At 68.5% G+C, this 222,213-nt stretch carries 214 protein-coding genes, 1 tRNA gene and 1 riboswitch (1 of these 216 only partly in view); of the genes, 129 read left to right on the plus strand and 86 right to left on the minus strand.

Annotated elements, in window-relative coordinates; genetic code table 11:
• Positions 1–426 precede the first annotated feature (426 nt).
• Positions 427–969 carry a hypothetical protein gene (locus tag AC1RAD_RS28985; RefSeq protein ID WP_062470501.1) on the minus strand — a complete coding sequence of 181 codons (543 nt, stop codon included), beginning with the start codon at positions 967–969 and terminating at the stop codon, positions 427–429.
• 123 nt (positions 970–1,092) lie between these two features.
• Here AC1RAD_RS28985 and AC1RAD_RS28990 point away from each other — a divergent pair, with 123 nt between their 5' ends.
• A complete protein-coding gene (locus AC1RAD_RS28990) occupies positions 1,093–2,064 on the plus strand; it encodes a LysR family transcriptional regulator (RefSeq protein WP_062470498.1) in 972 nt (323 codons plus the stop codon).
• Between the two features lie 50 nt (positions 2,065–2,114).
• Here AC1RAD_RS28990 and AC1RAD_RS28995 read toward each other — a convergent pair whose 3' ends face one another.
• Positions 2,115–2,288 carry a hypothetical protein gene (locus tag AC1RAD_RS28995; protein WP_167394953.1) on the minus strand — a complete coding sequence of 58 codons (174 nt, stop codon included), beginning with the start codon at positions 2,286–2,288 and terminating at the stop codon, positions 2,115–2,117.
• Between the two features lie 129 nt (positions 2,289–2,417).
• Here AC1RAD_RS28995 and AC1RAD_RS29000 point away from each other — a divergent pair, with 129 nt between their 5' ends.
• Complete coding sequence (locus AC1RAD_RS29000; RefSeq protein ID WP_492738567.1) at positions 2,418–3,224, plus strand: metallophosphoesterase; 807 nt, start codon at positions 2,418–2,420, stop codon at positions 3,222–3,224.
• A 16-nt stretch (positions 3,225–3,240) separates the two neighbouring features.
• Here the strand turns inward: AC1RAD_RS29000 and AC1RAD_RS29005 are convergent, their stop codons facing one another.
• Positions 3,241–3,975, minus strand: a complete 735-nt coding sequence (locus AC1RAD_RS29005; protein ID WP_062470492.1) for a GntR family transcriptional regulator — start codon at positions 3,973–3,975, stop codon at positions 3,241–3,243.
• Positions 3,976–4,272: 297 nt separating this feature from the next.
• Here AC1RAD_RS29005 and AC1RAD_RS29010 point away from each other — a divergent pair, with 297 nt between their 5' ends.
• The 8 genes from AC1RAD_RS29010 to AC1RAD_RS29045 all read left to right on the plus strand — a co-directional run bounded on the left by AC1RAD_RS29010 (position 4,273) and on the right by AC1RAD_RS29045 (position 12,044).
• Positions 4,273–5,610 (plus strand): aromatic ring-hydroxylating dioxygenase subunit alpha, encoded by a 1,338-nt coding sequence (locus AC1RAD_RS29010; protein WP_159274332.1) that lies wholly within the window; start codon positions 4,273–4,275, stop codon positions 5,608–5,610.
• A gap of 9 nt (positions 5,611–5,619) precedes the next feature.
• Positions 5,620–7,065, plus strand: coding sequence for a glutamine synthetase family protein (locus tag AC1RAD_RS29015; RefSeq protein ID WP_492738569.1), 1,446 nt, complete (start codon positions 5,620–5,622; stop codon positions 7,063–7,065).
• 11 nt (positions 7,066–7,076) lie between these two features.
• Positions 7,077–7,400, plus strand: coding sequence for a 2Fe-2S iron-sulfur cluster-binding protein (locus tag AC1RAD_RS29020; protein ID WP_492738571.1), 324 nt, complete (start codon positions 7,077–7,079; stop codon positions 7,398–7,400).
• A gap of 97 nt (positions 7,401–7,497) precedes the next feature.
• Positions 7,498–8,700, plus strand: a complete 1,203-nt coding sequence (locus tag AC1RAD_RS29025) for an ABC transporter substrate-binding protein (protein ID WP_235944257.1) — start codon at positions 7,498–7,500, stop codon at positions 8,698–8,700.
• 36 nt (positions 8,701–8,736) lie between these two features.
• Complete coding sequence (locus tag AC1RAD_RS29030) at positions 8,737–9,597, plus strand: branched-chain amino acid ABC transporter permease (protein WP_062470478.1); 861 nt, start codon at positions 8,737–8,739, stop codon at positions 9,595–9,597.
• Complete coding sequence (locus tag AC1RAD_RS29035; RefSeq protein ID WP_492738573.1) at positions 9,594–10,556, plus strand: branched-chain amino acid ABC transporter permease; 963 nt, start codon at positions 9,594–9,596, stop codon at positions 10,554–10,556. The genes AC1RAD_RS29030 and AC1RAD_RS29035 overlap by 4 nt, the downstream gene beginning before the upstream one ends.
• Positions 10,553–11,323: an ABC transporter ATP-binding protein gene (locus tag AC1RAD_RS29040; RefSeq protein ID WP_492738575.1), complete on the plus strand. Its 771-nt coding sequence runs from the start codon at positions 10,553–10,555 to the stop codon at positions 11,321–11,323. The genes AC1RAD_RS29035 and AC1RAD_RS29040 overlap by 4 nt, the downstream gene beginning before the upstream one ends.
• A complete protein-coding gene (locus AC1RAD_RS29045; protein WP_369645825.1) occupies positions 11,316–12,044 on the plus strand; it encodes an ABC transporter ATP-binding protein in 729 nt (242 codons plus the stop codon). Before AC1RAD_RS29040 ends, AC1RAD_RS29045 begins: the two co-directional genes overlap by 8 nt.
• 4 nt (positions 12,045–12,048) lie before the next feature.
• Here AC1RAD_RS29045 and AC1RAD_RS29050 read toward each other — a convergent pair whose 3' ends face one another.
• The 3 genes from AC1RAD_RS29050 to AC1RAD_RS29060 all read right to left on the minus strand — a co-directional run bounded on the left by AC1RAD_RS29050 (position 12,049) and on the right by AC1RAD_RS29060 (position 15,348).
• On the minus strand, positions 12,049–12,399 hold the full coding sequence (locus tag AC1RAD_RS29050) for a hypothetical protein (protein WP_492738578.1): 351 nt from the start codon (positions 12,397–12,399) through the stop codon (positions 12,049–12,051).
• Between the two features lie 101 nt (positions 12,400–12,500).
• A complete protein-coding gene (locus AC1RAD_RS29055; RefSeq protein WP_139703547.1) occupies positions 12,501–13,670 on the minus strand; it encodes an ABC transporter substrate-binding protein in 1,170 nt (389 codons plus the stop codon).
• An 85-nt stretch (positions 13,671–13,755) separates the two neighbouring features.
• Complete coding sequence (locus AC1RAD_RS29060) at positions 13,756–15,348, minus strand: phospholipase D family protein (RefSeq protein WP_492738580.1); 1,593 nt, start codon at positions 15,346–15,348, stop codon at positions 13,756–13,758.
• 96 nt (positions 15,349–15,444) lie between these two features.
• On the opposite strand from AC1RAD_RS29060, the gene AC1RAD_RS29065 reads away from it, so the two are divergent.
• Positions 15,445–16,674, plus strand: a complete 1,230-nt coding sequence (locus AC1RAD_RS29065) for a nucleoside recognition domain-containing protein (protein WP_062470462.1) — start codon at positions 15,445–15,447, stop codon at positions 16,672–16,674.
• A 6-nt stretch (positions 16,675–16,680) separates the two neighbouring features.
• Here the strand turns inward: AC1RAD_RS29065 and AC1RAD_RS29070 are convergent, their stop codons facing one another.
• Positions 16,681–18,681, minus strand: a complete 2,001-nt coding sequence (locus tag AC1RAD_RS29070) for an alkyl/aryl-sulfatase (protein WP_492738581.1) — start codon at positions 18,679–18,681, stop codon at positions 16,681–16,683.
• 121 nt (positions 18,682–18,802) lie between these two features.
• On the opposite strand from AC1RAD_RS29070, the gene AC1RAD_RS29075 reads away from it, so the two are divergent.
• The 5 genes from AC1RAD_RS29075 to AC1RAD_RS29095 all read left to right on the plus strand — a co-directional run bounded on the left by AC1RAD_RS29075 (position 18,803) and on the right by AC1RAD_RS29095 (position 22,709).
• On the plus strand, positions 18,803–19,717 hold the full coding sequence (locus AC1RAD_RS29075; protein ID WP_139703541.1) for a LysR family transcriptional regulator: 915 nt from the start codon (positions 18,803–18,805) through the stop codon (positions 19,715–19,717).
• A 50-nt stretch (positions 19,718–19,767) separates the two neighbouring features.
• Entirely contained in the window at positions 19,768–20,277 is a 510-nt protein-coding gene (locus AC1RAD_RS29080; protein ID WP_095743117.1) for a flavin reductase family protein, read from the plus strand.
• On the plus strand, positions 20,274–20,777 hold the full coding sequence (locus AC1RAD_RS29085) for a BON domain-containing protein (protein WP_492738583.1): 504 nt from the start codon (positions 20,274–20,276) through the stop codon (positions 20,775–20,777). The genes AC1RAD_RS29080 and AC1RAD_RS29085 overlap by 4 nt, the downstream gene beginning before the upstream one ends.
• An 82-nt stretch (positions 20,778–20,859) precedes the next feature.
• Entirely contained in the window at positions 20,860–21,768 is a 909-nt protein-coding gene (locus AC1RAD_RS29090; protein ID WP_062470449.1) for a DMT family transporter, read from the plus strand.
• Entirely contained in the window at positions 21,765–22,709 is a 945-nt protein-coding gene (locus AC1RAD_RS29095) for a glutaminase (protein ID WP_492738584.1), read from the plus strand. The genes AC1RAD_RS29090 and AC1RAD_RS29095 overlap by 4 nt, the downstream gene beginning before the upstream one ends.
• 7 nt (positions 22,710–22,716) lie before the next feature.
• Here AC1RAD_RS29095 and AC1RAD_RS29100 read toward each other — a convergent pair whose 3' ends face one another.
• On the minus strand, positions 22,717–23,706 hold the full coding sequence (locus AC1RAD_RS29100; protein ID WP_492738586.1) for an NAD-dependent epimerase/dehydratase family protein: 990 nt from the start codon (positions 23,704–23,706) through the stop codon (positions 22,717–22,719).
• Positions 23,707–23,801: 95 nt separating this feature from the next.
• On the opposite strand from AC1RAD_RS29100, the gene AC1RAD_RS29105 reads away from it, so the two are divergent.
• The 13 genes from AC1RAD_RS29105 to AC1RAD_RS29165 all read left to right on the plus strand — a co-directional run bounded on the left by AC1RAD_RS29105 (position 23,802) and on the right by AC1RAD_RS29165 (position 36,927).
• Positions 23,802–24,758 carry a LysR family transcriptional regulator gene (locus tag AC1RAD_RS29105; protein ID WP_159278970.1) on the plus strand — a complete coding sequence of 319 codons (957 nt, stop codon included), beginning with the start codon at positions 23,802–23,804 and terminating at the stop codon, positions 24,756–24,758.
• On the plus strand, positions 24,759–25,253 hold the full coding sequence (locus AC1RAD_RS29110) for a hypothetical protein (protein WP_307696772.1): 495 nt from the start codon (positions 24,759–24,761) through the stop codon (positions 25,251–25,253). It abuts the gene before it with no gap.
• Between the two features lie 400 nt (positions 25,254–25,653).
• Positions 25,654–26,847 carry an urea ABC transporter substrate-binding protein gene (gene urtA / locus AC1RAD_RS29115; protein WP_492738589.1) on the plus strand — a complete coding sequence of 398 codons (1,194 nt, stop codon included), beginning with the start codon at positions 25,654–25,656 and terminating at the stop codon, positions 26,845–26,847.
• Positions 26,848–26,852: 5 nt separating this feature from the next.
• Positions 26,853–27,755, plus strand: coding sequence for an urea ABC transporter permease subunit UrtB (urtB, locus tag AC1RAD_RS29120; RefSeq protein WP_062470432.1), 903 nt, complete (start codon positions 26,853–26,855; stop codon positions 27,753–27,755).
• Positions 27,756–27,758: 3 nt separating this feature from the next.
• On the plus strand, positions 27,759–28,814 hold the full coding sequence (gene urtC, locus AC1RAD_RS29125; RefSeq protein ID WP_492738591.1) for an urea ABC transporter permease subunit UrtC: 1,056 nt from the start codon (positions 27,759–27,761) through the stop codon (positions 28,812–28,814).
• Between the two features lie 14 nt (positions 28,815–28,828).
• Positions 28,829–29,611 carry an urea ABC transporter ATP-binding protein UrtD gene (urtD, locus tag AC1RAD_RS29130; protein ID WP_447748559.1) on the plus strand — a complete coding sequence of 261 codons (783 nt, stop codon included), beginning with the start codon at positions 28,829–28,831 and terminating at the stop codon, positions 29,609–29,611.
• 18 nt (positions 29,612–29,629) lie between these two features.
• Entirely contained in the window at positions 29,630–30,319 is a 690-nt protein-coding gene (gene urtE / locus AC1RAD_RS29135; RefSeq protein ID WP_447739961.1) for an urea ABC transporter ATP-binding subunit UrtE, read from the plus strand.
• Between the two features lie 44 nt (positions 30,320–30,363).
• The gene (locus tag AC1RAD_RS29140; RefSeq protein ID WP_307582648.1) at positions 30,364–31,401 is read left to right on the plus strand and encodes an aliphatic amidase; all 1,038 of its coding nucleotides are present in this window, start codon (positions 30,364–30,366) and stop codon (positions 31,399–31,401) included.
• Between the two features lie 11 nt (positions 31,402–31,412).
• Entirely contained in the window at positions 31,413–32,423 is a 1,011-nt protein-coding gene (locus AC1RAD_RS29145; protein WP_492738593.1) for an alpha/beta fold hydrolase, read from the plus strand.
• Entirely contained in the window at positions 32,420–33,238 is an 819-nt protein-coding gene (locus AC1RAD_RS29150; protein ID WP_492738595.1) for a CbbQ/NirQ/NorQ/GpvN family protein, read from the plus strand. The genes AC1RAD_RS29145 and AC1RAD_RS29150 overlap by 4 nt, the downstream gene beginning before the upstream one ends.
• On the plus strand, positions 33,235–34,869 hold the full coding sequence (locus AC1RAD_RS29155; protein WP_492738597.1) for a nitric oxide reductase activation protein NorD: 1,635 nt from the start codon (positions 33,235–33,237) through the stop codon (positions 34,867–34,869). Before AC1RAD_RS29150 ends, AC1RAD_RS29155 begins: the two co-directional genes overlap by 4 nt.
• A 66-nt stretch (positions 34,870–34,935) precedes the next feature.
• On the plus strand, positions 34,936–36,090 hold the full coding sequence (locus AC1RAD_RS29160) for a transporter substrate-binding domain-containing protein (RefSeq protein ID WP_062470403.1): 1,155 nt from the start codon (positions 34,936–34,938) through the stop codon (positions 36,088–36,090).
• 183 nt (positions 36,091–36,273) lie between these two features.
• Positions 36,274–36,927, plus strand: a complete 654-nt coding sequence (locus AC1RAD_RS29165) for an ANTAR domain-containing response regulator (protein WP_095743105.1) — start codon at positions 36,274–36,276, stop codon at positions 36,925–36,927.
• 6 nt (positions 36,928–36,933) lie between these two features.
• Here AC1RAD_RS29165 and AC1RAD_RS29170 read toward each other — a convergent pair whose 3' ends face one another.
• A complete protein-coding gene (locus AC1RAD_RS29170; protein ID WP_070061367.1) occupies positions 36,934–37,824 on the minus strand; it encodes a LysR family transcriptional regulator in 891 nt (296 codons plus the stop codon).
• Positions 37,825–37,914: 90 nt separating this feature from the next.
• Between AC1RAD_RS29170 and AC1RAD_RS29175 the strand changes: the two genes are divergently transcribed.
• Both AC1RAD_RS29175 and AC1RAD_RS29180 read left to right on the plus strand, forming a co-directional pair.
• A complete protein-coding gene (locus AC1RAD_RS29175) occupies positions 37,915–38,109 on the plus strand; it encodes a YjiS-like domain-containing protein (protein WP_492699823.1) in 195 nt (64 codons plus the stop codon).
• Between the two features lie 64 nt (positions 38,110–38,173).
• Complete coding sequence (locus AC1RAD_RS29180) at positions 38,174–39,838, plus strand: hypothetical protein (protein ID WP_492738599.1); 1,665 nt, start codon at positions 38,174–38,176, stop codon at positions 39,836–39,838.
• On the opposite strand, the gene AC1RAD_RS29185 is transcribed toward AC1RAD_RS29180, so the two are convergent.
• From AC1RAD_RS29185 to AC1RAD_RS29210, 6 genes are all read right to left on the minus strand, one after another.
• Positions 39,819–40,403: a uracil-DNA glycosylase family protein gene (locus AC1RAD_RS29185; protein WP_492738601.1), complete on the minus strand. Its 585-nt coding sequence runs from the start codon at positions 40,401–40,403 to the stop codon at positions 39,819–39,821. The two genes, AC1RAD_RS29180 and AC1RAD_RS29185, sit on opposite strands and share 20 nt — an antisense overlap.
• A 10-nt stretch (positions 40,404–40,413) precedes the next feature.
• Positions 40,414–41,244: an isocitrate lyase/PEP mutase family protein gene (locus tag AC1RAD_RS29190; RefSeq protein ID WP_492738603.1), complete on the minus strand. Its 831-nt coding sequence runs from the start codon at positions 41,242–41,244 to the stop codon at positions 40,414–40,416.
• 25 nt (positions 41,245–41,269) lie between these two features.
• The gene (locus tag AC1RAD_RS29195; RefSeq protein WP_157754897.1) at positions 41,270–42,367 is read right to left on the minus strand and encodes a serine hydrolase domain-containing protein; all 1,098 of its coding nucleotides are present in this window, start codon (positions 42,365–42,367) and stop codon (positions 41,270–41,272) included.
• A gap of 115 nt (positions 42,368–42,482) precedes the next feature.
• Entirely contained in the window at positions 42,483–43,868 is a 1,386-nt protein-coding gene (locus tag AC1RAD_RS29200; protein ID WP_492738826.1) for an L-serine ammonia-lyase, read from the minus strand.
• Positions 43,869–43,872: 4 nt separating this feature from the next.
• The gene (locus AC1RAD_RS29205) at positions 43,873–45,042 is read right to left on the minus strand and encodes a M20 aminoacylase family protein (RefSeq protein ID WP_492738606.1); all 1,170 of its coding nucleotides are present in this window, start codon (positions 45,040–45,042) and stop codon (positions 43,873–43,875) included.
• 25 nt (positions 45,043–45,067) lie between these two features.
• Positions 45,068–46,417: a DUF3100 domain-containing protein gene (locus AC1RAD_RS29210; protein WP_492738608.1), complete on the minus strand. Its 1,350-nt coding sequence runs from the start codon at positions 46,415–46,417 to the stop codon at positions 45,068–45,070.
• A gap of 112 nt (positions 46,418–46,529) precedes the next feature.
• Between AC1RAD_RS29210 and AC1RAD_RS29215 the strand changes: the two genes are divergently transcribed.
• Positions 46,530–47,507 carry a LysR family transcriptional regulator gene (locus tag AC1RAD_RS29215; protein ID WP_492738610.1) on the plus strand — a complete coding sequence of 326 codons (978 nt, stop codon included), beginning with the start codon at positions 46,530–46,532 and terminating at the stop codon, positions 47,505–47,507.
• A gap of 56 nt (positions 47,508–47,563) precedes the next feature.
• Positions 47,564–48,022, plus strand: a complete 459-nt coding sequence (locus AC1RAD_RS29220) for a CopD family protein (RefSeq protein WP_492738612.1) — start codon at positions 47,564–47,566, stop codon at positions 48,020–48,022.
• On the opposite strand, the gene AC1RAD_RS29225 is transcribed toward AC1RAD_RS29220, so the two are convergent.
• Genes AC1RAD_RS29225 through AC1RAD_RS29235 form a run of 3 tightly spaced genes read right to left on the minus strand, consistent with a single transcriptional unit; the run spans position 48,019 to position 50,937 of the window.
• Entirely contained in the window at positions 48,019–48,477 is a 459-nt protein-coding gene (locus AC1RAD_RS29225; protein ID WP_492738613.1) for a VOC family protein, read from the minus strand. The two genes, AC1RAD_RS29220 and AC1RAD_RS29225, sit on opposite strands and share 4 nt — an antisense overlap.
• Before the next feature lie 13 nt (positions 48,478–48,490).
• Positions 48,491–49,729 (minus strand): CaiB/BaiF CoA transferase family protein, encoded by a 1,239-nt coding sequence (locus tag AC1RAD_RS29230; protein ID WP_492738615.1) that lies wholly within the window; start codon positions 49,727–49,729, stop codon positions 48,491–48,493.
• Positions 49,730–49,737: 8 nt separating this feature from the next.
• Positions 49,738–50,937, minus strand: a complete 1,200-nt coding sequence (locus AC1RAD_RS29235; RefSeq protein WP_062470370.1) for an acyl-CoA dehydrogenase — start codon at positions 50,935–50,937, stop codon at positions 49,738–49,740.
• 185 nt (positions 50,938–51,122) lie between these two features.
• On the opposite strand from AC1RAD_RS29235, the gene AC1RAD_RS29240 reads away from it, so the two are divergent.
• Complete coding sequence (locus AC1RAD_RS29240) at positions 51,123–52,025, plus strand: LysR substrate-binding domain-containing protein (protein ID WP_492738616.1); 903 nt, start codon at positions 51,123–51,125, stop codon at positions 52,023–52,025.
• A 34-nt stretch (positions 52,026–52,059) separates the two neighbouring features.
• Here AC1RAD_RS29240 and AC1RAD_RS29245 read toward each other — a convergent pair whose 3' ends face one another.
• Positions 52,060–53,838: an AAA family ATPase gene (locus AC1RAD_RS29245; protein ID WP_492738617.1), complete on the minus strand. Its 1,779-nt coding sequence runs from the start codon at positions 53,836–53,838 to the stop codon at positions 52,060–52,062.
• A gap of 293 nt (positions 53,839–54,131) precedes the next feature.
• Here AC1RAD_RS29245 and AC1RAD_RS29250 point away from each other — a divergent pair, with 293 nt between their 5' ends.
• Positions 54,132–54,626: a helix-turn-helix domain-containing protein gene (locus AC1RAD_RS29250; RefSeq protein ID WP_492738618.1), complete on the plus strand. Its 495-nt coding sequence runs from the start codon at positions 54,132–54,134 to the stop codon at positions 54,624–54,626.
• Positions 54,627–54,734: 108 nt separating this feature from the next.
• Positions 54,735–55,667, plus strand: a complete 933-nt coding sequence (locus AC1RAD_RS29255; protein WP_492738620.1) for an AraC family transcriptional regulator — start codon at positions 54,735–54,737, stop codon at positions 55,665–55,667.
• Between the two features lie 35 nt (positions 55,668–55,702).
• Here the strand turns inward: AC1RAD_RS29255 and AC1RAD_RS29260 are convergent, their stop codons facing one another.
• A complete protein-coding gene (locus tag AC1RAD_RS29260) occupies positions 55,703–56,209 on the minus strand; it encodes a GFA family protein (protein WP_492738621.1) in 507 nt (168 codons plus the stop codon).
• A 120-nt stretch (positions 56,210–56,329) separates the two neighbouring features.
• On the opposite strand from AC1RAD_RS29260, the gene AC1RAD_RS29265 reads away from it, so the two are divergent.
• Both AC1RAD_RS29265 and AC1RAD_RS29270 read left to right on the plus strand, forming a co-directional pair.
• Positions 56,330–57,043, plus strand: coding sequence for a 2OG-Fe(II) oxygenase (locus AC1RAD_RS29265; RefSeq protein ID WP_492738622.1), 714 nt, complete (start codon positions 56,330–56,332; stop codon positions 57,041–57,043).
• Between the two features lie 226 nt (positions 57,044–57,269).
• The gene (locus AC1RAD_RS29270) at positions 57,270–59,234 is read left to right on the plus strand and encodes an adenylate/guanylate cyclase domain-containing protein (protein ID WP_492738623.1); all 1,965 of its coding nucleotides are present in this window, start codon (positions 57,270–57,272) and stop codon (positions 59,232–59,234) included.
• A 36-nt stretch (positions 59,235–59,270) separates the two neighbouring features.
• Here AC1RAD_RS29270 and AC1RAD_RS29275 read toward each other — a convergent pair whose 3' ends face one another.
• Complete coding sequence (locus AC1RAD_RS29275) at positions 59,271–59,738, minus strand: YbaY family lipoprotein (RefSeq protein WP_070061382.1); 468 nt, start codon at positions 59,736–59,738, stop codon at positions 59,271–59,273.
• A gap of 7 nt (positions 59,739–59,745) precedes the next feature.
• Complete coding sequence (locus tag AC1RAD_RS29280) at positions 59,746–61,740, minus strand: acetoacetate--CoA ligase (RefSeq protein ID WP_492738624.1); 1,995 nt, start codon at positions 61,738–61,740, stop codon at positions 59,746–59,748.
• Between the two features lie 100 nt (positions 61,741–61,840).
• Between AC1RAD_RS29280 and AC1RAD_RS29285 the strand changes: the two genes are divergently transcribed.
• The 7 genes from AC1RAD_RS29285 to fahA are packed head-to-tail and all read left to right on the plus strand — an operon-like array spanning position 61,841 to position 68,072.
• The gene (locus AC1RAD_RS29285) at positions 61,841–62,611 is read left to right on the plus strand and encodes a TetR/AcrR family transcriptional regulator (protein ID WP_492738625.1); all 771 of its coding nucleotides are present in this window, start codon (positions 61,841–61,843) and stop codon (positions 62,609–62,611) included.
• Positions 62,608–63,555: an ABC transporter substrate-binding protein gene (locus AC1RAD_RS29290; RefSeq protein ID WP_492738627.1), complete on the plus strand. Its 948-nt coding sequence runs from the start codon at positions 62,608–62,610 to the stop codon at positions 63,553–63,555. The genes AC1RAD_RS29285 and AC1RAD_RS29290 overlap by 4 nt, the downstream gene beginning before the upstream one ends.
• Complete coding sequence (locus AC1RAD_RS29295) at positions 63,552–64,337, plus strand: ABC transporter ATP-binding protein (RefSeq protein WP_070061385.1); 786 nt, start codon at positions 63,552–63,554, stop codon at positions 64,335–64,337. Before AC1RAD_RS29290 ends, AC1RAD_RS29295 begins: the two co-directional genes overlap by 4 nt.
• Positions 64,330–65,100, plus strand: coding sequence for an ABC transporter permease (locus AC1RAD_RS29300; protein ID WP_492738628.1), 771 nt, complete (start codon positions 64,330–64,332; stop codon positions 65,098–65,100). The genes AC1RAD_RS29295 and AC1RAD_RS29300 overlap by 8 nt, the downstream gene beginning before the upstream one ends.
• Entirely contained in the window at positions 65,097–65,891 is a 795-nt protein-coding gene (locus tag AC1RAD_RS29305; RefSeq protein WP_492738630.1) for an ABC transporter permease, read from the plus strand. Before AC1RAD_RS29300 ends, AC1RAD_RS29305 begins: the two co-directional genes overlap by 4 nt.
• Before the next feature lie 49 nt (positions 65,892–65,940).
• A complete protein-coding gene (locus AC1RAD_RS29310; RefSeq protein ID WP_095743084.1) occupies positions 65,941–66,747 on the plus strand; it encodes a cyclase family protein in 807 nt (268 codons plus the stop codon).
• 2 nt (positions 66,748–66,749) lie between these two features.
• A complete protein-coding gene (gene fahA, locus AC1RAD_RS29315; RefSeq protein WP_492738631.1) occupies positions 66,750–68,072 on the plus strand; it encodes a fumarylacetoacetase in 1,323 nt (440 codons plus the stop codon).
• A gap of 54 nt (positions 68,073–68,126) precedes the next feature.
• Here fahA and AC1RAD_RS29320 read toward each other — a convergent pair.
• From AC1RAD_RS29320 to AC1RAD_RS29330, 3 genes are all read right to left on the minus strand, one after another.
• Positions 68,127–68,202 (minus strand) — tRNA-Gly (locus tag AC1RAD_RS29320).
• A 63-nt stretch (positions 68,203–68,265) separates the two neighbouring features.
• Positions 68,266–69,168: an NAD(P)/FAD-dependent oxidoreductase gene (locus tag AC1RAD_RS29325; RefSeq protein WP_492738633.1), complete on the minus strand. Its 903-nt coding sequence runs from the start codon at positions 69,166–69,168 to the stop codon at positions 68,266–68,268.
• Positions 69,158–69,619: an Rrf2 family transcriptional regulator gene (locus AC1RAD_RS29330; protein ID WP_492738635.1), complete on the minus strand. Its 462-nt coding sequence runs from the start codon at positions 69,617–69,619 to the stop codon at positions 69,158–69,160. Before AC1RAD_RS29330 ends, AC1RAD_RS29325 begins: the two co-directional genes overlap by 11 nt.
• A gap of 249 nt (positions 69,620–69,868) precedes the next feature.
• On the opposite strand from AC1RAD_RS29330, the gene AC1RAD_RS29335 reads away from it, so the two are divergent.
• Positions 69,869–70,333, plus strand: a complete 465-nt coding sequence (locus AC1RAD_RS29335) for an adhesin (RefSeq protein WP_492738637.1) — start codon at positions 69,869–69,871, stop codon at positions 70,331–70,333.
• A gap of 102 nt (positions 70,334–70,435) precedes the next feature.
• On the opposite strand, the gene AC1RAD_RS29340 is transcribed toward AC1RAD_RS29335, so the two are convergent.
• From AC1RAD_RS29340 to AC1RAD_RS29360, 5 genes are all read right to left on the minus strand, one after another.
• The gene (locus AC1RAD_RS29340) at positions 70,436–70,882 is read right to left on the minus strand and encodes a MaoC family dehydratase (RefSeq protein WP_062470325.1); all 447 of its coding nucleotides are present in this window, start codon (positions 70,880–70,882) and stop codon (positions 70,436–70,438) included.
• A 10-nt stretch (positions 70,883–70,892) separates the two neighbouring features.
• Positions 70,893–72,173 carry a benzoyl-CoA 2,3-epoxidase subunit BoxA gene (boxA, locus tag AC1RAD_RS29345; protein WP_062470507.1) on the minus strand — a complete coding sequence of 427 codons (1,281 nt, stop codon included), beginning with the start codon at positions 72,171–72,173 and terminating at the stop codon, positions 70,893–70,895.
• A gap of 50 nt (positions 72,174–72,223) precedes the next feature.
• Positions 72,224–73,651 carry a benzoyl-CoA 2,3-epoxidase subunit BoxB gene (gene boxB / locus AC1RAD_RS29350; RefSeq protein WP_062470322.1) on the minus strand — a complete coding sequence of 476 codons (1,428 nt, stop codon included), beginning with the start codon at positions 73,649–73,651 and terminating at the stop codon, positions 72,224–72,226.
• A gap of 34 nt (positions 73,652–73,685) precedes the next feature.
• Positions 73,686–75,359, minus strand: coding sequence for a 2,3-epoxybenzoyl-CoA dihydrolase (gene boxC / locus AC1RAD_RS29355; RefSeq protein ID WP_307696802.1), 1,674 nt, complete (start codon positions 75,357–75,359; stop codon positions 73,686–73,688).
• Between the two features lie 436 nt (positions 75,360–75,795).
• The gene (locus AC1RAD_RS29360) at positions 75,796–76,740 is read right to left on the minus strand and encodes a helix-turn-helix transcriptional regulator (RefSeq protein ID WP_492738639.1); all 945 of its coding nucleotides are present in this window, start codon (positions 76,738–76,740) and stop codon (positions 75,796–75,798) included.
• Between the two features lie 168 nt (positions 76,741–76,908).
• On the opposite strand from AC1RAD_RS29360, the gene AC1RAD_RS29365 reads away from it, so the two are divergent.
• The 9 genes from AC1RAD_RS29365 to AC1RAD_RS29405 all read left to right on the plus strand — a co-directional run bounded on the left by AC1RAD_RS29365 (position 76,909) and on the right by AC1RAD_RS29405 (position 85,932).
• Positions 76,909–77,403 carry a 4-hydroxylaminobenzoate lyase gene (locus AC1RAD_RS29365; protein WP_492738640.1) on the plus strand — a complete coding sequence of 165 codons (495 nt, stop codon included), beginning with the start codon at positions 76,909–76,911 and terminating at the stop codon, positions 77,401–77,403.
• A complete protein-coding gene (locus AC1RAD_RS29370; protein WP_492738642.1) occupies positions 77,400–78,950 on the plus strand; it encodes a 3,4-dehydroadipyl-CoA semialdehyde dehydrogenase in 1,551 nt (516 codons plus the stop codon). Before AC1RAD_RS29365 ends, AC1RAD_RS29370 begins: the two co-directional genes overlap by 4 nt.
• A gap of 30 nt (positions 78,951–78,980) precedes the next feature.
• Positions 78,981–80,534, plus strand: coding sequence for a benzoate-CoA ligase family protein (locus tag AC1RAD_RS29375; protein WP_492738644.1), 1,554 nt, complete (start codon positions 78,981–78,983; stop codon positions 80,532–80,534).
• Entirely contained in the window at positions 80,531–81,355 is an 825-nt protein-coding gene (locus AC1RAD_RS29380; protein WP_492738646.1) for an alpha/beta fold hydrolase, read from the plus strand. Before AC1RAD_RS29375 ends, AC1RAD_RS29380 begins: the two co-directional genes overlap by 4 nt.
• Complete coding sequence (locus tag AC1RAD_RS29385) at positions 81,352–82,527, plus strand: ABC transporter substrate-binding protein (RefSeq protein WP_062470303.1); 1,176 nt, start codon at positions 81,352–81,354, stop codon at positions 82,525–82,527. Before AC1RAD_RS29380 ends, AC1RAD_RS29385 begins: the two co-directional genes overlap by 4 nt.
• 102 nt (positions 82,528–82,629) lie before the next feature.
• A complete protein-coding gene (locus AC1RAD_RS29390) occupies positions 82,630–83,502 on the plus strand; it encodes a branched-chain amino acid ABC transporter permease (protein ID WP_062470301.1) in 873 nt (290 codons plus the stop codon).
• On the plus strand, positions 83,499–84,482 hold the full coding sequence (locus AC1RAD_RS29395; protein WP_307582574.1) for a branched-chain amino acid ABC transporter permease: 984 nt from the start codon (positions 83,499–83,501) through the stop codon (positions 84,480–84,482). The genes AC1RAD_RS29390 and AC1RAD_RS29395 overlap by 4 nt, the downstream gene beginning before the upstream one ends.
• The gene (locus AC1RAD_RS29400; protein WP_062470295.1) at positions 84,479–85,231 is read left to right on the plus strand and encodes an ABC transporter ATP-binding protein; all 753 of its coding nucleotides are present in this window, start codon (positions 84,479–84,481) and stop codon (positions 85,229–85,231) included. The genes AC1RAD_RS29395 and AC1RAD_RS29400 overlap by 4 nt, the downstream gene beginning before the upstream one ends.
• Positions 85,231–85,932, plus strand: a complete 702-nt coding sequence (locus tag AC1RAD_RS29405) for an ABC transporter ATP-binding protein (protein ID WP_492738648.1) — start codon at positions 85,231–85,233, stop codon at positions 85,930–85,932. The genes AC1RAD_RS29400 and AC1RAD_RS29405 overlap by 1 nt, the downstream gene beginning before the upstream one ends.
• Positions 85,933–85,948: 16 nt before the next feature.
• Here the strand turns inward: AC1RAD_RS29405 and AC1RAD_RS29410 are convergent, their stop codons facing one another.
• Positions 85,949–86,860, minus strand: a complete 912-nt coding sequence (locus AC1RAD_RS29410; protein WP_492738650.1) for a LysR family transcriptional regulator — start codon at positions 86,858–86,860, stop codon at positions 85,949–85,951.
• A gap of 107 nt (positions 86,861–86,967) precedes the next feature.
• Here AC1RAD_RS29410 and AC1RAD_RS29415 point away from each other — a divergent pair, with 107 nt between their 5' ends.
• The 3 genes from AC1RAD_RS29415 to AC1RAD_RS29425 all read left to right on the plus strand — a co-directional run bounded on the left by AC1RAD_RS29415 (position 86,968) and on the right by AC1RAD_RS29425 (position 90,079).
• Positions 86,968–87,708 (plus strand): SDR family NAD(P)-dependent oxidoreductase, encoded by a 741-nt coding sequence (locus AC1RAD_RS29415; protein ID WP_492738652.1) that lies wholly within the window; start codon positions 86,968–86,970, stop codon positions 87,706–87,708.
• A gap of 31 nt (positions 87,709–87,739) precedes the next feature.
• Complete coding sequence (locus tag AC1RAD_RS29420; RefSeq protein WP_139703453.1) at positions 87,740–87,964, plus strand: tautomerase family protein; 225 nt, start codon at positions 87,740–87,742, stop codon at positions 87,962–87,964.
• Between the two features lie 162 nt (positions 87,965–88,126).
• Positions 88,127–90,079, plus strand: a complete 1,953-nt coding sequence (locus AC1RAD_RS29425; RefSeq protein ID WP_492738654.1) for a sigma-54-dependent Fis family transcriptional regulator — start codon at positions 88,127–88,129, stop codon at positions 90,077–90,079.
• Here AC1RAD_RS29425 and AC1RAD_RS29430 read toward each other — a convergent pair.
• Both AC1RAD_RS29430 and AC1RAD_RS29435 read right to left on the minus strand, forming a co-directional pair.
• Positions 90,076–91,290 carry a glycosyltransferase gene (locus AC1RAD_RS29430; RefSeq protein ID WP_492738656.1) on the minus strand — a complete coding sequence of 405 codons (1,215 nt, stop codon included), beginning with the start codon at positions 91,288–91,290 and terminating at the stop codon, positions 90,076–90,078. The genes AC1RAD_RS29425 and AC1RAD_RS29430 overlap by 4 nt on opposite strands.
• Positions 91,287–91,934: a TetR/AcrR family transcriptional regulator gene (locus tag AC1RAD_RS29435; RefSeq protein ID WP_492738657.1), complete on the minus strand. Its 648-nt coding sequence runs from the start codon at positions 91,932–91,934 to the stop codon at positions 91,287–91,289. Before AC1RAD_RS29435 ends, AC1RAD_RS29430 begins: the two co-directional genes overlap by 4 nt.
• 226 nt (positions 91,935–92,160) lie before the next feature.
• Between AC1RAD_RS29435 and AC1RAD_RS29440 the strand changes: the two genes are divergently transcribed.
• Positions 92,161–93,963 carry an NAD(P)-binding domain-containing protein gene (locus AC1RAD_RS29440; protein WP_492738659.1) on the plus strand — a complete coding sequence of 601 codons (1,803 nt, stop codon included), beginning with the start codon at positions 92,161–92,163 and terminating at the stop codon, positions 93,961–93,963.
• 39 nt (positions 93,964–94,002) lie between these two features.
• On the opposite strand, the gene AC1RAD_RS29445 is transcribed toward AC1RAD_RS29440, so the two are convergent.
• Both AC1RAD_RS29445 and AC1RAD_RS29450 read right to left on the minus strand, forming a co-directional pair.
• Positions 94,003–94,713 (minus strand): Crp/Fnr family transcriptional regulator, encoded by a 711-nt coding sequence (locus AC1RAD_RS29445; RefSeq protein WP_070061409.1) that lies wholly within the window; start codon positions 94,711–94,713, stop codon positions 94,003–94,005.
• Between the two features lie 14 nt (positions 94,714–94,727).
• On the minus strand, positions 94,728–95,108 hold the full coding sequence (locus tag AC1RAD_RS29450; protein WP_492738660.1) for a DUF1090 domain-containing protein: 381 nt from the start codon (positions 95,106–95,108) through the stop codon (positions 94,728–94,730).
• Between the two features lie 154 nt (positions 95,109–95,262).
• On the opposite strand from AC1RAD_RS29450, the gene AC1RAD_RS29455 reads away from it, so the two are divergent.
• The 5 genes from AC1RAD_RS29455 (at position 95,263) to AC1RAD_RS29475 (ending at position 101,047) form a co-directional block, all read left to right on the plus strand.
• Positions 95,263–96,183 carry a beta-keto acid cleavage family enzyme gene (locus tag AC1RAD_RS29455; RefSeq protein ID WP_492738662.1) on the plus strand — a complete coding sequence of 307 codons (921 nt, stop codon included), beginning with the start codon at positions 95,263–95,265 and terminating at the stop codon, positions 96,181–96,183.
• Positions 96,184–96,216: 33 nt separating this feature from the next.
• Entirely contained in the window at positions 96,217–97,425 is a 1,209-nt protein-coding gene (locus tag AC1RAD_RS29460; RefSeq protein ID WP_492699749.1) for an ABC transporter substrate-binding protein, read from the plus strand.
• Entirely contained in the window at positions 97,422–98,369 is a 948-nt protein-coding gene (locus AC1RAD_RS29465; protein ID WP_492738664.1) for a 3-hydroxyacyl-CoA dehydrogenase NAD-binding domain-containing protein, read from the plus strand. The genes AC1RAD_RS29460 and AC1RAD_RS29465 overlap by 4 nt, the downstream gene beginning before the upstream one ends.
• A gap of 1 nt (position 98,370) precedes the next feature.
• Complete coding sequence (locus AC1RAD_RS29470) at positions 98,371–100,179, plus strand: feruloyl-CoA synthase (RefSeq protein WP_492738666.1); 1,809 nt, start codon at positions 98,371–98,373, stop codon at positions 100,177–100,179.
• Between the two features lie 82 nt (positions 100,180–100,261).
• Positions 100,262–101,047: a crotonase/enoyl-CoA hydratase family protein gene (locus AC1RAD_RS29475; RefSeq protein WP_492738668.1), complete on the plus strand. Its 786-nt coding sequence runs from the start codon at positions 100,262–100,264 to the stop codon at positions 101,045–101,047.
• 1 nt (position 101,048) lies between these two features.
• Here the strand turns inward: AC1RAD_RS29475 and AC1RAD_RS29480 are convergent, their stop codons facing one another.
• Entirely contained in the window at positions 101,049–102,437 is a 1,389-nt protein-coding gene (locus AC1RAD_RS29480) for an aminotransferase-like domain-containing protein (protein ID WP_492738670.1), read from the minus strand.
• Between the two features lie 143 nt (positions 102,438–102,580).
• Between AC1RAD_RS29480 and AC1RAD_RS29485 the strand changes: the two genes are divergently transcribed.
• From AC1RAD_RS29485 to AC1RAD_RS29495, 3 genes are all read left to right on the plus strand, one after another.
• A complete protein-coding gene (locus AC1RAD_RS29485) occupies positions 102,581–103,867 on the plus strand; it encodes a hydroxymethylglutaryl-CoA reductase, degradative (RefSeq protein ID WP_492738672.1) in 1,287 nt (428 codons plus the stop codon).
• A 93-nt stretch (positions 103,868–103,960) separates the two neighbouring features.
• Positions 103,961–104,416 (plus strand): hypothetical protein, encoded by a 456-nt coding sequence (locus AC1RAD_RS29490; protein WP_095743059.1) that lies wholly within the window; start codon positions 103,961–103,963, stop codon positions 104,414–104,416.
• Between the two features lie 41 nt (positions 104,417–104,457).
• A complete protein-coding gene (locus AC1RAD_RS29495; RefSeq protein ID WP_492738828.1) occupies positions 104,458–105,801 on the plus strand; it encodes a tripartite tricarboxylate transporter permease in 1,344 nt (447 codons plus the stop codon).
• 150 nt (positions 105,802–105,951) lie between these two features.
• Here AC1RAD_RS29495 and AC1RAD_RS29500 read toward each other — a convergent pair whose 3' ends face one another.
• A complete protein-coding gene (locus AC1RAD_RS29500) occupies positions 105,952–107,274 on the minus strand; it encodes an AsmA family protein (RefSeq protein WP_492738674.1) in 1,323 nt (440 codons plus the stop codon).
• An 87-nt stretch (positions 107,275–107,361) separates the two neighbouring features.
• Here AC1RAD_RS29500 and AC1RAD_RS29505 point away from each other — a divergent pair, with 87 nt between their 5' ends.
• From AC1RAD_RS29505 to minE, 5 genes are all read left to right on the plus strand, one after another.
• Complete coding sequence (locus tag AC1RAD_RS29505) at positions 107,362–107,784, plus strand: hotdog fold thioesterase (protein WP_095948453.1); 423 nt, start codon at positions 107,362–107,364, stop codon at positions 107,782–107,784.
• Positions 107,785–107,943: 159 nt separating this feature from the next.
• A complete protein-coding gene (locus AC1RAD_RS29510) occupies positions 107,944–109,230 on the plus strand; it encodes a solute carrier family 23 protein (protein WP_070061419.1) in 1,287 nt (428 codons plus the stop codon).
• A 131-nt stretch (positions 109,231–109,361) separates the two neighbouring features.
• Positions 109,362–110,138: a septum site-determining protein MinC gene (gene minC, locus AC1RAD_RS29515; protein ID WP_139704732.1), complete on the plus strand. Its 777-nt coding sequence runs from the start codon at positions 109,362–109,364 to the stop codon at positions 110,136–110,138.
• A gap of 68 nt (positions 110,139–110,206) precedes the next feature.
• Complete coding sequence (gene minD, locus AC1RAD_RS29520) at positions 110,207–111,022, plus strand: septum site-determining protein MinD (RefSeq protein WP_062481817.1); 816 nt, start codon at positions 110,207–110,209, stop codon at positions 111,020–111,022.
• A gap of 2 nt (positions 111,023–111,024) precedes the next feature.
• The gene (gene minE / locus AC1RAD_RS29525) at positions 111,025–111,297 is read left to right on the plus strand and encodes a cell division topological specificity factor MinE (RefSeq protein ID WP_056574726.1); all 273 of its coding nucleotides are present in this window, start codon (positions 111,025–111,027) and stop codon (positions 111,295–111,297) included.
• 24 nt (positions 111,298–111,321) lie between these two features.
• Here the strand turns inward: minE and AC1RAD_RS29530 are convergent, their stop codons facing one another.
• The 3 genes from AC1RAD_RS29530 to AC1RAD_RS29540 form a co-directional block, all read right to left on the minus strand.
• Entirely contained in the window at positions 111,322–114,234 is a 2,913-nt protein-coding gene (locus AC1RAD_RS29530; RefSeq protein ID WP_492738675.1) for an SEL1-like repeat protein, read from the minus strand.
• Between the two features lie 90 nt (positions 114,235–114,324).
• Positions 114,325–115,224 (minus strand): alpha/beta fold hydrolase, encoded by a 900-nt coding sequence (locus tag AC1RAD_RS29535; protein WP_095948451.1) that lies wholly within the window; start codon positions 115,222–115,224, stop codon positions 114,325–114,327.
• Positions 115,225–115,441: 217 nt separating this feature from the next.
• Positions 115,442–116,044: a TetR/AcrR family transcriptional regulator gene (locus tag AC1RAD_RS29540; RefSeq protein WP_062473724.1), complete on the minus strand. Its 603-nt coding sequence runs from the start codon at positions 116,042–116,044 to the stop codon at positions 115,442–115,444.
• Between the two features lie 178 nt (positions 116,045–116,222).
• Between AC1RAD_RS29540 and AC1RAD_RS29545 the strand changes: the two genes are divergently transcribed.
• Both AC1RAD_RS29545 and AC1RAD_RS29550 read left to right on the plus strand, forming a co-directional pair.
• Complete coding sequence (locus AC1RAD_RS29545) at positions 116,223–117,167, plus strand: CysB family HTH-type transcriptional regulator (protein ID WP_062473726.1); 945 nt, start codon at positions 116,223–116,225, stop codon at positions 117,165–117,167.
• Positions 117,168–117,280: 113 nt separating this feature from the next.
• Positions 117,281–117,550 carry a hypothetical protein gene (locus AC1RAD_RS29550; protein ID WP_070061423.1) on the plus strand — a complete coding sequence of 90 codons (270 nt, stop codon included), beginning with the start codon at positions 117,281–117,283 and terminating at the stop codon, positions 117,548–117,550.
• Between the two features lie 90 nt (positions 117,551–117,640).
• Here the strand turns inward: AC1RAD_RS29550 and AC1RAD_RS29555 are convergent, their stop codons facing one another.
• Together AC1RAD_RS29555 and AC1RAD_RS29560 are read right to left on the minus strand one after the other, a co-directional pair.
• On the minus strand, positions 117,641–118,102 hold the full coding sequence (locus AC1RAD_RS29555) for an RcnB family protein (protein ID WP_159279047.1): 462 nt from the start codon (positions 118,100–118,102) through the stop codon (positions 117,641–117,643).
• Between the two features lie 146 nt (positions 118,103–118,248).
• Positions 118,249–118,839: a dihydrofolate reductase family protein gene (locus AC1RAD_RS29560; RefSeq protein WP_492738677.1), complete on the minus strand. Its 591-nt coding sequence runs from the start codon at positions 118,837–118,839 to the stop codon at positions 118,249–118,251.
• A 110-nt stretch (positions 118,840–118,949) separates the two neighbouring features.
• On the opposite strand from AC1RAD_RS29560, the gene AC1RAD_RS29565 reads away from it, so the two are divergent.
• Positions 118,950–119,372, plus strand: a complete 423-nt coding sequence (locus AC1RAD_RS29565) for a winged helix-turn-helix transcriptional regulator (RefSeq protein ID WP_492738679.1) — start codon at positions 118,950–118,952, stop codon at positions 119,370–119,372.
• Positions 119,373–119,381: 9 nt separating this feature from the next.
• Here AC1RAD_RS29565 and AC1RAD_RS29570 read toward each other — a convergent pair whose 3' ends face one another.
• The 6 genes from AC1RAD_RS29570 to AC1RAD_RS29595 are packed head-to-tail and all read right to left on the minus strand — an operon-like array spanning position 119,382 to position 125,576.
• Positions 119,382–120,275 carry a VOC family protein gene (locus tag AC1RAD_RS29570; protein WP_070061427.1) on the minus strand — a complete coding sequence of 298 codons (894 nt, stop codon included), beginning with the start codon at positions 120,273–120,275 and terminating at the stop codon, positions 119,382–119,384.
• A 34-nt stretch (positions 120,276–120,309) separates the two neighbouring features.
• Positions 120,310–121,155: an ABC transporter ATP-binding protein gene (locus AC1RAD_RS29575; RefSeq protein WP_492738680.1), complete on the minus strand. Its 846-nt coding sequence runs from the start codon at positions 121,153–121,155 to the stop codon at positions 120,310–120,312.
• On the minus strand, positions 121,152–122,000 hold the full coding sequence (locus AC1RAD_RS29580) for an ABC transporter ATP-binding protein (RefSeq protein ID WP_492738682.1): 849 nt from the start codon (positions 121,998–122,000) through the stop codon (positions 121,152–121,154). The genes AC1RAD_RS29575 and AC1RAD_RS29580 overlap by 4 nt, the downstream gene beginning before the upstream one ends.
• On the minus strand, positions 121,984–122,541 hold the full coding sequence (locus AC1RAD_RS29585) for an OsmC family protein (protein ID WP_492738684.1): 558 nt from the start codon (positions 122,539–122,541) through the stop codon (positions 121,984–121,986). The genes AC1RAD_RS29580 and AC1RAD_RS29585 overlap by 17 nt, the downstream gene beginning before the upstream one ends.
• Before the next feature lie 14 nt (positions 122,542–122,555).
• A complete protein-coding gene (locus tag AC1RAD_RS29590; protein WP_492738685.1) occupies positions 122,556–124,385 on the minus strand; it encodes an ABC transporter permease in 1,830 nt (609 codons plus the stop codon).
• Positions 124,386–125,576, minus strand: a complete 1,191-nt coding sequence (locus AC1RAD_RS29595; RefSeq protein WP_492738686.1) for an ABC transporter substrate-binding protein — start codon at positions 125,574–125,576, stop codon at positions 124,386–124,388.
• 162 nt (positions 125,577–125,738) lie between these two features.
• On the opposite strand from AC1RAD_RS29595, the gene AC1RAD_RS29600 reads away from it, so the two are divergent.
• Complete coding sequence (locus tag AC1RAD_RS29600; RefSeq protein ID WP_492738688.1) at positions 125,739–126,380, plus strand: GDSL-type esterase/lipase family protein; 642 nt, start codon at positions 125,739–125,741, stop codon at positions 126,378–126,380.
• Here the strand turns inward: AC1RAD_RS29600 and AC1RAD_RS29605 are convergent.
• Positions 126,358–126,816: a hypothetical protein gene (locus AC1RAD_RS29605; RefSeq protein ID WP_492738690.1), complete on the minus strand. Its 459-nt coding sequence runs from the start codon at positions 126,814–126,816 to the stop codon at positions 126,358–126,360. The genes AC1RAD_RS29600 and AC1RAD_RS29605 overlap by 23 nt on opposite strands.
• A gap of 95 nt (positions 126,817–126,911) precedes the next feature.
• Here AC1RAD_RS29605 and AC1RAD_RS29610 point away from each other — a divergent pair, with 95 nt between their 5' ends.
• Entirely contained in the window at positions 126,912–127,289 is a 378-nt protein-coding gene (locus AC1RAD_RS29610) for a MerR family transcriptional regulator (protein ID WP_492738692.1), read from the plus strand.
• On the opposite strand, the gene AC1RAD_RS29615 is transcribed toward AC1RAD_RS29610, so the two are convergent.
• The 4 genes from AC1RAD_RS29615 to AC1RAD_RS29630 form a co-directional block, all read right to left on the minus strand.
• Positions 127,256–127,780: a class IV adenylate cyclase gene (locus AC1RAD_RS29615; protein WP_492738693.1), complete on the minus strand. Its 525-nt coding sequence runs from the start codon at positions 127,778–127,780 to the stop codon at positions 127,256–127,258. The two genes, AC1RAD_RS29610 and AC1RAD_RS29615, sit on opposite strands and share 34 nt — an antisense overlap.
• A 303-nt stretch (positions 127,781–128,083) precedes the next feature.
• Positions 128,084–128,440, minus strand: a complete 357-nt coding sequence (locus AC1RAD_RS29620; protein WP_307582518.1) for a hypothetical protein — start codon at positions 128,438–128,440, stop codon at positions 128,084–128,086.
• Entirely contained in the window at positions 128,437–129,036 is a 600-nt protein-coding gene (locus AC1RAD_RS29625) for a cob(I)yrinic acid a,c-diamide adenosyltransferase (protein WP_062473752.1), read from the minus strand. Before AC1RAD_RS29625 ends, AC1RAD_RS29620 begins: the two co-directional genes overlap by 4 nt.
• A gap of 14 nt (positions 129,037–129,050) precedes the next feature.
• Positions 129,051–129,551 carry a DinB family protein gene (locus tag AC1RAD_RS29630; protein WP_095948436.1) on the minus strand — a complete coding sequence of 167 codons (501 nt, stop codon included), beginning with the start codon at positions 129,549–129,551 and terminating at the stop codon, positions 129,051–129,053.
• Between the two features lie 76 nt (positions 129,552–129,627).
• Here AC1RAD_RS29630 and AC1RAD_RS29635 point away from each other — a divergent pair, with 76 nt between their 5' ends.
• Positions 129,628–131,052, plus strand: coding sequence for an FAD-binding oxidoreductase (locus tag AC1RAD_RS29635; protein WP_070061438.1), 1,425 nt, complete (start codon positions 129,628–129,630; stop codon positions 131,050–131,052).
• Positions 131,053–131,139: 87 nt separating this feature from the next.
• Here AC1RAD_RS29635 and AC1RAD_RS29640 read toward each other — a convergent pair whose 3' ends face one another.
• From AC1RAD_RS29640 to AC1RAD_RS29680, 9 genes are all read right to left on the minus strand, one after another.
• On the minus strand, positions 131,140–132,039 hold the full coding sequence (locus tag AC1RAD_RS29640) for a CsgG/HfaB family protein (RefSeq protein ID WP_070061439.1): 900 nt from the start codon (positions 132,037–132,039) through the stop codon (positions 131,140–131,142).
• Between the two features lie 131 nt (positions 132,040–132,170).
• Positions 132,171–133,124, minus strand: coding sequence for a ParB/RepB/Spo0J family partition protein (locus AC1RAD_RS29645; RefSeq protein ID WP_062473760.1), 954 nt, complete (start codon positions 133,122–133,124; stop codon positions 132,171–132,173).
• The gene (locus tag AC1RAD_RS29650; RefSeq protein WP_492738695.1) at positions 133,124–133,669 is read right to left on the minus strand and encodes an RBBP9/YdeN family alpha/beta hydrolase; all 546 of its coding nucleotides are present in this window, start codon (positions 133,667–133,669) and stop codon (positions 133,124–133,126) included. The genes AC1RAD_RS29645 and AC1RAD_RS29650 overlap by 1 nt, the downstream gene beginning before the upstream one ends.
• Positions 133,670–133,717: 48 nt before the next feature.
• Positions 133,718–134,638: a ParA family protein gene (locus AC1RAD_RS29655; protein ID WP_062473764.1), complete on the minus strand. Its 921-nt coding sequence runs from the start codon at positions 134,636–134,638 to the stop codon at positions 133,718–133,720.
• Positions 134,639–134,667: 29 nt separating this feature from the next.
• Positions 134,668–135,282: a LysE family transporter gene (locus AC1RAD_RS29660; protein WP_095743039.1), complete on the minus strand. Its 615-nt coding sequence runs from the start codon at positions 135,280–135,282 to the stop codon at positions 134,668–134,670.
• Between the two features lie 114 nt (positions 135,283–135,396).
• Positions 135,397–136,041 (minus strand): 16S rRNA (guanine(527)-N(7))-methyltransferase RsmG, encoded by a 645-nt coding sequence (gene rsmG / locus AC1RAD_RS29665; protein ID WP_369630772.1) that lies wholly within the window; start codon positions 136,039–136,041, stop codon positions 135,397–135,399.
• On the minus strand, positions 136,038–138,023 hold the full coding sequence (gene mnmG / locus AC1RAD_RS29670) for a tRNA uridine-5-carboxymethylaminomethyl(34) synthesis enzyme MnmG (RefSeq protein WP_492738698.1): 1,986 nt from the start codon (positions 138,021–138,023) through the stop codon (positions 136,038–136,040). The genes rsmG and mnmG overlap by 4 nt, the downstream gene beginning before the upstream one ends.
• A 197-nt stretch (positions 138,024–138,220) precedes the next feature.
• Positions 138,221–139,108 carry a transglutaminase-like domain-containing protein gene (locus tag AC1RAD_RS29675; RefSeq protein WP_373866847.1) on the minus strand — a complete coding sequence of 296 codons (888 nt, stop codon included), beginning with the start codon at positions 139,106–139,108 and terminating at the stop codon, positions 138,221–138,223.
• Positions 139,105–139,290 (minus strand): DUF1328 family protein, encoded by a 186-nt coding sequence (locus tag AC1RAD_RS29680; protein WP_013538518.1) that lies wholly within the window; start codon positions 139,288–139,290, stop codon positions 139,105–139,107. The genes AC1RAD_RS29675 and AC1RAD_RS29680 overlap by 4 nt, the downstream gene beginning before the upstream one ends.
• Positions 139,291–139,480: 190 nt before the next feature.
• On the opposite strand from AC1RAD_RS29680, the gene gstA reads away from it, so the two are divergent.
• The 10 genes from gstA (at position 139,481) to AC1RAD_RS29730 (ending at position 153,237) form a co-directional block, all read left to right on the plus strand.
• Complete coding sequence (gstA, locus tag AC1RAD_RS29685) at positions 139,481–140,089, plus strand: glutathione transferase GstA (RefSeq protein ID WP_369645751.1); 609 nt, start codon at positions 139,481–139,483, stop codon at positions 140,087–140,089.
• Positions 140,090–140,230: 141 nt separating this feature from the next.
• Positions 140,231–141,031, plus strand: a complete 801-nt coding sequence (locus AC1RAD_RS29690) for an enoyl-CoA hydratase/isomerase family protein (protein ID WP_492738700.1) — start codon at positions 140,231–140,233, stop codon at positions 141,029–141,031.
• A complete protein-coding gene (locus AC1RAD_RS29695) occupies positions 141,028–142,845 on the plus strand; it encodes an acyclic terpene utilization AtuA family protein (protein ID WP_492738702.1) in 1,818 nt (605 codons plus the stop codon). Before AC1RAD_RS29690 ends, AC1RAD_RS29695 begins: the two co-directional genes overlap by 4 nt.
• Positions 142,846–142,931: 86 nt before the next feature.
• A complete protein-coding gene (locus AC1RAD_RS29700; RefSeq protein WP_492738704.1) occupies positions 142,932–144,035 on the plus strand; it encodes an alkene reductase in 1,104 nt (367 codons plus the stop codon).
• A 143-nt stretch (positions 144,036–144,178) separates the two neighbouring features.
• On the plus strand, positions 144,179–146,683 hold the full coding sequence (locus tag AC1RAD_RS29705; RefSeq protein ID WP_492738705.1) for a type VI secretion system Vgr family protein: 2,505 nt from the start codon (positions 144,179–144,181) through the stop codon (positions 146,681–146,683).
• Position 146,684: 1 nt separating this feature from the next.
• Positions 146,685–147,764, plus strand: a complete 1,080-nt coding sequence (locus AC1RAD_RS29710; RefSeq protein WP_492738706.1) for a DUF4123 domain-containing protein — start codon at positions 146,685–146,687, stop codon at positions 147,762–147,764.
• A 3-nt stretch (positions 147,765–147,767) separates the two neighbouring features.
• Positions 147,768–150,923, plus strand: a complete 3,156-nt coding sequence (locus tag AC1RAD_RS29715) for a metallophosphoesterase (RefSeq protein ID WP_492738708.1) — start codon at positions 147,768–147,770, stop codon at positions 150,921–150,923.
• 10 nt (positions 150,924–150,933) lie between these two features.
• Positions 150,934–152,199 (plus strand): pentapeptide repeat-containing protein, encoded by a 1,266-nt coding sequence (locus AC1RAD_RS29720; RefSeq protein WP_492738709.1) that lies wholly within the window; start codon positions 150,934–150,936, stop codon positions 152,197–152,199.
• A 79-nt stretch (positions 152,200–152,278) separates the two neighbouring features.
• Positions 152,279–152,764 carry a RidA family protein gene (locus tag AC1RAD_RS29725; RefSeq protein ID WP_492738711.1) on the plus strand — a complete coding sequence of 162 codons (486 nt, stop codon included), beginning with the start codon at positions 152,279–152,281 and terminating at the stop codon, positions 152,762–152,764.
• Positions 152,761–153,237, plus strand: a complete 477-nt coding sequence (locus tag AC1RAD_RS29730; RefSeq protein ID WP_492738713.1) for a GNAT family N-acetyltransferase — start codon at positions 152,761–152,763, stop codon at positions 153,235–153,237. The genes AC1RAD_RS29725 and AC1RAD_RS29730 overlap by 4 nt, the downstream gene beginning before the upstream one ends.
• A 4-nt stretch (positions 153,238–153,241) precedes the next feature.
• Here AC1RAD_RS29730 and AC1RAD_RS29735 read toward each other — a convergent pair whose 3' ends face one another.
• Both AC1RAD_RS29735 and AC1RAD_RS29740 read right to left on the minus strand, forming a co-directional pair.
• On the minus strand, positions 153,242–154,627 hold the full coding sequence (locus AC1RAD_RS29735; RefSeq protein WP_492738715.1) for a sensor histidine kinase: 1,386 nt from the start codon (positions 154,625–154,627) through the stop codon (positions 153,242–153,244).
• Positions 154,628–154,635: 8 nt separating this feature from the next.
• Positions 154,636–155,325 carry a response regulator transcription factor gene (locus AC1RAD_RS29740; protein WP_056574813.1) on the minus strand — a complete coding sequence of 230 codons (690 nt, stop codon included), beginning with the start codon at positions 155,323–155,325 and terminating at the stop codon, positions 154,636–154,638.
• A gap of 114 nt (positions 155,326–155,439) precedes the next feature.
• Here AC1RAD_RS29740 and AC1RAD_RS29745 point away from each other — a divergent pair, with 114 nt between their 5' ends.
• From AC1RAD_RS29745 to AC1RAD_RS29760, 4 genes are all read left to right on the plus strand, one after another.
• A complete protein-coding gene (locus tag AC1RAD_RS29745; protein WP_492738717.1) occupies positions 155,440–156,321 on the plus strand; it encodes an alpha/beta hydrolase in 882 nt (293 codons plus the stop codon).
• A 17-nt stretch (positions 156,322–156,338) separates the two neighbouring features.
• Positions 156,339–156,626 carry a phosphopantetheine-binding protein gene (locus tag AC1RAD_RS29750; protein WP_307695346.1) on the plus strand — a complete coding sequence of 96 codons (288 nt, stop codon included), beginning with the start codon at positions 156,339–156,341 and terminating at the stop codon, positions 156,624–156,626.
• Positions 156,623–157,915 (plus strand): beta-ketoacyl-[acyl-carrier-protein] synthase family protein, encoded by a 1,293-nt coding sequence (locus tag AC1RAD_RS29755; protein WP_492738719.1) that lies wholly within the window; start codon positions 156,623–156,625, stop codon positions 157,913–157,915. The genes AC1RAD_RS29750 and AC1RAD_RS29755 overlap by 4 nt, the downstream gene beginning before the upstream one ends.
• Before the next feature lie 99 nt (positions 157,916–158,014).
• Positions 158,015–158,503, plus strand: a complete 489-nt coding sequence (locus tag AC1RAD_RS29760; RefSeq protein ID WP_492738721.1) for a GNAT family N-acetyltransferase — start codon at positions 158,015–158,017, stop codon at positions 158,501–158,503.
• Positions 158,504–158,515: 12 nt separating this feature from the next.
• Here the strand turns inward: AC1RAD_RS29760 and AC1RAD_RS29765 are convergent, their stop codons facing one another.
• Positions 158,516–160,777 carry a heavy metal translocating P-type ATPase gene (locus AC1RAD_RS29765; protein WP_492738723.1) on the minus strand — a complete coding sequence of 754 codons (2,262 nt, stop codon included), beginning with the start codon at positions 160,775–160,777 and terminating at the stop codon, positions 158,516–158,518.
• A 161-nt stretch (positions 160,778–160,938) separates the two neighbouring features.
• On the opposite strand from AC1RAD_RS29765, the gene AC1RAD_RS29770 reads away from it, so the two are divergent.
• Both AC1RAD_RS29770 and cueR read left to right on the plus strand, forming a co-directional pair.
• The gene (locus AC1RAD_RS29770; protein WP_062473802.1) at positions 160,939–161,133 is read left to right on the plus strand and encodes a heavy-metal-associated domain-containing protein; all 195 of its coding nucleotides are present in this window, start codon (positions 160,939–160,941) and stop codon (positions 161,131–161,133) included.
• On the plus strand, positions 161,133–161,552 hold the full coding sequence (gene cueR / locus AC1RAD_RS29775; protein WP_095948420.1) for a Cu(I)-responsive transcriptional regulator: 420 nt from the start codon (positions 161,133–161,135) through the stop codon (positions 161,550–161,552). The genes AC1RAD_RS29770 and cueR overlap by 1 nt, the downstream gene beginning before the upstream one ends.
• 105 nt (positions 161,553–161,657) lie before the next feature.
• Here the strand turns inward: cueR and AC1RAD_RS29780 are convergent, their stop codons facing one another.
• Complete coding sequence (locus tag AC1RAD_RS29780) at positions 161,658–162,605, minus strand: YcjF family protein (protein ID WP_492738725.1); 948 nt, start codon at positions 162,603–162,605, stop codon at positions 161,658–161,660.
• A 569-nt stretch (positions 162,606–163,174) separates the two neighbouring features.
• Between AC1RAD_RS29780 and creB the strand changes: the two genes are divergently transcribed.
• Both creB and creC read left to right on the plus strand, forming a co-directional pair.
• Complete coding sequence (gene creB, locus AC1RAD_RS29785) at positions 163,175–163,969, plus strand: two-component system response regulator CreB (RefSeq protein ID WP_062473807.1); 795 nt, start codon at positions 163,175–163,177, stop codon at positions 163,967–163,969.
• The gene (gene creC, locus AC1RAD_RS29790; RefSeq protein WP_492738726.1) at positions 163,966–165,408 is read left to right on the plus strand and encodes a two-component system sensor histidine kinase CreC; all 1,443 of its coding nucleotides are present in this window, start codon (positions 163,966–163,968) and stop codon (positions 165,406–165,408) included. Before creB ends, creC begins: the two co-directional genes overlap by 4 nt.
• Here creC and AC1RAD_RS29795 read toward each other — a convergent pair.
• The 4 genes from AC1RAD_RS29795 to creD form a co-directional block, all read right to left on the minus strand.
• Positions 165,402–166,007 (minus strand): hypothetical protein, encoded by a 606-nt coding sequence (locus tag AC1RAD_RS29795; protein ID WP_492738728.1) that lies wholly within the window; start codon positions 166,005–166,007, stop codon positions 165,402–165,404. The two genes, creC and AC1RAD_RS29795, sit on opposite strands and share 7 nt — an antisense overlap.
• A gap of 109 nt (positions 166,008–166,116) precedes the next feature.
• Positions 166,117–168,510 (minus strand): penicillin-binding protein 1A, encoded by a 2,394-nt coding sequence (locus AC1RAD_RS29800; protein WP_492738730.1) that lies wholly within the window; start codon positions 168,508–168,510, stop codon positions 166,117–166,119.
• A gap of 10 nt (positions 168,511–168,520) precedes the next feature.
• Positions 168,521–169,813: a glycoside hydrolase family 3 N-terminal domain-containing protein gene (locus AC1RAD_RS29805; protein ID WP_492738732.1), complete on the minus strand. Its 1,293-nt coding sequence runs from the start codon at positions 169,811–169,813 to the stop codon at positions 168,521–168,523.
• On the minus strand, positions 169,810–171,288 hold the full coding sequence (gene creD, locus AC1RAD_RS29810; RefSeq protein ID WP_492738734.1) for a cell envelope integrity protein CreD: 1,479 nt from the start codon (positions 171,286–171,288) through the stop codon (positions 169,810–169,812). Before creD ends, AC1RAD_RS29805 begins: the two co-directional genes overlap by 4 nt.
• 216 nt (positions 171,289–171,504) lie before the next feature.
• Here creD and AC1RAD_RS29815 point away from each other — a divergent pair, with 216 nt between their 5' ends.
• The 8 genes from AC1RAD_RS29815 to AC1RAD_RS29850 all read left to right on the plus strand — a co-directional run bounded on the left by AC1RAD_RS29815 (position 171,505) and on the right by AC1RAD_RS29850 (position 179,974).
• Entirely contained in the window at positions 171,505–173,577 is a 2,073-nt protein-coding gene (locus tag AC1RAD_RS29815; RefSeq protein WP_492738736.1) for a VIT and vWA domain-containing protein, read from the plus strand.
• A 17-nt stretch (positions 173,578–173,594) separates the two neighbouring features.
• The gene (gene xrtQ / locus AC1RAD_RS29820; protein WP_492738738.1) at positions 173,595–174,527 is read left to right on the plus strand and encodes an exosortase Q; all 933 of its coding nucleotides are present in this window, start codon (positions 173,595–173,597) and stop codon (positions 174,525–174,527) included.
• Positions 174,508–175,077 (plus strand): hypothetical protein, encoded by a 570-nt coding sequence (locus tag AC1RAD_RS29825; protein WP_492686779.1) that lies wholly within the window; start codon positions 174,508–174,510, stop codon positions 175,075–175,077. Before xrtQ ends, AC1RAD_RS29825 begins: the two co-directional genes overlap by 20 nt.
• Positions 175,078–175,111: 34 nt before the next feature.
• A complete protein-coding gene (locus AC1RAD_RS29830; protein ID WP_492738740.1) occupies positions 175,112–176,359 on the plus strand; it encodes a biosynthetic peptidoglycan transglycosylase in 1,248 nt (415 codons plus the stop codon).
• On the plus strand, positions 176,356–177,120 hold the full coding sequence (locus AC1RAD_RS29835) for a GNAT family N-acetyltransferase (RefSeq protein ID WP_492738742.1): 765 nt from the start codon (positions 176,356–176,358) through the stop codon (positions 177,118–177,120). The genes AC1RAD_RS29830 and AC1RAD_RS29835 overlap by 4 nt, the downstream gene beginning before the upstream one ends.
• A 72-nt stretch (positions 177,121–177,192) precedes the next feature.
• Positions 177,193–178,086, plus strand: a complete 894-nt coding sequence (locus tag AC1RAD_RS29840; protein ID WP_369630748.1) for a pirin family protein — start codon at positions 177,193–177,195, stop codon at positions 178,084–178,086.
• A gap of 86 nt (positions 178,087–178,172) precedes the next feature.
• Complete coding sequence (locus tag AC1RAD_RS29845; protein ID WP_095948407.1) at positions 178,173–179,246, plus strand: flavodoxin family protein; 1,074 nt, start codon at positions 178,173–178,175, stop codon at positions 179,244–179,246.
• A gap of 149 nt (positions 179,247–179,395) precedes the next feature.
• On the plus strand, positions 179,396–179,974 hold the full coding sequence (locus AC1RAD_RS29850) for a Spy/CpxP family protein refolding chaperone (protein WP_492738744.1): 579 nt from the start codon (positions 179,396–179,398) through the stop codon (positions 179,972–179,974).
• Positions 179,975–180,073: 99 nt separating this feature from the next.
• Here AC1RAD_RS29850 and AC1RAD_RS29855 read toward each other — a convergent pair whose 3' ends face one another.
• Complete coding sequence (locus AC1RAD_RS29855; protein ID WP_240531255.1) at positions 180,074–180,448, minus strand: serine/threonine protein kinase; 375 nt, start codon at positions 180,446–180,448, stop codon at positions 180,074–180,076.
• A 209-nt stretch (positions 180,449–180,657) separates the two neighbouring features.
• Here AC1RAD_RS29855 and AC1RAD_RS29860 point away from each other — a divergent pair, with 209 nt between their 5' ends.
• From AC1RAD_RS29860 to AC1RAD_RS29875, 4 genes are all read left to right on the plus strand, one after another.
• Positions 180,658–181,455 (plus strand): endonuclease/exonuclease/phosphatase family protein, encoded by a 798-nt coding sequence (locus tag AC1RAD_RS29860; protein ID WP_492738746.1) that lies wholly within the window; start codon positions 180,658–180,660, stop codon positions 181,453–181,455.
• 14 nt (positions 181,456–181,469) lie between these two features.
• Positions 181,470–182,747 carry a cardiolipin synthase ClsB gene (gene clsB, locus AC1RAD_RS29865; RefSeq protein WP_492738748.1) on the plus strand — a complete coding sequence of 426 codons (1,278 nt, stop codon included), beginning with the start codon at positions 181,470–181,472 and terminating at the stop codon, positions 182,745–182,747.
• The gene (locus tag AC1RAD_RS29870) at positions 182,744–183,721 is read left to right on the plus strand and encodes a lysylphosphatidylglycerol synthase domain-containing protein (protein WP_492738750.1); all 978 of its coding nucleotides are present in this window, start codon (positions 182,744–182,746) and stop codon (positions 183,719–183,721) included. The genes clsB and AC1RAD_RS29870 overlap by 4 nt, the downstream gene beginning before the upstream one ends.
• A gap of 117 nt (positions 183,722–183,838) precedes the next feature.
• Positions 183,839–184,339 (plus strand): polyhydroxyalkanoate granule-associated phasin, encoded by a 501-nt coding sequence (locus tag AC1RAD_RS29875; protein ID WP_492738751.1) that lies wholly within the window; start codon positions 183,839–183,841, stop codon positions 184,337–184,339.
• 12 nt (positions 184,340–184,351) lie between these two features.
• Here the strand turns inward: AC1RAD_RS29875 and AC1RAD_RS29880 are convergent, their stop codons facing one another.
• From AC1RAD_RS29880 to AC1RAD_RS29890, 3 genes are all read right to left on the minus strand, one after another.
• A complete protein-coding gene (locus tag AC1RAD_RS29880) occupies positions 184,352–185,548 on the minus strand; it encodes a metallophosphoesterase (RefSeq protein ID WP_492738752.1) in 1,197 nt (398 codons plus the stop codon).
• Positions 185,549–185,731: 183 nt separating this feature from the next.
• Positions 185,732–186,244, minus strand: coding sequence for a hypothetical protein (locus AC1RAD_RS29885; RefSeq protein ID WP_139702960.1), 513 nt, complete (start codon positions 186,242–186,244; stop codon positions 185,732–185,734).
• 112 nt (positions 186,245–186,356) lie between these two features.
• Positions 186,357–186,881, minus strand: a complete 525-nt coding sequence (locus tag AC1RAD_RS29890) for a hypothetical protein (protein ID WP_492738754.1) — start codon at positions 186,879–186,881, stop codon at positions 186,357–186,359.
• A 408-nt stretch (positions 186,882–187,289) separates the two neighbouring features.
• Between AC1RAD_RS29890 and AC1RAD_RS29895 the strand changes: the two genes are divergently transcribed.
• The gene (locus AC1RAD_RS29895; protein ID WP_492738755.1) at positions 187,290–188,453 is read left to right on the plus strand and encodes an ABC transporter substrate-binding protein; all 1,164 of its coding nucleotides are present in this window, start codon (positions 187,290–187,292) and stop codon (positions 188,451–188,453) included.
• An 83-nt stretch (positions 188,454–188,536) separates the two neighbouring features.
• Here the strand turns inward: AC1RAD_RS29895 and gyrB are convergent, their stop codons facing one another.
• From gyrB to dnaA, 3 genes are all read right to left on the minus strand, one after another.
• Positions 188,537–191,158, minus strand: a complete 2,622-nt coding sequence (gene gyrB, locus AC1RAD_RS29900; protein ID WP_062480420.1) for a DNA topoisomerase (ATP-hydrolyzing) subunit B — start codon at positions 191,156–191,158, stop codon at positions 188,537–188,539.
• Between the two features lie 134 nt (positions 191,159–191,292).
• A complete protein-coding gene (dnaN, locus tag AC1RAD_RS29905) occupies positions 191,293–192,399 on the minus strand; it encodes a DNA polymerase III subunit beta (protein ID WP_056574900.1) in 1,107 nt (368 codons plus the stop codon).
• 89 nt (positions 192,400–192,488) lie between these two features.
• Positions 192,489–193,868 carry a chromosomal replication initiator protein DnaA gene (gene dnaA, locus AC1RAD_RS29910; protein WP_062480418.1) on the minus strand — a complete coding sequence of 460 codons (1,380 nt, stop codon included), beginning with the start codon at positions 193,866–193,868 and terminating at the stop codon, positions 192,489–192,491.
• A 308-nt stretch (positions 193,869–194,176) separates the two neighbouring features.
• On the opposite strand from dnaA, the gene rpmH reads away from it, so the two are divergent.
• The 7 genes from rpmH (at position 194,177) to AC1RAD_RS29945 (ending at position 199,876) form a co-directional block, all read left to right on the plus strand.
• Positions 194,177–194,311, plus strand: coding sequence for a 50S ribosomal protein L34 (rpmH, locus tag AC1RAD_RS29915; protein WP_007834827.1), 135 nt, complete (start codon positions 194,177–194,179; stop codon positions 194,309–194,311).
• A gap of 101 nt (positions 194,312–194,412) precedes the next feature.
• Positions 194,413–194,835, plus strand: a complete 423-nt coding sequence (locus AC1RAD_RS29920; protein WP_062480416.1) for a ribonuclease P protein component — start codon at positions 194,413–194,415, stop codon at positions 194,833–194,835.
• Positions 194,832–195,119 carry a membrane protein insertion efficiency factor YidD gene (gene yidD, locus AC1RAD_RS29925; RefSeq protein ID WP_056574909.1) on the plus strand — a complete coding sequence of 96 codons (288 nt, stop codon included), beginning with the start codon at positions 194,832–194,834 and terminating at the stop codon, positions 195,117–195,119. The genes AC1RAD_RS29920 and yidD overlap by 4 nt, the downstream gene beginning before the upstream one ends.
• Positions 195,116–196,798 carry a membrane protein insertase YidC gene (gene yidC / locus AC1RAD_RS29930; RefSeq protein ID WP_492738757.1) on the plus strand — a complete coding sequence of 561 codons (1,683 nt, stop codon included), beginning with the start codon at positions 195,116–195,118 and terminating at the stop codon, positions 196,796–196,798. The genes yidD and yidC overlap by 4 nt, the downstream gene beginning before the upstream one ends.
• 74 nt (positions 196,799–196,872) lie before the next feature.
• Entirely contained in the window at positions 196,873–198,285 is a 1,413-nt protein-coding gene (mnmE, locus tag AC1RAD_RS29935) for a tRNA uridine-5-carboxymethylaminomethyl(34) synthesis GTPase MnmE (RefSeq protein ID WP_492738759.1), read from the plus strand.
• Between the two features lie 101 nt (positions 198,286–198,386).
• Positions 198,387–198,848, plus strand: coding sequence for a Crp/Fnr family transcriptional regulator (locus tag AC1RAD_RS29940; RefSeq protein ID WP_095747374.1), 462 nt, complete (start codon positions 198,387–198,389; stop codon positions 198,846–198,848).
• 86 nt (positions 198,849–198,934) lie between these two features.
• Entirely contained in the window at positions 198,935–199,876 is a 942-nt protein-coding gene (locus AC1RAD_RS29945) for a zinc ribbon domain-containing protein (protein ID WP_492738760.1), read from the plus strand.
• Between the two features lie 16 nt (positions 199,877–199,892).
• On the opposite strand, the gene AC1RAD_RS29950 is transcribed toward AC1RAD_RS29945, so the two are convergent.
• Positions 199,893–201,878: a monovalent cation:proton antiporter family protein gene (locus AC1RAD_RS29950; protein WP_492738762.1), complete on the minus strand. Its 1,986-nt coding sequence runs from the start codon at positions 201,876–201,878 to the stop codon at positions 199,893–199,895.
• 86 nt (positions 201,879–201,964) lie between these two features.
• On the opposite strand from AC1RAD_RS29950, the gene AC1RAD_RS29955 reads away from it, so the two are divergent.
• From AC1RAD_RS29955 to AC1RAD_RS29970, 4 genes are read left to right on the plus strand one after another with little or no spacing between them, the layout of a single operon-like run.
• Entirely contained in the window at positions 201,965–202,966 is a 1,002-nt protein-coding gene (locus AC1RAD_RS29955; protein ID WP_095948397.1) for a KpsF/GutQ family sugar-phosphate isomerase, read from the plus strand.
• A complete protein-coding gene (locus AC1RAD_RS29960) occupies positions 202,966–203,514 on the plus strand; it encodes a KdsC family phosphatase (protein ID WP_062473615.1) in 549 nt (182 codons plus the stop codon). The genes AC1RAD_RS29955 and AC1RAD_RS29960 overlap by 1 nt, the downstream gene beginning before the upstream one ends.
• The gene (gene lptC, locus AC1RAD_RS29965) at positions 203,511–204,161 is read left to right on the plus strand and encodes an LPS export ABC transporter periplasmic protein LptC (RefSeq protein WP_062473614.1); all 651 of its coding nucleotides are present in this window, start codon (positions 203,511–203,513) and stop codon (positions 204,159–204,161) included. Before AC1RAD_RS29960 ends, lptC begins: the two co-directional genes overlap by 4 nt.
• A 43-nt stretch (positions 204,162–204,204) precedes the next feature.
• Entirely contained in the window at positions 204,205–204,990 is a 786-nt protein-coding gene (locus AC1RAD_RS29970; protein ID WP_095948396.1) for an SDR family oxidoreductase, read from the plus strand.
• A 113-nt stretch (positions 204,991–205,103) separates the two neighbouring features.
• Here AC1RAD_RS29970 and rbp read toward each other — a convergent pair whose 3' ends face one another.
• Positions 205,104–205,637: an RNA-binding regulator gene (rbp, locus tag AC1RAD_RS29975; protein WP_492738763.1), complete on the minus strand. Its 534-nt coding sequence runs from the start codon at positions 205,635–205,637 to the stop codon at positions 205,104–205,106.
• A 259-nt stretch (positions 205,638–205,896) separates the two neighbouring features.
• A riboswitch (yybP-ykoY riboswitch) is annotated at positions 205,897–206,083 on the plus strand.
• Positions 206,084–206,092: 9 nt separating this feature from the next.
• Between rbp and AC1RAD_RS29980 the strand changes: the two genes are divergently transcribed.
• The 4 genes from AC1RAD_RS29980 to AC1RAD_RS29995 all read left to right on the plus strand — a co-directional run bounded on the left by AC1RAD_RS29980 (position 206,093) and on the right by AC1RAD_RS29995 (position 209,153).
• On the plus strand, positions 206,093–206,656 hold the full coding sequence (locus AC1RAD_RS29980; RefSeq protein ID WP_307638464.1) for a TMEM165/GDT1 family protein: 564 nt from the start codon (positions 206,093–206,095) through the stop codon (positions 206,654–206,656).
• Positions 206,657–206,783: 127 nt separating this feature from the next.
• Positions 206,784–207,944 carry a homoserine O-succinyltransferase MetX gene (gene metX / locus AC1RAD_RS29985; protein WP_062473608.1) on the plus strand — a complete coding sequence of 387 codons (1,161 nt, stop codon included), beginning with the start codon at positions 206,784–206,786 and terminating at the stop codon, positions 207,942–207,944.
• Complete coding sequence (metW, locus tag AC1RAD_RS29990) at positions 207,941–208,528, plus strand: methionine biosynthesis protein MetW (protein WP_062473606.1); 588 nt, start codon at positions 207,941–207,943, stop codon at positions 208,526–208,528. Before metX ends, metW begins: the two co-directional genes overlap by 4 nt.
• 37 nt (positions 208,529–208,565) lie before the next feature.
• Positions 208,566–209,153: an IMPACT family protein gene (locus AC1RAD_RS29995; protein WP_062473604.1), complete on the plus strand. Its 588-nt coding sequence runs from the start codon at positions 208,566–208,568 to the stop codon at positions 209,151–209,153.
• Here AC1RAD_RS29995 and AC1RAD_RS30000 read toward each other — a convergent pair.
• Positions 209,098–210,030, minus strand: coding sequence for an ion transporter (locus AC1RAD_RS30000; protein ID WP_062473602.1), 933 nt, complete (start codon positions 210,028–210,030; stop codon positions 209,098–209,100). The two genes, AC1RAD_RS29995 and AC1RAD_RS30000, sit on opposite strands and share 56 nt — an antisense overlap.
• Before the next feature lie 115 nt (positions 210,031–210,145).
• Between AC1RAD_RS30000 and AC1RAD_RS30005 the strand changes: the two genes are divergently transcribed.
• Positions 210,146–210,661, plus strand: a complete 516-nt coding sequence (locus AC1RAD_RS30005; RefSeq protein WP_062473600.1) for a bactofilin family protein — start codon at positions 210,146–210,148, stop codon at positions 210,659–210,661.
• A 33-nt stretch (positions 210,662–210,694) separates the two neighbouring features.
• Here AC1RAD_RS30005 and AC1RAD_RS30010 read toward each other — a convergent pair whose 3' ends face one another.
• Complete coding sequence (locus AC1RAD_RS30010; protein ID WP_083259364.1) at positions 210,695–211,549, minus strand: DUF72 domain-containing protein; 855 nt, start codon at positions 211,547–211,549, stop codon at positions 210,695–210,697.
• 92 nt (positions 211,550–211,641) lie between these two features.
• On the opposite strand from AC1RAD_RS30010, the gene AC1RAD_RS30015 reads away from it, so the two are divergent.
• Positions 211,642–213,153, plus strand: a complete 1,512-nt coding sequence (locus AC1RAD_RS30015; protein ID WP_062473598.1) for a M20 family metallopeptidase — start codon at positions 211,642–211,644, stop codon at positions 213,151–213,153.
• Between the two features lie 73 nt (positions 213,154–213,226).
• Positions 213,227–214,102, plus strand: coding sequence for an alpha/beta hydrolase (locus AC1RAD_RS30020; protein ID WP_492738764.1), 876 nt, complete (start codon positions 213,227–213,229; stop codon positions 214,100–214,102).
• A 3-nt stretch (positions 214,103–214,105) separates the two neighbouring features.
• Here the strand turns inward: AC1RAD_RS30020 and AC1RAD_RS30025 are convergent, their stop codons facing one another.
• The 5 genes from AC1RAD_RS30025 to AC1RAD_RS30045 all read right to left on the minus strand — a co-directional run bounded on the left by AC1RAD_RS30025 (position 214,106) and on the right by AC1RAD_RS30045 (position 219,325).
• On the minus strand, positions 214,106–215,284 hold the full coding sequence (locus AC1RAD_RS30025; protein ID WP_492738766.1) for an MFS transporter: 1,179 nt from the start codon (positions 215,282–215,284) through the stop codon (positions 214,106–214,108).
• Positions 215,285–215,389: 105 nt separating this feature from the next.
• Positions 215,390–215,854 carry a YidB family protein gene (locus AC1RAD_RS30030; RefSeq protein ID WP_095948391.1) on the minus strand — a complete coding sequence of 155 codons (465 nt, stop codon included), beginning with the start codon at positions 215,852–215,854 and terminating at the stop codon, positions 215,390–215,392.
• 100 nt (positions 215,855–215,954) lie between these two features.
• Positions 215,955–217,310 (minus strand): M20/M25/M40 family metallo-hydrolase, encoded by a 1,356-nt coding sequence (locus tag AC1RAD_RS30035; RefSeq protein ID WP_492738767.1) that lies wholly within the window; start codon positions 217,308–217,310, stop codon positions 215,955–215,957.
• A gap of 106 nt (positions 217,311–217,416) precedes the next feature.
• Positions 217,417–218,148: a 16S rRNA (uracil(1498)-N(3))-methyltransferase gene (locus tag AC1RAD_RS30040; RefSeq protein WP_492698544.1), complete on the minus strand. Its 732-nt coding sequence runs from the start codon at positions 218,146–218,148 to the stop codon at positions 217,417–217,419.
• Between the two features lie 79 nt (positions 218,149–218,227).
• A complete protein-coding gene (locus AC1RAD_RS30045; RefSeq protein WP_492738768.1) occupies positions 218,228–219,325 on the minus strand; it encodes an aminoglycoside phosphotransferase family protein in 1,098 nt (365 codons plus the stop codon).
• A gap of 132 nt (positions 219,326–219,457) precedes the next feature.
• Between AC1RAD_RS30045 and AC1RAD_RS30050 the strand changes: the two genes are divergently transcribed.
• Together AC1RAD_RS30050 and AC1RAD_RS30055 are read left to right on the plus strand one after the other, a co-directional pair.
• A complete protein-coding gene (locus tag AC1RAD_RS30050) occupies positions 219,458–222,049 on the plus strand; it encodes an LPS-assembly protein LptD (RefSeq protein WP_492730107.1) in 2,592 nt (863 codons plus the stop codon).
• Positions 222,050–222,068: 19 nt separating this feature from the next.
• On the plus strand, positions 222,069–222,213 hold the 5' portion of the coding sequence (locus AC1RAD_RS30055; RefSeq protein WP_159274210.1) for a peptidylprolyl isomerase. It continues 1,259 nt past the right edge of the window; 145 of the gene's 1,404 nt are visible here — the first part of the coding sequence; it begins with the start codon at positions 222,069–222,071; its stop codon lies beyond the right edge, outside the window.

Raw genomic sequence — 222,213 nt, forward strand, 5'->3', positions numbered from 1 at the left:
CGTCAACTTTCGAAGACTTTCTTCACCACCCACAACCAACGCTCCTGGGAGCACCGGCCGCTTCAAACACCAGAGGTGTTCAGCAGCGAAGCCTGCCAGTGTATGTCATTTTGGGCGCCGAAGCCAATACGAGATGAAAAGAATCTTGCAGTGAGACCGCTCCACAGCTTGCCGCGCCTTCAGGCACCGCTTGATCTCACGGCGCGCCCCAGGAGCGACTCCATCCGCCCCCTTATATATAGAGGCCTACGCCCCCCCAACCAGGGCGCCATCGAACAACTCCCGCAGCGCCTCCATGACAGCAGAGACATTCACCAACCTGCATCGGCTCAGCCCCCAATGAAAAAGGCCCGTCGGACATACGTCCGACGGGCCTTTGAACCAACTCAACTACAGCCGGCCGCTCAGCGCCCGGTTCAGCCTCGTTTAGTAATAGCGCGAGCTGTTCATGCGGCGCATCGCTTCGTACAGCGTGGGCATGCGCACTTCTTGCGAACGACGGTTCATGCGAGCCAGTGCGTCGACCTTGGCGACGGCTTCGACCGACACGACGTCGTCCGACTGCTGGCGCCACACCGCCGCTTGCAGCTCTTGCATGATGCGCGGATCGCTCTGGGCAGTCGCCAGGAAGCGGGCGTCTGCACGCGCTTGCGCACGGCGCTCTGCAGCTTCGCGCCACAGGGTGGCCAGGCTACTCTTGCGCACCGAGCCGACGAAGAGCGCGAACAAGGCGATGGCCGCGACGCAGAACACGGTCCATGCGGCGAGCAGCGCGCCTTCGTCCCAGTTGGAGACGATCTTGTCTGCGACCACGAGCACGGCAGCCGCGAGGGCCAGCACGAACAGTGCGATCAGCGGACGGGCGCCGTGGGCACCGGCACGGGCGGCCTGAATCTGGCCGAAGAGAATTTCGGCGCGACGGACGCCGGGATGTTCGGTGGGTTGGTCAACGTGGACAAAGCTGGTCATGATGCATCCCTCCTGGGGATAAGTGGTAATCAGTGGTGGCGAACAAGGCCGATGCCCCGATATTAGGGATTACCCCAGTGTTCCGCCACTTTATCTTTCTGATGTTTATCATTCATATCGCTGATGGACGTCAATTTCCGCACATTCGACCTCAACCTGCTGCGCGTCTTCGACGAGGTGATGGCAGAGCGCAACCTCACGCGCGCCGCCCGCAACCTCGCGATCACACAGCCGGCCGTGAGCAACTCGCTGCGCCGCCTGCGCGAATTGCTGGGCGACGAGCTGGTGCGGCGTTCCGGTGCGGGCGTGGAACCCACGCCGCGCGCGCAAGCCCTCTGGCCGACGGTGCGCGACGCCTTGCGCCAGCTGCAGCACACGCTGGCGCCCGGCGAGTTCGATGCCGGCACCGCCGACACGACCTTCCTGCTGGCCATGGCCGATGCCACGGCCGCCGAACTCATGCCGGGGCTGGTGAAGATTGCGGAAGAAGAAGCCCCGGCCATCTCGCTGCGCGTGTTGCCGCTGACCACGCGCGACCCGCGCCGCATGCTGGAGCACGAAGAAGTCGACATGGCGATCGGCTACTTTCCTGCCGTGATCGCGAGCCTGGCGGCGCGCGGGCAATCAGGGGTGGGGGTGCCGTTCGAGACCCAGCGGCTCTATCTGGGCCAGTATGTCTGCGTGATGCGACGCGGCCATCCGCTGGCCAGCGCACCGCTGACGCTCGACAGCTACTGCACGGCGCGGCACCTGCTGGTGAGTTTTTCGGGGCGGCCGTACGGCTTCATCGACCAGACGCTGGGCGCCATGGGGCGCGAGCGGCGGATCGCGGTGACGGTGAACCAGTTCTTCACCGCGGGGCGCGTGGTCGCGAATTCGGACCTGCTGGCGGTGTTGCCGCGTCACTTCGTGAGCGTGACGGGCATCGAGAATCAGCTGGTGGTGCGGGACCTGCCCTTCGACCAGCCGCCGGTGCACGTGGATGCCATCTGGCACCGGCGCGCCCAGCATGGGCATTCGCACGAGTGGCTGCGCACGGCGCTGTTGCGCTCGGCGGCCGCGGCGTTTGCGGGCTCGGTCCACGGGCAGGCGTGACCTGCCCTTGGATCCCGGGTGCGCCGCACGGGGCGGCGCGCGTCCGCGAATTACCTGACGACGCTGAGCCAGGCGGAAGCCGCCGCACGCAGCTCCTGCGCGTGGTGCGCACCGCGACCGGCACGGCTGTCGGCGCTTTCCATCAGCGCAGCGGCGTGGCTGGCGGGGGTCTGGCTCGGCGACGAACGGAAGAAACGGGCCACTTGGGCAAGAAGACTGAACATGACGGTGCGCGGCTTGTGGCTGCGACGGGGTTGATTAACGATGGATGTAGATTAAGGGTAATCCCTAGTAAAGCAAGCCCCAGGTTATGCATCTCACGCATAGTGCGATTCACCTAGACTGACCCGACGATGAAGCTGCAACTGCTCTCCGACCTCCACCTGGAATCCCACCCCAACTTTCATGCCGACCCCATCCCGGGCGCCGACTTGCTGGTGCTCGGGGGCGACATCGGCTCCTACCAGGAAGGCTCCCGACTGACGGACACCGATTTCGGGCTGGGCCGCTTCTCGCCGCGCAAGGGCTGGCCGACGCCGGTGGTCTACGTGCCGGGCAACCACGAGTACGACAACCTCGATTTCGACGCGACGCATGCGCGCCTGCGGTCGCTGTGCGACGAGCTGGGCATCCTCTGGCTGGAGCGCGAAACGCTGGTCATCGAAGGCATCCGCTTCATCGGCACCACGCTGTGGGCCGATTTCGACGCGCTGGTCGAGCCCCGCGACGACCTCGCCGAGGCGCTCAAGAAGCGCGGCAAGGCGATGCGTGCGGCCGACTTCTACCTCGAGAAAATGGCCGGCACACGCGACGGCAAGCCCTTCATGGCTGCCGAAATGAGAGAGCAAGCGCTCACCTGCCAGACCTGGTTGCGTGATGCGCTGGCCCAGCCTTACGACGGCACGACGGTGGCCATCACCCATTTCGCGCCCAGCTTGGCGAGCGCCGATCCCCGCTATGGGCTCACGCCCGGCACCGCGGGTTTCTGCAATTCGCTCGACGAGTTGCTGCCGCACGCGCAGCTGTGGCTGCACGGCCACCTGCATTGCCCGTTCGACTATGTGAAGGACGGCTGCCGCGTGGTCGCCAATCCGCTGGGCTACCGCAGCAACGGCGAGCAAGAGGGCTACCAGCCCCAGCTGCTGATCGAGATCCGCTGACCGGCCGTTTCGCCGCTCAGGCGGTGCGCCCCTTGGCCACGAGCCGGATGCCCGGCATGAGTTCAGCCGCGAGTTCGGGCCGCTCCAGCGCGTAGTCGAGGTTCATGCGCGCGATCTCGACGTGCTCCTCGCCAAGCGCCTGGGCGCGCGAGCCCTGGCCGCGCTCGATGGCCTGCACCATCGCGTGGTGCGTGCGGTGCGCCTGGCGCATCCACTGCTGGCCCTCCTCCATCGACGACTGCATGGGCAGCATCGCGCTGGGCGCGGCAAAGGGCTGGCCGCCGAGCATGTCCATCACGCGCTTGAGCGCGAGGTTGCCGCAGCCTTCGAGGATTAGCCGGTGGAAACGGTCGTTCATCTCGACGTACGCCGCGTAGTCGTCGATCTCCATGCTGGGCTTGTTGACGGCGCGGTCACCATCTTCCAGGCAGTCCTTCAGGTCGCGCAGCAGCTGGCGCGACACGCCGTCTTCCGCCAGCAGGCGGGCGGCAAAGCCTTCGATCACACCCCGCACGCGGATGGCGTCGGCCACTTCCTGCGAGGTGAAGCGGCGCATCTGGTAGCCGCCGCTGGGCGACTGCTCGATGAGGCCTTCGTGCTCGAGGCTGGCCAGCGCCAGGCGCACCGGCGTGCGCGAGGCCCCGAGCTTCTCGGCCAGCGGGATCTCGGCCAACCGCTCTCCGGGCACGAATTCGCCCTTGAGGATCAGGTCGCGCAGTTGCACGAGCACGCGGGATTGTTGAGAGTCCATCGGGAGGCGCCAGGGCAACAAGGAGAGGGATGAATGGGCGGATTCTAGGAGACCCGCCCGCCACTGCACGCAGCATAGCCAAACGGGCGCGGTTGTTGCATGCACTGCAAACAGAAGTGTGTCAAAAACACACAACCACCTCAGAGTTAACCCTATATATGGCCGCTTCAAGCCCCAAAACAGGGCGAATCAGCCGATGAAAGTTTGACCTTTGTCAAAAATCACCAAGACAATGCATACAACTGCATGCAATGCCTGCAGGCCTTCTGACAAAGACCTCTCGATGGAGCCCGCACGATGATCAGCGCCGAGCAAAACGATTTCATCACCCGCGTCGGACCCGGCGCACCCGCCGGCAAGCTGCTGCGCCGCTACTGGCAGCCGGTGGCCCTGGCCGACGAACTGGCGGGCCCGCGCCCGGTCAAGCCCGTGAAGCTCATGGGCCAGGACTTCGTGCTGTTCCGCGACGAGAGCGGCCAGCTCGGCATGCTCGACCGCGACTGCCCGCACCGCGGCGCCGATCTGGCCTTCGGCCGGCTGGAAAACGGCGGCATCCGCTGCGCCTTCCACGGCTGGCTGTTCGACGCCAAGGGCAACTGCCTGGAGACCCCGGCCGAGCCCGCCACCAGCAAGCTGTGCAGCCGCATCAAGCAGTCGGCCTACCCGGTGGTCGAGAAGGCCGGCATCGTCTTCGCGTACATCGGCGAGGGCGAGCCCCCGGCGTTCCCCGACTTCGACTGCTTCGTTGCGCCCGACAGCCATACCTTCGCGTTCAAGGGCCTCTTCGAATGCAACTGGCTGCAGGCGCTCGAAGTGGGCATCGACCCCGCGCACGCCTCGTACCTGCACCGCTTCTTCGAGGACGAAGACACCTCCGAGAGCTACGGCAAGCAGTTCCGCGGCGCTTCGGCCGACTCCGACATGCCCATCACCAAGGTGCTGCGCGAGTACGACCGCCCCGACATCAGCGTGGAGCCCACCGACTACGGCTTCCGCCTGAAGGCGCTGCGCAAGCTCTCCGAAGACACCACCCACGTGCGCGTGACCAACGTGGTGTTCCCGCAGGCCTTCGTGATCCCGATGAGCGCCGAGATGACCATCTCGCAGTGGCACGTGCCCGTGGACGACACGCACTGCTACTGGTATGCCGTGTTCACCAGCTTCACCGGCCCGGTCGACAAACAGCAGATGCGCGACCAGCGCCTGAAGCTGTACGAGCTGCCCGACTACACCTCGCGCAAGAACAAGCGCAACAACTACGGCTACAGCATCGAGGAACAGCTGACCGAGACCTACACCGGCATGGGCGACGACATCAACGTGCACGACCAGTGGGCGGTGGAGTCGCAGGGCGCCATCCAGGACCGCACGCGCGAGCACCTGGGCAGCACCGACAAGGGCATCATTGCCTACCGCCGCGTGCTGGTGAAGGCCATCGAGGCCACGCTCGCGGGCGAAACCGCGCCGATGCTCATCGACGCCGCACAGGCCAGCGCCATGACCGGCCCGCCGTCGATCGACGGCATCGGCAAGGTGGTCGATGAAGCCGCCACCGAGGCCTACTGGCAGGACGCCGACCGCGCGCGCCGCCTGAAGTCCGACTGGGCGTCCGCACGCCTGGCCGCCACGGCCTGAGCACGCGCCATGAACAGCCACACCTTCGTCGACCGCTTCGGTCTCTGGTCGGCCGACCAGCATGCGCAGGCGCGCGAACTCGTGCGCCGCATCGACAGCGGCGAGGTGGACACCGTCCGCTTCGCCTGGCCCGACCAGCATGGCCTGCTGCGCGGCAAGACCCTGGTCGCGGGCGAAGCGCGCTCGGCCCTGTGGGAGGGCGTGAACCTCACCTCCACGCTGCTGGCCAAGGACACCTCGCACAAGACCGTGTTCCCCGTGTTCACCCAAGGCGGCGGCTTCGCCATCGAGGGCCTGCAGGGCGGCGCCGACTTCACCATCGTGGCCGACCCCGCCACCTTCAAGGTGCTGCCCTGGGCGCCGCGCACCGGCTGGATCCTGTGCGACGCCTACATGGCCGACGGCCGGCCCTGCCCCTTCGCCACGCGGCAGATCCTGCAGCGCGCGGTGACGCAGCTCGACGAACTCGGGCTGGACTTCATCGCCGGCCTCGAGGTCGAGTTCCACGTCTTCAAACTCGAAGACGCGCGCATGGGCCTGCCCGACTCGGGCCAGCCCGGCGAGCCGCCGCGCGTGTCGCTGCTCTCGCACGGCCACCAGTACCTGACCGAGCTGCGCTACGACCGCGTCGACGGCCTCATGGAGCTGCTGCGCTCGCAGCTCGTGGCGCTCGGCCTGCCGCTGCGCTCGCTGGAGATCGAGTTCGGCCCGAGCCAGTTCGAGCTCACCTTCGGCCCCACGGCCGGCGTGACGCCCGCCGACACCATGGTGCTGCTGCGCAGCGCCATCAAGCAGATCTGCCAGCGCGCCGGCCTGCACGCCACCTTCATGTGCCGCCCGAAGATCCCGAACGTGATGTCCAGCGGCTGGCACCTGCACCAGTCGCTGCGCCGCAAGAGCGACGGCGTGAACGCCTTCATGCCCGAGCCCGGCGGACGCGACCTCAGCGAGATCGGCATGCACTACCTCGGCGGCCTGAAGGCGCACGCCTGCGGCGCGGCGGCACTGGCCAGCCCGACGATCAACGGCTACCGCCGCTACCGCCCCTTCTCGCTCGCGCCCGACCGCGCGATCTGGGCCCGCGACAACCGCGGCGCGATGCTTCGCGTGCTCGGCGGCCCGGGCCAGAACGCCTCGCGCATCGAGAACCGCGTGGGCGAGCCCACGGCCAACCCGTACCTGTACCTCGCGTCGCAGCTGTTCTCGGGACTGGACGGCATCCGCCACCAGACCGATCCCGGCCCCTCGGCCGATGCGCCCTACGAAACACCGGCCGAACAACTGCCGCGATCGCTCGGCGACGCCCTCGCCTGCCTGCGCAAAGACGAGATGCTCAACACGCAGATGGGCAAGACCTTCGTCGACTACCTCTGCCACATCAAGGAAGCGGAAATCGCCCGCTTCAACCTCGAAGTCTCGGAGTGGGAACACCGCGAGTACTTCGACATGTTCTGAACCCTTCTTTCATGCCCACGATCCACTACATCCTCAAGGACGGCAGCACGCGCGAGGTCGACGCCAAGGTCGGCGCCAGCGTGATGGAGACCGCCATCCGCGGCAACGTGCGCGGCATCGACGCCGAGTGCGGCGGCTGCTGCTCGTGCGCGACCTGCCACGTCTACGTCGACGACGCGTTCCTCGAACTGCTGCCGCCGCCCGACGACATGGAAAGCGCGCTGCTCGACGCCGTCGCGTCCGAGCGCCGGCCCGGTTCGCGCCTGAGTTGCCAGCTCAGCGTGAGCGCTGCCCTCGATGGCCTCACGGTGCGTGTGCCCGATACACAGGTCTGACCAACGCGTCGGGCATCATCGCCCGCTGCCAAACATCCGGTTACAAGCCAGCGGCGCCCGTGCGGCGCATTCCACTCCCACTGAAAGGCGTTTTTTCATGACGACGACGATGACCAAGCGAACCCTCCTCTCGACCCTGCTGCTCGCCGGCCTCGGCATGGCGGGTGCTGCTCAAGCCCAGACCACGGAGCCGCTGCGCATCGGCCTCATCGCGACCTACTCCGGCCCCTACGCCGACTACGGCCGCCAGTTCGATGCCGGCATCGCGCTGTACCTGAAGGAGCACGGCGGCAAGGTGGGCGGGCGCACCGTCGAGATCATCAAGAAGGACACCGCCGGCCCCGCGCCCGACGCCGCCAAGCGCATCGCGCAGGAGCTCATCGTGCGCGACAAGGTGAACGTGCTCACCGGCCTGGACTTCAGCCCCAACGCCTACGCCGTGGGCGCCATCGCCACGCAGGCCAAGATCCCCACGCTGGTGATGAACGCGGCATCCTCGGCCATCACCACCAGCTCGCCCTACGTGGCGCGCCTGTCGTTCACCGTGCAACAGGTCACCGACCCGATGGCGCGCTACATGCTCAAGCAGGGCGTGAAGGACGCCTACACCGTGGTCGCCGACTACGCCTCGGGCGTCGATGCCGAGACCGCGTTCAAGAAGGCCTTCACCGCCGGCGGCGGCAAGGTCTCGGGCGAGGTGCGCACACCGATGAACAACCCCGACTTCTCGGCCTACGTGCAGCGCATCAAGGACGCCAAGCCCCAGGCCGTGTTCTTCTTCTTCCCCTCGGGCGTGATGCCGCCGGCCTTCCTCAAGGTGTGGAAGGAGCGCGGCATGGAGCAGGCCGGCATCAAGCTCTTCGCCACCGGCGAAGCCACCGACGACAGCTACCTAGACGCCACCGGCGACGTGGCGCTGGGCCTGGTCACCAGCCACCACTACTCGTTCGCGCACAACTCGCCCAAGAACCAGAAGTTCGTGAAGGACTTCGCCGCCGACAACGGCGCCAAGCTGCGCCCCAGCTACTTCGCCGTGACCGCCTACGACACCATGGCCGCCATCGACCTGGCGCTGGCCAAGACCAAGGGCGACACCGCCGGCGACAAGTTCATGGACGCGCTCAAGGGCCTGAGCTTCGAGAGCCCGCGCGGCCCGATCGAGATCGACGCCGCCACGCGCGACATCGTGCAGACCGTCTACATCCGCAAGACCGAGCGCGCCAACGGCCAGCTGGTGAACGTGGAGTTCGACAAGTTCGAGCGCGTCAAGGACCCGGCCAAGGAAGCCGCTCCCAAGTAAGCCAACGCCAGCCAGCACGCAGCAAGCAGGAAATTCATGGGCATCGTGATCTTCGATGGAGTGGCCTACGGCATGCTCCTGTTTCTCATCGGCGTGGGCCTGTCCATCACGATGGGACTCATGAATTTCGTCAACCTCGCGCACGGCAGTTTCGCAATGGTGGGCGGCTACGCGGCCAGCGTGCTCATGAACCAGTGGGGCCTGGGCTTCGGGCTCTCGCTGGCGGCGGCCTTCGTGGCGGCGGCGGTGGTGGGCGCGGTGCTGGAGTTCGTGTTCTACCGGCGGCTGTACCGCGCGCACCCGCTGGACCAGGTGCTGCTGTCGATCGGCGTGGTGTTCGTCTCGATCGCCGCCTTCACCTACTTCTTCGGCCCGACGATGCAGCCCTTCACGCTGCCCAAGGCGCTCGAAGGCCAGGTGTCGCTGCTCGGCCTCGAAGTGGGCCGCTACCGCCTGTTCCTGATCGGCTGCGGCGTGGCCGTGCTGGTCGCACTGCTGCTGGGCCTGGGCAAGACGCGCTACGGCGCGATGGTGCGCGCCGCCGTCGACAACCAGCGCGTGGCGGGCGGCACGGGCATCCACGTGCAGCGCCTGTTCTTCCTGACCTTCTCGCTGGGCTGCGGCCTGGCGGGCCTGGGCGGCGCGCTGAGCCTGGGCATGCTGGGGCTGGAGCCGTCGTTCCCGCTCAAGTACCTCGTCTACTTTTTGATGGTGGTGTGCGTGGGCGGTGCGGGCACCGTCACCGGGCCCTTCATCGCGGCGCTGCTGGTCGGCATCGTCGACGTGGCGGGCAAGTACTACCTGCCTGAAACGGGCGCCTTTCTCATCTACGTGTTCATGATCGTCATGCTGCTGGTGCGCCCGAACGGCATCGTCGCCAAGAAGGGGCTCGCATGAAGCCGCTGAGCCTCTCCCCCACGCAGCTGCGCGTGGCCGAAATCGCCTTCTGGCTCGCGCTCGCCTCGAGCTTCTTCCTGTTGCCCGACAAGCTCACGCTGATGAGCCAGATCATGATCTTCGGGCTCTTCGCCGTGTCGCTGGACATGGCGCTGGGCTACGCGGGCATCCTCACCGTGGGCCACGCGGCCTTCTTCGGCGCGGGCGCCTACGCGGCCGGCCTGCTCGCCAAGTACGGCTGGAGCGAGCCCTTCACCGGCCTGGTGTTCGCGCTCGCCGTGTGCGGCCTGCTGGGCTACGTGCTGAGCTACCTCGTGGTGCGCGGCGCCGACCTCACGCGGCTGATGATCACCATCGGCGTGTGCGTGCTGCTGTTCGAGCTGGCCAACCGGCTCTCGGGCATCACGGGCGGCACCGACGGCCTGCAGGGCGTGGTGATCGCGCCGGTGCTGGGCCTGTTCGACTTCGACCTCTACGGCAAGACCGCGTTCGGCTACGCCTTCGGCGTGGTGCTCGCAATGTTCCTGCTGGTGCGGCTGGTGCTGCGCTCGCCCTTCGGCCTGGCGCTGCGCGGCATCCACGACAGCCGCAAGCGCATGACGGCCATCGGCTCGCCGGTGGAAGCGCGCCTGCGCATGGCCTATGCGATGTCGGCCGCGGTGGCCGGCGTGGCAGGCGCGCTGCTGGCGCAGACCACGCAGTTCGTGGGCATCGAGTCGATCAGCTTCAACCGCTCGGCCGAAGTGCTCATCATCCTCGTGCTAGGCGGCACCGGGCGGCTGTACGGCGGGCTCATCGGCGCCATCGTCTACATGCTGGTGCACGACTGGTTCGCCGACATGAACCCGCAGTACTGGATGTTCTGGCTCGGCATCTTCCTGATCGCGGCCGTCATGCTCGGGCGCGGCGGGATCATGGGCGCGCTGTCGCGCGTGGTGCGCACGGGGAAGGCGCGATGAGCACCTCCACCACCACGCACGCCCTGCGCACGCAGAACCTGGGCATCCGCTTCGGCGCCTTCCAGGCCGTGAGCGACGTCAACCTGTCGCTCGAGCCCGGTGCGCGGCAGGCGCTGATCGGCCCCAACGGTGCCGGCAAAACCACGCTCATCAACCTGCTCACGGGCGTGTTCAAGCCCACCAGCGGATCGATCCGACTGGGCGAGCGCGACATCACGCGCCTGCCCGGCGACAAGCGCGCCCGCATGGGGCTGGCGCGCACCTTCCAGATCAACACGCTGTTCCCCAGCCTCACGCCGCTCCTGTCGGTGGTGCTGGCCATCAGCGAGCGCGAAGGCCTGGGCGCCACCTGGTGGCGGCCGCTCAAGGGCTGCACCGCCGTGTTCGACGAAGCGCATGCGCTGCTGGCCACGCTGAAGCTCGACGCCCTGGCCGACATGCCCGTGGCCGAGCTGGCCTACGGCAAGCAGCGGCTGCTCGAGATCGCGCTGGCGCTCGCCGCCAAGCCCCGCATCCTGCTGCTCGACGAGCCCGCCGCCGGCGTGCCGGAAGACGAGAGCGGCGAACTCTTCGAAGCCATTGCGGCGCTGCCGGCCGACATCAGCGTGCTCTTCATCGAGCACGACATGAAGCTCGTGTTCCGCTTTGCGCGCCGCATCTCGGTGCTGGTGGGCGGACGCATCCTCACCGAAGGCACGCCCGCCGAGATCGGCGCCGACCCGCGCGTGCGCGAGGTCTACCTGGGAAGCTCGCACCACCATGGCTGAAACCGCCGCCCTCGCCTTCGACCGCGTCACCGCCGGCTACGGCAACGCCGTGGTCCTCGACCGCCTCGACTTCTCGCTGCGGCCCGGCGAAAGCCTGGCCATCCTCGGGCGCAACGGCGTGGGCAAGACCACGCTGCTCGAAACGCTGATGGGCAACACCCGCGTGATGCAGGGCGCGATCCGCTGGCAGGGCGCCGACATCACGCGCTGGCCCGCGCACCAGCGCGTGCGCGCGGGGCTGGGCTGGGTGCCGCAGGAGCGCGAGGTGTTCCCCTCGCTCACGGTGGAAGAAAACCTCACGGTGATCGCCCGCCCCGGCAGCTGGACCTTGCAGCGCGTCTACGAATTCTTTCCGCGCCTGCGCGAGCGGCGCGGCAACTACGGCAACCAGCTCTCGGGCGGCGAGCAGCAGATGCTGGCCATCGGCCGCGCGCTCATGACCAACCCGAAGCTGCTGCTGCTCGACGAGCCCATGGAAGGCCTCGCGCCGATCATCGTGGAAGAGCTGGCGGCGGCGATCCGGCGCCTGTGCGAATCCGAAGGCCTGGCCTCGATCGTGGTGGAGCAGCACCCGGTGCTGGCCCTGGACATGACGCACCAGGCGATCGTGCTGGAGCGCGGCACCGTCGTGCATGCCGGCCCGAGCGCGGCGCTGGCGGCCGACAAGGAGCTGCTCGAAGGTTTGCTGGGCGTCGGCATCGCCGAGGCGCCGGCCGGCTGAACCGTCAGGCCAGCAGGCCGATCCTCCGGGCCCGCACGAAGAAACGCCACGACGCCAGTCCGCCGGCGATGATGCTCACGCCCCACGACAGCCACACGCAGGTGTAGAGGATGAAGGCCAGGCCGACGTCCACCACGGGCGCCAGGAAAGTCGTGTCCTTGCCGAACAGCACGTGGGTGCCCAGGCCCCACCACACGAAGTACGGCAGCGCGGCCAGGCACAGGCCGTAGACGAGGCTGGCCACCAGCGGGCCGAGATGCTCGCGCAGCACGGCCCAGCGCACGAGGAAGAACAGGGCCAGGTCCAGCAGCACCAGGGCCAGCAGGCCGAGGCCCAGGATGAGTTCGAGGGTCATGGCCGCACTGTAAGCACGCCGACCCGCGACAGGGCCGCGCGTGCGCCGGCGTACCGGCAGGCGCTACCGTGCGCCGCAGCGCGCGGTACGCCTCGACCGCATCAGCTCAGCATCTGCCCGCGGCTGCCGATCACGGCCACGTCCACGAACTGGCCGCCTTCGCGGTTGGAGCGGCCGTAGTTGATCTTCACGCCGCCCAGGTCGAAGTTCTCGATGCTCGCCATGCCGCCGAGCACGGCGGCGCGCGTCGGCGAGGGGCCGGCGCGGCGCAGGCCCTCGGCCAGCACGGCGGCGTTCATGTAGCCCTCCAGGCTGGTGAGCGAGAAGTCCTTGGTGCCGTTGGCCACCATGTCGGCCTGGTAGCGGCGCACGATCTCGAACTTGGTCGAGTACGGCGACGGCACCACGATCACGAAGCCCAGGCCGCGTGCCAGGTCGCCCATGGCCGACAGCGCGCTGGCCGTGATCGACAGCCCGTAGGCCGAGCTGCTGTTGCCCGCGCCGCGCAGCGCCTTCAGGAACACCGGCGCCGTGCCCGCCAGGCCGACCACCACCACCTGCGGCTTGGCCTTGGCGATAGCCTCGGCGGCCGGGCCCACTTCCATGCTCGTGGTGTTGGGCGTGGTGGCGATCACCGCCGGCTCCAGCTTGGCCTTGGCCAGCGCGTTCTTGAACGCCGCCAGCACCGACTGGCCCAGCGGGTCGTTCGAATGCACGAGGCCGATGCGGGTCTGGCCCAGCACGGCGGCCGTGCTCACCAGCTTGTCGACCTCCTGGTCGTAGTTGGCGCGCACCCAGAAGGTGTTGGGCGAGGTCTTCTTGCGCAGCGCGATGGTGCCGGTGATCGGGCCGACCACGGCCATGCCGGGCACTGCGTCCATCACCTCGGCAGTCTGGCGCGTGCCCAGCGGGTGCACCAGCGCGAGCACCGAGCCGTCCTTTTCGAAGGCCAGCGCGTTGGCCTTGGCCACCTCGGGCTTGAAGGTGTCGTCGGCCATCACGAGCTCGACCTTGCTGCCATGGATGCCGCCGGCCTTGTTCAGCGCGTTGAAGAACGCGGTGGAGCCCTGGTACAGCCCCTGGCCGTTGGCCTTTTCGACGCTGCTGTTGTCGAAGGTCGTCCCGATGCGGATCGCACGGTTCTGCGCGAACGCCGGAAATCCCAGCCCGACGCCGGCCGCGGCGGCCGTCGTGGCGGCCAGCCCGGAAAGGGCGCGGCGGCGGCTGGTGGAAAGCGGCGCGGTCGACTCGCGCGGCACGGGGACGGTCATGATCAAAGCCTCCAATAGTCGGTGACAAAAGTTCACATTTCAAACAGAAATGTAACGCACCTCACTGGATCGGTCATGACAAACCCTAGAGCAGCTCCTCGCCCACGATGGGTAAAAGCAACCAGTTCTTGAAGCGCAGCCAGAGGAATTCGCCCGGTTCGTCCTCGTGCACGATGTCCCCGCCGGCGTCGTCGTATTCGAGCCACTGCACGCGCCGCCCGCCCGGTGCGAGCCGCAGCCGGTAGCCCAGGTTGACGCGCTCGCCGCTCATGAGCTTGTCGTAGTCCTGCACCAGCCGCGGGCTGTCGATCACCAGCCCCATCTCGGTGTTGACGGCGGCCGAGCGGTGGTCGAGGTTCATCGAGCCGACGAAGAAGCGCTCGTCGTCCACGATGGCCAGCTTGGCGTGCAGCCGGCTGATCGACTTGCCGAAGTCGCCGAAGCGCCCCGAACGCCCGGTGAGCGTGGGCGCAATCTCGTAGATGGTGACGCCGATCTTCAGCATGTCGGCGCGGTAGCGCTCGTAGCCCGCATAGGCCAGCGGTTCGTCGGTAGCGCCCAGCGAATTGGTGACCACCGTGATGCGCCCGCCGCGCTCGATGGTCGCCTTCATCATCGCCATGCCGCGCGCGCCCGGAATGAAGTACGGCGAGCCGATCTTCACCTCGTGCTTCGCCGCTTGGATCACGCCGAGCGCGCCCTCGGTCACGCTGCCGCCGTAGGCCGCCTCGGCCTTGCGCGTGATCTTGTCGGGGTCGTCCACGAACAGCGTGGCCGGGGCCCAGTAGCGGTCGATGCGGCCGGTGGTGAGCTGCTCGCCGAGCGGCGACTTGTTCAGGATGTCGCGCTGGCGCATGGGCACGTCGGGCACGGCCGCGCGCGCCAGGGTGTCGAAGCGCCGCTGGGCTTCTTCCACCGGCACGCGCCGCGGCGCGATGCGCTCGATGGGCCAGGCGTGTTCGCTGTTCCAGTAGCGGTCGAAGCCCTCGGACATTCGGCGCACGATCGGCCCGCTGGACAGCACGTCCATGTCGATGAAGTTCGCCGCCGTGCTGCGCATGAAGTACTCGTTGGCGATGTTGCGCCCGCCCGAGACCGCGAAGCTGTTGTCGGCCACCAGCAGCTTGTTGTGCATGCGGTGGTTGATGCGCCCGAAGTCGCCCAGCGAGAACAGCAGCCGCGCGGCCAGCGAGCCGGCGCGCGAAGGCAGCGGGTTGAACAGCCGCACCTCGATGTTCGGGAACGCCGAGAGGCTGCTGAACACCTCGTCCTCCCCCGCCGTGTACAGGTCGTCCACCAGCAGCCGCACGCGCACCCCGCGCGCGGCGGCCTCGCGCAGCTCCTTGAGGAACAGCAGGCCGACGTCGTCGTTGCTGATCAGGTAGTACTGCACGTCGAGCGACTTCTGCGCATGCCGCGCCAGCGAGATGCGCGCATCGAACGCAAACGCCGCCTCGGGCAGCAGCCGGAAGCCCGACAGCCCCGCCGCCCCGCCCTGCGGCGCGTCCTGGGCGGCCAGCCGGCCCAGGTCGGTGTCGGCCACGTCGGTGATCGCGTTCGTGAGCACCGGGTGCGGCTGCGGCGGCGGCAGGCTGGCGCAGCCCGCGAGCCAAGCGAGGGCCAGCCCGCTCGACACCAGGGCGACGAAGCGACGAAGGCGGAACAGGGCGGCGGCCATGAGTCGCACTGTAGCGCCGCAGAGCCCGGCCCGGGCGGCATGCCGCCCTATGATCAACGGCACACACGGCAGCCAACGAAAAGAAGGAAAAAACGCGTGCTCAATGGGTTGTGGCTGGGGTTCTTCGGGATGGCGGCGCTCGCAGCGCTGGGACGGTGGCTCGTCGGCGGCGACCCGACCGTGTTCGCGGCGCTGGTCGAAAGCCTGTTCGCGATGGCGCGGCTGGCCGTCGAGGTGATGGTGCTGCTGTTCGGCACGCTCACGCTGTGGCTTGGCTTCCTGCGCATCGCGGAAACCGCTGGCCTCGTCGGCTGGCTCGCGCGCCTGCTCGGGCCGCTGTTCCGGCGGCTGATGCCGGGCGTGCCGGCGGGGCACCCGGCGCTGGGGCTCATCACGATGAACTTCGCGGCCAACGCGCTGGGGCTGGACAACGCCGCCACGCCGATCGGCCTGAAGGCCATGCGCGAGCTGCAGCGCCTGAACCCCGACCCCGTGACGGCCACCAACGCGCAGATCCTGTTCCTGGTGCTCAACGCCTCGTCACTGACCTTGCTTCCCGTCACCATCTTCATGTACCGGGCGCAGCAGGGCGCCAGCGACCCGACGCTGGTGTTCCTGCCGATCCTGCTGGCCACGAGCGCGTCCACGCTGGTGGGCCTGCTGTCGGTGGCGGTGGTGCAGCGCCTGCGGCTGTGGGACCCGGTGGTGCTGGCCTACCTGGTGCCCGGCGCGCTGCTGCTGGGCGGCTTCATGGCACTGCTGGGCACGCTGTCGGCGGCGGCCATCGCCTCGCTGTCGTCGCTGCTGGGCAACCTCACGCTGTTCGGCGTGATCATCGTGTTCCTGGCGGCCGGCGCGATCCGGCGCGTCAAGGTCTACGAGGCTTTTGTCGAAGGCGCGAAGGAAGGCTTCGACATCGCGAAGCACCTGCTGCCCTACCTCGTCGCGATGCTGTGCGCGGTGGGCGTGCTGCGCGCCTCGGGCGCGCTCGATTTCGCGCTCGACGGCCTGCGCTGGCTGGTGCAGGCGGGCGGCTGGGACGCGCGCTTCGTCGACGCCATGCCGACAGCGCTCGTCAAGCCCTTCTCGGGCAGCGCCGCCCGCGCGATGCTCATCGAGACCATGAAGACCCAGGGCGTCGACAGCTTCCCCGCGCTGGTGGCCGCCACCATCCAGGGCAGCACCGAGACCACGTTCTACGTGCTGGCGGTGTACTTCGGCGCGGTGGGCATCCAGCGCGCGCGGCACACCGTGGCCTGTGCCTTGCTGGCGGAGCTGGCGGGGGTGGTGGCTGCGATCGCGGTCTGCTACTGGTTCTTCGGCTGAGCCCGCTTACTTGCGGGGCTCGACCACCGGGAACATCAGGTCGAAGTTGTCGAGCATCCCGAACAGCTCGCCCAGCTTCGCCCGGTTGCCGTCGATCTTCACGAGCCCCGACTGCACCGCTTCCGGAAAGGTCGTCTGCTTCAGCGTGATCGCATCGAGCGTCGCCCGGCTCAATGTGACGGTGGCGTCCGCGCCGGCCGCCTGCTGGTTCTTCACGTGCGTGAGCGCCGAGTTCTCCAGCGTCAGCACGAACTTCTGGTTCGAATCGGTGAAGTTCCAGTTGACCACCATCGTCTTGCCCTCGGCCTTGGCCGCGTCGAGCCGCACGCCGAGGAAGTCGAAGAAGAGCTCGTTGCTCACCGCCTTCAGCGTGTCGCCGTTCGCGCTGCTGCCGCCCGGGATCTTCGGCACGCCGTTGCGCAGTTCCATCGCGCCCACCAGGTAGGCGCTGCGCCAGGTGCCCGCCTCCGACTGGTAGCCCAGCTGCTCCAGCGCGTCGGCGCCGAGTTCGCGCGCCGCGCGGTTGGCCGGGTCGGCGTACACCACCTGGCTCATCGCGCTGGCCACCCAGCGGTACTCGCCCTTCTTGAAGTCTTCACGCGCGCGCGCCACCACCGCGTCGGCGCCGCCCATGTACTCGACCGTCTTCTTCGCCTGCGCCACCGGCGGCAGCGGGTTCAGGTTGGCCGGGTTCGCGTCGTACCAGCCCAGGTACTTCTGGTAGACCGCCTTCGCGTTGTGGCGCAGCGTGCCGTAGTAGCCGCGCGTGGACCACTCCTGCTCCAGGCTCGCGGGCATGCGCAGCGTCTCGGCGATCTCGGACGCCGTGTAGCCATGGTTCAGCAGGCGCAGCGACTGGTCGTTGATGAACTTGTACATGTCGCGCTGCTTCTTCAGCAGGTCGACGATGCGTTCGCGCCCCGTGGTGGGCCAGTGGTGCTGCGCGATGAGCACGTCGGTCTTGTCGCCGAAGGCCACGCGCGCCTCGTCGATGTACTTGGCCCACAGGTTGCCGTCGCGCACCTCGGCGCCGCGGATCGTGTAGAGGTTGTGCATGTTGTGCGTCACGTCCTCGGCCATGTTGAGCACGCGGAACTGCGGCAGGTACATGAGCATTTCGGACGGCGCCTCCGAGCCCGGCACCAGCTGGAACACGATCTGCACGCCGTCGATGGTGCGCTCCTCGGTGGTCTTCTCGATGGTCGAGGTGGGCGCGATCAGCGTCACGCTGCCGCGCGCCAGCGCCTTGCCCAGGCCTGTGTCGACCTGCCCGCGCGCGCCCGGCGGCAGCAGCGTGCCGAACTGGTACTGCGAGCGGCGGTTCATCGCGTTGCCCGCCAGGATGTTCTCGGCCACCGCCGACTCCATGAAGCCCGAGGGCGCGATCACCTGCACCTTGCCCGCGGCCACATCGGCCTCGCTGACCACGCCCTTCACGCCGCCGAAGTGGTCGGCATGGCCGTGTGTGTAGATCACCGTGCCGACCGGCTTCTTCGGGCGGTGCTGGTAGTACAGCTCGAGCGCGGCGCGCGCGGTCTCGGCGGCCAGCAGCGGGTCGATCACGATCAACGAGGTGTCGCCTTCGACGATGGTGACGTTCGCCAGGTCGAAGCCGCGCACCTGGTAGACGCGGTCGGTCACCTTGAACAGGCCGTGGATGGCATTGAGCTGCGCCTGCCGCCACAGGCTCGGGTTGACCGTGTCGGCCGCCTCGTTCGCCTTCAGGAAGTCGTAGGGCTTCATGTTCCAGACCGGGCGCGGGCCGCTGCCGCTCACCAGCGCGTCGGGCACGGTGCCGATGAAGCCGCGCATCGCGTCCTCGAAGTCCTGTTTGTTCGCAAAGGGCAGCGCCTTCGCCATGTCGGCGTTGGCCTTCAGCGTGACGGGCTCGGCCGCCTTGGGCGCGACCACCGGCTGTGCGGTGGCGGTGAAGGCACAGGCCCAGGCGACGAGGGCCAGGGAGAAGCGGGTAGGCGCGAAAGAAGCGGCAGTAGCAATGCGGGTCATCGATGTCTCGGGGTTGGGTCTGTCGGACGACGGAAGCACGGAAGGCAGCGGCCGATTTTCGGAAGCGCCCAACCCCTTGGCAAATGCAAAATGTGCGCTTGCTTTTGAATCAAAACGCAAAATGCAGCTGCGCCACCTCCAGCACCTGATCGCCCTCGCCGAGCAAGGCAGCTTCGGGCGTGCCGCGCAGGCCGTGCACCTGTCGCAGCCCGCGCTGTCGCGCAGCATCGACGCGCTGGAGCAGGCGCTGAAGGCGCGCCTGGTCGACCGCGCCTACGGCACCGTGCGCTTCACGCAGGCCGGCGAGCTGGTGCTGGCGCGGGCCCGCGAGCTGGTCGCCGACGCGCGGCAGATCCAGCGCGAGGTGCAGCAGCTCGAAGGCCTCACGCTCGGCAGCCTCAACGTCGGCCTGGGCCCGTTCGCGGCCGGGCTGCTGGGGCGCGCGGCGCTCTCGCTCATGACGCAGCGCCACCCGCAGCTGCTGATGCGCATGGAAGTGGCCGACACCCCCACCCTGAGCGAGCGCCTGCACCGGCGCCAGATCGACCTGTTCATCGCCGACACCCGCGACCTGAAGAAGCAGCCCGGCCTGAAGCTGGCGCGGCTGCCCAACGTGCCGGTGTCCTTCTTCGTGCGGCCCCGGCATCCGTTGCTCAGGCAGCCGGCGCCGGTCACGCTCGAGCAGCTCATGGACTACCCGGTGGCCGGCCCCAACCTGCCGGCCGAGGTGGCCGCGCATTTCGACCGGCAGATCCGCCGCACCGACCGCGGCGTGTTCAACGTGACCTGCGACGACGCCGACACGCTGCGGCACCTCGCGCTCACGGCCCACGCGGTGATCCTCGCGCCCCACGCGCCCGGCCTCGCGCCCGAGACCGCCGCGCTCGCGCCGCTGCCGGTGGCGGGCCTGTCGCGCATGCGCACCCACTACAGCCTGGTGACGCTGGCGGGCCGCACGCCCTCGGCGGCCGCCACGGTCTATACCCGGCTGGTGACCGAGTTGCTCGGGCCCGTTCAGCAGCCCGCCAGAGCCTGAGCCAAAATGGCCCCTTCTCCGCCGTTCACCGCCTTGCCGTCCGTTCTCCCGTGACCACCTCCCGCCGGGCCCAGCCCCCCACCTTCTCGCCCGGCGAATTCCGCAAGGCACTCGGCATGTTCGCCACCGGCGTGACCATCGTCACCGCACGCGCGGCCGACGGCAGCCTGGTCGGCCTCACGGCCAACTCGTTCAACTCGGTGTCGCTCGCGCCGCCGCTGGTGCTGTGGAGCCTGGCACGCGCGGCCGCGTCGATGTCGGCGCTGCGCGCCGGCTCGCACTACGCGGTCAACATCCTGGCCGCCAACCAGAAGACGCTGGCAGAGCGCTTCGCCACCAAGAACATCGACCGCTGGGCCGACGTGGCCTACACCGACGGCCTGGGCGGCGCGCCGGTGCTGCAGGGTGCGGCGGCGAGCTTCGAGTGCTTCAACCGCAGCCGCTACGACGAAGGCGACCACGTGATCTTCGTGGGCGAGGTGGAGCGCTGCACGCACGACCCCGACGCCTCGCCGCTGCTGTTCCACGGCGGGCGCTTCTACACCGAGCATCCCTTGTGAAGTACCCCGCGCTGCTGGCCGTCCTGCTGCTTTCCGCGCGGATCGCCACGGCGCAGGGCACCGCAGAGCCATCGCCGCTGCGGCAGAACTGGTTCGACGACCCCTTCTTCCAGGTCGCCGCGGGCCTGCCGGCCTGCCCCATGCCGCAGGGCCCCTACTACACCGCCGAGGAACGCCGTGCGCAGACCCACTCGCGGCTGGAGCGCGGCACCAGCTGCTGGCTCGCCGGCAAGTGCACCGACAGCAACGCCTACCGCTACGACAAGCCGCTCGCGCCGAAGGTGCGTGCCGCGCTGCGCGCGGTGCCGGGCGTGCGCCGCAGCAGCGTGTGGGTCACGGTGCAGCGCCGCTGGGTCTACCTGCAGGGCTGCGTGCCCGACGCGGCGCTGGTCCGCAGGCTCGAACGCGCGGCGCGCACCGTGGCCGACGTCGAGACCGTGGTGCCCGACCTGATGGTGGGCACGCGCGGCAAGCCGCCCTACCCGCTGGCCGGGCACTGAGCGGCGCCGCACGGGTTCTTCGCCGGCGCGATACGATCATCGGATGAATTCCGCGGCCCGTGCCGCCACCGATTGACCGCGAATGATCCAGCGCAAGACCCACCTCGACTCCTTGGCCATCGGCCTGCTCATCGTCTGCTGCGCGTTCTGGGGCCTGCAGCAGATCCTCATCAAGACCACCGTGACCGAGGTGCCGCCGCTGTGGCAGGCCACGGTGCGCATGGTCGGCGCGGTGGCGCTGCTGTGGCTGTGGTGCGCGGTGCGGCGCGTGCCGCTGTTCGAGCGCGACGGCACGCTGTGGCCCGGGCTGCTGGCCGGCCTGCTGTTCGCGGGCGAGTTCGCCGGCATCTACCTGGGCCTGCAGCACACCAGCGCCTCGCGGCTCACGGTGTTCCTCTACACGGCCCCGTTCTGGGTCTCGCTGCTGCTGCCGCGCTGGGTGCCGGCCGAGCGGCTGCGCGGCTTCCAGTGGCTGGGCCTGTTCATCGCCTTCGCGGGCGTGGTGCTGGCCTTCAGCGAGGGCTTCGGCCACATGAGCTCGTCGCAGCTCATCGGCGACGGCATGGCGCTGGCGGCCGGCATGCTCTGGGGCCTGACCACGCTCACGCTGCGCACCACGCGCCTGGCCACGGCCAGCGCCGAGAAAACGCTGTTCTACCAAGTCGCCGTGACGGCCGCCGTGTGCCCCCTGCTGTCGCTCGCGCTGGGCGAGACCTGGGGCTTCTCGTACTCCGCCTGGGCCTGGACCTCCATCGGCCTGCAGACGGTGGTCGGCGCCTTCGCCAGCTACCTCACCTGGATGTGGCTGCTGCGGCACTACCCGGCCACGCAGATGTCGTCCTTCACCTTTCTCACGCCGCTGTTCGCGCTGATCTTCGGCGTGGCGCTGCTGAAGGAGCCGCTCACGCTGCAGCTGGTGGTGGCGCTGATCGGCGTGGCGCTGGGCATCGTGCTGGTGAACCGGCGGCCTGCGGTACAACGCCCGGCATGAGCAAGACACTCCGCCGGTTCCAGCCCGTCCTCGACGAGATCGTCGCCACCCTGCGCCTGCAGCTCGGCCAGGGCGGCACCGTGGCCAGCTACATCCCGGCGCTGGCGCGCGTCGATGCGCGGCAGTTCGGCATCGCGCTGCGCACCTGCGACGGCGAGGAAGCCGGCGCGGGCGACTTCGAGACGCCCTTCTCCATTCAAAGCGTGTCCAAGCTCTTCACGCTCACGCTCGCCATGCAGCGCATGGGCGACGCGCTGTGGGAGCGCATCGGGCGCGAGCCCTCGGGCAACCCCTTCAACTCGCTGGTGCAGCTGGAGAACGAGCAGGGCAAGCCGCGCAACCCCTTCATCAATGCCGGCGCCATCGCGGTGGCCGACCGGCTCGTGAGCCAGGCCAAAGCCAAGGGCGGCAGCGCCAAGACCGACATCCTCGCGCTCATGACCAGCCTGTGCGGCGAGCGCATCGACTTCGACGGCGAGGTGGCGCAGTCGGAGTCCGACACGGGCTTTCGCAACGTCGCGCTGGCCAACTTCATGAAGAGCTTCGGCAAGATCGACAACGACGTGGCCGAAGTGCTCGACACCTACTTCCACCAGTGCGCGCTGCGCATGAGCTGCCGCCAGCTCGCGCGCGCCGCCGCCTTCCTGTGCCGCGACGGCGCGCACCCGATCGCCGGCGAGCCCGAGGTCACGGGCGAGCGGCAGACGCGCCGCATCAACTCGCTGATGCTCACCTGCGGCACCTACGACGCGGCCGGCGACGTGGCCTTTTCGATCGGCCTGCCCTGCAAGAGCGGCGTGGGCGGCGGCATCGTCGCGGTGGTGCCCGACCAGCTCACGCTGTGCGTATGGTCGCCGGCGCTCGATGCCACGGGCAATTCGCTGCTGGGCATGAAGGCGCTGGAGCTGTTCGTGGCGCGCACCGGGCTGTCGGTGTTCTGACCTGCGGTCAGGCCGGCACAGCCACCGGCGCCACGGGCAGGCAGCCCATGCCGTCGAGCGCCGCCTCCACGGCTTCCTCGAGCGGCGTGTGCGGCTCGCGGCCCAGGAAGGCCACCAGCTTCGCGTTGTCCATGCCCACGGGCGTGCGCCACAGGTAGCGCATCTCGCGCAGTTCGCGAAAGGTGACGACGAAGGGCGAAGCCAGCGCCAGCAGCCACCAGGGAAAGGCCGACACGCGCACCTGGGCGCCGGTGCGCCGGGCCACCACCTTGCGGATCGCGTCGCTCATGCGCGTGCCGTCGGCATCCCAGTGGCCGGCCATGTGAAAGCGCGCGAAGGGCGCGAGCCGGTCGCGCCGCGCCAGCAGCTCGACCATGGTGCGGGCCACGTCCGGCAGGTACGACCACTGGTGGCCCACACCGGGGTCGCCGGGGCAGCTGACGGCCCGGACGGGTTGGCCCGCCTTCACCAGCCCCTGCGAGAACCAGTTGTTGCCGGCCTTCGGGCCGAAGAAGTCGCCGGCGCGCACGATCAGCACGCGCGCGCCTTCGCGGCTGGCTTGTTCGAGGCGCCGTTCCATCTCGACGCGGATCGCGCCCTTGGCGGTGAGCGGGCGCTGCGGCGAGTCTTCGGCCAGCCGCGGGAAGGCATCGGGGCCGAAGTTGTAGACCGTGCCGGGCAGCACGACGGTCGCGCCCTCGGCCTTCGCGGCGGCGAGGGTGCTGTCGAGCATCGGCAGCACCAGCTCCGACCAGCCGCGGTAGCCCGGCGGGTTGACCGCATGCACGATGACCGCGCAGCCCTTCGCGGCCCGCCGCACGGCCTGCGCGTCCATCGCGTCGCCGGCCAGCCAGGTGATGCCCTCGCGCTTTCCTTCGACCGCGCCGCGCTTCAGGGCGCGCACCTCCCAGCCCGCATCGCACAGCTGGCGGGCCACCTCGCCGCCAATGCCGCCCGTGGCGCCGAGCACCAGAACCGTGTTGTCGTTGCGTGCCATGAAATGCTCCTGAACAGTGATCGATGGACGAATTCTGGGCAGGATGGGGTTCGAATGGAATTGCCGAACATGCACCATCGGCCATACATTTCCGTATGACCTGGAACATCAGCTGGGAGCTGTACCGCTCCTTCCTCGGCGTGCTGCGCGAGGGCTCGCTCTCAGGCGCGGCGCGCGCACTCGGCATCACGCAGCCCACCGTCGGTCGCCACGTGGCGGCGCTCGAAGAAGCGCTCGGCGTGGTGCTCTTCACCCGCTCGCAGGTGGGCCTGCTGCCCACCGAAGTGGCGCTCGCCCTGCGCACGCACGCCGAGGCCATGGAAAGCACCGCCGCCTCGCTGCAGCGCGCGGCCAGCAGCCAGGGCGACGGCGTGCGCGGCGTGGTGCGGGTGTCGGTCAGCGAGGTGGTCGCGGTGGAGGTGCTGCCGCCCGTCGTGGCGCGGCTGCGCGAGGCGCACCCGGCGCTGAAGGTCGAGCTGGTGTCGACCAACCGCGTGCAAGACCTGCTACGGCGCGAGGCCGACATCGCCGTGCGCATGGTGCGGCCCCGGCAGGCGCAGCTGGTGGCGCGCCGCATCGGGAACATCGAGCTGGGCTTCCATGCCCACACGAGCTACCTCGCGCGCCACGGCACGCCGCGCACGCCCGACGACCTGGCGGCGCACGCGCTCATCGGCTACGACCAACCCTCGGCCTTCGTGCGCGAGGCGATCAAGTCGTTCAAGTCGGTCACGGGTTTCACGCGCGATGCCTTTGCGCTGCGCACCGACAGCGACCTCGCGCAGCTGGCCCTCATCCGCGCGGGCGCGGGCATCGGCGTGTGCCAGGTGGGCCTGGCCAAGCGCGACGCCGCGCTGGTGCGCCTGCTGCCGCGCGCGCTCTCGCTGAAGCTCGACACCTGGGTCACGATGCATGAAGACCTGCGCCACAGCCCGCGCTGCCGCGTGGCCTTCGATGCGCTGGTCGAGGGCTTGCAACAGTACGTTGGCGCAGCTTCCACGCCCGCGCCCCGGGCGACAATGCCCCGCGCAAGACCCAAAGCTTCTCCCTGAATGACGACGACCGATTCCCCCGACCACCTCCCCCTGCAGGAACCCCGCCTCTGGCGCGACGACCTCTGGACCGCCCGCATCATCAAGAACGAGGAAGACGACGGCTGGGCCGTCGAGATGACCCGCCACGGCGACCCCGAGCCCGCGCTCGTCGGCCCCTGGACCATGGGCCGCGACAAGAAGAACCCCAAGCCGCTGGACACCCCCGCCTTCCACACGCTGGTGAAGACCGCCGCCGAGGTGATCCGCCGCCACGAGCAGCAACTGCACGCCACGCTCAACAAGAGCGTGACGGTGACCGCGCGCAACGAGCAGCGCATCCGCGTGGCGCTGTCGATCGTGCCCGACGAGGACAACCCCTCGGCCACGCTCACGGCCTACGACGATGCCGACGACTCGGAGCTGGCGAGCGTGAACGTGTCGCCCGCGTTCCGGCTCACGACCTCGAGCGCCACCGCGTGGATCGAGTCGGACTACGCACGCCCGCGCAGCTGATGTGTTCAGGCGCTGCGCGCGAATAGCACACGCGCCGCCCTTTCGCCAATTAGCGAAAAAGCGTATGTTCACGCCGGGGTGAGTTGAGAAGAATCCGCCCCAACGAGCAATCGTTCCCAGTCATACGACGCCCGCTGCCAGTGCTGCCAGCGAGGTGTCGGGCAATTAAGCCCGAATCGGTTTCACCACCGGTTCGGGCTTTTTTGTTTTTTCGGTCGCAACAACGCCTTTTTCAAACGGATGCGCGCCATCCGGTGGCGCAGCCTTGCCCGGAGAAAACGCACTGGCAGCACAGCGCTCGTTTGCAGGGGCCGCGCGGCGGGAGGAGACACCCCCAACGCGGTTTCGAAGGTCGGATGTTCCTGATGACTCGCACAAAACCAAAGCAAAGGAATTTGACATGACGAACGCTTTCAACCGCCGCCAGATCGTGAAGACGGGCGGCTCGATGATCGTGCTGGGCGCCGCCTCCGGCGTGGCCGGCCTGGCCCGCGCGCAGGACGGCGCCACCGTGAAGCTCGGCCTGCTGCACTCGCTCTCGGGCACCATCGCCATCGCCGAGGCCTCGCTGGTCGACGCCGAGAAGCTGGCCATCGAGGAGATCAACGCCGCTGGCGGCGTGATGGGCAAGAAGATCGAGGCCGTGGTCGAAGACGGCGCGAGCGAGAACTCGGTGTTCGCCGAGAAGGCGCGCAAGCTGCTGGAGCGCGACAAGGTGGCGGCCATCATCGGCTGCTACACCTCGGCCTCGCGCAAGGCGCTGCTGCCGGTGCTCAACCAGGCCAAGGGCCTGCTGTTCTACCCGACCTACTACGAAGGCCAGGAGCAGGACAAGCGCGTGTTCTACCCCTCGCAGGAAGCCACGCAGTCGGTGATCGCGGCGGTGGAATGGATGGCGCGCGAGAAGGGCAAGAACTTCTTCCTCGTCGGCTCCGACTACATCTACCCGCGCACCTGCAACAAGATCGCCAAGCCCGCCATCGCGAAGGCCGGCGGCAAGGTGCTCGGCGAGGAGTACGCGCCGCTGGGCCACACCGAGTTCTCGTCGATCATCAACAAGATCAAGGCGGCCAAGCCCGACTGCATCTACAGCACCGTGGTGGGCGGCTCCAACGTGGCCTTCTACAAGCAGCTGCGCGCGGCGGGCCTGGACGGCGCCAAGCAGGTGCTGCTCTCGACCGTGGTGTCCGAGAACGAGATCGACGGCATCGGCAAGGACAACGCTGCCGGCTACTACGCCTGCATGGGCTACTTCCAGAGCATCAAGTCGCCGGCCAACGAGAAGTTCGTGAAGGCCTTCAAGGCCAAGTACGGCCAGGACCGCGTGATCGGCGACCCGATGGAGGTGGCCTACAACAGCGTCTACCTGTGGAAGCTGGCGGTGGAAAAGGCCAAGTCCTTCGACGTGGACAAGGTCACGGCCGCCGCCGCGGGCGTGAAGATCGAGGCGCCCGAGGGCACGGTGCGCATCCACGCCACCAACCACCACGTGTGGAAGAAGGTGCGCGTGGGCCGCGCGCGGCCCGACGGGCAGTTCGACATCGTGTGGGAATCGCCGCAGCTGGTCGAGCCCAACCCCTTCCCGAAGGTCTGAACGCGATGAACTTCGACATCGCGGTGATGCAGGTGTTCAACGGCGTGAGCCTGTTCACCATCCTGCTGCTCATGGCCATCGGGCTGGCCATCGTGTTCGGCCTGATGGGCGTCATCAACATGGCGCACGGCGAGCTGATGGCGCTGGGCGCCTACATGACCTACCTGGCGGCGCGCTTCTTCGCGCACTACGCGCCGGGCTTCATGGACCTGTACCTGTTCGCCGCGATCCCGTTCGCGTTCGCCGTGACCTTCGCGTTCGGCTATGTGCTGGAGCGGGGCTTCATCCGCTTCTTCTACGACCGCCCGCTGGACACCCTGCTGGCCACCTGGGGCCTGAGCCTCATGCTGCAGCAGGCCTACCGCTCCATCTTCGGCGCGCAGGAAGTGAGCGTGCCGCTGGCCTCGTGGCTGGCGGGGGCGTGGGAGCCCACGGCGGGCATCCAGCTGCCGCTGAACCGCATCTTCATCGTCGGGCTCACGGCCCTGGTGGCGGTCGGCGTGTACCTGCTGCTGTACCGCACGCCGTGGGGGCTGAAGGTGCGCGCGGTGACGCAGAACCGCGCCATCGCCGGCGCGGTGGGCATCGACACGCACCGCGTCGATGCGATGACCTTCGCGCTGGGCTCGGGCCTGGCGGGCATCGCGGGCGCGGTGTTCACCATGATCGGCTCGACCAACCCCGGCACGGGGCAGCTGTACATCGTCGACTCGTTCATCGTGGTGGTGTTCGGCGGCGTGCAGAGCCTCATCGGCACCGCGCTCTCGGGCTTTGCCATCGCGCAGTCGCAGACCTGGCTCGAGTACCTCATGAGCGGCTCGATGGCCAAGGCCACGATCCTGCTGCTGGTGATCGCGGTGCTGTACTTCCGGCCGAACGGCCTGTTCGCCACGCGGTCGAGGAGCTGAGGCATGCACGGTCTTTCTCCTCAACGCAAGCGCGACCTCGGCGCCCTGCTCGCGGTGCTGGTGCTGCTGGCGGTGGTGCTGCCGCTCACGCTCGACCCGTTCCGCCTCAACCTCGTGAGCAAGTACCTGGCCTTCGCGTTCGTCGCGGTGGGCGTGGTGCTCACCTGGGGCTACGGCGGCGTGCTGAGCCTGGGCCAGGGCATGTTCTTCGGGCTGGGCGGCTACATGATGGCCATGTTCCTCAAGCTTGAGGCCTCCGCGCCCGAGCTGCCGGACTTCATGGTGTGGAGCAGCGTCGAGCAGCTGCCCGCGTGGTGGCAGCCCTTCCACTCGCTGGGCTGGACGGTGGCGGGCATCCTCGTGATTCCTGCCGTGCTGGCCTACGTGTTCTCGTACGCGATCTTCAAGCGGCGCGTGAGCGGCGTGTACTTCGCGATCGTCACGCTGTCGCTGGCGCTCACGCTCACGGTGGTGGTGGTCGGCCAGCAGGGCGACACCGGAGGTGCCAACGGCATCACCGATTTCCGCACGCTGCTGGGCTGGGACATCGCCACCGACGCGGCCAGGCGCACGATGTACTTCGTCGAGGTGGCGGCCATTGCGCTGGTGATGATGGTGTCGCTCGCCATCGTGCGCAGCCGCTTCGGCAAGCTGCTGATCGCCATCCGCGACAAGGAAGACCGCGTGCGCTTCAGCGGCTACAACACGGCGCACATGAAGGCCTTCGTGTTCGCGGTGGCCGCCGTCTTGTCGGCCATCGGCGGGGCGTTCTACAGCCTGCAGGTGGGGCTCATCGCGCCGGGCGTGATCGGCGTGGTCGCCTCGGTCGAGATGGTGATCTATGCGGCGGTCGGCGGGCGGCTGTCGATTCCGGGCGCGGTGATCGGCGCGCTGCTCATCGGCTTCCTCAAGTCGTACCTGTCGGAGACCTTCCCCGAAGGCTGGCTGTACGTGCTGGGCGCGGTGTTCATCCTCGTGGTGTGGGCGATGCCGAACGGGCTCGCGGGCCTGGGCGAGAAGCTCATGCGCCGACGCGCCGCCGCGGAGGTGGCGCCATGAACGCCGCGATGACGATGCCCAGCAGCGGGCTGCCGCAGGCCGCCTCGGCGGTGCCGCCATCGAGCGAGCAGATCCTGCGCATCGAAGACCTCACCGTGTCCTTCGACGGCTTCAAGGCCGTGGACGGGCTGAGCCTCTCGGTCGAGCGCAACGAGCTGCGCGTGATCATCGGCCCGAACGGCGCGGGCAAGACCACGCTGCTGGACATGGTGTGCGGCAAGACCAAGCCCAGCGCGGGCCGCGTGCTGTTCAACGGCCAGGACCTCGGTCGCCTGAACGAGTACGAGATCGTGCGCGCCGGCGTGGGCCGCAAGTTCCAGACGCCCTCGGTCTACGAAGACCTCACGGTGCTCGAAAACTTCGAGATCTCGCTGCCTCGCATGCACGGCCTGCTGCAGTCGCTGACCTTTCGCCGCACGCCCGCCGTGCGTGCGCGCATCGACGCGATGGCCGAGCAGGTCTTCCTGGCCGATCGGCTGGGCCACCGTGCCGGGCAGCTCAGCCACGGGCAGAAGCAGTGGCTCGAGATCGGCATGCTGCTGATGCAGGAGCCCGAACTGCTGCTGCTCGACGAGCCCGTGGCCGGCATGAGCCCGCGCGAGCGCGAGCAGACCGGCGACCTGCTGCGACGCATCTCGGCCGGCAAGTCGGTGGTCGTCATCGAGCACGACATGGACTTCGTCAAACGCATCGCGCACCGCGTCACGGTGCTGCACCAGGGCAAGTTGCTGAGCGAAGGCACGGCCGCCGAGGTGCAGGCCGACCCGCGCGTGATCGACGTGTACCTCGGCCACTGAGAAGAAGGAGAAATTCACATGCTCGAAGTCTCCGAACTCAACGTGGCGTATGGCGAGTCGCACGTCATCCGCGATGTGTCGCTGCGCGTCGCGCCCGACGAGGCGGTCGCCATCATGGGCCGCAACGGCATGGGCAAGACCACCTTGCTGAAGTCGCTCATCGGCCTCTTGCCCGCGCGCGGTGGTCACATCCGCCTGGGCGGCGCCGAGCTCACGACGCTGCCCAGCTACCAGCGCGTGGCGCAGGGCCTGGCCTTCGTGCCGCAGGGGCGCATGGTGTTTCCGTTCCTCACGGTGGAGCAGAACATCCTCGCCGGTGCCGCGAAGTCGGGTCATCGCACGGTGCCCGACTACCTCTACACCTTCTTCCCCGTGCTCAAGGACATGAAGCAGCGCAAGGCCGGCAACCTCTCGGGCGGCCAGCAGCAGATGCTGGCGATTGCGCGCGCGCTCATCTCGGAGCCGAAGGTGCTGATCCTCGACGAACCCACCGAGGGCATTCAGCCTTCGATCATCAAGGAGATCGCGCAGACGCTGAACGTGCTGCGCGCCGAGCGCGGCTTCGCCGTCGTGGTGTCGGAGCAGGTGCTGAGCTTCGCGCTCGACCTGGCCGACCGCTTTCTCGTCATCGACCGGGGCCGCATCGTGCACGACGAAGCGCGCGCCACGCTCGACCAGGACAAGGTCAGGTCCTTTCTGACCGTGTAAGCCCTTCCCTCTTTTTCTTCAACCACCCCTTCAGGAGCAGCGTCATGAGACATGGTGATATTTCGAGCAGCAACGATTGCGTCGGCGTCGCGGTCGTCAACTACAAGATGCCCCGCCTGCACACCAAGGCCGAGGTGCTGGACAACGCACGCAAGATCGGCGAGATGCTGGTCGGCATGAAGAAAGGCCTGCCGGGTATGGACCTGGTGATCTTTCCCGAGTACTCCACGCACGGGATCATGTACGACGCCAAGGAGATGTACGACACCGCCTCGGCCATCCCCGGCGAGGAGACCGCGATCTTCGCGGACGCGTGCCGCCGCGCCAACGTGTGGGGCGTGTTCTCGCTGACCGGCGAGCGCCACGAGGAGCACCCGAACAAGGCGCCCTACAACACGCTGATCCTCATGAACAACCAGGGCGAGATCGTCCAGAAGTACCGCAAGATCATGCCGTGGGTGCCCATCGAGGGCTGGTACCCGGGCGACTGCACCTACGTGAGCGAAGGCCCCAAGGGCATGAAGATGAGCCTGATCATTTGCGACGACGGCAACTACCCCGAGATCTGGCGCGACTGCGCGATGCGCGGGGCCGAGCTCATCATCCGCTGCCAGGGCTACATGTACCCGGCCAAGGAGCAGCAGATCATGGTCTCCAAGGCCATGGCCTTCATGAACAACACCTACGTGGCGGTGGCCAACGCGGCCGGCTTCGACGGCGTGTACTCGTACTTCGGCCACTCGGCGCTGATCGGCTTCGACGGCCGCACGCTCGGCGAATGCGGCGAGGAAGAGATGGGCATCAACTACGCCGAGCTGTCGATGGGCCTGATCCGCGACGCGCGCAAGAACGGCCAGTCGCAGAACCACCTGTTCAAGCTGGTGCACCGCGGCTACACCGGCACCATCAACTCGGGCGACGGCGACAAGGGCGTGGCGGCCTGCCCCTACAACTTCTACACGCAGTGGATCAACGACCCCGAGGGCACGCGCGAGCGCGTGGAGTCGTTCACGCGCAGCACGGTCGGCACGCCCGAGTGCCCGATCGAGGGCATTCCGAACGAACCGGCCAAGCACCGCTGAAGCGCCGCCCCATGGACCACGACATCTTCGACCTCGGCGATGTCGCGCTGCAGCGGGGGGCCACCCTGCGCGGCGCGAAGCTCGCCTACAAGACCTACGGCACGCTCAACGCACAGAAGAGCAACGCCATCGTCTACCCGACCTGGTACTCGGGCCAGCACACCGACAACGAATGGCTCATCGGCCCCGGCATGGCGCTGGACCCGGCGAAGTACTTCATCATCGTGCCCAACATGCTGGGCAACGGCCTCTCGTCCTCGCCGAGCAACACGCCCGAGCCGTACAACCTGGCGCGCTTTCCGGACGTCACGCTCTACGACAACGTGACGCTGCAGCACCGGCTGGTGACCGAGCAGTTCGGCATCGAACAGCTCGCGCTGGTGGTGGGATGGTCGATGGGCGCGCAGCAGACCAACCAGTGGGGGTGCCTCTACCCCGAGATGGTGAAGCGCATCGCGCCCTTCTGCGGCTCGGCGAAGACGGCACCGCACAACATCGTGTTCCTCGAAGGCGTGAAGGCCGCGCTCACGGCCGACGCGGCCTGGAACGGCGGCTGGTACACCACGCCGCCGACACGCGGGCTGCGCGCGGTGGGCCGCGTGTACGCGGGCTGGGGTCTGTCGCAGCCCTTCTACATGCAGCAGCTGTGGCGCGAGCTGGGCTTCAGCTCGCTCGAAGATTTCCTGGTCGGCTACTGGGAAGGCTTCTTCCTGAAGAAGGACGCCAACAACCTGCTCGCGATGCTGTGGTCGTGGCAGCACGGCGACATCAGCGACAACCCGGTGTTCAAGGGCGACTTCAAGAAGGCGCTGGGCGCCATCCGGGCGCGCGCGATCGTGATGCCGGCCGAGCGCGACCTGTACTTTCCCGTGGCCGACAACGAGTGGGAGGTGTCGCACATGCCGAATGCCGAGTGCCGCCCGATCCCCGGCGTGTGGGGCCACTTCGCGGGCGGCGGCAGCAGCCCGGTCGACACCCGCTTCATCGACAACGCCCTGCAGGAACTGCTCGCCACGCCATGAACGCTCCCGTGCACGATCCGCTCGCCGCCTACCGCATCGAGACCGAGCCCTTCTACCGGCCCGCCGGCCACGAGGTGGCGCTGTACCGGCACGCGTACCGCCACCGCATGCCGTTGATCCTGAAAGGCCCGACGGGCTGCGGCAAGACGCGCTTCGTGGAGCACATGGCGTGGTCGCTCGGGCGGCCGCTGGTCACGCTGGCCTGCAACGAGGACATGACGGCGTCGGACCTCGTGGGCCGCTACCTGCTCGATGCGAACGGCACGGCCTGGCACGACGGGCCGCTGACGCTCGCGGTGCGCCACGGCGGCATCTGCTACCTCGACGAGGTGGTGGAGGCGCGGCAGGACACCACCGTGGTGATCCACCCGCTGACCGACGCGCGCCGCATCCTGCCGCTGGACAAGAAGGGCGAGCTGGTGCACGCGCACCCCGACTTCCAGCTCGTGGTGTCGTACAACCCCGGCTACCAGAGCAGCGCCAAGGACATGAAACCCTCGACGCGCCAGCGCTTCGCGGCGCTGGAGTTCGACTACCCCGACGGCGCGCTCGAAGCGGAGATCGTCGCGCACGAGGCCGGTGTCGACCCCGGGCTCGCCGCGAAGCTGGTCGCCATTGCGCACTGCTCGCGCGAGCTCAAGCACCGCGGGCTCGACGAGGGCGTGTCGACGCGCATGCTGATCTACGCGGGCGTGCTGATCCGCGACGGCGTGTCGCCGCGCGACAGCTGCGACATGACGATGACGCGCGCCCTCACCGACGACCCCGACATGGCGAGCGCGCTGCAGGGCTTTGTCGAGGCGCAGTTCGGATGAACGACGGGCACGGCGCCCTCTCGCTGCTGGCGCGCGGGCTGGCCGGCGTCGATGTCGACGTGCAGCCGCTGGCCGGTGCGCGGGCGGTGCTCGTGGGTCGACGGCTGCTGCTGCCCGAGGGCGACGAGGCCTTGCACCAGCACCGCGCGATGGTGGCGCATGCGATCGCGCACCTGCGCCACTCGACGCCCGCGCGGCCGGCGCGCACGCTCAAGCCGATGGGCATCGCGGTGGTCTCGGCCCTTGAAGACGCGCGCGTCGAGCGGCTGCTGTGCCGCGACTTTCCCGGCCTGCACGGCTGGTTCGTCGCCGCGCTGCCGCCCGCGCCCGATCCGCTGGACCTGCGCTTTGCCGCGCTGGTCGCGCGCATGGACCGCGTGCTGCTGCTCGCCGAGGCGCCCGACGACAACCACTGGGTGAACAAGGCGCGCCGCCTGTTCGACGAGACGGTCGCCCGCGCGGGTCTGGAAGACTACGACGCCTTCCGCGCCGTCGCCTCGATCCTCGCCAACGACCTGGGCCAGATGCGCGTGCGCTTCGAGCCGCAGGACTACGCCGTGCCCGCGCCCTGGCGCGACGACAACAGCTACCTGTGGGATTTCGGCGAGGCCGAGACGCTGCCCGACGACGCCATCGCGTTGCAGCAGACGGGCGTGCGACCACCACCACCTTCCGATGGACCGCGCGAAGGCAACGAAGCGCCACCCGAAGGGATCGCCGACATGGAACTCGGCCGCTACACCTACCCCGAATGGGACCGCACGCAGGAGCGCCTGCGACCCGACTGGTGCACGGTGATCGAGAAGCTGCCCGCGTGGCAGGGCCTGGGCGCGGCGGGCACTTCAGGAGCGGCGGGCAGTGAGCGCATCGCGCCGCTCGCCCTGCCCCGCGCGCGCCACCTGGACCGCACGCACCGCCTGCGCCGCCAGTGGGAAGGCGACGACATCGACCTGAACGCGGCCATCGAGGTGCTGGTCGATCGCCGCCTGCGCCTGCGGCCCGATGCGCGGCTGTTCATGCGCCCCGGCAAGGGACCGCGCCCCTCGAGCGTGCTGGTGCTGCTCGACCTGTCGGAGTCGGCCAACGACCCGGGCCACGGCGATGGCGCCGTTTCGCTGCTCGACCTCGAGAAGCAGGCCGCGCTGCTGCTGGCCGCCTCGAACGCGCGCGGCATCGACCGGCTCGCCATCCACGGCTTCTCGTCGAACACGCGCGCCGAGGTGTACTACTACCGCCTGCTCGAGTTCGGCCAGCCGCTGGCTGCGCCCTCGCGCGCGATGCTCGGCGCGGTGCGCGGGCGCTACTCGACGCGCATGGGCGCCGCGCTGCGCCATGCGGCCTCGCACCTGCAGGCCGAGCCGGCCGGGCCGCGCGCGATCCTGCTGGTGACCGACGGCGCGCCCTCGGACATCGACGTGCACGACCCGAAGTACCTGATCGAAGACGCCCGCCAGGCCGTGGCCGAGGCGCGCGACGCTGGCGTGCGCAGCGCCTGCATCGCGGTGGACGGCGCGGCCGACGCGTACGTGCGGCGCATCTTCGGCTGGCGCAACTATTGCATCGCCGACGACGCGCGCAGCCTGCCCGCGCGGCTGGCCCGCATGAGCACGCGGCTGGCCGCCGCCCATTGACCGACGGAATGAAGAAAGCCAGGGAGGAGCACACAATGAGGGCCCACACATCCAGGAGACACCCCAGTGGCTGACAGGGACCCTCTTCGCGTCGGCATTCTGTATTCCGAGACCGGCGTCACCTCGACCATCGGCCTGTCGCAGCTGCAGGGCGCGCTGCTGGCCATCGAGGAGATCAACGCGGCCGGCGGCGTCGACGGCCGCGAGCTCGTTGCCGTGCGCTACGACCCGCAATCGAACCCCGTGCGCTACGCCCAGCTGGCCGAGCGGCTGATCGTGCAGGACCGCGTGAACGTGCTCTTCGGCTGCTACATGTCGAGCAGCCGCAAGGCGGTGATCCCGGTGATCGAGAAGTGGAACAAGCTGCTGTTCTACCCCACGCTGTACGAAGGCTTCGAGTACTCGGGCAACGTGATCTACACCGGCGCGGCGCCCAACCAGAACAGCGTGCAGCTGGCCGAGTTCATGACCACGAACTTCGGCGCGCGCGTGTACCTGATCGGCTCCGACTACATCTACCCCTACGAGTCGAACCGCATCATGGGCGAGCTGGTGATGCAGCGCCCCGGCAGCGAAAAGCTCGGCGAGCGCTACGTGGCGCTGGACGCCACCGAGAAGGACTACCGCGCGATCATGGACGACATCCGCGACAAGCGGCCCGACTTCATCTTCTCGACGGTGGTGGGCGATTCCACAGCCAGCCTCTACCGCGCGTACGCCGAGGCCGGCTTCGACCCGAAGACGATGCCCATCTCGAGCCTCACCACCTCGGAGGCCGAGATCTCGCAGATGGGCCCGGGCGTGGCCACGGGCCATTTCACGGCGGCGCCGTATTTCCAGTCGATCGACTCGCCCGCCAACCAGCGCTGCCTGGCGCGGCTGCGCGCGCGCTTCGGCGACGGCTGCGTGCCCAACCTGTGCTGGGAGGCCTCGTACTTCCAGATGCACATCTTCGCCAACGCCTTCCGGCAGGCGGGCACGGACGGCATCGCGGAGATCCTGCCGCACATCCTGGGCAGCGAGTTCGATGCGCCGCAGGGCCGCGTGAAGATCGACCCGACCAACCACCACACCTGCCTGTACCCGCGCATCGGCCGCGTCGACGCGCACGGGCAGTTCACCATCGTGCGCCAGGCGACGCGCCCGGTGTACCCGGACCCGTACCTCGTCACGCACTCGCTGGGCGACTGGACGGCGCGGCTCGATGCGCTGGAGCTCTAGGATGAACCCGCAGCGGTCGTTCATCGGCGAGCCCCGGCAGCGCGTCCCCGTGCGCAGGACACCAGGTGCTTCCCGCAGCGAAATCAAGGAGGAGCCGAAGGCGGGGGACATTCGCGGAGGGAAGTACCCGGTGGCCTGTGCACACGCCCCGGACAACAGCAGCCCCCAACGAAAGCGCTGACCGTGGACAGCACAGCCCCCAAGCGACACACCCTGCGGGTGACGCCACCGCAGCTCAAGGAGCTGCGGCTGCTGAAGATCGCGGTGATCCACCCCGACGACGCAGACGGCCGGCAGCTCACCCAGCAACTGCAGCGCATCGGCTGCCAGGTGCAGGCCTTCTGGCCGCCCGTGCAGCACCTGCCCGAGGGCATCGACGTGGCCTTCATGGCTGTGCAGCCCGACTTCATCAACCTGCGCTTCGAATGGACCCAGAGCGAGGACGCCCCCGCCGTCATCGCCGTCGTGACCTACGAGAACCCGACCATCGTCGAGGCCGTGCTCGAGATCCGCGCCAAGGCCGTGCTGCCGTCGCCGGTGCGCTCGTTCGGCCTGCTGTCGGCGCTGGTGGTCGCGCGCGAGGCCCACAAGGAAAGCCGCTCGCTCGCGCGGCGCCTGCGCAAGACCGAGGCCAAGCTGCTCGGCGTGCGCCAGCTGGCCGAGGCCAAGAGCATCCTCATGAAGACGCACGACGTGTCCGAAGGCCAGGCCCACGACCTGATCCGCGAACAGGCCATGAGCAAGCGCACCACCATGGAAGACATCGCCGCGGCCATCGTCAACGCCAACGAGATCCTCTCGCTGGGCACCCGCAGTAACAAGCCCGGGCCGGGCTGAACGCGCTCAGAGCTGGCGGAACGCCGTCAGCACCTTCAGCACGCTCTGCGTGGCGCCGTCGAGCGTGGCGTGCGGGCGGTGCGCGATGCCCAGGCGGCGCGTGAGCTTCGGCGTGACCGGCACGATCTGCATGCGCTCGTTGAGCGCCGCGTCGGTGGTCTGCTGCAGCGGCAGCAGCGCCGCGCCATAACCCGCCGCCACCAGGCTGCGGATCGCCGCGTCGTAGTTGAGCTCGATGCGCGCGCGCGGCGCAAAGCCGGCCGCGGCAAACCACTCCATCGACAGCCGGTACATGTGCGTGGTCGCGTCGTTGAAGATCAGCGGCTGCGTCGCCAGCCAGGCCGGCGTGGCGCGCTTGGGCGCCTTCCAGCGCGGCGGCACGAAGGCCATCATGGGCTGCGTGCGCCACGGCGTGACCACCAGCTCGCGCTGCAGCGGCTGCGGCATCGCCACCAGGCCGATGTCGAGCGTGCCCGCCGCCAGCCGCGCCATCGCCTCGGCCGAACCGAGGATGCTCACCTCGACGTCGATGCCCGCATGGCCCACGCCCAGCGCCTCGAGCACCTGCGGCAGCAGGTCGACCACCACGCCGGTGGAGGTGCCCAGCCGAACGCGGCCCGTGCGGCCCTCGGCCTGGCGCTTGACGGCCTCCACCGCCTCGTCGGTGTCGCGCAACAGCTTGCGCCCGCGCTCGACCAGCGCCGCGCCGGCCGCGGTGGGCGTGACGCGGCGGTTGCCGCGCACCACCAGCTGCGCGCCCAGGCGCGATTCGAGCTCGCTGATGTGCAGGCTCACGGTGGGCTGCGCCAGGTGCAGCGCCTGCGCCGCCGCCGAGAAGGTGCCCAGGTCGGCGATGGCGATGAGGGTTCGCAGTTGGTCGAGGTTGAGCTGTCGCATCAGGAATGCTGATTGAAGGTGTCAGAAATCTCAACTTCCACAATAGCACGCGCCGCCGGAAGATGAGCGCTCCCCTACCAGGAGCCCACCGTGACCGCGACGAAGCCACCGTCTTTTCATCAACGCCTGCTGCACGCCCTGCACGACTGGCGCCGCCGCGCCGTGACACGCCGCCGCGCCCGCGACGACGTGCTGCTGCTGGCCGGCATGAGCGACCACGACCTGCGCGACCTGGGCATCGGCCGCAGCGAAGTGCCCGAGCTGGTCGACCGCAACCGCTACTGAGCCGCCCGACCTCGCCTGCGGTTTCTTCAGGAAGCCGCGGGCAATTTGAGGTTCAATCCGGGGCGTGCCCTCCACCGCCTCCCCTGCCCTTCTTTCCATCGAACTCACCTCGCCGCAGTCCGTCGACGGACGGCGCGCAGCCTTCCAGTCGCTGTGGCTGCTGGTGCGCATGCAGCACGCCCATGCCCACGGCGGCGGCAGCGGTGTCGTGCGGCTGGCCGACCTGCGCGGCGAGGTGTCCGACGCCAGCACGCTGCGCATGGTCGTGAGCCGCGCGTTCCGCGACTTCAAGGCCTGGGGCCTGGAGGTCGGCTGGGGCGAAGACCTGCAGCGCGAGCCGCGCTTTCTCAACGCCGAGCGGCGCAGCCAGGGCCCGTTCTGGCTGCCGGCCGCGCAGGCCAAGCGCCTGCGCCTGCTCGTGGACAACCGCCCGGCCACCGCCGCCGAGGTGGCCTCGTTCCTCGGCCTGCGTTCGCGCAAGGCGCAGGCCGCCGGCGCGATCACGCCGCCCGACGCCGTGCACCTGCAGGACGCCGCCTTCTGGAAGCAGCTGGTCGCCTCGCAGCAGGCCGCGCGGCAGGGCCGGCTGATGTCGCCGGTGGCAGGCGGAACCGGCGGCAGCGCGCTCGAAGCCATCCGCCTGGCGGGCACGCTGGCCGCCAGCGACTTCCAGCGTGCGCTGGTCACGCTCAACGAGGCCATGCTGTGGCGCCGGCTCGGCGACAACGAACAGGCGCGCCGGCGGCTGCAGGCGCTCAAGAAACAGCGGCTCGCGCACCACGTGGCGGGCAACGACTACCTGGGCGCGATGGAGTGCATCGTCTCGGCCTGGTGCGCCTACACCGCGCGCGACCTGCCGCTGGCGCAGTCGCTGCTGGGCGGCATGGCGCAAGACCCGGCGCGCGCGCTGGTGCTGCGCCACCACCCCGACGTGCGCTTCGAGTGGTGCAACCTGTGGGCGCTGGCCTGCCGTTCGCGCGCCCTCGCGCTGGCCGCCGACGACCGCCCGGCCGCCGCGGCACTCGCCGAAGAGTCGCTGCAGCGCTTCGGCGAGGCGCTGGCCGCGGCCTTCGAGTCGCACTCCTTCGATGCCGCGCAGCACGTGGCGGCCAACATGGGCATGGCCGCATGGCTGTTCGACCGCGTGGGCCTGGGCGACCTGCCGGCGCTCGCGCACGACGGCCACCGGGCCGATACCACGCGCCGCGCGGTGCAGTGGATCGCCTTCAGCGAATGGCTGTGCGGCCACACCGACGGCCAGGGCCGCTCGGCATGGAACGCGATCTACCTGATGCGCATCGCGCGCGGCCACTGCCGGCCCGACGCGCAACCCACGCTCGCGCAGTTCCGCGCACAGAAGCCGCTCGACCCGGGTGCGGTGTCGAAGCTCGCGGGCCCGCTCGCCGACGCCTTCGACACCGCGAACTGGCCCGCACGCTGGGTCGACGTGGCGCAGGCGCGGCTGGCCGACCACCAGGCCGGGCGACGCCGCTACCCCGGACTGCAGCAGGGCAGCCTGCTGTTCGAGCACGCGTGGTACGCGGCGCATGCGGGCGACCTGAAGGCGGCCGAGCACTCGCTGGGCCTGTTGCGCGAAGTGCTGCCGCAGCTGGTGCCGAGCGACCGCGCCTACTTCACCGAGTCGTGGAACGATGCGCTGCCGGCCGAGCTGGTGCTCGAAGCCAAACCGCCAAGGAGGCCGTCGGCCCCTAGGAAGAAGGCGCGCTGAGCGCCTGCTGCACGCGCTCGCGCAGCACCGGCAACACGTCGCGCTCGAACCACGGGTGGTGCTGGAACCACGCGGTGTTGCGCGGCGACGGATGCGGCAGCGGGACGAAGCGCGGCGCGTAGTCGGCAAAGGCCTCGACGGTCTCCGTCACGCCGCCGCGCGCGGTCTTGCCGAGGAAGTGGCGCTGCGCGTACTGGCCGATGAGCAAGGTCAGCGCGATGTGCGGCATCTGCGCCAGCAGGCGGTCGTGCCACAGCGGCGCGCACTCCTTGCGCGGCGGCAGGTCACCGCTCTTGCCTCGGCCCGGGTAGCAGTAGCCCATGGGCGCGATCGCGATGCGCGCCGCGTCGTAAAACACGCCGCGGTCGATGTCGAGCCAGCGGCGCAGCTGGTCGCCGCTCTTGTCGTTCCACGGCACGCCGGTCTGGTGCACCGTGAGGCTGGGCGCCTGGCCGACGATCAGCAGCCGCGCGCTCGCACTGGCCTGCACGATCGGGCGCGGCCCGAGCGGCAGATGCGCCTCGCATGCACGGCAGGCGCGAATGTCGGCGAGCAGCGCATCCACGACGCTGGAGCTAGTCTGCGAACGGGCGGAAGAAGGCGTTCAGCTCGGTGCCCGGCGTGGCATCGGCAAAGCCGTCGAAGCGGCCCTGCTCGGCCAGCGTGCGCGCAGCGCGGATGAAGCCGCCCCAGGCCGCGCGCGCCATGCCGCCACCCACGCTCACGCGGCGCACACCGAGCGCGGCGATGTCCGCCATCGTGAGCTCGCTGGTCGCGCCGACCAGCAGGTTGACCGGCTTGGGCGCGACGGCGGCCACCACGGCCGCGATCTGCTCGCGCGTCTTGATGCCGGGCGCGTAGAGGCAGTCGGCGCCGGCCTCGGCGTACGCACGCAGGCGCGCGATGGCGTCGTCGAGGTCGGGGCGGTTGGCAAAGAAGTTCTCGGCGCGGCCCACGAGCAGCGTGTCGCCGCCCGCCGCGTCGATGGCCCGGCGCGCAGCGCGCAGGCGCTCGACCGCCACGCCGATGGGGAACAGCGGGTCGTCGGGGTTGCCCGTCGAATCCTCGATCGACAGGCCCGCCACGCCGGTCTCGACCGCGAGCCGCACGCTCTCGGCCACGCCCTGCGCGTCGGCGGCGAAGCCGTTCTCGAAGTCGGCGTTCACCGGCAGGTCGGTGGCGGCCACGAGTTCACGCAGGTGCGCGAGGATCTGGTCGCGCGACAGGGCGCCGTCGGCATGGCCCTGCGACCACGCGAAGCCCGAGCTGGTGGTGGCCAGCGCCTGGTAGCCCAGGCCTTCGAGGTAGCGCGCGCTGCCGGTGTCCCAGGGGTTGGGAATAACGAAGCAGCCTTGGGTGTGAAGCGCGCGAAAGTCTGCGCGCTTCTGCGCGATGGAGCGGGTCATGGGAGCCTCATCTTTCCTTCGGGGTTCAGGGAGGGGTTGCGGCCACCGGTGCGGCCGCGAGGATGTGTGCCGCGAGCACGGCGAACTGGTCGGTGCGGACCTCGCTGCGTTGGAACCAGCCCTTGCTGTTGTCGACACGGTGCACCACGACGAGGTCGCGCTTGCGATCGACCATCATGAACTGGCCGCCGGCACCCACGGCCAGAAGCAGCTGATTGGGCCCGCGCTGCCAGAACGGGAAGCCCTTGAGCGGCACCCACCACAGATAGCCATAGCCGCTCCAACCGGGTCCGACGGTCGTGTACGAGGTGGTGCTTTCGGTCACCCAGCCGGCCGGGACGATGCGCTTGTCGTGCCACATGCCGTCGCGCGCCATCAGCAGGCCGATGCGGGCCAGGTCGCGCGCCGACAGATGCATCACCTGGGCCGGGTGCTCGGAGCTGCGTTCGAGCCGGGACTCGGTGTCCTGCGGGTAGCGGAAATCCTGGAACTGCAGCGGTTCGGCCAGGTCGGTCTTCAGCGCCTCGAAGACGCTGCGTCCGGTGCGGCGTTCGAAGATGGTGCCCAGCACGTTGGCGTCCCAGTTGTTGTAGTACCAGAACTCGCCCGGCGCATGGCTGCCCCGGGCCGGTCGCTCGGCCTTGGCCTGGGCGGTCTCGTAGGCGGCCGGATGGTAGACACCCGAGCGCAGCTGCAGCAGCTGCCGCACGGTGGCCGTGCGTTCGGTGTCGCTGAGCCCGTCCTTGTCGCCGATGCCGAGCTGGCCCAGCGTCTGGTCCAGGTCGATCTCGCCGCGGCCGACGTGAATGCCGTAGAGCACGCTCTGCACGCTCTTGCGCACCGAGGCCAGGTTCATCGGCTTGTCGATGTCGCCGTAGGCATGCACGAGCACGCCCTTGTCGATCACGAGGTAGGCGTCGGACTTGATCGATGCGGCAAACGCATCGGCCACCTTGAGCTTCGCTTCGGACCAGTGGCTCGGTTCAGCCACGCTCGGGGTAGCCCACTGCGCGGCGGGGAACACGCCGGCCGCGGGCACGGCGTGCGCGGCGCACAACAGCAGCACGGCAGACAGCGCGGTGCGCAACACGCCGGGCAAGAAACTGCGCGGAAGACCGGCCATGGGCATCTCGACTCCTGAAAGTCGTGCGCCTTGGAAACGACGTGGGAACCTGGGGGCTGCGGGGCCCGGCGCGACGAGCTTCGCATTCTGACGCAGCGACGCCAGCCTTGCTGCCTCAGCACTCCACGACGTTCACCGCAAGCCCCCCCAGCGAGGTCTCCTTGTACGTGGACTTCATGTCCTCGCCGGTCTGCTTCATGGTGCGGATCACGGCGTCGAGCGAGACGTAGTGGCTGCCGTCGCCGCGCAGCGCCATGCGCGAGGCGTTGATGGCCTTCACGGCGCCCATCGCGTTGCGCTCCACGCAGGGAATCTGCACCATGCCGCCGACCGGGTCGCAGGTCAGGCCCAGGTTGTGCTCCATGCCGATCTCGGCCGCGTTCTCGACCTGCGCGGGCGTGGCGCCGAGCACGGCGGCGAGCGCGCCCGCCGCCATCGAGCAGGCCACGCCCACTTCGCCCTGGCAGCCGACCTCGGCGCCCGAGATGGAGGCGTTGGTCTTGTAGAGCATGCCGATGGCCGCGGCGGTGAGCAGGAAGTCGACGATGCCCTCGTCGCTGGCCTGCGGCACGAAGCGCTGGTAGTAGTGCATCACGGCGGGCACCACGCCGGCCGCGCCGTTGGTGGGCGCGGTGACGACACGGCCGCCGGCCGCGTTCTCCTCGTTCACCGCCATCGCGAAGGCGTTGACCCAGTCCATGGCCGCGAGCGGATCGGCGGCGCCGGCCTGCGCCAGCAGCTCGCGGTGCAGCTCGGGCGCGCGGCGGCGCATGCGCAGCGGGCCGGGCAGCGCCTGCGCGGCCAGCGGGTTGTCGATGCCGAAGCCGCGCTGCACGCACTGCTGCATCACGCCCCAGATGCGCAGCAGGCCCGCGCGCACCTCGGCCTCGGGCCGCCACACGCATTCGTTGCGCAGCACCAGCGTGGCCACGGAGATGCCGTGCGCGCGGCACTGCGCCATGAGCTCGTCGCCGGTCGTGAAGGGATGCGGCACGGCCTCTGCAGCGGCTGCCGTTTGCGCCACCGCTTGCCCGCCCTCGACGACGAAGCCGCCGCCGACCGAGAAGTAGGTGCCTTCGGCCAGCGTGCCGCCGTCGGCCGCGAAGGCCGTGAAGCGCATCGCGTTCGGGTGTTCGGGCAGCGACTCTTCGCCGCGAAAGGCGATGTCGCGCACGCGGTCGAAGGCAATGGGCGTGGTGCCCAGCAGCGCGAGCTGGCCGGTGCGGCGCAGCGCGTCGAGGCGCGGCTGCACGGTCTCGGGCTGCACGGTGTCGGGCGCGTCGCCGAAGAGCCCGAGGATCACGCCCTGGTCGGTCGCGTGGCCGTGGCCGGTGGCGCCGAGCGAGCCGAACAGGTCGACGTGCAGCCGCGCCGCCTGCGCGAGCAGGCCGCGCCGTTCGAGCGATTGCGCGAACAGCAGCGCGGCGCGCATCGGCCCGACGGTGTGCGAACTGGACGGCCCGATGCCGATCTTGAAGATGTCGAAGGCGGAGAGCATCAGCGCATCATGCGACCGGAAGCTGCTGTTTGACCAGCGCCACCCAGTAGGCCGCACCGAGCGGCAGGATGTTGTCGTTGAAGTCGTAGTACGGGTTGTGCACGTTCGGGTCGTTCGGGCCCTCGCCCGCGCCGATGCCGATGTAGGCGCCGGGGCGCTTTTGCAGCATGAAGGCGAAGTCTTCCGAGCCCATGGCGGGCGGGATGTCGGTGTGCACCTGCTCGAGGTCGACCAGGCTGGCCGCCGCCGCGATGGCTGCGTCGGTCTCAGCGGGCGTATTCACGACGCCGGGGTAGCCGCGGCGGTACTCCAGCGCCACCTTGGCGCCGTGCGTAGCGGCCACGCCGTCGCAGATCTGCTGCATCGCCGCCTGGGTCTTGTCCTGGATGGCGGCGTCGAGCGTGCGCACGGTGCCGCGCAGCACCACGGTTTCGGGAATGACGTTCCAGGTGTCGCCGCCGTGGATCTGCGTGACGCTGACCACGGCCGCGTCGGTGGCGCCGGTGCGGCGGCTCACGATGGTCTGCAGCGCGTTGATGAGCTGGGCCGAGATCACCACCGAGTCGATGCCGGTCTCGGGCATGGCGCCGTGAGCGCCCTTGCCGGTGATGACGATCTCGAAGGTGTCGAGAAAGGCCGTCATGGTGCCCTTGCGGATCGCGAAGCGCCCGCGCGGCAGGCTCGGGAAGTTGTGCATGCCGTAGACGGCGTCGGCCGGGAACTGCTCGAACAGGCCCTCTTCGACCATCACGCGGCCGCCGCCTTCGTTTTCCTCGGCGGGCTGGAACACGAAGTGCACCGTGCCTTTGAAGGGCTTGTGGCGCGACAGGTGCTCGGCCGCGCCCAGCAGCATGGCCGTGTGGCCGTCGTGGCCGCAGGCGTGCATCTTGCCGGCGCACTTCGAGGCGTGCGCCTGCGTGCCGAGCTCCTGCATGTTGAGCGCGTCGAGGTCGGCACGCAGCGCGATGCTGGGGCCCTCGCCGTTCTTCAGCGTGCCGACCACGCCGGTGCCGGCCAGGCCGCGGTGCACGGGCAGGCCCATGAGCATCAGCGCATTGGCCACCACGTTGGCGGTGCGGTGCTCTTCGAAGGCGGTCTCGGGGTTGGCGTGGATGTCGCGGCGCCAGCTGAGCATGCGGGCACGGGTGTCTTCGGCAATCTCGGGGTCGCGGTACATGGCGTGAATCTCTCGTGGGATGGAATCAGTGGAAGAACTCGGCGATGAAAGTCGCGCCGAGGAAGGTGCCGGCGGTGGCGGTGAGCGACACCACCACGATGCGCCAGCCGAGGCGGCGGAACACGGGCAGGTCCTTGGCGACCGAGAAGCCGGCCAGCGCCAGCACCGGCGTGGTGAAGGCCAGGAAGTTGAGCTTGGCGGTGATCGCGATCAGCGCGTCGGAGAAGGGGAACAGGCCCGGGATGCCGACCACGGTGGCCACCACCGAGAGCACCAGCACCATCGGCAGGCGCGGCACGACGCGCTTGATGGCTTCGACGGCGCCGGCAATCGCCACCACGGCGAGCACGCCTTCGAGCGACACCAGCACCGGCACCTTGTAGGTCACGGCATTGCCGATGAGCACGCCACCGCCCACCACCAGCCAGGCCAGCAGCGTGTCGCGCAGCGAGGTCGGCGCGGCGTGGGCCACGTCGGCGCTCGAGACGTTCGCGCCCGCGTCCACGGCGGCGCCTTGTTGTGCGCCATGCTTCGAGAAGCGGCCCAGCACCGGCTCCAGCTTGCCGTAGAGCCACGAGCACAGCGGCAGCGACAGGAACAGCGTGAAGTAGAAGCCGGCCACGGTGGTCAGCAGGTTCGACGCGGCGGCAATCGCCGTGAGCTGCGGCAGCATCTCGGGCGGGCTCTGCGCGGCGATGGCGCCCAGCGCCGCCGCCATCAGGCTGCCCGAGCCCACGCCGGCGCCCATGGCCAGCGAGCGCGGGTCGAAGATGTGCAGGCTGGCGATGAAGCCCGCCAGCACCGCAATGAAGAGCGCGCCCAGCACGGTGCCGGTGATGTACTCGGCCAGCACGCCGCGGCCTTCGGGCGAGGCCATGCCGTACTTCTCGCCGATGATCACGAGGTTGCCCTCGCGGCCCACCGAGAAGGTGGCGCCCACGGCCTCGCGCTTGATGCCCAGCAGCAGCGCCAGCGGCAGGCCCAGCGCCAGGGTGCCCAGCGCATGGCCGAACTCCTGGAACAGCAGCGCCCAGCCGGCCTGCTTCACCTGCGGCAGCGCGGCGCCGACCGTGAGGCCCAGCTTCACCACGAACAGCAGCAAGCCCGCGTTGAGCAGCCCGCCGGCCAGCGACTGCTGCGCCGTGGCCACGCGCACCACGCCCGGCACGCGCCGGTGCGCGATGCCCCAGGCGGCGGCCATGAGCAGCGCCCACAGCATCGGCAGCAGCACCACCTTGCCGGGGCCGACGCTGAACTGCGTCGGGCCGATGAGCTCGGCCACGGCCACGAGGACCAGGGTGACGACGAGGAGCTTGAATTTGCCGGCGGCGCTGGAAGGCGCTACGGCTGCAATCGTGGAGGCAGCGGAGGTCATGGGTGGGCGTTTTCGAGGGGTGCCGGCGAGTTTCGGGCTGCGAGCCTCTTGCATCAATGACCGCAAATAAGGATATTCGTTGCATTGAATGCAACACTCGGAGACGACTGCCATGGACGACAAGCTCGACACCCGCCGGGTGCGCTACTTCATGCAGGTGCTCGACAGCGGCTCGGTGCGCGGCGCGGCCGACGTGCTCGACATGGACCCGTCGGCCGTGAGCCGCGCCATCGGCATCCTGGAGACCGAGTGCGGCCTGCCGCTGCTGGAGCGCCACGGACGCGGCGTGGTGCCCACCGACGCGGGCCAGCTGCTGGCCGGCTACGTGCGCAGACAGCAGGGGCAGAAGCAGCACCTGCTGGCGCAGATGGACAGCATCCGCAAGATCGAGAGCGGCCACATCGACATCGTGGCCGGCGAAGGCTATGTCGACTGGCTCATGCGGCACAGCCTGCGCATCTTCATGGCCAGCCACCCGAAGATCACGGTGAACCTCGATGTGGCCAGCACCGACGAGATCGTGCGCCGCGTGATCGAGGAACGTGCCCACATCGGCATGCTGTTCCAGCCGCCGAAGGACGAGCGGCTCACCTCGCACCAGTCGCACGCGCAGCCGATCCAGGCCATGGTGCTGGCCTCGCACCCGCTCGCGCAGCTGGAGCGCCCGCTCAAGCTGGCCGACCTGCTGCCCTACCCCGGCGCCACGCTGCACCGCAATTTCGGCGTGCGCCAGCACATCGAGGCGGCCGAGATCAGCGAGGGCGTGCGACTGCCCGCGCTGCTGACCACCACCTCGTTCAGCGCGCTGGGCCACTTCGTGTCGGCCGGCCTGGGCTACACGCTGGGCACGCGCATCTCGCTCACGCCCAACGCCGACCACCCCTCGCTGGTCGAGCTGCCGATGAAGAACCCGCTGCTGTCGCAGGGGCGCTCGCACATCGTGTCGCGCCACGGCCGCCTGCTGCCGCCGGCCGCGGCGACGCTGCTGCGGCAGGTGGTGGCGGACATGAAGCGCTATGCCGATTCGATCGCGGGCACGGGCACCAGCAAGCCCCGCGCGAACACGCGCGGGCGCGGCGCGACAGGTTGAAGGCCATGGGGGCTTGCGTTGCGTGCGCGGCCGGTTCGGTGTTCTGATCGGAGCCCATGTCCTACCTCGCTCCCCTCTTCGTCCACCTGCTGTGCGCCGCCTTCTGGGTCGGCGGCATGGCCGTCATGCACTTCGCGGTGCGCCCTGCCGCCGTCGCCACGCTGGAGCCGCCGCTGCGCCTGCGCATGATGGCCGCGACGCTGCGGCGTTTCTTCATCGGGGTGGACGCGTCGGTCACGCTGCTGTTCGTGAGCGGCTTCGCGATGATCCTCGCGACCGGTGGCTTTCGCGCCGTGCACTGGCGCGTCGAGGCCATGATGGGCATCGCGCTCGTGATGGCAGCGATCTACGTCTACATCCGCGCTTCGGTGTTCCGCGCCTTGCGCCGCGCGGTGGACGACAACGCCTGGCCCGTGGCGGCCGCACGGCTGAACACTGTGCGCCAGCTGGTGACGCTGAACCTCGCGCTGGGCGTGGTGGTGTTCGGGGTGGCGGTGATCGGGCGCGGCGGCTAGGCCGCAGGGCCCTTCAATTCAACGCCGTTGCCGTCAGGATCTTCGATGTAGATCGAAGGGCCACTGCCCTCGGCCCCGAAGTTGTTCTGCACCTCGCCCTGCACCGGCACGCCGTGCCGCGCCATGCGCGCGCGGATCGCAGCCTCGTCGAAGGGCTCGATGCGCAGGCAGAGGTGATCGACGTTGCGCCCCTCGCGCCCGGCCAGCGCGCCGCCCTGGCGGCCCAGCTTGCCGTCGTGCGTGACGAGGTCGATGAGGCTGCTGCCGACGCGCAGGTGCACGAGGCCGAGGTCGTCGCGGCGCTTCTCGAGCGTGCAGCCGAGCACGTCGCAATAGAAGGCCATGGACCGCGCGGCGTCGCGCACGCGCAGCACGACGTGGTCGATGCGCAGCACTGCGAACGGGGCTGCGTCGGTGGCAGTGTCAGGAGACGACGAAGCAGGCGGGCGCGTCATGCCCGCCAGTGTGTCAGACCACCCCGGCCGCGCGCAATGCCTCGAAGCGCGAGGCGTCAACGCCCATCTCGGCCAGCACCTCTTGCGTGTGCTGCCCGAGCGCGGGCGGTGCGCGGCGCAGCACCGGCGGCGTGGCCGCGAGGCGCAACGGGCTCGCCACGCCGGTGATGCTGGCGATGCCGTCGCCCGCATCGCGCGGCAGCGTGACGGCCAGGCCGCGCGCCTGGACCTGCGCGTCGTCGAAGGCCTGCGCGATGTCGTTGATGGGGCCGCAGGGCACGGCCTTGTCTTCGAGCAGCGCGACCCAGTCGGCGGTGGTGCGGGTACGCGTGAGCTCTTCCATCATCGGGATCAGCACGCCACGGTGTTTCACGCGCAGCGTGTTGGTCGCAAAGCGTTCGTCGGCGGCCCACCCGGCGTGGCCGGCGGCTTCGCAGAAGCGCGCGAACTGGCCGTTGTTGCCGATCGCCAGCAGCATCGAACCATCTTGCGTCGGAAAGTCTTGATAAGGCGCGAGGCTCGGGTGCGTGTTGCCCTGGCGGCCCGGCGCCTTGCCGGTGTTGAGAAAAGCGCTCGCCTGGTTGGCGAGGATGGCCATGCCCACGTCGAGCAGCGCCATGTCGATGTGCTGGCCTTCGCCCGTGCGGTCGCGCACCTGCAGCGCCGCGAGGATGGCGGTGCTGGCGTACACGCCGGTGAAGAGGTCGGTGAGTGCCACGCCCACACGCAGCGGGCCACCGCCGGGTTCGCCGTCGGGGCGGCCGGTGATGCTCATCATGCCGGTCATGGCCTGGATCATCAGGTCGTAGCCGGCGCGCTCGGCGTACGGGCCGTCGTGGCCGAAGCCGGTCACGCTGCAGTAGATGAGGCGCGGGTTGGCCGCGCGCAGACTCTCCTGGTCGAGGCCGTACTGCTTGAGGCCGCCGGTCTTGAAGTTCTCGACCACGATGTCGGCCTGCGCCGCCATCTGCTGCAGCAGCGCCTGCCCCTCGGGCGTGGCCATGTCGATGGTGACCGAACGCTTGTTGCGGTTGCAGGACGTGAAGTAGCTGGCCTGGTCGGTGTCGTGGCCGTTCGCGTCCTTCACGAAGGGCGGGCCCCAGGTGCGCGTGTCGTCGCCGACGCCGGGGCGTTCGATCTTGACGACGTCGGCGCCCAGGTCCGCAAGGATCTGCGTGCACCACGGGCCCGCGAGCACGCGGGACAGATCGAGGACCTTGATGCCGTCGAGTGCTGCGGGCTTGGTGCTCATGCGTTCGTTCAGTTGGCGAAAGCTGCGATGCCGGTGATGGCGCGACCCAGGATCAGCGCGTGGATGTCGTGCGTGCCTTCGTAGGTGTTGACCACTTCCAGGTTCACCAGGTGGCGGGCCACGCCGAACTCGTCGCTGATGCCGTTGCCGCCCATCATGTCGCGCGCCATGCGGGCGATGTCCAGCGACTTGCCGCAGTTGTTGCGCTTCATGATCGAGGTGATCTCGACCGCGGCGATGCCTTCGTCCTTCATGCGGCCCAGGCGCAGGCTGCCTTGCAGGCCCAGCGTGATCTCGGTCTGCATGTCGGCCAGCTTCTTCTGGATGAGCTGGTTGGCGGCGAGCGGGCGGCCGAACTGCTTGCGGTCCAGCGTGTACTGGCGGGCGCGGTGCCAGCAGTCTTCGGCGGCACCGATGGCGCCCCACGAGATGCCGTAGCGGGCGCTGTTCAGGCAGGTGAACGGGCCCTTGAGGCCTTGCACTTCGGGGAAGGCGTTTTCTTCAGGGCAGAACACGCCGTCCATGACGATTTCGCCGGTGATGCTGGCGCGCAGGCCGACCTTGCCGTGGATGGCCGGGGCGGTCAGGCCCTTCATGCCCTTTTCGAGCACGAAGCCGCGGATCGGGCCGACCGTGCCGCTTTCGCTGACTTCCTTGGCCCACACGACGAACACGTCGGCGATGGGCGAGTTGCTGATCCACATCTTCGAGCCGCTGAGCGAGTAGCCGCCCGGCACCTTCTTGGCGCGCGTGGCCATGCTGCCGGGGTCGGAGCCGTGGTCGGGTTCGGTCAGGCCGAAGCAGCCGATCCATTCGCCGGTGGCGAGCTTGGGCAGGAACTTCTGCTTTTGTGCTTCGGTGCCGAATTCGAAGATCGGCACCATCACCAGCGAGCTTTGCACGCTGGCCATCGAGCGGTAGCCCGAATCGACGCGCTCGACTTCACGGGCGATCAGGCCGTAGGCCACGTAGTTCAGGCCGGGGCCGCCGTACTGCTCGGGGATCGTCGGGCCGAGCAGGCCGAGCGCGCCCATTTCGCGAAAGATCGCGGGGTCGGTTTCGCCGGTGCGAAAGCCTTCGATGACGCGGGGCGCCAGGCGCTCCTGGCAGTAGGCGTTGGCCGCGTCGCGGATCATGCGTTCTTCGTCGGTCAGCTGCTGGTCGAGAAGAAGGGGGTCGTCCCAGTGGAATTGCGCTTTGGCGGCCATGTGGATGTCTCCGGAAAAGGAAGAAGAAACAAAAGAAGGGGGAATGCGGTCGATCGTAGCCACGCAGGAGGCCCGGCGCAAACGATGAATCCTCACCCAGATATGCGTCCAACGCACATCTTGAGAGATACATCTTGTTGATTTACTGGTGAAACCAGGACGCCAGTCATACACTCTCGGCATACATGCGCCGCAAGATCCCGCCCCTGCAAACCCTCGTGTGCTTCGACGCCGCCGCGCGCCACGAGAGCTACACGCGCGCCGCGCAGGAACTGGCGCTCACGCAGAGCGCGGTGTCGCGCCAGGTCGGGGCGCTCGAGGCCTTCCTGGGCGTGGCGCTGTTTCGCCGCACACGGCACGGCGTGGCGCTCACGGCCAGCGGCGCCGCCTACGCGCGCCAGATCGCCCGCCGCCTGGAGGCCATGGAGCGCGACACGCTCGACGCCATGGCGCACCAGGGCGAAGGCGGGTCGCTGTCGCTGGCCGCGGTGCCCACCTTCGCCACGCGCTGGCTGGTGCCGCGCCTGCGCGGTTTTGCGGCGCTGCAGCCCGACGTGGTGGTGCACATCGAGACGCGCACCCGCCCCTTCCTCTTCGCCGACGCGGAATTCGACGCCGCGCTGTACGCCGGCACGCCCGCGCAGGTCGAGAACTGGGCCGGCACGCGCGCGCTGCTGCTCATGCATGAAGACGTGGTGCCCGTGTGCAGCCCTTCATTGCTGCCTCACGGCAAGGCCGTGTCGCCCGAAGCCATCGCACAGATGCCGCTGCTGCAGCAGAGCACCCGCCCTGACGGCTGGCGCCAGTGGTTCGACGCGCAGCAGGTCGACGCGCCCACCGCCCGCGGCGGCCCGCGCTACGAGCTGTTCTCGATCCTCGCCGCGGCGGCCTCGCACGGCCTGGGCGTGGCGCTGATGCCGACCATGCTGGTGGCCGACGAGCTGGCGCGCGGCGAGCTTGTGGTGGCCTGCCCGCGGGCGCTGTCGGCGGAGCGCAGCTATTACCTGGTGACGCCGGAGCGGGCGGATCAGCGGCCGTTGTTGAAGCTGTTCAGTGACTGGTTGCTCGCGCAGGCGCGCGAGAGCTGAAAGAGCGCTCTGAACGGATAGATCGTCGTGCTGTTCATTCGCGCGAGTTCCGAATCATCGTTACTACCTCTTCGACCCTCGTTCTAAGGTCAAGAACCGCTAGATTGGCTGGCTGTCTGCAAACCGCTCGAGCGACAGCCACTTTGTCCACTTCCTTAAGGGTGGTCCCGTCAGCCCTTACAAACGGCAGGACGTGCTCGTATTGGCCGCTGCGAAGTCGGCGTTGAAATCTTGATGGATACACCTCTCTCAGGGCTACCGTCATTTGTTCTTTTTCTATGTAGTTTTCAATTTCACGGCCATCAGTTACCCATCCAATACCACCGTGCTGCGCCAGTTCCGCGATTACTCGTTGCTTGGTGGAATTGATCGAGGCGCCGCTGCTCGCCCGATCACTATCGATGACCACACATAGATTTCGATTGAGCTGACGTACCTCGATGAGCGCCTCAACATCTTTATCCTCGTCAAGAGGATCGCTGCCATCAGTTGCAGTCAAATGACTTAGCAAGCGCCCTCCGTAGAACATCACAGAATAGTCAGTTCCTTCGCGCAGCGATTCATCGATCGCAGCGATCCAATGATTCAAGTAGATACGATCTGATGGCCCCTCCACCCAAATGATGGAATTGGTTTGCAAGATGTCTGAAGCTCGGTAACCGAGATCCCGGCAAGCTTGAAATCTCGCGGCGGATGTCAACGCAGGCACGATATTCGTGGTCGCTGCTTTGTTCGACACATGAAACACAGCCGCTTCGGTGGCGTCAATGATGCTCGCCGAATGCGTAGCAACGAAATATTGGTTAGATGTGTGATCCGCGAGGTATTGCATCAGACGCCGCTGAAGCAGCGGGTGCAAATGAATTTCCGGCTCTTCAATGCACACGATCTGCTGCTCGAGCAACGTACAAAACGCAGCCAACATGATGACCTCATGAATGCCCGTTCCCAACGAGTGAAGCGGCAGGACTTTGTCATCCATGTGAACCAGTATGTGTTGCCGGTCATAAGGGATTTCGATTCTGGCTGAAGGGTTGTCGGTCACCACTCTCACAAAGTCATTCACAGCCTCGAACTTTGCGATCTTCAAGCGCTCCGAATAGTCTGGATTTTGGTGCTTCGCTAGTTCTTCGATCAGGCCTTTTCCAGACCAGTCTGAAAACTCTTGGCCTCTCTCAGAAATCTGACGGATTGCAGGAATCAGGGCAATCGAGGGTAGAGAAACGTCAATCCCATTCAGCAGCCGTTCGACGGTTTGGCCGACCCAATAAGATGGCCCGCCTCCAGTATTTCCCGTCAATTTTTTCCACAATGCCTGGATACGACTCCCTTCAGCGTCCACCATCCTCTCTGCGGGTGGCCAGCGGTTTAGTGGGATTGGCGCTAGAAATTTTGTTCCATCTGATCTGCGCTGGAACCACAAAAAATCGCCATCTTGGATAAATTCAAATATCTGTTCAATGGCCTTCATATAGATGGCTTTTTGGTTTTGAGGGTCGCTTTCAAATAGTGGCGCAAAACCTTCAAGCACTCGTGATATTGGAACACCAATGCCCATCAATACAGCGCCATTAGTTTTCGTATTTTTATCCAACGCGCCTAACTCAACGGGTGTACCTCTCGAGCCTCTCGGTGGAGAGGCAACGTGCGAATCTAGGTGTTTGGCGATGAAATTCAATACTGTTGACTTGCCGGAGTTGTTGGGGCCTATAAAAAAATTAAACCGTTGAAAACTCCCAACGCGAACCACGTCGGAACCTATCCCTCGATAGTTTGCAAGTGCAACACCATGAAGAAAAACTGATCCTGGCATTTGCTCTCCTCCTCAAACAATATGAGTGGAGAAGATAACGCTTTGAGGAAGACCGAAGCCCCGTGCACGTATGCGAGACGCGCGGCGTGGACATGGCGCATGGCGAACTCGTGGCGGCGTGCCCTGATCTCCTCAAGCAAGTGCAACTAATCCCTAATAAAGCCTGAGTGCGCCGATGAGCTACTGAAGTTCTCCACCGGCTGATTGCTGGAGCAGGTGCGCGGAGGTTGAGGTTGCCGCAATGCACTTCATGCTAGACACTTTCTTGAATTTGCCTCATATGAGATACACATATGCCATCCACCGCACCTCCGACTCTCGAAGGAGCCAACCAACGCCTTGAAGCGTTCGGCCGGCACATCTATGCCCGGCGGAAGTCGCTCAGGATCAGCGCCACCACGGCCGCCGAGGCGGCAGGCATGTCGCGCATGACGCTGCACCGCATCGAACGCGGAGAGGCCTCCGTCACGATGGGGGCCTACATGAATGCGCTGGCGGCATTGGGTCTCGATGTCGAAGTGACGGCGCCGGTCGAAGGCGCCGCCAAGGAGATGGTGACGCCGGCGTCTTCGCGCACGCCGACGAAGACCGTCCGGGTGGGCGACTTCGCGCAGCTGCGTCGCCTGGCCTGGCAATTGCCAGCGGACGCAGAACTCACCCCCGAAGAGGCTTGGGGCACCTACGAGCGCAACTGGCGCCACGCCGATCCATCCGCGCTCGAGGACAACGAACGTCAGTTGCTGGCCGCATTGGCCCGCCTGCTGGGTCGAAAGCCTCTGGATGTTTGAACGCGCGCACCAGGACTACCCACCGGCGCGGGCAGACCAGCGGCCATTGCTTGAGTTCTTCAGCGACTGGTTGCTCGCGCAGGCCCGCCAAGGTTGAGAATGCGCGCCATGCCGCGCGACAGCCGCTCCGAGTACGAATGGCGCATGCACAAGGTGCTGACGCACATCGACGACCACCTGGACGAGGCGCTCGATCTCGCGGTGCTGGCCGACGTGGCGCATTTCTCGGCGTACCACTTCCATCGCCTCTTCGCAGCCTGGGCCGGCGAGACGCTGGGCGACTACATCCGGCGCCGCCGCGTGGAAGTGGGTGCGCTGCGGCTCGCGACACAGCCGCGCCTGTCGGTGCTCGAGGCAGCGGTGTCGGTGGGCTTCGGTTCGGGCGAGGCGTTCACCCGCGCGTTCCGCGCGCGTTTCGGCAGCGCGCCCAGCGCGTGGCGTGCATCGCACGACTGGGCGCTGCCCTGCGACGATCCCGCACGCAAGAGCAATCCTGATCAGATCGCCCTGCATGGCTTCGCGAAGAATGGATCTCCATCGCGCAACGCCGCGCATCATCAGGAGCCACCCGTGAATGTCCAGCTGATCACCCGCTCTCCCGTCACCATCGCCTACCTGCGCTACACCGGCCCGTTCGGCGCGCCGGTGGGCGCGTTCTGGGCCGAGAAGGCCGCGCCCTGGATCGGCGCGCACCACCTGTGGTCGCGTGCGCGCTACGGCATCAGCCACGACGACCCGAGCATCACCGCGCCCGAGCACTCGCGCTACGACGCCTGCGTGGAAGTGCCCGACGACTTCGTGCCCGATGGCGGCTTCCAGAAGACGGTGCTGCCGGGCGGACGCTATGCCGCGCTGCGGTTCCAGGGCCTGCCCGAGGAGATCAACGACGCATGGACGCGCCTCATGCGCGACTGGCTGCCCGCGAGCGGCTTCCAGTTCGACAGCCGGCCCGCGTTCGAGTACTACGCGCCCGACATGGCATTCGACGAGAAGACGAGCGCGTTCGAATGCGACATCTGCATTCCGATCGCGCCGCTCTGAAAAGCGCGGGACGGCAACTGGCCAGCGCGGCGTGATCAGCCCTTCGCAGGCCGGGCGCCTTCCCGCGCATAGGCTTCGATCATCGCCGGAAAGGCGTCCATCGCAGGCAAGGTGCCGAAGCTGTGCTTCGCGGGCGTCGTGGCCCACGGCAATTTCTCGTCGGTCCAGGTTTCCGCAAAGGGCGCGACCCATTCGTGCCGGTCGAGCATGGTGGCGCGCAGGTTGACGAAATAGTCCATGCCCTCGGTGCGCGTGAACATCCAGCTCATGCAGTGCGGGCAGAAGAAGTGGTGCGACTCGTCGCCGTGCAGGCCGCCGATGACGGGCTCGCCCGACACCACTTCGAAGCCCGGCGTGGGGATGGCCAACGACAGCGAGAACGCACTGGCGCTCATGCGCTGGCAGCCGGTGCAGTGGCAGGCCATGGCCAGCAGCGGCGGCGCGGTGATCCGCAGGCGCACCTGGCCGCAGCGGCAGCCGCCAGTCCAGGGGAGTTGCCAGTCGTTGGCGGTGTCTTGGGGGGTGTGGTTCTGGGTGCTCATTGAATGTGAATGCTTTCAGGCTGGGTCTTCGGGATGATCGCTCAAGCCGGGCCCTGCCCCACCGAAACCCGCGTCCGAAAACGGCGAGCCCGCATCCCGCCGCCGCGCGACACTGCCCGCATGAGTTCTTCCGTCGCCGCCCGCATCCACGCCCTCGACTGGCCCCGCATCGATGCCGACCTCGCCGCCCGCGGCTGCGCCGTCACCGGGGCGTTGTTCACGCCCGCGGAATGCGCCGCGCTCACGGCCATGTACGACGAAGGCTCGCGCTTTCGCAGCCGCGTGGTCATGCAGCGCCACGGCTTCGGCCAGGGCGAGTACCAGTACTTCGCGAACCCGCTGCCTTCCAAACTCGTGGCGTTTCGCAGCGCGCTGTACGAACGCCTCGCGCCGCTGGCCAATGCCTGGGCCGCGGCCATGGGCCAGCCGGCCGACTACCCGCCGGACCACGCGGCCTACCTCGCGCGTTGCCATGCGGCGGGCCAGTTGCGCCCCACCCCGCTGCTGCTGCGTTACGGCGAAGGCGACTACAACTGCCTGCACCAGGACCTGTACGGCGACCTGCAGTTTCCGCTGCAACTCACGGTGCTGCTGAGCCGGCCCGGCGAAGACTTCACGGGCGGCGAGTTCGTGCTGACCGAGCAGCGCCCGCGCATGCAGTCGCGCGCCGAGGTGGTGTCGCTCGCGCAAGGCGAGGCCGTGGTCTTCGCGGTGAACCAGCGGCCGGTGGCGGGCACGCGCGGCAGCTACCGCGTGACGATGCGCCACGGCGTGAGCCGCGTGCGCAGCGGACAGCGCCACACGCTGGGCCTGATCTTTCATGACGCGCGCTGAATAGAACGAACGTCCGTTCGCAATCAAGCCCTCGGGCGCAGCAACATCGCACCAAGCGTGCAAAGTTGCACACATGTACCAAATACAGGCGAAAATCCCGCGCGCATCCGGGGGATTGCCAGGATGGCCGGCGCACACGATCGGCCCCGCAACCCCCTCCGGACGCCGGACCACGACCTCGTGAGGAGGAGCCGGGGTCCGTTCCGAGTTGTCGTCAGGGAGCTGTATGTACAAGGAATCGTCCGGGCCTCCGGATGGGACGGGTCGCCCGTCTTTCGCGCACGTCACCACGCCGGTGCCACCATCCCCGTCCCCTTCCACCGCCGAGAGTCCCCCGCCCAGACGCCCGCGTCGCTTCCGGGTCGATGTCGGCTCCATCGTCAGTGCCGTGGCGCTCGCGCAGTCGCTGCTGCTGGTCACGCTGGGCTACTGGGGCTCGCAGCGGCTGGTGACGACGATCGGCACCTCGGCGCACAAGTCGAACCACGACCGCACTGAAGACAAGGTGCTGGCCTTCCTGGCCAAGGCCGAGTCGGCGGTCGGCGCGATCGGCAGCTCGCCCAGCCTCACGCCCGCGGGCGAGAACGTGGACCGCACGGCCGAGCTCCTGTGGACGCTGCTGCAGCAGTCGCCCGAACTCGACAGCGTCTACGTGGCGAACGTCGAGGGCAAGATGCTGATGGCGCTGCGCTACCCCGTGCCGGCGATCCGGCACATCGCGCGCGGCGACGGCTTCACCACCGAGACCTGGCAGTACAAGCTGCCGCTGGGCTCCGAGGCCGACGTGCAGCAGCGCTTTGCCACGCAGCGCGTGGAGGCCTACCGCAGCAACTACAACCCGACGCAGCGCAGCTGGTTCGTGCAGGCGCGCAAGACGCAGGGGCCGGTCTGGACCGTCCCCTATGTGTTCGCCGCCGCGCAGGAGCTGGGCGTGACCTACGCGCTGCCCAGCCAGCGCCGCCAGGCCGAGGGCAGCCCGCAGGCGATGGTGGTGGCGGGCGACGTGTCGCTGGGCCGGCTGTCGGAGTTCGTGCGCCTGTTCAGCCGCAACGGCAACGGCAACAGCGCGCTGCTGAGTGCCGACCACAAGGTGCTCGCGCGCAGCGACATGCCGGGCGTGCTGCACACGCTGGAAGCGCCCACGGGCGCGCTCGGCGCACTGAACGCACAGATGGTGGCCGACGGCATCGCCGGCAGCGGCAGCGACAAGGCCTTCGCTTTCAGCCACGAAGGCCGGCGCTACCTGGTGCAGGCCTCGCGCATTCCCGCCACCGGCTGGCAGCTGGTCAGCTGGGTGCCCGAAGACGTGCTGCTGGGTGGCCTGCGCCGCGCGGTGGCGTGGTCGCTGCTGCTGGCGCTGGTGTTCCTGGGGCTGGCGCTGTACATGTCGCTCAAGCTGTCGAAGCTGGTGACGGCACCGGTCGAGAACCTGTCGCGCATCGCGCACCGCATCGGCCGCCTCGAGCTCGACAACCTGCCGCGCGAGCCCAGCCGCGTGCTCGAGATCCAGCACCTGGACCAGGCGCTCGACGACTCGGCGCGCAGCCTCAAGGCCTTCAGCAAGTTCGTGCCGGTGGACGTGATCAACCAGCTGGTGGCACAGGGCCACGCGCTCGCACCCAACGGCTCGCCGCGCCAGGTGACGGTGATGTTCACCGATGTGGAAGGCTTCACGTCGATCTCCGAATCGATCGCGGCCGATGTGCTGGTGCGCCAGCTGACCGAGTACTTCAACCTCGCGGCCGCGGTGTTCGCGCGCCACGGCGGCGTGATCGACAAGTTCATCGGCGACGGCATCATGGTGCTGTGGGGCGCGCCGGCCGACCTGGAAGACGCCGAGTACAAGGCCTGCTGCGCCGCGCTCGAGCTGCACGTCGAGATGCACCAGCTCAACCGGCAGTGGGCCGAACAGGGCCTGCCCGAGTTCCGCACGCACATCGGCATTCACACGGGCGTGGTGGTGGCGGGGGTGCTGGGCTCGAACGACCGGCTGTCGTACACGGCGTTCGGCGACGTGGTGAACGTGGCCAGCCGCATCGAAGGCGCGAACCGCCAGCTGGGCACGCGCATGCTGATCTCGGAAGTCACCTACGCGGCCCTGAACGGCCGGCTGGCCACGCGGCGCATCGAAGAGCTGGTGGAGCTGCGCGGCCGGCAGACGCGCATGGTGCTCCACGAATTGCTGACCTGATCTGATCCGCGCGAGCCTGTCGCGCGGGTCGGTCGATCAGCGCGAGGGACGCGGCGGCGGCGGTGGCGTGGCCACGCGCACCAGCATCAGGTTGGCGGTGGTGCCGTTGCCCTGCGTGAGCACCGAATACTGCGTGTCGTTGATGAACAGCAGCTGCTCGCCGCGCGTGATGCGTGCCGCCACGGCGTAGCGCATGCGCGGGTCGATGCGCGCGGCATCGACGCTGAGCTCGAAGGCGAAGGGCGGCTGCTTGCCGTTGGCGGGAATGCGCTGCTCGGCGAGCACGACCGAGGGCGCGTCCATGCGCGACACGTCGAGCAGTTGCACGCGCACTTCGGCCGCGGGGTCGAGTGCGATGCGCTCGCGGTAGGCCACGGTGCCCGTCACCCGCAGCGGTGCGGCGGCGGGTTGGGCCGGCGTGCCCGGCGAGCCGCCCGCGCAGGCGCTCAGGACGGAGGCGCCGGCAACGGCGGAGAGCATGAGGAGGCTGGTGCGTCTTTTCATCGCCCCATTATGCGGAGGCCCGCTGCGCAGCGAAAGCCACATACCAGTCCAGGCTGCCGGGGTTTGCCATCGCCTCGCGGTTCACGACCTTCTCGATGGGCTGGCCCAGCAGCAACTTCTTGATCGGCAGCTCCTGCTTCTTGCCCGACAGCGTGCGCGGAATCTCGGCCACCTGGAAGATGTCGTTGGGCACGAAGCGCGGCGACAGCGAGGTCTTGATCGCGTTGTTGATGCGCGTGCGCATGGCCTCGTCGAGCGCCACGCCGGGGCGCAGCACCACGAACAGCGGCATGTAGCTGTCGCGGCCCAGGTATTCGAGGTCGACCACCATCGAGTCGAGCACCTCGGGCAGGCCTTCGACCGCGCTGTAGATTTCGCTCGTGCCCATGCGCAGGCCCTGGCGGTTGATGGTGGCGTCGCTGCGGCCGTAGATGATGCAGCCGCCGTCGCTGCCGACCTTGATCCAGTCGCCGTGGCGCCACACGCCAGGGTAGGTGTCGAAGTAGCTCGACACATAACGTGCGTTGCCTTCGTCGCCCCAGAAGTACAGCGGCATCGACGGAATGGGCTGCGTGCACACCAGCTCGCCGACCTCGCCGATGACCGGTTGGCCCTGCTCGTTCCAGGCCTCGACCGCATGGCCGAGTTCGCGGCACTGCATCTGGCCCGGCACTTCGGGCAGCTCGCGGTTGCCGCCGACGAAGGCGCCGCAGAAGTCGGTGCCGCCCGAGATGTTGCACCACCACACCGCCTTCGAGCCCGCGTCGAGGATCTGCTGCGAGCCCCAGCGCTGCACCTCGTCGGGCAGCGGCGAGCCGGTGCTGCCGAGGGCGCGCACGCGCGACAGGTCGCCGCAGTCTTTCGCGACGAGCCCCGCCTTCATGCAGTTGGTGAAGTAGGCCGCGCCCGCGCCGAAGAAGGTGACGCGGTGCTTCGCAACGAAGCGCCACAGCACGCCCCAGTCGGGCTTGTCCTTGCTGCCCGCCGGGTTGCCGTCGTAGATGCAGATGGTGGCGCCGAAGGCCAGGCCCGAGAGCTGCGAGTTCCACATCACCCAGCCCGTGGAGCTGTACCAGTGGTAGCGCTCGCCGAAGTTGTTGGCGCCGTAGCTCGCGCCCACGTCGTTGTGCAGGCCGCAGGCGTGCATGGTGAGCAGGATGCCGCCCTGCCCGTGCACGATGGGCTTGGGCAGGCCGGTGGTGCCGCTCGAATAGACGATCCAGATCGGGTGGTCGAAGGGCAGCCACTCGGGCTCGAAGGCTGCGACTTCGGCATCGTCGCGCGCGATGGCCTGCTGCCATTCGACGTCGTGCGCCACCGCGTTCGCAGCAAAGGGCGACTGCACGAGCAGCAGCTTCTGCACGCTCGGCAGCTGACCGCGCAGCTCCTGCAGCACGGTGCTGCGATCCAGCGGCTTGCCGCCGTAGTGCACGCCGTCGACCGCGATCAGCAGCGTGGGTTCGATCTGGCGGAAGCGGTCGGCAACGGCGGCCGTGCCCATGTCGGGCGCGCACACGCTCCACACCGCGCCGATGCTGGAGCACGCGAGAAACGCCACCATGGTCTCGGGCACGTTCGGCATGTAGGCGGCCACGCGGTCGCCGCGGCGCACGCCGAGCGACTTCAGCGTGAGCGCCACCGAGGCCACCTGCCGGCGCAGCTCGGGCCACGACAGCTCGCGCACCTCGCCGCGTTCGTTGTCGCTCACGATGGCGGGCAGGCCGGCCGCATGGGCCGCGTCGGCGTGGCGCAGCACCTCGCGCGTGTAGTTGACCTGCGCACCGGGAAACCAGCGCGCGCCGGGCATGCGCCGTTCGGCGAGCACCGCGGTGTGCGGCGTGGGCGAGCGCAGGCCGGCGTAGTCCCAGATGCTCTGCCAGAAGGCATCGAGGTCGGTGACGGACCAGCGCCACAGCGCGTCGTAGCTGTCGAAGGCCAGGCCGCGCGTGTCGCGCAGCCAGTTCTGATAAAGGCGGATCTGGGGGATGTTGGGAGCGGGCATGCCACGAGCGTAGCGCCGCGAACGGCCGTGCTCAATGAGGGTTGACCTCAGGGTTTGTACGTGTGTTCAACATTTTTGTACAGCCGTTCAATACGCCCCCATGAACGCTCGCACACCGCCGGCCCGAAAACGCAGCGCCTCGCCTGCATCACGCGCCTCGACCGTCGCGCCCGAGGCCGCGCGGCCCGACCGCCGCCAGGCGATCCTGCTGGCGGCCGAGAAGCTCTTTGCACAGCACGGCTACCACGCCGTGACGATCCGCCAGATCGCCGAAGAGGCCGGCGTGCCGCTCGCGCTGGTGGGCTACTACTTCGGCCCGAAGCACGAGCTGTTCCACGCGATCTTCGAACACTGGAGCCACAGCATCGAGGAGCGGCTCGCGCGCCTTGCGGCCGTGACCATCGACCCCGACGACGCGCGCACGCTGCCGCGCATCATCGAGGCCTTCACCGCGCCCGTGCTGGCGCTGCGCGCGAGCACCGAGGGCGAGTACTACGCACTGCTGGTGGCGCGCGAGCTGTACCACGCCACCGAGGAAGCCGACCGCGTGCTGCGCGGCTACTTCGATCCGCTGGCCGAGGCCTACATCGACGCGCTGCACGTGGCACTGCCGCACGCCACGCGCAGCCAGGTCGCATGGGGCTACCAGTTCGCGCTGGGCGCGCTGCTGCACCACCTGACCGACAGCCGCATCGAACGACTCTCGCGCGGCGAGAACACACGCGCCGACCCGGCCGTGGCGCCGATGCTCGTGAACTTCATCGCCGGCGGCCTGCGCGCCGCGCTGCCGAAGCCGAAGGCGGCGTCAAAGACCGTCGTCGCCAAGTCCTCACGCACGAAAAAGACCATCCCCAGGAGACCCCAGCCATGATGAAAAGACGCACCCTGCTGTCGGCGCTCGCGGCCGTATCGGCCACCGCCTCGTTGCCTTCGCGCGCCCAGCAGGCCCACCCGAAGATCGTGTTCGGCTACACGGCGGTGACCGACTTCGCCTCGGTCTTCGTGGCGGCCGAAGAGGGCTACTTCAAGAAGCGCAACCTCGACGTGGAGCTGAAGTTCATTCCGCTGAACTCCACCATCCCGGCCGCGCTGCAGTCCGATTCGCTGCAGATCGGCGGGCCCACGCCCTCGGTGTTCTTGCAGGCCGTGGACGGCGGGCTCGACCTGGTGCTGGTGGCCGGCGGCGGCCTCACCTCGAAGACGATCACGGGCTTCGGCCTCGTGGCACGCGCGGGCTCGGGCATCAAGAGCGCGCAGGACTGCGTGGGCAAGAAGATCGGCGTGCCGGGGCTCGGTGCCTTCCTGCACGTGACCTTCCGCGCGTGGCTGAAAGACAGCGGCGTCGACTACCGCAAGGTCAACTTCATCGAGGCCGCGTTCCCCCAGCATGCCGACCTGCTGCGCGGCGGCTCGGTCGACGCGGTGGTGTCGGCCGACCCGTTCATGAGCCGCATCACCGAGAGCGGCGCGGGCTACGTGGCCTCGTACTACTCGACCTTCCTGCCCGAGAACAACCAGACCATCGTGCACGCGGCCAAGCGCGAGTGGGTGGCGAAGAACCCCGCCACCGCGCGCGCCTTCCGCGAGGCGCTGGTCGAGGCCGGCGCCTTTATCCAGCAGCCGAAGAACGACGCGAAGGTGCGCACGGCCATCGGCAAGTACATCAAGCTGCCGCCCGAGGTGCTGGCCAAGGTGCAGGTCTCGCCGCCCGGCCCCGTGGTCACCGACAAGCAGCTGGGCTACTGGACCGGGCTCATGAAGGAGCAGGACATGCTCAAGACGAACATCGACGTTGCGAAGCTGATCGCCAAGTGAGCGCGGCCGCCGATTCCTTCCTGCGCTTCGACGGCGTCACCATCCGCCTCGGCGGGCGCGAGATCCTGTCGCCCACCTCGTTCGACGTGGCGCGCGGCGAGTTCGTGTGCATCGTCGGCCCGAGCGGCTGCGGCAAGACCACGCTGCTGCGCGCGGCCAGCGGCCTCGTCACGGCCAGCGCCGGCGAGGTGCGGCGCAAGGGCGTGCCGATGACGGCGCCCTCGCGCGAAGTGGCCTTCGTGTTCCAGGACTACGGCCGCGCGCTGCTGCCGTGGCGCACGGTCGAAGGCAACGTGAGCCTCGCGCTCGAAGCGGCCGGCGTGCCCGCGACCGAGCGCGCTCCGCGCATTGCCGACGTGCTCGGCAAGGTCGGGCTTGCGAAACACGCGCACAAGTTTCCGGTGCAGCTGTCGGGCGGCATGCAGCAGCGCGCGCAGATTGCCCGCTGCCTCGCGCAGAAGCCCGAGCTGATGATGATGGACGAGCCCTTCGGCGCGCTGGACGCACTCACGCGCCAGAGCCTGCAGGACGAGCTCGCGCGGCTGGTGCGCGACGACGGGCTCACGGTGCTGTTCGTCACGCACGACCTCGAAGAAGCCATCTACCTCGGCGACCGCGTGATCGCGCTGCAGGCCAACCCCGGGCCGGGGCGCCCGAGCCTCGCGCGGATGATCGACGTGAAGATCCCGCGCCCGCGCGACCAGCTGACGACCAAGGAGCATCCGGAGTACCTGCAGTTGCGGCGTGAGCTGTTCGCCTTCATCGAGCAGGGCCATGACTGAAGGCCGCCTCCTTCGCTGGCTGCGGCCGTGGGTGTTTCCCGCGCTGCTGGTCGGTGCCTTCGAGTGGTACGCGCGGCGCGCGGCGGCGCTGGGCAGCGATGCGCTCGCTCCGCCGAGCGCGGCGGCCAAGGCCTTCGTCGGCGCGGCAATGGACGGCTCGCTCTGGCAGGCCACGGGCTTCACGCTCGGCACGGCGGCGCTCGGCCTGCTGCTCGGTGCGGTGCTCGGCATTGCACTTGGCCTGGTGCTCGGGCTGTCGCGCCGCGCGGCGCAGCTGGGCGCCGTCTCCATCGAAGTGCTGCGCCCCGTGCCTTCCGTCGCGCTGATCCCGCTCGCGATGCTGGGCTTCGGTTTCGGCGTGCGCATGGAAGTGGCCATCGTCGCCTTCGCCACCTTCTGGCCGCTGCTGGTGCTGGTGCAGTCGGCGGTGCAGCAGATCGAGCCCCGGCTGCTCGAGGTGAGCCGCGTGCTCGGGCTGTCGGCGCGCGACCGTGCCTTCAAGATCGTGCTGCCGGCCATCGTGCCTCGCCTGTTCGTCGCGCTGCGCCTCGGTGTGGCGGTGGCGCTGGTGGTGGCCGTGACGGTCGAGATCGCCGCCAATCCGCACGGCATGGGCTACGCGATGATGATCGCGCAGCAGAGCTTCGACCCCGCGCTGATGCTCGCGTGGCTCGGCTGGATCGGCGTGGTGGGCTTCGCGGTCAACGCGGGCATGGTGCGCCTGCAGGCCCTCGTCGCGCGACGCATGGGGGTGCAGCCATGAACAACCACCGCAACGATCGGTTCGATCTGGGGTGGTTGGGCTCGGTGGGCGTGCTGCTCGCACTGGTCGCTCTGTGGTGGGTGGCGAGCAACGCGGGCTGGGTCAGCCGCGTGTTTTTGCCGACGCCGCAGGCCACCTTCGCGAGCCTGCTCGAAGGACTCAACCTCTCTTCGGGCAACGATGGCAACGGCGAACTGCTCGCCTTCACGCAAGCCACGGTGGGCCGCATGGTCGAAGGCTGGCTGCTGGCGTCGCTCTTCGGCGTGCTGCTGGGCGCGGCCATCGGCGTGTCGCCCTCCGTGCGTGCGTGGGTGCAGCCGACGCTGGAGTTCATCCGCCCGTTGCCTGCTTCGGCGCTGCTGCCGCTGGCCATTTCGATCTTCGGGCTGAACCCCGGCATGGTGCTGTTCGTGGTCGCCTTCGGCGCGATGTGGCCGGTGCTGCTGGCCACGGTGCACGGCTTCGCGGCCGTGGAGCCGCGCCTGTCGGAAGTGGCGCGCTGCCTGCAGATGTCGCGCACCGCGTACATCTGGAAGATGGGCCTGCCCAACGCCATGCCCGACATCCTGGCCGGCATGCGGCTGGCGCTGACCATCGCGCTGATCGTCGCGGTGGTGGGCGAAATGATCGCCTCGCAAAGCGGCCTGGGCCAGGCCATCCTGCTGGCGGCGCGCGCCTTCCGCGCCAGCGATCTGTTCGCCGGCATCGTGCTGCTCGGGCTCATCGGCTTCGTGAGCAACGCGCTGCTGGCCTTGGCCGAAAAGCGCCTGCTGCGCTGGCAGCAGCCCTGACCGATTCGATCGATTCCTTCAAAACCTACACCCCACAAGGAGCCTCGCCATGCCACGCAAGTTCGTCGACCTGTCGATCTTTCTCGAAAACGACGTGCTGTCCGATCCGCCGGCCTTCGCGCCGAAGATCCAGTACTTCACGCACGAGCACACCTTCGAGCAGATCGAGCCCTTCTTTCCCGGCCTGAAGAAAGAAGACCTGCCCGACGGCGAAGGCTGGGCGGTAGAGCTGGTGCAGCTGTCCACGCACAACGGCACGCACCTCGATGCGCCGTACCACTTCCACTCGACCATGGACAAGGCGCTGGGTGAGAAGAAGCCCGCCATCGCCATCCACGACGTGCCGCTCGAATGGTGCTTCCAGCCCGGCGTGAAGCTCGACTTTCGCCACTTCGCCGACGGCTACGTGGTCACGGCGGCCGACGTCGAAGCGGAGCTGAAGCGCATCAATCACACGCTGAGCCCGCTGGAGATCGTGGTGGTCAACACGCGCGCCGGCTCGCGCTACGGCAACCCCGACTATGTGTCGGCCGGCGCGGGCATGGGCTACGAAGCCACCATGTACCTGCTGGAGCGCGGCGTGCGCCTCACGGGCACCGACGCGTGGAGCTGGGACGCGCCCTTCGTGCACACCGCGAAGAAATACGGCGAGACGCACGACGCCTCGCTGATCTGGGAAGGCCACAAGGCCGGGCGCGACATCGGCTACTGCCACATCGAGAAGCTGCACAACCTCGAGGTGCTGCCGCCCACGGGCTTTTTCATCAGCTGCTTCCCGCACAAGATCCGCGGCGCGTCGGCGGGCTGGACGCGCGCGGTGGCGATCTTCGACGACGCGCTGATGGCGTCGGTGTGAACATGAACGGACTCAACCACACGCACGACGTTGGCGCCCGCAGCTGGGTCGCTTCGGCCAACGTCGCGGGCAGCGACTTTCCGATCCAGAACCTGCCGTACGCGATGTTCCGCCGCACCGGCAGCCCCGAGCCGTTTCGCGGCGGCGTGGCCATCGGCGACCAGGTGCTCGACCTCGCGGCGCTGGCCGCGGGCTCGCACGTCGACGGCCTGGCGCTCGATGCGGCGCGCGCCGCCGCCCTGCCCGCGCTGAACGATTTCTTCGCGCTCGGCCCGCCCGCCTGGCAGGCGCTGCGCCATGCGGTCTTCGCGCTGCTGCACAGCGATGCGCGGGCCGCGACCGCAGACGACCTGCGCGGCTGCCTCGTGCCGCAGGCCGAGGTCGAATACACCGTGCCCGCGCGCATCGGCGACTACACCGACTTCTACACCTCGATCGACCACGCGCTGAACATCAGCCGCCTGATGAACCCCGACGGCGACGTCACGCCCAACTTCCGCTGGGTGCCGACCGCGTACCACGGGCGCGTGTCCACCATCGGCGTGAGCGGCCAGCGCTTTCACCGGCCGATGGGCCAGGCCATGGCGCCCGGCGCGAAGGCGCCGACCTACCAGGCCTGCGCGCGGCTCGACTACGAGCTGGAGCTGGGCGTGTGGATCGGCCAGGGCAATGCGCAGGGCGAGGCGATTCCGCTCGCGCGCGCGGAAGACCACATCTTCGGTCTCTGCCTGCTCAACGACTGGTCGGCGCGCGACATCCAGTTCTGGGAGATGGCGCCGCTCGGGCCCTTCCTTGCGAAGAACTTCGCCACCACGATCTCGCCATGGATCGTGACGATGGAAGCGCTGGCGCCCTACCGTCAGGCGTGGACGCGGCCCGCGAACGAGCCGCAACCGCTGGCGTACCTGGAAGGCAGCGCGAACCGCGACGGCGGCGCACTCGACATCCGGCTCGAGGTGTGGCTCGAAAGCGAAAAGGCGCGCGAGCAGAAGACCGGGCCGTCGCGCCTGTCGGGCACGAGCTTCCGGCATCAGTACTGGAGCATTGCGCAGATGGTGGCGCACCACACGGTGGGCGGCTGCAGCCTGAACCCGGGCGACCTGTTCGGCAGCGGCACCATCTCGGGCCCTGGCGAGGGCGAGGCCGGCGCGATCATCGAGCTGACCCGCGCGGCGCAAACGCCGGTGACGCTCGCCAACGGCGAAACGCGCGGTTTCCTGGAAGACGGGGATGCGGTGCTGCTGCGCGGCTGGTGCGAGAAGCCCGGCCATGCGCGCATCGGTTTCGGCGAGAGCCGGGGGACCGTGCTGCCGGCGCGAGGTTGAAAGCGACGCGCCAATGAAAAAGGCCACCTGGTGAGGTGGCCTTTTCATGCGATTTGGAGCGGGAAAAGAGTCTCGAACTCTCGACCTCAACCTTGGCAAGGTTGCGCTCTACCAACTGAGCTATTCCCGCGTGAGCCTCAGATTATAGGGTGGTTTGAGGCGGTTTGCCATCTTCCCCCGAAAAAATTTGAAATCAGGCGCCGAACACCAGCGCGCGGTGCATCGACACCCCGGCGAACAGCCCGTCGGCCGAAGCCAGCGTGGCGTTGGAAAAAGCCATCGCCACATCGCCCGCCGCGTACACGCCGGGCACCGTGGTCGTCTTCATCGCGTCGACGCGCAGCACCGGGCCCGTGGGGCCGTCGTCGAACGCGCAGCCCAGCTGCTCGGCCAGCGGACTGGTCGGGCGCGTGTGCGGCGCTACGAACAGCGCCTCGATCGGCACGTGCCGGCCGTCGTCCAGGCACACGGCCGCGAGGTCCGTCCCCTGCCCTTCGAGGCCGGCGATGCGCCCGGGCTCCACGGTCACGCCGCGTGATTGCAGCCGGGCGCGTGCCTCGGCATCTGGCCCTTCCTCACCATTCAGGAAGAGCGTGGTCGGGCCCCACTCGGCGATCAGCAGCGCGTGGTCCGGCGGGTGCGCGCTGTGAAAGAGCACGCCCAGCGGGCGATCACCGAACTCGTAGCCATGGCAGTAAGGACAGTGCAGCACGCTCTTTCCCCAGCGCTCGCCGAGGCCCGCGATGTCCGGCAGGCCGTCCTGCACGCCGAAGGCCAGCAGCAGCTTGCGCGTCGACAACTGTTCCCCGCTGTTCAACGAGACCGTGAAGCCCTCCGCGCCATCGGCCGTCGCTGCAGTCGCCGTGCCTTCGACGAAGGTGACCGACGGATAGGCGAGCAGCTTGTCGCGCGCATCGGCAATCATCTGCAGCGGCGCCATGCCGTCCTGCCCGAAGAAGCCATGCGAGGCCGCGGCGAAGCGGTTGCGCGGCGCGCCCGCGTCGACCACGCAGACCTTCCTGCGTGCGCGCGCCAGTTGCATGGCGGCGGAGAGGCCGGCAAAGCTGCCGCCCACGATGAGTGCGTCATGGCGCATGTGCGATGTCCTTCGCGGTGAAGCCGCCGCCCGTCATGCGGCGATGAAAGTCCCTGGAGAGATCGGCCAGCGTGATCCCGTTGAGCCGCCGCAGCAGCAGCGCCGCGGCTTCCTGGCAGGCGCCGTCGAGCGCCGCGTTCACCGCCTGCTCGACGATGCAGCCCGGGCTCTCGGTGCGGTTGCCCATGGCCAGCAGCGCGGGCGCGCCGACGGCGTTGTGGATGTCGCCCAGCGTCACCGAACTCAACGAACACGACAGCACCCAGCCGCCGCCATGCCCCTTCGCCGAACTCACGAAGCCGGCCTGCCGCAGGCCCGCCATGAGCCGGCGCACGACCACGGGGTTGGTCTGCATCGCCGCGGCGAGCGCCTCGGAGGTGATGGGGGCGTCCAGCTCGGCCATGTGCAGCAGCACGTGGAGCACACCGGAAAGCTTGCCGTCTCGTTTCATGCAACATTATGAGTTGCATGTTTTCGATGACGTGGCGCATCGCGCCAAGAAACCCCGGATCGGGCGGGGATTTGCAAACGCCGCCCTAACGCACGAGCCCCCGATTCCGCCGACGGCCGATTCCCACAGCGTCGAGCGAACGCGCCGCACATGGCGACAACCTGCCGGCCCGTCATGGTTGCCCCCGAATCGATCGAACCCCGGTCGGTTCTGCAAACCGTGACTCAGCAACGAAAGGAACTGTCACTCATGACTACACATGCAACCAACCGCATCTTCATCGGCGCCATGCTGGCGGGCCTGCTGGCCCTCGGCGGGACGGCCCAGGCGCAAGGCGTCGGGGTCGGCGTGGGGGTCAACGCCGATGTGAAGGCCTCGGGCAGCACCGGCGCGACGCCACAAGGCGGCGCCGCAGGCGCACGCACGCAGACCGGTGCGTCGGCCGATGCCAACGCGGACACCTCCACCTCCGGCGCGACCGGCGGCGTGGGCAATGCCGTCGGTGGCGTGCTCGGCACGGCCACGGGTGCGGTCGGCGGTGCCACCGGCGCCGTGGGCGGCGCGACGCAAGCCGTCGGCGGTGTGACCAACACCGTGGGCAGCACCGTGAACAGCGCGACCGGTGCCGCTGGCGCCGTGAAACCGGCCACGGCCGGCGCCAAGGCGAGCGGCAAGGCGCAGGGCTCGGGCGCGGTCGACTTGCACAAGAAGTAAGTCGCACGCCGCATGGTTGCAGCGGCCGGACGCGGCTGTTGCAGCGCATCGCTCCGCAAGTAATCAAGCCCGCAGCGCTAAAGCGTTGCGGGCTTGTGTCGTTCAGAGGTCGGGGGCAGGCAGCTTGAAGAGGCTGGTGACTTCGGTGTCGAGCACCACCAGCGCACGCTGGTTGAACAACCGCCAGCGCCAGCGCAGGATGCCGAGCGTGGGGCGCTTTTCGGAGCGACGCACCTCGATCACGTCGGCCACGAGCCGCAGCGCATCGCCGGGTCGCACGGGGTTCGGCCAGCGCACGTGCTCGAGCCCGGGCGACGCGAACGATTCGGAACCGGCCAGCGCCGCCTCGACCACCAGCCGCATCGCGATCGAGCAGGTGTGCCAGCCGCTCGCGATGAGCCCGCCGAAGGGGCTGCCTGCCGCCGCCTCGGCGTCGGTGTGGAACCACTGCGGATCGTAGGCCCGCGCGAACTGCACGAGCTCGGCTTCGGTGAGCACATAAGGCCCGGCCTCGATGACCTGGCCTGCATGGAAGTCGGCGAACTGCATCCGCCGCAGCTTAGTACGTTTCGAGGTGCAGGCGGCCTTCGCGCTTGAGTTGCGCACCGACGGTGTCCCAGTCGAGCCCCGCTTCCTTCGCCACGTCACGCAGTGCGAGCACCACGCCCTCTTCCATGCTCTTGAGGCCGCACACGTAGAAGTGGCTGGCGCCGTCTTTCAGCAGCGCGGCCAGGTCGGCGGCGCGTTCGCGCATCAGGTCCTGCACGTAGCGCTTGGGTTGGCCCGGCGTGCGCGAGAACGCGAAGTTGATGTCGATGAAGTCTTTCGGCAGCGATTGCAGCGGGCCGAAGTACGGCAGCTCCTGCTGCGTGCGCGCGCCGAAGAACAGCATGAGCTTGCCGCCTTCGAACTTGCCGCTCTTGCGCAGGCGCCGGCGCCATTCGGTCATGGCGCGCATGGGCGCGCTGCCGGTGCCGGTGCAGATCATCACGATGTGCGACTTGGGGTGGTTCGGCATCAGGAACGATGCGCCGAAGGGCCCCACCACCTGCACCGTGTCGCCCACCTTGAGGTCGCACACGTAGTTGGAGCACACGCCGCGCACCGGATCGCCCTCGTGGTCCTCGGTGACGCGCTTCACGGTGAGCGAGACGTTGTTGTAGCCGGGCCGCTCGCCGTTGCGCGGGCTGGCCACCGAATACTGGCGCGCATGGTGGCGCTTGCCGATGGCATCGACGCCCGGGGGCACGATGCCGATCGACTGGCCCTCGAGCACGGGGAACGGCACCACGCCGAAGTCGAGCACGATGTGGTGGGTCTCGCTGTCGAAGCCGGCCTCGGTGCAGTTGAAGTTGCCCACCACGGTGGCGGTGGTCGGCGTCTTCGGCGGAAAGAGATTGGTGTAGGCGTGCGCGGCCGACCAGGGCGGCACGCTGGCGCCGTACTGCGCGGAATTGAAGGCGGGCTCGGTGCCCTGCACGGCGGCCTGGGCCTGCGTCTGGGCAGGCACTTCCGCGGCCTCGGCGGCAGCGCCGGACACGCCCGCCGCCTCGAGTTCTTCGGGCGAGAGCTCGGCGGGGAGCTCTTCCCACGTGAGCTGTTCTTCGATGGTGTACGCACGCACCAGCGGCATGGTGCGCCAGTTGTCGATCGAGCCCGTGGGGCACGGCGAGATGCAGGCCATGCAGCCATTGCAGACGTCCGCACGCACGACATAGTTGTTGTCGTCGTGCGTGATCGCGTTCACGGGGCAGGTCGCCTCGCAGGTGTTGCAGCGGATGCAGATCTCGGGGTCGATCAGGTGCTGCTTGATGACCCCGGCTTCAACGACCATGTCCATGTTGTTCTCCATGCCCTCGCCGTGGGGACGAGGGCTTCATATCCAGACGCTCAGCCGAAACGCACGTACTCGAAATCCACCGGCTGGCGATTGATGCCCATCACCGGCGGCGAGATCCAGCCTGCGAATTTGCCCGGCTCGATCACGCGGCCCATCAACGATGCCACGAAAGCGAAGTCTTCGGAACTCGGCAGCCATTCGTCGCGCTTGGCGGCCCATTCGATGTCGTTCACCACGCGGCCTTCGGGCGACATCTTGATGCCGGCGAGGGCGCCGATCTGGCGGTTGAAGGCCTTGTGCGGCACGACCAGGCGGGTGGGGATGCCGGCCTTCTCGAGCACCTTGTTCCAGCGGCCGACGCCGGCCACCGAGTCCTTGATGAAGTCATCGCGCAGCACTTCGTTCAGGGCGTTGAGCATCGGCACGTCCTTCTCGACGAGCTGGCCGTCCTTCACTTCGAGCACCTTGTAGGTCTGGCCCTTGAGCACGTGATCGTCGTCGCGCTTGCCTTCTTCGTAGCGGCCCTTCAGGCCCGAGCTGTAGAAGATGGCGGCGTTGCTCGACTGGTCGGCGCCGAACAGGTCGATGGTCACCGAGTAGTGGAAGTTCAGGTAGCGCTGGATGGTGCCCAGGTCGATGCAGCCTGCGGCGCGGATCTTCTGCGCGTCGTCGGTCTTGAGCTCGTTCATCACCTGCGCAGTGCGTGCGATGACGCGCGACACGCCGCTCTCGCCCACGAACATGTGGTGCGCCTCTTCGGTCAGCATGAACTTCGTGGTGCGCGCCAGCGGGTCGAACGCGCTTTCGGCCAGCGCGGCCAGCTGGAACTTGCCGTCGCGGTCGGTGAAGTAGGTGAACATGAAGAACGCGAGCCAGTCGGGCGTCTTCTCGTTGAAGGCGCCCAGGATGCGCGGGTTGTTGGCGTCGCCCGAGGTGCGCTGCAACAGCGCGTCGGCCTCTTCGCGGCCATCGCGGCCGAAGTGCTTCTGCAGCAGGTAGACCATGGCCCACAGGTGGCGGCCTTCTTCGACGTTGATCTGGAACAGGTTGCGCAGGTCGTACATCGACGGCGCCGTGAGGCCCAGGTGGCGCTGCTGCTCGACCGACGCGGGCTCGGTGTCGCCCTGCGTGACGATGATGCGGCGCAGGTTGGCGCGGTGTTCGCCGGGCACGTCCTGCCAGACCTTCTCGCCCTTGTGGTCGCCGAAGTGCACTTCGCGGTTGGCATCGCCCGGGTTCAGGAAGATGCCCCAGCGGTAGTCGCGCATCTTCACGTGGCCGAACTGCGCCCAGCCTTGCGGGTCGACGCTCACGGCGGTGCGCAGGTACACCTCGTGGTTGGTCGAGCCTTCGGGGCCCACGTCGTCCCACCAGTTGATGAAGTTGGGCTGCCAGCCTTCGAGCGCGCGCTGCAGCGTGCGGTCTTCGCCGAGGTTGACGTTGTTGGGGATCTTCTCGCTGTAGTTGATCGTGCTCATCGTTGTTCCTTGGGTTGTGCGGACTGCTCTGTGCTCAAACGCGGTTCAGGTCGAAGCCGGCTTTCTGGCCGGTGCCGTAGACCTTCAGCGCGCCCTTCTCGCCGACGGCGTTGGGGCGGTTGAAGATCCAGTTCTGCCAGGCCGTGAGGCGGCCGAAGATGCGGGTGGCCATGTTCTCCTTGCTGGCGAAGCGCAGGTTGGCTTCGAGGCCGGTGAGTGCGTCGGGCGACATGGCGGCGCGCTCTTCGATGGCGATGCGGATCTCGTCGTCCCAGTCGATGTCGTCGGGCGCGGCGGTGACGAGGCCGAGCTTCACGGCTTCGTCGGCGTCGAGCGCCTGGCCGGCGGCGGCGCGCGCGGCTTCGAGCGGTGCGGCCTCTTCATAGAAGCGGCGCTGCAGGCGGCTCTGGTCGTTCACCATCGGGAAGAAGCCGAAGTTGAATTCGTTGAGCGTGAGCTTCGGTGCGCGCGCGGCGTCGTCGGGCAGCGCGAGCATGTAGGTGCGGTCGGCCGCAAAGGCCAGCTCGGCCAGCGTGCCGGCGAAGCACGAGCCGGCCTCGACCAGCGCGAACAGGCTGCGCGACGACACATCGAGGCGCGCCAGCGTGCGGCGCAGGCCGCCGATGGTCTCGCGCACCAGCCAGTGGTCCTTGTTCGCGAACATCACGGCATCCGATGCGAGCACGGCGGCGGCGTCGCCTTCGGTCTTGAGCAGCCAGGTGCCGACGTCGAGTTCGTTGGTGCGCAGGTTGAGGATGGCGTCGTCGAGCTCGCGGCACACGGCCAGCGGCCACCAGGCGGCGCCCGCGGCTTCGATGGCGGCGATGTCGGCCGGCTGCGCGCCGGTGGGTGCCTTCACGGTGATCGTCGCGGTGCGCTTGCTGCGATCGATCTGCACGTTGACGTTGGCGTACGCGATGCCGTCGGCGCTGTCGGTGCGCTCGACGCGGGTCAGGGCCACGCCCTTGGCGCCAGCGGGGCGGTCGCTGCCGGCGGCGAGTTGCGTGGCGCGTTCCTGCACGGCGGCCGGGAACTGCGCGGGCTTGGCCACGGCATCGACCAGGCGCCAGTCGACCGCGCGCTGGCCGCGCACGCCTTCGACGCTGGTGCAGAAGATGTCGGCGAGGTCGTGGCGCACGTGGCGCTTGTCGGTCACGCGGGTCAGGCCGCCGGTGCCGGGCAGCACGCCGAGCAGGGGCACTTCGGGCAGCGAGACGGAAGAAGAGCGGTCGTCGACCAGCAGGATCTCGTCGCAGGCCAGTGCCAGTTCGTAGCCGCCGCCGGCGCAGGCACCGTTCACGGCCGCGAGGAACTTCAGGCCCGAGTGCTTGGAGGTGTCTTCCATGCCGTTGCGCGTCTCGTTGGTGAACTTGCAGAAGTTCACCTTCCAGGCGTGGCTGGAAACGCCCAGCATGAAGATGTTGGCGCCCGAACAGAAGATGCGGTCCTTGCCGCTGGTGACGATCACGCTGCGCACTTCGGGATGCTCGAAGCGGATGCGGTTGAGCGCGTCGTTCAGCTCGATGTCCACGCCCAGGTCGTAGCTGTTGAGCTTGAGCTTGTAGCCGGGGCGGATGCCGCCGTCTTCCGCGATGTCGAGCGTGAGGCGCGCAATGGCGCCGTCGAAGCTCAGCGACCAGTGGCGGTACTGGGCGGGTTCGATGCGGTAGTCGACGCGCTGGGGCGCCTGGAGCGTGGTGTCGGTCATGCGGAAGTCTCCTGTGGGGCTGTGTTCAGAAAACCGTGAACAGGAATAATAATGCACTTCCTTGTTCCGATGACATGCATCATGCTGCATGCAAACAGGCAAGTCAATGCCTGTTGTGCTTTTTTTCAGATTTCAGGCGGACAAGGGATCAGGGGGCGTGCGCAGGACACCGGGTACTTCCCTCCGCGAATGTCCCCCGGGCTTCGCCCTCCTCCTTAATTTCGCTGCGGGAAGCACCCAGTGCCCTGCGCACGGGGGCACGCGGTCGGTTCACGGCCGATCAACAACTGCTCTGAAACGCTCACGCCGATGGGGTGCCTTGCGCAGCGAAATCAAGGAGGAGGCCGCAGGCCGGGGGACATTCGCGGAGCAAGGTACCCCGTCGGCGGGAGCGTCGCCCTGAACAGCGAGCGCCCCAACGCCAACAGCAAGAAACTCAGCCCAGCCCCATCGACTGCCGGGCGACCGCGCGCAAGGCCTGGAAGCTCTGCGGCAAGGTCTTCCCACTGGTATCGACCGACAGATCAGCCTTCGAATAGAAAGCGGCGCGCCCGTTCAGGATGCGCCGCAGGTCTTCCATGGCCTCCTTGCTGGCCGCCATCGGGCGGGTGTCGCCCTGCGCGGCCACGCGGCCCATGTGCTCCTCGGGCGCGGCCTGCAGCCACACGGTGGTGCAGTGGGCCAGCAGCTCGTTGAAGGTGGCCGGGTCGGACACGATGCCGCCGGGCGTGGCAATGACCACCTCGCTGTAGATCTGCACCGCTTCTTCCAGCGCGCGGCGCTCGTAGCGGCGGTAGGCGTTGGTGCCGTACAGGTCGTGGATTTCGCGCACGCTGCAGCCCGCGAGCTTCTCGATCTCGCGGCTCAGTTCGATGAACGGAATTTCGAGGTCTTCGGCCAGCATCTGGCCCAGCGTCGACTTGCCCGCGCCGCGCAGCCCCACGAGCGCGATGCGCCGGTGCCGCGCCGGGTCGACCGAGGCCGTGCCCAGCATCTCGCCGAGCGCCACGCGCACGCGGCGCAGGTCGGCCTCGCTGCGGTGCTCCAGCAGTTCGCGGATCAGCAGCCACTCGGGCGAGCTGGTCGTCACGTCGCCCACCAGCTCGGCCAGCGAGCAGTGCAGCGCCCCGGCCACCTGCTGCAGCACCAGGATCGATGCGTTGCCGATGCCGTATTCCAGGTTCGCCAGGTGGCGCTCCGACACGTCGGCCGACAGGGCCACCGCCTTGCGCGTGAGGCCGCGCTGCGCGCGCAGGTTGCGCACGCGGTCGCCCAGTGCCACCAGCAATGGGTTCTTGGCCTCCCCGGCCACGGCGGCGCCGTGGTTGCCGGTGCCGCCCTCGGGCGCGGTGGCCAGCACCGCGTCTACATGCTCGTTCATGCCATTCCTCGTTCTTCGCCGGGATTGTGCGCGCTCAGGGTAAACACCATAGATGCACTATATTGCTTGACACCTGTTGTCTCGCTGCTTATTGTTCGATCACACGCAAGATACTGCACACGCAGACTTCCTGCAAGAAGTCGATAGTTCATCCGTTCGAGGCCCACGATGTCCGACACCCCCACGCCCGCCACCGGCAAGGCGGCATTTCACCAGCTGATCGCCGACCTGACCGCCGAGATCGCCGGCCAGCCGCTGGACGACACGCTCGACCAGTGGCTCAACGCCACCCACGGCGCCGGCAGCGCCCGTTTTGCGCAACTGCGCCAGGCCTGCATCGGCGGCGTCGCCGAAGGCTGGCTGTGCGATCGCGAAGGCGGCGGCATCAAGTACGGCCGGGTCTTCAAGGCCGAGGACGCGCTGCACCGCTTCTCGGTCGACGTGGTCGACATGCAGGACCTCGCCGGCCCGCACCACACGCATCCCAACGGCGAGATCGACCTGATCATGCCGCTGGACGACACCCCCGCCGCCACCTTCGACGGCCGGCCCGCGGGCTGGTGCGTCTACGGGCCCGGCACCGCACACCGCCCGACCGTGGCCCAGGGCCGCGCGCTCGTCCTCTACCTGCTGCCCGAGGGGCAGATCAAGTTCACTTCATGACCGACCTTCTCGCCAACCACGTCGCCGGCCGCTGGCAATGCGGCACGGGCGCCGGCACGCCCCTGTTCGACCCGGTGCTCGGCACCGAACTCGCGCGCGTCGACGCCACCGGCCTCGACCTGCCCGAGGCCTTTGCCTTTGCGCGCGAACAAGGCGGCCGCGCGCTGCGCGCCCTCACCTATCGCCAGCGCGCCGGCCTGCTCGCCGCCCTCGTGAAGGTGCTGCAGGCCAACCGCGACGCGTACTACGAGATCGCCACCGCGAACTGCGGCACGGTGAAGAACGACTCCGCCGTCGACATCGACGGCGCGATCTTCACGCTCGGCCAGTACGCGAAGTGGGGCGATGCGCTCGGCGACGTGCGCGCGCTGCGCGACGGCGATCCTGTGAAGCTCGGCAAGGAGCCCGTGTTCCAGTCGCAGCACCTGCAGGTGCCGACGCACGGCGTGGCGCTGTTCATCAACGCCTTCAACTTCCCGTCGTGGGGCCTGTGGGAAAAGGCCGCGCCCGCGCTGCTGTCGGGCGTGCCCGTGATCGTGAAGCCCGCCACGGCCACCGCCTGGCTCACGCAGCGCATGGTGAAAGACGTGGTCGATGCGGGCGTGCTGCCGGCCGGCGCGCTGTCGGTCATCTGCGGCAGCTCGGCCGGCCTGATGGACCAGCTCCAGCCCTTCGACGTGGTCTCGTTCACCGGCTCGGCCGAGACGGCCGCCATCATCCGTTCGCACCCGGCCGTGGCCGAGCGCTCGGTGCGCGTGAACATCGAGGCCGACAGCCTCAACAGCGCCCTGCTGCTGCCCGGCGCCGCGCCCGGCAGCGAGGCCTTCAACCTGCTCGTGCGCGAAGTGGTGCGCGAGATGACGGTCAAGTCGGGCCAGAAGTGCACCGCCATCCGCCGCATCCTCGTGCCGGCCGAGGTGTACGACGCCGCCGCCGAAGCCATCGGCGCGAAGCTCGCGGGCGTGACCGTCGGCAACCCGCGCAACGAGAGCGTGCGCATGGGCTCGCTCGTGAGCCGCGCGCAGCTGAACGCCGTGCGCGACGGCCTCGACGCGCTGGCCGCGCAGACCACCGTGCTGCACGACAGCAGTAACAAGCCCCTCATCGACGCCGACCCGGCCGTGGCCGCCTGCATCGGCCCCGTACTGCTGGGCGCGCGCGACGCCGATGCGGCGCAGCGCGTGCACGACGTGGAGGTGTTCGGCCCGGTCGCCACGCTGCTGCCCTACAACGACCTCGCGCACGGCATCGCGCTCGCGCACCGGGGCCAGGGCTCGCTCGTCACCTCGCTCTACGGCAGCGACGATGCCGCGCTGGCCCAGGCCGCGCTGTCGGTCGCACCGAGCCATGGCCGCGTGCACGTCATCACGCCCGAGGTCGCGCAAGCCCACACCGGCCACGGCAACGTGATGCCGATGTCGATGCACGGCGGCCCCGGCCGCGCGGGCGGCGGCGCCGAACTGGGCGGCCTGCGCGCGCTCGATTTCTATCACCGCAGGAGCGCGGTGCAGGCGAGCCCCGGCGTGCTCGCCGCGCTCGGCCTCTAGCGCCACGCACAGGCCCCAAGGAGACACACGATGAACAGCAGCCTGCCCGCACGATTCAACTTTGCCGAACACCTGTTCGCCCTCAACCGCGGCCGCGCCGCACGCACCGCCTACATCGACGACCGCGGCACGCTGGGCTACGGCCAGCTCGAAGACCGCGCGCGCCGCCTGGCCGCCGCGCTGAAGGCCGCGGGCATCCGCCGCGAAGAGCGCGTGTTGCTGCTCATGCTCGACGGCAACGACTGGCCCGTGAGCTTCCTGGGCTGCCTCTACGCGGGCATCGTGCCCGTGGCCGTGAACACGCTGCTCACGCCCGACGACTACGCTTACATGCTCGACCACAGCCGCGCGCAGGCGGTGCTGGTGTCGGGCGCGCTGCTGCCGACCTTGCAAGATGCGATGGCGCGCGGCGGCCATGAAGTGCAGACGCTGTTCGTGTCGCAACCGACGGGCCCGCTGCCCGAAGGCGCGCAGGCGTTCGAAGCCGCGCTCGCCGCCGTCGAGCCCCTGCCCGCACCGGCACCCACCGCGTCGGACGACCCGGGCTTCTGGCTCTATTCCTCTGGCTCCACCGGCAAGCCCAAGGGCACGGTGCACACGCACGCCAACCTGTGGTGGACCGCCGAGCTCTACGGCAAGCCGGTGCTCGGCCTCACCGAAGGCGACGTGTGCTTCTCGGCCGCCAAGATGTACTTCGCGTACGGCCTGGGCAATGCGCTGACCTTCCCGCTGTCGGTGGGTGCCACCGTCGTGCTGATGGCCGAGCGGCCCACGCCCGACGCCACCTTCCGTCGCTGGACCGAGCACAAGCCCACCGTGTTCTTCGGCGCGCCCACGGGCTTCGCCGGCATGCTCGCCTCGCCCAAGTTGCCCGCGCGCGAGGCCGTGGCGCTGCGCATGTGCTCGTCGGCCGGCGAGGCGCTGCCCGGCGAGATCGCACAGCGCTTCAAGACGCACTTCGGCTGCGAGATCATCGACGGCATCGGCTCGACCGAGATGCTGCACATCTTCATCTCCAATCGCCCCGGCGACGTGCGCTACGGCACCACGGGCAAGCCGGTGGACGGCTACGAGGTCGAGCTGCGCGGCGAAGACGGCCGCCCCGTGCCCGACGGCGAGGTGGGCGACCTCTACATCCGCGGCCCGAGCTCGGCGCTCATGTACTGGTGCAACCGCGAGAAGTCGCGCGACACCTTCCAGGGCGGCTGGACCAAGAGCGGCGACAAGTACACGCGCGACGCCGACGGCTACTTCACGTACGCCGGGCGCAGCGACGACATGCTCAAGGTCAGCGGCATCTACGTCTCGCCCTTCGAGGTCGAGGCCACGCTGATGCAGCACCCCGCCGTGCTCGAGGCCGCCGTCATCGGCAAGGACGACGCCGACGGGCTCACGAAGACCAAGGCCTTCGTCGTGCTGAAAGACGGCGCCGCCGCCACCGAGGACGAACTCAAGGCCTTCGTGAAGGAGCGCCTGGCGCCTTACAAGTACCCGCGCTTCCTGGAGTTCGTGAGCGAGCTGCCGAAGACGGCCACCGGCAAGATCCAGCGCTTCCGGCTGCGCGAACGCGAGAAGCAGGCATGAGCACGCCGACGGTCGCCACCGACTTCGCCACCATCGACTGGCGCGGGCGCACCGTGCGCATCGAGTGCCAATGGATCGCCCCCGAGCGCGGCGCCGACACCCCGCTCATCGTGTTCCTGCACGAGGGCCTGGGCTCCGTCGCGATGTGGAAGGACTTCCCCGCCCAGGTCTGCGAGGCCGCCGGCGCGCGCGGGCTCGTGTTCTCGCGCCCCGGCTACGGCCGCTCCACGCCGCGCGCCGAAGACGAGATCTGGGACGTCGACTTCATGCACCGCCAGGCGCACGAGGTGCTGCCCGCGCTGTTCGACGCGCTGAAGCTCGGCGATGAGAAGCCCTGGCTCTTCGGCCACAGCGACGGCGGCTCGATCTCGCTGCTGTACGCCTCGCGCTTCTCGGACAAGGTCGCGGGCCTCGTGGTGCTCGCGCCGCACATCTTCGTGGAAGACAAGACCGTCGCGAACATCGAGATTGCGCGCACCGCCTACCGCAGCACCGACCTGCCCGCCAAGCTCGGCCGCTACCACGACAGCGCCGACTCGGCCTTCTGGGGCTGGAACCGCATCTGGCTGCACCCGCCCTTTCGCGACTGGAACATCGAGGCCGAGCTGGCCACCATCCGCTGCCCCGTGCTCGCGGTGCAGGGCATCGACGACGCGTACGGCACGCTCGCGCAGATCCGCGACATCGCACCGCGCGTCGGTGGAGTTTGCGAGCTGCTCGAAATCCCTGAATGCGGGCATTCCCCGCATCGCGATCAGCCGGATCGTGTCATCGTCGCGACCGCTTCTTTCATCACCAACAACAGGAGACAGACACCATGACGAACCTTCGCACCGCGCGCCTGGCGCTCACGGCCATCGCCCTCGCCGCCCTGGCCTCCGCGGCCGGCGCACAGGGCACGGCAAAGCTCAAGGTCGGCCTCATGCTGCCCTACAGCGGTACCTACACCGCCCTGGGCGTGGCCATTGAAAACGGCTTCAAGCTCTACGTGGAACAGCAAGGCGGCAAGCTCGCCGGCCGCGAGATCGAATACTTCAAGGTCGACGACGAGTCCGACCCGGCCAAGGCCACCGACAACGTCAACAAGCTCATCAAGCGCGACAACGTCGACGTGATCGTGGGCACCGTGCACTCAGGCGTGGCCATGGCCATGGCCAAGGCCGCCAAGGAAAGCGGCACCGTGCTCATCGTGCCCAACGCCGGCGCCGACGCGGTGACGGGCCCCATGTGCGCGCCCAACATCTTCCGCAGCTCGTTCAGCAACTGGCAGCCGGCCTACGCCATGGGCGAGGTGGCGGCCAAGCAGCAGGGCAAGAAGAAGGTCATGACCATCACCTGGAAGTACGCGGCCGGCGAAGAGTCGGTCAACGGCTTCAAGGAAGGCTTCGAGAAGAACGGCGGCAAGGTCGACAAGCAGCTCACCCTGCCCTTCCCCAACGTGGAGTTCCAGGCCCTGCTGACCGAGATCGCGGCGGCCAAGCCCGATGCGGTGTACGCCTTCTTCGCGGGAGGCGGCGCGGTGAAGTTCGTCAAGGACTACCAGGCCGCCGGCCTGAACAAGACCATCCCGCTGTACGGCCCCGGCTTCCTGACCGACGGCACGCTCGACGCGCAGGGCGAATCGGCGCAAGGCATGCTCACCACGCTGCACTACGCCGACGGCCTGAACACCCCGCGCGACAACGCCTTCCGCGTGGCGTATGCCAAGTCGTTCAAGCTGCAGCCCGACGTGTACGCGGTGCAGGGCTACGACGCCGCGCAGATGCTGGGCGTGGGCCTGAATGCCACCAAGGGCGACATCTCGAAGAAGGCCGAGTTCACGGGCGCGATCGAGAAGGCGAAGATCGACAGCCCGCGCGGCACCTTCACGGTGAGCAAGTCGCACAACCCGGTGCAGGACATCTACCTGCGCAAAGTGGAAGGCAAAGAAAACAAGCTCGTCAGCACGGCCATCAAGGGCCTGTCCGATCCGGCACGCGGCTGCCGGATGTAAGCCAGGCCACGGCCTTCGGTTCTCTCTCGTTCCCTCGCGGCCCTGACCGGGTTCAGGGCCGCGAGCCGCCTTGCGGCAACCACACTCAACTGGGATCACACGGTGGATTTCGGAACCTTCTTGGTGCAGTGCCTGAACTCCGTTCAGTACGGCCTGCTGCTCTTTCTCGTGGCCTCGGGGCTGACGCTGATCTTCGGGATCATGGGCGTCATCAACCTCGCCCACGGGAGCTTCTACATGATCGGCGCCTACATGGCGTTCTCGCTGGCGCCGCTGTTCGGCGACCAGTTCCTGCTGATGCTGGTGGCCGGCGTGGTGCTGGCCGCGATCTTCGGCTATGTGCTGGAGTGGGCCTTCTTCAGCTACCTCTACCAGCGCGACCACCTGCAGCAGGTGCTCATGACCTACGGGCTCATCCTGGTGTTCGAGGAACTGCGCTCCATCTTCGTGGGCAACGACGTGCACGGCGTGAAGGTGCCCGCGTGGCTGGACGGCAGCTTCGCGCTGGGCAACGTCATGAGCTACCCGTGGTATCGCCTGTTCGCCTCGGCCGCGTGCATCGTGCTGGCCGTGGGCCTGTACTACGTGGTGAACCGCACGCGCCTGGGCATGATGATCCGCGCCGGCGCCAGCAACCGCGACATGGTGCGCGGCCTGGGCATCGACGTGAAGCGGCTGTACCGCATCGTGTTCGCGGCCGGCGTGGCGCTGGCGGCACTGGCCGGCATGATCGCCGCGCCGATGTCCTCGGTGTACCCGAACATGGGCGCCAGCGTGCTCATCATCTGCTTCGTGCTGGTGGTGATCGGCGGCATCGGCTCGATCACCGGGGCGCTCGTGGCCTCGCTGCTGGTGGGCTTCGTCGACACCTTCGGCAAGGTGTTCTTCGCCGACCTGGCGGGCATCGGCATCTACCTGCTGATGGCGATCGTGCTGATCTGGAAGCCCGAAGGCTTGATGGGGAGGCGGCCATGAGCCCGGTGGTTGCATCCGCACCTTCGTCGCCGCGGCGCGGTGCCTTCATCGTGCCCGTGCTGTGCGCCATCGCGCTCGCCGTGGCCGGCCCGCTGCTGGGCAACTACGCGTCGGACTTCATCGTCAAGGTGATGATCCTGTCGATCTTCGCGCTCAGCCTGGAGCTGCTGGTGGGCATGACCGGGCTCGTGAGCCTGGGCCATGCGGCCTTCTACGGCATCGGCGCGTACGTCACCGTGCTGGCCTCGGGCAACGAGGGCGGCAACTTCGCAGTGCTGCTGGTGCTGTCGATGGGCGCGGCGGCGCTGTATGCGCTGTTCGTGGGCGCACTGAGCCTGCGCACGCGCGGCGTGTACTTCATCATGGTCACGCTGGCCTTCGCGCAGATGGCGTTCTTCGTGTTCCACGACACCAAGGTCGGCGGCGGCAGCGACGGCATCTACCTGTACGTGCGCCCGGCCCTCGGCGCGCTCGACATGGAAAACCGCACGGTGCTGTTCTACGTGGTGCTGGCGGCGCTGGTGTTCACCTACGGCCTGCTGGCGCTCATCCGCCGCTCGCGCTTCGGCGCCGCGCTCGCGGGCATCCGCGTGAACGAGCAGCGCATGCGCGCGGCGGGCTTCGCGGTGTACGGCTACAAGCTCGCGGCCTTCGTGCTCGCGGGCGCGCTGGCCGGGCTCGCGGGCTTTCTGCTGGCCTCGCGCGACGGCGTGGTCAACCCCGAACTGATGGCCTGGCACAACTCGGGCGAGGTGCTGCTGATGGTGATCCTGGGCGGCCTCGGCCACCTGCGCGGCGCGGTGATCGGCGCCGTGGCCTTCACGCTGCTCAAGGAAATCTTCTCCACCCACGCCGTGATGGGCCCGCTGGCCGACCACTGGCAGCTCACGCTGGGCATTGCCATCATCGTGTTCGTGGCGCTGCTGCCCAAGGGCCTGATCGGCCTGGTGCAGCGCCTGTCGCCGAAGGGAGGCGCATGACCGCCGCACTGCTGTCCGTGGACAAGCTCACGCGCCGCTTCGGCGGCCTCACGGCCGTCAACGCCGTCACGCTCGACCTGCACATCGGCGAGGTGCATGCGGTGATCGGCACCAACGGCGCCGGCAAGTCGACGCTCATCAACATGCTCTCGGGCGAGATCGAAGCCTCCGAAGGCCGCATCGCACTCGACGGCGTGGACATCACCGCGCGCGCGCAGTCGCGCCGCGCCCGCGACGGCGTGGGCCGCAGCTACCAGCGCACCACCATCTTCCCGGAGTTCACGGTGCACGAGAACTGCCGCCTCGCCGCGCAGGCCGCCACGGCGAAGCCCTGGGCGATCTGGCAGTCGTCGCAGCGCTGCGCCACCAGCAACGCCTCGGCCGATGCGGCGCTGGAAGCCGCCGGCCTCACGGCCGAAGCCCGGCGCGTCGCCGGCACGCTGAGCCACGGCGCGCAACGCCAGCTCGAAGTGGCGATGTGCCTGGCCACCCACCCGCGCGTGCTGCTGCTGGACGAACCGCTCGCCGGCATGGGCGCGGAAGAGACCGACCGCATGCTCACGCTGCTCGCGCGGCTGAAAGCCACGCACGCCATCCTGCTGGTGGAGCACGACATGGACGCCGTGTTCCGCATCGCCGACCGCATCACGGTGATGGTGAACGGCACCGTCATCGCGACCGGCAACCCCCAAGAAATTCGCGAGAACCCCGAAGTGCGCACGGCGTACCTCGGCGAGGAGCAACACTGATGCTGATCGTTCGCGACCTCAACACCTACTACGGCAACAGCCACATCCTGCGCGGTGTGCATGCCGGCATTCCGGCGGCGACCTCCGTCGGCCTGCTCGGGCGCAACGGCATGGGCAAGACCACGCTGATCCGCACCATCATGGGCTACGTGCGGCCCGCGTCAGGCGAAGTGCAGGTCGACGGCCGCACGGTCACCGGCCTGCCGCCCGAGAAGATGGCACGCCTGGGCATCGGCTACGTGCCCGAGGGGCGCGGCATCTTTCCGAACCTGTCGGTGCGCGAGAACCTCGTGATGAGCGAACGCGCCGGCGTCGACGGCCAGCGCGCCTGGACCTTCGACCGCGTGATGGCCACCTTTCCGCGCCTGTCGGAACGGCTCACGCACGGCGGCCAGCAGCTGTCGGGCGGCGAGCAGCAGATGCTCTCCATCGGCCGCGCGCTCATGACCAACCCGCGCCTGCTGATCCTCGACGAAGCCACCGAAGGCCTCGCGCCGCTGATCGTGGCCGAGATCTGGCGCGTGATCAGCGAGATCCGCGCGACCGGCATCGCCACGCTGATCGTCGACCGCGACTACCGCAAGGTGCTCGCGCACACGGACCTGGCGGTGGTGATGGAGAAGGGGCAGATCGTGCGGCATGGAGCGTCGGCCGATCTGCTGGCGGAGCCGACGGTGCTGGAGGAACTGCTGGGCGTGTGAGCATGCGTGGCGGGCGTCACCCGGTCCGCTGCGCCATCAGGAAATCGATGAACACCCGCATGCGCAGCGGCACGTGGCGCCCGTCCGGGTACAGCAGCGTGTAGGGCCGCGAACGGCCCGCGAAGGGCTTCAGCACCTCGACGAGCGAGCCGTCCGCCAGTTCCTTCTCCACGACGAAGCGGTAGGTCTGGAACAACCCGGCGCTGCTTTTCGCGAGCGTGACGCCGCCAAGCACGTCGTCGGAACAGCTGTAGGCGCTGTCCGCGAAGACTTCGCGGTCCTTGCCGTTCTCCTTGAAGAGCCATGAGATGCGGCGGCCACTGCTGGGCAGCTCGAACTGGATGCACTCGTGCGCGGCGAGGTCGTCCAGCGTGCGCGGCGTGCCGGCCTTCCTCAGGTATTTGCGCGTGGCGACCACGACCAGGTCCGCATCCTCGAGGTGCCGCGCGATCAGCGTGGAGTCGGGCTGGGCCCGCACGCGCACGGCCATGTCGTAGCCCTCTTCCACGAAGTCGATGTTGCGGTTGCTCAGGTGCACGTGCAGCCGGATGTCGGGAAAGCGTTCGCGAAACGCCGGCAGCAAGGGCAGGATGCGGTGGTGGCCGTAGGTGGTCGGCACGCTGATGCGCAGCGTGCCCGAAGGCAGTGCCTGCTGGCCCATCACCTCGCGCTCGGCCTCGGCGAGCTGCGCCAGCGCCTGTCGGCACTGTGCAAAGTAGGAGCGGCCCGCGTCGGTGAGCCGCACGCTGCGCGTGGTGCGCACGAAAAGCCGCAATCCCAGCCGCTTCTCGAGCCGGGAGATCGATCGGCTCACGGCCGCGGGCGTCACGCCAGCGGCGAGTGCCGCCGAGGTGAAGCCGCCGCTCTCCGCAGCGAGGCAGAACAACTCGATGCTGCCCAGAAGGATGTCGCCGAACTGCCGCTGCATGGATTGATTACCTTGTGTATCAAGTGAAGTGCGAGTCTAGTGATTTATCTGTTTCTCTGTCATCAATACAGTTCTCCCCACGTCATCAACTTCCCTGGAGAACCGACATGCAGGACAACTCTTCCCCCACCGTGGTCATCACCGGCGCCTCGAGCGGCATCGGCCTGGGCCTTGCGCAGGCGTACCTCGCGCGCGGCTTCAACGTGGTCGCGAATGCGCGCACCGAAGAGCGGCTCGCAGCCGCCGCGAAGCAGCTCGGCAATCCGGCGCGTCTTCTCGGCGTCGCGGGCGACATCGGCCGCCGCGACACCGCGCAGCAGCTCGTCAACCGCGCCGTGGCGCGCTTCGGCCAGGTGGACGTGCTCATCAACAACGCGGGCATCTTCAACGCGAAGCCTTTCGTCGACTACACCGAAGACGAACTCGACCAGCTGGTCGCCACGAACCTCAAGGGCTTCGTCTACGCCTCGCAGGCCGCGGCAAAGCACATGGTTGCGCGCCGCCAGGGACACATCGTCAACATCACGGCGAGCATCGCGCTGCAGCCGAACCAGCAGGTGCCGGCCGTGTTGCCGGTGCTGATCAAGGGCGGCATCAATGCCGCGACGCGCGCGCTGGCGCTCGAACTCGCACCGCACAACGTCAAGGTGAATGCGGTGGCACCCGGCATCGTGGACACGCCGCTGTACACGCCCGAGCAGCACGGCTTCCTCAACGGCCTGGCGCCCGCCGGCCGCATCGCGACCGTGCAGGAGATCGCCGATGCGGTGCTCTACCTCACGAGCGCCGATTTCACGACCGGCGTCGTGCTGCCCGTGGATGGCGGCATGAGCACCGGCAAGTGGTAATCACCTCAGTCATTCACCCAAGGAGCACACCATGCCTTTCATCAACCTGAAGATCACCCGCGACGGCGTCACGCGCGAACAGAAAACCCAGGTCATTGCCGAGTTCACGGAAACGCTCGAACGGGTGCTGAAGAAGCCGCCGGAATGGACGCACATCGTGATCGAGGAAATCGACACCGACGACTGGGGCTTCGCGGGCCTGACGACCACCGAGTACCGCAAGCGGCTGGCCGACCGTGCGAAGCCGCCGCAGTGAAGGAATGACGCCGGACCGGGCCGCATTGCCCTCGATGTGAGGGGGAGTAACACGTCCGTTCCACCGGGTTTCACCTCTGTCCTGCGACAGCGCGACAGCCGAATCATGTCCGACTGCGCAGCCCCTCCCCGTGCCGCGCCCACTCCACGCACGAGGCTGCGCATGACGTCCCTGCAATCGCGCCACATCGACAACGTCTATTCGATCGCCACCGGCACGGCGCTGCGGGCCGATCCGGCGGCGAGCCTGGTGCACAAGTCGTGGGCGCGCTGCGTGCGCGACCATGGGCTCGATCCGTCGCGACCGACGCCCGCGCGCATCCTGCCGGCGCAGGAGGTGCGCGTGCACCAGCAGCAGCTCGAGCACTTCCTGCGCGCCGCGCGCGCGGGCATGGAAGACATCTACCGCCGCGTGGCCGAGCTGGGCTACATGGTGCTGCTGACCGATGCCGAGGGCATCACGGTCGACTACATCGGCAACCCGGCCTGGGACGACCAGCTGCGCCGCGCCGGCCTGTACCTGGGCGCGGACTGGAACGAGGCGCACGCCGGCACCTGCGGCGTGGGCACCTGCCTCATCGAGCGCCAGCCGATGACCTGCCACCAGACCGAGCACTTCGACGCCACGCACATCGCGCTCACCTGCACGACCGCGCCGCTGTTCGACCACAGCGGCAAGCTCACGGCGATCCTCGACGTGTCGGCGCTGCGCTCGCCCGAGGCGCGCGAGAGCCAGCACCTGGTGGGGCACCTGGTGTCGATCTACGCGCGGATGATCGAGGATGCCGACTTCCTGCGGCACTTTCGCGGCCACTGGATCCTGCGGCTGGGCAGTGCCTTCGGGCTGGTCGACGTGGCGGGCGAAGTGATGCTGGCCTTCGACGACGGCGGCACGGTGGTGGGTGCCAACGGGGGCGCGCGCGAGGCCTTCCTGGGGCGCCAGCCACCGCTGCTGGGCGGCGCGGTGTCGGAGCTGCTGCACCTGCCGATGGACGCGATCTGGCGCCTGGGCAACGGCGGTGCGTCGGCCCTGCCCTTCGCGCACACGGTGCTGCTGCCCGGCGGCGGCGAGTACCACGCCTCGCTGATCGCACCGCGCCTGCGGCGCTCACCAGTCACGACGCCCGCATCACCGGCGCCCCAGCCTTCGGACCGCCTGCCGCCGCTCGAGCGCATCGCGGGCGACGACGACCCCGCCATGCAGCAACTGATCGCGCAGGCGCGCCGCCTGGTGGACCGCGGCATCCATGTGCTGGTCGAGGGCGAGACCGGCAGCGGCAAGGAGGTGCTGGCGCGCGCGCTGCATGGCGCGAGCCGGCGTGCGGCGCTGCCCTTCGTGGCGGTGAACTGCGCGGCCATTCCCGATTCGCTGATCGAGAGCGAGCTCTTCGGCTACACGCCCGGCAGCTTCACGGGTGGCCGCGCCAAGGGCATGAAGGGGCTGATCGCGCAGGCCGACCGCGGCACGCTCTTTCTCGACGAGATCGGCGACATGCCGATGGCGCTGCAGACGCGGCTGCTGCGCGTGCTGTCCGAAGGCGAGGTGCTGCCGCTGGGGGCCGAGTCGCCACAGCGCGTGGACCTTGCGGTGGTGGCGGCCACGCACCGCGACCTGTCGGCGCTGGTCGCGGCCGGGCGCTTTCGCGAGGACCTGTACTACCGCCTGTGCGGCGCGATGCTGAAGCTGCCGCCGCTGCGCGCACGGCGCGACCGGCGTTACCTGATCGAGGCGATGTTCCATGAAGAGGCGGCGGCGATGGGCTCGACCGCACGGCTGTCGGAGGCCGCGATGCTGCGGCTGATGGCGCATGACTGGCCGGGCAACCTTCGCGAATTGCGCAATGTGCTGCGGCTGGCGCTGGCGCTCTGCACGGGGGCCAGCATCACGCCCGAGGAGCTGCGCCTGGCGCCGCATCGGCCGTCGCTCGACCACCGCGACGCCATGCCTTCCACGGTCGACGATGACGACAGCGCCGCCGACGCCACGCGCCTGCTCGACGCATTGCAGCGCCACCGCTGGCATGTGGCGCGGGCCGCGCAGGCGCTCGGCATCAGCCGCGCCACCGCGTACCGGCACATGAAGCGCTTCGGCATCGTGGCGCCGCAGCGCGGCTAACGCCTCAGGATCTGCGCGATCGCGCGCACGGCCGTGCCCAGGCCGTCTTCCGCGCGCATGCGTTCGCCCAGCGCCCGGGCCCGCGCGCGCACCTGTGGGTCGTGTGCGAACACGATGCCACGCGCCAGGTCGTCGGCGCAGAACCGGGCACCCGCCACGGCGGGCGGTGCCACGCCCGCCAGCGCGAGGTGGTGCGCCCAGAACGCCTGGTCGCCCGCGAACGGCACGACCACCGAAGGCACGCCCGCGCGTGCGGCCGAGTGGCTTGTGCCTGAGCCGCCGTGGTGCACCACCAGCGCCATCTGCGGAAACAGCCAGTCGTGCGGGGTGTCGCCGATGGCGTGGAAGTTCGGCGGCAGCTGCTGCACATCGAGGCCGCTCCATCCGGGGTGCAGCACCGCGCGCCGGCCGGCCATGCCATCGACGAGGGCCGCGAGCAGCCGCGCCTTGTCGAAGCCCGTCATGCTGCCGAAGCCGATGTAGACGGGCGCCTCGCCGGCCGCGAGGAAGTCGTGCAGCGCCGCCGGCGGCTGCCAGTCGGGCACGGGTGCGAGCCACTGGCCGCACACGGCGGCGTTGGCGGGCCAGTCGGCGGGACGCGGCAGCAGGCTCGGCGAATAGCCGTAGAGCGCGGGGTGCGTGGTCCACAGGCGGCGGCGCGGCGGCAGGCCGCAGACCTCCGCGCGCGCGGCATTCACGGCCGGCCGGAAGGCGCGCCAGAGCAACCCGTTGACGAGGTGGTGGCTCGCGCGGTTCAAGAAGCGCGGCACGCGGGCGGGCGGCAGAAAGGGCGAAGCGAATGCGGCCGTCGGCGTGAGCGGGAACATGCCCGCGCCGATGGCCGGCACGCCCAGCGCCTCGGCCGCCGACAGGCCCACGAAGGCCGCGAGCCCCGCGCAGACGATGGCGTCGCAGCCCTGCGCGGTCTCGACGGTCTGGCGCAGCCAGGGCGTGGCGTTGGCATTGGCGATGTCCGCCAGCGCCTTCGCGGCGGCCGCCGGCTTGTCGCCCTGCGCGATGACGCCGCCGAGCGCCTGCCGGATGTTGCCGGCCAGCGCCTGCGAGCGCACGCCGAGCCGTTCGGCCGCGCCGAGCGTGGTCGCGTCCGCCAGCAGCACCGACGCATGGCCCGCGTCGTCCAGCGCACGGCACAGCGCGGCGAGCGGGCGCGCGTCGCCCTCGGTGCCGTAGGTGAGCACGGCGAGTTTCATGGGGCGCGCCTCCTTGCAGCAGGTGGCTTCGGGGCCGTGCGCGCGCCGCCGACGAAGAGCTCGACGACCACCGCGAACTCGTCGCGCAGCACGAGGCCGGGCAGCGTGAGCCAACGCATCAGCGCGCCGAAGTACAGGTGGTGCAGCAGGCTCGCGAGGTGCGCGGCCGAGACGTCGGTGCGCAGCGTGCCGGCCTGCTGGGCGGCGGCGATGAGCGCCTCGAACAGCCCCGACAGGTCGCGCGGCGTGCCGCGGTCGCCGCCGCCGAGTTCGCTTTCGATGTTGAGGAAACGAAAGCGGAAGTAGTCGAGCAGGTAGGCGCGGTAGCGCTCGGACCATTCGGCCGAGGCATCGAGCAGGCCGGTGAGCTGCGCCGTGAAGCCCGCCTTCGGGTCGATGGCCTCGTGCAGGCGCTGCGCATCGACCACGAGCTCGAGGTGCACCCAGTGCGCCAGGATCGCTTCCTTGGTCGGGAAGTGGTTGTAGAGCGTGCCCTTGGCCACGTCGGACTGCTGGGCGATCTGCTCCATGGTCGTCGCGTCGTAGCCCTGGGCTTCGAACAGGCGCATGGCGGTGGCGGCGACGTGGTCGAGCGTCTGGGTGCGGCGGCGCTCGCGGCGGCCTGGGGGGTCTGGTTCGGTCACGGTTTTGGGCCCTTGAATTTGAACGTCGTCCAATTTTATACGTCGTTCAAATTCTCATGCATCGTCTCAGTCTCGGTGAGACAGCGACAGGCGCCTGCGACAAAACCCCCGCCAACCCCTTGATTCTTCGTCGTGCCCCACGCGGCACGAAAGCTGCGCCACGCCCTTCGCGTGCGCCTTGCCGCGCCGCGATTCGATTCGTTCAACGACACAACGGAGACATGCAATGACAGACCCGACCACCGGCCCCACCCGGGCCGCCGCCCAATGGCTGGCCGACTTCGCCGCCGCGCTCGCGCGCGGCGACATCGATGCGGCCGTTTCGCTGTTCGAGGCCGACAGCTACTGGCGCGACCTTGTCGCCTTCACCTGGAACATCCGCACGCAGGAAGGCGCGGGCGCCATCCGCGCGATGCTGCAGGCGCGCCTGGCCGACACGCAGCCCACGGCCTTCGCGCTCGAAGGCGAGGCGACCGAGGCCGACGGCGTGGTCGATGCGTGGTTCGGCTTCGAGACGCGCGTGGCGCGCGGGCGCGGCCACGTGCGCTTGCGCAATGGCAAGGCCTGGACGCTGCTCACCACCATGACCGAGCTGAAGGGCTTCGAGGAAAAGACCGGCGACAACCGCATCAAGGGCGCGGAGCACGGCGTGCACAAGGGCCGCAAGAACTGGCTCGAGAAGCGCCGCGACGAAGAAGCCGCGCTGGGCTACACCGAGCAGCCCGAGGTGGTGATCATCGGCGGCGGCCAGGGCGGCATCGCGCTGGGGGCGCGGCTGCGGCGGCTGGGCGTGCCGACGATCATCGTGGAGCGCAACGCCAAGGCCGGCGACTCCTGGCGCAAGCGCTACAAGTCGCTGTGCCTGCACGACCCGGTCTGGTACGACCACCTGCCCTACATGCCCTTCCCCGACGACTGGCCGGTGTTCGCGCCCAAGGACAAGATCGGCGACTGGCTCGAGATGTACACGAAGATCATGGAGCTCAACTACTGGAGCTCCACCAACGCGACCAAGGCGCGCTTCGACGAGGCCACGCAGCGCTGGGAGGTGCAGGTGGAGCGCGAGGGCAAGCCCGTGACGCTGCGCCCGAAGCAGCTGGTGTTCGCGCTCGGCGTGTCGGGCTACCCGAACGTGCCGAAGGTGGCGGGCGCCGAGAACTTCCTGGGCGACCAGCACCACTCCAGCCAGCACCCCGGGCCCGAGGCCTACGCGGGCAAGAAGTGCGTGGTGCTGGGCTCGAACAACTCGGCGCACGACATCTGCGCGGCGCTGTGGGAGCACGGCGCCGACGTGACGATGGTCCAGCGCTCGTCCACCCACATCGCGCCCTCGCAGTCGCTCATGGAGCTGGCACTGGGCGGGCTGTATTCCGAGCAGGCGGTGAAGAGCGGCATCGACCACCACAAGGGCGACCTGATCTTCGCCTCGGTGCCCTACAAGATCATGCACACCTTCCACATCCCGGTGTACGAGGAGATGAAGAAGCGCGACGCCGACCTGTACGCGCGGCTGGAGAAGGCCGGCTTCCTGCTCGACTTCGGCGTGGACGGCTCGGGCCTGTTCATGAAGTACCTGCGGCGCGGCTCGGGCTACTACATCGACGTGGGCGCCTCGGAGCTGGTGGCCAACGGCAGCATCCACCTCAAGAGCGGCGTGAACATCGAGCGCGTGAACGCACGCTCGGTCACGCTCACCGACGGCACCGAGCTGCCGGCCGACCTGCTGGTGTATGCCACGGGCTACGGCTCGATGAACGGCTGGCTGGCCGACCTGATCTCGCCCGAGATCGCCGACAAGGTCGGCAAGTGCTGGGGCCTGGGCTCCGACACGCCGAAGGACCCGGGGCCGTGGGAAGGCGAGCTGCGCAACATGTGGAAGCCGACGCAGGTGCCCCAGCTGTGGTTCCACGGCGGCAACCTGCACCAGTCGCGCCACTACTCGCAGTTCCTGGCGCTGCAGCTGAAGGCGCGCATGGAAGGGATCGACACGCCGGTGTACGAACTGGCGGCGTCGCACCACAAGCGCTGAGCGGCCCGGTTTCCTCTCCCCTCGGGGAGAGGGAGTCATTCACTCCTGGATGAAGCGGCGCAAGCCTTCGAGGTCGGTCACGGTGATGCCGCCGTACTCGATGTGCAGGAACCCGGCCTCCTTCAGCCGGTTGAGCGCTGCGTTGCAGCGCTGGCGCGACACGCCAGACAGGTTGGCGATTTCTTCCTGCGAGGTCTGCAGGTGCGGCTCGCTGCCCGGGTGCAGCCAGGGGTGGAACAGGCCGGCCAGCGCGCGCGCCACCTGGCTGTCGGCGTCGAGCAGGCGGTGCGCCGCGTAGCTGCCCATGAACCAGTGCAGCCGCTCGTTGATCTGCTGCAGCAGGAAGTGATCGAAGCCGCGCTGCGTGCGGTGCAACCACTCGAAGGTCTCCAGCGGCAGCTGCGCCACGCGGCTGGGCCGCAGCGCGATGATGTCGGCCGAGCGCGGCACGGCGCGCAGCAGCGTGCCCTCGCCGAACCAGCTGCCCACCGACAGCCCGCCCAGCGTGACCGAGCGGCCGTCGCTGGAGGTGATCGACCACTTGAGCAGCCCTTCGAGCGTGCCGTACCAGTGCAGCGGCGTGTCGCCGCGCCGGCACAGCGCGGCGCCGGCGGCCACCTCGACCTCGCGCATCTCGTCGAGCACGCGCTCGCCCGCGCCCACGTCGAGCAGCGGGAACCAGGCCGAGCCCTGCAGCAGCTGCGGAATGGTCAGGGAGGCCGCGGGGATCGCCGGCTTGGTCGGGGGCATGCCGTCTTTTTTGTTTACTGCGCGCCCTTGAGCTGCTGCAGCTCGGCCTGCGCCTCGTGCAGCTTCTTCTCGCGGTCGGCGATCTTGCTGGCGCGCCCCTTCTCCTGGGCTGTGCGCAGGTCGCGCTCACGCTCGGCCACCTTGCGCTCCTGGGCGCGGATGCGCTTCTGGTGCTCGGCCGCCAGCTTGGCGTCGGTGCAATTGCGGTTCACTTCGGCCAGCGCCGTCTCGAGCCCGCGCACGCGCTGCTTCTGGCCCTTGGACTGGGCCATCTCGATGTCGCGGCCGATGGCTTCGCGCTTGGCGTCGCAGGTGGCGGGGCCGGCGGGTTGCGCGGCGGCGCCGAGGGCGGTGAACGCGGCCGCGGCGGCCAGCACGAGGGGCAGAAATTTCATGGAGAGGTTCCTTGTGTGCGCAACGGCGCAGGGGCGACTTTAGCGGCTGGCGCCGCGTAAACCCTGCCCCTGAATGTCGTCGCGATGACTGAGTACGAACGCATCACAAAAAATAATGGCGCGCCCCCATGAAAGACACCAGGAGTTCCCGAGCATGTCGAAGCGCAAAGTGATCGTGACCATCGCCCCCACCGGCGGCATGGCGCACAAGTCGCAGAACCCCCACCTCCCCACCCAGCCCGCCGAGATCGCCGCCGACGTGCTGCGCTGCTGGAACGCCGGCGCCAGCGTGGTGGCGATCCACGCACGCCGCCCCGACGACGGCGCCACCTGCAACGCCGAGGTGTACCGCGACATCAACAGCCGCATCCGTGCGCTCGGCAGCGACATCGTGCTGAACAACTCCACCGGCGGCGGCGTGCACGGCGACATGGTCAAGCCGCTGGCGACAGGCCGCTGGGAGATCGCGTGGGAAGAGCGCATCAAGGGCATGGACGCCGGCGCCGAGATGTGCACGCCGGACGCCACCACGCTCAACCTGAGCTTCGAGGGCAAGCAGATCCTGATGGACACGCCGATCACGCGCGGGCGCGAACTCGCCGCCGGCATGAAGGCACGCGGCATCAAGCCCGAGTGGGAGGTGTTCAGCCCCACGCACATCCTGCAGGACACGACCACCTTGATCGAGGAAGGCCATGACGACGAGCCCTATTTCATCAACCTGGTGATGAACGTGCACCGCAACTTCCAGAACGCGATGCCGTACTCGCCGCGCAACCTGCAGATGATGGTCGACACGCTGCCCAAGGGCGCCATCTTCGGCGTGAGCGGCATCGGCATGTCGCAGCTCGAAGCCAACGTGGCGGCGCTGCTGCTGGGCGGGCATGCGCGCGTGGGGCTGGAAGACAACCTCTACTTCCGCCACGGCGAGCTGGCCACCAACGTGCAGCTCACCGAGCGCATCGTGCGCGTGATCCGCGAGCTCGACATGGAAGTGGCCACGCCGGCCGAGGCGCGCCAGATCATGGGCCTGCCGCGCGTGGGCGGCCCGCGGCCCGAGTTCGCGCTGGACTGAAGACGCACGAGAACAACGAACGGAGACACGCACATGAACATTCCCCGCACCGCCCTGGCTCTCGCACTCGCCGCCGCATTCGCATCGGGCGCATCGGCCCAGGTGTCCGACGACACCATCCGCATCGGCTTCATCAGCGACATGTCAGGCCTGTACCGCGACTACGACGGCCCGGCCGGCGCCGAAGCCATCCGCATGGCCATCGCCGACATGGGCGGCGCCATCGATGGCAAGAAGATCGAGCTGGTCACGGCCGACCACCAGAACAAGCCCGACATCGCCGCCGCCAAGGCGCGCGAATGGTTCGACGTGAACAAGGTCGACATGCTGATCGGCGGCGTGAACTCGGGCGCGGCCATTGCCATGGCGGGCGTGGCGGCCGACAAGAAGAAGCCGTACTTCGTGGTGGGCTCGGGCGCGTCGAGCCTCACCAACGAGTACTGCTCGCCCTACACCGTGCACTACGCCTACGACACGGTGGCCATGGCGCGCGGCACCGCGAGCGCGGTGGTCAAGGCCGGCGGCAAGAGCTGGTACTTCGTGGCGGCCGACTACGCCTTCGGCGCCGCGCTGCAGAGCGACGCCACCAAGACCGTGCAGGCCAGCGGCGGCACGGTGGCGGGCTCGGTGAAGCACCCGCTGGGCGCGAGCGACTTCTCGTCGTTCATGCTGCAGGCGCAAAGCTCGAAGGCGCAGGTGCTGGCGCTCGCGAATGCGGGCGGCGACACGGTGAACGCCATCAAGTCGGCGGCGGAGTTCGGCATCAGCAAGAACATGAAACTCGCCGGCATGATCATCACCATCAACGACGTGCACGCGCTGGGCCTGAAGGCCTCGCAGGGCATGTACCTCACCGACAGCTGGTACTGGAACCAGAGCCCCGAGTCGCGCGCTTGGGCGCGGCGCTTCTTCGACAAGCACAAGCGCATGCCCTCCTCCTTCCATGCCGGCGACTACTCCGCCGCGCTGCAGTACCTGCAGGCCGTGAAGGCCGCGGGCAGCGACGACGCCGACAAGGTGATGGCGCAGCTGCGCAAGACGAAGTTCAACGACATGTTCGTCAAGGGCGGCTGGCTGCGCGACGACGGCCTCATGGTGCACGACATGCACCTCATGCAGGTGAAGGCGCCGGCCGAGTCGAAGGAGCCGTGGGACTATTACAAGGTGATCGAGAACATCCCCGGCGAAGCCGCGTGGACCACCAAGACGGAGAGCCGCTGCGCGCGGTGGAAATCGGCATGAACCTCACCACCGACGTGAAGCGCGTCGCCGTCGTCGGCACCGGCGTGATCGGCGCCAGCTGGGCCGCGCACTTCCTCGCGCACGGGCTCGACGTGAACGCGACCGACCCCTCGCCCGGCGCCGAAGACCGGCTGCGCGCCGCCGTGGCGCAGCACTGGCCGACGCTGGAACGCTTCGGCCTCGCCGAGGGCGCCTCGGTCGAACGCCTGCGCTTTCACGACAGCCTGGAAGACGCGGTGGCCGTGGCCGACTTCGTGCAGGAGAACGGCCCCGAGCGCATGGACTTCAAGATCGACCTGTTCCGCCGCATGGACGCCGCCGCGCCGCCGGAGACCATCCTCGCGTCGAGCTCGTCGGGCCTGGCGATCAGCGGCGTGCAGTCGGGCTGCGCGCACCCGCAGCGCGTGGTGCTGGGGCATCCGTTCAACCCGCCGCACCTGATTCCGCTGGTGGAAGTGATCGGCGGCGAGCAGACCTCGCCCGACACCATCGCCCGCACGATGGCCTTCTATGCCGCCATCGGCAAGCGGCCGATCCACGTGAAGCGAGAGGTGAAAGGCCACATCGCGAACCGGCTGCAGGCCGCGCTGTGGCGCGAGGCTTTTCACCTCGTCAACGAAGGCGTGGCGAGCGTGGCCGACATCGACACCGCCATCGCGCACGGCCCCGGCCTGCGCTGGGCCGTGATGGGGCCCTTCATGAACCTGCACCTCTCGGGCGGTGCGGGCGGCATCGAGCATCTGCTGGCGCACCTGGGCGGGCCCATCGAAGACTGGTGGAAGGACCTGGGCGCGCCCTCGATGACGGACGCGTTGAAGCAGCAAGTGGTGCAAGGCGTGGACGACGCCCTGGGTACGCGCCACACCGCCGACCTCGAAGCCGCGCGCGACACCCTGCTGTTGAACCTGATTCGCGCCAAGGCCGAGACGGGTACGCTGGATTGACATGACCGACTTCCTTCTCGACGACACCCTGGTCGCGCCGCCCCGCACGGTGCGCATCGACTTCGACGACGGCTCGTTCGTGCTGCGCTCGCCGACGGCGTTGCAGCCGTATGCGCGCTGCATCGGCGAATGGATCGAGCGCTGGGCGCGCGAGACGCCTGATGCGCTGGCGTTTGCCGAGCGCGATGAGACGGGCGAAGGCTGGCGCAGGCTCGACTACCGCGCGCTGCGCGCCGCCGTCGGTGCCGTGGCGCAGGGCCTGCTCGACCTGGACCTGCCCGCCGGCCGACCGGTCGTGATCCTCTCGGACAACGCCATCGACCACGCCGTGCTGATGCTCGCGACGATGCACATCGGCCGCACGGCGTGTTCGCTGTCGAGCGCCTACTCGCGCATGACCAAAGACCCGTCGCGGCTGCACGGCATGTTGAAAGCGCTGCAGCCCGGGCTGATCTACGCCTCCGACGCGAAGGTGTACGGCACATCGCTCGCAGGCAGCGGCACCGAGGCGGTCACGGTGTTCAGCCGCCACGCCGACACGCATCCGGGCGCGCTGGCTTTCGACCAACTGCTCGACGCGAAGGAAACGCCCGCCGTCATGCAGGCCTTCGCGGCCGTGGGCCCCGACACGCACGCCAAGTACCTGCTGACCTCCGGCTCCACCGGCCAGCCCAAGGTGGTGATCAACACGCACCGCATGCTGTGCGCCAACCAGCAGATGATGGCGCAGACCTGGCGCTTCCTTTCGCAGGAGAAGCCGGTGCTGGTCGACTGGCTGCCGTGGAGCCACACCTTCGGCGCGAACCACAACCTGCACATGGTGCTGTGCCACGGCGGCGCGCTCTACATCGACGAGGGCCGGCCCGCGCCGGGCCTGATCGAGAAGACGGTGCGCAACCTGCGCGAGGTGAAGCCCACGCTGCTGTTCAACGTGCCGCGCGGCTTCGACATGCTGCTGCCCTTTCTCGAGGCCGACGACACGCTCGCCGCCGAAGTGCTCTCGCGGCTGCGCCTGGCCTTCTACGCGGCGGCCGCGCTCGCGCCTTCGACCTGGCAGCGCCTCGAAGCCGTGGCGCGGCGCGTGCGGCCCGCGCGCCCGCTGTGGCTCACCACCTCGTGGGGCGCCACCGAGACCTCGCCCGCCATCACCTCGGCGCACTGGCAGCTCGACGGCGCCGGCTGCATCGGCGCGCCGCTGCCGGGGCTGGAGCTGAAGTTCGTGCCCAACGGCGAGAAGCTGGAGATGCGCGTCAAGGGCGTCTCGGTGTTCCCCGGCTACCGCGACGCGCCGCGCGAGACCGCCAGCGCCTTCGACGCCGAGGGCTACTACCGCATCGGCGACGCGGGCTTTCTTGCGAACCCCGGCAACCCCGCGCAGGGCGTGATCTTCAACGGCCGCGTGGCGGAAGACTTCAAGCTCTCGACCGGCACCTGGGTGTCGGTGGGCACGCTGCGCGTGAAGCTGGTGTCGCTGCTGGCGCCGCATGTGCAGGACATCGTGCTCACGGGCCACGACCGCGACGCGATCGGCATGCTGGTGTTCGCCAGCCCGCAAGGCGCCGCGCTCGCGCCCGGGGCGCTTGCCACGCGCATTGCCGAAGTGCTGCGCGCCCTGCGCGACGAAGGCGCGGGCTCGTCGCAGTGCCCGGCCTGTGCGCTGGTGCTGGCCGAACCGCCCAGCCTCGATGCGGGCGAGATCACCGACAAGGGCTACATCAACCAGCGCGCCGTGCTCACGCGGCGCGCGGCCGAGGTGGCGCGATTGCATGCGCTGGCGGAAGGCGATGCGGACGTGATCCGCGCCACCTGAACGCGGTGGGGTTGGAGAACCCGGGAATGTTTTCTACGATGGCCGGGCCACCCGCCATTTCAACTTCCCGGAGAAGCCACCCATGTCCACCCCACCCTGCGTGACCTTCGAAGCGGACGGCCCCGTCTGCACGCTCACGCTGAACCGTCCCGACAAACGCAACGCCGTGGACGGCGTGGTGGCCGCCGCGTTGCGCGCGGCCTTCGAACGCTTCGAGGCCGACGACGCCTTGCGCGTGGCCGTGCTGACGGGCGCCGGCGGCCACTTCTGCGCCGGTGCCGACCTGGGCGCCGTGGGCGATCCGGCGCGCCGCAACGAGCTCGACCCCGATGGCGGCGGCACCGGCCCGATGGGCCCGACGCGCATGGCACTGTCCAAGCCGCTGATCGCGGCAGTGAACGGCTACGCGGTGGCGGGCGGGCTCGAGCTGGCGCTGCTGGCCGACCTGCGCGTGGCCGACGACGACGCGGTGTTCGGCGTGTTCTGCCGCCGCTGGGGCGTGCCGCTGATCGACGGCGGCACCGTGCGGCTGCCACGCCTCGTGGGCATGGGGCGCGCGCTCGACCTGATCCTCACGGGCCGCCCCGTCGGCGCGGCCGAGGCGCTGGCGATGGGCCTGGTGAACCGCACCACGCCGCCGGGCGGTGCGCTCGCCGCCGCGCAGGAACTGGCGCGGCAGATCGCCGCCTTTCCGCAGCAATGCATGCTGGCCGACCGCCGCTCCGCCTTCGAACAGTGGGACCTGCCGCTGGCCGAGGCGCTGCGCCGCGAAGGCGCGCAGGGCGTGCCGATCGTCGCGGCCGAAGGCGAAGCCGGGGCCGCGCGCTTTGCCGGCGGCGCGGGCCGGCACGGCACCTTCACCGGCTGATTCAAGCGCGCCGCCGCAACGCGGTGCGCAGCGCCTTCGCAAAGCGCGGATCGGCCATGGCGCCGACGTTGAAGCGCGACCAGCGCGAGACCTGCGTCGAATCGACGCTGAAGATGCGCCCCGGCGCCATCACGATCTTGCGCGGCAGCAGTTCCTTCGCGAAGGCCAGCGAGTCGTCCACGCCGGGCAGCGCGGCCCAGATGTAGAGCGACTGCGGGCTGCGCGCGAAGACCTCGGCGTCCACGGCGTCGAACAGCTTCAGCGCGTCGCGCGTGGCCTCGCCCAGCCGCTGCTGCAGCCGCTTGAGGTGCCGCTGGTAGTGGCCCTCGCTCAGGATGACGTCGACCGTGCGCTCGCTGTACTCCGAGCTGCTCACGTGGATCAGCGCCTTCAGGTCGGCCAGGTCGCTCGCCAGGTCCGCCCCGCAGGCGATGAAGCCCACGCGCAGCGCGGCCGAGAACGACTTGGAAAAACTGCCGATGTAGATCGTGCGCTCCAACTGGTCGAGCGCCGAGAGGCGCGGCAGCGCCGTGGGCTTGAAGTCGGCCAGCGGATCGTTCTCGACGATCAGCAGGTCGTACTTCTGCGCCAGCTGCAGCACGCGAAAGGCCTTGGCCGGCGAGATGTCGGAGCCCGTGGGGTTGTGCGCGAGCGACTGCGTGAAGAACAGGCGCGGCCGTTCGGCGATGAGCAGCTGCTCCAGCACCTCGAGGTCGGGCCCGTCGGCCAGGCGCGGCACCGCCAGCATCTGCGCACCCGCGAGCTTGAGCTTGCCGAACAGCGGGTAGTAGCCCGGGTCGTCCACCAGCACCTTGCCGCCGGGCGGCACGAAATAACGGATGACGATGTCCATCGCCTCGTTGGCGCCGTGCGTGAGCACGATCTGCCGCGGCTCGGCGCCGATGCCGAAGTCCGCCAGCTTGCGCACGAGGTGGTCGCGCAATGGCGCGTAGCCGAAGCGGCTGCCATAGCGGAACAGCGCACCGAGCCCCGTGCGCACGACCTTCGGGTGGTACTTGTCCAGCCGCACGTCGGCCAGCCATTCGACGGGCGGAAAGCCGTCGCCCACGGCCACCGCATCGGGCTGGGTCTTGAGCTGCTCGCGCATGAGCCACACGATGTCCATCGCGCGGCCGAGGCTGCCCGCGTCGTCCTCGGCGGGCTTGGGCGTGGCCGCGGCCTGCGCGAGCACGTAGTAGCCCGAACCGCGCCGCGGCTCGACGAGGCCGCGCGACACCAGCAGCTCGAAGGCAGCCACCACGGTGTTCTTGGCGTAGCCGTGCAGCTGTGCGAGTTCGCGCAGCGAGGGCAGCTTGTCGCCGGCCTTGTAGGCGCCGCTCGCGATCTGGCGCGCGAGGGTGTCGGCGAGCGAATCGGCGATCGTGGTCATGGTCATGGGCTTGGACTGTGACACAGCGAGGCGTGGCGGCGCACCACTGTCCGCACTGTCCCGCCAAACTGTGCCTTCCGCGGGCGGTACAGCCGGCCTAAATTGCCTGCTCCCGAATTCACCTTCCGAAGAGACACGCACCGATGGCCGCCGATTCCCGCATTCCCAATTTCCGCGCACTCACGCCCGCCCAACGCCTGGCCCACATCGCACAGGCCGCCGCGCTCACCGACGACGAGGTGGCGCTGCTCGCGCAACCCGGCGCACTGGGCGTGGAGCGCGCCAACGGCATGGTCGAGAACGTGATCGGCACCTTCGAGCTGCCGCTGGGCGTGGCCGGCAACTTCACCGTGAACGGGCGCGACTACCTCGTGCCGATGGCGGTGGAAGAACCCTCGGTGGTCGCCGCCGCCTCGTTCATGGCCAAGCTGGCGCGCGAAGGCGGCGGCTTCGAGGCCTCGAGCACCGGCCCGCTGATGCGCGCGCAGGTGCAGGTGATCGGCATCACCGACCCGTACGGTGCGCGGCTGGCGCTGCTGCGTGCGCGCGACGAGATCCTGGCCGTGGCGAACAGCCGCGACAAGGTGCTGATCGGCCTGGGCGGCGGCTGCCGCGACATCGAGGTGCATGTGTTCGGCGACACGCCGCGCGGCGCGATGGTGGTGATGCACCTGATCGTCGACGTGCGCGACGCGATGGGCGCGAACACCGTCAACACGATGGCCGAGGCGGTGTCGCCGCTGGTCGAGAAGCTCACCGGCGGCACGGTGCGCCTGCGCATCCTGTCGAACCTGGCCGACCTGCGGCTGGCGCGTGCGCGCGTGCGGCTCGCACCGGCCGTTCTGGCCACGCGCGAGCGCAGCGGCGAAGAGGTGGTCGAGGGCGTGATCGATGCCTACACCTTCGCGGCCATCGACCCGTACCGCGCGGCGACGCACAACAAGGGGATCATGAACGGCATCGACCCGGTGATCGTCGCGACCGGCAACGACTGGCGCGCGGTGGAAGCCGGCGCGCATGCGTACGCCTGCCGCAGCGGGCGCTACACCTCGCTCACCACGTGGGAGAAGGACGCGGGCGGCGCGCTGGTCGGCACCATCGAGATGCCGATGCCGGTGGGCCTCGTGGGCGGCGCGACGAAGACGCACCCGCTCGCGCGGCTCGCATTGAAGATCCTCGATGTGAAGTCGGCGCAGGAGCTCGGCGAAGTCGCCGTGGCCGTCGGCCTCGCGCAGAACCTCGGCGCGTTGCGCGCGCTCGCCACCGAAGGCATCCAGCGCGGCCACATGGCACTGCACGCCCGCAACATCGCGCTCGTCGCGGGCGCCACCGGCGACGAGATCGACGCCATCGCCAGACAGATGGCGGCCGAGCACGACGTGCGCACCGACCGCGCCGTGGCGCTGCTCGACGCGCTGCGCAAGAAGTAAGCAACGCGGGAGCCTCCCGCACCACGGTCCGCGGCCGACACCGCGGCGGTCGCGCACGCGGCCGTCACACAACCACAGACGGAGACAACTCGAATGAACGCAGACAGTGCAACGCCCGCCCGCTGGCGGCTGGTGGAGATATGGGGCGACACGGCCGACCTGGGCCACCTCGCGTGGTCGATCGCGATCGGCGTCGCGGTGAGCCTCACGGGCTACCTCGTGGCGAGCCGCGTGCTCGCGAGCGTGGTGAGCACGCCCGAATTGGCGCGTGCCTACGCGATGCTCGCGGGCCTGGGCGGCTGCGTGGTCTCGGGCGTGATCTGCGCGAAGCTCTTCACGCCCAAGCGCGAAGTGGTCGAAGGCACCGCCGCCGATCCGCGCTGGCGCGAGGAGGTGCTGGCCGAGCTGGCCGCCGAGCACGGCGACCTGGGCTCGGTGGACGACCTGCCGCCGGTGGTGGTGCGCGAGATGAAGGAGCTCGAAATCTACGAGCTGTTCGCGTCGTACAAGCCCCAGGCCGCCAAGGCCGCCGAAGGAGCCGCCTCGTGATCGACGCCGCCCTGTTCAACCAGATCCTCGTCGCCACCGGCATGGGCCTCGTGGGCGCCATCGTGTTCGCGGCCATCGGCCTCGTCTCGGGCACCGACGAAACCACCACGCTCGCACCGCTCACCCTGCTGGTGGTGCTGCTGGGCGTGCCGCCCGAAGGCGTGTTCACCTTCTTCCTGGCGGCGGCCGTGGCCAAGCACATGACGCACGCGGTGCCCACCGCGCTGCTGGGCATTCCGGGCGACACCATGGCCACGCCGCTGCTGCAGGACGCCAACGTGTTGCGCAACCTGGGCGTGCCGCACATCGCGCTGCGCAAGATGGTGTCGGGCGCGATCATCGCGGCCTTCCTGGCGGTGCCGCTGGCCGTGCTGTTCGCGGTGCTGCTGGCGCCGTACGGCGCGGCCATCACCAAGGCGGCGCCGTGGATCTTCGTGGTGGCGGCCGTGGCCATTGCCTACTTCTCGAGCGGGCGCTGGGCCTCGGTGGCCACGCTGGTGCCCTTCGTGATGGTGATCGTGGCGCTGCAGGCGCTCACGGGCAAGTACGGCGTGAAGCTGAGCATCAGCTACTTCCTGGGCATCGCCATCGGGCCGCTGGTGGCCGACCTGTTCTCGGTGATCTCGCCGGCGGCGCGTGCGCGCATGAAGCGCGACAAGGTCCGCACCTTCTCGCTCGCGCCCGACGTGAAGGGCTGGTCGGGCTACTTCCCGAACCCGTTCAAGGTGCTCGACCGCAGCCAGGTGAAGTGGACCTTCGCGACCGCCGCGATCTCCAGCGCCACCTTCGTGTTCAGCCCGGTCGCGATGACGGTGGTGCTGGGCGAGCTGGTCGGCTCGCGCATCAAGCATGCGTACCACCGCCTCACGACCACGCTGGCCGCGCGCAACGGCGTGACCGAGGCCACGTACATCGCCGAGGCGCTGATCCCGCTGATCGCCATCGGCCTGCCGCTGAGCCCGGTGGCGGCCGGCCCCGCTGCGCCGCTGTTCAATGCGCCGCCGGTGTTCACCATCGATTCGGCCACGGGCCAGACGCACAACCTGCACAACCTGCTGAACCACTGGGAGTTCCTGGGCTACGGCATGCTGGCCGTGGTGCTCGCGGCGCTGGTGGCCTACCCCTTCACGATGAACTTCGCGCGCCGCGCGGCACTGTTCGTCTCGCGCAAGGTGAGCCACGAGGCGATCATCGCGACCTTCGTCGGCTTGATCGTGGTGATCAGCGTGTGGGAAGGCCAGCTGCTCGGCCTCCTGGTGATCCTGACGATGGGCCTGCTCGGCGGCCTGCTGTCGCGCGCCATCGGCTTCAACACGGGCGTGCAATTCATGGGCTACTACACGGCGGTGCTGACGGTGCCGGCAGTGATCAAGGCGTTCTCCTGATCGGTTGCACACCAGCAGCGCGTCCAAGTGCCCAGGACACTGGGTGCTTCCCGCAGCAAAATCAAGGAGGAGGGGCGAAGCCCCGGGGGACATTCGCGGAGGGAAGTACCCGGTGGCCTGGGCACACGCCCTGAACACGCCGGCAGCCAGTCAGCGCTTCGATGCAGGCTTCTTCTTCGCCGGCTCATCCCCACCAAACAGCTTCTCCACCTGCTGCCCCACACGCGCCCCGATCGCCGTGCCCACCCCCGGCAGCACCGCGCTGCCAACGGCCGCCCCCGCCAGCGCACCGCCGGTCATCGACACCTCGGGCTCGGCCACGCTGCCGCCGATCTTCAGCGGCACGCCGACCACGCCATCGACCAGGTCCACCGCCATCTCGCCCGACATCTGGCGGTTGAAGAGGCGCAGGTTGCCGCTCGCGGTGAGCACGCCCGAGCGCGCCTTGAGGTTCGTGTAGCGCATCACGATGCCGTCTTCGGTGCCCTGGGTGTCGAGCGTGCCGGTGAGCTCGTTCAGCGCCGTGGTGCCGCCGCGGCTGATGCCGGCGGTGGTCACGGCCTTGGCCAGGTCGAGCCGGGTCAGCGTGGCGGGCTGCACCGAGAAGGTGGTGCGCGTGTGCAGGCCGCGGATCAGCGCGCCCACCTCGCGGGCCTCGGCCACCAGCGAGGTGTGGCCCGAGACCTTGCCCGCCACCGCCGAGCGGCGCCCGAAGGCCTGCACCAGCGCCTCGATGTCGACCTGCCGCGGGTCGAGTTCGGCCGACACGCGCAAGCCCCGCCCTTCAGGCAGCACCTCGAGCCGCGATTCTCCGTTCCACGTGCCGCCCCCGGCGTCGATGCGGGTGCGCCAGCGGTCTTCCGTGCCCTCACGGTCCAGCCGCAGGCGCACGGGCGATGCCGCGCCGGCGCGCTCCAGACCCAGGTTGCGAGGGCGCCAGTTGTCGTCGAACGTCACCTCGCCGTCGTAGGCCAGCGCGATGTCGCGGCGGTCGATCCAGACCACGTCGCGCCAGCGCACGCGCTCCACCGGCACGGGCGCCAGGGTCCAGGGCGCGGGCAGCGGCACGATGCGCTCGCTTTCCTGCGGCTCGGGGCCTTTGTCCCGGAAGGCGCGCACCGAGGCGCGCGGCAGCACCAGGCTCTCGAGCGCGATCTCGTCGATGGCCACCTCGCGGCGCAGCAGCAGCGGCCACAGGTGGAGGCGCACGCTCACGCGGCGCAGGGTGATGGGCTGGGGCTGGTCGGTCGCCAGCTCGGACAGCGCCAGCACGGGCACCGGCCACAGCGACCAGTGGGCGCCGCCCACGGTCAGCTCGACGCCGTAGCGCTGCGAGAAGCCGGCGGCGATGCGGGCCGCCACCTCCTCGTCGTCGGGCAGGCGCGCGGCCACCACGAGCGCCAGCGCGCCGATGCCCAGCAGCAGCACCGCCACCGAGCCCAGGAGCCACCGCCGCACCGAAGGGAAGGTCATCGGGCCAAGGTAGCACGCAAAGGCGACTGCGGTTGTCAGCCGTCGTCGCTATAGTGCCCTCGCACCCCCTGTATCGGAGACCCCTGCATGCGTATCTGGAAGAAAGAGATCTCGGTCGAATCGCTGACCGCCAACCACGTGGGCACGGCCGTGGCCGCCCTGGGCATCGAATTCCTGGAGGTGGGCGACGACTTCATCCGCGCCCGCGTGCCGGTGGACGAGCGCACCCGCCAGCCCTACGGCATCCTGCACGGCGGCGTGTCGGTGGTGCTGGCCGAGACGCTGGGCTCCTGCGGCGCGCACTACTCGGCCCCCGAGGGCGACCGCGCCGTGGGCCTGGACATCAACGCCAACCACATCCGCTCGGCCACCAGCGGCTGGGTCATCGGCACGGCGCGGCCGGTGCACCGCGGGCGCACCACGCAGGTCTGGCAGATCGACCTGACCAACGAGGCGGGCGAGCTGACCTGCGTCTCGCGCATCACCATGGCGGTGCTGCAGCCGCGCTGAGCGCGGGCGCGCCCCCCGGGGCGCTTCTTCTTTTTTCTTCTCCCGCTGGTACGCCTCTTGCGGGTGGCACCCGTGTTCAGCAGGGGGTGGATCGACCACAATCTCGCCCCAGGGAGCGCGTCGACCCCCCACACACACCAACCGAGGAGAAGAAAACACATGTTCAACTGGACTGAAAAGCCGGTGTCCACACTGGCCAATGGCGCCGTCATCGCGCCCGACGAGCGGCTGCCCTGGCTGCAGACCGGCGCGATGGGCATCCAGCACGTGATCGCCATGTTCGGCGCCACGGTGCTGGCGCCGATCCTGATGGGCTTCAACCCCAACATCGCGATCCTGATGAGCGGCATCGGCACGCTCATCTTCTACCTCGTGACGGGCGGCAAGGTGCCCAGCTACCTGGGCTCGAGCTTCGCCTTCATCGGCGTGGTGATCGCGGCCAGCGGCTACGCCGGCAAGGGGGCCAACGCCAACATCGCGGTGGCGCTGGGCGGCATCGTGGCCTGCGGGGTGGTCTACATCCTGATCGGGGCCATCGTGCAGGCCGTGGGCACGGGCTGGATCGAGCGCTTCATGCCGCCCGTGGTCACGGGCGCGGTGGTGGCGGTGATCGGGCTGAACCTGGCGGGCATTCCCATCAAGAACATGGCCGCCAGCAACTTCGATTCGTGGATGCAGGCCGTGACCTTCCTGTGCGTGGGCCTGGTGGCGGTGTTCACGCGCGGCATGGTGCAGCGCCTGCTGATCCTCATCGGCCTGATCCTGGCCACGCTGGTGTACGCCGCGCTCACCAACGGCATGGGCCTGGGCAAGCCGGTCGACCTCAGCGGCATCGCCAACGCGGCCTGGTTCGGCCTGCCGACCTTCACGGCGCCGGTGTTCACGGCCAACGCGATGCTGCTGATTGCGCCCGTGGCGATCATCCTGGTGGCGGAAAACCTCGGCCACCTGAAGGCCGTGACGGCCATGACCGGGCGCAACCTCGACCCGTACATGGGCCGCGCCTTCATCGGCGACGGCATCGCCACGGTGGTGAGCGGTGCCGCCGGCGGCACGGGCGTGACCACCTACGCCGAGAACATCGGCGTGATGGCGGCCACGCGCATCTACTCGACGGCGGTGTTCGTGGTGGCGGCTTTCATTGCGCTCATCCTGGGCTTCAGCCCCAAGTTCGGCGCGCTGATCCAGGCCATTCCACTGCCGGTGATGGGCGGCGTGAGCATCGTGGTGTTCGGCCTGATCGCCATTGCCGGCGCCAAGATCTGGGTCGACAACAAGGTCGATTTCTCGCAGAACAAGAACCTGATCGTGGCCGCCATCACGCTGATCATCGGCACCGGCGACTTCACGCTGAAGTTCGGCGACTTCGCCCTCGGCGGCATCGGAACCGCCACTTTCGGCGCCATCATCCTCTACGCCCTGCTGGGCCGTTCGCGCAACGCCTGAGCGCAGACAAAGTGAAACCTCGTGCAATAACTGTTGTGCGGGGTCAGTGAACGCGGCGCCGGTCACCGGGCTTTGGCCGGCGCCCGTTAGACTCCAACGCTTTTCGCACCGACGTTCACACACGTTTTCCAATGGCCGATGTTTCCGCCGCTCGTACCAAGGCGGTTTTCGAATTCAAGAGCGCCACACTGCCGCTGATCGCAGTGATCCTCAAGACAGCCGACCTCGACGTGCTGGCCGAGGCGCTCGACGCCCAGTTGGCGGACTCGCCCGACTTCTTCGAGCAGGAGCCGGTGGTGATCGACCTCTCGCTGCTGCAGGAACAGGCGGCCGAGGGCGGCACCGACGCCCCCGAAATCGACTTTGCCGCCCTGCGCAGCCTGCTGGCGCGCCACCAGACCCAGCCGATCGCCGTGCGCGGCGGCAGCCCCGAGCAGCATGCCGCGGCACGTGAAGCCGGCCTGTCGGTGGCCGCCATGCCCGCGGCCCCCGCGCCCCGCCCGCCGGCCCCGCCCGCCGAGGCGCCCGCACCGTCGGAAGCCCCGCAGATCGTGCGCGAGCTGCCGGTGCCGGCCAACGGCACGCTGCTGATCGACAAGCCGCTGCGCTCGGGCCAGCAGATCTACGCGCGCGGCGGCGACGTGGTGGTGACGGCCATCGTGAGCTTCGGCGCCGAAGTCATCGCCGACGGCAACGTGCATGTGTACGCGCCGCTGCGCGGCAAGGCCATTGCCGGCGCGCGCGGGAACACCGAGGCGCGGATCTTCTCGACCTGCATGGAAGCGCAGCTGGTGGCCATTGCGGGCATCTACCGCACGAACGAAGTGCCGCTGCCCGAGCCCGTGCTGGGCAAGCCCGCCCAGGTGCGCCTGGACGGCAAAAAAATAGCGATCGACGCGATTCCCTGATGAAAAACCAGGAACGCGGCAGCGCTGAGCATCAATCGACAACTGAATCGAAACAAGAAGGAATGGCGATGGCCAAAATTGTGGTGGTGACCTCGGGCAAGGGCGGCGTCGGCAAGACGACCACGAGCGCCAGCTTCGCGTCGGGCCTTGCGCTCGCCGGCAAGAAGACGGCCGTGATCGACTTCGACGTGGGCCTGCGCAATCTCGACCTGATCATGGGCTGCGAACGCCGTGTGGTGTATGACCTCATCAACGTGATCCAGGGCGAGGCCAACCTGAGCCAGGCGCTCATCAAGGACAAGCAGTGCGACAACCTGTTCGTGCTGGCCGCCTCGCAGACGCGCGACAAGGAAGCCCTGTCGCAGGACGGCGTGGAGAAGGTGCTGACCGACCTGGCCGCCATGGACTTCGACTACATCGTCTGCGACTCCCCCGCGGGCATCGAGACCGGCGCCATGATGGCGATGCACTTCGCCGACGAGGCGCTGATCGTCACCAACCCCGAAGTCTCCTCGGTGCGCGACTCGGACCGCATCCTGGGCATGCTCAGCAGCAAGACCAAGCGCGCCAAGGACGGCGGCGAGCCGATCAAGGAGCACCTGCTGATCACCCGCTACAACCCGAACCGCGTGGCCGGCGGCCAGATGCTTTCGCTGGAAGACATCCAGGACATCCTGCGCATCAAGCTGATCGGCGTGATCCCCGAGTCGGAAAGCGTGCTGCACGCCTCCAACCAGGGCGTGCCCGCCATCCACGACAAGGACACCGACGTGGCCCAGGCGTACAGCGACGTGGTCGCGCGCTTCCTTGGCGAAGACAAGCCGATGCGCTTCGTCGAAGCCGAGAAGCCGGGCTTCTTCAAACGGATTTTCGGGAGCAAGTAGGCATGTCGTTTCTTTCGTTCCTGCTTGGTGAGAAGAAGAAGACTGCGAGCGTCGCCAAGGAGCGCCTGCAGATCATCCTCGCTCACGAGCGCTCCAGCCTCAGCGGCAAGAAGCGCCCCGATTACCTGCCCGAGCTCCAGCGCGAGCTGGTGGCGGTGATTTCCAAGTACGTGTCGATCAACGCCGACGACATCAAGGTGCACCTGGAAACCCAGGACAACCTCGAAGTGCTGGACATCAAGATCGAACTGCCCGATCCGGTTCCGGCGCGCTGAGCGCCAGAACCCCGATCAACCGGGTCACTCCGGTTGATCCGGGGCCGCAGCGGGCAGCACCTCCAGCCGCTGCGTCCACGCGCGGGCCTTGTCCTCGTCGAAGAGCGGACTTTCGCGGTCGCCGTAGAACTGCTCCGCCAAAGATTCCACGCAGGCGCGCTGGCTCTCCAGGTTCTCTTCGCAGTCATCGAGCGCGGCACCGGTGAGCAGCCAGCGCTCGGCGGCTGCCCCGTCTTCCGGCGCGCCCTGGCCCTGCATGCGCATCCAGCCCAGCTCGTAGCAGGCCCAGCCCTGCTGGCGCTGGGTGCCGTCTTCCGCCACCTTCTGCAGCGCGTAGAGGGCTTCGGCGTACAAGGCCTTCACTTCCGTTTCTCCCTGGCCCTGTTCGGCCAACGCCCCTGCGCGCAGGCACAGCGTGCGGCCGAGCTGCATCGTGGCGCTGACGTCGCCGGCTTCGTGGCCACGGCGGAAGTAGCCGATCGCGCGGGCCAGGTCGGGCTCTCCCGGTTCGCCGAGCTTGTACGCCAAGCCGAGGTTGTAGAGCGCCATCGTGTTGTTCTGCTCGGCGGCCCGTTCGTAGTGCCGCATGCCGCCTTCCAGGTCGCGCTCGCCCCCCTCGCCTTCCGTCAGCATGTAGCCGAGATGGGCGTGCGTGGCGGCGTCGTCCTCGCCGCCATGGGCGATGGCGTGCAGCAGCCACGCGCGCGCCAGGGCGGGTTCGGCGCCGAGGCCCGCCGTGTCCCAGCGCAGCATCTTCGAGAGCTCGCACATGGCCACGGGCAGGCCCTCGGGTGACGCCGTTGCAGGGGCATCGCCGGGCGCGCGCACGCCGGCGGCGTGCGCCATCCAGCGCAGGGCTTCGCGCGGGTCGGCCTCGATGCCCTCGCCGTCGCGCAGGTGGCAGGCCAGCTCGTAGGCGGCCCGCAGGTCGCCGGCGGCATGGCGCGCGGCCATGTGTTCGGTGTGCGCCTGCTCGCGGCCGTCGGCATGCAGCCAGACGTACAGGCCGGTGTCGTTGCGCGCGGCCTGCACCGGCTCGCCCGCGCTCCAGCGCTTGCACAGCTGCGAGCGGACCGCGACGGCCATCCAGCCGTCGGCGACCGACAAGGCGGCGGTGATCCACGGGTAGGCCTGCGGGTGCAGCACGGCGCCATCGGCGCGCAGCACGCCCACGGCGAGTTGCCCCTTCTCGACCTTCGCGGCGCGCGGCACCGGATCGGCGACCAGCCAACCGATGTCCTGCGTGCCCCAGGCCAGCGGCTGGATCGTGCGGTGCCGGCACGGCACCAGCTCGCGGCCGGCGGCCACGTCGTAGATGCCGCGCAGCCACGGCGCGTTCTTCGCCGCGCGCCCGCCCTTGGACGCCACGCGCACCAGGTCGCGCCGGACCATGGCGTGCGCGCGCTCCTCGCCGGTCAGCGGTTCCAGGGTTTCGAAGCGGCCGTAGTCGAAGGGCACGAGCACGCGGCCCTGCCCGTCGACGAGGCCGCACAGGCCATCGGCGCGTTCCACGGCGAAGCGCTTCGGCCGGGCCGGGGTGCCGCGCTCGTTCGACGGATCGGTGTCCTCGGTCGTCAGGATCTCGATGGGGTATTCCTCGAGCAGGTCGACCTGTTCGTAGACCGGCTCGATCATGACGCGGCCTTGCGCATCGAGCAGCCCGGCCTTGCCGTCGCGCTTGGCGTCGAAGCCCTCCCAGTCATGGCGCCACTGAAGGCTTTCGAAATCCGGCGGCACGGCCCATTCGCCGTCCGCGCGCACCAACCCCCAGCCGCCCTCGTCGCCGCGCGCCGGGGCGAGGCCGAAAGGCGTGAAGTCTTCGGCTTCTTCGAACCGGGGCGAAATCGTCCATTGGCCCTGCAGGTCGACATACCCGATGCGCTCGCCCACGCGGGCGCGCACCCGGCCTTCGACAAAGCTCCAGACCTCGTCGACCGAGGGCGCCAGCAGCCAGCTGCCGTCGGTGCGCAGCAGGCCGACGTGGTCGCCGACCAGGGCCGTCGCAACGTCGCCCTCGAAGGCCCAGACCTCGTCGAGCTGCGGCTCAAGCAGCACGCGCGGCGCCTCGGCGTCGGCGAGCAGCAGGCCGGAGCGCTCGCCTTGCGAGATCCAGAGCAGGCGCCGGTCGCTTCCGCCGGCGTAGCGGATGTCGTCCCACGCGGGCTCGACCACGGTGGTGCGCTGGCTGCGCCCGTCGTCGTCGTACACCACGCGCATCACGCCCCAGCGGCCGTCGACCTCGAAGCGCCAGAGGTCCTCGCCCAGGTGGTTGTCGTAGTCGGGGCGTTCGCCGTCGTCTTCGTCTTCTTCCGGCTCGAAGTCGGCAAAGCGCTCGTCGCGCGGCGCCTCGTAGCCGTCGAAGTACGGATGCGACAGGCTGCCGAAGCCGAACTCCCACGCCCAGGCCTCCCAGTCGGCGAAACGTTGGACGCCGAGCACCGCGTCCACGCCCGGGTGGTTGCCGCTGTCGATGCAGCGCTGCACCTCGGCCCACAGTTCATTGCACTCGCGGCGGTTGCGTTCGATGAAGCCTTCGCCGTCGGCATCGCCGCCCAGCCAGGACAGCTCGTCGAGGTTGGCGGAAAAACGCGGCGCGCTGCCCTCCGGCGTGTTGTCGATCAGTTCGGCCAGGTGCAGCGCCAGCGCCTCGAACTGCAGTGCGATCTGCGGCAGCGTGTGCAGCATCGGGTGCCGCGCGACAAAGGCGTGCAGCTGCCGGATGCGCGCGAGCGCTGCGTGCGCGTCGCTGACCAGATTGTCGGTGCCCGCATCTCCGAAGACGCGCTGGTGGTCGATGGCGTCGCCGGCCGCGCCATCGGCCAGCAGGAGCTGCCAGAGCACGGGGAAGTTGTTGTTGGCTTCGGCGATTTCGTCGGCCGATGCTTCTTCGGTGTCGGGAAGACTGTGTTCGAGATAGAGCCAGGAACGATTGCCCATGTGTGGTCGGTGCGTGTGTCGTCCATGGCGAAGGCCATGGGTGGCACCCAGTTTAGGGGCGCCGTTTCACGCGCACGTGACCACCGGCCGCTACGCCAGGAACTGCGTGACCTGCGCGAGCACGGCCTGCTCCTTGAGGATGCGGCGATGGCCCCAGCCCTGCGTGGGAAAGAGCCGCGCGCCGGCGATCGCGTCGCGAAAGGCCTCGGCGTCGGCGAAGCGGTTCACGCGGTCGTCGCGGTCATGCACGATCAGCGTCGGCTGCGCGATGCGCGGGCCCACGGCGGCGGGCTCGAGCTGCTGCATCAGGATGCCTTCGCGTGCCTCGATCAGGCGCTGCATGCCGGCGCGCGTGCGCTCGCTGAGGCCGAACACCTGCGCGAAGTAGCGCGTGTACTCGCGCGGCGAAGCCGGCGGCGCCAGCAGCACGAGCCGCTGCGCCGGCAGCCCGCGCCCCGCCGCATAGGCCAGCGCATTGGCCCCCAGCGAATGCGCGACCGCCGCGCGCAGCACGTGCCCGTCGGCGCCGAGCCGCGCCGCCACGTAGTCGATGGCGCGCGCGAACTGCGGCAGGTTGCTGGCCGTGCCTGCGCTGCGGCCGTGGGCCGGCATCTCCAGCAGCACGGGCCTCAACCCTTGCGCGGCGACGGCCTGCGCCAGCGGCAGCATCTGGCCCGCGTGGCCACCCCAGCCGTGCACCAGCAGCACGACCGGCGCCGACTCGGCGCCCGAGTCCTGCGCGGCCAGGTGGTAGATGCCGAGGTTCGCGTCTTCGAACGACCAGGCCTCGCGGCGCCAGTCGGCACCGGGCTGCTGGCCGCGGTACAGCCATTTGGGCGGCAGCGGCGTGCCGAACACGCGGTAGGCCGCGCGCACGCCGAGCGCGGGCCACAGGCGTTGCGAGGCGCCGAGGCCGAAGCGCATCGCGCGCATCAGCGGGCTGGCGCTGTAGTAGCCCACGGGGGCGGTGGTGTGGGTGGTGGTGGTCATGAGGAAGGCTTTCGTTCAGGGGCTCAGTACCAGACCCAGTCCTGGTTGCTGCGCGGCAGGCTGCGCAGCGTGTCCTGCACGCCGCGCACACCGAGGAGCACCGCATAAGCGGCGAGAAAGAGGGCGATGATCAGCATGGTGCTTCTCCTTTTTTATCGCACGGTGGTGCGAAATTAAGGCAAACGAAGAGGCGGTGGCCGTCGTCTGCGGGTGCGCCTCAGGCGCGGTAGCTGGAAAGAAGGCGCTGCCAAGTCTGGCCCGCGCGCTCGGCCGCATGCCCGTCGCGCAGGAAGCGCGCGTCGTGCAGCTGGTTCATCATGATCCCGTTGATCTCGCTCACGAGCTGGGCCGGGTCGGTGTCGGCCTGGAGCTCGCCGGTCTCGACCGCCTGCAGCACCGTGCGGCGCAACGCGGCACGCCAGCGCGTGATCTCGTCGAAGAGCAGGTCGCGCAGTTCGCCTTCGCGGTCGTCGAATTCGAAGGCGCCGGCCACGTAGAGGCAACCGTTCTGCGCTTCGACGTCGCGCGTGCGGGCGATCCAGCGCGCGACGATGTCGTTCAGGCGGGGCAGGCCCTTGGGCTTCTGCATGGCGGGCACGAACACCTCGGCCAGGAAGCCGCGGCCGTATTCCTCGATGACGGCCTTCTGCAGCGCCTCGCGCGACCCCACGCGCGAGAACACACCGCTCTTGGACAGCCCCAGGCGGCTTGCCACGGCCTGCAGCGAAATGGCTTCCAGCCCCTCGGCCAGCGCGAGGTGCATCGCCGCGCCGACGATGGCGGCGCGGGTGAGTTCGCTTTTCTGGGTCTTGGCGTCCATGCGGCAAACTTTAGCACAGTCGTGCGAAATATCAATCTCCCCACGCAGAAGGGCTTCATAGATGTTTTGCTCATGTGGAACCAACAAACGCATCGTTCCCTGCATAAGCCCTTCTGCCGAGAATCGCCGGTCGGCCCCGACCCGGGGTCCGGACCTCTTTTCACCTCCTGCGCGCCCGATGAACTTTCAACAACTGCGCTCGGTACGCGAGGCCGTTCGTTGCGGCTTCAACCTGACCGAGGTCGCCCACACCCTTCACACCTCGCAGCCCGGCGTGAGCCGGCAGATCCGCGAACTCGAGGAAGAACTCGGCATCGAGCTCTTCGTGCGCGCCGGCAAGCGGCTCACGGGCCTCACCGAGCCCGGCGGGCACGTGCTGCCGATCATCGAACGCATGCTGATGGAAAGCAGCAACCTCAAGCACGCGGGCCAGGAGTTCGTGGCGCAGCAAAGCGGCCTGCTCTCGGTGGCGGCCACGCACTCGCAGGCGCGCTATGCGATGCCGGTGGCGGTGCAGGAATTTCGCGCGCAGTTCCCGAACGTGAAACTGCACCTGCACCAGGGCTCGCCCAAGCAGATCGCGCAGATGCTGCTCGACGGCGAGGCCGACGTGGGCATCGCCACCGAGGCGCTGGGCGACTACCCGCAGCTGGTCGCCCTGCCCTGCTACCGCTGGACGCACTCGGTGATCGTGCCGCCCGGCCATCCGCTGCTCGACGCGCCGCTCACGCTCGAGGCGCTCACGCAGCATCCGCTGATCACCTACGACACCGGCTTCACGGGCCGCTCGCGCATCGACGAGGCCTTCGAGCAGCGCGGCCTGCAGCCCAACATCGTGCTGGCCGCGATGGACGCCGACGTCATCAAGACCTACGTGCAGCTGGGCCTGGGCGTGGGCATCGTCGCCGGCGTGGCCTACGAGGCCGAGCGCGACACGCAGCTGCGCGCGCTCGATGCGGGGCGGCTGTTCGGCATCAACCTCACCAAGCTGGCGGTGCGGCGCGGCACCTACCTGCGCAAATATGTCTACGCGTTCATCGAGTCGTTCGCGCCGACATTGACGCGCGCCATTGTCGAGAAGGCCTTGGGCGACGAGGTCAAGGTGTCTCACTACGAGATTTAGCTCAAGCGCAACGAAATCGACACTTCCGGCTCCAGGGTTGAAAAGAATGCGCGCAGCTTCACACAAGCGGCGTACATTCGGGTTAATTCCTTGGCTTCCGGAACGGATCAGCAATGGCATCGACTTCGCAGCAGCAGCAGCAACTACAGGCCACCCGGGCCGCCCAAAAGGCGGCCGATGCAGCGGAGAAGCGCGAACGCCTGAAACGTGCCCTGCCCGCCACGGTCGAGCTGCTGCAAAGCCGCCAGGCCGATCGCATCGACGATCGCGACATCGACGCCTACGTCGATCTCAACTGGCTCGAATGGCATGGCGGCGGTTTGCGCCTCACCATCACCGGGCGCAACGTGTGCGCCCAATCGGCCGCCACCGCGGTGGCCTGACAAGCCCCTCCCCCAGTTCCCCAAAGAAAAACCGCCACAGTCTCCTGTGGCGGTTTTTGCATGTGCGCGGTGCGAGCGCAGTGCGAAGGCTTACTGACCCGCGATGATCTGCGCGATGAGGCCGGTGGCAATGGCTGCGAGCACGTAGTCGCCACCCACGCCCACCCACTGGTAGCCGCGCGGCGGCTGCTGCAGGCGGTAGGCGCGCCAGTCGTTCACCACGTAGTTGCGGCCCCGGTATTCGGTCGGCACGCGGCCGCCACGGCGCCACTCGCTGTGCGGCTGCGGGAAGCCCCGGCGGTCGAACTGGCGGCCGTCGCGGAAGTCCTGGTCGCCGCGGTAGCCGGCGTGAGGGCCGCGATGCCCGCGATGGTCGTCGCGCTGGTCATAACGACCGCCGCCAGGACGGTGGTCATCGCGCTGCTCGTAGCGGCCGCCGCCCGGGCGGTGGTCGTCGCCCCGGCGATCTTGCGCCAGCGCGCTGCCTGCCGCCAGGGACATTGCGAGCGCCGCAACGGCGGCAGTGGTCAGGCGCTTGGTACGGAAGATCATCTGGAACTCCTTTGGTGTGTCTGTGATGACGCCTCCATTCTGTGCAGCGCGTGTGTCTGCTTCGGGTGCGTCAGGTCACCGTCAGATGAAATCCGGTAAGCGCAGGTATCTCCGCGGCGTGTTGTCCTGCACGCGCGTGACGGACTTCACGCGGGCGCGTAGCGGTTCACCACCATGCCGCAGTCATAGGCCGTCGATCCGAGCAGGCGCAGCGCGTGGCCATGGCGCGTGTCGTCGAACACCGAGCGGCCCGCGCCGACGGCCGTGGGGTTCACGAAGAACTGGAACTCGTCGACCAGCCCCGCCGACGTGAGCGACGACGCGAAACCGACACCGCCGATGGTGAGGATGTCCTGGCCCGGCTGGCGCTTGAGCGCATTCACTTCGTCGGCCATGGCACCGCGCGCGATGTCGGTGCGTTCCCAGCGCGAGGCCTGCAGCTTGTTCGTGAGCACGACCTTGCGCGCCTCGACGATCCGCTGGGCAAAGGCGTAGTCGGGGTTCGCCGGAAAGCGCGTCGCCGCGCGGCCCCAGTGGTCGAGGTAGCCCTCCTCGATGATCTTGCGGCTCAGCAGGATCGTGTCGACGCCCGCGAACACGGCGTTGAAGTCGCGCCTGAGCGCCGCATCCCAGCGCCACCGGTCGCCCCAGCCCCACAGCTGCCAGTCGATGTCGCCGTTGGCCGGCGACACGAACCCGTCGACCGACATCTGCATTTGCACGACGAGCTTTCGCATCGGAGTCTCCTGAGAGTCGCTTGCGAAAACCGATCTCGAAATGCAAGCAGTTTCAGTATTCTCAAACTGATGCGAAAATGCAAGCAGTTTCTCGAACCGGCGGAATCCCGATGGCCATCCAGCAGAAGTCCCTGTGCCCGATCAACCTCGCGCTCGAAGTCGTCGGCGACCGCTGGAGCCTGCTGATCGTTCGCGACCTGATGTTTGCCGGAAAGCGGCACTTCCGCGAGTTCCTGCAGTCCGAGGAAGGCATCTCCTCGAACATCCTCACGGAGCGGCTGAACACGCTGGTCGCGCACGGCGTGCTCAGCAAGACCGACGACCCCACGCACAAGCAGAAGGCGCTCTACAGCCTCACGCCCGTGGGCATCGACCTGCTGCCGGTGATCACGCAGCTCGGCATCTGGGGGCGCAAGCACCGGCCGGTGACGGCCGAGAGCGGCGCGCCCGCGGCCGCGCTGGAAAAGGGCGGGCCGGCGCTGCAGAAGAAGATGCGCGCCGCGCTGCGCAAGGCGCACCTGGGCGGCCGCTAGGGCTGCGCCCTACCCGCCCACCGTGCTGTTCGCCGCGTCGGCACGCACGCGGCCCTGCGCCTCCAGCGCGTCGACCGGCGGCAGGTCGAGTTCGATCCACGCGCCGTGCGCGCGTGCGAGGTCGAAGGTGCCGGTCGATTGCGGCCGGTCGGTGTGCAGCACCAGCGCGTAGGGGCCCTCGCCGCGCACGGCGAGGCGCTGCGCGAGCGCGTCGCCGCCCAGCTCCGCCGCCGGAGCGCGATCGCGCGGCGACGACAGCACCAGCACACTGCTGCCCAGGGCGATCACCGCCACGCGCACCTGGCTGGCCGGCACGGCCACAGGCTCGCCGATGTGCGTGCTCGTGTCGTCGGAGACCGTGCCCAGCAAGGCGCGGTAGCGCGCCAGCGTGGCGTCGAGGTCGCGCACGGCAATGGCCAGGCTGGCCACGCCGAGCACGCCGTTGGGGTGCACGCGCGCGGCGCCCTCGGGCACGCGCAGGGCGCGCCGCGTGAGGTCGCCGCACAGGAACGGCAGGTCGGCCGACGGGGCGCGCGCGGTCTGCCAGCGCAGGTGTTCGCCGTCGGGGCGCACGCGCCCGCCGTCGAGCGGGCCTTCGAGCACGAGGCCGCGCGCTTTCGCGTCGGCCACGGTGACGGCGGTGTCGCGCGGCAGCAGGGCGAAATCGACGATGCCTTCGCCGTGCCGCTGCAGCAGCTGCCACCAGCGCTCGGCGGGCGCCGGTTCGCGCCACGCGATGAGTTCGAAGTAGCTGCCGTCGCTGAACACGACGAGCGCGTTGTGCGTGCTGCGGCCCGGATGGTCGCCGCCGCGCAGCACATGGAAGCCGAGCGCGGCGTAGTCGGCGATGGCGCGTTCGAGGTCGTGCACGGCGATCACGACGTGGTCGAGGGTCAGGGGCATGGTGAAGGTCTTCCTCGCAGCTAAGGGGTCGTCGTCAGGAGGCGGTGCGGGCGGCGCCCTCGCCGCCCAGGTAGGCATCGCGGATGCGCGCGTCGGCCAGCAGCGCGCGCGCCGGGCCCGAGAGCACGATGCGGCCCGTCTGCAGCACGTAGCCGTGGTGCGCGATCTGCAGCGCGAGGCTGGCGTTCTGCTCGACCATGAAGACCGAGACGCCCTGCGCGTTGATGCGCGTGATGAGCTCGAGCACCTTGTCGACATACAGCGGCGACAGGCCCATGGTGGGTTCGTCCATGCACAGCAGCTGCGGCCGGCCCATGAGCGCACGCGCCATGGCCACCATCTGCTGCTCGCCGCCCGAAAGCGTGCCCGCCAGGAAGCCCAGGCGCTGCGCCACGCGCGGGAACAGCTCGAGCATGCGTTCCAGGTCGTCGGCCACGCCCGCGCGGTCGCGGCGCGCATAGGCGCCCATGAGCAGGTTCTCGCGCACGGTCATCGCGGGGAACAGGCGACGTGCCTCGGGCACCGAGCCGATGCCCTTGCGGATGATCTGCGGCGTGCTCAGGCCGAGCATCGATTCGCCGTTGAAGCGGACCTCGCCCGAGCGCGGCTTGAGCAGCCCGAGCACGATCTTCATCGTGGTCGACTTGCCGCTGGCGTTGCCGCCGAGCAGGCTGACGATCTGGCCCTTGCGCACTTCGATGTCGAGATCGAAGTGGGCCTGCACGGGGCCGTAGAAGCTGTTGACTTTCTTGAGCTGCAGCAGGGGCGCAACAGCACTCGCTGGCGCCTGCGTGACGGCGCGTTCAGGCAGATCGTCGTTTCTTCCCTCTCCCCAGAGGGACGAAGGTGACAGGCCGGTGCGCGCGACGGTGGCGATCATGCGGGCACCGCTTCTTCCTGCGCTTCGCCGACCTGGCGATGGCCGAGGTAGGCCTCGATCACCGCGGGGTCGTTGCGCACGTCGTCGGGCAGGCCTTCGGCGATCTTGCGGCCGTCGTCGAGCACGGCCACGCGGTCGGACAGCTGCATCACGAGGTCGAGCTTGTGCTCGATCAGCAGGATGGTCTGGCCGCGCGCCTTGAGGCCGCGAATGATCTCCAGCATCTCGGCCGTCTCGCTCTCGTTCATGCCGGCCGTGGGCTCGTCGAGCAGCAGCAGGCGCGGCCGCAGCGCGAGCGCGCGCGCGATCTCCACGCGGCGGCGGTTGGCGTACGAGAGGCTGTAGGCCGGATGGTCGGTGCGCGGCGTGAGCCGTTCGCCGAAGAGCGCGATGATCTCGCGCGCCTCGTCGCGCAGCGCCTCTTCCTCGCGTCGCACGGCGCTTGGCTGCACCAGCGCAAGCGCCAGCTCGGCCAGCGCCCCGAGGCCCGGCACACCGCCGACACGTGGTTTCACGGCGCGCAGCCGCGTGTGTGCGCCGACCAGCACGTTGTCGAGCACCGAGAGGTTCGCGAACACGCGCCCGTGCTGGAAGGTGCGCGCCAGGCCGCGCTGTGCGAGCTCTTGCGCGGGCAGGCCGGTGATGTCTTGGCCGTCGAAGCGCACCTGCCCGGCATCGGGCTTGTCGAGGCCGGTGACGAGGTTGAACAGCGTGGTCTTGCCCGCGCCGTTCGGGCCGATCACGCTCAGCAGTTCGCCCTCGCCCACCTGCAGGTCGACGGCGTTGACGGCCGTGAGCCCGCCGAAGCGGCGCACGAGGCCGCGGACCTCAAGCAGTGACGGCATCGGCGACCTTCGCCTTCGAGTTCACGAGCTTCACCTCGGCGCGAATGGCCTGCGGGTTGCGCAGCAGATTGAGGATGGGGCAGTTGCGCTCCACCGCTTCGAACAGCGCGTCGATCTCATCGCGGCTCGCGGGCGAATCGATGTGCACGGTGTAGCCGATCTCGTGCGGCCAGATCGGCGTCTGCTCGTGGCCCGGCTTGCCGCCGCGCGGGTCGATGACACCGGTCACCTCGACCTCGAGGCTTTCGAGCGGCACCTGGCGTTCGGCCGCCTGGATCAGGAAGATGTGCGTCACGCAGGTGCCGAGCACGCCCAGCTGCAGCTCGGGCGAACTCGGGCCGAGGTTGTAGCCCGCGAAATCGGGCGGGCTGTCGCTGATGACCTGGTGCTCGCGGATGCGCAGCCGGCGCACGCCGCTGCGGCCTTCGGCACGCACGCTGGCCTTGAGCTGCGAGGGCTGTGCAGTGCCGGCCGCGACCGCGGCGTTGCGGACCAGCACGGCGGCGCGTTTCTCGGCGAGGTAGTCGTTGAGGTGGCTCATGAGATGGGGTTCTTTCAGACGGTGCCGAGCAGGCCTTGGGGACGGAAGCGAATCAACAGAAGCAGTGCCACGCCGTAGATCAGCATGCGGTACTCGGCCGTCACGCGGAACAGCTCGGGCAGGCTCACGAGCGCGACCGCACCGAGCAGTGCGCCGCTGATGTTCCCGAGCCCGCCGAGGATCACCATCGTGAGCGCGAGGATCGAGATCTGCGAGCCGAAGGTCTCGTGGTTGATGTACGAGTACATGTGCGCGGTGAAGGCGCCGCTCACGCCGGCCGCGAAGCCGCCGAAGCCGAAGGCCAGTGCCTTGTAGCGGTCGGGGCTCACGCCGTAGGCGCGCGCGGCCACCTCGTCTTCGCGCACCGCGCGGAAGGTGCGGCCCAGGTGCGAACGCAGCAGGCGCCACTGCAGTAAAGCCAGCAGCACCAGTGCGCCGAACGAGGCCCAGTAGATCGCCTCGTTCGACGACGCATCGCGCCCGAACAGCGACAGCGGCGGAATGCCCGACACGCCGATGGGCCCGCGCGTGAGGCTTTCCCAGTTGAGGATGGTGAGCGCCACGATCTCGCCGATGCCCAGCGTGGCGATCGACACGTAGTGCCCGCGCAGCCGGAAGGCCGGGAAGATCAGCGCCGTGCCGATCAGCGAGGTGAGCACGCCCGCGGCCACGATGCCCGTGCCCACGGGCAGGTGCAGGTCGAGCACCAGCAGCGACGAGGCATACGCACCGATGGCCAGCAGCCCCGCGTGGCCCAGCGAGATCTGGCCGATGGTGCCGGCCACCAGCGTGAGACTCAATGCGAGCGCACCGTAGAGCCACGCGTTGGTGAGCGTCTGCAGCACATAGGGCGACGGATCGAACAGCGGCAGCAGCACGGCCGCGGCGAACAGCGCGAGCAACAGGCGCGGCGGCACGCGCCACGGCTTGCTCGGTGCGATGAAGGTGCCGGTGAGCGGCTCGGGCGGCAGCACACGCTTGCGGCCGAACAAGCCATTGGGCTTCCACACCAGGATGACCAGCAGCAGCGCAAACGCAAACAGGTTGCGGTACGGCGTGCCGAGGATCGCCACGCCATAGCTTTCGATGAGCCCCAGCAGCAGGCTGCCGACGATGGCGCCCGGCACATTGCCCACGCCACCGACCACCGTCGCCACCACGCCCTTGAGCGTGGCCTGGAAGCTCATCGCCGGGCTGATGTTGTTGTAGTACATACCCACCAGCAGGCCCGAGAGCCCGCCCAGTGCGGCGGCGATGGCGAACACGGTCTGATTCACGCGGTTCACATCCACGCCCATCTGCTGCGCGGCGTCGCGGTCCTGCGCGGTGGCGCGCACGGCCCAGCCCAGCTTCGTGAAACGTAGGAAGCCGAACAGCACGGCCGCGCTGGTGATGCCGATGCCTGCGATCAGCAGATCGAGTGCGCCGATGGTGCCGGTACCGATCTGCAGGCGCCAGTCGGGCAGCTGCGTGGGCAGCGCGCGCGGGTCGGGGCTGAACACCAGCTGCACGAGGATGTCGAGCACGAAGCTGATGCCGATGGTGGCCAGCAGCGGCGCGATGCGCGCGGCGCCCTGCAGTGGCCGCAGCCCCACGCGCTCGATGAGCATGCCGAGTGCGCCCGAGCCGATCACCACCAGCGCGATGGTGACCGGCAGCGGCGTGTGCAGGTAGGTGATGCTGGCCCAGCCGATGTACGCACCCACGGTGTACACCGAGCCGTGCGCGAAGTTGATGAGGTGCGAGACGCCGAAGATCAGCGCGAGCCCGACCGCCAGCAACGCATAGATGTTGCCGATGATCAGGCCGTTGACCGTGTGGTCGAAGAAGGAGGTGACGCTCATCTACTTGGCCGATGCCAGCGCCGCCGCCTTCTCGTCGATCTGCGCCCACTTGCCGTCCTTCACCACCAGGTTGACGCTCTTCACGCCGATCACGCGGCGCGTCTGCGCGTCGAAGGTGGCCTTGCCGAAGATGACGCTGGGCACGTCCTTGATCTTGTAGAACGCATCGCGCACGGCCTTGCGGTCGGCCTTGGGGCCCGCCTCGCGCAGCGCGGCGGCGGCGTACACCACGGCGTCGTAGGCATAGGCATTGAAGGCGTCGGGCTCCTTGCTGTACTTGGCGCGGAAGCTCTTCACGAAGGCCTGCACCTCGGTGCGCGGCTCCTCGGGGAAGAAGGCGGTGTTGGTGTGGATGCCGTTCACGGCCGCGCCGCCGAGCTCGATGAACTTGGGCGAGTACACCGAGCCCACGGCCGCGATCGGCTGCTTCAGGCCCACGCTGCGCACCTGGCCCGCGATGAGCGCGCCGTCGGGGTAGTACGAGATGAGCACCACGCCGTCGGGGTTGGCGTCGCGCACGCGCACCAGGGTCGAGCGGAAGTCCTTCTCGTCGGGCTGGTAGCCCTCGGCAATGGCGAGCTGCGCGCCGCGCTCCTGCGCGGCCTTCACGAGCACGTCCTTGCTGGTGCGGCCCCAGTCGGTGTTCAGGAACAGCACGGCGATGCGCTTGAAGCCCAGCGTCTTCACGGCGAGGTCGGCCAGCAGCGGCTGCGCGTCGGCCTGGCTGATCGAGGGGCTCCAGATGTAGTCGCCGCCCTTGGTGAAGTCGGGGTGCGAGTTGGTGAAGCCCAGCTGCACGAGGCCCGCGCGCTGGTAGATGGGCGAGGCGGCCATCGAGGCGGGGCTGGAGAAGTCGCCCAGTTCGATGAGCACGCGCTTGTCGTTCACGAGTTTTTGCGCAATGGCGACGGACTGGCGCGGGTCGCTCTGGCTGTCCTCGAAGTTGTAGGCCAGCGGCCGGCCGTGGATGCCGCCCTGCGCATTGATGTGCTCCAGCGCGAGGTCGAAGCCGGCCTTCCACTGCGCGCCGTACTGCGCGTTCTGTCCGGTGAGCGGACCGCTCACGCCGAACCACACGGGCTCGCCGCTGGCGGGCGCGGCCCAGGCCGCGAGCGGCGCGGTGAGCAAGGCGGCGGACAGTGCGACCGCATGGCGCAGGAAACGATGGCGGGTGTACAGCGGCGGCAGCATGGCGTCGGACCTCGGTGGCAGTGAAAGGATGTGCAGGGCCGCGATTCTTCGCCGCTGTCCCCGTGCCGGGAAGGAACGAAAACGGAGAGGCTTATGCGCTTTCCGAGCAAGCGAAGGGGCAAGCGCCAACGGCCGCGCGGCCTCGTTTAAGCTGCGCGCCACATGAAGCGACGCCACCTCCTCCAGATGCTCGCCGGCGTGCCGGCCTCCGCCCTGCTGCTCTCCGCGTGCGGCAAACGAAAGGCCTCAGCCAACGCGTTGAAGCCCGATGCCCGCGTGCTGGCGCTGGGCGACAGCCTGACCTTCGGCTACGGCGCATCGCCCGAGACGGCATGGCCCGCGAAGCTGAGCGAGCTCACGGGCTGGCAGGTCGAGAACGCGGGGGTCAACGGCGACACCTCGGCAGGTGCACTGGAGCGCCTGCCCGCGCTGCTGTCCGCCGGCAGCTACGACGCGATCCTGATCGGCATCGGCGGCAACGACATGCTGCGCGGCGTGTCGCCCGCCAGCACGCGCGAGAACCTTGCCGCACTGATCGAGCAGGCGCGCGCGCACACGCCGCATGTGGCGGTGCTGGCCACGCCGGCGCCCGATGCGATGCGCGCGGTGGTCGGCTCGCTCAGCGACGCGCCGTTCTACGAAGAGGTCGCGAAGTCGGGACAGGCGTTGCTGGTCGCCGGTGTGTATTCGGGCGTGCTGTCGGATGCGGCCCTGCGCTCGGACCGCATCCATGCGAACGCGAAGGGCTACGCCAAGGTGGCGGAGCAATTGGCCGAGCAGCTCAAGGCTGCGGGCTGGCGCTGAGGTTTGTTGCGCTGTTGGAGCGCATCGGTGCGCCTGCTGTGGCACTGCGCACCGGCAGGCTCTCGAGCACGCCGAACAGCAGCTCCATCGCGGTGAAGCCGAGGATGATCAGGCTGGCGCCCTGCGTCACAGCGTAGACCTGCCAGGTCGCGAACAGGAAACGCGCCACGGCGTCGTAGCGGCCATAGCGCAGGCGCGGATCGCGGATGCGCAGCACAGCCCAGATGGTGACCACCGAACCGAGCAGGTTGGCCATCAGCATGTGCACGGGGTCGAAGGCCGGAAAGCTGCCCGGCAGCTGCAGCGTCTGGATGGTCCACAGCAGCAGGGTGTGCACGGCGGCGAAGGTCCACGGCGTGGCGAAGCCGATGGTCACGACGAGGTCGTACCAGGCGCTGGCGCGGACGATGCGTTGGTAGGTGGGAAGCGCGATCATGAAGAAGAGCCCTGCAGGAGTGAAGAAGCCCCGGAAGCTAAAGCCTCGGGTACGCTCCAGGGTCAAGCACATTCTTCGGCGAAGGAACAACGACCATGCAGATCGGCCAGCTGGCTTCGGCGACAGGCTTGAGCCGCGACACGCTGCGTTTCTACGAAGAGCGCGGCCTGATCCGTGCGCAACGCGGCAGCAACGGCTACCGGGTCTATGCGAAGGAAACCGTGCAGATGGTGGGCTACATCCGCACCGCGCAGAAGCTCGGCTTCAGCCTCCACGAGATCGGCGACAACCTGCCCGCGGTGTGGGAGTCGGTGGCGCCCGACGATGCCATTGCGGCGCTGCTGGCCGACAAGGTCGCGGTCATCGACCAGAAGATCGCCGAGCTGAACGCGCTGCGGCAAGACCTGCTGGCACGCGTGCCCGCCGGCTGCCCGATGGCTCAGGCAGCCTGCGCGCGCAACAGGTCGACGTAGGCGCCCTGCACCAGTTGGTCTTCAGCGACGCCGAGCCGGGCCATGAGCGCATGGGCTTCGGCCACGCCGGCGTCAACGGGCTCGCCCTCTTGCAGTACCACCTCGAGTTCGAGGAATTCACCGAGCCCTTCGACGCGGTCGAGGTGCACGCGCGTGCGGCCCACGAGAAACAGGCGGCGCTGCTTGCGCACGCGGCCGGCCTGGCCCCAGGCGAGCGTGAGCGATTCGCGCAGCGCGTCGGGCGTGGTGACGGGCGTGATCAGGTAGAACGATTCCTTCGGGCCGGTGCTGTCGGCGCGGCGGTAGAAGATGAGCTCGGCGCGGTCGGGCGCGAAGGTGCGCAGCTTGAGGCGGTCGGCGCTGTGCTCGCAGCGGAAGAAGGTGTCGTCCTGGGCGATCTCGATGGGGCCCTGGTCGGCGAGCGTTGCGACGATTTCTGCGATGCGGTCGACGCTGTCGATGCGGGCCTTGATCTCTATGTTTCTTGCCATGTCTGTGGGCTTCTGTGAGATGGGATTCGGGGCGCGTGCACAGGCCACCGGGTACTTCCCTCCGCGAATGTCCCCCGGCCTTCGGCCTCCTCCTTGATTTCGCTGCGGGAAGCACCCAGTGTCCTGCGCACGGGGCACGCTGTCGGTTCACGGCCGATCAACAACCGCTCTGAAATCGCTCACGTCGATGCGGTGCCTTGCGCAGCGAAATCAAGGAGGAGGCCGCAGGCCGGGGGACATTCGCGGAGCAAGGTACCGCGTCGGCGTGAGCGTCGCCCTGGACAACAGGGCAGCAGCAAAGACTCAGGGCGCGTTGCCCTGCGGCCCCACAGGCGGTGGCGCCGCGCGCCCACTCGAGCCCGGTGCCAGCTTGCGTCCGAAGGACTCGCCCACGTTGCGCACGGGCCGGCTGGCTTTTTCCGACACGTTGCTCACGCCGCGCCGCGTGGCCGCATCGGCGCGGTTGACGCCGCGGCCTGCGGCGTTGGTGCCGCGTTGCACGCTGCCCACCACCTTGCCGCTGCGCGAGGGCGACTTGATCGTGTGGGCGCGTTCGGCCTGGGGCGGGTTGTCGGCGCTTTGCGCCTGCGCGGTGACGGGCAGCCAGAGCGCGGCGGCGATGGCGGCGAGCGATGCGGTGGTGATGTGAAGCTTCTTCATGGCGTCGTCCCCTGGGAGTGGTCTTCGGATTCGGCGGCGGCCGCGCGGGCCATGCGTTCGCTCTTCCAGTACACGTCGTCGCCGCCGTTCATGCGGTTGAGCACGCGTGCGAGCACGAAGAGCAGGTCGCTGAGCCGGTTGAGGTACTGGCGCGGCGCGTCGTTGAGTTCGGTGGTGGCGCCCAGCGACACCACCGCGCGCTCGGCACGCCGCGCCACGGTGCGGCACACGTGCGCGAGCGAGGCGGCGCGCGTGCCGGCGGGCAGGATGAATTCGGCCAGGCGCGGCAAGGCGGCGTTGTGGTCGGCCAGCGCGTTGTCGATCTGCAGCAGCGCCTCGGGCTTGAGCAGCGTGAAACCGGGCATCGAGAGTTCGCCGCCGAGGTTGAAGAGCTGGTGCTGCACGTCGACCAGCAACTCGCGCACGGGCTCTGGCAGCGGTTCGCACAGCAGCACGCCGATGTGCGAGTTGAGTTCGTCCACGTCGCCCATCGCGTGCACGCGCAGGTGGTCCTTGGGCACGCGGGTGTTGTCGCCCAGGCCGGTAGTGCCGTCGTCGCCGGTGCGGGTGGCGATCTGGGAAAGTCGGTTGCCCATGGGCGCTCCTCGGTTCAGGTCGAAAGGCCGGCGGCGTCGATCTTGCCGGCCAGCCATTGCAGTCCGGCCAGATGCTGATGGTCGTGGCTGCACAGGTAGTGGATGAGGCTGCGCATCGTGAGCGGGCCGTAGCCCTCGAACACGGCCGTGCGCGCGAGCTGCGCGTCGCTCAGCTGCGAGATGATTTCCATCGTCTGCACGCGCGCCTGGCGGAACTCGGCGAGCACCGCTGCAGGGTCGGCCGCGCCGTAATGGCGCTCGATGGCCAGCGGCTCGCTGTCGATCGATGCGAGCGTCGGATGGGTTTCGGCCAGCGTGCGGCGAAAGCGCACGTGGTAGCCCTCGATCTCGATGTCGCGCACATGGCACAGCTGCTCGATGGCGGTGAAGGCCTCGCTGGGCACGCCCTCCCACGAAGGCGGCGCCCAGTGCCGGAAGGCTTTGGGAATGGCCGCGTAGTGGGCTTCGAGCTGCGAGGGAAAGGCCGCGAGGGCTGCAAGGGTCGTGGGGTTCATGTCTTTTACCGAAGCGCATTATGGTGCGCGCTCCGTAAAATGACCGATCCCCCTCAGCCCCTCCAGGAGACGCCCGATGAACGCCCCGACTTCCACCTCGCACCTGATGCCGGCGCTTCATCTGCGCGACGTTCCCGCGGCCCTGATCGACGGGCTGAAGGCGCGCTTCGGCGACAACTGTTCCACGGCGATGGCGGTGCGCACGCAGCACGGGCGCGACGAGTCGTCGTTCGATGCACCGCCGCCCGCGGCCGTGGTGTTCGCCGAAAGCACGCAAGATGTTGCCGATGCCGTGAAGCTCGCCAGCGAACACAGCGTGCCGGTCATCCCCTTCGGCGTCGGCTCTTCGCTCGAAGGCCACCTGCTCGCGGTGCAAGGCGGCATCAGCATCGACGTGTCGCGCATGAACCAGGTGTTGTCGATCAACGCCGACGACCTCACGGTGACGGTGCAGCCGGGCGTCACGCGCAAGCAGCTCAACGAAGAGATCAAGAGCACGGGCCTGTTCTTCCCCATCGACCCGGGCGCCGACGCCTCCATCGGCGGCATGACGGCCACGCGCGCCAGCGGCACGAACGCGGTGCGCTACGGCACGATGCGCGAGAACGTGCTGGCGCTCGAAGTGGTCACGGCCAGCGGCGACATCATCCGCACCGGCACGCGCGCCAAGAAGTCGTCGGCCGGCTACGACCTCACGCGCCTCATGGTGGGCAGCGAGGGCACGCTGGGCGTGGTGACCGAGGTCACGCTGCGCATCTACCCGCTGCCCGAGGCGGTGTCGGCCGCGATCTGCTCGTTCCCGAGCATCGAGGCCGCGGTGCGCACCACCATCGAGACGATCCAGCTGGGCGTGCCGATCGCGCGCGTGGAGCTCATCGACGTGAACACGGTGCGCATGGTGAACGCCTACGCCAAGCTCAACCTGCGCGAAGAGCCGATGCTGCTGATGGAATTCCACGGCTCGCCCGCGGGCGTGAAGGAACAGGCCGAAACGGTGCAGGAACTCGCGAGCGGCCACGGCGGCAACGCCTTCGAATGGGCCAGCACGCCGGAAGAACGCACGCGCCTGTGGACCGCGCGGCACAACAGCTACTTCGCGGCCGTGCAGTCGCGCCCGGGCTGCCGCGTGATCTCGACCGACACCTGCGTGCCGATCTCGCGCCTGGCCGACTGCCTGCTCGACTCGGTGGCCGAAGCCGATGCCAGCGGCATCCCCTACTTCCTCGTCGGCCACGTGGGCGACGGCAACTTCCACTTCGGCTACCTGCTCGACCCGAACATCCCCGAAGAGCGCGTGAAGGCCGAAGAGCTGAACCACGCGCTGGTGAGCCGCGCGCTGGCGCTCGAAGGCACCTGCACGGGCGAGCACGGCGTGGGGCTGCACAAGATGGACTTCCTGGTGACCGAAGCCGGCGTGGGCGCGATCGACATGATGCGCACGATCAAGCGTGCGCTCGATCCGAAGAACATCATGAACCCGGGCAAGATCTTCAGCCTCTGATCCCTCGCGATCACGCATCAATGAAAAAGCCCGGCGGCTCGCAAGAGCGCCGGGCTTTTTCGTGGCCCGAAGGCCCGCGTTTTGTTCTTACCTGCGGCGACGTGCCGGTGCCGGCTCCGGCGGCACATAGGTCTGCGAAGGCGCAGCGCCCCCATCGACACCCAAGCGGCCACCACCGCCCAGGCCCTGGCCGCGCACCGTCTGCGCCTTGTAGTTGCGCAGCGAACGGACCATCTGGTTGAACGCGTCCATGAAGGCCGCGGCAATCACCTTGCCCTGTGCCGTGTTGGTGTAGCCGCCGAGGCCACCGGCGCCGCTGCGGCCGGCCAGGCCGCCGAAGGCGCCGAAGTCGGTCTTGGAGGCGCTGCCCTCGGCTGCCGCGACCTGCACGCCCGAGCGGTTGTCGATGAGCGTCAGCAGCGCGCTGGCTTCCTTGGTCTGCAGGCTGCCGCCGACGGCTGCGATGGCACGGCCACGGCCGCCACCCACGAGGCCGCCGAGCGCGCCGCCGATGCCGCCGGCATCGCTGTTGCTGAACACGATCTCGGGCGACAGGCCGTAGTCGGACGCCACCATCTGGCCGCGGCCGAAGTTGCTGCCGCCGCGCATCTCGCCCGACTGCTGCAGTGCACGTTCACGCGTCATGGCGTTCATGCCGGCCGCGCCGCGCTCGACCACGATGAAGCAGTTCGACTGCTGCACCAGCAAACGCAACAGATTTGCAGTAGGCGGCAGGCGGTACTCGCCCGTGAGGATGGTGTACCAGCCGGCGTTGACGTTCTCGACCAGCGACACGGTCCCGAGCGGCGATTCGCAGCGCTCGAGCTGGCTGCTCTCGCCCGAGGTGGCACCGCCGGCGGCGCTGCCCGTGGCCATGGTCTTGGCCGACTGGCTGCCCATCTGCATGTCGGTGGTGGCGCAGCCCGTGAGCAGCAGCGCGCCGACGGCGACTGCGGCGAGTGGGAACTTGGTGGCGAAGAACGGCATGGTGGACTCCCTCGTTTCGATGGTGGTGGTCTTGCAGGGCTGAAAGAAAAACCGCGATCGAGGATACGCGCAAAGGATTGCAGGAATCAATCAAACGAACGCTGGGGTCCGTCTTCGCAACGCAAGCCGAACTAGGCCGTTCGGCGGATGCGCTCGATGAGCCCGTTGAGTGCTTCGATGGAGCCGAAGTGAATCGCCAGCTCCCCGCTTTCGCCGCGCTTCGTGCGCTTCTTGATGCGCACCTCGACCTCGGCCGTGAGCAGGTCGGCCAGCTCTTCTTCCACGCGCTGCAGGTCGCGCGACTTCTCGCCGGCATTGCCGCGCCGCGAGGGCGTGAGCGTGAACTCGGCCGCGAGCTTCTTCACCAGCGCCTCGGCCTCGCGCACCGACATCTTCTTGGCGGCGATCTGGTTGGCGGCGGTGATCTGCGTGCCGCGGTCGAGCGACAGCAGCGCGCGCGCATGGCCCATGTCGATGTCGCCGGCCATCAGCATCAGTTGGGCGGGCTCGGCCAGGTTCAGCAGGCGCAGCAGGTTGCTGGCGGCACTGCGCGAACGGCCCACAGCCTGGGCCGCCATTTCGTGAGTGAGCCCAAACTCGGTCACCAGGCGTTGCAGGCCTTGGGCCTCTTCCAGCGGGTTGAGGTCTTCGCGCTGGATGTTCTCGATGAGCGACATGGCCGCCGCGGCCTCGTTGGGCACGTCGCGCACCAGCACCGGCACGGTGTCGAGGCCGGCGAGCCGGGCGGCACGGAAGCGCCGCTCGCCCGCGATGATTTCGTACTCGGCGTTCTTGGCCGCAGCCGACTCGGCATCGAGCCGGCGCACCAGGATCGGCTGCATGATGCCCTGCACCTTGATGCTCTCGGCCAGCTCGTACAGCGCGCCCTCGTCCATGCGGGTGCGCGGCTGGTAGACGCCGGCCACCATCTGGTCGAGCTTCAGGGTGTTGGGGTTCTGCGGGGCGCCGCCCTCTTCCGTGGCGCGGTCGCCGCCATTGCCGAGCGGATCGGCGGAGGGTGCGGCCGTCGGGCCGAGCAGCGCTTCGAGGCCGCGGCCCAGGCCCTTGGGTTTCTTGGTCGCCATCAGTGCGTGTCTTTCGAGAGGTCGTTCAGGAGTTTCCGGCCTTCGGGCCAGTCGCCCAGGCCGGATTCGGCGTTCAGGTGGCCGCCGGTGCCGGCATCGATGAAGCGTGCGCCCCAGTCGCGGGCCAGCTGCTTCGAGCGCGAGGCTTCGCAGTACGGGTCGTCGTTGGCGGCGATGAGCACGGCCGGAAACGGCAGCGGCTGGCGCACGATGGGCGCCCAGCCGGGAATCAATTGGCGCAGGTCGTCGCGCTCCAGGTCGCCGGGCGCCACCAGCAGCGCGCCGCGCACCTTGTGCGTGTTGCGCGAATGGGCCGCCCAGGCGGCGGTGAGGATGCAGCCGAGGCTGTGGGCAGCCAGCACCACTTGGCCCGGCGCGGCCAGCACTTCTTCTTCGAGGCGGATCGACCAGTCGCCGCGCAGCGGGCGCATCCATTCGTGCTGGTCGACGCGGCGGTCGCCGTAGACCGACTCCCAGAGGGTCTGCCAATGGCCGGGGCCGCTGTTCTGCCATCCGGGCAGCAGCAGGATGCGGGGTTCACTCATGGCTGGTTGCTACGAACTTGATAGCGCCTGCCGCCCATTGGGCGAACATCAGACGGGGTTTTGGTCGGTATCGGCGACGGAGGCAGAAGGCGCGGCGGCCAGCACATCGTCGGGAATCGGCAGGTCGGGCACCACGCGCGGCGGGGGCGTGACCGGCGGTGCCACCGCGCCCGAGGCGAAGGCGCTCGCGGGCGGCATCTTGGCGACCAGCTCTTCGGCGAAGGCGATGAAGGCCTGGCTGCCGCGGGCGGACGGGTCGAACACCACGCCCGGCAGGCCGTAGCTCGGCGCTTCGGCCAGGCGCACATTGCGCGGGATCACGGTATCGAACACCTTGTCGCCGAAGTGGGACTTGAGCTGCTCGCTCACCTGCTGCTGCAGCGTGATGCGCGGATCGAACATCACGCGCAGCAGGCCGATGATCTGCAGGTTCTTGTTGAGGTTGGCGTGCACCTGCTTGATGGTGTTGACCAGGTCCGTGAGCCCTTCGAGCGCAAAGTACTCGCACTGCATCGGCACGATCACGCCGTGGGCCGCGCACAGGCCATTGAGCGTCAGCAGGCTCAGGCTCGGCGGGCAGTCGATCAGCACGAAGTCGTACTCGGCGCCGACGGCAGCCAGCGCGGTGCGCAGGCGTTTTTCGCGGCGGTCGAGCGCCACCATTTCGACTTCGGCGCCGGCCAGCTCACGGTTGGCGCCCAGCACGTCGTAGCTGGCTTCGGCCTCGACAAGCTTGTCGGACTTCACCCGCGCCTCGGCCACCGAGGCCGACTCGAGCAGCACGTCGTACACCGTGAGCTCCAGCTGACGCTTGTCGATGCCCGAACCCATGGTCGCGTTGCCCTGGGGATCGAGGTCGATCATCAGCACGCGCTGGCCCACCTTGGCCAGGCCGGCGGCGAGATTGACGGTGGTGGTGGTCTTGCCGACGCCGCCCTTCTGGTTGGCGATGCAGAAAATCTTGGCCATGTGTCGTCAGTGCGGGTCGTCGGGGTCGGTCAGCGCGAGATCGCGAGCTTGATGCCGAAGGCAATCAGGAAGGTGCCGGCCAGCTTTTCGAGCGTGGCCGAGATGCGGGGATTGGCGCGGATGCGCTCGGCCAGGAAGTGCGTGAGCAGCGTCGAGGTCAGGCCGTACAGGAAGGTCAGCGCGGCGATGGTCACGGCCATGGCGCCGAAAGTGATGACGCCCTGGTGGCGCGCCGGATCGACGAACAGCGGGAAGAAGGCCATGTAGAACACGATCGCCTTGGGGTTCAGCAAGGTGATCGTCAGCGCCTGGCGCAGGAAATGGCTCGGGCGGATGTTCAGGATCGGTGCCGCGCCGGGCTTGGCCAGCAGCATCTTGAGGCCGAGCCACGCCAGGTAGGCGGCGCCCAGCCACTGCACCGCCTTGAAGGCGGCCGGGTAAGCGGCCAGCACGGCCGACACACCCGCCACCGCTGCCCACATCAGGACCTGATCTCCCAGGATCACGCCGAAGGTCGCTGCCAGGCCGCCGCGAATGCCGCCTTTGCTGGTCGAAGTGATCAGCGCCAGATTGCCCGGGCCGGGAATCAGAAGGAACAGGACGATGGCGGCGACGAATGCGCCGTAGTCAGCGATGCCGAACATGGGATTTGCCTCGAAAAAGAGAGCCAGGGGGAGGCTTCGAGTCTAAGGCAGGCCAGCGCCGGGAAGATTGCTCCGGCACCGGCTTTTGCCGGCGCCGTCGCATCTTTTACGAAATCAGGCGGCCTCTTTGCGCGCCCAGACGATGCAACGCTCGGCGTCCAGGCCCGGCACCGTCAGTTGTTCCACGTGAAACACTGCGACGCCGGCCGGCAAGACGGCCAGTTCGTCGGTCGGCACCTTGCCCTTCATGGCCAGCCAGACGCCGCCCGGTGCCAGCAGATGCACCGAGCCGTTGAAGAAATCGGGCAGCGACGCGAAGGCGCGCGAGCTGATCACCTCGTAGCTGCCGGCCAGCGATTCAACTCGCGCATGCAGGCCGCGCAGGTTCGGCAGCTCCAGTTCGGCCGCCACCTGCTGCACGAAGGCCGCCTTCTTGGCGACGGCGTCGAGGCAGCTGACCTCGATGTCGGGCCGCATGATGGCGATCACCACGCCCGGCAGACCGCCGCCGGAGCCGACGTCGAGCAGCCTGCCCTTCCCTGCCCACTCGCGCTGCAGTGGTGCGACGGCTGCGAGGCTGTCCAGCAGGTGGTGCGTCATGACACCGGCCGGGTCGCGCACGGCCGTCAGGTTGTAGACCTTGTTCCACTTGAGCATCAGCGTGCCGTAGGCCAGCAGCTGTTCGCCCTGCATGTCGGACAGGGCCACGCCCAGGGCGGCTGCGCCTGCGCGCAGCGTGTCGAGGGGCGTCGCGCTCATGGTGCGGTGTGCGGCTCGGTGGCAGCAGCTTCGGTGGTTTCTGTGGTCGTGGCGGTATCGGCGGCGTCGCGGGCGAAGGCCTTGTGCCCGCCCTTGCGCAGGTGAATCATCAGCAGCGAGATCGCCGCGGGCGTGACGCCCGAGATGCGCGATGCCAGCCCCAGTGTTTCGGGCCGGTGCTTGTCCAGCTTCTGGCGCACCTCGAAGCTCAGGGCCTTGACCTGGCCGTAGTCGAAATCGGCCGGCAGCTTCAGGTTCTCGAAGTGGGCGGCGCGCTCCACTTCGTCGTGCTGACGCTCGATGTAGCCGGAGTACTTGGCCGAGATCTCGATCTGTTCGATCTCGGAAGCGCTCAGCGCCGACGACGGGCCGTACTTGCCACCGTCCAGCGACATCAGGGTTTCGTAGTTCACGTCGGGCCGGCGCAGCAGGTCGGCCAGGTTGTATTCGTGCTCGATGGCCTTGCCCAGCACCCGGGCCGACTCGGTCGCCGGCAGGTTGCGCGGGTTCACCCAGATCGACTTGAGCCGCTCTGTTTCACGTGAAACAGCGTCGCGCTTGCGGCTGAAAGCGTCCCAGCGCGCGTCGTCCACGAGGCCCAGCTTGCGCCCTGCTTCGGTCAGGCGCATGTCGGCGTTGTCCTCGCGCAGCTGCAGCCGGAACTCGGCACGGCTGGTGAACATGCGGTACGGCTCGGTAACGCCCTTGGTGATCAGGTCGTCGACCAGCACACCGAGGTAGGCCTCGTCGCGGCGCGGCAGCCAGGCGTCTTCGCCCCGGCATTGCAGCGCGGCGTTGATGCCGGCGAACAGGCCCTGGGCCGCGGCTTCTTCGTAGCCGGTGGTGCCATTGATCTGTCCGGCAAAGAACAGGCCGCGGATCGCACGCGTCTCGAAGCTGCTCTTGAGCTCGCGCGGATCGAAGTAGTCGTACTCGATGGCGTAGCCCGGACGCAGGATGTGGGCGTTTTCCAGGCCCGGCATCGAGCGCACCAGCTGGTACTGGATGTCGAACGGCAAGCTGGTCGAGATCCCGTTCGGGTAGTACTCGTTGGTCGTCAGGCCTTCGGGCTCGAGAAAGATCTGGTGGCTGTCCTTGTCGGCGAAGCGGTTGATCTTGTCTTCGACGCTCGGGCAGTAGCGCGGACCGACGCCGTCGATCTTGCCGGTGAACATCGGGCTGCGGTCGAAGCCCGAGCGGATGATGTCGTGCGTGCGCTGGTTGGTGTGCGTCACCCAGCACGGCATCTGCTGCGGGTGCATCTCGACCTTGCCCATGAAGCTGAACACCGGCATCGGCCCTGCCCCACCGGGCATGCCGTCGCCGGGTTGTTCGGTGCACTTCGAGAAGTCGATGCTGCGCCCGTCCAGGCGCGGCGGTGTGCCGGTCTTCAGGCGGCCCTGTGGCAGCTTGAGTTCCTTCAGGCGCGCCGACAGGCTGATCGCCGGCGGGTCGCCCGCGCGGCCGGCCTGGTAGTTGTCGAGGCCGACGTGGATGCGGCCGTCGAGGAACGTGCCCGCGGTCAGCACCACGGTGCGCGCGCGGAAAGAAATGCCCACCTGCGTGACGGCGCCGACCACGCGATCGCCTTCGATCATCAGGTCGTCGACGGCTTGCTGGAACAGGCTCAAGTTCGGCTGGTTCTCCAGGCGGTGGCGAATCGCGGCCTTGTACAGCACGCGGTCGGCCTGCGCCCGCGTGGCGCGCACGGCCGGGCCCTTGCTCGAATTGAGGATGCGGAACTGGATGCCCGCCTCGTCCGTGGCAATGGCCATCGCGCCGCCGAGCGCGTCGACCTCCTTCACGAGATGGCCCTTGCCGATGCCGCCGATCGACGGGTTGCAGCTCATCTGCCCCAGCGTCTCGATGTTGTGGGAGAGCAGCAGCGTCTTGGCGCCCATGCGTGCGGAAGCGAGCGCGGCTTCGGTGCCGGCATGGCCACCGCCGACGACGATCACATCGAATTCTTCGGGGTACAGCATTGGAAAAAGGGGGCGCACCACAGACGCGTGCGCGGCGCAAAAAAGGGCACTAATTTTAAGCGGCGATGCCCTGCCGCAACCCCTGTGTGGACAAGCTAGGGAGCCGCGCCAAAATCGGCCCGGAGCCTTGTCGGCATTGCGCAGTTTGCTATATATTTAATAGCAAACAACCCGCGTCGGGCGGTCACTTGGGAGGGTCAGAGCACCGGTTCGGGCTTCTCGATGCCGCGCAGCTCGCCACTGGGTGCCGGCGTGCGCGGCGCAATGACCCGCTCGTCCTGCAATTCGCGCACGGCGAGCTTCTTGTCGGTCATGCGCACCGCGCCGAAGATCGTGGAGAAGGCCACGTCCTTCGCGTCGCGCCCCGTGCCCACGCGCACCAGCCGGTCGACGGGCGCCATGCGCGTCGGGTCGAACAGCACCCACTGCCCGCCGAGCCAGGCCTCGAACACGGCATGGAAATCCTGCGGCGGTTCGTCGAACCACACGTAGCCCACCACCAGCCGCGCCGGGATGTTGAGCGCGCGGCAGAAGGTGATGCCCAGGTGCGCGAAGTCGCGGCACACGCCGGCGCGCTGCACGAACACTTCGCGCGCCGTGGTGGTCGAGTCGCTGCTGCCCGGCACGTAGACGATGCTGTCGTGGATCCAGTCGGCAATCGCCTGCACGCGGCCGATGCCCGGCGGCAGGTCGCCGAAGAGCTGCTGCGCGCAGCGCGCCAGCAGGTCCGACTCGCAATAGCGCGTGGGCAGCAGGTCGCCCAGCACCGCGTCGGGCAGCTGGCTCACCGGCACCTCGGGCAAGGTGGCCGGCACATGCACCACCGGGCGCCGCACCGTCGCGCGGTACGCGATGGTCAGCGGGCCGGGCGCCGCGTCGAAACGCACGAAGCGGTTGCCGCTGTCGGGCTCGCAGCCCACCCGCAGCCGCGCGGGCGGCGCGATGGTGAGCGTCTCGGCCAGCACCGCCTGCGCACCCGTGCGCGCGGCCTCGATGTTCAGCCGCAGGTGCGCCGGGGCGTCCACCTCGTAGTCCAGGCGCAGATCGACGTGCGACAGGTGCATGGCATGGGGCAAGGCGGTCAATCGAGCGCCTTCTTCACCGCGCCCACGCCAAGTGCGGCCAGCACCACGAACAGCACCGCCAGCACGAGGAACAGGCCGAACAGCAGCTTGGCGATGCCCGCCGCGCCGGCCGCCACGCCGCCGAAGCCCAGCAGACCCGCCACGAGCGAGATGACCGCAAAAATGATCGCGTACTTGAGCATGGTGAACCACTCCTTGGTTGCTTTGCGGCGGGCATGCGCCGCCGTGTCCGGACTGTAGGAAGGCCCACCGTGCCGCCCGATAGTCGGCGCGCGCGAGCCGCCGTAGGACAAAAACGCGATGCAGCCAAACCCGCTAGCATCCCTTTCGGTCGCACAGATCTTTTCCTTCTATCCATTGGAGTTTTTTCGAATGAAGCTGTACTACTCGCCCGGCGCCTGCTCGCTCTCCCCCCACATCGCGCTGCACGAAGCGGGCATCGCCTTCGAGCCCGTGCTGGCCAGCACCAAGAGCCACAAGCTGCAGGACGGCACCGACTACTACGGCATCAACCCGCTGGGCTACGTGCCGATGCTCGAGCTCGACGACGGCACCCGCCTGCGTGAAGGCCCGGCCATCGTGCAATACATTGCCGACCTCGCCCCCACCAAGAACCTCGCGCCCGCCAACGGCACGATGCCGCGCTACCGCCTGCAGGAGTGGCTGACCTTCATCGGCACCGAGATGCACAAGGGCTTCAGCCCGCTGTTCAACCCGGCCATGCCCGAGGAAGCCAAGTCCATCTCCAAGGACAAGCTCAAGGCCCGCTTCCAGTGGCTCGACAGCGAACTCGCCGCCAAGCAGTACCTGATGGGCGAGCATTTCAGCGTGGCCGACGGCTACCTGTTCACCGTGACCAACTGGACCAAGCCCACCGGCGTGGACATCTCGGACTTCCCCAACGTGCTGGCCTGGCACGCCCGCGTGGCCGCCCGCCCCGCCGTTCAGGAAGCGATGAAGGCCGAAGGCCTGCTGAAGTAAGCAAAAGCGCGCAGAACGCGACGCCAGCGACGATCCGGGCCACCCCAGGGAAAACCCGGATCACCGCAGCCACAAGCCGCATGCCGCGGCTTTTTTTTCGGGCGACGCTACGGCATCCGTCACCAGGAAGCCGAGCCGCCCATGTCCGAATCCCCTCCCCCTTCTTCTTCCCCGTCCCCTGTCGAGCTGCGCGAAGAGATGCGCGGGCCCGTCATGTGGCTCACCATCGATCGCCAGGAGCGCCGCAACGCCATCAACGCGGCCGTGCTCGAGGGCCTGTCCGATGCGCTGGCCCGCGCCAACCGCGACACCGCCGTGCGCGCCGTGGTCCTCACCGGCGCCGGCACGCGCGCCTTCTGCGCCGGCGCCGACCTGCAAAGCGGCACCTCCTTCAAGTTCGACTACGCCGCGCCCTATCAGGGCATCGCCAACCTCTTTCGCCAGGCGCGGCAATCGACCGTGCCGCTCATCGCGCGCGTCAACGGCGCCTGCATGGCGGGCGGCATGGGCCTCATGGCGATGTGCGACCTGGCCGTGGCCAGCCGCCAGGCCGTGTTCGGCCTGCCCGAGGTGAAGGTCGGCGTGTTTCCCGCGCAGGTGCTCAGCGTGCTCGGCGGCCTGCTGCCGCGCCGCGTGCTGGCCGAGATGTGCATCACCGGCGAACCGATCGACGCCGCGCAGGCGCTCGAACTGAAGCTGGTCAATCGCGTGAGCGACGACGTCGACGAGAGCGTCGACTGGCTGCTCGCCCGCCTGCTCGACAAGTCGCCCGCCGCCATCCGCCGCGGCCTGTACACGATGAAGAAGATCGAGGCCATGGCCTTCGAGGAATCGATGGCCTTCACCGAAAGCCAGATCGGCCTGTTCGCGCTCACCGAAGACGCGGCCGAAGGCCAGCTCGCCTTCCGCGAGAAGCGCAAGCCGCAATGGAGCGGACGATGAACAGCAGCAACAGCAATCGCGTCGTCCGCATCGGCGGCGCCTCCGGCTTCTGGGGCGACAGCAGCGTGGGCGCGCCGCAGCTCGTGGCCAGCGGGCAGATCGACTACCTCGTGTTCGACTACCTCGCCGAGCTCACCATGTCGATCCTCGCGGGCGCACGGCTCAAGAAGCCCGAGCTGGGCTACGCGACCGACTTCGTGGCCGTCGCGATGAAGTCCGTGCTGAAAGACGTCGTGAAACAAGGCATCCGCGTCGTGAGCAACGCGGGCGGCGTCAACCCGCAAGGCTGCGCCGATGCGCTCGCGGCACTGGCCGCCGAGCAAGGCATCACGCTGAAGATCGCCGTGGTGAGCGGTGACGACGTGTCGCCGCTGCTGCCCGAGCTGCGCGCCTCGCAACCGCCCGTGCGCGAACTGCAGAGCGGCGCGCCGCTGCCCGAGCGCGTGCTCAGCGCCAACGCCTACCTGGGCGCGCGCCCGGTCCAGGCCGCGCTCGACGCGGGCGCGCAGGTCGTCATCACCGGCCGCTGCGTCGACTCGGCCGTCACGCTCGGCGTGCTGATGCATGAATTCCAATGGCAGCCCGGCGACCACGACCTGCTTGCCGCGGGCAGCCTCGCGGGCCACATCATCGAGTGCGGCTGCCAGGCCACCGGCGGCCTGCACACCGACTGGGACACCGTGCCCGACTGGCCGAACATCGGCTATCCCATCGTCGAATGCAGCGCCGACGGCAGCTTCGTCGTCACCAAGCCCGCGGGCACCGGCGGCAAGCTCACGCCCGCCGTGGTCGGCGAGCAGATGCTCTACGAAATCGGCGACCCCGCCGCCTACCTGCTGCCCGACGTGGTGGCCGACTTCACGCAGGTGCGCATCGAACAGGCGGGCGAACACCGCGTGCGCGTGCACGGCGCGCGCGGCCGCGCACCCACCGGTAGCTACAAGGTCTGCGCCACGCATGTCGACGGCTTCAAGACCGCGGCGCAGCTCACGATCGTCGGCTTCGACGCGGTGGCCAAGGCGCGGCGCACCGGCGAGGCGATCCTCGCGCGCACCGGCGCCCTCTTCGCGCAACAAGGCCTCGGGCCCTACAGCGGCACGCAGCTCGAAGTGCTCGGCGCCGAGTCCTGCTACGGCCCGCACGCGCAGACACAGGCGCAGCAGATCCGCGAAGCCGTGCTGCGGCTCGCCGTGACGCATCCGCGCAAGGACGCGCTGGAGCTGTTCGCGCGCGAGGTCGCGCCGGCCGGCACCTCGTGGGCGCCCGGCACCACGGGCGCGGGCGGCGGGCGCGCCTCGGTGTCGCCATCGATCCGGCAGTACGCGTTCCTGCTCGACAAGGCGCGCGTGAGCCCGCAGGTGCGCGTCGATGGGCAGGCCGTCGATGTGCCCGCGACGCACGCCACCAGCGACGACCCGCCCGCCGTGCGCACCAACGATGAACTGCCCCTGGCCACGCCCGGCGACGACGCCATCGAGGTCCCACTGATCCGCCTCGCGTGGGCCCGCAGCGGCGACAAGGGAGACACCTCGAACATCGGCGTCATCGCGCGCCATCCCGAACTGCTGCCGCTGCTGCGCGCGCAACTCACCGAGGCCCGCGTGGCCGCATGGCTCGCGCACCTGGTGCAGGGCCGCGTCACGCGCCACGAGGTGCCCGGCATCCACGCCTTCAACTTCGTCTGCGAGCAGGCGCTGGGCGGCGGCGGCATGGCCTCGCTGCGCAACGACCCGCTCGGCAAGGGCATGGGACAGATCCTGCTGGCGCTGCCCGTGCGCGTGAACCCGGCGCTGCTGGCGCGGCTGCTTCCTTAGCACCAATCGGGACAACCGTGCGACAGCAGGGTTGAGACGGGCGGCTTAGCCTTGCGCCTGTTTCAACTCTGCCCCCTCAATCCACGATGTCCACCCTTTTCGACCCCGTCCAGGCCGGCGACCTCCAGCTCGCCAACCGCATCGTGATGGCGCCGCTCACGCGCAACCGCTCGCCCAACGCGATCCCGCCCGACATCGCCGCCACCTACTACGCCCAGCGCGCCAGCGCCGGCCTGCTCATCACCGAGGCCACCGCCATCAGCCACCAGGGCCAGGGCTACGCTGACGTGCCCGGCCTCTACGGCACCGAGCAGCTCGACGCCTGGAAGCGCGTGACCGACGCCGTGCACGCCGAGGGCGGCAAGATCGTCGTGCAGCTGTGGCACGTGGGCCGCGTCTCGCACACCGAACTGCAACCCGGTGGCGGCAAGCCCGTCGCGCCCTCGGCCATCACCGCCAAGACCAAGACCGTGCTCATCAAGGACGGCGTGCCCACCTTCGTTGAAACGTCCGAGCCGCGCGCGCTCGACGCGGCCGAGCTGCCCGGCATCGTCCACGCCTATGCCGCGGCCGCACGCAACGCCGTCGAGACCGCGGGCTTCGACGGCGTGGAGCTGCACGGCGCCAACGGCTACCTGCTCGACCAGTTCCTGAAAGACGGCAGCAACAAGCGCACCGACGACTACGGCGGCTCCATCAAGAACCGCGCGCGCCTGCTGCTCGAATCCACGCGCGCCGTGGTCGACGCGGTCGGCGGCGGCAAGACCGGCATCCGCCTGTCGCCCGTCACGCCCGCCAACGACGCGCACGACAGCGACCCGCAGCCGCTGTTCACCTACGTCGTGCAGCAGCTCGCGCCGCTGGACCTGGCCTACATCCACATCATCGAAGGCGCCACCGGCGGCCCGCGCGAGATCGCCGACCGCCCCTTCGACTACGAAGCCCTCAAGGCCGCCTACCGCGCCGCCGGCGGCAAGGCCGCCTGGATGGTCAACAACGGCTACGACCGCCCCCTGGCCGAAGAAGCCGTGAAGGAAGGCGACGACCTCGTGGCCTTCGGCAAGCCCTTCATCTCGAACCCCGACCTGGTGCGCCGCCTGCGCGAGCACGCGCCGCTGAACGAGCTCGACAAGGCGACGATGTATGGGGGTGGGGTGAAGGGGTATACGGACTACCCGGCGTTGGGCTGAGCGGGCCCTTCAGCGTCAACTTCTTCGCGCTTGCTTCGCCCTTTTTGACGAGCAGCGCGTGAGGTGACGATTGTTCGCAGTGTGCGCCGCGCAGTCCCTGCAGACTGCGCCGACCTCTCCTCCTTCTCTCAAGGAAGTCGTCGATGCCGCGCACGCTGTCTGTCTCTTCTGCTGCGATCCCTGTTGTTCTTGGTCAGGCTGCACTGGAGCCCGTGCGGCTGTCGGGGCATGAGGGGATCAACAGCCTCTTTGCCTACGAGCTCTTTCTCAAGACCCCGGATGCGCTGGCTCTGTCCGGCGTCTCTTCCGGCGCCGACTTCGACCTGGATGCCTTCATCGGCCAGGAGATCAGCTGCGAGATCGAGCTCGATGGCTCTTCCCCCCGCCAGATCAACGCCCTGATCACCGACGCAGCCCTGTGGGGCGAGGAAGGGCGCCACGCCCAGTACAAGCTCACCCTGCACCCCTGGCTGCACCTGGCCACCCTGCGCACCGACTGCAGGATCTTCCAGAACCTCAGCGTCGTCCAGATCCTGGACGAACTCCTGGGCGGCTACGCCTTCCCCGTGGACAAGCGCCTGATCGAGCACTACCCCGTGCGCGACTACCAGACCCAGTTCAACGAGAGCGACTTCGCCTTCTTCTCCCGCCTGTGCCAGGAATGGGGCATCAGCTATCACTTCGAACATTCGGACGGTAAACACCGCCTGGTGCTCTCGGACGCCATGGGCGCCTATGCGGCTGGCGATCCGCTGTACGAGCATGTGGAATACCACGCCCCGGGCTGGAAGATCGATACCGAGTACATCCACAGCTTCGTGCCTGCCCATCAACTCACGAGTGGGAAGTACGCGACTCGGGACTACGACTACACGCGCCCCAGGGCGGATCTGAGTGTTTCTCGAAGCGACCCACGCCCGACCGGGCAGGCCGAGGGCGAGGTCTACCAGTGGCATGCCTCGGGAGCGGGGGGTAGCCACTACGCCCAGCCCAATGCGGGAACTGATTCAGGTGCTGATCCTCACAGCGAAGGCCACTTGCTCTCCCTGCTGCGCATGCAGGCACTGCGCACCCACGGCGCCCGGGCCCAGGCCAGCGGCAACCTGCGGGGCATGGTGCCAGGATGCACCTTCCAGCTGAAGAATCATCCCAGGGAGTCGGCCAACGCCGAGTACCTGATCCTGGACACCCGCTTGCTCATCGAGGACGTGGCCGAAGACAGCCAGAACCGCGAAGCCACTGTCGACCGCAAGCAGCAATGGCGCGTGCAGGTGGACTTCACGGCCCACCCGGTCACAGAGCCCCTGCGGCCCGAGCCGACCCAGCCCAAGCCCGCCATGGTCGGCCCGCAGGTGGCGCTGGTGGTGGGCCCCGAGGGCCAGAACCTGTGGACGGACGAGCTGGGGCGCATCAAGGTGCAGTTCCCCTGGGATCGGCTGGGGCAGAAGAACCAGCACAGCAGCTGCTGGGTGCGGGTGAGCTCGCCCTGGGCAGGCAACCAGCTCGGGGGCATCCAGATTCCGCGCATCGGGCAGGAAGTCATCGTGAGCTTCATCGCGGGAGACGCGGACCTGCCGATCTGCATGGGCAGGGTGCACAACCAGGTGAACCTGCCGCCGTGGCAACTCCCGGGCCAGAGCTCATTGAGCGGGTTCAGGAGCCGGGAGCTGACCGAGGGCGGAGGCAACGGTGCGGCGGGCAGGTCGAACCACCTGATCCTGGATGACACGGCCGAGAAAATCCAGGCGCAGCTCAAGAGCGATCACCAATCCAGCAGTCTGAGCCTGGGGGCGATCACGCGCATCGAGGACAACGCTGGGCGCAAGGACCCCAGGGGTGAGGGGTTCGAGCTGCGCACTGACGCCCATGGCGTGCTCAGGGCGCAGGACGGCATGCTCATCACGACCGAAGGCCGCCCCGATGCGGCCCGCCACGCCAAGGACATGGGAGAAACCATCCAACGCCTGACAAGTGCACGCGACCAGATCGAAGGCCTGGCCGAAGCGGCCCGAACAGCCGAGGCTCAGGACAGCAACGACGACCAGTCCACCGTCGCCCAGGCCATCAAGCAGCAGAACGAAGACCTGCGAGGCCACGGCAGCCCATCGACCGAAGGCCGCTTCCCCGAACTGGCCGCACCGCATCTCGTGCTCGCCAGCCCCGCAGGCATTGCAGCCACGGCGACCACTCACCTGCATGCGCACACCGGCGCACACATCCAGTTCACCAGCGCCGGTCACACCTCACTGAGCGCCGCCCAACGCATCCTCGCCAGCGTGGCGGAAGGCATGCGCATCTTCACGCTCAAGAGCGGCATCAAGGCCTTCGCGTCGCAGGGCGACATCCGCATCGAAGCCCAAAGCGACGCCATCGAGGCCACCGCCTTGAAAGACATCGACATCGTGAGTACCGAAGACACGGTCTACATCACCGCCAAGAAGAAGGTCACGATCAACGGCGGCACCAGCTTCAGCGAATGGAGCGACGGCGGCATCCGGCATGGCACGCTGGGCACATGGATCGAACATGCCGCGATGCATGGGACGCCGGGGCCGGACAAGAAGCCAGGCCCCACCGCACAGACCGTGTGCTGGGAGTGCATGCAACGCGCCATGCGCCGCGCGACCGCGGCTGCACCTCGGGAGTGACATGCCGAACCACACCGCGCAACAGTCATCCGACCTCACACACGCTGCACGAACCAGACTCGATGTGGCGCTGCATCGAGCCATGTCGACGCAGATCGAACACTGGCTCAGTGCCGAAAGCGCTGCGACCGCCACGCCCATGCACCACTACGCGATCGTCAGTGCGGGGCAATGCGAAGAAGGCGTCGTCACCCGCATGGTCGCGATGCAAGAGCTCTCCTGCGAACGCTTGTTCATGCAGACACCCGAAGCCGAGATGGCCGACATCGGCCCCTGGCTCATCGAGATCCCCGCCTCATCTTCCGAGTCGCTGCGCCATGCGCTCGCGCATCAGGCTGCGGCCGAAGCGCTCACCCTGATGGCCAGCCCGCTGCGCTTGCAGAAGCTTTCCGCGCATCTGCGCGGTTTCCTGTCCGGCACATTACCCGATGGATCGTCCGTTCTGTTGCGCTACTTCGATCCCCGCATCGGCTTCGACATATTCGCGCACTGGTCAGACCCCGTGCAGCGCAAATTCAGCCGTCCGCTCGCCTGGTGGGCAGGCTGGGACGGTGACCTTCGCATTCGGTACATCAAGGGTAGCGCAGACACCGAGATCACGCCGTCGAACGAGGGAGTCGAACTTACTGCCGAATGGGTCCAGGCCATCGACAAGGCAGGGGAAGCGAATCTTGTCATCGCCCTGCTCTGCGAAGAACTGGAAACATCGAATCCCCCCGCGGCCGACCTGCTCGCACAGATGCATCCATTGCTTCGCCGGAAGATCGCACAAGCCGCGCTGGCATTCGCCCGTCGTGCAGGCCTGGCGGGTTGGGACAACAAGGCACACGCATGCCGCCTTGCCTTGCTCAAGCACGCGCGCTTCCACACCCACCCCGGCTTCCTCGACGCTTTGTCGGTTGCACGCACACCGCTGAATCTCCGTGATGTCCTGGCGCACACGCCATCGGCAGTGCAGAAAGACTGGGCGCACGACCGCGACGCGGCGCTGGTCCGCCTCTGCGACGAGCAGTCCAACACCCTTCAGTCTTCCTTCAACACCACGGGCGGTGACTTCATGTCCGACACCAAGACCTTCTGATCCATGGCAAACGAACCCAAGACCAGCGCATCGGTGTGCGACTGCAGCGACCCGGCGCAGCAAGTTGCCGTGATCCTCTATCCCAGCCTCGGCACGCCGTTGCTGATCTCTTCCAGCCAGAAAAAGTGTAGCCTCTTCATCGCCACCGCGACGCTCGGCGTGGCCAACAGCGCTGGCCGACGAACCACGCATGACAAACGCGCGGAGGTCGTCTCCATGGATGGAGACGAAGAGCAGGCCGCCGCGGCCACCGTGGCACGTCACCTGCGCCTCGTCGGCATGAAAGGCACCAAACCCGAAGCCGACATCCGCGTGGGTGGACTGACCGGAGACGGCGCAGACTGCGCCAAGGCCAAGGGCGCCATCAGGGTCTGGCGCGTCGCCAAGTTCGAAGCCGGCGCGCTCATCTACAACCAGAAAGGCGAAATCTTCGCCACCCTCAGTCCTCAGGCTGCGAGCGCGTACACCGCCTCGGGCTTCGCGGGCGGGCACATCTACGAAGTGGAGCTCGACATCGAAAAACTGGCCGTCCCGCCCGAGACCGACAGCTTCAAGAGCTTCGCCTGGATGGTCGAACCTACCCGCCAGCAAAAGGAAAGCTTTCCCACGTTGTGCGCCGCCAGCACGGTGCATTCTCAAGACCTGCTGGTCGAGTCCTTCCTTGCCGCCCAGGTCAACGACCTGCGGCACCGGCACCAGTCCGCCAACACCAACAGCGCGCCCAAAGGGAAGGAAACCAATCTGATGGAATACGACGTCGCGCAAACGGCGCAGAAAGCTCGCACGCTGGCCCTCGACGATTCCCAGCGCCTGGCGGCGTGGCACCCCGTCATCCGACTGGCCGGTGACGGGCCACTGAAGCTCGGGCACCTGAGCGACGTTCACATCAACGTGCGGCACAACGCACTGGCCAAGTCACCGGCGCGCATCATCGAAGACAGCAGCAGCTTCGACGGCCCTGCAGTGGGCGCACGCGTGTGCAACAGCTTCAACGCGCTCAAGGAGCTCTTCGACAAGATCGGTGCCGGCAAGAAGCCCGACACGGCCCTGCTCTTCACCGGAGACCTGATCGATTTCAATCGCAACATCGATCCCCGGCAGGTCGGCGACCGCATCGGCGAGCAATGGAAGAAGTTCAACGTATTGAACCACTTCAACACGCCAGGCCTATACCCACGCGGGCAGGACGACATGCTCGCCTTCAGCCTCGTCCGCTACGCCTACAACGAACTCAAGCTGCCTGTGTTCATGACCAGCGGCAACCACGAGGCATACACGGTGCCCTACGGCATCAGCCCACGCATCAACGACTGGGGCGCCGCCATGGGCGTGCTCGAAGACACCACCGACACACTGGACACCGATGGCTGGGGCAGGGAGCGTGCCTTCGAGCCCAGCACCACCGTCGCTACGCGTGCAGGTCCGCACCCAGCCAGCCGGATCGGGATCAAGGCCGAAATCGGCCGGCGAGTCGTCAACAGCAACAAGAACCTCCACATCGAGGATCTGGCGGAAACCTACCGGGACTTCGACAAGGCCAGCCAATGGCACAACAACAAGGCCAACGAAGGCATCTCGGCCGACCACAACATGAGCATCTACGAGACCACGCTGGCATACGGTCCCACCTACGCGCAGGCCCTCACCGGCAACAACTACAGGACCGAAAACTACGACTGGTTCTACGCCCTCTTCACGCCCCTCGAGGACGTGCTGATCGCGCTGGGCGTTGAACCCGACCGACCCGGACCGGCCACCCAGGTGATCGCGGCGCTGGGCTGGGGACAAGGGGAGAACTTCAAGAACCTCACGGTGAGTGGCCTGCTGATCACCTCGACCGACCGCCAGAGAACCGGCATCCTGCCCCGCGCAACCCAATCCTTCAGCAACAAGCAGCTGCAGTTGCTGGGGCAGGCCCAGAGCCACAAACGCGCAAGCCCGGGTGCCAGCCTCACGGTGGCGACGCACTTCACCATCATTAACTACGACGAACCGCTGCCCTACTCGGCCACGCCCGAACAGGCACGCTTTATTCCTTCGAGCAGTCCCTTGGGCGCCCCTCTTCGCGGGCAACCCGGATTCAATCACGTCAACACCGGCACGTGCGAAGTCAACCAGGATGTCTATTTCGAGCGCTTCGTGTGCGTCGACGGTGGCAGCACGGGCAAGGCAACACCCGAGACCGCGGTGGATTGGCACTTCAGTGGCCACAGCCATCGCAGCGGCGTTTACGACGTCGCGTGGTGCCAGCCGTCCTGTGGCGCGCGCATGGTCCAGGTCACCAGTGCTGTCGACCCCGGCATCCGCAAGGAGACCGTGAAAGCGCCGGCACGCCAGCGCACGCGCTTCATCGTCAGCAGCAGCGGCGGTCCGGTCGGCAAGCAGAACCTCGACCGAGAACTCGACAGCTGGACCTTGCGTCCGCCCTCGGGCACGCTCCTGGACCCTGCGACGGGCGTCATCACCCAGGTCATGACGCAACGCTCAAGCAAGAGCGCCGGCGCCCCACTGAACGAGAAGCCGCGCCTCGCGGTGGCACTCGACTACATGGCCGTGATGAGCCGGCATCCAGAAAAAGGCATTGATCCGCCCTTGGCATTTGCGCCCACACCGCTCATACAGGCAGGGTGGAAGGTGCCGATAACGTTGAGTGCAACCGTGGCCAAGCTGGAGTGCATTTCGGGGATCAGGTTTTGGATTTTCGAAAGTGGCAAAGATGAAGAGAAGCGCGTCGTGAAGCAATGGAACATGCTGACAACCACATTCAACCCGGACACCAAAGCGCCGTCCATCGCATTCACAGCGGAAGATCATGCCGTGCTGATCCGAGCTCTAGGCGAAGGCTCGATCACCGCGCAAGCCTTTTGCGAAGTGCTGCTCAAGCAACCGAAGGTCGGCAAGGACGATTGGAGCAAGGACATGGACTGCACCGACCCTTGGATGTTTCCACTCGAGATCGGCGTTTTCGGCACGGCGCTCAAGGGCGGAGGCATGACCTACGGAGTAACGGGGAGCTCGAAGTGGTTCTTCCGCAGACCCGCGGAAGAACGGGGGGAAGTTCCCGATTGGAAGTTCTTGGCGAAGTACTACGCGGGCAAGGGATATACACCGGCGGATGAGGCCATCGATCCCGCCAAAGCAAGCGAGAAAAAACAATGAGGGGGCAGCCATGCAACGTCGTTTTTTTCTCGAGAGCGCGGCCGCCCTTGCCGGAGGAGCATCTGTGTCACCTGGGTTTTGTTCTATGAAAAACCCAAACATCAAGAGCTTTGGCAAGAGCTACAGTTATTTGGCAGACCCAACGTTGCGCGCCAGAGAAATCGGTGACAGCGTGCTCACCATCGAGAACGCGGAGTTCAGCGACGTTAACTTCATGGACTTGACCTGGCGAAAAGTCAGGCTGGTGAACTGCGATTTCATTGGGGCCTATGAAACCAAACTCGAACGCTTGGAGCAGGCCCTCCTCGAGAATTGTCGATTCGTCGGAATTCACAGTTTCGGCAACATGGTCGACGTCAAATTTTTGCGATGTCAGGTCAGGGGACGCGCCTTTCTACAAGGGAAATCCGATAGCAAGAATCTCGTCTTCGAAGAGTGTTCCTTCACGGGGAATTCCGCTGAACCCAATGAATGGGGTTCTGTCGGGAGCTATGCCCAAGCCATGTTTTTGACCTGCAAGGCAAAGTGGTTCAACTTGCGTGGTCACACAAAACTCGATCTCGTCGATTGCAACATTGAGGATGTGAATGCAGCGCCTTGGCATGAACATGGCGGCTCCCACGTACTTATCGACAAGTGCAAACTGAAGGGCCTCGTCGATCTATCGGGGGCCGGCTCACTCTTGCATTCACTCACTGTTCGCGACACCTTGCTGGAACGTCTGGACCTTAGCGACACCACCATCAAAGGTGACTTGGTTGTGGAGCGAGTTAAAGGCGGCTACATCAACGCCTATGTCAAACAAGCTCGCAGCCTTCGCGTACGCAACAGCCAGATTCAGGGCAACGGCAAGAAGATTTTCGAGGCCTATGCCGGAGGGATTCTGTCGATCGAAATCGACGGGGTCGTCTTTGGCGGCGACCTCTCCTCCGAGCCAGTGATGATTGCGGGTGGCTTCTCGCTCAAGAGCGCCGACCGGATTTCGAATGTCAGTCAATCGATCGACATCAGGAATTCGACCATCCCCACGCTTGACGCAAGCTACCTCAACACCCAGCGTTTCGTGCTGACAAACAACCAGATCATGCGTGCCAACATTTCAAACAGTCGCATTGGAAATCTGGAGGTTTCCAGCACCAGCATCACCGGCAAACTCGATTTGCGTGGAACCCAGGCCGTGAAACAGAAAGTCGATTTGCGCGCCGGCAGTACCCTCGGACGCGTCGATCAGATGGATGGCTCGAACATCGAGTTAGAGCCTCGCGCCCAGCGCTGAAGTGCTCATTCCGGATTGCCACCCAGGACGTCCGCGCATACCCTCGGCGCCTGTCCATCACGCGCCTCCGACCATCGCCATGCCTCGCATCACCGATCGCCTCACTGCGTTGGGCCTCGCCCTTCCTCCCCCTGTCACGCCACCACCCGGCGTCGTCCTTCCCTTCCAGTTCGTCCGTCTCATCGGCCGACGCGCCATGATCTCGGGCCATGGTCCGTTGAATTCCGATGGCAGCATCGCCGCACCACTCGGCAAGCTCGGTGCTGAACTGACCGTCGACCAGGGCTACGCCGCCGCGCGCCTCACCGGGCTCGCGATGCTCGGCAGCCTGCAGCGCGCGCTCGGCGACCTGGACCGCATCACCGCATGGACGCGCGTGTTCGGCATGGTGGCCTCGGCACCCGGCTTCCAGCAGCAGCCGGCGGTCATCAACGGGTTTTCCGATCTGATCCTCGAGCTCTTCGGTCCCGAGGTCGGCGCGCATGCGCGCAGCGCCGTGGGCATGGCCGAGCTGCCTTTCGGCATCCCGGTGGAGATCGAGAGCGAGGTTGAGTTCGACGCGTGAGCGACAACGCTGCACCCTGGCATCTGCGCCGCGCCACCGCCGACGACGTGGCGGCCGTCACCGCGTGTGCCGTCGAAGCCTTCCGCACCTATATCCCGCGACTGGGCCTCACGCCGCGGCCGATGACGCGCGACTACGCGCAGGCCATCGCGCACCTGCAGGTGTGGGTGGCCGAGCGCAAGGGTTCGCAGATCGGTGCGGTGCTGCTGCTCGACGTGACTGACGAAGGCTTCCTCATCGACGTGATCGCCGTGCACCCCGACCACCAGGGCGATGGTGCGGGCCGCGCGCTGCTCGAACTGGCCGAGCGCGAGGCGCTGCGCCAGGACCACGCATCGATCTACCTGTTCACGAACGAGAAGATGACCGAGAACCTCGCGCTCTACCAGCGCATCGGCTATGTCGAGTTCCGGCGCGAATCCCTCGACGGGCGCACGCGCGTCTATCTGCGCAAGCCACTGACAAGCGCGTGAACGGTCAGGCGTCGTCCCCGAAGGTCACGCTCACGCGCAGGCCATTGGGCTCCGCGGCGTCGAGACGCAACTCGGCCCCCAGCAGCTCGGCATAGCGCGCCACGATCGACAGCCCCAGCCCCGCGCCCTGCCCCAGCTTCTGGCCCGCGGGGCCTTGCGCCCAGCGTTGCATGAGGTCGCGCTGCGCCTCGAGCGGAATGCCGGGTCCGTCGTCGATCACGCTCAGCGTGCGGCCCGCGAGTTCGACGGTGATGGTACGTCCGCCGTATCGCAGCGCGTTGTCGATCAGGTTATCGAGGATGCCCTCCACCAGCGCTTCGTTCGCGAGCACTGTCACGCCGTCGTCGAGGCCGCGCGCGCCCAGGTCGACGCCGCGCGCATCGGCGCGCGCCAGGTGGCGCAGCACGGTCTGCTCGGCCAGCATGTCCAGCGATACCGGCGTGCGCTGCAGGTCGGTGCGTGCCTCGTCGGCCAATGCCAGCGCCAGCAGCTGGTCGATGAGGTGGCTCGCACGCGCCTGCCGTTCGGACACACGCGTGAGCTGTTCGCGCCACACCTCGGTGTCGTGCTGCGCGAGCCCGTACTCGGCCAGCGCGCGAATGCCGGCGAGCGGCGTGCGCAGCTCGTGCGCCACGTTGCCCACGAACTCGCGCTGCGCACGCACGCTGTGGCGCAGCCGGTCGAACAGCGCATTGACGGCATCGCCCAGGCGCTGCAATTCTTTCGAGGTCTGCGCCACGGTCACCGGCGAGAGGTCGCGCACATCGCGGGTGTCGAGTGCGCGCTGCAGCTCGCCGAGCGGTCGCAGATCGCGCCGGATGCCGTGCCAGAGCCACACGGCCAGCAGCACGAGCAGCAGCACCTGCGGCGCCATGGCATAGAACAGCAGCCGCTGCACCAGGGCGGCGCGGCTCAGCGTGGTCTGGGCCACGATCACGCGGTAGGGCATGTGCAGGCCGGGCTCGGCGTCATGATCGAGCACGACGGCACGCAGCACATTGCCGTCGTAGTCGATGTCGGAAAAACGGTAGCGCGAACCTTCGTCGGGCAGCGGTGCCTTCAGGTCGACCCTGCCCGAGATGGGCGTGCCGTCGAGCCGCTGCACCGAGAAGTAGACCTTGTCGGTCTGGTCGAACAGCACGGTCGCCACCTCGCGCGGCGTGAGCAGCAGCTCGATGCCTCGTTCGCCGGCCTGCACGTTGGCCGACAGCGCATAGGCGTCGTCGAGCATGCCGCGGTCGAAGGCCTGTTCCGAAAAATAGTTGGCGATGACCAATGCGATCACCGCGCCGGCCATCCAGGTCAGCGCCAGCGGCACCAGCACGTTGCGCAGCACGCGCCGCGTGAGCGAAGGTGCAGTGCGCGTGACCGGTGGGATGGCCTCGCTCACGGGCGGCCTCACACCTCGGCTTCGAGCAGGTAGCCGATGCCGCGCAGCGTGCGGATGCCCGCGCCCGAGCCGAGCAGCTTCTTGCGCAGGCGCGAGATGAAGGCCTCGAGCGCGTTGTCGCCCAGCGATTCGTCAAAACCCGAGAGCTTGTCCGACAACGCCCGCTTGCTCACCGTGCGCCCCGGCGGGCTCATGAGTTCCCACAGCACCTCGAACTCGCGCGCCGGCAGGTCCAGCGGTGCGTTCGCGACCGCGAAGCGCCGCGCCTTGCGGTCGAGCTTGAGCTGGCCGAGCACCACGATGTCCTCGGTGCCCTTGGCGCGCCGCACCAGGGCGCGCAGCCGCGCCTCCACCTCGGCGAGGTCGAAGGGCTTGCCCAGGTAGTCGTCGGCGCCGGCGTCGAGCCCGGCGATGCGTTCTTCGGTGCGCCCGCGCGCCGTGAGCACGAGCACCGGCGTGCGGTCGCCGCGCGCACGCGCCTGTCGCAAGGCCGTGAGGCCGCTCGCCAGGCCGCTGGTGGGGCTGGCGGTGGCGGGCAGGTTGAGGTCGAGCAGCACGGCGTCGAAGGGCTGCACGCGCCACAGGTGGTCGGCATCCTCGACGTTGGTCGACACGTCGACCCGGTGGCCCGCGTCGGCGAGGCTGCGCAGCATCACGTCGCGCAACACGGTGTCATCTTCCACAAGCAGGATTCGCATGGTGAGTGAATGAGTGGTGGGTGATTTGTGGGTCTGCCCTGGCGATGGACGCGTCAGCGGCCGGTCAGTCGCTCACCGCGATAAACGCGACATGAGCATACGACACACCTTCCGATGAGTGCACGCGATCCCTCCGATCCCTTGAGCCTGGTGTCCCCCGCCGTGCAGCGCACCGCGGTGGTTCTGCTGCATGGTTTATGCAGCACGCCTGACGAGCTGCTGACCGTGCAATCGACCCTTCAGCGCCACGGGTATGCGGTGCAGCCGCTGAGCATCGCCGGCTACTCGTTCGACGCCGCCGCGCCGCTGCAGCAGGCCGTGCCCTTCGAGCGCTGGCTCGACACCCTCGAGGCGCACGTGAAGGCGCTGCGGCGCACGCACGACCGCGTGATGTTGGTCGGCATCTCGGCCGGCGCCTCGCTGGCCCTGGGCGGCGCCATCCGCTGCGGGCGCGAGGTGGACGCGCTGGTGCTCATGTCGACCACGCTGCGCTTCGACGGCTGGGCCGTGCCGCGCACGCGCTTCCTGCTGCCGCTGGCTTTCTACACGCCACTGGGCCGCTTCTGGCAGTACCGCGAGCGCCCGCCCTACGGCGTGAAGAACGAGCGCGTGCGCACCTGGATCGAGCGCGAGCTGCGCCATCGCCAGGTCTCGCGCGCCGGCAGCGCGGTGATCGGCGTGGGCCACCTGCGCGAACACGACCGGCTGATCCGCCACGTGCGGCGGCGCCTGAACGACGTGCAGTGCGAACAGGTGCTGGCGCTGCATGCGCGCGAGGACGAGGTGGCCAGCCTGTCCAACCTCGACCTGCTGGTGCGCGGGCTGCGGTGCGCCTCGCTGCGCACCGTGGTCCTGAACAACAGCTACCACATGATCAGCATCGACAACGACCGCCAGCAGGTCGTGCGCGAGACCCTCGCCTTCGCCGAGACCGTGGCCCACGGCCCGGTGCCCGAACCCGTGTTCCGCGCCCGCGGACTTGCTCTTCACGCCTGAAAGAAAGGAACCTCCTCATGTCTTCCTCTCCCACCTTCAACAGCATCGCCACCATCCTCGAGACCGACTTCCGCGTCGCACGCACGGCCATCTCGCCGACCACCGCGCTGTCGGACCTCGGTCTCGATTCGCTCGCGCTCATGGAGTTCGTCTTCGCGGTGGAAGACGCCTTCCACCTGCGCATTCCCGAAGACCGGCTCGACCCGCGCGAAGCCGGCATCACGCTGCAGCGGCTGTGCGAGGTGATCGACGCCGAGGGCGAGGCCGCCGCCGCACGCGCCGAACCCATGGCAGCGGCCGCATGAGCAGCGGCGCCGCCCATGCCGTGCTGGCGGCCACCGCCACGGCCCACACCGCCGCCGCACCCGTGCACGTGAGCGGGCTCGGTTTCATCACGCCGCTCGGACGCAGCATCGAAGCCTTCGACGATGCACTGTTCGCCGGCCGCTCCGCGGTGCGCGCGCAGACCCTCGAGATTCCCGGCATGGACCCGATGGCTATCGCCGCCGCCACCTGCGACTTCGACGCCAGCAGCGTGCGCAGCGCCTCGCGCCTGCCGCTCGACCGTGGCACCGCGATGGCCCTGGCCGCCGCACAAGACGCCGCGGTCGATGCCGGGCTCGACCTCGACACCCTCGACCGCGACCGCCTCGGCATCTTCTGGGGCAGCGGCCTGGCCGGCGCCGGCACCTTCGACGCCACCACACGCGCGCTCTACGGCGAGCAGCGCCGCATGCGCCCCACCACCGTGCTGACCGTGATGCCCAACGCCGCGGTCGCCGAACTGGCGCTGCACTTCGGCGCGCGCGGCGCGGCGCTGGCCTATGCCTGCGCCTGTGCTTCGTCCGCAGTGGCCATCGGCGAAGCCATGCGCGCCATCCGCGGCGGCTGGATCGACATCGCCATCGTCGGCGGCCACGACGCGATGCTCACGCCCGGCGTGATGGCCAGCTGGCACGCGATGCGCGTCATGGCCCCGCCGCCGGCCGATGCGCCCGCCACCGCCTGCCGTCCGTTCTCGGGCGACCGCGCGGGCTTCGCCATCGGCGAGGGCGCGGCCGCGCTGGTGCTCGAATCGGAGGCGCATGCGCGGGCGCGCGGCGCCGGCGCACAACCCTTTGTGCTCAGCGGCTACGCGAGCAACTGCGACGGCACGCACATCACCAACCCCGACCCGGCCGGCCAGGTGCGCGCCATGCGTGCCGCGCTGCGCGACGCCGGGCTCGTGCCCTCGGACATCGGCCACATCAACGCCCACGGCACGGCGACGAGCGCGGGCGACGCGGCTGAGGCCGCGTCGATCGGTGAACTGTTCGGCGACACCGCGCCGGTCAGCGCGACCAAGGCGATCCACGGCCATGTGCTCGGCGGCGGCGGTGCCATCGAACTCGTGGCCGCGTTGCGTGCATTGGCACGTGAGGCTTTGCCGCCCATCGCCCACCTGCACACGCCGGATGCTGCGTTCGGCAACGTCGACTTCGTGCGCGGCGCGGCGCGCGAGGCGCGGGGGCTGCGCCATGTGCTGTCGAATTCCTTCGCCTTCGGCGGCACCAACGCGGTGATCGTGGCGAGCCGGCGCTTCCCGGAGGGTTGAACTTCGGGGGAGAAAAAAGCGGGGCGGTTGTCAGCACCACCTTGCCATGGCTATGCTCGGCCGCATCCATCCTTGCGGACCTCATAGAAGAAGCGCGACATGCCCCTGCACCGCCTCGCCACATCCTCGGACTTCGACGCCGTCTTCGATCTCTACATGCACGAGCGGGTCGTGCCCTTCCTGGGCTACGACCCGATGCCGCGCGACGACTTTCGCCCGATCTTCCAGGGCCTGCTCGACAGCGGTGCGTTCTTCATCTTCGAAGTCGATGGCCAGCTCGCCGGCTTCTACCGCGTCACACGCTACCCGGGCCGCGCGCAGCATGTGGCGAGCCTGGGCACGCTCGCGGTCGATCCGGATCTGCATGGCCGCGGCGTCGCACAGACCATGGTGACCGACGTGCTCGCGCGGCTGAAGGCCGAAGGCGTTCGCCGCGTCGAGCTGATGGCCGAGAGCGACAACGCCACGGCCCTGCGTTTCTATGCCCGGCTGGGCTTCGTGCAAGAAGGCACGCTGCGCCAGTTCTACCGCCGGGCCGGTGAGGCGGACTTCGTCGACGAGCACCTGATGGCGCTGCTGTTCGACTGATCCGCTGTCGGATCAATGTTGTTGGTGCTTCGGCTTCCAGCGCCGCAGCAACAGCGCATTGGCCATCACGCTCACGCTCGACAGCGCCATCGCCGCACCGGCCACCACCGGGCTCAGCAAACCGAACGCCGCGAGCGGGATGCCGGCCACGTTGTAGGCAAAGGCCCAGAACAGGTTCTGCCTGATCTTCGCCACCGTGCGGCCCGAGAGCTCGAGCGCTTCGGCCACGAGCGCGAGGTCGCCGCGCATCAGCGTGATGCCGGCCGCTTCCATCGCCACGTCGGTGCCACCGCCCGACGGCGCCATCGCGATGCCCACGTCGGCTGCGGCCAATGCAGGCGCGTCGTTCGCGCCGTCGCCGACCATCGCCACCACATGACCGTTCTTGCGCAATGCACTCACCTGCTCGGCCTTGTCGGCGGGCAGCACATCGGCGCGCACGTCTTCGGCTGGAATGCCAAGCCGCGCCGCCATCGCCTGCGCTGCGCGCAGGTTGTCGCCCGAGATCATCACCACGCGCAGGCCGCGCGCACGCAAGGTGCGGATCGCTTCGGCGGCCTGCGGCTTCGGTTCGTCGGCGAAGGCCAACAGGGCCTGCACATGTGCGGAGCCGGCATCGTCGAAGCGCAGCAGCGCGGAGACCGTGGCGCCTTGCGACTGCAGGCGTTCGATGTCGGCGTCGGCCGGCATCGCATCGAGTTCACGGCACCAGCGCAGGCTGGCGATGGCCCAGGTCGCGCCGTTCACTTCGCCGCGCACGCCCCGCCCCGGCATCGCCTGCATCGCACCGAGCGGCGGCGCCTGCACGCCGCGTTCGGCGGCGGCAGACAGCACGGCGCGTGCCAGCGGATGCTCGCTGCCGCCCTGCAGGCTGGCCGCCGTGGCCAGCAAGTCGTTCTCCTTCGCCAGTGCACCGGCCGCGGGCAGCAACGCCGTGAGCACGGGGCGGCCCACCGTCAGCGTGCCGGTCTTGTCGAAGGCCACGGTGTCGACACAGTGTGCAATTTCCAAAGCCCGCGCGTCCTTGATGAGGATGCCGTGCTTCGCCGCCACACCCGTGCCCGCCATCACCGCCACCGGCGTCGCCAGGCCCAGCGCACAGGGACAGGCAATGACCAGCACCGCCACCGCATGGATCAGCGCAGTCTCGACGCCGGCACCCGCGACCATCCAGCCCGCGAAGGTGACCAGCGCAATCACCAGCACCACCGGCACGAACACGGCCGCCACCTGGTCGACCATGCGCTGGATCGGCGCCTTGGCGGCCTGCGCGTCCTCGACCAGCCGGATGATGCGTGCCAGCACGCTCTCGGCGCCGACCGCGCGCACTTCGATCACCATGCGGCCGTCGCCATTCACGGCGCCGCCGGTCAGCGCGTCGCCGGGGTTCTTGGCCACGGGCAGCGGTTCGCCCGTGAGCATCGATTCGTCGACCTCGGACTGCCCTTCGAGCACGCGCGCATCGGCCGGCACGCGTTCGCCGGGGCGCACGGCGAGGCGGTCGCCGACCATCACCTCGGCCAGAGGCACGTCGCTTTCCTTGCCGCGTGCGTTGATCAGGTGCGCCACTTCGGGCCGCAGCTGCTGCAGCGCGCGGATCGCCGAGGTGGCCTGGCGCTTGGCACGCGCCTCGAGCCACTTGCCCAGCAGCACCAGCGTGATCACCACCGCCGAGGCTTCGAAGTACAGGTGCGGCACCATGCCGTGCCCCGCATGCTCGCCAGTGGCGGCGCGCCACCACAGCCACAGCGACAGGCCGAAGGCCGCGCTGGTGCCCAGCGCCACCAGCAGGTCCATGTTGCCAGTGCGGGCCCTGGCCGCGTGCCAGCCCGCGCGGTAGAAACGCGCGCCGAGCCAGAACTGCACCGGCGTCGCGAGCAGCAGCTGCACCCAGGGCGGCAGCATCCAGCTCTGGCCGACCAGGTCGCCGAGCATCGGCGCCATCAGCGGGATCGACAGCGCCAGGCCGACGGCCACGGGCATGAAGCCGTGCCAGGGCGACATCGCGGCCGCCTCGTCCTGTGCGGTGCTTTCGGCACGCGGTTCGTAACCGGCGGCGCGCACGGCACGACGCAGCAGCAAGGCCATGTCCTCGCCGCCGGTGGCCACGATGCGGGCCGACTCGGTCGCGAGGTTGACGCTCACGTTCTGCACGCCGGGCACGTTCTTGAGCGCGCGCTCCACGCGCATCACGCACGAGGCGCAGGTCATGCCGCCGACCGAGAGGTCCAGCGTGGCGGCGGCCGCGGAAGGTTGAGGCTGAATGTGTTCCATGGTCCCGAGGCTAAAGCCTGACACCATGGCAAGGTCAAGCGCGGTGACTTCAAAGCCCTTGGCTGGACGTTGACATCGTGAGAGGGTTGAAACTGGCGTTGTCCCCGATTCGGGTGTTCAATCCTTCCACCCTTCATTCATTCCGACAAGGAGCAACGACGATGAGCCAGAAATTCCAGGTCTCCGGCATGAGCTGCAACCACTGCGTGGAGGCGGTGCAGGACGCGGTGCAGACGGTCGACCCGCACGCGCAGGTCACGGTCGATCTCGAAACCGGTCATGTGGACGTGTTGAGCCAGCAGCCGCGCCAGGACATCGTGGTCGCGATCGAGAACGCCGGCTACACCGTTCAATGATGACGGCGACCACGGCCCACGGCCGCCAGGTGGCCATCGGCGAAGCCGCGCGGCTGTCGGGCGTTTCGGCGCGCATGGTGCGCCACTACGAAGGCCTGGGCCTGCTGCCCGCGGTGGCGCGCACCGAGAGCGGCTACCGCCAGTACAACGACGCCGACATCCACACGCTGCGCTTCATCAAGCGCTCGCGCGACCTGGGGTTCTCGATGGAAGAAATCGCCGAACTGGTCGGCCTGTGGCACAACCGCCGCCGCGCCAGCTCGAGCGTCAAGCGCATCGCGCAAAAGCACCTGGGTGAACTGGAGCAGCGCATCGCCGACATGCAGTCGATGCGCAGCACGCTCGCGCACCTCGTGCATTGCTGCCATGGCGATGCGCGGCCGGATTGCCCCATCCTCGACGACCTGAGCCAAGTCTAGGGACTCCCCCAGGCTTCGCGCACTTCGTGTCGCTGCGCCAACCCCCTCGCCGGGGGCGATACCGGTGGCCCGGCAAAGCCGGTTCCACGGTATCCCTGGAAAAAGTCAGGCGTTTTTAACCAGCGAGAGGACCTGGCTCGTGTCCAGCGTGCGCGCCCGTTCCTGGATTGCCGGCAGGTACTGCGTCTGCAGGCCCTGCCCTTCCTTCACCACGTTGGAGAACGCGTCCTTCAGCATCTGCGTGGAAAGCGTGCGCCCGCCCGCGTAATAGCGCTTGGCCACATGGCCCAGCGCATAGGTCGACGCGAAGCTCATGCCCGAGCTCACGGCCTGCTTGCCGAGGCCGCCCAGCAAACCGCCCCCGACCTTGCCCAGCAGGCCGCCGAGCAGCTTGCGCCCCGCCTGCTCCAGGTACTGCGAGGTCAGGCCCACGCCCACGGTGGCCAGGAAATCCTTGATGTGGCCGGTGTCCAGCTGGTAGCCGTGCGCCTGCCCGATGCGGTAGACCAGCTTCATCTGCAGCGGAATGATGGCCATGGTCGACAGCGTCTCGGGCAGCAGCTCGAGCGCGCCGTTGAGGATGGCGGCGTTGAGGATCGCGCGGTCGAGCTCGGTGCTGTCGGGGGCCTGCGGCGCCGCAGGGGTTGCCGCGGTCGCGCTCGTCGCCACCGCCGCCGGCACCGCGGCGGCGATGTCTTCCGCCCGCTGCGAAAACTGCGCCGCCGAGGCGTCCAGGCCCAGCGAGCTGCGCACGTCCATCAAAAAGAGCCGCTCCGGCTCCGACTGCACGCCGTCGGCGTCGCACATGCACACCGCCATCTCGTACGCCAGCTGGCGCGACTCGGCGCTTTTCAGCTCGCCGGCCACCGACGCCAGCGACACCCGCTTCATGAGCACGTCCTGGTAGATCGTCGGCAGGTTCACGCCGTCGGCCTGCGACAGGCCCTCGGCGATGCGCTTGATCTCGGCGCGCTCGCGTTCGTGCTTCTCGCCGTCGACGAAGGCCGCCAGCAGGCTCAGGGTGACGATCGCTTTTGTTTCAGAAGGTGTCATGTTCGAGTTTTTTCGTCATGTGAAGGAGCCGATTGGGTCCGCGCGGCGCCCGAAGGTTCCTCCACGCGTTCTCCCCACAAAACTGGGGCAACTCTGTGGATAACCCCGGCACTGCTCTGTAGGGGCGTTGCAAGTTGTTGATTTTCAAAGGAAATCTACAACATGCTCAATTAACAGGCAATGAGTTTCTCGCCCCGAAAACCGCCTTTCGCAGAATTGGCGAAGGCTGTCAAAGGACAACTCTGGGGAGAGTTTTTGCACAAGCCATCGGTTATCCACAGGGCCGGCGGGTTACCCCATGTTGTCCAAGTTGCGGGTACACCACGGAAGCGCGGGTGCGCACAGTGACGCGGGCATGACAAGTCGTTGTCACGTCAAGGAAAAAGCGACCTTTCCACAGACGGGTGCGACCCTTATCTACTACTACTAATTTGAATAAGAAGAATAAGAAGACAGGAAGAGGAAAAGCCGCGCCCGAAAAAAAAAGCCGCGAAAGGCCGCGCCGGTCGCCGGCGCCTCGGGCGAAAAACCGGGCACGGGTGGTCCGTGGCCCTCGCTAACATCGCCGGATGAGCTTCAAACCCCGGATCCTGATTGCCGAAGACGAATCGGGCATCGCCGACACGCTCCAGTACGTTTTGAGCAGCGACGGTTTCCAGCCGATCTGGTGCGCCACGGCCGAAGAAGCCATCGCGCAGTTCGCGCAGGAACGCCCCGCGCTCGCCATCCTGGACATCGGATTGCCCGACCTGAACGGCTTCGAGCTCTTCAAACGCCTCCAGGCGCTGAACCAGTCGATGGGCGGCCCGGAGGTACCGATGGTGTTTTTGACGGCCCGCAGCGACGAAATAGACCGCGTGGTGGGCCTCGAACTGGGTGCGGACGACTACATTGCCAAGCCGTTTTCACCCCGCGAGCTGGTCGCTCGCGTGCGGACCATCCTGCGGCGCAGCGCCAGAAACGGCCCAGGAAGCCCGCCAGCGGCCGCAGCGCCGATTCATGGGGTACCCCATCAAAACGCGCCGGCGCCGCCTTCAGCGGCGCCACAGACCCCCGCAACCCCCTTTGCGCTCGACAGCGAGCGCATGCAAATCCGTTACTACGGACGGCTGCTGGAACTCTCGCGTTACGAATACGGCCTGCTGAAACTCATGGTCCAGCGCCCGGGGCGCGTGTTCACGCGCGACGAACTGCTGCAACTCGTCTGGGACGACGCCAGCGACAGCTTCGACCGCACGGTCGACGCGCACATCAAGACGCTGCGTGCCAAGCTCAAGACCATCGCGCCGGAGGTGGAGCCGATCCGCACCTTGCGCGGCACCGGCTACGCGCTGCACGAAGATCTGCCTGCCAGCAGGGAATGACGCGCCGGACCCGGATCTTCATTGGCATCCTGCTGATCTACACGGCGGGCATCGCCTTCCTGCTGTACCGCGTCGTTTCCGACATCGATCCGCGCTACCGCGAGTCGGCCGAGGAATCGCTGGTCGAGACCTCACAGCTCATGGCCAGCCTGGTCGAGCAGGACGTGATCGCCGGCGCCATCAACACCGCGCGGCTGGAGCCGCTCTTTCGCAGCGTCTACACGCGCGAGTTCTCGGCCCAGATCTACAACCTGCACAAGAGCCGGGTCGAGCTGCGCGTGTACGTGACCGACCGCACCGGCCGCGTGATGTTCGATTCGCTCGGCCGCCACCTGGGCAACGACTACTCGCAGTGGAGCGACGTGAAGCGCACGCTCGGCGGCCTGTACGGCGCGCGCACCTCGCGCGACGTCGACGGCGACCCGCGCACTTCGGTGATGTACGTCGGCGCACCCATCCGCTGGAACGACGAGATCGTCGGCGTCGTCAGCGTCGGCAAGCCGGTGCAGAGCTTCGGCCAGTTCGTCGAGGACGCGCGCGTGCGCACCATCTGGGTCGGCGTGGGTTCGGCGCTGGCGCTGCTGCTGCTCACCGTGATCGTCTCGGTGTGGCTGGTGCGGCCCTTCGGCCTGATCCGCGACTACTGGACCTGGGTGCGCGCGCAGCGCAGCCTGAGCCTGTCGCGCATGGCGCGGCGCGCGGTCGACGCGGTGCGCACCGGCTTCGGCGAGATGCGCGACGCGCTCACCGGACGCAACTACGTGGCCGACTACGTGCAGACCTTCACGCACGAAGTGAAGAGCCCGCTCTCGGCCATTCGCGGCGCGGCCGAGCTGCTGCAGGAACCGCAGATGCCGCACGACCAGCGCGAGCGTTTTCTGAAGAACATCGAACGCGAAACCCAGCGCATCCAGGAAATCGTCGACCGCATGATGGAGCTCACCGCGCTCGAGACGCGGCGCACGCTCGACCGCACCGAACCGGTGGCGTTGGGGCCGCTCATCGAGGACATTGCCGCCAGCGCGCAACCCGCCGCGTCGCGACGCGGCATCCGCCTGATCGTGAACATCCGAGAGCCTGCGCGCGTGGAGGGCGATCCGTTTTTGCTGCGCCGCGCGATCAGCAATCTGCTCGACAACGCACTCGACTTTTCACCGCCCGACAGCGAGGTGCTGCTGACGCTGGAAACCACCTCGCGCCTGGCGCGCATCAACGTGCGCGACCACGGCCCGGGCATTCCGGACTACGCGCAGGAAAAAGTCTTCGAGAAGTTCTATTCGCTCGCCCGGCCGCACAGCCAGAAGAAGAGCACGGGGCTGGGCCTGGCGTTCGTGAAGGAAATCGCGACGCTGCACCGGGGCCGCATCGACCTGGGCAACGCAACGCGCGGCGGCGCCGTGGCGACGCTCACGCTGCCGCTGCTGTCAACCCATCACTGACCCACGAGTGCACGGTAGGCCTCGCGCGTCTCGGGGCTCACGGCCTCGAGCAGCTGCTCATACGAAGTCTGGTGCCGCGCCAGCATGCGCGCCGAGGCCACGGCCTTCGATTTGCAGAACCAGTGGCAGGTGTGCTGCATCAGGAACAGCTCGGCCGACATCGTGAAGGCCTTCGATTTCGGTGAGCGGCCGGCGGCATTTTTCGCCACGCCCGCGATGCCGCGCGCATGAATGCGCAGCGCTTCGCGCAGGTCGAAGCTGGCGGCGGGGAACAGCGTGGTGGCGAACGGCAAGGCCACGGGCAGGCGGCTCACGCGCGTGTCGGCTTCGGGTTCGCGCGCCAGTTCGGCGGCGAAGGTTTCGAACTGGCCCGCGAGCTTTTCCTCGGTGGTGTCGAGCAGGTGCCAGATCTGCTGGCGGCGCTCGGCGTCGTCTTCGCCGAGGCAGCGCAGGTAACCCTGGGTCAGGCTCTCCATCAGCTTCTCGATCTGGTAGCGGCCCAGATGACGACCGAGCAGCGCGATGCGCTGGCGCTGTTCCTTGGACTTGAGGATGTAGAAGCCGGCAGCGATCAGGGCCACCAGGGTGAGGATTTCCATGGATGCGAGAAAAGGGGAGAAAAGAGAAGAGACAAAAAAGAAGCGGGGGCCGCGGCACCGAGTGTAGGCACCGCGCGTCCCCCGCGTCTTTGGGTGATCTCGCCGCTGGCTAGCGGAAGAAATCGAGGATGCGGTTGCGTTCCTCGGGCGGTGGCGGCGCACCCACCGGCGCGCCCGTCAGCACTTCCACCGGCTGGATCGGCTGCTCGGCGCTTTCCAGGCCCAGACTCGCCACGTTGTGGCCCGGCGTGAAGTCGTCGAAGTACCACTCGCCGTCGATGCTCACCACGCCGGGCGGTTCGGCCGGCAGGGTCACGGGCACGCCGCGCAGCGCCGACTGCATGTAGCCGATCCAGATCGGCAGGCTCAGGCTGCCGCCGGTCTCGCCGCGCACGCCGAGCTGGCGCGGCGTGTCGTAGCCGACCCAGGCGATGCCCACGCGCGTGGGCTGGAAGCCCGCGAACCAGGTGTCGAAGGAGTCGTTGGTGGTGCCGGTCTTGCCGAACAGGTCGTCGCGCTTGAGCGCCTGGTAGGCCTTGAAGCCGGAGCCACCCTTGACCACGCTCTGCAGCAGCGATTCCATGATGAAGGCGTTGCGCGCGGGAATGGCGCGGCGGCTTTCGTCGAGCACCGGGGGCTCGGTTTCCATCAGCACCTTGTCCTTGAGGTCGGTCACGCGGGTCACGAGGTACGGGTTCACGCGGTAGCCGCCGTTGGCGAACACCGAGTAACCCACCGCCATCTGCATCGGCGTGACCGAGCCGGCGCCCAGGCCCATCGGCAGGTTGGCTGGGTGCTTGTCCTTGTCGAAGCCGAACTTGGTGACCCAGTCTTGCGCGTAGGGCGCGCCGATCGACTGCAGCACGCGCAGCGTGACCAGGTTCTTCGACTTCATGAGCGCGTTGCGCAGCGGCATCGGGCCTTCGAAGCCGCCGTCGAAGTTCTTCGGGTCCCAGGGCTGGCCGCCGTTGGCGGCGGCATCGAACACCAGCGGCGCGTCGTTCACCACGGTGGCGGGCGTGAAGCCCTTTTCGAGCGCGGCCGAGTAGATGAAGGGCTTGAAGCTCGAGCCCGGCTGGCGCCAGGCCTGCGAGACGTGGTTGAACTTGTTCTTGCCGAAGTCGAAACCGCCGACCAGCGCCGTGATGGCGCCCGTGCGCGGGTCCATGCCGATGAAGGCGCCCTCCACTTCGGGCAGCTGCGTGATCTCCCAGGTGTTCTTGGGTGTCTTCGCGACGCGGATCACGGCGCCGCGGCGGATCTTGATGTTGGGCGGTGCCTTCGCGGCCAGGCCGGACTGCGCGGGCTTGAGGCCCTCGCCCGAGATTTCGAAGGCTTCGCCGTTGGCGCGCACCGCGGTCACTTCCTTGGCGCTGGCTTCCAGCACCACGGCCGAGATCACGTCGCCGTTGTCCGGGTGCTCGGCCAGGGCTTCGTCGACCGCCTCGTCGATCTCCTTCTGGCCGCTGGCCGGCAGGTCGACGAACTTCTCGGGGCCGCGGTACACCTGACGGCGCTCGTAATCCATGATGCCCTTGCGCAGCGACTTGTACGCCGCGGCCTGGTCGGCCGCCACCAGCGAGGTGTAGACCTTCATGCCGCTGGTGTAGATGCTGTCGCCGTACTGCGCGTACATCATCTGGCGCACCGTCTCGGCCACGTACTCGGCGTGCAGGCGGTTCGGGTCGGCGGCGTCGCGCAGGTGCAGCTCTTCCTTCTTGGCTTCGGCCGCCTGTTCGGCGGTGATGAAGCCGGTCTCGTGCATGCGGTCGATCACGTAGAGCTGGCGTGCCCGGGCGCGGCGCGGGTTGGCCACCGGGTTGTTGGCGCCGGGCGCCTTCGGCAGGCCGGCGAGCATGGCGGCCTCGGCGATGGTCACTTGCTGCAGCGGCTTGCCGAAGTAGGCCTCGGAGGCAGCGGCGAAACCGTAGGCGCGGTTGCCCAGGTAGATCTGGTTCAGGTAGATCTCGAGGATCTGGTCTTTGCTGAGCTGCTGCTCGAGCCGGAAGGCCAGCACGATCTCCGAGGCCTTGCGGCTGAGCGTGCGCTCCGAGCTCAGGTAGACGTTGCGCGCCACCTGCATCGTGATGGTCGAGGCGCCCTGCTTGCGCCCGCCCTTGAAGCTGGCCACGGCCGCGCGCGCGAAGCCCTTGTAGTCCACGCCGCCGTGGTCGTAGAAGCGCGCGTCTTCCACAGCCAGCACGGCGTCCTTCATGACCTTCGGAATGTTCGCGAAGGGCGTGAGGTTGCGGCGCTCCTCGCCGAACTCGCCGATCAGCGAACCCTCGGCCGTGTACACCCGCAGTGGCAGCTTGGGCCGGTAGTCGGCCAGCTCGGAAATGTCGGGCAGCTTCGGGTAGATGGCGACCACCCCCACGATGGCGGCGCCCAGCAGCGCGACGGCGCCGGCACCGGCCGCGATGGCGCTCCAGCCGGCGATGCGTTTCCACGGGAGCTGGCGCAGCGCACCGGCGGGTTGGGAAGGGCGAGGTTCTTGGGACATGGGATGGGGGCTAGCGAAGAGGTTGGAGCCGTGGCGCGCGCGGGCGTTCCGTCACCCGGGGATCGAGCGCGCCGCGCCGCACGCCTTCCAGCGCGCAGTGCATGGCATCGAAATACTTGTCGTGGTCGTAGGCGATGAGCAGCAGGTCCACCCCGGCGTCGAGTGCGCCCAGCGTGGCGTTGCAAAGACCTCGGTTGTAGGCCCCGCCCATTGTGAGGTCGTCGGTGACGAGCAGGCCCTGAAAGCCCCATTCGCCTCGAATCACCTGCCGCACGATTTTGCGTGAGAAAGAGACCGGCGCGTCCGCGTCGAGTTCCCCGAGGATGACATGGCCGAGCATGATCGCGGCATCCGAATGTTTCGACACGTCTTGAAACGGCTTCCAGTCGTGCGCGGCCAGCCGGGCCACGGGCGTGCGCAGTTCGGCACCCATGTGGTGCGTGTCCTCGGTCACGCCGGCCAGACCGGGAAAGTGCTTGAGCGTGCCGCGCACGCCAGCCGATTCAAGGCCTTGCTCGTAAGCGAGCGCCACCTGCGCGGTGACGTCGGGGTCGCTCGAAATGGCGCGTTCCTCGATGCGGGTGTGCAGGTCCCAGCGGCCCGGGGCGCGGCCGGGGCGCAGGTCGACCACGGGGCTGAAGTTCAGCGTGATGCCCAGCGCGGCGAGCGCCCCGCCCTGCTGCGCGCCGTAGGCGCGGGCACGTTGCAACAGTTCGTGTGCGGGCACGTCGGCCTCGAGCAGGCTGGCGAGTGCCGGCTGGCGGGGCACCATCGGCGACAGGCGCGAGACGCCGCCGCCTTCCTGGTCGGTCGCCACCACCAGCGGCGGCAGGCCGGCCGCCTGTCGCAGCGCCTGCAGGCTGGCGATTTCCGCGCGCAGGGTGTCGGCGCTGCGGCCCTTCACGTTGCGGCCGGTGACGAAGATGCCGCCGATCAGGCCCCGGCGGGCCAGCTCGCGCAGGTCGTTCGCGTCGTCGTAGCCGACGATGAAGCGCGCGCCCAGTGCCTGCGCCACCGGGCCCGAGGCCGCGTTCACTTCCAGCCGGTGCTGGCGCGAGGCCAGCTCGTGGCCCAGCGCCGTCAGCGTTGCGCCCACCGTCAGGGCCAGCGCCACGACACGGCGCGCGCCGCGCGCGCTGCGCCAGGCGATCGCGCCGCTGGCGCACAGCGCGGCGAGCAACAGCGGCAGCTCCTCCTCGCGCAGGAAGCGCAGGTGCGGGTCCTTCAGGTGCCAGGCCCAGGCGCACAGCACGGCCAGCAGCAGCCAGCCGAGCACGGCGGGGATGGCGCGCAGCAGTCTCATGCGTCCACCGTGGCCGCCGGGGTGGCCGGGGCGGGTTCGCTGCGGCGCGACAGCGCATACCAGTCGACCTTGCGCGTCACGAGCATCAGCGCGGCCAGCATGCCGAAAATCAGCAGCGCGCCCAGCAGCAGCGCATTGCTTTCCGAGGCCAGCAGGCCGTAGAGCGCGCCGTACAGCAGCGCCACGAAGGCGGCGAACGACAGGCCGCGGCGCCAGCCTTCGAGCACCGCGCTGAAGTACACGGCCAGCAGCGCCACGCTGGCCGCAGCCGCGCCTGCATAGGCCATCCAGAAGGCGAACTTCTCCGACAGCGCGAGCAGCAGCAAGAAGAACAGCGCGATCGACAGGCCCACCAGCCCGTACTGCACCGGGTGCAGGCGCAGCTTGCGGAACAGCTCGAACATGAAGGCCGCCATCAGCACCAGGCCGATGAAGAGCGCGCCGTACTTGCCGGCGCGCGTGCTCATCGAATACACGTTGACGGGCTGTGCGAGCGACACGTCGAAGGTCTGCAGCGGGCCCGAGGCATGGCGTGGCGGGGGCGCGGTGCGCACGACGGCCGCCGCGGCGTTCTGCGCGGCATCGCCTTCGCCGCCCCACAGGCCGGCGCGCACCTGTTCGCGCGCCGTGGTCACGAGCGAGGACACGCGCCAGTGCGCGTCGAAGCCCTGCGGCGTCACCTCGCGCTGCGTGGCCAGGAAGCGTCCGCCGAAGCTGGGGTGCGCCCACGGCGAACGCAGGTGCGCGGTGGTTTCCTCGGCGATCGGCACCATCGAGAGCGTGTCCTGGCCCACCAGCGAGAGCTTCATGTCGAAGGCCAGCGGCTTGCCCGTCTGCCAGGCGGCGAGCGCGGCGCCCGTGAGCGGCGCGTGGATGCCGTCGGCGTACGTGGCGTTGTCGGGCAGGCCGGGCACGCGCTGGCGAAAGCGCAGCGCCTCGCCGTTGACGGTGAGCGCGGGCGAGCCGTCGAGGCCGCGCAGGTCGCTCACGTGGAAGGCAACGAACGGCGGGCGGAACTCGATCGACGAGCCGCTTTCGCTGTGCGGCACGGCCTGCGGGTCGAAGCCCGCGAAGCCGCCGCCGAGCGCGGCCGTGAGCGTGTAGAACGGAATGCGGAAGATGCCGCGGTAGCGCTCCTGCGGCGCCATGTCGCCCTCGATGTGCAGCTTGTCGGGGAACACGGCGTGCACCATCTCCTTGCTCTGCGGGGCCTGCCCGATCACCTTGCCCTGCGCGTTGCGCAGCGGCTCCATCCAGCGCTCCACGTACGGCACCAGCAGCAGCGGGCCGACCATGGCCTGCGGCCCGGCGTAAGACTCGGCGAGCTCGCGCGCGGCCTCCTGCTGGCTTTCGCCGCGGGCGCGGTTCAGGTCGTCGATGCGCGCCAGCGGAATGCACAGCACCAGCAGCAGGAAGAACAGGCCGGCCACCTTGACCAGCACCGAAGCCTGCAGGGCCTTCAACAGTTGAAGCATGGGTTTCTCCCCTCTTTTCCGGGTTTTTTCGTGATGAGGCGCCGATGCTCTCCGGCCGATCCGAAGGCCGTATGAAGCCGCCGCGCCGCGCACTTCACACAGACTTCACACAGCGGCGCCTCCGGTTGTGGCGACTTCAACGCGCCTTCCAACTGCCTTCTCGCACGCTCACGACAGTGAGGGCCGTGCAAGTTCGCACGCAGAAGGACACCCGCCATGGACACCCCCACCACCCCACGCCCCGGCCGTTGGCTCTGGCTCGCCACCGTGAGCCTGGCGACCGTGGGTTTCATCGCCATGGGCGCCCGCCCGGTCCACGCGCAGGAAGCGCCCGCCGGTCCGCGCCTGAAGACCGAGAGCCCGTATTTCTTCGTCAAGAGCGACGACCCCTCGGTCGACCGCCTGCCGCTGAAGGGCACCGAGGTCTCGGTCAGGATTTCGGGCGTGATCGCCGATGTCACGGTCACGCAGACCTACCGCAACGAAGGCCAGCGCGCCATCGAGGCGAAGTACGTGTTCCCCGGTTCCACCAAGGCGGCGGTGAGCGGCCTCAACGTGCGCCTGGCCGACCGCCTGATCACGGCGCAGATCCGCGAGAAGCAGCAGGCGAAGATCGAATACGACACCGCGAAGAAGGAAGGCAAGACCGCCGCGCTGCTCGAGCAGCACCTGCCCAACGTGTTCCAGATGAACGTCGCCAACATCCTGCCGGGCGACGACGTGAAGGTGGAGCTGCGCTACACCGAGCTGCTGGTGCCGCAGTCGGGCAACTACCAGTTCGTGTTCCCGACCGTGGTCGGCCCGCGCTACAACTCGCCGCAGTCGGAGAACGCACAGGCGAAGTGGCCGGCGCAGCCCACGCTGCGCGCCGGCGTGGCGCCCAGCACCAGCTTCAAGCTCACGGCGAGCATCGACACGCCGATGGGCCTGAAGGAAATCCGCTCCGCCACGCACACCATCGACGTGAAGAAGCGCGACGAAGACCAGCACGCGGACATCACGCTCGGTGCCGACGGCCGCCCCGCCGACAACCGCGACTTCGTGCTCGACTACCGCCTGGCGGGCGAGAAGATCGAGTCGGGCCTCATGCTCTACAAGGGCCAGGGAGACAACGCAGAAAACTTCTTCCTCGCCATGGTCGAGCCTCCGAAGGCCGTGACCGCCAGCGCCATCTCGCCGCGCGACTACATCTTCGTGGTCGACATCTCGGGCTCGATGCACGGCTTTCCGCTGGACACCGCCAAGACCGTGCTCGAACGCCTGATCGGCGGCCTGCGCCCCAGCGACACCTTCAACGTGCTGCTGTTCTCGGGCAGCAACAAGATGCTGTCGCCGCAGTCGGTGCCGGCCACGCGCGCCAACATCGAACAGGCGCTCGCCACCATCAAGAACTACAGCGGCAGCGGCAGCACCGAGCTGATCCCCGCGCTCAAGCGCGTGTACGCCGAACCCAAGGCCGCGAACGTGTCGCGCACCGTGGTGGTGGTGACCGACGGCTACGTGACGGTCGAGCGCGAAGCCTTCGAGCTGGTGCGCAACAACCTCTCCAAGGCCAACGTGTTCGCCTTCGGCATCGGCTCGTCGGTGAACCGCAGCCTCATGGAAGGCATCGCGCGCGCCGGCATGGGCGAGCCTTTCATCATCACCGACCCGGTGCAGGCGCCCGAACAGGCCGCGCGCTTTCGCCGCATGGTGGAGTCGCCCGTGCTCACGAACGTGAAGGCCACCTTCGGCGGCCTGGACGTGTACGACGTGGAGCCGCAGGCGCTGCCCGACGTGCTGGGTGAGCGCCCGGTGATCGTGTTCGGCAAGTGGCGCCCGGATTCGAATGGACAGCCCAAGGGCCGCGTGATCATCGAAGGCCAGGCCGCCACCGGCCCGTACCGCGAGGAAGTGCGCATCACGCCGCAGACGCGCCAGGACACCGCCGCGCTGCGCACGCTGTGGGCACGCCACCGCATCCAGAGCCTGAGCGACCAGGAAGCGCTCGAGGGCAGCGCCGCCTTCAAGGACCGCATCACCGAGCTGGGCCTGAAGTACAGCCTGCTCACGCAGTACACCAGCTTCATCGCGGTGGACAAGGTGGTGCGCAACGTCGCGCCGCAGAACAGCGTGGACGTGAACCAGCCGCTGCCGATGCCCCAGGGCGTGAGCGACCTGGCACTGGGCGCCGAGGTGCCGAGCACGCCGGAGCCGGAAACGCTGGGCGCGATCGCCGTCGTGCTGTCGATGCTGGCCATGCTGCGCCGTCGCGCACGCCGCAACGACCCCCGTCGTTTCACCGCCTGAACACAGGACGCACGACCATGTCTCTGGCAACCCTGGCCCACCACCATCCGCGCGTCGTGGACTGGGCCATCCGCATCGACCGCACGCCGGCCTTCGGCTGGCTCGCGCTGCAGTGCGCCGCGCTCGCACCCACCTGGGCCTGGATGGCGCGCCGCCTGCAGGACGGTTCCGACGATCCGCTGGGGCTCGTGGCGCTGGTCGCCCTGGCCGCGCTCGCCTGGCAGTGCCGGCGCGAGCTGCGCGCCTCGCCGCGCCTGGGCTGGCTGGCGCTGGCCGGCGTGGGCACCGTGCTCGCCACGCTGCTGCGCACGGGCGGGGGTGGCCTGCCCGCGCTGCCGCCGCTGGCCTCGGGCCTGGTGGCGGTGCTGTCGCTCGCGGCCGGGCTGCTGGCCTTTTTGCCGCGCGGCGTGGCGGCGCTGCCGGTGGCCGGGCTGTCGGTGCTGGCGCTGCCGCTGCTGTCGTCGCTGCAGTTCTACGCCGGCTACCCGCTGCGCGTCGTGACGGCCGAGGCCAGCCGCTGGCTGCTCGCGCCGGGCTTCGAGGTGGCGCGCGAAGGCGCGACGCTGATGGTCGACGGCCGCCTGGTGATCGTCGACGCGCCCTGCTCGGGCGTGCAGATGGTGTGGCTGGGCTACTTCACGGCCTGCGCGGTCGCGCTGTGGGCGCGGCGCAGCGACCGCGCCTTCCTGCGCCGCCTGCCGGCCGTCGGCCTGCTGGTGCTGGCCGGCAACATCGTGCGCAACAGCGTGCTGATCGCCTGCGAAGGCGCCGGCCATGCGCTCGCGCCGTGGGCGCACAACGCGCTGGGGCTGGTGCTGCTGGCCGTGGTGTGCGGCGCCATCGCGCGCCTGATGGTGCCGGCGCGCGTCGCACCGCGCATCGAATTCGACCGCCCGCTGCCGGGCCTGATCACCGCCGAAGGAGGCCGCCGTGTCGATACCGTTCGTTGAACGCTGGTTCGCCAACCATTTCATCAACCGCGTGGGCCACAAGAGCGCCTTCGCGCTGGCGATGCTGCTGTGCGTGCTCTGGTCGGCCGCGGCGGCGCTGCGCGCGCCGGCGGCCGAAGCCGACGCGGTGGGTGCCCACGAATGGCCGAGCCAGTGGGACGGCGTGCCGCTGCGCCCGCTGGCGCTGAGCGAGGTCGAGCAGCGCTTTGCCGATCGCTTCCCGGGCGCCATCGGCCGCATGACCGACGGCCAGCAGACGCTGGTGATGCGCGCCGTGAACCGGCCCACGCGCATGCTGCATCCGGCCGCCGACTGCTACCGCGCGCTGGGCTACCGCATCGAGCAGGCGCGGCTGGAACGCGACGCGCAGGCGCGGATGTGGCGCTGTTTTGTGGCGCAACGGCACGGTACGGCAAATTTCCGCGTCTGCGAGCGCATCGTCGACGCCCAAGGCACGGCTTTCACCGACACTTCGGCCTGGTACTGGGCGGCGGCCAGCGGCCAGTCGCACGGTCCGTGGCAAGCTGTCACCGTGGCAAGACCGATGTGATGAGAACGTGTTTGTGAAGAAGACCCTGCGATTCGTGCTTTTCGGGCTGCTGGCCCTCGTCCTGACCGCCCTGGTGGCCATCTTCCTGATCGCCAAGATCGCCCTTGCGCCGGCGGCGGGCGAATGGAGCACCACGGTGAAGGCCGGCCCGCTCTCGTTCGAGATCGGCGTGCCCACCGCAGTGCGCCTGGCCACCTCGTCCTGGTTCGCGCCGCGGCTGGACGGCCACGCGCTCGACACCCGCTTCGGCACCGTGCATTTCACCTGGGACGAGAAAACCGGCCAGCAGCAGATGCGCTGCGCGCCGTGCAGCGCCGACGTGCCGGCGCTGGGCACGCAGCCCATCAAGGTCGAGCGGCTGGTGGCCACCGTGCGGCGCGACGGCAACACGCTGGCCGGCACCTTCGAGGCCACGCCCCAGGCGGCCGACAGCAACGCCCTGCTCCAGGGCACCTGGACCGGCCGCCTCGCGCCGAAGAACCTGCAGCTGGACGTCCGCGTGCAGGACGCGCCCATCGCCCGCTGGTACGCCGTGCTGGTGCCGGCGCTGCCCGAGCTGCAGCGCGCCCGCATCGGCGGCACGCTGGCGCTGCAGGCGCAGCTGCTGCTGCCCGACGCCACCTTCGCGGTGCAGCCGACCATCAGCCAGTTCACGGTCGAAGGGCTGGGCACCGAGGCCATGCTGGGTGCGCGCACCAGCTGCGGCCCGTCGGCCAAGCTGGCCAACGACAGCTGGCTGGCACGGGCCGTCATCGCGGCGGAAGACCAGCGCTTCTTCAGCCATACCGGCTACGACCTGACCGAAATCCTCGCCTCGATCGACCACAACCAGAAGCCCGGCCAGACCCGGCGCGGCGGCAGCACGCTCACGCAGCAGCTGGCCAAGCTGCTGGTCACCGGCAGCGACCGCACGGCCGAGCGCAAGCTGCGCGAGCTGCTGTACGCGGTCGAGATGGAGCAGACGCTGGGCAAGGCCCGCATCCTGCAGCTGTACCTGGACAACGCCCCGTGGGGTGGCAACCTCTGCGGCGGCGAGGCCGCGGCGCGGCGCTACTTCAAGCGCAGCGCACGCACGCTCGAACCGGCGCAGGCCGTCTGGCTCGCGGCCATGCTGCACAAGCCGCAGGCCGTGCTGGAGCAATGGCGGCGCGACGGCCAGATCGATCCCGACCGCACCAAGTGGGTGGCCGAGAGCGTGCGCGGCATCAGCCGCAACCAGCGTGAGGCGCTGCTCAAGAGCGTGGCTGCGGCGAAGTACGCGCCGCCGGAAGCCGTGCAATGAGCATTGCCCCGCACGACATCGAAGCCATCGAGCGCGCCACCGTCGCGGCGGTCGCACCCGAAGCCTGCGAGGAACTCGACGGCTGGCTGCTGCCCTTCGACCGCGGCACCGTCAAGCGCGCCCGCTCGGCCGTGCCGCTGCACCGCGACCCGGTCGAGCCCGCCACGCTCGACCGCATCGAAGACCGCTGCGACAGCCGCCAGGTCGCGCCCGCGCTGCGGCTGGCCGACACCGCCTGCTTCGACACGCTGCGCGCCGAACTCGCGCGCCGGCACTACATGGCCGACAGCCCGACCTGCGTGCAGACCGGCTCGGCGCGGCGCATGCGCGACCTCGTCGCGGCGGACGCGCGGCTGGCCGATGTCGACGCGACGCCCGATCCGGACTGGGCCGCGCTGTTCCTGGGCGAAGGCTTCGACCCGGTCGACGGCGTGCACCGCGTGCGTTCGCTGTCGCGCGCCACGGGCTCGCTCTTTGCCAGCGTGCGCGAAAACGGCGCCACCGTGGCCGCCGGCGCCATGGCCTTTGGCCACGGCTGGGCCAGCGTGCACGGCATGCGCACCGAACAGTCGCAGCGCGGGCGCGGCCTGGCCGGGCGCGTGCTGGCGGGCCTGGCGCAGGCGGCGCTGGCACGCGGCGTCGAGCGGGTGTTCCTGCAGGTCGATGCGCAGAACCAGCCGGCGCTGGCGCTGTACCGCCGCGCGGGCTTCGAGACGCGCTGGCAGTACTGCTACTGGCAGCGCCAGCAGTGGCCGCGCTGAGCTGAACGGCATCCGGCCGGCGGGCACCCCCACCGGTGGCGCGGTCGGGGCTTTGGTGCCACCATGGGCGGCATGACGAACGTTCATGCCCACCACCACCCCACCGATCCCGTCGCCACCCCGCGCGGCATCGACCACATCGTGGCCGGTGTTTCCACCAGTGACGGCGACGGCGTCAAACTCACCCGCGTGCTGCAGCAGCCGCTGCAGAAGCGGCTCGACCCCTACCTGATGCTCGATGCCTTCGGCAGCGACAACCCGGGCGACTACATCGGCGGCTTTCCGAACCACCCGCACCGGGGCTTCGAGACGGTCACCTACATGATCGCCGGGCGCATGCGCCACCGCGACAGCGCGGGCCACGAAGGCCTGCTCGAGAACGGCGGCGTGCAATGGATGACGGCCGGCCGCGGCCTCGTGCACAGCGAGCTGCCCGAGCAGGAAGAAGGCCTGATGGAAGGCTTTCAGCTGTGGCTCAACCTGCCCGCCAAGGACAAGATGCGCGAGCCCTGGTACCGCGACATCCGCAGCAGCGAGATCCCCGAGTTCACGACCGCCGGCGGCGCGCATGTGCGCGTGATCGCCGGCACCAGCCACGGCGTCGTGGGCGCGGAGCAGCGCGCGCACACCCACCCGCTGTACCTGGACATCACGCTGCCGCCCGGCGCCGAGTTCGCGCAGCCGCTGCCGCCTGACCACAACGCGCTGGTCTACGTGTTCCGCGAATCGCTGTGGATCGCGGGCAGCGAGGTGCCGACGCGGCGCATGGCCATCCTGGCGAACGACCCCGGCAGCGACGGCACCGTGCTGCGCGCCGGCGCCAGCAACCACAGCCCGGCGCGCGCGCTGCTCATCGCGGGCCGGCCGCTGAACGAGCCGATTGCGCAGTACGGGCCTTTCGTGATGAACACGCCCGAGCAGATCAAGCAGGCGGTGCACGACTTCCAGAACGGCAAGCTCGGCTGAGCCCGAAGCCTCTGTAGTCGCTCGCCTACCGCAAGTCGGCGTCGCGTGCGGTTCGCGCCGGCCGGTGCGCCGCCTAGATTGCGGTCATGCCTCCCACGATACGCAAGGGACAGGCGCCGCCGATGCTGCAGCGCGCCGAGTTCCACGACCGCTTCATGCAGAGCTTCCACGACCCGGCGTTCCGGGCCGAGACCGAGGCGCTGCGGCGCCTGGAAGACATCGCCTGGCAAGCCTACGACGAAGGCCGCAAGGCGCCCGTGACGCGCCGCGCCGGGCCCGGCTATGCCGACCCCGACTACGAACTCTCGGTCGACTGGCTCGACGCCCGCGCGCGCATCGACGCGGCGCAGGACGCCTGGGGCCGGCCCGAGACCCGCTCGCGCGTGCTGCTCGTCAACGGCTCGCCGCGCAACGACGGCACCTGCCCCGGCGAAATCTCCAAGACCTGGCGCCTCACGCAGTGCGCGCGCGAGGTACTCGAAGGCGGCGGCATCGAGGTCGACGTGCTCGACCTGAGCCGGCTCACGTCGGACTACGGCCGCCACATCCACCCGTGCAAGGGCTGCGTCTCCACCGCGATGCCGCTGTGCCACTGGCCCTGCAGCTGCTACCCCAACCACGCGCTGCGCCAGACCGGCGACTGGATGAACGAGATCTACGAACGCTGGGTGGCCGCGCACGGCGTGATCGTGCTCACGCCCACGCACTGGTACCAGGCCGCGAGCCCGCTGAAGCTCATGATCGACCGCCTCGTGTGCGCCGACGGCGGCAATCCCGACCCCACCAGCACGCACGGCAAGAAGCCCGACGAGGCCAAGGCCCTGGAGCTCGAAGGCTGGGGCTACCCCAAGCACCTGGAAGGCCGCGTCTACGGCGTGGTGGTGCACGGCGACGTGGCCGGCCCCGAGGGCCTGCGCCGCAATCTCACGGACTGGCTCGACTGGATGGGCCTGGTCGACGCCGGCGCCCAGGCGCGGCTGGACCGCTACATCGGCTACTACGCGCCCTACGCCACCAGCCACGAGGCGCTGGACGCCGATGCCGACGTGCAGGAAGAGGTGCGCAACGTTGCGCGCGCCGTGGTGCTCGCGGTGGCCGCGCTGCGCGCCGGCAAGCTGCAGGTGCCCGACCGCGGATTGAAGGCGCCCCGACCCAAATAAGTCACGCTGCAGGCCACAGGACCGCGCTGCGGTTCATGCTTCTTTACGCACGCTCACGTTCGGCTCACGGACGCGTTACAGAGGCGCTCCACACTTCGTCTCACCCGCTGCCCTTTGGTGGCGGACTTCTTCGAAAGGAAGCGACTCTCATGATCTCTCTTCGCCAACGCATCGTCTGGGCCAGCCTGCTGGGTTCGGCCGCCCTCGCCTCTTCGGGTGCCTTCGCTCAGGCGCCGGCCGCCACCACGCCGTCGACCGCCGCACCCACGGCCGCCACGGCCCCCGCCGATGCCACCGCCGCACCCAAGGCGCAGCACAAGCGCATGGACTCGGCCCAGCGCATGGAGCGCATGAAGGAGCACCGTGCCAAGCGCCTGGCCGCGCTGAAGGACAAGCTCAAGCTCACCAGCGCCCAGGAAGGCGCGTGGAGCAGCTTCACCGAGGCCAGCCAGCCGCCGGCCGGTGCCGCCCGCCCGCAGCGCATGGACCGCGCCGAGTTCGCCAAGCTGACCACGCCGCAGCGCCTGGAGCACATGCAGGCCCGCCAGGCCGAGCGCAGCGCCCGGTTCGCCAAGCGCGCCGAAGCGACCAAGACCTTCTACGCCGCGCTGACGCCCGAGCAGCAGAAGACCTTCGATGCCGAGACCGCGAAGTTCGCAGGCCACGGCCATCGCTTCCATCGCGGTGGGCATGAAGGCCACCCTGGTGCAGCGCCTGCCAAGAGCTGACGACCGGGCGGCCGGCTGAAGGGAGCCGGCCTCCAGGAAAGGGCAGAAAAAAGCCCGCGATGCGCAAGGCATCGCGGGCTTTTTTGTGGGCGCGCGGTGTTACTGCGGCGTGCCCGTCTTCTCGGTCGGGTTGGTCGGCACCGCCGGGCGCTCGCCCGGCTGGCCGAAGCGCGGCTTCACGTGCTGCGTCTCGGCGCGCACCTCGGCGCGCGAGCGCTCGCCGGTGGGCGACGGCATCGCGTTGGGCTGGTGGTTCACGGTCGTGCTGGCCTCGCCCTTGGGTACCACGCTGTTGGCGTTGTTGCGGTTCTGCGCGCGGGCCTCGGCCTTCACGGCTTCGCGCGAGACGGGCATCGAGCTGTCGCCCGCCATCGGTTCGACGGGCGCCGGTTTCTGGGCCTGGGCGACGCCCGCGCCCAGCAGGGCGGCGAGCAGCGCGGTGGGGATCGTCAGGCGTTGCAGGGTGGTCATCATGGAAAGCTCCTTTGCAGATGAAAAAAGGCACAAAGCCGAGCGCGTTGGCATCGACTTTGAAACCACCGTAGGAGCCTCGTTTCGGGCGCTGTGTGGGGGTGCGGCAGGCCTGCCTGTAGGAGCCCGCCGCCCTTGCGTGAAAGGCACGCGAAGAAGGTGGCGCGTTCCTACAGTCGGCGCGGGCGCGGCCACGTACAACGGGAACACCGATGTCCTCCCCCATCACTTCCCCGCTGCCCGAGGCCGCTGTCGCCGCCGCACCGGCCTCGCTCAAGGTCATGACCGTGAACACCCACAAGGGCTTCACGGCGCTGAATCGCCGCTTCATCCTTCCGGAGTTGCGTGACGCGGTGCGCACGGTGGGCGCCGACGTGGTGTTTCTGCAGGAGGTGATGGGCACGCACGCGCGCCATTCGCGCACCGTGAACAACTGGCCGGAGGCGCCGCACTACGAATTCCTGGCCGACACCATGTGGCCGCAGTTCGCCTACGGGCGCAACGCGGTGTATCCGAAGGGGCACCACGGCAACGCCGTGTTGTCGAAGTTTCCGATCGTGCATTTCCGCAATCACGACGTGTCAGTGAGCGGCCCCGAGAAGCGCGGCCTGCTGCACTGCGTGCTGCGCCTGCCCGGGCGCACGGTCGACGTGCATGCGATCTGCGCGCACCTGGGGCTGGCCGAGGCGCACCGCCAGCAGCAGCTGGAGCTGCTGTGCCACATCGTGCGCGACGAGGTGCCGGCCGACGCGCCGCTGATCGTGGCGGGCGACTTCAACGACTGGCGCAGCCGTGCGCACGACGTGCTGGCCGAAGGCGCGTCGCTGCGCGAGGTGTTCGTGCATGCCCACGGCCGCGCCGCGCGCACCTTTCCGGCGCGCCTGCCGCTGCTGCCGCTGGACCGCATCTACGTGCGCAACGCGGGCGCGCACGCGCCCGTGGTGCTGCCGCGCCGGCCCTGGTCGCATCTGTCGGACCATGCCCCGCTGGTGGCGGACATCGACCTGTGAGCAGCGAGGCCCCCATGCGCGACACCCCCGAGCGCGCCGGCCACTGGACCGGCGGCAACCGCATCGACCTGCTGGAGAACGGCGAGGAATTCTTTCCGCGCGTGTTCGAGGCCATCGGCGCGGCGCGGCGCGAAGTGATCATCGAGACCTTCATCCTGTTCGAGGACAAGGTGGGCCTGGCGCTGCACGCGGCCATGCGCGCGGCGGCGCAGCGCGGCGTGAAGGTCGACCTGATGATCGACGGCTTCGGCTCGCCCGATCTCTCTCACGAGTACCTCGAAAGCCTGGCCACGGCCGGCGTCAAGGTGCGCGTGTTCGACCCGGGCCAGCGCTTCCTGGGCCAGCGGCTCAACGTGTTCCGCCGCATGCACCGCAAGATCGTGGTGGTCGACGGCGAACGCGCCTTCGTGGGCGGCATCAACTACTCCGAGGACCACCTGCTCGACTTCGGTCCCAAGGCCAAGCAGGACTACGCGGTCGAATTGGCGGGGCCGATCGTGGCCGAGATCCACCAGTTCGTGCTGCGCGCCATCGCGGTCGGCGGCAAGGGCGTGGGCTGGTTCCGGCGAAGGCTGAAGCAGGCACCGCCCGCGTCGCAACTGCAGGCCGCGGCGGGCGAGGCCGACGCGATCTTCGTCACGCGCGACAACCGCCGCCACACCAACGACATCGAGCGCCACTACCGCGCCGCGATCCGCGCCGCGCGCGAGCGCATCGTGATCGCCAACGCGTACTTCTTTCCGGGCTACCGGCTCATCAAGGAGCTGCGGCGCGCGGCGCGCCGGGGCGTCGATGTGCGCCTCATCCTGCAGGGCGAGCCCGACATGCCCATCGTGAAGACGGCCGCCGGCATGCTGTACCACCACCTGCTGCACGCGGGCGTGCGCATCTACGAGTACTGCGATCGCCCGCTGCACGGCAAAGTCGCGCTCATGGACGACCGCTGGAGCACCGTGGGCTCGAGCAACCTCGACCCGCTGAGCCTGTCGCTCAACCTGGAGGCCAACGTGGTCGTGCGCGACACCGCGTTCAACAAGGTGCTGTGGGAGCGCATGGACCATCTCATGCAGCACAGCTGCAAGCAGATCGGCACACACGACCTGGCCAGCGAATGGAGCGGCTGGCGGCTGGTGCGCAGCTTCTTCGTCTTCCACTTCTTGCGCTGGTACCCGTCGTGGCTCAACCGCCTGCCGCGCCACGCACCGCGCCTGACGCCGGCCGAGGCGACCGATCTCATGGCGCAGCAGAAGAAGCGCGGCGACGAGGGCACGGCGCACACGGAGACGGCATGAGCGCGTCCCTCGCCCTCACGCACCGGCCCTGGTGGCCGTGGGCGCGGCGCGTGGCGATCTGGGCCTTCTTCGGCGCCATCGCCTGGCTGCTGCTGAAGCAGGCGCGCACCATCGACTGGGCCGAGGTGTTCGCCGCGCTGCGCGCATTGCCGGGCGCCACGCTGCTCGCGGCCGGCGCGCTGGCCGCCGCCAGCTTCGGGCTCTACAGCACCTACGACCTGCTCGGGCGCCACCTCACGAAGCACCGGCTCGGCGCGGGCACCGTCATCGGCGTGACCTTCATCAGCTACGCCTTCAACCTCAACTTCGGTTCGCTGGTGGGCGGCGTGGCGTTCCGCTACCGGCTGTATTCGCGCCTGGGGCTGGGCAACGAGACCATCACGCGCGTGCTGGGCTTCAGCATGCTGACCAACTGGCTCGGCTACCTCGTGGTGGCCGGCGCCGCCTTCTGCTTCTGGCCGATGGCGCTGCCGCCCGACTGGAAGATCGACGGCGGCGGCTTGCGCATGCTCGGCGCGGTGCTGCTCATGGTGTCGCTGGCCTACCTGGCGCTGTGCGCGTTCTCCGATGGCCACGTCTGGCGCGTGCGCGGCCATGCGCTGCGCACGCCGAGCTTGCCGATGGCCTTGCTGCAGCTGGCGATGTCGTGCGTCAACTGGTCGCTCATCGGCGGCGTGATCTGGGTGCTGCTGCAGGGCGAGGTCGGGTATCCGCAGGTGCTCGCGGTGCTGCTGGTCGCCGCCGTGGCGGGCGTGGTCACGCACGTGCCGGCGGGGCTCGGCGTGCTGGAAGCCGTGTTCGTCGCGCTGCTGGCGCACGAGGTGCCCAGCACCCGGCTGCTGGGCGCGCTGCTGGCCTACCGCGCGCTGTACTACCTGCTGCCGCTGGCCGTGGCGCTGGTCGCCTACCTCGTCACCGAGGCGCGTGCGCGGCGTTTGCGCGCGGATGCCGGCAACAACCACAACAAACGTTAAATATTGCCCGCAGAAAGCAATCGATCGGTGAAATGACGGTCAGGAAATGTTGCGCTGCAACAATTTTCACTTTGCAGGCCTATAGTGGCCCTCTGTTCCCCTACGTGCCCTCTTCCCATGTCGTCCTTCAGTACCACCGCCCGCGTGGCCAGCCCGCTGATGCAATGGGTCGACTTGGCCCTCAAGACCCACGAGACCCTGCTGTCGTCCGGCACGGTGATCCGCATGCGCACCGAGCGCATCGCCAAAGCCGGGCTCACGCCCAGCGCCGCCGACCTTGCGGAATTCCAGTTGATGGGCCACGAAAAGCTCGCGGCAGCCAGCGAATCGGGCCTGGCGATGGCCAGGCAGTGGCACAGCAGCCAGACCTCGCTGGCCCAGCGCGCATGGCAACAGTGGCTGCAGGGCGCCACGGCGCTCTTCTCGCTGGCCGGCAGCTTCACGCCAGCGCAGGCGGCCACGCACGGCGATGCGCTCGTGCAGGCCACGGCGCGCGGCGCCAGCACGATGGGTCAGTTCACGGGCGTGGCGGTGCGCATTGCGCGCGAAGGCCTCAAGCCGATCCACGCGGCCGCCACGTCGAACGCGCGGCGACTGCTGGCCGAACTGCAGGCCTGACGCCGCTGCGTTTCAGGGTTGCGCCGGGACCAGCGTCACCAGCGTGATTTCCGACGGCGCGCCGAAACGCTTCGGCGGCCCCCAGTAGCCGGTGCCCCGGCTCACGTAGATCCACATGTCGTGCAGCTTGTGCAGGCCGGCCGTGAACGGCTGCTGCATCGGCACGAACAGGTTCCACGGAAAGAACTGGCCGCCGTGCGTGTGGCCCGACAGCTGCAGCTGGTAGCCGGCCGCGGCCGCCACCGGCGCGCTGCGCGGCTGGTGCGCCAGCAGCACGCGCGTGTGCACCAGCGGCGGTGCGTCGTACAGCGCCAGGTGCGGGTCGCTCGCGTGCGCGGCGTCGAAGTGGCCGGCGGTGAAGTCGGTCACGCCGGCCAGCACCAGGGCGCTTTCGAACAGCTCTTCGTCGGTCTGCGCGCCGCGCACGTTGCGCGTCTGCAGCACCACGTGCTCGTTCAGCAGCACCTTCAGGCCGAGGCGGCGCAGCTCGTCGATCCAGGCGTGCGCGCCCGCGTAGTACTCGTGGTTGCCCGTGACCACGAAGGTGCCGTGGCGTGCGCGCAGCCCCGCCAGCGGCGCGATGTGATCGCGCAGCTCGGGCACGCTGCCGTCGACCAGGTCGCCGGTGATCGCGATGGCGTCGGCGCCGAGCCGGTTCACCGCGTCGACGATGCGCTGGATGTAGCCGTTGCGGATCGTCGGGCCCACGTGGATGTCGCTGAGCTGGGCGATCGTGAAGCCGGCCAGCGCCGCCGGCAGGCCGCGAATGGGCACATCGACCTGCTTCACGCCGGCCGTGCGGCGCGCGTTGACGAAGCCGACCAGCGACACGCCCGTGGCCAGCGCCAGCACCGCCAGCGCGCTCCAGGGCCCGACCTTGTCCCAGGGCACCTGCAGGCCGCCGAGCGCGCTCGCCAGCCAGGCCAGCAACAGGCCAAGGTCGCGCACCAGCGTGAGCACGAACAGCGAGGAGAACCAGCCCATGCTGATCAGGCCGATCCAGTGCAGCGTTTCGCCCGCCGGCTTCGCCTTGCGGTCGGCGCGGTGGCTGCGCGACACGAAGGGCAGCGGCATCGTGACCGCCGACACCGCCAGCAGCACGAGCGCCAGCGGCCACGCAGGCGTGAGCGACGCCAGCGCAGGCAGCAGGCGCAGCGCGATGTAGACGTGCAGCAGCGCGGTCAGGACGCTCAGGGGACGGATCGGCATGAGGACTGGGGGGACGCGGGCATCGCCCGGGACACGTCACCTGCAAGGCGCATGCCGCGCATTCAAGGCGTCGAAAGCTGCCTGGGTCGCTATTTTTTCTATAGCGCAGGGCAACCGGATAGCGGGCGTTAGGGCGCCGCGGGCCCGCCCGTTCGGCGCCGCCCGCGGCGCGATGCTCCTCGCTTACCGCACCGTGCGCGTGCCGGCCGACGCCATGTCGGTGCCCGCCGGCCATTCGAAGAGCGCCTTGGCCGGCGCACCGGGCGACACCAGCAGCGTTTGCTTCAGCGTCTGGCCGCCGATGCGAGCCTCCACTTCATAGCGGCCCGGCTCGAGCCGCGCCACCATGAACGGTCCGCCGGAGACCACGTTGTCGAGCAGCGCGGTGCCGTGGCTGTCGCGCACCGTCACATGCACGCCGGCCGCGAAATCAGCGCGGCGGCCGTCCTTGATCGCGAATTCGAAGCTCGCGGGCCAGCGCGGCGACACGGTTTCCATCAGCTGCGCCTCGTCCTGGCCGATGCCGCCGCTCATGTACTCGACGCCGTGCGCCATGTGGATCGGCGGGTTCATCGCGGCCTGGGCCGGCTGCGCCGAGAGCGCGCCGCCGAGCAGCACCAGCAAGGCGGCGCCAGCCGCCGCGGCGACGGGCCGGGCGTGCGAGAACAGGAACAGGGGGTTGGTGGTGAGAGACATCGGAGCCTTCCTTTCCGGGCGGTGGTGGCGACACGCCACGCAGGAAGGCACTGTGCCGGGCACGACTTAAGGAAGACTTAACTGCGCGCGGGCCGCAGCGGCCCGCGTCGGGTCAGCGCGCGGCGGTTTGTGCCAGCGCCTGGGGCAGCGGTGGCGCGACCGAGGCCATGTCGAAGTTCGACGGCCAGACGAAGGAGGCGCGCGCCGGAATGCCGGCAATCACGACCAGCTGCTGCGTGAGCGTGAGCCCGCCCAGCGTCACGTCGACGTCGTAGGCGCCCGGTTCGAGCCGCGCGAGCATGTAGGGCGCCTGCGTCTGCACTTCCATCACCGTCTGGCCCGTGTACTTCTGGCGCACCTGGATCGACGCCTTGGCCGGGAAACCCGCCTGCTGCGTGCCCTTGCCGTCGTTCACGCGCAAGTCGATGGTCGCGGCCCAACGGGGCGCCACCATTTCCAGGAAGGCGGCTTCGCCCTTGGCGGCGCCGCCGCACATGTATTCGATGCCCTGCGCGACCTGGATCGGCGGGTTCGAGAACGCATGGGCCGGCGACACGGCCACGAGGAAGGCCGCGGCGACCGATGCGGCGCCCAGAACCAGTGCAGCCACGGGCTGTTGGAAGCGCTTGGGGTTCATTGCTCTGTGTGTCCTCGATCTTGCGTGACAGGAAATCCGTGAGGAATTTTGCTTAGCAAGAGTCGGGCTAGATATAGCGTTTACGAGGAAGCTTCTGCGTTGCGCAGGTGAATGCTATTGTTTTCATAGCTGGTGACGCCCGTGTGACGGGCGTCAGTTCCACTTTTCGGGTGTCTTTCATCGGAAACCCTGAGACGGGGCTCGCGGGCGCGCCGCGAACGGGCGCTTTCCGATCCATCGCCGGCCGCTCGGCCTGTGCTGAATTGGCAACAAAAGACGGAATTGGTGCGCAATTGACTGGGCATTCCCTAGCTATTGGCGGGCGCGCAAAGAAATTAGGCTCGGCGCTTCCTTTCAAAGCGTGCAAACCAAATGCTTCATCCAAATCGCCGATTCGTTTTTTTGCTGATGGCTTTGGGACTGGCCGCCCAGGCAAGCGCAGAGCCGCCGGTGCCGATCCGCATCGGCGTCATCGGCCCTTTCACCGGGCCGTCGGCCGATTTCGGCGTGCCCATGCTCAACGGCGTGAAGATGGCCGTCGACGAAATCAATGCCGTGGGCGGGTATCTGGGCCGCTCGCTCGAACTGGTGATCAAGGACGACCAGGCCAATCCGGACATTGGCCGTTCGCAATCCCAGGCCCTCGTCAATGAAAAAGTGGTCGCCACCATCGGCTTCTGCAATACCGGCGTGGCGATGAATTCATTGGCCGTTTTCAATGACGCGAAATTGCCGCTGATCGTGCCCTGCGCCACCGGCTCGCCATTGACGTCGACCTATCCGCCGGCCACGAGTTACGTATTTCGCACCTCGCCCAAGGACAGCATCCAGGCGCCCTTCGTGGTCGACGACCTGCTGGCGCGCGGCTGGAAACGGGTCGCCGTGCTGCACGACAGCACCGGCTACGGCGAGGCGGGCGCCAAGGATGTCGAGAAGGCGCTGGCGGCCAAGCACCTCAAGCCCGTGTACGTGGGGAAATTTCCGCTCGGCGTGAAAGACCTGACGAAGGAACTGTCGGAGGCCAAGGCGGCCGACGCGGACGTCATCTTCAGCTACACCGTGGGCCCCGAGAACGCCGTCATCGCGCGCAGCCGGCAGGCCTTGAACTGGAAGGTGCCGCAGGTCGGGGCCTGGACGCTGTCCTTCCCGTCCTTCATCGAGGGCGCCCGCGAAGCGTCCGAAGGCGCGCTGATGGCGCAGAGCTTCATCGCCGAGCCGAGCAACGAACGCCGCTCGTCGTTTCTCTCCAACTACGCGCGCAAATTCAACACCAAGCGCATCCCGGTGCCGATGGCCGCCGCGCAGGCCTACGACGCCACCTACCTGCTGGCCCACGCGATGTTCAACGTGCCCAGCGGCAAGCTCGAAGGCCCGTTCATCAAGGCCGCGCTCGAGCAGCCCAAGCGGCCCTACTACGGCGTGGTCACGACCTACGACAAGTCGTTCTCGGAAAACGACAAGGACGCGCTGTCGCCCAACATGCTGGTGATGGGCGTGGTGCGCAACGGGCAGATCAGCTTCGCGTACCCGGAGGACGCCAAGCGCAACCTGTTCGTGCAGCGCAAGCAGTAGGAGGAGGCAAAAAAAGGGGCGCTTGCAAGCGCCCCCTTGGTGAACAGCGCGACACCGCCGGTGCCGCGCCATCGATCGATCGATCAGACGTCGATGTTCGCCGCGCGCAGCGCGTTCTGCTCGATGAACTCGCGGCGCGGTTCCACCTCGTCGCCCATCAGCATCGTGAACACGCGGTCGGCTTCGATCGCGTCGTCGATCTGCACGCGCAGCAGGCGGCGCACGGTCGGGTCCATGGTGGTTTCCCACAGCTGCTCGGGGTTCATCTCGCCCAGACCCTTGTAGCGCTGACGCGAAGTGGCGCGCTCGGCTTCGCCGATCAGCCACTTCATGGCCTGGCGGAAGTCGTCGACCTTTTCTTCCTTGCCGCGTTCGCCCTCGCCGCGCTTGACCAGCGCGCCTTCGGCGCTCAGCAGGCCGCGGAAGGTGTTGGCGGCCTGCGCCAGCGCGTCGTAGTCGGCGCCGTGCACGAAGTCCTGCGAGATCACGCTGGACTTGATGTTGCCGTGGTGGCGGCGGCTGATGCGCAGCAGCGGCTTGTCGGTGCGGGCGTCGAACTCGCTGCTCACCTCGGCCGGCACGCCGGTCGTGTTGAGCTCGCGCAGCTTGGCCTGCAGCGCCACGGCCGAGGCCTCGGCGGCGGCCGGCGTGTCGAGGTCGAGCGCCACGCCGTCGGCGATGGCGCGCAGGGCTTCGGCGTCCATGAAGTTGCGCAGGCGCGCAATCACGGCCTCGGCCACCTGGTGCTTGCGCGCCAGCTCGGCCAGGGTGTCGCCCGACAGCGTGGTCGAGGCGGCGCCGCCGGTCTCGATGCTCGCGTCCTTCAGTGCAACCTTGAGCAGGAAGGCGTCCAGCGCGGGGCCGTCCTTCAGGTACTGCTCTTCCTTGCCGACCTTCACCTTGTACAGCGGCGGCTGCGCGATGTAGATGTGGCCGCGCTCGACCAGCTCGGGCATCTGGCGGTAGAAGAAGGTGAGCAGCAGCGTGCGGATGTGCGCGCCGTCCACGTCGGCGTCGGTCATGATGATGATGCGGTGGTAACGCAGCTTGGCGACGTTGAAGTCGTCCGCGCCGCCGCCCGCGGTGGTCGCGCCGGCACGGCCGATGCCGGTGCCGAGCGCGGTGATCATCGTCAGGATTTCGTTGCTGGTGAGCAGCTTCTCGTAGCGCGCTTTCTCGACGTTCAGAATCTTGCCGCGCAGCGGCAGGATGGCCTGGAACTTCCGGTCGCGGCCCTGCTTGGCGGAGCCGCCGGCGGAGTCACCCTCCACCAGGTAGACCTCGCACAGGGCGGGGTCCTTTTCCTGGCAGTCGGCCAGCTTGCCGGGCAGGCCCATGCCGTCGAGCACGCCCTTGCGGCGCGTCATTTCGCGGGCCTTGCGGGCGGCTTCGCGGGCGCGGGCGGCCTCGACGATCTTGCCGCAGATGATCTTGGCGTCGTTCGGGCGCTCCTGCAGGTAATCGGTGAGCAGGCGCCCGACGATGTCTTCCACCGGTGCGCGCACTTCGCTGGACACCAGCTTGTCCTTGGTCTGGCTGGAGAACTTCGGCTCGGGCACCTTCACGCTCAGCACGCAGCACAGGCCTTCGCGCATGTCGTCGCCGGTGACCTCGACCTTCGCCTTTTTCGCGAACTCGTTTTCTTCGATGTACTTGTTGATGACGCGGGTCATCGCGGCGCGCAGGCCCGTGAGGTGGGTGCCGCCGTCACGCTGCGGGATGTTGTTGGTGAAACAGAGGACCTGCTCGTTGTAGCCGCTGTTCCACTGCATCGCCACTTCGACGCCGATGTGCGTGCCGGGGATGCCGCCGTAGGTGTCGGCCGGCTTTTCGCCTGCTGCGTAGAACGAGTTCGGGTGCAGGACGGTCTTGCCCTTGTTGATGAACTCCACGAAGCCGCGCACGCCGCCGGCGCCGGAGAAGTCGTCTTCCTTGCCGGTGCGCTCGTCGAGCAGGCGGATGCGCACGCCGTTGTTCAGGAAGCTCAGCTCGCGCAGGCGCTTGCTCAGGATTTCGTAGTGGAAATCGTTGTTTTCCTTGAAGATTTCCGTGTCGGGCAGGAAGTGCACTTCGGTGCCGCGCTTGTCGGTGTCGCCGATGACCTTCATGGGCGAGACCTCGAAGCCGTTCACGGTCTCGAGCAGGCGGTTCTGCACGAAGCCGCGGCTGAATTCGAGCTCGTGGATCTTGCCTTCGCGGCGCACGATGAGGCGCAGCTTCACGCTCAGCGCGTTCACGCAGGAGACGCCCACGCCGTGCAGGCCGCCCGACACCTTGTAGCTGTTCTGGTTGAACTTGCCGCCGGCGTGCAGTTCGGTGAGCGCGATTTCAGCGGCCGAGCGTTTGGGCTCGTGCTTGTCGTCCATCTTCACGCCGGTGGGAATGCCACGGCCGTTGTCGGTGACGGAGATCGAATTGTCGGAGTGGATCGTGACGACGATGTCGTCGCAATGGCCTGCGAGCGCTTCGTCGATGGAGTTGTCGACCACCTCGAACACGAGGTGGTGCAGGCCCGTGCCGTCGGAGGTGTCGCCGATGTACATGCCCGGGCGCTTGCGCACGGCTTCCAGACCTTCGAGGATCGTGATCGCACCTTCGCCGTAGCTGGAGTCGGCGGGGACGCCTTCGGGCGCCACGATCTGGATTTCGGGGGTATAGACCGGCTCGGTGTGCGGCACGTCGGGCTTGTTCTCTTCTGCACTCATTCGGATATTCCTCTGTCTCTCACGGGTTTCCCGTGATTTTTCGGGCTCTCAAAAGCTCAATTCGCCGCCTCTTGAAAGCGCAAACCCGCGGGGGGCCGCGGGTCGTGTGCGCAAGGCGCTGTGTTTTCCAGGGTCTAGATGCGCATCGGCATCACGACGTACTTGAAAGATGCGTTCTCGGGGATGGTTAACAAGGCCGAGCTGTTGGAGTCGGCCAGGTCCAGCTTGACCATGTCCTGGTCCATGTTCGACAGCGCGTCGATCAGGTAGGTGACGTTGAAGCCGATTTCGATGCTGTCGCCGCCGTAGTCGATGTCGAGCTCGTCCTGGGCTTCTTCCTGCTCGGCGTTGTTCGACGCGATGCGCAGCGTGCCCGGCTCGATGTTCAGGCGCACGCCCTTGAACTTCTCGCTGGTCAGGATGGCGGTGCGCTGCAGGCTGGCCAGGAGCGGCGCGCGGCCGAGCGTGACGGTGTTCTTGTGGTTCTTCGGAATCACGCGGTTGTAGTCGGGGAACTTGCCCTCGACCAGCTTGGTGACGAACTCCATGCCGCCGAAGCTGAACTTGGCCTGGTTGTTCGCGAACTGCATCTCGATGGCGCCTTCGGCGTCCGACAGGAGGCGCTGCATTTCGAGCACGGTCTTGCGCGGCAGGATCACTTCCTGGCGCGGCACTTCGACGTCGAGCATGGCCGACGAGAAGGCCAGGCGGTGGCCGTCGGTGGCCACCAGGCTCAGCTGCTTGCCTTCGGCCACGAACAGGATGCCGTTCAGGTAGTAGCGGATGTCGTGCACCGCCATCGCGAACGAGACCTGCGAGAGCAGGTCTTTCAGCGTCTTTTGCGGGACGCTGAACACGGGGCCGAAATTGGCGGCTTCCTGCACCAGCGGGAAGTCTTCGGCGGGCAGCGACTGCAGCGTGAAGCGGCTCTTGCCGCCCTTGAGCACTAGCTTGCTGGCGCTCGATTCGAGGCTCACGGTCTGGTCGGCCGGCATGGTGCGCAGGATGTCGATCAGCTTGCGCGCACCGATGGTGGTCGTGAAGTTGCCTTCGTCGCCGCCGAGCTCGGCGGTGGTGCGGATCTGGATCTCGAGGTCGCTGGTGGTCAGCTGCAGCTGGCCGCCGGTCTTGCGGATCAGCACATTGGCCAGGATCGGCAGGGTATGACGCCGCTCCACGATGCCGGCCACCGACTGCAGCGCGGCAAGAACTTTGTCTTGGGTTGCCTTCAAAACGATCATGTCTTCTTCCTCTTCTCTTATCTCTTTGAATCAGCTTTCAGGACGCCATTCTCCGCTGTCGCGAGGGGCGTTCTTGATGACATTCGGCTTCAGCCTTTGAGGGTCTGTTCGAGGACGTGCAGCTGCTGGTTGAGTTCGGTGAGCTGCTGGCGCTCGCCCGAAATCTTTCGCACTGCGTGGAGCACCGTCGTGTGGTCGCGACCGCCGAACAGCTCGCCGATTTCCGGCAGGCTCTTCTGCGTGAGCTCCTTGGCCAGGTACATCGCGATCTGCCGCGGCCGCGCAATGCTGGCCGGGCGTTTCTTGCTGTACATGTCGGCGACCTTGATCTTGTAGTAGTCGGCCACCGTCTTCTGGATATTTTCGACCGAGATCTGCCGATTCTGGATCGACAGCAGGTCGCGCAGCGCCTCGCGCGCCAGGGCGATCGAGATCTCCTTCTGGTTGAAGCGCGAGTACGCCAGGATCTTGCGCAGCGCGCCTTCGAGTTCGCGCACGTTGGAGCGCACGTTCTTGGCCACGAAGAAGGCGACTTCCTCGGGCATTTCGGTGCCTTCGACGCGGGCCTTGTTGATCAGAATCGCCACGCGCATCTCGAGCTCGGGCGGCTCGATCGCCACCGTGAGGCCCGAATCGAAGCGCGACACGAGCCGCTCATGGATGTCGGCCAGCCCCTTGGGGTAGGTGTCGCTGGTCATCACGATGTGCGACTTCTTGGCCAGCAAGGCCTCGAAGGCGTTGAAGAACTCTTCCTGCGTGCGGTCCTTGTTGGCAAAGAACTGCACGTCGTCGATCAGCAGCAGATCGAGCGAGTGGTAGCGTTCCTTGAACTCATCGAAAGTCTTGCGCTGATAGGCCTTGACCACATCCGACACGAACTGCTCGGCGTGGATGTAGAGAACTTTGGAATCGGGCCGGTCGGCCAGCAGCCGGTTACCCACAGCGTGCATCAGGTGGGTCTTGCCCAGGCCGACGCCGCCGTAGATGAAAAGCGGGTTGTACAGGTGGCCCGGCATGCCGGCCACATGCATGGCCGCGGCGCGCGCCATGCGGTTGGCCGTGCCCTCGACCAGGGTGTCGAACGTGAGCCCCGAATTGAGCCGGTTCTTGAAGCCGGCGGCAGCCGGTTCCTCGCCCGGGCCGGCCACGTCGCGCGGCACATCCGTTTCGGCCATGATGGCCATGGGTGCAACACGGACGGGGGTTTCGCGCGGAGCGAGCGCTAACTCGATGGTGACCGGCTGGCCGTACATCTTCTCGGCCATGGCCGCGATCTTGCCCGCGTACTGGGCACGGATCCAGTCGAGCTTGAAGCGGTTGGCGACGAACACCGTCATGCGCGAAAGGTCGTCGGCGACCTGCGCGGTGAGGGGCTTGATCCAGGTGTTGAACTGCTGCTCGGACAGCTCCTGCGCGAGCTGGTCGACGCAGGCCTGCCACAGGCTTTCGCCGATGCCGTCAGTCGACATGGGCGCTTGAAAAAGTGATGGAACCCTCGGGCATTTCTTGTATAGGTATTGTGGATATTCTCTGCTGGAAGGCGCCGGGCATTCTAACTTGTCAAAACCTTATCCACATGCTGCGCTGCACATGGAAAGGCCCGCAAATCCAGTCGAAGATTGTTCCCGCGGCCAATGTTTGCGATAATTGCGGGTTTCCCTGAAAAGCCTTCACAGCGTCTTTCGGGGGTCATCCGAAACTCGCTCCCCCAGCGCTCGCCGGGTTTTTGCATGCCTTCATGCGGAAACCGGCGCAAACAGGGAATCAGGAAACCATCATGAAACGCACTTACCAAGCATCCAAAGTCCGCCGCGCCCGTACCCACGGCTTTCTGGTCCGCATGAAGACCCGTGGCGGCCGCGCCGTGATCAACGCACGCCGCGCCAAGGGCCGCAAGCGCCTGGCCGTCTGACGGCACCCCACCTGCCGTTGTCAGCCGCCGACACGTCCGCGCAGGCTCCTGCAGCCTCTGCGCCTGGCCCCGCCAGCAGCGACGTCCGCGGCCCGGCTTCCTTGCAGCGGCTCAAGACCCGCGCGCAATTCCAGGCCGTCCTCGCAGGTGCCACCGTGGCGCGCACTGCCCATTTCGCATTGCACCGCTGTGCGCTCGATGTTTCCCCATCGGGCGCCGCTTCGCTGTTTCCGTCCGATGAGGTCTGGCTGGGCGCCATGGTGCCCAAGCGCTGGGCACGCCGCGCGGTGACGCGCAACGCCATCAAGCGTCAGATCTACGCCGTGAGCGCCGCGCCCGGCGTCGTGTTGCCGCGTGCCGCGCACGTGGTGCGTCTGCGCGCCGGTTTCGATCGCAAGGCGTTCGTGAGCGCCTCCTCGGACAAGCTCAAGGCCGCCGTGCGCGCCGAGCTCCAGCAATTGCTGGCGCGCGCCGGGCGTCCGCCAGCACCGGCTGCCGCCTCCCCCGCACCCGCCTCCGCATGAAACGCCTGCTGATCGGCCTCGTGAAGGGCTACCGCCTGTTGCTGAGCCCCTGGCTCGGGCAGTCGTGCCGCTTCACGCCGACCTGCTCCGTGTATTCGATCGAGGCGCTGGAAGTGCACGGCGCGCTCAAGGGCAGCTACCTGACTCTGCACCGCATCGCGCGCTGCCAGCCCTGGTGCCAGGGCGGCCACGATCCGGTTCCACCGAAATCACAGCGTCGCACTGACAAGTCAGGATCGCTGTTTTCGTCTCTTCTCTCCTCCGACAAGAAGTCTTCGTCATGAACGATATCCGCCGCACGATCCTGTGGGTGATTTTTGGTTTCTCGCTCGTGCTGCTGTGGGACCAATGGCAGGTCTTCAACGGCAACAAGCCGACCTTCCTGCCGTCGACCAAGCCCGCCGCCACGGCGCCGGCCACGGGCAGCGCGGCCAACAACGGCGTGCCGACCGCGGCTGCCGCAGCCGGCGGCACCGCAGGCGCCGTGCCCACGCAGGCGGCCCCGGCCACGCCGCGCGAGCAGGTCGTGGTGACCTCCGACCTGTTCAAGGCGACGATCGACAGCGAAGGCGCCACGGTCAACCACCTCGAACTGCTCAAGTACGACGAAGCCGACCGCACCAAGCGCGTCGTGCTGTTCGAGAACGGCTCGCCCGCCACGCGCTACGTGGCGCAGACCGGCCTGCTGAACCCCGTGGCCGGCGACGCTTTCCCCAACCACCTGACGGCCATGACGCCCAAGGCCGGTCCGCGCACGATGGCCGACGGCCAGAACACGCTTGAAGTGAGCTTCGAAAGCGCCCCGGTCGGCGGCCTGAAGTACATCAAGACCTACGTGTTCAAGCGTGACGACTACGTCATCGGCGTGCGCCACGAAGTGGTCAACATGAGCGACCAGCCGCGCGACGCGCAGCTGTACATGCAGCTGCTGCGCCACGGCACCGTGGCCGCCGGCACCATGTTCGGCACCAACACCTTCACCGGCCCGGCCGCGTACACCAACGAGAAGAAGTTCCACAAGCTCGACTTCAAGGACATCGCCAAGGGCAAGGTCGAGCCGCCGCCGCCGGCCAACGATGGCTGGATCGCGATGGTGCAGCACTACTTCGCCTCGGCCTGGCTGCTCAAGGGCGACCCGGCCAGCGAACAGCTGCGCCGCGAATTCCGCGTGAAGGACCTGGGCGACAACCTCTTCACCGTGGCCATGGTCGCCACGCTGCCGAAGATCGCCCCGGGCGCTACGCAGGTCGTGAACAGCGCGCTGTTCGCCGGCCCCGAAGAAGAAAAGAAGCTCGAAGCCATCGCCCCCGGCCTGGACCTGGTGAAGGACTACGGCATCTTCGCGATCATCTCCAAGCCGCTGTACTGGCTGCTCACGCAGCTGCACGGCATCCTGGGCAACTGGGGCTGGGCGATCGTGGCGCTGGTGGTGCTGCTGAAGGCGGCCTTCTACTGGCTCAACGCCAAGGCCTACGCCAGCATGGCCAAGATGAAGGCCATCAACCCGAAGATCATGGAAATGCGCGAGCGGCTGAAGGACAAGCCGCAAGAGATGCAGCAGGAAATGATGCGGATCTACAAGACCGAGAAGGTCAATCCGATGGGCGGCTGCTTCCCGATCGTGATCCAGATCCCGGTGTTCATCGCGCTCTATTGGGTGCTGCTGTCGTCGGTCGAAATGCGCCACGCCCCGTGGATCGGCTGGATCACCGACCTCTCGGCACCCGATCCCTGGTACATCCTGCCGATCGTGATGACGGCCACCTCGCTGTTCCAGACCTGGCTCAACCCGACGCCGCCCGATCCGATGCAGGCCAAGCTGATGTGGATCATGCCGCTCGCGTTCAGCGTGATGTTCATCTTCTTCCCGGCCGGCCTGGTGCTGTACTGGATCACGAACAACGTGCTGTCGATCGCGCAGCAGTGGTTCATCAACAAGCGACTGGGCGTGCTGGGCAAGTAAGCCAGCCGGCCTCCGCCACCCGCAAAGGGCCGCATCCGCGGCCCTTTGCTTTTTGCTGAAAGAATCGCGCTGTCATGACCCTCGCCCGCACCACCGATCCCATCGTCGCCATCGCCACCGCCCCGGGGCGCGGGGCGGTCGGCATCGTTCGCGTGTCGGGCGCCCGGCTGGCGCCGCTGGTCCAGGCGCTGTGCGCCCGCGCCCTCAAGCCGCGCGAAGCCACCTACCTGCCCTTTCGCGATGCGCAGGGCGAGCCGGTCGACCACGGCCTGGCGATCCATTTCCCGACGCCGCATTCCTACACCGGCGAAGACGTGCTCGAACTGCAGGCGCACGGCGGCCCGGTCGTGCTGCAGCTGTTGCTGTCGCGCTGCCTGGAAGCCGCGGCCGAAATCGATCCGGCCACCGGCCGTCCGCGCCTGCCCGGCCTGCGCGTGGCCGAGCCGGGCGAGTTCAGCCAGCGCGCCTTTCTCAACGGCAAGATCGACCTGGCGCAGGCCGAGGCCATCGCCGACCTGATCGACGCGAGCACCGAAGCCGCCGCGCGCAGCGCCGGGCGCTCGCTGTCGGGCGCCTTCTCGCGCGAGATCCACACGCTGCGCGATGCGCTGATCCATCTGCGCATGCTGGTCGAGGCCACGCTCGACTTCCCCGAGGAAGAGATCGACTTCCTCCAGAAAGCCGACGCGACCGGCCAGCTGCAACGGCTGCAGGCGCAGCTGGCCGCCGTGCAACAGCGCGCCAAACAGGGCGCGTTGCTGCGCGAAGGCATCAAGGTGGTGATCGCGGGCCAGCCCAACGCCGGCAAGAGTTCGCTGCTCAATGCGTTGGCCGGCGCCGAGCTGGCCATCGTGAGCGCCATCGCTGGCACCACGCGCGACGTGGTCTCGCAGACCATCCAGATCCACGGCGTGCCGCTGCATGTGGCCGACACCGCGGGCTTGCGCGACAGCACCGACGAGGTCGAGCAGATCGGCGTGGCGCGCGCCTGGGGGCAGATCGAAAGCGCTGACGCCGTGCTGTTCCTGCACGACCTCACGCGCGCCGGCCAGCCCGACTACGCCGCTGCCGACGCCGAGATCCTGGCCGGCCTGCGGCGCAAGCTGCCGGCGAGCGTGCCGGTGCTCGATGTGTGGAACAAGCAGGACGCGGCGGCGTCGGCCGCGCCGCCGTCCGAAGGCATCGCCCTGTCGGCCAAGACCGGTGCGGGCATCGAGGCGCTGCGCGACCAGCTGCTCGCGATGGCCGGCTGGCAGGCTGTGCCCGAGGGCGTCTACCTGGCGCGCGCGCGCCACGTGCAGGCGCTGGCCCGCGTCGAGACGCACCTCGCGCTGGCGGCGGCCCACCTGGCGGCGCAGGCCCAGCTGCTCGACCTGCTGGCGGAGGAGCTGCGGCTGGCGCAGAACGCACTCAACGAGATCACCGGCGAGTTCGGCGCGGACGACCTGCTGGGGCTCATCTTTTCGCGCTTCTGTATCGGGAAATAGCGACACATGCGTGCGCTTCGCTGGTGAAAGCGTAAACAGTTGTAGCCGAACCTCGGGGCCTTCGCGGATACTTCGGATCACTTGCGGGGGTCGAGAAAAACATGTCCATCCAGAACCTGAGCCGCGCCATCGCGGAGAACCTGAGCGCCGACGCGTTCGCGCTGACCTTGAGCGTCGCGCAGTGGGACACGCTCGCGGGTTATCTGCAGCCCATCGAAACCGCCATCGGCGACGTGCTGATCTCGCAGGGCACGCACGACCGCTCGGTGTTCTTCGTCGAAAGCGGCGCCATCAGCGTGCACCGCGTCAGCAGCAAGGAGCAGATGCGCCTGGCTGTGCTGTCGCCGGGCTCGGTGGTGGGCGAGGGCTCGTTCTTTTCGCGCGAGCCGCATGCAGCCAACGTGGTGGTCACCGGCGCGGGACGCGTGTGGCGCCTCACGGCCGTGCGGTTCTCCGAGATGTCGAACCGCCAGCCCAACATGGCGCTGGACATCGCGATGGCGCTCGGCGCCGTGATCGCCAAGCGCATGGCGCACCGCTCCAAGCGGGTGGCCGTCACCTGAGCCTTTCGGCTCGCCGCGCGCTGCCAGCCGCCGCACAACAACAAGAACAAGTCTTCGTTTCCGATCCCGAGAATTGCTGGTGAGCCATGGCCTTGATCTGCCCGGTCTGTGACGCGGACAACCGCGAGGGTGCCAATTTCTGCAGGAACTGCGGCGGCCGGCTGTCGGCCGCCGACCGCGTGCCGCCCCCGGCGCCCAGTCCTTCCGACCGCGAATGGGCCACCACCGCACCGGCCCAGTTGCGCGCGCCGACCATTCCCGCGCCGCTGTTCGATCCTGCCGAGTCGAAGCGCGCGTCGTCGCCGGCGTCCAACGGCTGGAGGCCCGAGCCGCCACCACCTCCTCCGCCGGCAGCGGATGAAAAAACCGTGATCGTGGCGCCGGGGCGTGGGGGCGCCGCATCGGCCTTGCCTCCGTCCCCGCGGGCTGACCGGCCACGGACGCGGATCAAGGTCAAGCGCATCAAACCGCCCGAACCGGTGCTGCGCCCGCGTGGCATCGGGCTGTGGCTGGGGCTGCTCACGGTCGCGCTGCTGCTGGTGGTCGCGGGCTGGCTGGGCTACGGGACCGGCAGCAAGGCGCCCGAGCCGGTCGTGGCACCGCCTTCTGTCGCCGCGCCAGCTCCCGCTGCGACCCCAACGGTGGTCGAAGCACCCCCTGTCGCGACCGAGCCTGCGCCGCCCGTGGCTGAAGCGCCACCTGCAGAAGCGGTCGTCGAGCCGGCGGAGGCCACACCGAAGCCGACACCCGTCGCGAAGCCGCGCAAGCCAGTGACACCTCCCCCACCGGCGCCCCAGGCCTTGCCCGCCGCCGCGCCTGTGGCAGCCGCCCCGGCACCCGCGCCCGCGTCACCGGCCCTGCCGGCCGACCCGCAGGCCCAATGCGGCGACCGCAACTTCATCGCCAAGGCGCAATGCATGGCGGCCCAGTGCGTGAAGCCCGAGTACAGGTCGCACGCACAGTGCGAAGCGGTGCGCCGTCAGCAGCGCATCGAAGAAGAAAAGCGCAACCCGTCGCTCTTGAACTGAGCCCGCGCCGGCGGCCTCAGCCCTTTTGCAGCCGCTCGATGGCAATCGCCAGCGCGGCGGGCTTGCCCGACAGCACGAGGGTGTCGCCGTCCGACAGCAGCGTGTCGTCGGCCGGCACGCGCGCCTGGCCGTCCTGGCGGCGCAGGCTGGCCACCCGCACGCCCAGCGTCGGCAGCGCAATCCGTCCGAGCGTCTGGCCGATGGCGCGTGCGCCCGGCGTGAGCGTGAAGCTGTTCAGGCGCTCGTGGTCGATCTCGTCGGCGTTGTCGTCGTCGGCGCCGTGGAAGTAGCCGCGCAGCAGGTTGTAGCGTGCGTCGCGCTGGTCCTGCACCACGCGGATCACGCGCCGCATCGGCACGCCGACCAGCGCCAACGCATGGCTCGCGAGCATCAGCGACCCCTCGATGGCCTCAGGCACCACCTCGGTCGCGCCGGCGGCCTGCAGCTTCTCGAGGTCGTGGTCGTCCTGGGTGCGCACGATCACCGGCACGTGCGGCGCATGGGCGCGGGTGTTGGCCAGCACCTTCATCGCGCCCCCCACGTCGAGGTACGTGACGACCACCGCGCTGGCGCGCGCCAGGCCCGCGGCCATCAGCGCCTGCAGCCGCGCCGCGTCGCCGAACACCACCGAATCGCCGGCCGCTGCGGCCTGCCGCACACGGTCGGGGTCCAGGTCGAGCGCCATGTAGGGAATGCCTTCGCGCTCCAGGATGCGCGCCAGGTTCTGGCCGCAGCGCCCGTAGCCGCAGATGATCACGTGCTGCGCGGTGTTGATGGTCTTGCGCGCGATGGTCGTCATCTGCAGCGACTGCTGCAGCCAGTCGCTAGCCACCAGCTTGCGCACGATGGCGTTGCTGTACATGACGATGAAGGGCGTGGCCAGCATCGACAGCACCATCGACGCGAGCACCGGGTTGGCCAGCCACGGCGGCAGCAGGTTGCGGTCCTGCGCGAGCGCCAGCAGCACGAAGCCGAACTCGCCGGCCTGCGCCAGGTACAGGCCGGTGCGCAGCGACACGCCCGAGGTCGCGCCCAGCACCCGCGCCAGCACCGTCACCAGCCCCAGCTTGAACAGCAGCGGCACCAGCAGCAGCACCGCCACCAGCAGCCAGCGCTCGACCACGATGTGCCAGTCGAGCGACATGCCGACGGTGATGAAAAACAGCCCCAGCAGCACGTCGTGGAAGGGGCGGATGTCGGTCTCGACCTGGTGCTTGTATTCGGTCTCCGACACCAGCATGCCGGCGATGAAGGCGCCCAGCGCCAGGCTCAGGCCGGCCAGCTCGGTGAGCCAGGCCAGGCCCAGCGTGATCAGCAGCACGTTCAGGATGAACAGCTCCTCGCTGCGCCGACGCGCCACCAGCGTGAGCCACCAGCGCATGATGCGCGGCCCGCCGTACAGCAGCACGCCGATGAGGAAGGTGGCCTTCACCAGCGCGAAGCCCAGCGCCTTGGCCAGCGCCTCGGGCGGCGCGCCCAGCGCGGGAATCAGCACCAGCAGCGGCACCACGGCCAAATCTTGAAAGAGCAGCACGCCCATCACGCGCTTGCCGTGCTCGCTCTCCAGTTCGAGCCGTTCGGCCATCAGCTTGACCACGATGGCGGTGCTGCTCATGGTGAGCGCGCTCGACAGCGCCAGCGTGGTCTGCCACCCCAGCTGCCAGGCCGGCGGCAGCTGCGTGGCGATCAGCAGCGCGCCGGCGGTGGCCAGCGCCATGGTCAGCAGCACCTGCGCCATGCCCAGCCCGAACACGTGCTTGCGCATGGCGCGCAGCTTGGGCAGGCTGAACTCGAGCCCGATCACGAACATCAGGAACACCACGCCGAACTCGCCCAGGTGGCGGATGCCTTCGGAGTTCTGCGCCAGGGCCAGCGCATGCGGACCGATGAGCACGCCGGCCGTCAGGTAGCCGAGCATCGGCGGCAGCTTGAGCGACCGGCAGGTCACCACGCCGATCACCGCGGCCAACAGATACAACAGCGTGAGATCGAACGAAGACATAGGCGCCGATGCTAGAGCAATGTCCGTGCCCCGGGCTTCCCCGGGCCATGTGATCCCCGACCGCGCCCGCCTCGTAAAATCCGGCGATGAGCTCCCGCCCCGCCCCGACCCACGTGGTCGACCCCGACGCCATCCTGGCCCGGGCACGCGTCACATTCGACATCGAAGCCGAAGCCGTCCTCGGCCTGAAGGCCCGCGTCGGCCCGAGTTTCGTCGAGGCCGTGCGCAAGATCCTCGAAGTGCGTGGCCGCGTGGTCGTGATGGGCATGGGCAAGAGTGGCCATGTCGGCCGCAAGATCGCCGCCACCCTCGCCTCCACCGGCACGCCCGCGATGTTCGTGCACCCGGCCGAGGCCAGCCACGGCGACCTCGGCATGATCAAGGCGGTCGACCTCGTGCTCGCCATCTCCAACAGCGGCGAGGTCGACGAACTCACCGTGCTGCTGCCGGTGGTCAAGCGCCAGGGCGTGCCCCTGATCGCCATGACCGGCCGCCCCGACTCCACGCTGGCGCGCCATGCCGACATCGTGATCGACGCCGGCGTCGCCAAGGAAGCCTGCCCGCTGAACCTCGCGCCCACCGCGAGCACCACCGCGCAGATCGCCATGGGCGACGCGCTGGCCGTGGCCCTGCTCGACGCGCGCGGCTTCGGCTCCGAAGATTTCGCCCGCTCGCACCCCGGCGGCGCGTTGGGCCGCAAGCTGCTCACCCACGTGAGCGATGTCATGCGCTCGGACGACGAGGTGCCCTGCGTGCCGCCGACGGCCACCGTCAGCGAGCTGATGCGCGCGATGAGCATCAAGGGCTTCGGCGCCGCCGCGGTGGTCGAGCCCGACGGCCGGGCGCTGGGCATCTTCACCGACGGGGACCTGCGCCGCCTGATCGAGGCCGGCGCCGACCTGCGCACGCCCAAGGCGGCCGACATCATGCACCGCGACCCGCGCACCATCCGCGTCGATGCGCTGGCGGTGGAGGCGGCCGAACTCATGGAGCAATGCGGCATCACCCGCCTGTTCGTGATCGACGGCGCGGGGGTGATCGTCGGCGCGGTGAACACCAACGACCTGATGCGCGCGAAGGTCATCTGATGCCGCTTGATTTCCAGGCCGAGACCCTGCTGGCCGCGCAAGATGTGCGCATCGTCTTCTTCGACATCGACGGCGTGCTGACCGACGGCGGCGTGTACTTCACCGAGCACGGCGAGACGCTCAAGCGCTTCAGCATCCTCGACGGCTACGGCCTCAAGCTGCTGCGCAAGGCCGGCATCACGCCGGCCGTGATCACCGGGCGCGACTCCAAGCCGCTGCGCGTGCGGCTCGAGGCGCTGGGCATCGAGCACGTGCGCTACGGCACCGAAGACAAGCTGCCCGCCGCCGAGGCCATGCTGAAGCAACTGGGCTTCACCTGGGCGCAGGCCGCCGCCATCGGCGACGACTGGCCCGACCTGCCCGTGCTGACCCGCGTCGGCTTCGCGGCGGCGCCGGCCAATGCGCACGCCGAGGTGCGCGCCGTGGCGCGCTATGTCACCACCGCACGCGGCGGCGAAGGCGCGGCGCGCGAATTCTGCGACCTGCTGTTGACGGCCTGCGGCCAGTACCGCCCGCTGCTCGACGCTGCCCTGGGCCCCCGACCATGAGCCCGCAGCTGCGACGCGCCTGGCACCTCACGCGCGATGTGCTCGACCGCACCACCATCTACCTGCCGATCATCCTGATGGCGGGCGTGGCGCTGGGCACCTACTGGCTGGTGCGCAATGCGCCCAAGCTGCTGGAGCCCACCGTCAAGGCGGCGCCCACGCACGAGCCCGACTACTTCATGCGGGACTTCGTCATCAAGAACTTCCTGCCCAACGGCGACCTGCGCAGCGAGCTGCACGGCACCGAGGGGCGGCACTACCCGGACACCGACACCATCGAGGTCGACCAGGTGCGCATGCGCTCGGTGTCGCCCGAGGGGCTGGTCACGCGCTCGTCGGCGAACCGGGGCCTGTCGAATTCCGACGGCAGCGAGATCCAGCTGTTCGGCAACGCGATCGTGATCCGCGAACCCGCGGTGAGCGCCAGCGGCAAGGCCACGCCGCGCCTCGAGTTCCGCGGCGAGTTCCTGCATGCCTTCCTCGACACCGAGAAGGTGCAGTCGAACAAGCCGGTCACGCTCATCCGCGGCAGCGACCAGTTCACGGGCGACACGCTCGACTACGACAACCTGAGCGGCGTGGCCAACCTCACAGGCCGCGTGCGCGGCGTGCTGGTGCCGTCGGCCGCCGCGGGCAAGCCGCGCTGAGCGGCTGCCACACAAGAACAAGTTCCCGGGAGACGATCCACGCATGACCACCGCCGCACCGCTCGTCTTCATCACCGGCGCCTCCAGCGGCATCGGCCAAGCGCTGGCCGCGTGTTTCTACGACGCAGGCTACCGGCTGGCGCTGGTCGCGCGGCGCACGGGCGAGATCGAAACCTGGGCGGCGGGCCGCCAACTGGACGCGGGCCGCTACCAGGTCTACGGCGCCGACGTGGCGGACACCGACAGCATCGTGGCCGCCGGCACCGACTGCATCGCGCGCCAGGGCGTGCCCGACGTGGTGATCGCCAACGCCGGCATCAGCATCGGCATCGACACGGCCGAGCGTTCGGACCTCGACGTGCTGGCGCGCACCTTCGCCGTCAACAACGTGGGGCTGGCCGCCACCTTCCATCCCTTCGTGCAGGCCATGGTGCAGCGCGGCAGCGGGCGGCTCGTGGGCATCGGCAGCGTCGCCGCCATCCGCGGGCTGCCGGGGCACGGCGCCTACTGCGCGAGCAAGGCGGGCGTGGTCGCGTACTGCGAGAGCCTGCGCGGGGAACTGCACAACAGCGGGGTGAAGGTCGTCACGCTCTGCCCGGGCTACATCGACACGCCGCTGACGCAGGGCAACCGCTACGGCATGCCCTTTCTCATGCAGCCCGAGGACTTCGCGGCCCAGGCGCTGCGCGCCATCGAGGCCGGCACGAGCTACCGCGTGATTCCCTGGCAGATGGGCGTGGTCGCCAAGGTCATGCGCCTGCTGCCCAATGCCGTGCTCGACCGCGCGGTGCAGGGCCGGGCGCGCAAGAAGCGCAGCGGCGAAGCCTGAGCTTCATTGCCGATTGCACAGCGGGCACAGCGCGCAGGCAAAGAAAAAGGCTCCCGAGGGAGGGAGCCTTTTGTGTTTGTGTGCCGTGAGGCATGCGAAGGAGTGAACGGGGTTCAGTACCCACCGTTGCCGCCGCCGCCGTAGCCGCCACCGCCGCTGCGACCACCGCCGCCGCCACGGGGACCTGCGCCGTAGGGGCTGCGGAAACCGCCATCGCCACCACCGCCGCCGCCACCCGAGCGACCACCGCCGCCGTAGCCGCCGCCACCGCCGGAACGGCCACCGCCGCCACCACCGTAGCCGCCACCACCGCCGCCGCCGTAGCCACCGCCACCACCGCCGCCATAACCACCACCGCCGCCGCCGTAGCCGCCGCCACCGCTGCGGGGGGGACGTGCTTCCATGGGACGTGCTTCGTTGACGACCACGCTGCGGCCGCCCAGGGGTTGGCCGTTCATGCCGTTGATGGCGGCCTGTGCTTCCGCGTCACTGCCCATCTCGACGAAGCCGAAGCCCTTCGAGCGACCCGTGTCGCGCTCCATCATGACCTTGGCGCTGGTCACTGCGCCGAACTGGCCGAAGGCCTGCTCGAGATCACCGTCGCGCACCGAGTAAGGCAGGTTGCCGACGTAGAGTTTGTTGCCCATCAAGGGACTCCTATAAACACATCAAGAAAAGCGATGGAGTCCCGAAAGCATCACTCAAACGAGAGCCGCCGAGCCGCGCGAAACTGACCGATCACCGAATTGCTCCCGCCCAAAATCAAGAGGGATGCTCGTGCATTATGGGTGAAATATCAAAAAAGCAAGCAGGAATTTGCGTCTTGAGGTAGCACCTTTCGAAACTAGTAGAAGTTAGCGCACGCCTACCTGTTTGAGCCGGGGGAATTGACGATGCGGCTACAATTCGCTGGTCATTGGGGAGTAGCCGCCTTCCGCATACGAGAAGGGCCCGCGTCAACAGACTTGTCCTTGCCCCACGAGGACATGGCGCGTGCAGTGAACACACCTGGCGAGACCTTTGACCGCACAACTTCGGGAATATGGCCGAAGGTGTTGTGCGGTCAATTGCGTCCTTCGGCCCAAGGAACCCCACATCCATCATGGAAGCTTTTCTCGTTGCAACGGGCGTGGTCGCGCTCGCCGAAATGGGCGACAAGACCCAACTCCTGGCCCTTCTGCTGGCCGCGCGCTTCAGGAAACCCTGGCCGATCGTGTTCGGCATCTTTGTCGCCACGGTCATCAACCACGCGCTGGCCGGCGCGGTCGGCAACTACATCACGCGCTGGCTCGGCCCCGAGGTGCTGCGCTGGATCCTGGGCGGTTCGTTCATCGCGATGGCCGTCTGGATGCTGATTCCCGACAAGCTCGATGAAGACGACGCCCCCGGCGTCTCGAAGTTCGGCGTCTTCGGCACCACGGTGATCGCCTTCTTCCTGGCCGAGATGGGCGACAAGACCCAGATCGCCACCGTCATGCTGGCCGCCCGCTTCATGCAGGACTACGCCTGGGTCGTCGTCGGCACCACGCTGGGCATGATGCTGGCCAATGCGCCGGTCGTGTGGCTGGGCGACAAGATCGTGCGGCGCGTGCCGATCAAGCTCGTGCACGGCATCTCGGCGGCGATCTTCCTGGTGCTGGGCGTCGTGATGATCGTCGGCTGGTAGCAGGAAAAAGTCACGGGGCTATACTTGCCCTGCGCCGATTTGCTTCAGCTTGCGGGCGCTTTATAAATTCTGCTAAAGACGGCTGCCGAACCCGGCTCGTTTTTGGCGAGGCCGGGTTTTTTCATTCATGTCGTCGTCGTCACCTTTGGTCGTCACCCCGCAGTCGATGCAGTTCGCAGGCCCGCTGGCCCTGCGCAGCGGCGCCTCGATCAGCGGCTACACGCTCGCCTACGAAACCTACGGCACCCTCAACGCCGAGCGCAGCAACGCGGTGCTGGTGTGCCATGCGCTCAACGCCTCGCACCACGTCGCGGGCGTGTACGAGGGCCAGGCCCGCTCCGAGGGCTGGTGGGACAACATGGTGGGCCCGGGCAAGCCGCTGGACACCGACCGCTTCTTCGTGATCGGCGTCAACAACCTCGGCTCCTGCTTCGGATCGACCGGCCCGATGCACGTGAACCCCGCCAACGGCCGCGTCTACGGCGCCGACTTCCCGGTGGTCACGGTCGAAGACTGGGTCGACGCCCAGGCGGCGCTGCTCGACGCGCTCGGCATCCGGACGCTCGCTGCGGTGATGGGCGGCAGCCTCGGCGGCATGCAGGCGCTGTCGTGGACGCTGCAGTACCCCGACCGCGTGCGGCATGCCGTGGTGGTGGCCAGCGCGCCCAACCTCACGGCCGAGAACATCGCCTTCAACGAGGTGGCGCGCCGCGCCATCGTGACCGACCCCGACTTCCACGGTGGCCATTTCTACGAATACGGCGTGGTGCCCAAGCGCGGCCTGCGCATCGCCCGCATGATCGGCCACATCACCTACCTGAGCGACGACGTGATGAACGCCAAGTTCGGGCGCATCCTGCGCAGCGCCGTCGAGGGCGAGGTGGCGGGGCTCGACTACCGCTATTCCACGCAGGACATCGAGTTCCAGATCGAAAGCTACCTGCGCTACCAGGGCGACAAGTTCAGCGAGTACTTCGACGCCAACACCTACCTGCTGATCACCCGCGCGCTCGACTACTTCGACCCCGCGCGCCACCACGGCGGCCAGCTCAGCACCGCGCTGGCGCAGGCCACGGCCAAGTTCCTGCTCGTGAGCTTCAAGACCGACTGGCGCTTCTCGCCCGCGCGCAGCCGCGAGATCGTGAAGGCGCTGCTCGACAACCGCCGCAACGTGAGCTACGCCGAGATCGACGCGCCGCACGGCCACGACGCCTTCCTGCTCGACGACGTGCGCTACATGGGCGTGGTGCGCTCGTACTTCGAACGCGTCGCCAAGGAATTCCAATGAGCGACCTTGCACACCAACGACTGATCGCCGAGCTCGTGCCGAAGGGCTCGCGCGTGCTCGACCTGGGCTGCGGCGACGGCGCCCTGCTCGACCTGCTGCAGCGCGAGCGCGGCTGCACCGGCTATGGCGTGGAGATCGCCGACGGCAACGTGCTGCAGTGCATCCGCCGCGGCGTCGACGTGATCCAGCTCAACCTCGACGAAGGCCTGGCGATGTTCGACGACGCCACCTTCGACGTGGTGCTGCAGATCGACACGCTGCAGCACCTGCGCAATGCCGAGGTCATGCTGCGCGAGACCGCGCGCGTGGGCCGCTTCGGCATCGTCGCCTTTCCCAATTTCGCGCACTGGCCCAACCGCTTGAGCGTGGCGCGCGGGCGCATGCCCGTGACGCGCCGCCTGCCCTACCAGTGGTACGACACGCCCAACATCCGCGTCGGCACCTACAAGGACTTCGAGGTGCTGGCCGGCAAGAACAACCTGCGCGTGCTCGACGCCTTCGGCCTGCAGAACGGCCGCGACGTGCGCTGGCTGCCCAACGCGCGCGCCAGCACGGCGGTGTTCAAGTTCGAGCGGGGCGGCTGAGCACGCCGCCCCTGCACCGCACGGACATCGGGTCGGAATGAGCTTCACGCTCGCGCAGCCGGTTCACAGCGACCTGCTCATCAAGAAAAGCCGCTTCATCGGCTGCGTGCAACCGGTGCCCGACCGCGCGGCCGCGCTGGCGGTGGTCGCCTCGCTGCGCGCGGAACACCCGGGTGCCGCGCACGTGTGCTGGGCCCTGATGGCCGGCGGCCAGTCGGCCGCGAACGACGACGGCGAGCCCGGCGGCACGGCCGGGCGCCCCATGCTCGAGGTGCTGCGCCACCAGCAGGTCGAAGGCGCGCTTGCCACCGTGGTGCGCTACTTCGGCGGCGTGAAGCTCGGCGCCGGCGGCCTTGTGCGCGCCTACACCGACGCCGTGGCGCAGGCCCTGCTCGGTGCCACGCTGGTGCCGCTCGTGCGCCAGCGTCACCTGCAGTGCGCCGTGCCCTACGCGCTCGAGGGGCTGGTGCGGCGCGAGCTGGCCGCCATCGGTGCGGTGCTCGAAGACGTGCAGCACGGCGATGACGTGCGCATGGCCTTCGCGCTGCCCGCGCCCGAGGCCGACGCCTTCATCGCGCGCCTCGACGATGCTGCGCAAGGGCGCGTCGTCTGGCCGACGGCGTGAGCCGCTTCGCTGGCGCCTTGCCCGGGGCCGGCTCCGCCGCCAGGGCGAGCACGCCGCGCGAGGCGAGCGCGATCGGCTCCGCCAGGTCGTCGTCGACGCCGCGCCGCGTCATCTCGGCCGTGACGATGCCGGTGGGCACGGCCAGCACGCCCCAGCCCAGCAGCATCATCACCGAGGCGATCGCGCGGCCCAGGTCGGTCTTGGGCACGAGGTCGCCGAAGCCGACCGTGGCCATGGTGGAAATCGCCCAGTAGATCGCCACCGGAATGCTGGTGAAGCCGTGCGTCGGGCCTTCGACCACGTACATCAGCGTGCCCATCACCAGCACCACGAGCATCACGAAGCCCACGAACACCGTGATCTTTCGGCGGCTCGATGCCACCGCCGACACCAGTGCGCGGTACTCCACCGAATAGCGCGACAGCTTGAAGATGCGGAACACGCGCAGCAGCCGCAGGATGCGCACGTCGATCAGGTACGCCAGCTCGGGCGCGAAGGCCACGAGAAAGGTCGGCAGCAGTGCGAGCAGGTCGATCACGCCGTAGAAGCTCAGCGCGTAGCGCAGCGGCTTGTTCACGCAGCACAGCCGCGCGATGTACTCCAGCGTGAAGAGAATCGTGAACACCCATTCGAGGGCATTGAACAGTGGGCGCCACTGGTCGCGGATCGACTGCACGCTGTCCAGGATGACGACCAGCACGCTCATCACGATCACCGCGATCAGCGTCAGGTCGAACCACAGGCCGGCGGGGGTGTCGGCCTCGAAGATCACGGTGAACAGCGTGCGCCGCCAGCCGCGCGCAGGCTTGTCGAACCGCGAGTCGGTGGCGGCGGGCGTGGACAGGGCTTCGATGTTCGGTCGGATCAGGCGGGTCATGCGGGGCATTGTCAGGGGCCCCGGGCGACTTATTCAGTTACGCTTATTGCGCAATGAAGTGCCGCATGCCGTGAGTGCGTTCTTACGATAGTCCCCTTTCTTGAGGAGCTCCCCATTGGCCACACAGTCCCCCTTTTTCGGCAAGCGCGATCGTGACACCGATTCGCTGACGTCCCGTCCCGCACCGCTGGTTGGTTCGGGCACCAATCTCTCGGGCACTCCCGTCAATCCCTCCTCGTTGACCGCGCAGGCCGGCCTGGCTCCGGCGGCAGCTCCTGCTGCCAAGGAAGGCGGCAGCAAGCTCACCGTCGGCCCGAACATCAAGCTCAAGGGCGTCGAGATCACCGATTGCGACACGCTCGTGGTCGAAGGCCTGGTCGAGGCGACGATGGATTCGCGCCTGATGCAGATCGCCGAACAGGGCGAGTTCAAGGGCTCGGCCGAGATCGACATCGCCGAGATCCGCGGCGTGTTCGACGGCAACCTCACCGTGCGCGAGAAGCTCGTCATCCACTCGACCGGCAAGGTCACCGGCAAGATCCGCTACGGCAAGATCGTGATCGAAGAAGGCGGCCAGCTGTCTGGCGAAATCAGCTTCGGCGCCAAGCCGTCGCTGCAGGCCGCCGCCTGAGGCACCTGACGCGCCCGGTCTGACGACCGTCGATCAGGGCGCTTTCTTTTTCGGTGGGGCCTTCTTGGCCGCCGGCTTCGGCTTGTCCGCGGCGGCGGCCATTGCTGCGTCTGCAGCCGGCGGCGCCCACCCCAGGCGCTGCAGCAAGGCACCGGCCGCGGCCGGTGCCCTTTCCTTGGCGCCGTTGATGAAATACACGAACACGTCGCGCGCCTTCGGCGTCGTGGTCCAGCCTTGCGCGCGCGCGGCCCAGGTGTCCAGCGCCTTGGGCGCGTAGCCGGTCGCGAGCGACGCGTCGGCCATCATGAGCCGCGCGTAGGCGACATCGCCCTCGGGCTCCTCGAACGACGGAAACTTGTCGGCGTCGGTGAACACGGTCGACACCTTGTGCTTCTTCGCGAGCGCCTTGTAGGCGGGCGTGATGAAGCTCTCGTGGCGCACGTCCATCACGTGACGCAGCACGCGGCTGCCTTCCTTCTTGGGCAGCAGCTCCAGGAAGGCCTCGAAGTCTTCCGCATCGAACTGCTTGGTCGGCATGAACTGCCAGACGATCGGCCCGAGCTTGTCGCCCAGCTCGGCCACGCCGCTGTCGATGAAGCGCTGGATCGACTCGCCCGCGGTCGCCAGCACCTTGCGGTTGGTGGTGAAGCGCGAGGCCTTCATCGAGAACATGAAGTCATCGGGCGTGTCGTCGCGCCACTTGCGGAAGGTCTCGGGCTTGAAGGTGCTGTAGTAGGTGCCGTTGATCTCGATGGCGCTGACCTGCCGGCTGGCGTGGTTCAATTCCTTCGCGTGGGCGAGGCCCTTCGGGTAGAAGTTGTCGCGCCAGGGCTCGTAGGTCCAGCCGCCGATCCCCACCTTGATCCGCGTCGATGTTGCCTTGCTCACATTGCGCTCCGGGTTTTGAGATCGCCCGCACTCTACGCGCGCTCGCCGCGAGGCGCAAAATGCGTTTTTTCGTCCCCGCGGAGAATCCCCCGATGAACGCCCCCCTGCACCGTGAAATGCCCGCCGGCACGCTCGACGCGACGCGCGCCCTCTCTGATGTCACCGCCCGATGGGACGGCGACATCGTCAAGCAACTCACCGACTACATCGCCATCCCCGCCAAGTCGCCCGGCTTCGACAAGGACTGGTCGGCCAACGGCTACCTGGAGACCGTGCTGCGCAACGCCGCGGCCTGGGTCGAGGCGCAGAAGGTCGAGGGCCTGAAGCTGGAGATCGTGCGCCTCGAAGGCCGCACGCCGGTGCTGTTCTTCGAAGTGCCGGCCACCGGCACGAACATGACCGAGACCGTGCTCATGTACGGCCACCTCGACAAGCAACCCGAGTTCACCGGCTGGCGCAACGACCTCGGCCCGTGGACGCCCAAGTACGAGAACGGCCTGCTCTACGGCCGCGGCGGCGCCGACGACGGCTACGCCGTGTACGCCAGCGTGGCCGCGCTGCAGGCGCTCAAGGCCCAGGGCGTGGCGCACCCGCGCATCGTCGGCCTCATCGAGACCTGCGAGGAAAGCGGCTCCTACGACCTGCTGCCCTACGTCGACGCGCTGCGTCCGCGCCTGGGCGAGGTCGAGCTGGTGATCTGCCTGGATTCGGGCGCCGGCAACTACGACCAGTTGTGGCTCACGACTTCGCTGCGCGGCATGGCCAGCGGCACGCTCAAGGTCGAGGTGCTGACCGAAGGCATCCACTCGGGCGACGCCTCGGGCCTGGTGCCCTCGAGCTTCCGCATCATGCGGCAGGTGCTCGACCGCCTCGAAGACAGCGCCACCGGCCGCCTGCTGCCCGCCAGCTTCCATTGCGAAGTGCCGGCCGACCGGCTGGCGCAGGCCAAGGCCACCGCCGCCATCCTCGGCGACGAGGTCTACAAGCGCTTCCCGTGGGCGCACTACGACTGCGGCGGCTCGACCATGTTCGCGCTGCCGACCACCACCGACCCGGTCGAGGCGCTGCTCAACCGCACCTGGAAGCCCACGCTGTCGGTCACCGGTGCCGAAGGCTTCCCGGCCCTGAAGGACGCGGGCAACGTGCTGCGTCCCTACACCGCCTTCAAGCTCTCGCTGCGCCTGCCGCCGCTGGTCGACGCGGCCGAGACGGTGCAAAAGCTCAAGGCCCTGCTCGAAGACAACGCGCCCTACCAGGCGCGCGTCACCTTCGAAAGCGGCGGCGGCGCCACCGGCTGGAACGCCCCCACCATCACGCCGTGGTTCGAGGACGCGCTCAACAAGGCCTCGCGTGCGCACTTCGGCGCCTCGTGCGGCTACATCGGCCAGGGCGGCACGATCCCGCTGATGAACATGCTGAGCGCCGGCTTCCCGACGGCGCAGATGATGGTCTGCGGCGTGCTGGGCCCGAAGAGCAACGCGCACGGCCCCAACGAGTTCCTGCACGTGCCCTATGCCAAGAAGCTGACGGCCGCCGTGGCCGAGGTCATCGCCGCCCTGCCCGTCGCGCACCGCGCCGCGGCTGCGGAGCCGGTGGCGGCTTGAGCGCCGCGCCGGGCCGCCCCAAGCCAGATCGCTCCCGCTTGGCGGGACGGCGCGCAGCGCCAAGGGTGCACCCATGAGCGACGCGCTGCCCTTGCCACATCGCGTGTCGCTGTCCACGCCGGACGGCGAGACGCTGGCGCTGCGGCGGCTGCCCGCCGCCGGCACACCCCGTGCCGTCGTGGTCGTGGTGCACGGGCTGGGCGAGCATGCGGGGCGCTATCACGGCCTCGCCAAGCAACTGCATGCCTGGGGCTTCGCGGTCTGGGCGCACGACCACCACGGGCACGGCGAATCCACCGGCGCGCGCGGCGGCCTGCCCAGCGAGCTGCGGCTGGTCGACGACCTGGCGCTGGTGATCGACGATGCGCGCCGCGAGAACCCCGGCGTGCCGCTGGTGCTGCTGGGCCACAGCCTGGGCGGCCTGGTCGCCGCGAGCCTGGTGGCGCGCGGCGTGCGGCCGGTCGATGCGCTGGTGCTGTCGTCGCCGGGGCTCGACCCGGGGCTGAACGGTTTCCAGAAGATGCTGCTGGCGGTGCTGCCGCGCATCGCGCCCAACCTGCGCGTGGGCAACGGGCTCGACGACAACTACCTCTCGCACGACCCGGTGGTGGTGCAGGCCTACCGCGACGATCCGCTCACGCACGACCGCATCGGCAGCCGGCTGGCGCGTTTTCTCGCCTACGAAGGTGCCACGGTGCAGCAGCACGCGGCGCGCTGGCCGGTGCCCACGCTGCTGATCTACGCGGGCGACGACCGGCTCGTGTGGCCGGCGGCCAGCCGCGCCTTCGCGGCCGCTGCGGCGCCCAGCGGCAACGTCGAGGCGAAGTGCTTCGACGCGCTGTACCACGAGCTCTTCAACGAACTCGATGCGGAGCCCGTGTTCGACACGCTGCAGCGTTGGCTCGACCGGCGGTTTCCGGCGGCGGCAGTTTCGGCGCGCGTGGCCTGAGGCTCAGGCCTTGGCCACCCGCGCGCTTCGGCGTTGCGTCTGCGCGAGCCAGAGCAGCGCGGCGCCGGTCAGGGCCACCGGCACCAGCGAGCCGTAGTTCAACAGCTGCCAGCCCTGCGTGGTCACCAGCACACCCGAGGCGAACGAGGTCAGCGCCAGCGTCGCGAACACGCAGAAGTTGAGCGCGCCCTGGGCGCGGTCGCGCTCCTCGGCCGTGTAGGCCGTGAGCGACAGCGTCGTGCTGCCGGTGAACAGGAAATTCCAGCCCACGCCCAGCAGGAACAGCGCCACCAGGAAGTGGTGCAGGTCCACGCCCGACAACGCCACCACGATGCAGCCGAGGTTGAGCGCCAGCCCGACCCCCATCACCGGCAGCGCGCCGAAGCGGCGGATCAGGTGGCCGGTGAAGAAGCCCGGCGCGAACATGCCGATCACGTGCCATTCGAGCACCAGCGCCGCGTCGGAAAACGGCAGGCTGCAGATCTGCATCGCGATGGGCGTGGCGGCCATCAACAGGTTCATCACGCCGTAGCTCAGTGCGCCCGCGGCGGCCGACACGATGAACACGGGCTGGCGCATGATCTCGCCCAGCGGCCTGCCGCCGGCGGCTTCCTTGCGGGTCGGCGAGGGCGGGAATTCGATGAAGTGCATCACCGCCATCGAGAGCAGCGCCACCGCCGCCAGCGCGATGTAGGCGCCGGCGAAGGGCACGGAGAGCGCTTCGCGCGTGAAGGTCGCCAGGTTCGGCCCCGCCACCGCGCCGATCAGGCCCCCGGCCATCACCATCGACACGGCCTTCTCGCGCCAGGTCGGCAGTGCCAGTTCGGCCGCCGCGAAACGGTAGAGCCCGGCGTTGGCGTTGTAGTAGCCGGCGACCACGGTGGCGAAGCACAGCAGCCAGAAGTTCTTCGAGGACGCCGCGTAGGCGCACAGCAGCGCCGAGCCGACCGCCACCGCCAGCCCGATCTGGAACGAACCGCGGCGGCCGAAGCGCTGCTGCGTGCGCGCCACCAGCCCCGTGCTCAGCGCGCCGCCCACCACATAGCCCATCACCGGCAGCGTGGCCATCCAGCCCTGCGGTGCGATGCCCAGGCCCACGAGGCCGTTGATGGCGATGAAGGTGACGTTGTTGGTCAGGAGCAGGCCCTGGCAGATGGCCAGGAGCCACAGATTGCGATTCATGGGGCGCGGTTCTACGCGATTGGGCGACGAAGGCAAGGCGCCGGCCAAAAAAAAGCGCCCTCGCGGGCGCCGGAATTCTGAGAATGAAATTCGCCGGGTGGCAGGTCAGGTCGGCTTGTTGCCTTGAAGCAGTCCGCTGAGCGAGCCCAGGAGGTCGTCCTGGTTGCCGAGGCCTTGCTCGGGCACCTTGCCCTGCGGCGTGAGCTGGTTGATGAGGGCCGGCAGCATGGTGGCCAGCATCGGCAGCAGCATTTGTGCGTTGATGCCGAGTTTGGAGGCGATGGCGGCGATCGTGTCGCCGCCCAGCGCGTTCTGCAGCTGATCGCCCGAGACCGGCTTGTTTTCACCGTTGCCGATCCACGAGCCGATCACGTCGCCCATGCCCGCCTGCTCGAATTTCGAGACCATGCCGCCGAGGCCGCCCTGCCCGCCGTTGTTGGCAAGCAGGCCGCCCAGGGCGCCGGCGAGGCTTCCGAGATCTCCCAATCCCCCGAGGCCACCGCCTTGCGGTTGCTGCTGCTGTGCAGCGCCTCCTAGCACCTGACCGAGTACCGAATCGAGCAACCCCATGACCATTCCTTGGTGTGTGACAGAAACGCTCACATTTTCCAATGTGGCGACCCGCTTGCCGAAAGTGGCGCGGCCACTTTCGAACTGGCAACGTGACAAATTACTTGCTGCGTGCTGCGCGTTTCGGCAGGAGCGCGGGGCTGACGCCCTGCACGCCGACCAGACCGAGCACGGTGACGAGCGAATTCTGCGCGCCTTTCCATGCATCTGTCACGTCAATCGACTCGCCCAGCGAGTGGAATCCGCCCGACTTGCCGCCGCCGCCGATGATGATGGCCGGGATGCCCAGCGAAATGGGAACGTTCGCATCCGTGCTGCCGCCGCGCAGCAGCGTCTTGTGGCCGAAAGCACTGTTGGAACGCGTGGCGGCCTCGACGATCACCGAGTCGGGCGCCGTGCGGCCGCCCGGGCGGTCGCCGATGAGCTTGGTGCTCACGCTCAGGCTGGTCACGTTCCAGCGCTTGTTCTCTTCCGCCACGGCCTCGTCGAGCGTGGCGAGGATCTTCTTCTCGGTCTCGAGCAGCGAGGCCATGTCGTCCGAGCGGATGTCGATGGCCATGCGCGCATCGGGCGCGATGGTGTTCACCGAGGTGCCGCCGCCGACGGTGCCGACGGTGAAGGTGGTCTTGGGGAAGCTGGGCGTACGCACTTCGGCGATCTTGGCGATGGCGCGGCCCATGCCGTGGATCGCGCTGGGCACCTGCCCGAAGGCGCCGAAGCTGTGGCCGCCCGGGCCCTTGAAGGTCACTTCGTAGCGGTGGCTCGCGGTGCCGAGCACCAGCACGTGGCCGTCGGGCGAGGGCTCGAGGCCGACCATGCCGTCGATGTCCAGGTGGTCACGGAAGATGGCCTTCATGCCGCGCAGGTTGCCCAGCTCTTCCTCGCCGACGTTGGCGACGATCATCAGATCGCCCACGGTCTGGATCTTGTTGTCGTTGAGCACCTTGAGCCATGACAGCAGCACCGACAGGCCGCGCGTGTCGTCGCCGATGCCGGGCGCGAAGAGCTTGCCGTCGCGCTCCTTCACCTTGACGTCGGTGCCGGCCGGAAAGACCGTGTCCAGGTGCGCTGAAATGAGAAGCTTGGGGCCGTTGCCCGTGCCCTTGCGCAGGCCGATCACGTTGCCCTCGGCGTCGATCTTCGCGTCGGGCAGGCCGAGCGCTTTCAGGCGTGCCAGGAAGGCTTCGGCGCGCTTCTGTTCCTTGAAGGGCGGCGCCTCGATCTCGGTCAGCGTCTTCAACTCCTCGACCGTGCGTTCGTGGTCAGCCTTAACCGATTCCAGCAGCTTGCGGATCGCGGGCGACGCCATGAGCTGGGTGTAGGCCTGGTCGACCGCGGGGCTGACCTGCGCCGGTGTGGGCGCAACGGCCTGGCTTTGGGCGTGAACGGTGGGCATGGCGCACAGCGCGGCCAGGACAAGGGGGGCGAGACGAAACGCGCGGGATGAACGAGGCATGGGGGGAGCGGTCCTTCCGGGAGGCGGAGTGAACAAGGAAAAACGAAGCGGCCATTGTTCCGCAGGCGCCCGGTGTGCGCCTCGCGGAAAACACCCCCCAAACAGTTCAGGCGCCGACGAGCGACACCAGCGCTGCGAGCGCCGCGGTTTCGGCGCGCAGCACCCGCGCACCGAGCGTGGCCGGTGCGAAGCCGCGCGCGATGGCGTCGTGCTCTTCACTGGCGCTGAGGCCGCCTTCGGGGCCGCTGAGCACGAGCGCGGGTTGCGTAGCGGGTGTCTCTGCGGCCACGGCGGTGACGGCGCGCGTGCCCTCGGCCAGGCTCAGCACCAGTCGCGTCGATGCCGTATCCGCGGCGGCAGCGCCGCCGAGCCAGCCCGCGAAGGACTGCACCGGATGGATCACCGGCACGCGGTTGCGACCGCACTGCTCGCAGGCCGCAACGGCGATGGCTTCCCAGTGCGCCCGCTTCTTCTCGGCGCGTTCGCCCGACAGGCGCAGCACGCCGTGCGCCGTGGCCAGCGGCTGGATGCTGGTCACGCCGAGCTCGGTGGCCTTCTCGACCAGCCAGTCCATGCGCTCGTTGGCCGGCATGCCGACCGCGAGGTGCACGGCGCGGGCCGCTTCGCGCTCGATGGGCGTGTGGGCCCCCACCGTCACCGCGACCTCGCTGCGGCCCATGCGCTCGACCGTCGCGGCGTACTCGCCGCCCGCGCCGTCGAACAGGGTGAGCGTGTCGCCGGGCTGCATGCGCAGCACCTGCACATGGCGCGCGGCGCCCGGCGGCAGCGCCAGGCTGGCGCCGGCGGTCAGCGGCACGGAGCAGTGAAAACGGGGCATGCGATGAGATCAGGAGCTGATGGCGCCCGTGGTGCGGGCGCTACAGCGATTTTCTTTTTCGGCTTTTTTCAGTTTCTCTTCAGACTCGGCCGTAGGCGAAGCCGGTCACGGCCGTGGTGCCCTCGACCTCGTCGATCACGCGCAGCAGCGGCTTGAGCTCGATGTAGCGGCTGGCGGTGGCGCGGATGTAAGCGATGAAGCGGGGTGTGTCGGCCAGGTAGCGCGGCTTGCCGTCGCGCAGCGTGAGGCGCGCGAAGATGCCGGCCACCTTGAGGTGGCGCTGCAGGCCCATCCATTCGACCGCGCGGTAGAAGGCGCCGAAGTCCTCGTCGACCGGCAGCCCGGCCTTGCGCGCGGCGGTCCAGTAGCGGATGGTGATATCGAGCACGAACTCCTCGTCCCAGCTCAGGAAGGCGTCGCGCATCAGGCTGGCGATGTCGTACGTGATCGGGCCGTAGACGGCGTCCTGGAAGTCGAGCACGCCCAGCGGTTGGCCGGCATCGTCGCCCACCATCAGGTTGCGCGGCATGAAGTCGCGGTGCACGTACACGCTCGGCGACGCGAGGTTGTTCTCGACGATCAGCGCGAAGGCGCGGTCCAGGCGCTCCTTCAACTGGCCTTCCACGGCCACGCCGCGGTGCTTGCCGATGTACCACTCGGGAAAGAGCGCCAGTTCACGCTCGAGCAGCGCGCGGTCGTAGGGCGGCAGCACGCCGGGCTTGGAGGCCAGCTGCCAGCGGATCAGCGCGTCGATGGCCAGGTCGTAGAGCGGCCGGTTGGCGTCCGGGCGGGCCGGGTCGATCACGTCGAGCATGGTCTGGCGGCCCAGGTCGTCGAGCAGCAGGAAGCCGTTGTCGCGGTCCCATTCGAGCACCTGCGGCGCCGTCACGCCGGCCTCGGTCATCAGCTGCGCCACCTGCACGAAGGGGGCGCTGTTTTCCTTGTCGGGCGGCGCGTCCATCACGATGCGCGTGCCGCCGTCGGTGGTGTCGAGGCGGAAGTAGCGGCGAAAGCTGGCGTCGGCCGACGCCAGCCGGACGGTGTCCGGGCGCAGTTGCCGGGCGTCGGCAATGCCGGCCAGCCAGCCCCGGAACGCTTCGGCCCGCTGCGGATCTGTCCAGAGAATGGCCTGGGCGGGGTGTGGGGTCGTGGACGCCGGGGTCGAAGGTGCTGTCATGGATAATCAATTCTACAAATCCGCCTGGCGCGGCACCCCTGCTCGAGGTCGATCCGACCGGGCGGGGTGGCTGCCGGACCCCGCAACCCGCCGGCTTGCCGCGCCATCCCGACGATTTTTCGTTCCGAATCGATGCCTACGACCCCACGCGCTGCCTTGCGACGTTCGAGCCCGCCGCTGCCACTGGCCGTGCTGTCGCTGGCGCTGCTGCACGCGCATGGCGCCTTCGCCCAGCAAGCCGGTGTGCTTGAGGGACCGCTCACGCTGAAGCGCACGCCGCTGCTCACCGAGACGCTGACGCCCGTGCAACGCAGCCAGCTGCCCAGCCTCGTCACCGGCGACCGCATTTCCGGCCGCCCCGACCTCGAGACCGTGGTCGAGGGCAACGCCACGCTGCGCCGTGGCCCGGTCGCCATCACGGCCGACCGCCTCGAGTACTACCAGCCGGACGACCGCGCCAAGGCCACCGGCAACGTGCGGGTCAACCAGGCCGGCAACGTGTACGAGGGCCCCGAGCTCGAGCTCAAGCTCGAGACCTTCGAGGGCTTCTTCAACAACGTGCGCTACCGCTTCCTCGCGACCGGCGGCCACGGCGAGGCCGAGCGCATCGACTTCGTCGATTCCAACGTCTCGATCGCGCGGCGCGCCAGCTACACCACCTGCCGCCGTGAAGACTTCCCCGGCTGGATGCCGGCCTGGCTGCTGACCGCCGCCACGCTGACCACCGACACCGAGGAAAACGAAGGCGTCGCCATCGATGCGCGCATGAGCTTCATGGGCATCACGACGCCGCCGATCCCGCGCGTGACCTTCCCGCTGTCCAACGAACGCAAAAGCGGCCTGCTGCCGCCCACCATCGGGCTGGACAACACCAACGGCTTCGAGGTCGCGCAGCCCTACTACTGGAACATCGCGCCCAACCGCGACGCCACCTTCACGCCCACGCTGATGAGCAAGCGCGGACTCAACCTGGCCAGCGAATTCCGCTACCTCGAGAAGGACTACAGCGGCAGCATCCGCCTGGACCTGATGGGCAGCGACCGCCTCGTGGGCCAGCGCTACAACGAGGCGCGCGCCGAGCAGCTGCAGAAGCTGAACAACGGCGAGATTGCGCTCAAGGACCTGAACTTCGGCAAGCCGCCCGACAGTAGCAAGCGTTGGGGCCTGTGGCTCAACCACCACCACGACTTCGATGCCAAGGCGCTGGGCCTGGATTCGCTGTCCGCCAGCCTCAACATCAACCGCGTCAGCGACAACGACTACTGGCGCGACTTCACGCGCACGCCGACGCTGGCGCAGCGCCAGCTGCCGAACGATGCCTCGCTGAACTGGACCAAGGGCGACTGGAGCGGCGCCGTGCGCGCCCTGCGCTACCAGACGCTGCAGTACAACCTGTCGCCGGTCGTGCCCTCGTACGACCGTGTGCCGCAGATCACGGCCAACTACGCCAAGTACGACTGGCACGGCTTCGACGTTTCGCTGAACACCGACTACTCGCGCTTTCGCGTCAACAGCATCCTGGCCGGCCAGCCCGGCTTCGACCTCATCCAGCAGTCGCAGCCCGACGGCGACCGCGTGTTCGCGCAGGCGGCGATCAGCCGGCCGTTCCTCACGCCGAGCTCCTTCGTCATCCCCAAGCTGCAGTTGCACGCGACCTCGTACAACTACTACCTGCCGCAGTCGTCCATTCCGAAGGTGTCGGTCAATGGCATCGACTACGTGAACGGGATGCCGTACAACCCGAGCCAGCTGTACTTCTTCCCGACCTCGTCGAACCGCGTCGTGCCGACCTTCAGCCTGGACAGCGGCCTGGTCTTCGAGCGCGACGCCAGCTACTTCGGCCGCGCCTTCCGCCAGACGCTGGAGCCGCGCGCGTACTACGTGTACACGCCGTACCGCAACCAGAGCATGCTGCCGAACTACGATTCGGCCGCCAACGACTTCAGCTTTGCGACCATCTACACCGAGAACGCGTTCTCGGGCGCGGACCGCATCTCGGACACCAACGCGCTCACGCTGGGCGTCACGTCCCGCCTGATCGACCCGGGCACCGGCGTGGAAGCCGTACGCTTCGGCATCGCGCAGCGCTTCCGTTTCGCTGACCAGAAAGTCACGCTGCCGGGCGTCGCGCCGGTCACCGACCGCACCAGCGACCTGCTGCTGGGCGCCCAGATCAACTGGACGCCCAAGTGGAGCCTGGACACGCTGCTCCAGTACAACCCCGATTCGCGCCGTTCCACGCGCAGCGCGATCAGCGCGCGATACAACCCGGGCCCGTACCGCAACCTCAGCGCTGCCTTCCGCTACCAGGCGCCGAGCACGCCCACGGCCACCGACGGCAACAAGTCGATCGACTTCGGCTGGCAATGGCCGCTCAACGACCTGTGGGGCGACAAGGGCAAGGACCTCGGGCCGGGCAAGGGCGAAGGCGGCGGCCGCTGGTACGCCGTGGGCCGCCTGAACTACAGCCTGCAGGACAAGAAGCTCACGGACGGCGTGCTCGGGGTCGAGTACGACGGCTGCTGCTGGATCAGCCGCGTGGTGCTGCAGCGCATCACCACCGGCCAGGTGACGGCCAACACCCGCATCATGTTCCAGCTCGAATTCGTCGGTTTCTCCAGCATCGGCTCGAGCCCGATGCAGGCGCTGCGACAGAACGTCCAGCGCTACCAGCCGCTGCGTCAACCGACCGAAGCCCCGAGCCGCTTCACCAATTACGACTGAAACGACGACCGTTCACGCCATGAAACACATCCGTTCCCTCATCACCCTGGGTTGCCTTGCGGCCATCGCCGCAACGGCGGGCGCACAGGGCTTTCGTTCCGGCAGCGGCATCACGGACATCATGCGTGCCGGTCCCCGGATCGTCCCGCCGGCGGCGCGCCCGG

The organism is Variovorax sp. GW823-FHT04B03, from assembly GCF_058796495.1.

Bases quoted from the DNA above. Each gene is read 5' to 3' on its own strand.
- xrtQ (WP_492738738.1), top strand. From the start codon at position 173,595: ATGTCTCTGGCAACCCTGGCCCACCACCATCCGCGCGTCGTGGACTGG.
- AC1RAD_RS29440 (WP_492738659.1), top strand. From the start codon at position 92,161: ATGACAGACCCGACCACCGGCCCCACCCGGGCCGCCGCCCAATGGCTG.
- AC1RAD_RS29310 (WP_095743084.1), top strand. From the start codon at position 65,941: ATGCCACGCAAGTTCGTCGACCTGTCGATCTTTCTCGAAAACGACGTG.
- AC1RAD_RS28985 (WP_062470501.1), bottom strand. From the start codon at position 969: ATGACCAGCTTTGTCCACGTTGACCAACCCACCGAACATCCCGGCGTC.
- yidD (WP_056574909.1), top strand. From the start codon at position 194,832: ATGAAACGCCTGCTGATCGGCCTCGTGAAGGGCTACCGCCTGTTGCTG.
- AC1RAD_RS29615 (WP_492738693.1), bottom strand. From the start codon at position 127,780: ATGGCAAGAAACATAGAGATCAAGGCCCGCATCGACAGCGTCGACCGC.
- AC1RAD_RS29290 (WP_492738627.1), top strand. From the start codon at position 62,608: ATGATGAAAAGACGCACCCTGCTGTCGGCGCTCGCGGCCGTATCGGCC.
- AC1RAD_RS29620 (WP_307582518.1), bottom strand. From the start codon at position 128,440: ATGAAGAAGCTTCACATCACCACCGCATCGCTCGCCGCCATCGCCGCC.
- AC1RAD_RS29625 (WP_062473752.1), bottom strand. From the start codon at position 129,036: ATGGGCAACCGACTTTCCCAGATCGCCACCCGCACCGGCGACGACGGC.
- AC1RAD_RS29425 (WP_492738654.1), top strand. From the start codon at position 88,127: ATGACGTCCCTGCAATCGCGCCACATCGACAACGTCTATTCGATCGCC.
- AC1RAD_RS29225 (WP_492738613.1), bottom strand. From the start codon at position 48,477: ATGACGCGCCCGCCTGCTTCGTCGTCTCCTGACACTGCCACCGACGCA.
- minD (WP_062481817.1), top strand. From the start codon at position 110,207: ATGGCCAAAATTGTGGTGGTGACCTCGGGCAAGGGCGGCGTCGGCAAG.
- dnaA (WP_062480418.1), bottom strand. From the start codon at position 193,868: ATGTCGACTGACGGCATCGGCGAAAGCCTGTGGCAGGCCTGCGTCGAC.
- creB (WP_062473807.1), top strand. From the start codon at position 163,175: ATGAGCTTCAAACCCCGGATCCTGATTGCCGAAGACGAATCGGGCATC.
- AC1RAD_RS29235 (WP_062470370.1), bottom strand. From the start codon at position 50,937: ATGGCCGCCAAAGCGCAATTCCACTGGGACGACCCCCTTCTTCTCGAC.
- AC1RAD_RS29365 (WP_492738640.1), top strand. From the start codon at position 76,909: ATGTCCGACACCCCCACGCCCGCCACCGGCAAGGCGGCATTTCACCAG.
- AC1RAD_RS29800 (WP_492738730.1), bottom strand. From the start codon at position 168,510: ATGTCCCAAGAACCTCGCCCTTCCCAACCCGCCGGTGCGCTGCGCCAG.
- AC1RAD_RS29060 (WP_492738580.1), bottom strand. From the start codon at position 15,348: ATGGCCGCCGCCCTGTTCCGCCTTCGTCGCTTCGTCGCCCTGGTGTCG.
- AC1RAD_RS29960 (WP_062473615.1), top strand. From the start codon at position 202,966: ATGCCGCTTGATTTCCAGGCCGAGACCCTGCTGGCCGCGCAAGATGTG.
- AC1RAD_RS29845 (WP_095948407.1), top strand. From the start codon at position 178,173: ATGCCTCCCACGATACGCAAGGGACAGGCGCCGCCGATGCTGCAGCGC.
- AC1RAD_RS29465 (WP_492738664.1), top strand. From the start codon at position 97,422: ATGAACCTCACCACCGACGTGAAGCGCGTCGCCGTCGTCGGCACCGGC.
- AC1RAD_RS29015 (WP_492738569.1), top strand. From the start codon at position 5,620: ATGAACAGCCACACCTTCGTCGACCGCTTCGGTCTCTGGTCGGCCGAC.
- urtE (WP_447739961.1), top strand. From the start codon at position 29,630: ATGCTCGAAGTCTCCGAACTCAACGTGGCGTATGGCGAGTCGCACGTC.
- AC1RAD_RS29745 (WP_492738717.1), top strand. From the start codon at position 155,440: ATGAGTGCACGCGATCCCTCCGATCCCTTGAGCCTGGTGTCCCCCGCC.
- AC1RAD_RS29630 (WP_095948436.1), bottom strand. From the start codon at position 129,551: ATGAACCCCACGACCCTTGCAGCCCTCGCGGCCTTTCCCTCGCAGCTC.
- AC1RAD_RS29105 (WP_159278970.1), top strand. From the start codon at position 23,802: ATGACCTGGAACATCAGCTGGGAGCTGTACCGCTCCTTCCTCGGCGTG.
- AC1RAD_RS29575 (WP_492738680.1), bottom strand. From the start codon at position 121,155: ATGATCGCCACCGTCGCGCGCACCGGCCTGTCACCTTCGTCCCTCTGG.
- AC1RAD_RS29280 (WP_492738624.1), bottom strand. From the start codon at position 61,740: ATGCCCGCTCCCAACATCCCCCAGATCCGCCTTTATCAGAACTGGCTG.
- AC1RAD_RS29995 (WP_062473604.1), top strand. From the start codon at position 208,566: ATGAGCTTCACGCTCGCGCAGCCGGTTCACAGCGACCTGCTCATCAAG.
- AC1RAD_RS29860 (WP_492738746.1), top strand. From the start codon at position 180,658: ATGTCCTCCCCCATCACTTCCCCGCTGCCCGAGGCCGCTGTCGCCGCC.
- AC1RAD_RS29555 (WP_159279047.1), bottom strand. From the start codon at position 118,102: ATGATCTTCCGTACCAAGCGCCTGACCACTGCCGCCGTTGCGGCGCTC.
- AC1RAD_RS29710 (WP_492738706.1), top strand. From the start codon at position 146,685: ATGCCGAACCACACCGCGCAACAGTCATCCGACCTCACACACGCTGCA.
- AC1RAD_RS29765 (WP_492738723.1), bottom strand. From the start codon at position 160,777: ATGGAACACATTCAGCCTCAACCTTCCGCGGCCGCCGCCACGCTGGAC.
- AC1RAD_RS29855 (WP_240531255.1), bottom strand. From the start codon at position 180,448: ATGATGACCACCCTGCAACGCCTGACGATCCCCACCGCGCTGCTCGCC.
- AC1RAD_RS29335 (WP_492738637.1), top strand. From the start codon at position 69,869: ATGACTACACATGCAACCAACCGCATCTTCATCGGCGCCATGCTGGCG.
- AC1RAD_RS29030 (WP_062470478.1), top strand. From the start codon at position 8,737: ATGGGCATCGTGATCTTCGATGGAGTGGCCTACGGCATGCTCCTGTTT.
- rbp (WP_492738763.1), bottom strand. From the start codon at position 205,637: ATGGGCAACAAACTCTACGTCGGCAACCTGCCTTACTCGGTGCGCGAC.
- AC1RAD_RS29005 (WP_062470492.1), bottom strand. From the start codon at position 3,975: ATGGACTCTCAACAATCCCGCGTGCTCGTGCAACTGCGCGACCTGATC.
- AC1RAD_RS29640 (WP_070061439.1), bottom strand. From the start codon at position 132,039: ATGCCGTTCTTCGCCACCAAGTTCCCACTCGCCGCAGTCGCCGTCGGC.
- AC1RAD_RS30025 (WP_492738766.1), bottom strand. From the start codon at position 215,284: ATGAATCGCAATCTGTGGCTCCTGGCCATCTGCCAGGGCCTGCTCCTG.
- AC1RAD_RS29505 (WP_095948453.1), top strand. From the start codon at position 107,362: ATGCGTATCTGGAAGAAAGAGATCTCGGTCGAATCGCTGACCGCCAAC.
- rsmG (WP_369630772.1), bottom strand. From the start codon at position 136,041: ATGAGCGCGACGCCCCTCGACACGCTGCGCGCAGGCGCAGCCGCCCTG.
- AC1RAD_RS29455 (WP_492738662.1), top strand. From the start codon at position 95,263: ATGTCGAAGCGCAAAGTGATCGTGACCATCGCCCCCACCGGCGGCATG.
- AC1RAD_RS29485 (WP_492738672.1), top strand. From the start codon at position 102,581: ATGGCCGCCGATTCCCGCATTCCCAATTTCCGCGCACTCACGCCCGCC.
- AC1RAD_RS29590 (WP_492738685.1), bottom strand. From the start codon at position 124,385: ATGAGCGTCACCTCCTTCTTCGACCACACGGTCAACGGCCTGATCATC.
- AC1RAD_RS29840 (WP_369630748.1), top strand. From the start codon at position 177,193: ATGACGAACGTTCATGCCCACCACCACCCCACCGATCCCGTCGCCACC.
- AC1RAD_RS29055 (WP_139703547.1), bottom strand. From the start codon at position 13,670: ATGACCGTCCCCGTGCCGCGCGAGTCGACCGCGCCGCTTTCCACCAGC.
- AC1RAD_RS29240 (WP_492738616.1), top strand. From the start codon at position 51,123: ATGCGCCGCAAGATCCCGCCCCTGCAAACCCTCGTGTGCTTCGACGCC.
- AC1RAD_RS29325 (WP_492738633.1), bottom strand. From the start codon at position 69,168: ATGCGCCATGACGCACTCATCGTGGGCGGCAGCTTTGCCGGCCTCTCC.
- AC1RAD_RS29395 (WP_307582574.1), top strand. From the start codon at position 83,499: ATGAGCCCGGTGGTTGCATCCGCACCTTCGTCGCCGCGGCGCGGTGCC.
- AC1RAD_RS29660 (WP_095743039.1), bottom strand. From the start codon at position 135,282: ATGTTCGGCATCGCTGACTACGGCGCATTCGTCGCCGCCATCGTCCTG.
- AC1RAD_RS30015 (WP_062473598.1), top strand. From the start codon at position 211,642: ATGAACGCCCCCCTGCACCGTGAAATGCCCGCCGGCACGCTCGACGCG.
- AC1RAD_RS29460 (WP_492699749.1), top strand. From the start codon at position 96,217: ATGAACATTCCCCGCACCGCCCTGGCTCTCGCACTCGCCGCCGCATTC.
- gyrB (WP_062480420.1), bottom strand. From the start codon at position 191,158: ATGAGTGCAGAAGAGAACAAGCCCGACGTGCCGCACACCGAGCCGGTC.
- AC1RAD_RS29305 (WP_492738630.1), top strand. From the start codon at position 65,097: ATGAACAACCACCGCAACGATCGGTTCGATCTGGGGTGGTTGGGCTCG.
- AC1RAD_RS29245 (WP_492738617.1), bottom strand. From the start codon at position 53,838: ATGCCAGGATCAGTTTTTCTTCATGGTGTTGCACTTGCAAACTATCGA.
- AC1RAD_RS29075 (WP_139703541.1), top strand. From the start codon at position 18,803: ATGCAGCTGCGCCACCTCCAGCACCTGATCGCCCTCGCCGAGCAAGGC.
- AC1RAD_RS29090 (WP_062470449.1), top strand. From the start codon at position 20,860: ATGATCCAGCGCAAGACCCACCTCGACTCCTTGGCCATCGGCCTGCTC.
- AC1RAD_RS29035 (WP_492738573.1), top strand. From the start codon at position 9,594: ATGAAGCCGCTGAGCCTCTCCCCCACGCAGCTGCGCGTGGCCGAAATC.
- AC1RAD_RS29220 (WP_492738612.1), top strand. From the start codon at position 47,564: ATGTCCTACCTCGCTCCCCTCTTCGTCCACCTGCTGTGCGCCGCCTTC.
- AC1RAD_RS29980 (WP_307638464.1), top strand. From the start codon at position 206,093: ATGGAAGCTTTTCTCGTTGCAACGGGCGTGGTCGCGCTCGCCGAAATG.
- AC1RAD_RS29275 (WP_070061382.1), bottom strand. From the start codon at position 59,738: ATGAAAAGACGCACCAGCCTCCTCATGCTCTCCGCCGTTGCCGGCGCC.
- AC1RAD_RS29140 (WP_307582648.1), top strand. From the start codon at position 30,364: ATGAGACATGGTGATATTTCGAGCAGCAACGATTGCGTCGGCGTCGCG.
- AC1RAD_RS29260 (WP_492738621.1), bottom strand. From the start codon at position 56,209: ATGAGCACCCAGAACCACACCCCCCAAGACACCGCCAACGACTGGCAA.
- AC1RAD_RS29415 (WP_492738652.1), top strand. From the start codon at position 86,968: ATGCAGGACAACTCTTCCCCCACCGTGGTCATCACCGGCGCCTCGAGC.
- AC1RAD_RS29770 (WP_062473802.1), top strand. From the start codon at position 160,939: ATGAGCCAGAAATTCCAGGTCTCCGGCATGAGCTGCAACCACTGCGTG.
- AC1RAD_RS29475 (WP_492738668.1), top strand. From the start codon at position 100,262: ATGTCCACCCCACCCTGCGTGACCTTCGAAGCGGACGGCCCCGTCTGC.
- AC1RAD_RS29760 (WP_492738721.1), top strand. From the start codon at position 158,015: ATGCCCCTGCACCGCCTCGCCACATCCTCGGACTTCGACGCCGTCTTC.
- AC1RAD_RS29430 (WP_492738656.1), bottom strand. From the start codon at position 91,290: ATGAAACTCGCCGTGCTCACCTACGGCACCGAGGGCGACGCGCGCCCG.
- AC1RAD_RS29875 (WP_492738751.1), top strand. From the start codon at position 183,839: ATGTCGTCCTTCAGTACCACCGCCCGCGTGGCCAGCCCGCTGATGCAA.
- AC1RAD_RS29550 (WP_070061423.1), top strand. From the start codon at position 117,281: ATGGCATCGACTTCGCAGCAGCAGCAGCAACTACAGGCCACCCGGGCC.
- AC1RAD_RS29565 (WP_492738679.1), top strand. From the start codon at position 118,950: ATGGCCATCCAGCAGAAGTCCCTGTGCCCGATCAACCTCGCGCTCGAA.
- AC1RAD_RS29205 (WP_492738606.1), bottom strand. From the start codon at position 45,042: ATGTACCGCGACCCCGAGATTGCCGAAGACACCCGTGCCCGCATGCTC.
- AC1RAD_RS29480 (WP_492738670.1), bottom strand. From the start codon at position 102,437: ATGACCACGATCGCCGATTCGCTCGCCGACACCCTCGCGCGCCAGATC.
- AC1RAD_RS29070 (WP_492738581.1), bottom strand. From the start codon at position 18,681: ATGACCCGCATTGCTACTGCCGCTTCTTTCGCGCCTACCCGCTTCTCC.
- AC1RAD_RS29970 (WP_095948396.1), top strand. From the start codon at position 204,205: ATGACCACCGCCGCACCGCTCGTCTTCATCACCGGCGCCTCCAGCGGC.
- AC1RAD_RS29890 (WP_492738754.1), bottom strand. From the start codon at position 186,881: ATGAACCCCAAGCGCTTCCAACAGCCCGTGGCTGCACTGGTTCTGGGC.
- lptC (WP_062473614.1), top strand. From the start codon at position 203,511: ATGAGCCCGCAGCTGCGACGCGCCTGGCACCTCACGCGCGATGTGCTC.
- AC1RAD_RS29610 (WP_492738692.1), top strand. From the start codon at position 126,912: ATGCAGATCGGCCAGCTGGCTTCGGCGACAGGCTTGAGCCGCGACACG.
- AC1RAD_RS29025 (WP_235944257.1), top strand. From the start codon at position 7,498: ATGACGACGACGATGACCAAGCGAACCCTCCTCTCGACCCTGCTGCTC.
- AC1RAD_RS29540 (WP_062473724.1), bottom strand. From the start codon at position 116,044: ATGGACGCCAAGACCCAGAAAAGCGAACTCACCCGCGCCGCCATCGTC.
- metX (WP_062473608.1), top strand. From the start codon at position 206,784: ATGTCGTCGTCGTCACCTTTGGTCGTCACCCCGCAGTCGATGCAGTTC.
- AC1RAD_RS30050 (WP_492730107.1), top strand. From the start codon at position 219,458: ATGCCTACGACCCCACGCGCTGCCTTGCGACGTTCGAGCCCGCCGCTG.
- creC (WP_492738726.1), top strand. From the start codon at position 163,966: ATGACGCGCCGGACCCGGATCTTCATTGGCATCCTGCTGATCTACACG.
- rpmH (WP_007834827.1), top strand. From the start codon at position 194,177: ATGAAACGCACTTACCAAGCATCCAAAGTCCGCCGCGCCCGTACCCAC.
- yidC (WP_492738757.1), top strand. From the start codon at position 195,116: ATGAACGATATCCGCCGCACGATCCTGTGGGTGATTTTTGGTTTCTCG.
- AC1RAD_RS29400 (WP_062470295.1), top strand. From the start codon at position 84,479: ATGACCGCCGCACTGCTGTCCGTGGACAAGCTCACGCGCCGCTTCGGC.
- AC1RAD_RS29580 (WP_492738682.1), bottom strand. From the start codon at position 122,000: ATGCCGTCACTGCTTGAGGTCCGCGGCCTCGTGCGCCGCTTCGGCGGG.
- AC1RAD_RS29410 (WP_492738650.1), bottom strand. From the start codon at position 86,860: ATGCAGCGGCAGTTCGGCGACATCCTTCTGGGCAGCATCGAGTTGTTC.
- AC1RAD_RS29370 (WP_492738642.1), top strand. From the start codon at position 77,400: ATGACCGACCTTCTCGCCAACCACGTCGCCGGCCGCTGGCAATGCGGC.
- AC1RAD_RS29110 (WP_307696772.1), top strand. From the start codon at position 24,759: ATGACGACGACCGATTCCCCCGACCACCTCCCCCTGCAGGAACCCCGC.
- AC1RAD_RS29450 (WP_492738660.1), bottom strand. From the start codon at position 95,108: ATGAAATTTCTGCCCCTCGTGCTGGCCGCCGCGGCCGCGTTCACCGCC.
- gstA (WP_369645751.1), top strand. From the start codon at position 139,481: ATGAAGCTGTACTACTCGCCCGGCGCCTGCTCGCTCTCCCCCCACATC.
- AC1RAD_RS29050 (WP_492738578.1), bottom strand. From the start codon at position 12,399: ATGACCCTCGAACTCATCCTGGGCCTCGGCCTGCTGGCCCTGGTGCTG.
- AC1RAD_RS29725 (WP_492738711.1), top strand. From the start codon at position 152,279: ATGCCTCGCATCACCGATCGCCTCACTGCGTTGGGCCTCGCCCTTCCT.
- AC1RAD_RS29420 (WP_139703453.1), top strand. From the start codon at position 87,740: ATGCCTTTCATCAACCTGAAGATCACCCGCGACGGCGTCACGCGCGAA.
- AC1RAD_RS29545 (WP_062473726.1), top strand. From the start codon at position 116,223: ATGAACTTTCAACAACTGCGCTCGGTACGCGAGGCCGTTCGTTGCGGC.
- AC1RAD_RS29700 (WP_492738704.1), top strand. From the start codon at position 142,932: ATGTCCACCCTTTTCGACCCCGTCCAGGCCGGCGACCTCCAGCTCGCC.
- AC1RAD_RS29805 (WP_492738732.1), bottom strand. From the start codon at position 169,813: ATGAGACTGCTGCGCGCCATCCCCGCCGTGCTCGGCTGGCTGCTGCTG.
- AC1RAD_RS29570 (WP_070061427.1), bottom strand. From the start codon at position 120,275: ATGCCCCTGACCCTCGACCACGTCGTGATCGCCGTGCACGACCTCGAA.
- AC1RAD_RS29215 (WP_492738610.1), top strand. From the start codon at position 46,530: ATGGACGACAAGCTCGACACCCGCCGGGTGCGCTACTTCATGCAGGTG.
- AC1RAD_RS29490 (WP_095743059.1), top strand. From the start codon at position 103,961: ATGAACGCAGACAGTGCAACGCCCGCCCGCTGGCGGCTGGTGGAGATA.
- AC1RAD_RS29605 (WP_492738690.1), bottom strand. From the start codon at position 126,816: ATGATCGCGCTTCCCACCTACCAACGCATCGTCCGCGCCAGCGCCTGG.
- AC1RAD_RS29255 (WP_492738620.1), top strand. From the start codon at position 54,735: ATGCCGCGCGACAGCCGCTCCGAGTACGAATGGCGCATGCACAAGGTG.
- AC1RAD_RS30030 (WP_095948391.1), bottom strand. From the start codon at position 215,854: ATGGGGTTGCTCGATTCGGTACTCGGTCAGGTGCTAGGAGGCGCTGCA.
- AC1RAD_RS29405 (WP_492738648.1), top strand. From the start codon at position 85,231: ATGCTGATCGTTCGCGACCTCAACACCTACTACGGCAACAGCCACATC.
- boxC (WP_307696802.1), bottom strand. From the start codon at position 75,359: ATGACCGACACCACGCTCCAGGCGCCCCAGCGCGTCGACTACCGCATC.
- AC1RAD_RS29190 (WP_492738603.1), bottom strand. From the start codon at position 41,244: ATGACCCGCTCCATCGCGCAGAAGCGCGCAGACTTTCGCGCGCTTCAC.
- AC1RAD_RS29715 (WP_492738708.1), top strand. From the start codon at position 147,768: ATGGCAAACGAACCCAAGACCAGCGCATCGGTGTGCGACTGCAGCGAC.
- AC1RAD_RS29285 (WP_492738625.1), top strand. From the start codon at position 61,841: ATGAACGCTCGCACACCGCCGGCCCGAAAACGCAGCGCCTCGCCTGCA.
- AC1RAD_RS30020 (WP_492738764.1), top strand. From the start codon at position 213,227: ATGAGCGACGCGCTGCCCTTGCCACATCGCGTGTCGCTGTCCACGCCG.
- AC1RAD_RS29150 (WP_492738595.1), top strand. From the start codon at position 32,420: ATGAACGCTCCCGTGCACGATCCGCTCGCCGCCTACCGCATCGAGACC.
- AC1RAD_RS30000 (WP_062473602.1), bottom strand. From the start codon at position 210,030: ATGACCCGCCTGATCCGACCGAACATCGAAGCCCTGTCCACGCCCGCC.
- AC1RAD_RS29585 (WP_492738684.1), bottom strand. From the start codon at position 122,541: ATGAGCCACCTCAACGACTACCTCGCCGAGAAACGCGCCGCCGTGCTG.
- AC1RAD_RS29510 (WP_070061419.1), top strand. From the start codon at position 107,944: ATGTTCAACTGGACTGAAAAGCCGGTGTCCACACTGGCCAATGGCGCC.
- urtD (WP_447748559.1), top strand. From the start codon at position 28,829: ATGCCCAGCAGCGGGCTGCCGCAGGCCGCCTCGGCGGTGCCGCCATCG.
- AC1RAD_RS29100 (WP_492738586.1), bottom strand. From the start codon at position 23,706: ATGGCACGCAACGACAACACGGTTCTGGTGCTCGGCGCCACGGGCGGC.
- AC1RAD_RS29780 (WP_492738725.1), bottom strand. From the start codon at position 162,605: ATGACACCTTCTGAAACAAAAGCGATCGTCACCCTGAGCCTGCTGGCG.
- AC1RAD_RS29595 (WP_492738686.1), bottom strand. From the start codon at position 125,576: ATGCTGCCGCCGCTGTACACCCGCCATCGTTTCCTGCGCCATGCGGTC.
- AC1RAD_RS29755 (WP_492738719.1), top strand. From the start codon at position 156,623: ATGAGCAGCGGCGCCGCCCATGCCGTGCTGGCGGCCACCGCCACGGCC.
- AC1RAD_RS29835 (WP_492738742.1), top strand. From the start codon at position 176,356: ATGAGCATTGCCCCGCACGACATCGAAGCCATCGAGCGCGCCACCGTC.
- AC1RAD_RS29945 (WP_492738760.1), top strand. From the start codon at position 198,935: ATGGCCTTGATCTGCCCGGTCTGTGACGCGGACAACCGCGAGGGTGCC.
- AC1RAD_RS29095 (WP_492738584.1), top strand. From the start codon at position 21,765: ATGAGCAAGACACTCCGCCGGTTCCAGCCCGTCCTCGACGAGATCGTC.
- metW (WP_062473606.1), top strand. From the start codon at position 207,941: ATGAGCGACCTTGCACACCAACGACTGATCGCCGAGCTCGTGCCGAAG.
- AC1RAD_RS29535 (WP_095948451.1), bottom strand. From the start codon at position 115,224: ATGACCACCACCACCCACACCACCGCCCCCGTGGGCTACTACAGCGCC.
- AC1RAD_RS29195 (WP_157754897.1), bottom strand. From the start codon at position 42,367: ATGGCCGGTCTTCCGCGCAGTTTCTTGCCCGGCGTGTTGCGCACCGCG.
- AC1RAD_RS29690 (WP_492738700.1), top strand. From the start codon at position 140,231: ATGTCCGAATCCCCTCCCCCTTCTTCTTCCCCGTCCCCTGTCGAGCTG.
- AC1RAD_RS29270 (WP_492738623.1), top strand. From the start codon at position 57,270: ATGTACAAGGAATCGTCCGGGCCTCCGGATGGGACGGGTCGCCCGTCT.
- boxB (WP_062470322.1), bottom strand. From the start codon at position 73,651: ATGAGCACGATCAACTACAGCGAGAAGATCCCCAACAACGTCAACCTC.
- AC1RAD_RS29645 (WP_062473760.1), bottom strand. From the start codon at position 133,124: ATGGCGACCAAGAAACCCAAGGGCCTGGGCCGCGGCCTCGAAGCGCTG.
- AC1RAD_RS30035 (WP_492738767.1), bottom strand. From the start codon at position 217,310: ATGCCTCGTTCATCCCGCGCGTTTCGTCTCGCCCCCCTTGTCCTGGCC.
- AC1RAD_RS29750 (WP_307695346.1), top strand. From the start codon at position 156,339: ATGTCTTCCTCTCCCACCTTCAACAGCATCGCCACCATCCTCGAGACC.
- AC1RAD_RS29000 (WP_492738567.1), top strand. From the start codon at position 2,418: ATGAAGCTGCAACTGCTCTCCGACCTCCACCTGGAATCCCACCCCAAC.
- AC1RAD_RS29680 (WP_013538518.1), bottom strand. From the start codon at position 139,290: ATGCTCAAGTACGCGATCATTTTTGCGGTCATCTCGCTCGTGGCGGGT.
- AC1RAD_RS29340 (WP_062470325.1), bottom strand. From the start codon at position 70,882: ATGCAGTTCGCCGACTTCCATGCAGGCCAGGTCATCGAGGCCGGGCCT.
- AC1RAD_RS29795 (WP_492738728.1), bottom strand. From the start codon at position 166,007: ATGGAAATCCTCACCCTGGTGGCCCTGATCGCTGCCGGCTTCTACATC.
- cueR (WP_095948420.1), top strand. From the start codon at position 161,133: ATGACGGCGACCACGGCCCACGGCCGCCAGGTGGCCATCGGCGAAGCC.
- AC1RAD_RS29705 (WP_492738705.1), top strand. From the start codon at position 144,179: ATGCCGCGCACGCTGTCTGTCTCTTCTGCTGCGATCCCTGTTGTTCTT.
- AC1RAD_RS29950 (WP_492738762.1), bottom strand. From the start codon at position 201,878: ATGTCTTCGTTCGATCTCACGCTGTTGTATCTGTTGGCCGCGGTGATC.
- AC1RAD_RS29635 (WP_070061438.1), top strand. From the start codon at position 129,628: ATGAACGCCCCGACTTCCACCTCGCACCTGATGCCGGCGCTTCATCTG.
- AC1RAD_RS29885 (WP_139702960.1), bottom strand. From the start codon at position 186,244: ATGTCTCTCACCACCAACCCCCTGTTCCTGTTCTCGCACGCCCGGCCC.
- AC1RAD_RS30045 (WP_492738768.1), bottom strand. From the start codon at position 219,325: ATGACAGCACCTTCGACCCCGGCGTCCACGACCCCACACCCCGCCCAG.
- AC1RAD_RS29230 (WP_492738615.1), bottom strand. From the start codon at position 49,729: ATGAGCACCAAGCCCGCAGCACTCGACGGCATCAAGGTCCTCGATCTG.
- AC1RAD_RS29045 (WP_369645825.1), top strand. From the start codon at position 11,316: ATGGCTGAAACCGCCGCCCTCGCCTTCGACCGCGTCACCGCCGGCTAC.
- AC1RAD_RS29720 (WP_492738709.1), top strand. From the start codon at position 150,934: ATGCAACGTCGTTTTTTTCTCGAGAGCGCGGCCGCCCTTGCCGGAGGA.
- AC1RAD_RS29360 (WP_492738639.1), bottom strand. From the start codon at position 76,740: ATGAACGAGCATGTAGACGCGGTGCTGGCCACCGCGCCCGAGGGCGGC.
- AC1RAD_RS29010 (WP_159274332.1), top strand. From the start codon at position 4,273: ATGATCAGCGCCGAGCAAAACGATTTCATCACCCGCGTCGGACCCGGC.
- AC1RAD_RS29500 (WP_492738674.1), bottom strand. From the start codon at position 107,274: ATGACCTTCCCTTCGGTGCGGCGGTGGCTCCTGGGCTCGGTGGCGGTG.
- urtC (WP_492738591.1), top strand. From the start codon at position 27,759: ATGCACGGTCTTTCTCCTCAACGCAAGCGCGACCTCGGCGCCCTGCTC.
- AC1RAD_RS29020 (WP_492738571.1), top strand. From the start codon at position 7,077: ATGCCCACGATCCACTACATCCTCAAGGACGGCAGCACGCGCGAGGTC.
- AC1RAD_RS29210 (WP_492738608.1), bottom strand. From the start codon at position 46,417: ATGACCTCCGCTGCCTCCACGATTGCAGCCGTAGCGCCTTCCAGCGCC.
- AC1RAD_RS28995 (WP_167394953.1), bottom strand. From the start codon at position 2,288: ATGTTCAGTCTTCTTGCCCAAGTGGCCCGTTTCTTCCGTTCGTCGCCG.
- AC1RAD_RS29330 (WP_492738635.1), bottom strand. From the start codon at position 69,619: ATGAAACGAGACGGCAAGCTTTCCGGTGTGCTCCACGTGCTGCTGCAC.
- AC1RAD_RS29870 (WP_492738750.1), top strand. From the start codon at position 182,744: ATGAGCGCGTCCCTCGCCCTCACGCACCGGCCCTGGTGGCCGTGGGCG.
- AC1RAD_RS29300 (WP_492738628.1), top strand. From the start codon at position 64,330: ATGACTGAAGGCCGCCTCCTTCGCTGGCTGCGGCCGTGGGTGTTTCCC.
- AC1RAD_RS29155 (WP_492738597.1), top strand. From the start codon at position 33,235: ATGAACGACGGGCACGGCGCCCTCTCGCTGCTGGCGCGCGGGCTGGCC.
- AC1RAD_RS29560 (WP_492738677.1), bottom strand. From the start codon at position 118,839: ATGCGAAAGCTCGTCGTGCAAATGCAGATGTCGGTCGACGGGTTCGTG.
- AC1RAD_RS29250 (WP_492738618.1), top strand. From the start codon at position 54,132: ATGCCATCCACCGCACCTCCGACTCTCGAAGGAGCCAACCAACGCCTT.
- AC1RAD_RS29740 (WP_056574813.1), bottom strand. From the start codon at position 155,325: ATGCGAATCCTGCTTGTGGAAGATGACACCGTGTTGCGCGACGTGATG.
- AC1RAD_RS29600 (WP_492738688.1), top strand. From the start codon at position 125,739: ATGAAGCGACGCCACCTCCTCCAGATGCTCGCCGGCGTGCCGGCCTCC.
- AC1RAD_RS29530 (WP_492738675.1), bottom strand. From the start codon at position 114,234: ATGGGCAATCGTTCCTGGCTCTATCTCGAACACAGTCTTCCCGACACC.
- dnaN (WP_056574900.1), bottom strand. From the start codon at position 192,399: ATGATCGTTTTGAAGGCAACCCAAGACAAAGTTCTTGCCGCGCTGCAG.
- boxA (WP_062470507.1), bottom strand. From the start codon at position 72,173: ATGGACATGGTCGTTGAAGCCGGGGTCATCAAGCAGCACCTGATCGAC.
- urtA (WP_492738589.1), top strand. From the start codon at position 25,654: ATGACGAACGCTTTCAACCGCCGCCAGATCGTGAAGACGGGCGGCTCG.
- AC1RAD_RS30040 (WP_492698544.1), bottom strand. From the start codon at position 218,148: ATGCCCCGTTTTCACTGCTCCGTGCCGCTGACCGCCGGCGCCAGCCTG.
- AC1RAD_RS29815 (WP_492738736.1), top strand. From the start codon at position 171,505: ATGGACACCCCCACCACCCCACGCCCCGGCCGTTGGCTCTGGCTCGCC.
- AC1RAD_RS29895 (WP_492738755.1), top strand. From the start codon at position 187,290: ATGGCTTTGGGACTGGCCGCCCAGGCAAGCGCAGAGCCGCCGGTGCCG.
- AC1RAD_RS29880 (WP_492738752.1), bottom strand. From the start codon at position 185,548: ATGCCGATCCGTCCCCTGAGCGTCCTGACCGCGCTGCTGCACGTCTAC.
- AC1RAD_RS29655 (WP_062473764.1), bottom strand. From the start codon at position 134,638: ATGGCCAAGATTTTCTGCATCGCCAACCAGAAGGGCGGCGTCGGCAAG.
- mnmE (WP_492738759.1), top strand. From the start codon at position 196,873: ATGACCCTCGCCCGCACCACCGATCCCATCGTCGCCATCGCCACCGCC.
- fahA (WP_492738631.1), top strand. From the start codon at position 66,750: ATGAACGGACTCAACCACACGCACGACGTTGGCGCCCGCAGCTGGGTC.
- mnmG (WP_492738698.1), bottom strand. From the start codon at position 138,023: ATGCTGTACCCCGAAGAATTCGATGTGATCGTCGTCGGCGGTGGCCAT.
- AC1RAD_RS29445 (WP_070061409.1), bottom strand. From the start codon at position 94,713: ATGCCCCCGACCAAGCCGGCGATCCCCGCGGCCTCCCTGACCATTCCG.
- AC1RAD_RS29850 (WP_492738744.1), top strand. From the start codon at position 179,396: ATGATCTCTCTTCGCCAACGCATCGTCTGGGCCAGCCTGCTGGGTTCG.
- creD (WP_492738734.1), bottom strand. From the start codon at position 171,288: ATGCTTCAACTGTTGAAGGCCCTGCAGGCTTCGGTGCTGGTCAAGGTG.
- minC (WP_139704732.1), top strand. From the start codon at position 109,362: ATGGCCGATGTTTCCGCCGCTCGTACCAAGGCGGTTTTCGAATTCAAG.
- urtB (WP_062470432.1), top strand. From the start codon at position 26,853: ATGAACTTCGACATCGCGGTGATGCAGGTGTTCAACGGCGTGAGCCTG.
- AC1RAD_RS29470 (WP_492738666.1), top strand. From the start codon at position 98,371: ATGACCGACTTCCTTCTCGACGACACCCTGGTCGCGCCGCCCCGCACG.
- AC1RAD_RS29940 (WP_095747374.1), top strand. From the start codon at position 198,387: ATGTCCATCCAGAACCTGAGCCGCGCCATCGCGGAGAACCTGAGCGCC.
- AC1RAD_RS28990 (WP_062470498.1), top strand. From the start codon at position 1,093: ATGGACGTCAATTTCCGCACATTCGACCTCAACCTGCTGCGCGTCTTC.
- AC1RAD_RS29170 (WP_070061367.1), bottom strand. From the start codon at position 37,824: ATGCGACAGCTCAACCTCGACCAACTGCGAACCCTCATCGCCATCGCC.
- AC1RAD_RS29145 (WP_492738593.1), top strand. From the start codon at position 31,413: ATGGACCACGACATCTTCGACCTCGGCGATGTCGCGCTGCAGCGGGGG.
- minE (WP_056574726.1), top strand. From the start codon at position 111,025: ATGTCGTTTCTTTCGTTCCTGCTTGGTGAGAAGAAGAAGACTGCGAGC.
- AC1RAD_RS29695 (WP_492738702.1), top strand. From the start codon at position 141,028: ATGAACAGCAGCAACAGCAATCGCGTCGTCCGCATCGGCGGCGCCTCC.
- AC1RAD_RS29265 (WP_492738622.1), top strand. From the start codon at position 56,330: ATGAGTTCTTCCGTCGCCGCCCGCATCCACGCCCTCGACTGGCCCCGC.
- AC1RAD_RS29380 (WP_492738646.1), top strand. From the start codon at position 80,531: ATGAGCACGCCGACGGTCGCCACCGACTTCGCCACCATCGACTGGCGC.
- clsB (WP_492738748.1), top strand. From the start codon at position 181,470: ATGCGCGACACCCCCGAGCGCGCCGGCCACTGGACCGGCGGCAACCGC.
- AC1RAD_RS29040 (WP_492738575.1), top strand. From the start codon at position 10,553: ATGAGCACCTCCACCACCACGCACGCCCTGCGCACGCAGAACCTGGGC.
- AC1RAD_RS29385 (WP_062470303.1), top strand. From the start codon at position 81,352: ATGACGAACCTTCGCACCGCGCGCCTGGCGCTCACGGCCATCGCCCTC.
- AC1RAD_RS29495 (WP_492738828.1), top strand. From the start codon at position 104,458: ATGGGCCTCGTGGGCGCCATCGTGTTCGCGGCCATCGGCCTCGTCTCG.
- AC1RAD_RS29955 (WP_095948397.1), top strand. From the start codon at position 201,965: ATGAGCTCCCGCCCCGCCCCGACCCACGTGGTCGACCCCGACGCCATC.
- AC1RAD_RS29375 (WP_492738644.1), top strand. From the start codon at position 78,981: ATGAACAGCAGCCTGCCCGCACGATTCAACTTTGCCGAACACCTGTTC.
- AC1RAD_RS29650 (WP_492738695.1), bottom strand. From the start codon at position 133,669: ATGAGTGAACCCCGCATCCTGCTGCTGCCCGGATGGCAGAACAGCGGC.